Below are 230,686 nucleotides of genomic sequence, written 5' to 3'. Positions count from 1 at the left end.
CACAGGCCGGCGAATCACTAACGGAATCATATTTGGGATACAGAGAGGGGAATAACGCATTGTCCGGTCAAAAAAGATCAAAACATACTCTTAGAGCTTATTCTGCCCAGGCGGCTTCCGCCGTTCTGGCCGGCGCCATCGCGTTTGGCGGAGCAGGTGCGGCGTTTGCGGATACTGCGGCTGCCCCGACCACGACTTCGTCGACAACAACGCAAACCGCAGCAGCGGCTGGCAGCATTTTCAGCGATGTGAAGGCTGGCTTCTGGGCCGAAAAACATATCTACAAGCTGGCTTCACAAGGGATTGTGGTCGGCAACAACGGGCTGTTCCGTCCGGGAGATTCCGTTACCCAGCAGGAAGCTGTCCTGATGGCTCTGCGGTTTATGAAGCTGCAAAATAATGCGGATACAACAACAGATGTTGTCCTGCCGTCGAATTTTCAGGTCAATAACTATTATAGGCCTTACGTTGTGCTTGCCTTCCAGTCAGGTTTGCTGGACAAAACAGTAGAAATGGCTGCGGATAATCTCAAAACCTCCTGGGGGGAGCGCAAGGCTTCCCGGGAATGGGTGGCTGAGCTGCTAATCCGTGCACTGGGTAAAAACTCTGAGGCAGCTGCAGCAGCAAGTGAGCCTACGGGATTTGCCGATGATGCCAAGGTCTCTGCCAACAAGCGCGGTTACATCAATGCCGCAGTAGATTTGGGGCTTGCAAACGGGCTGGACGGTAACCGCTTTGATCCTCAGGGTGCAGTAACCCGCGCACAGCTGGCGACTTTTTTCAGCCGGGCAGAAGCGCATAATTCACTGCAGTATGACAATACCGTTTCCGGTACAATCAGCGCTTTAAAGGACGGCAAACTTACACTGTTTAGCAACGGGACTAATGCTACGTATAACCTGAGTGCGTCAACCGCCTATTTTACAAGTGCCTCCGAAGCAAGGATCAGCCTGAATGATATTCAGCCTTATACTAAAGTTACCGTTATCGGTGCAACCTACAACGCCGTTTATGTAGAGTCAACTAATCCTGTACAGCAGATTGAGAATGTCGAAGGAACATTTGCCAAGGTTACACCAGGCGTAATCTGGGTAGATTCTCCAGCCGGATATGATCAGTACGGCTACGATGAGAATACCGTATTTGTTGATGTAAACGAAGCAGTGATTAATGCAGCATCAGTGACGGCCGGCAGCAAAATCAAGCTGACGCGTGAAACCTACAGCGGCTCCCGCAAAGTGGTCAAACTGCAGGTGACTTCTGGCATTGTAAACAAAACAGCTGCCGGAACGGTTCAAAGCGTTGATATTGCGGGCAAAAAAATCACCTTCAAGAATACAGCCGGAACAGTAGAAACCTTCAACTGGGAGGATGGCAGCACACTGTTCAGCTCACAGAGCGCAGTACTGCAGCCGGCCGATCTTAAGACCAATTCTGCTGTGAAATACACGGTTAAAAATAATATCCTGACTGCAGTTGAAATAACCTCTTCAGCAGAACGGACAGTCTCCGGATACATTATGGAGCTGACAGGCTCAACCATTGTGTACAAAAAGTCTGACGGTACACGTGAGGTTAAGCTGCTGGCGGCATCGCCGGCTATCGTGATACCTAATGTAACCAGTCCGGCCGCAGCAGATCTTATTGCCGATGCTACCGGAGGGGATAACGTCCAGCTGACACTGAACAGCAGCGATCAGGTCACCAAAATTGAAGTGACCAGCCGTCAGATCGAACAATTCAGCGGTGCAACGGTGGTCGCTTATAATGCCAAAACCCAGCTGCTTACCTTTACGGACAGCAGCAGCAAAGCTCATGTAGTACAGCTGAATGCCAGCACCAAGCTTGCTTATGACGGAGTTACGGCTCCCACGCTGGCCGGCATTGCCGCCAGACTGACCGAAGGCCGCAAGGTGGATGTGAATGCAGTGGGTGACCGTGCTTTGTCTATAGAAAGTACAACCAAATATAGCGGTACGCTTGCATCAGTGAACGCCACCACCCGGATGCTTGTACTGAAGCTGGCCAACGGCCAGTCACTGACGCTGCCTTATCCGCAGAGCATTGATTATTTCGGCAGAGCATCGGCCACACTAGCTGATGTAGCAATTAACAGCCAGGTTACAGCAGTGCTTTCCGGAAGTCAGGACGTCATCTCGGTGCTGCGTGTGCAAACTGGCATGCAGCTTGAGATTACCACTCTTAACAGTACTGCAAACAAGCTGGGTGTAAAATGGTCCGGCGGTACCAGCGAGCTGTATACACTGACTGTTCCGATGACCAATGAGGCCGGACAGAACATCACAATCAGTGACCTGAAGGTAGGCGGCTTTATCAACGTGAAGTTTGACGGAAGCTCCCCCATCTCCATTCAGGCGGTTAAGCTAAGCAGCGGTCAGGTAGCTGCGGTTGATGCTGTGGCAGGGACGCTGACTGTCAAGGATTACACAGGGACTTCGCAGACCTTTACGGCCGGCAGTGGTGTAAGAGTTGTTCGTGACGGTGTTACGACAACTTCTCTAAGCAATGTGACAACTGCCGACCGGGTGGAAGTGCGTAAGGATGCGGATGGTGTAGTTCTGATCCGTGTACTGACCCAGCTCAGCAAAGTATTCTCGCGGGTGGATGCAGCGACCAATGAGCTTCAGGTTAAACGTACCAGTCTGAACGATCCATACCGCTATACACTCGCGCCAAATGTATATATTCATCAAGGTGACACGACTTTATCCGTGCAATCTCTCAAAGAAAATGATAATATTATATTGTATTTTAATAATGACGTTGTGGTTGAAATTGTGAAACAATAATGTTATGGTGGATTTCCGTGTGAAACACCGTCTTGACGCAGAGGATAGACTGACTGCGTCAGGACGTTTTTTTTGAAATATAAGAAAAGGTAAGCTTCTCACCGGATGTATCCTTATATTTCTGCAGATTATGAGAGGATACGCTCGCAATCTTCATTTCGAGTGTAAATACTCCGTGGAGGGGACGCTATGAAAGCCGCAGAAGTCCGCCACATTCTGGATACTATCGGGGACTTGTTTCCTGATGCGCATTGTGAGCTGAACCACAAGAATGCCTTCGAGCTAACGATTGCCGTTTTGTTATCAGCCCAATGTACGGACGCAACAGTAAACAAAGTGACAGTGGACCTGTTTCAAAAGTATCAATCTCCGCTGGACTACGTTTCCGTTCCCCTGGAGGAGCTGGAAAATGACATCCGGCGCATTGGATTATTCCGCAACAAAGCCAAGCATATTCAGAATCTGTGCTCGATTCTGATTGAGCGGTACGGTGGGGAAGTACCGCAGGCTCATGATCAGCTGGTTACCTTACCTGGTGTAGGACGTAAGACAGCCAATGTTGTGGTGTCCAATGCATTTGGAGTGCCGGCTATCGCTGTAGATACTCATGTAGAGCGTGTGGCCAAGCGGCTGGCGCTTGCCGGCTGGGATGATTCCGTGCTGGAAGTGGAGAAGAAGCTAATGAAGGCGGTGCCCCGTGAGGAATGGACGCTCACGCATCACCGGCTGATTTTTTTCGGCCGCTATCACTGCAAGGCACAGAATCCGGCATGCCCCGTGTGTCCGCTGCTCGACGTATGCCGGGAAGGTAAGAAACGTATGAAAACCGCAGCAATCAGGAAAACTAAGACTGAGGCGGAAGCAACAAAGAAGTTAGAGATGAAGAAGAGGATGGGATAGAGATGAAGTGCATTTCTGTGTATACCGATAATTTTGAGACTTTTTCCGATATTTTCGACCGTGTAGTAGAAAGTCCGCTTGAAGAAAATGAAGAGCAGGAAGTGGAAGGCATCACGATCAGCCATTCCGGCGATGTGCCTGAACACTATCTGGAGCGGATGTCCCAGAAGCCGGAGGTTGTCGTAATGAAGGACAAGTCCCGCGGTCTGACGATTCTCCAGCACGGTAAGGTATTTGAAATTCTGCTTCCGGTTCTGGAAACAGCTTAATATTCATTGGCAACAAGAGCCGGCCCGAAGGGGCCGGTTTTTTTATATACCCCAACACCGGAAAGTGAGGCCTCGATCTATATGGAAGATAAATCTGCTACTTCGTCAAAATCAGACCAAATGGAATCCTTAAAATCAATGAAATCAACCGTCCGCAAGCTCGAAAACGCCTTAAGCCAGATGACCGAAAGCGGCGCAAATATAACTCTGGTAAAGAAACGGCTCCATGCTGCCAGTGCGGGCTTAGCGGTGCTAGAAAATGCATGGGAACAAAAGCCCCATTCATATACCCCTGAAGATTTGGCAGAGGCCCGCAATGTTCTCCAAGGCCTAATCCCGTCCGTTGAAAGCAGTTACGCCAAGTCAAAAGCCGGCAGTCCGCAAAGAACGCTCCTGGAAAGAAGACTGGTGGCATTGAATCAGGCCGTTCAGGCGATTGAGGATTCCTCCGCAACGCAGGCAGCTGACTCTGAATAAGGCTGTTATGTGGAGTGTGTACACTTCAATGCCAGGGGAAGGGCATATTTTGTATGTATAAGTGTATTTGGTGGAGCTATGGGCTCATTAATGATAAGCTCTCCCTAATTTGGAGTGAGTGATTGTACTTTGTGCAATAGAATTGTTACTGAACGAGTGGAAAATCCATTCTATTGCATTTTGTACAATTGATTATCGGGAAATAAGATGAAAGCGCCAAAAATCTGAGAATCTAATGTACAGAATACAATAGATTCTCATTTTCAGGCTGATTTAACTCGTTTCTGTTGTACAAAGTACAGTAGAAGTACCTCACCTCTCAGCTTACCGATGCTTATAGCTTGTGGGTCTTCTTTTACGGACTATAAACCCGAACCGTGTATAATACTCAAAAAACCAGCCTTTTGCTGACAGCCTGCATAACTTCCCCAAATCCGCTCCTTAGGTCAACTCCCAATCCAATCTATCCAAATTCAATCTATCCAAATTCATATCTCGTTCGCTTACCTCTATTTATCAAATGAAGAGTTCTCCTTGGATGACAGCTGTGCGTTATACCTGTGCCGGGTCATTAACAATCTCCGTTCGATTTCAGCAGCAAGGATTGTTCTCTCGTTTTGTAAGGGATTATAGCTGATTTTGTAAAACGTGATGATTTGATTTGTGACAGACAGGTGATAAAATGTAGGTAATCTGTGACCGGTTAAATTTGAAATAATATGTTTTGAAGTATTGCCGGGATGCAATTCATCACCAATTCAGTCAATCATGCAAGATTCCGGCTAGTTGGAAGCGGTTATTTACAATTAATGGACATATTCTTACTGAAGTACATAGTTATATAGCTGTGGAATTTTAAGGAAACGGCGGAGGTGGGCACTTGTGCGGGCAGAACAGACGAAGCTGGAACAGAATCAGAACCAGAATCAGAACCAGAATCAGTTAAAGGACTCATCATTAGCCTCATTTAAAGAGCTGATGGATCAGTGGGGGGAAGCTGAAACAGCAAGGGTCATTGCGGACTTGCAGAGTAAAGAGCAGAAGGATGAGCTGACGCTTGCTTTTTGCGGACATTTCTCTGCCGGAAAGTCCAGTATGATCAACAAGCTCTGCGGCAGTAACGTACTGCCTTCAGGTCCCGTTCCGACCAGTGCCAATATCGTGTCGATCCGCTCCGGGGAGCCGCGTGTTAAGCTGTATCCCGTGCCGCTCCAGAAGGAGATTCCGGTAATCCCCTGGGAGACTACACCGGACCAGCTCCAGGAATACTGCCGCAGCGGCGGTGAATACTCAGCCATTGAGGTGTGGGAGAAGGTTCCGATCCTGGGGGCGCATGGTGTGCTGATGGACACGCCGGGAGTTGACTCTACCGATGATGGTCATCAGGCGGCGACCCGCTCGGCGCTGCATTTGGCCGATGTAGTCTTCTATGTAATGGATTACAATCATGTGCAGTCCGAAAATAATCTGGCATTCGCCAAAAATCTCAGTGACTGGGGAAAACCGCTGTATCTTATTGTCAATCAGATCGACAAACACCGCCAGCAGGAAATTCCAATCACAGAATACCGGCAGCAATTGGAAAGCGCTTTCGATACCTGGGGCATTCAAGCGGCGGGGCTCTTGTTCACTTCCTTGAAGGTGGAGGAGCATCCGCTGAACCAGTGGGAGGAGCTGCTGAAGCTAATAGCCGCACTTGTGGACCGGCGTGAGGAGCTGCTGCAATACAGCCTGTCCCGGTCAGCCCATCATATTGCTGAAACGCTTGTAACAGCTTATGCGGAAGAACAGAGTGAGCAGCGGGAACAGCTCAAGGAGGAAACGCTAGGAGCGGATGAAGCGGAAGTGCAGGCTGCGCTTGAGGCTTTGGCCGGGGAGCAGGAAGCTCTTACCGGCCTGCAGGAAGAGTCGCGGCAGCATCTGCGGAGCATGCTGGATACCTTGCTGGGCAACCTCAATCTGATGCCCGCGGATGTCCGGGAGGCGGCTGGTGCTTATGTGGAGAGCCTTGCTCCTGGATTCCGGCGAGGGTTCCTGTTTACTGCCGGCAAGCGGGAGAAGGAGCAGGAGAAGCGGCTGGCCTCCTGGCACAGCCTGCAGAGCCGGGAAATCTCCGGCCAGCTGGACTGGCACCTTCTGCAGGCGGTGCGTGAATGGGCCGAAGGCCTGGAGGTCTGGGAGGACGGGGCAGAGACCCGTCTGAAGGAGAGCTTCCCGGCGGTGAGCCGCGAGTGGCTCGCGGCGCAGATGAAGCCGGGAACGGCCGACAGCGGCGAGGCGCTGCTCAACTTCTGCCGCGCCCTGGCGGCAGAGCTCAAAGCGCAGTACCGCCGCGCTGCACTGGCGGCCGGCGATGAGCTGCTGGCGAAGCTGCCGCCGCTCATCGCTGAGCGGCGCTCCGCTCTCGCGCGCCGCGAAGCCGCCCTGCTGCGCCAGGCGGACGCCGCAGCTAGGCTCGCGGCGCTTGACCGCGCGGCGGACGCCCGCGCGGCAGCCCTTGCGGCGCTGCTGCCGCAGCGCCGCGCCCTCACCCCCGGTGCCCTGCCGGGGGTAAGGGCAAGCACGCACGCGGCCGTGCCGGAGGCGCCGCCGCGTGAAGCACAGCCGCGCCGCAGCGCCGCGGCTGGCCCTTCCGCCGCCCCGGCCTCTCCGGCGGCGGGTTCGCCGGCGGCCGGGCGCCGCCGGCTGGGCAAGGCCGCAGCGGTGCTGGACGCTGCGGCGGAGCTGCTGCGCGGCGAGCCGGCGATGGCCTCGGCGGCGCGCAGCCTGGCGGCGCGGGCTCAGACCATTGCCGCCGGCCGCTTTACGCTGGCGCTGTTCGGAGCGTTCAGCGCCGGCAAGTCCTCCTTCGCCAACGCCCTGCTGGGCGAAGACGTGCTGCCGGTGTCTCCGCATCCCGCCACAGCCGCCGTCGGGCGCATTCTTGCGCCGGAGGGTGAATACCGGCACGGGGATGCCCTCATTACAATGAAGTCGCAGCAGGAATTCTGGGACGATATTGTTCATTCGTTCAATGTACTGCAGCTGCCGGTGCCGCAGCGGGAGACCTGGCTCTCCGTCTCAGCGAACCTGCAGGCCGGCGGCCTGCATCCGTCGGCGCTGCCGCATATCGGCTTCCTGCGGGCCGCAGCGGCAGGCTGGCAGAAGGCGGAAGCGCTGCTCGGTACGGTACGGACGGTGGACCTGCAGGAATACCGCAGTCTGGTCGCAGACGAGACACAAGCCTGCTTCATTCAGGAGACGGATCTGTACTATGACTGCCCGCTTACCGCAAGCGGCATTGTGCTGGTCGATACACCGGGGGCGGATTCTCTGCATGCCCGCCATACCGGGGTAACCTTCGGCTATATGAAGAATGCCGATGCCATCTGCTTCGTGACCTATTACAATCACGCCTTCTCCAAAGCGGACCGGGGGCTGCTGGCCCAGCTCGGCAGAATTAAAGACAGCTTCGCGCTGGATAAAATGTTCTTTATTATTAATGCCTCTGACCTTGCCGGCAGCGAGGAAGAGCTGGAGGAGGTAAAGGCGCATGTGGCCGGCAATCTGCGCGCAGGCGGCTTGGCCAAGCCGCGGATTTATGCCTTATCCAGCCTGCTGGCTCTGGAAGGCAAAACAGGACTCGACCGCAACCGGTATGAGGCGTCCCGCTTCCGCAGCTTTGAGGACGCGCTGGCCCGGTTTGCCGGCGGGGAGCTGCCGCAGCTGTCGCTGCACGCCGCCAGGGACAGCATAGCTTCGGTGCGGCAGCAGGCCGAGGAATGGCGGGAGCTGGCAGCTGCCGAGGCGGGTAGACGGGAAGCAGGTCTGCAGGAGCTGCAGGCCCGTAAAGAAGCTGCCGGCAGGCGGCTTGCGCTGCTGGCGGCGGAAGAACGGCCGGCCAGTGATCTGCGGCGCGAAGGTGCAGAGCTGATCTATCATGTCGGCCAGCGGATTAGCTTCGCGCTGGGCCGGTTCTTTCAGGAATCCTTTCATCCTTCCCTGCTGCGAGAGGATGCGCGTAATTTGAAGGAGATCTTTACTGCCTGCGGCCGGGAGCTGGAACGTACACTGCAGCGGGAGCTGGAGCAGGAGCTGTGGGCCATGACCCTGCGGCTGGAGGCAGCCGGGAGGCGGCTTGCTGGCCAGGCTGTCCTGGCAGCGGCGGAAGAACTGGCTTTATCCGGCCGGGAGCTGCTGGAGGACGGGCAGGAGCACTGGGCTGCGCCCGAGAAGCTGGAGGCCGGACTGAGCCCGCTGGACTGGCCGGCCTTCTGGAGCCGCTTCAAATCACCGCGCCATTTCTTTGAAGGCACGGGCCGTTCAGAGCTGCGTGCAGAAACAGAGCCGCTGCTCAAAGAGGCTGTCACTAAGGCGGCTGAAGCGGAACAGAAGCTGCTGCTCGACTTCTATGCTGATGCTCTGAACACGGCATTAGGCCGTGCTGCATCCAGGCTGCAGGAAGCTTTGCAGGAACGGGAGGAAGCGATGTCGGAGCTGCTGAAAGGGGGTGATTCGGCGGAGCACTGGAGTGGAATTGCCGCACAGCTGCACCGGCTGGAACAGTCTTTCGGGGAGCTTTTGAATAACGATCTGTGAAGTTTGTAGGAAAATGTCGAAGAACACTTGCAAATTAACCGCTGATGGAAGAAAATAAAGAAGCCTGGAAATTTACAATGAAACTGCTGTTCGTTTACAGAAACCTTGAAAATCAGCAGTTAAATTTGCGAAAGAGGTTGGAATCGACAATGTGGGGAGCTCCTTTTTCAGCCCAAAGCCGTAAGCTGCTGCTCCTGGGCAGCGGAGAATTGGGTAAAGAAGTCATCATCGAAGCTCAGCGCCTTGGCGTAGAGACCGTAGCAGTAGACCGTTATCCGGATGCCCCTGCGATGGGCGTTGCTCATCGTTCTTATGTCATTGATATGCTCGATGCAGAGGCACTCCAAGCATTGATCCGTAAGGAGAAGCCCGACCTTATTGTGCCGGAGATTGAAGCCATTGCCACACATGCACTGCTGGAGCTGGAGGCGGAAGGCTTTAATGTCGTCCCTACAGCCCGTGCAGCCCGGCTAACGATGGACCGTGAAGGCATCCGCCGGCTGGCAGCCGAGGAGCTTGGCCTGCCGACCGCGCCATACCGGTTCGCAGATAGTCTGGAAGAGCTGCGAGCAGCGCTTGAAGAGCTTGGCACACCCTGTGTGATTAAGCCGATCATGAGCTCGTCCGGCAAAGGGCAGAGCATCTGCAGACAGCCTGAGGATGCCGAGAGTAGCTGGAATATTGCACTTGAAGGCGCCCGTGCCAAAGGGACACGCGTCATCGTCGAAGGGTTCGTTACCTTTGAGAGTGAAATTACCCTGCTGACGGTCCGGACGGTTAGCGGCACTGTATTCTGCCCGCCTATCGGCCATATCCAGAAGGACGGGGATTATGTTGAATCCTGGCAGCCGCATCAGATGAGCCCTGAACAGCTGGCGGAGGCGCAGTCCATTGCCCTTGCAGTTACCGATCAGCTTGGCGGTCTGGGGATTTTTGGAGTTGAGCTGTTCCTTACGGAGCAGGGGGTATTGTTCAGCGAAGTATCACCAAGACCGCATGATACCGGCATGGTTACAATGATTACACAGGATTTATCGGAATTTGCTCTGCATGTCAGAGCCATTCTTGGATTTCCGCTGGACTCGGTGACGTTAATGACACCGGGGGCATCGGCTACCCTGAAGGCGGAGGCTGAAGGACAAGCCTTCACAATCTCCGGCATCGGTGAAGCGCTGGCACTGCCGCGCACACAGGTAAGGGTATTCGGCAAACCTGAAATCCGTCCTGGACGGCGGATGGCAGTAGCCCTAAGTGCGGCGGAAGATGTGAATATCGCGCGGACGGCAGCTAAAAGGGCGGCGTCTATGCTAAAAGTGGAGGTATATGAGGATGAACAGTAGTACTCAGGAGCAGGTACTGCAAATTCGCAAATGGGGTGCAAGTGATCTGGAGAGAGTCACAGCCCTTTTGCGTGAATTCGGCTATCCGACAACGCTTAGCGTGATGAAAGAGAGAATGGAAGGCATGGAGCATGATCCGTTCCATTGCACAATGGTTGCTGAGCTGGACAATGAAGTTGTGGGAATGATTGATCTTCATCAGGTTAAATCCTATTATAAGCAGGCAGACTGCATTACGGAAATTACCGCGCTGATCGTATCAGAGGAGCTCAGAGGACACGGTCTTGGCAAAAGACTGGTCGCTGCAGCTGAAGAATGGGCCCGCCAGAAAGGCTGCTGCCAGCTGTTCCTGAGAAGCGGCAACCGTGTAGAGCGCGCACCGGCGCACGCTTTTTACCGTCATATCGGATTCGAGAAAAGCGCAGGCTACCGCTTCAGCAAAGCCCTGCTGTAAATCTTATACGTGCAATCATCCCCATCCCGGAGCTAACGGGATGGTTTTTTTTATTTCTGGGCCTATTACGTTATGTACATACCTTAACCCGTAGTTCTAGCATTACTCCGGTAGATTCCCGTCCCCCGCGAAAAATTCTTCAGGTTGACCCTTGCCAAACGGGCAGACTAATATTATAGTGAAATGCCCGCTATTTTGCAGACTTATTTGTTTTAAACAGAAACAGAGGTCATTGAAACAGCCGGGCTTTTTTACCTTTTGAGATCAGGACAACCCTGGACTCATTTCCGCTATTCCATAGAAACATATATTAATCCAAAGAGGGATGAAGCATGTATAAACTGATTCTTGCAGAAGACGAAGAAGATGTGCGGGAAGGGATCATTGCCCAAATTGACTGGGAGCAATACGGCTTTGAAGTGGTCGACCAGGCGGAGAACGGGCGGGAAGCGGCAGACGCCATCGACCGGCTGCTGCCGGATGTGGTCGTAACGGATATCCAGATGCCGTTCATGAACGGGCTGCAGCTGGCCGAATGGATCCGCAGCCGCCATCCCAATACAAAGATCATCATCCTGACCGGATATGATGAGTTTGAGTACGCCCAGAAGGCGATCAAGCTGCAGATCGACGAATACATTTTGAAACCGTTCTCATCGCAGGAGCTGATTGATGTTCTTCTTAAGGTAAGAGCGGCTATTGAAGCAGAAATCGCCGAGAAGGAGAACGTATATGTGCTGACCGAGCATTACCGCAAAAGCCTGCCGGTGCTGCGGGAGCAATTCCTCTCCTCGCTGGTGTCCCGCCGGCTGCCGCTGAAGGAGATCAGCGATAAAAGCACGGAATACAACATAGACCTTGCCGGCAGACAATTTCAGGCTTCGGTTATCAGCATTGACTATATTCATACCGGAGAAGATCAGGGGACGGGGGTAAGCAGACATGTGTCGCTCCGCGATACCGGGGATCATAACCTGCAGCTGTTTGCCATTCTGAATATTGCCGAGGAAATATGCCAGAAGCATGGATTCGGCAAAGTATTCATTCACCGTGATGATGTCGTGCTGCTGTCTGTCAGTCAGGCGGCAGAAGAAGCTGAGATTACAGGCAATACGTTAACCGTCCTTGAAGAGATCCGCCAGAATGTACAGCGCTTTCTCAAGCTGACGGTGACTGCCGGAGCCGGAACGGTCTGCCAGTCGGCAGGCATGCTGTTCAATTCCTTTGCTGATGCAATTCAGGCACTGGATTACCGGCTCATTCTGGGAAACAATAGAGTGATCTGGATCGAGGATGTCGAGTCCAGGTCCAATCAGCTGCTGGCGTTTGATGAACTGACCCAGCAGTCCCTGATCCGTACGATCAAGCTGGGAACGGTGCAGGAGCTGAAGGAAGTAGTGGACGAACTGTTCGGCGGGCTGGATACTGCGCATGTGTCTACACAGGATTATCAGATTTTTCTGCTGGAAATTATAACGTCCATCCTTCGTGTAGCCAAAGAGTCGGGCACGGAAGCTGCGGAATTCATCGGTTCCGGCATTTCCACGCTGTCCGAAATCAACAAATTCAATAATATGGGCGAAGCGAAGCAGTGGATTATCAGTATCTGCACCAGGCTGATGGACACAATTGCTTCTGAACGCCAGTCCAGCTATAAACAGCTGATTGATCAGGCCAAGGATTATATCCGCAGCCATTATGAGGAGTCCGACATCTCCATCGGCCGGGTCTGCCAGCATCTGCATATCAGCACAGGTTATTTCAGCAGCATTTTTAAAAAAGAGATGAAGATGACCTTTGTCAGCTATCTGCTGCAGATCCGCCTGGAGGCGGCCAAGGAGCTGCTCCGTTCCACAGAGCTGAAGGCGTTTGAAATAGCGGAAAAGATCGGCTTCTCCGACCCGAATTATTTCAGCTTCTGTTTCCGCAAAAAATACGGGCAGTCGCCCAAAGAGTATAAGAACAGCTCCCGGGGAGGATAAGTGATGAACAAAAGCAAGGGGGATTTCTTCCCGCTGCGTCCGCAGACCGGCCAGCGCGGCCGGATGCGCCTCTCTGCCAAGCTGCGGAGCATTCAGCTGATTATTACCCTCTCCTTTACGGCAGTGGCTGTTCTTGTAGCAGTCATTGTCGCTTTTATGCTGTACAACAAATTTGCCAAAACCGCGGAGGAGAACGCCAACCTGAATATGCAGCAGATTATTGAACAGGTTAATTACAACCTGGAGCTGTATGTGAAGGGAATGAGCAATATTTTTGATACGGCGGAGAAGCAGATTACCTCAAGTGCATCCATAGACTCGCCGCTGCTCTATGAACGGATGGATACGTTGATGAGCAGCCGAGAGGATCTGGTTTCTGTGGCTGTTTTTACCCCTCAGGGTCAGTATGTCGTCGGTACACCGGGACAAAGCATGCGGCTGAATACGCAGCTGCATAGCCAGAGCTGGTTCACCAGCGCCCAGAAAACGCCTGACATCTCCTACTCCGCGCCGCATATCCAGAATTTGTTCAAGGGAAAATACACCTGGGTCGTGTCCATCAGCAAAATGATTCAGTACAAGCAGGACGGGGAACTGAAGTCTGGCATTCTGCTGATTGATTTTAACTTCCGGACGATTGATCAGCTCAGCCGTCAGGTCAAGCTCGGCAAGCGCGGATATGCTTATATTCTCGACCCGCTGGGCAATATCGTCTATCATCCGCAGCAGCAGCTGATTTACGCCGGCCTGAAGTATGAGAATGTGGAGCCGGTGCTTGAGTATGCTTACCGGAGCTATCTCGATGAATCAACCGGGGAGAAGCGGTTTATTACCGTCCGGACGGTGAAAGAGACGGGCTGGAAAATCGTCGGCGTAGCCTATTACGATGAGATTGTAACGACCAAACGCGACCTGAACCAGTTCCTGATCTGGTTTCTGGCCGCAGTTATCCTGTGTGTTATCGCGGTGTCCGTCCTCCTTTCCTGGCTGATTGCCAGCCCCATCCGCAAGCTGGAGCGGACAGTCAAGCAGGTGGGAGACGGGGATCTTAATACTCCGATCAATGTGAGCGGCGCCTATGAGGTAGAGCAGCTGTCCAGGCGCTTCAACCTGATGCTGCAGCGGATCCGGCAGCTGATGGATCAGATTATCTACGAGCAGGAAACGAAGCGCAAGGGTGAGCTGGAGGTGCTGCAGTCGCAGATTAACCCTCATTTTCTGTACAATACGCTCAACTCTGTTGTCCGTCTGGCCGAACGCGGCAAAAATGACGAGGTCATCACGATGATCCAGTCACTCTCGAAGTTTTTCCGGATCAGTCTCAGTAAAGGAAACAACATCATTACTGTTCAGGAGGAGCTCGATCATATCCGCCATTATCTGGTGATTCAGAGCTTCCGCTTTAAGAATAAATTCCGGTTCGAAATCAGGGCACAGGAGGAGGTATTGCCGCTTCAGACGATTAAGCTGATTCTGCAGCCGATTGTAGAGAACGCGCTTTACCACGGCATTGAAATGTCCCCCGATGAGGGGCTGGTGCTGATTACTGCGGAGCTGCAGGATGATTTGATTATTATCAAAATCAGCGATAACGGGATAGGCATGTCCAAAGAGACGCTGAATACAATCCTGAGCGGCGGCGGAAAAAGCGGCAACGGCTCCGGTGTCGGGGTACGCAATGTCAACGAAAGAATCGGACTTTATTACGGGCGCGAATTCGGGCTTGCTTTTGAAAGCGAGCTGGAAGAGGGGACAACGGTAACGATTGTTTTTCCGGCGGTTAGCAGCAGTGCAAACCCGGAGAGTATAGAGGGGGAGGAGCCTTTATGAAGATCATACGTCTAATACTGACGCTGCTGATGTGCGGGCTGGTCTGGTTATCGGTTACCTCCTGCTTTAATACGTCACCTGTCTATATCAATACCAAAAACGCACGCAATATCCATATGATCGTCAAGATGAACAAGGGTGATTACTGGAATACGGTCAAGCTTGGTGCAGAAGCGGCTGCCAAGGAGTTCAATGTCAATCTGACGTTCAAAGCGCCGGATTCCGAGAGCATGATTGATGAGCAGGTTGCCATGGTTGAGGATTCGATCAGCCAGCACGCAGATGCTATTATACTGGCGGCCAGCAGCTATATGGGGCTCGCTCAGGTTGTCGACCAGGCGGCGTATTCCAAGATCCCGGTTATTTCGGTTGATGCCGAGGTCGGCTCTGCAAAGGTAAGGTCCTATGTCGGCTCCAACGGCTATGAGGCCGGCCAGAAATCTGCTGAACGTCTGATTAATTTGCTGAACGGCACCGGAGAAATCGGCATTCTTAATTTTACCAGCGCTCCCCTGAACGGGGAGCATGAGAGCGGCTCGATAGATTACGGGGCCCGGGATGCGGATGAGCGGGAAAAGGGTTTTTTGAACTATGCCGCCCGTTATCCGAACATTCATGTAGTGCAGATTTCATATACCACCTCGAGTACCATCGAAGCTGAAGATTTGACCCGGCAAATGCTGAAGAACCATCCGGGGCTGCGGGGGATCGCCACACTGAACGAGACGGCCTCCCAGGGAGCGGGCAAGGTGATTCAGAGCATGGGACTTGATAACATTATCAGAATGGTCGCTTTTGACAGCTCTCCATCCATGCTGGAGCTGCTGCAGAACGGCACCGTTCAGGCCACTGTCATCCAGAATCCGTTCAGCAACGGCTATCTGGCAGTGAAATATGCGGTGGAAGCGGTGCAGGGAATGGACGTGCCGGAGCGTGTGGATACCGGGACGAAGCTGATTGATCTGGACAATATGCTGTATCCGGAGAATCAGAAGCTGCTGTTTCCGTTCGTAAAATAGGATTTTTATGATATTAGAATTTTTATAAAAGACAGTAGTATTTTATATTCGCAACCGTTTTCATGTGGGGCATAATAAGGATGTGCCTGAGACACGGACACACTAATAAAGAAACATCACCAGGAGGTCATTAAATTATGAAAAAACTCACTTCCGTTTTACTTGCTAGTGCATTACTGGGTGCAGCTCTGGCAGGCTGCGGCGGCAATAACAACAACTCTGCTAATACAGCTGCAACAAATGCTCCGGCCGGCAACTCGGCAGCGGACACAGCGAATTCCGGCAGCGGCGAAACGCCTAAAGTCGGTGTAGCGATTTACAAATTTGATGATACCTTCATGACCGGCGTTCGTAACGCAATCGATGCAGCAGCTAAAGGTATTGCAACTGTAGACATCGTAGACAGCCAAAACTCGCAGCCGACCCAGAACGACAAGGTTGACCTGTTCGTTACCAAAAAATATGACGGCATGCTGATCAACCCTGTTGACCGCACGGCTGCCGGCGTTATCATTGACAAAGCTAAAGCAGCTGACATTCCGGTAGTATTCCTGAACCGCGAACCGCTTCCGGAAGATATGAAGAAATGGGATAAAGTCTACTATGTAGGTGCAAAAGCAGAAGAGTCCGGCACGATGTCCGGCCAGCTGATCGTTGACTACTGGAAGGCACATCCTGAGGCTGACAAAAACGGCGACGGCGTGCTGCAGTACGTAATGCTCAAAGGCGAACCGGGACACCAGGATGCCGAGCTGCGCACGACTTACTCCATCCAGGCTATCGAAGATGCCGGCATCAAGGTTGAAAAGCTGGCTGAAGATACTGCAATGTGGGACCGCGTAAAAGGACAGGAAAAAATGGCTGCCTTCCTTGGTTCCCACGGTGACAAGATCGAAGCGGTTCTGGCTAACAATGATGACATGGCACTGGGCGCAATTGAAGCTCTGAAAGCGCAGGGCTACTTCACTGGCGACAAATACATGCCGGTAGTAGGTGTTGACGCTACAGCACCAGCTGTTCAGGCTCTGCAGGACGGAACGATGCTCGGAACAGTACTGAACGATGCGAACAACCAGGGTAAAGCGGCAATCACGGTTGCAGCGCTGTTGGCTAAGGGCGAAACTCCTACTAAAGACAACGTAGGCTTCGACATCACTGACAACCAATACGTGTGGATCTCCTACAAAAAGATCACTAAAGACAACGTAGCTGACGCGCAATAATAGCCTCTGGTATAAACAGAACTAATAGACAAAATGATAACCGGGGAGCGGGCCCATCCGCTCTCCGGACTTCCTTAAGGGTAGGGAACAGGATAGAACCGCTGTGCCTCTCATGGAAAAAGAAAAAAGCGTAGGGGGCGTAACAACATGGCTAATGCTGAGTTTTTGCTGGAAATGAACAATATTACAAAAGAATTCCCCGGCGTTAAGGCGCTGGATGGAGTTAGCCTCAAGGTTAGACCGGGTTCGGTTCATGCACTCATGGGCGAAAACGGGGCAGGAAAGTCCACACTGATGAAATGTCTCTTTGGCATTTATTCACCGGACGCCGGTGAGATCTTTCTGGATGGCGAAAAAGCCAATATTACCAACTCTAACGATGCCCTTGGGCACGGGATTTCAATGATTCACCAGGAGCTTCATCCGGTACCGTTCCGGAGCGTGATGGAGAACATCTGGCTGGGACGTTTTCCGACTAGGGGAATCGGGCCGATTCAATTCATTGACCACAAAAAAATGTATGCGGATACGGAAAGTCTGTTCAAGGATCTGGACATTGATCTGAATCCCGAAACCTTGGTAGGCAAGCTGTCAGTATCCAAAATCCAATCCATTGAAATCGCGAAGGCCGTTTCTTTTCATTCCCGCGTTATCGTAATGGATGAGCCGACCTCTTCCCTGACAAGCGTGGAAGTAGAGCATTTGTTCCGGATTATCCGGGACCTGCAAAAAAGAGGCGTAGCTATTATCTATATATCCCACAAGATGGAAGAAATTCTTGAAATCTCTGATGAAGTAACCATTATGCGTGACGGTAAAAAGATCGGTACCTGGCCGTCTGCTGAGCTGACAACAGATCTGATTATCTCCCGGATGGTTGGACGCGACCTGACGAGCCGCTTCCCGGAACGCAGCAACGTACCTGGTGAGGTCTATCTGAAGGTGGAAGGACTGACTTCCCCGGAGCCGAGATCGTTCAAGGATGTCTCATTTACACTCCGGCGCGGTGAAATTCTCGGTGTAGGCGGACTTGTAGGTGCACAGCGTACAGAGGTTATTGAAGCCCTGTTCGGGCTCAGAGCCATCCAGTCCGGCAGCATCTCCATCGACGGGAAAAAGGTCAACATCAACTCACCGCAGGATGCCAAAAAGCATGGTCTGGCCCTGCTGACGGAGGAACGCCGCGTAACCGGTATTTTCCCTGTACTGTCTGTCCATGAGAACGGAGCGATTGCCAATCTGGACCGTTACCAGAAGCCATATCTCCTGCTTGACGGCAAGAAGAAAAAGGTAGAAGTCGACCGGATGATCGAGAAGCTCCGTACGAAGACACCAACCACCAAGGTACAGATTATGAACCTTTCGGGCGGTAACCAGCAAAAGGTGCTGCTGGCCAGATGGCTGCTGACCGAGCCGGAAATTCTGCTGCTCGATGAGCCTACCCGGGGGATTGATGTCGGAGCCAAATTTGAAATTTATTCAATTATTGCCGACCTTGCGAAGCAGGGGAAGAGCATCATTATGATCTCCTCCGAAATGCCTGAGCTGCTGGGCATGTCTGACCGTGTAATGGTCATGTCCGAAGGACGGCTTACAGGAATACTAGAAGGCGACCAGGCTACGGAAACCGAAGTTATGCGTCTCGCCGCACAGCACTAGGATAGGAGCAGTACTGACAACAGCGAAGTCGGAGGTGCTTCCTGTACAGCTGGTTCAGCTCACATTAGAATCGCTAAACTTCGCGTAACACTTAAGGAGGAACACTACTCATGGACGTAAAAAAAGCACAATCCTTTATCACCCAGAATGCAATCTATATCGTACTTGTCATTCTCATAATGGGGATTATCGTATACGAACCAAGCTTTATGTCAGTCAACACTCTGCGTGACGTACTGATCCAATCTTCAACCCGCGTTATTATTGCCCTCGGGGTGGCCTTCATCCTGATTACAGCAGGTACCGACTTGTCGGCAGGCCGTGTAGTCGGCTTCACCGCCGTTATCTCGGCATCGATGCTGCAAATTCCGGATTATTCCCGCCGTTTCTTCCCGGATCTGCCGCAGGTGCATGTACTGTTTCCAATCGTCATTGCTATCGTGGCCGGTCTCCTCTGCGGTCTGGTCAACGGTCTCGTCGTTTCCAAGCTCAATGTACCGCCGTTCATTGCCACACTGGGCACCATGCTGATCGTATACGGCGTAAACTCCCTGTATTTCGATATGGACCCGAACCAGTCACAGCCAATCGGCGGACTGCGTGAGGACTTCACCAAGATTGGCTCCGGCTTTATCGGCAGCGGCCAGTATTCCATACCATACATCGTCATCATAGCGATAGTCGTCGCCGCCATTGTCTGGGTGCTGTTCAACAAAACCAAGCTCGGCAAAAACATGTACGCCATCGGCGGCAACATGCAGGCTGCCAAGGTTTCCGGTATCAACGTATCCAAGAACCTGATCTACATCTACGCTATCGCAGGTGCCCTGTACGGTCTGGCTGGTGTTCTCGAAGCAGCAAGAACAGGCGGAGCTACCAATAACTACGGTAACATGTACGAGCTTGACGCCATCGCGGCCTGCGTAGTCGGCGGCGTATCCACTACAGGCGGTATCGGTACCGTTCCGGGTGTACTCGTCGGGGTTATCATCTTCACCCTCATTAACTACGGTCTGACCTTCATCGGCATCAGCCCTTATTATCAATTGATCATCAAAGGTCTGATCATCATCGCTGCGGTATCGTTTGATATGCGGAAGTACTCGTCGAAGAAGTAGGCTTTGCTCGGTGATTGGGCGTAACTCCGGGAAAGCTTTGGGCTTCCGGCCGCTGTTATGTTTGGATTTCCTGATTTGAACCGCTAATCGCGGTAGAAATCCAAACATAGCCTATGCTTCCGAAGTGAGCTTTCCTGCGGAAAGCTTTCAGGCGGACGCTCCGCTCCTCCAGCTCCAAACTTTCCCTCCGTTACTCCCATCACCTCGCCAAGGTGGGGGAAAGCAGCAAAAGCGTTTGCTAGCACTGCATAGCAAACGCTTTTTGGTGTTTCGATTGCTGCGCTCCGAAACAAAACGCCAAGAAAAAAACAAAAAACCAAAAAGCCAAAAAACCAAAAAGCCAAAAAGCCAAAAAGCCAAAAAGCCAAAAAGCCAAAAAGCCAAAAAGCCCAACCAGCTGCTGTGCAAAGCCCGGCTCAGCATTGCTAACTGCAATGTTAGTGTAACCTCCCGCTTAACCCGCCAACAGCAATAGTAGAGTAACCTCCCGCTTAACCCGCCAACAGCAATAGTAGAGTAACCTCCCGCTTAACCCGCCAACAGCAAAAGTAGTGTAACCTCCCTCTTAACCCACAAACTACAGTAGTAGTGTAACCTCCCGCTTAACCCGCCAAGTGCAATGTTAGTGTAACCCCCGGCTCAACCCGCCAACAGCAAAAGTAGTGTAACCTCCCGGCTCAACCCGCCAACTGCAATAGAAGTGTAACTCCAGCTCGGCGCACCAACCTCAGCATCAGTACAAACCCCGGCATATCCCAACCCAAAAGAACTTTGTAAGGACCACCCGTCGGCCGCCTTGGACGCTAACGGACACCACAGCCGTTATTTTCGCCAAACGGTGCTTTTTGAGGAGCTAACGGACCGAGATGACCTTATTTCGCCCAGGACAGGTAATTTTGAGGCTGAGCTGGTTAATTAACGGCGCTGGTGTCCGTTAGAATGTGATACTTGGGATTTTGCGGCAGATAAGGTCATCTGAGTCCGTTAGCCGGGTAGGGATGGAGATGCGAAGAGCATACCAAGTAGACGCCAAGGGGATGCGAAGGAGATGCAGAGGGCATTTGAAAGGCATACGGGGCATACGAAGGGCGTACGGAGACATGCAAAGTGCAGAGGACAGGCCAAAGACATGCGAAAGACACGCGAGAGACAAGCGAAGAGCATGTAAAAGGTCAGAAAAGGTTATACGTGGGCAAGGGGGGCGACTATGTTCTCTGAGCCATTTCCTGCACCCAAGCAGCAACAAAAAAGCAGCCGCTCGACTTAAATCGATGGGCTGCTGCGTATGGCTATTTTTACAAAGACCTTATTCAACATCATAGCAGAACGGGAAGAAACAGTCTATATTTTTTCCAGGGATTATTATACAGTGAGGTAGCCGGCAATACAATGATCAGGAGTGTTGTTCAATGAATGTTAACGTTAGCTGCCACCTAGACCCCCTTGCACTGCAGAAATATATCGGCCAGGTTTTTGGAAGCTCCCACGTAGTTTCAGGTGTGACCAGAATGCATGGCGGTGCCCAAAAGGTAGTCTATAAGGTAGACTGCACGAACGGCTTCTGTTGTGTGCTTTATGTGTGGGATCTGACCATGAACTTTTTTCAGCAGGAAATCGAACAAAATACGATCAATGCAAGTTCATATGGCAGCGGCCTGTTTGCATCCAGCAACAGGTTTTTGAAGGAACATTCCATCCGCACGCCGGCACTTTACGACTTGAATAATGACAGAACGGACTATACGTTTGATTACGCGCTGGTTGAGTATATTGACGGACAAAAAGCTGAAGCCTATTTCAGTCATCCTGATCCGGAGGTTAAGGAGCATGTTTTACAGCAGGTAGGGACTCTGGTTACAGCCATGCATAACATTAAGAGAAATACCTTTGGTGCACCTGAGCAGCATCGTAACGTACGTAAAGCAGGCCAATGTCATCTGGTGCTGCAGGATAATGCAAAGCTGCAGTTAGCTTACGCAGTGCAGTATATCGACCTCATTAACACTAATAAAGAGAAGCTGCTGGATAAACTGAATGAGCTTGCAGACAGAATCGGACCAAGGACAGAATACGGGCTGATCCACGATGAACTCGGCCCCGACCACCTGCTGGTAAATGAGAGGCTTGAGCCTTATCTGATTGATATTGAAGGCGTGCGGTTCTTTGATATCGAGCATGAGCACAGCTTTCTTGAATTCAGATTCGGCGAGTATTACCGCTATTTGCAGAACGATTCCCTTGATCCTGACAGGATGCGGTTTTACCGGTTCCATCATCATATCGCCTTAATCTCGGCCGGGCTGAAGCTGCTGCACCGCGGATATCCGGATCAGCGATTTTCAAAAAATCTGTCCAGATATCACACAGAGCTGGCCATGCGGTATATTGAATAAGCTACCAGATCAGAAAGTCCCGGTCTAACAGCCGCAGAATGGCCTCCAGAAAAAAGTAGTCGCCGTAAATAATCGGCACTTCACGGTCCGACTCCCGGTGATACCTTCCGGAGCCGTGGGAGACGATGGAATCCGTCCCGGGGTTCCAGTCACAGAATATCTCACCGATCTTCCTCAGGAGCCGGACCGCAGCTTTTGTATACAGACCTTTCTCATATTCACCAACAAATTCGGATAGCTCCAGTAGTCCGCAGGCAGCGCACACGGCAGCAGTTGTATCAATATACAAAGGCTCTTCCGGCGAACGGAAATCAATAGGTATCTCGTAGTCGTTGACGGCGGCATTCGCGATAAAATAATGCGCTGACCGTTTGGCGGCATCCAGATACTCCTGCTTCAGGGTATACCGGTAAGAAAGCGCCATGCCATAGACAGCCCAGGATTGGCCGCGGGTCCAGGAAGAGCCGCTCTCGTACCCTTGCCCGCCCGGATTATCCAGGTACCCACCAGTTTCCGTATCAAATTGCACCAGATGGTTACAGGAGCCATCCGGCCGCAATACGTACTGCAGGGCCATGTCAGCGTGCTTGAGTGCAATCTGCTTGAGGCCGGAATCCTTGCGCTGGTCAGCAGCCCAATAGAGCAGGGGAAGATTCATCAGACAGTCTACAATGGCGATGCCGTCCTGCCCTTCGTTCCAGGCCCGGATATATCCGCCGGCCGGCTGAAACCGCCCGGCGAGAATACCTGCTGCATGAAGCCCGCGGATACGGGACTGCTGATTTCCGGTAAGCCGGAAATCAGCCACAGCCGTATGTAACCACAGGAATCCCAGATCATGATCCAGGCCCATGTAGTCAGCTAACCCCTGATCCAGTTTTGCTTCGATTTGTTCAGCTGTGTCTTTGTATAGATCATCCTTGGTAGAGTGGTACATCTGCCACAGAATGCCGGCCCAGAAGCCGTTTGTCCACCAGACAAGGTTCCACTCAGCCATGTCCCCGTAGGTTCCATTGACTGGAATATAGGGCATGATCGGGCCGACGCGGAGGCATTCTGCTTTTACTTTTAATTCAAGCTTGTCCCAGACCCGGGCCGCCCACTGGCGGTCCGTTTCACTGATCGCATATCTCATAACCGTGACCACTTCCTATCTGTATTTTGACATCTGCGAAATCTGCCTCAATTCTGGTTTCGACACTAAGCCTTCCCTTTGGAATCCGGTATTCAATAGCCGGGATTAACGCGGTGGGGAAAATCAGATTGGTATTCGGCGCGCTGGTGATCACCATAGGTCTGCCGGTGCCAGAAGCTGCTGAGCTTCTGCCATTAGCATCTATGACAGCAGCAAAGGTATCGCTAACCTCTCTGCGGGTCTCTCCGGGCAGGTCGGGATAAGCAAACCCGCAGTCATATGCGGTGCATTCCAATTCGCTGGTAATCGTATGGCGCCGGATATGACCTTCATCTGTTGGAATAAGCCAAGTCTCGACCTCAATGCCCTTGGCCGGGCTCCATCTGGAATATACCTCTGTTGCGGTGACGTTATATTCCAGGCAGGCTTTTCGCACATAAATCATATCGTGAACGTAAAAAGCCAGCATGCTGTCTGTTCCCGCCTCATGCAGATGACTGTACGATCTGGGGCAGCTGAACCCGAACCGGGTGGAATACGCGAACTTTGCGTATTTTTCAGCTGCGTGGGTAAGCTGCAGAACCGGGTATTGCCCGGCCGTAAGCGCGGTGACACTATAGCCGCTGCGGTAGATCAGCATGTTACACTCGGCGATAGCCAGCCGCTGTTCAAGCTTGGGAAGAGGCTCGCTTTTCACGGTCCAGAACTCGTGGTCTGCAGGAAGGGCAAGCAGCGCGAAGCTTTTGAAAGCCCAGTACGGGGAACCGGATGCATTATAACCCTCTGACATATTGAGATTCGGATACGCATAACCAATGGATAACACGCCGCCATTATCAAAAATAGGCTGCCGCAGCCACTGCTCCATATGCCGTTCTATGAGTCCTTTTAATACTCCCATTGGCAGAACATCAAGCTCCAGCATCGCGCTCATGCTCCAGAAGGCTGCCTGGGCAAACCGGTAGGACATGGACCTCCCGAAGGGCAGGGCCTTGCCTTCATCATCAAACCAGTAGATAAAGGTTCCGGCAAACTCCTTGGCTCTTGCTTTGAACAGCGCTGATCTTAGCGGGTCTTCATCACACATAAACTTGGCATACAGCAGGCAATAGAAATGAATCGCAAACGAAACATAGTAGTCCTTCTGAGGACGCAACCCGTCGGAATACCAGCCGTTCCCCAAATAAAAGGACTCATATTTAGCCATAGCTTCTTCCATACGCTCGTTGCTGTATGGCATGCCTATATGCTTCAGCGCCAGGTTGGTGATAACATTGAAATACTGCCAGTTGTTTTCGGCTAAGGAATAGAGATTAATCTGCCCCAGCCATGCTGCCAGATGGTTACGGCTATGCTCCGGCATAGGCTCCCATAATTTCTCCGGGATCATCAGCAGCCCGAAAGCGATAGCGGCCATTTCCACCATCCGCTGGTCTTTATGGTGCAGATCCCCCCAATATTCCGGAGAATCCGGATTGGTTCCGTTCGCCAGACCCTCCAGATAAACGGGCAGCAGGCTGACCTCTTTACCGCCGCCGGCCCAATAAGGAACCAGTCCCCATAGCAGGCGTGAAAAGCCCTCCATTCCTGCAACGCTGCTCCCGTATCCGGCTGTTTCAGCGCCAAGCTGAAGCCTGGCTTTTCCCGGGCTGAAACGTCCCTTTAACGGCTCTATCATCGAAAGGAGCAGTCCTTCGTAGAACTCCCGGCCGCCGTGATCCTGTACTGCTTGCATAGCTGTCTTCCACCTTTCCGCACATCATTCCTGACGTCTGCTGATCTGCAGCGCTTCCTGCCTTAACTATAGGATCAGGCCTGTGTGATGTATATGCGCAGAATGTCCAATCGGATAGAAAATGACAGCAGTGATGTCGGCAAAATACACAATGCGGTTGGCAGCGGAGACAGCTCCGGGATTTTCAAACGTTGTAAAGAATAATGGAATAGGGAGTGTGGCTATAATGACCGATATTTTTAACAACATAGAAGTGGTACTGGGTAGGAGTCACTTTTGTAAAGTTGAGCATCACATTATCGTTATAGACGGTATGCCTCTTGATGCATTACTGCATAATCACTATCCCTCACGCAATCTTGAAGGGTTAATTCCGGTGATGCCGGACTGGCTGGATGATCCGGGGGAGAGAGAGTTTATATTATCAAGGTACAATTGCACCAGTAATGAGTTTGTAATGCCGGTATTGATGTGCCCGGACGATTGTGATTTAAGCTGTACGGTGGTGGTTGCGCATGTAGTGCGGACGGGAAACAGGGTGACCTGGACAAAGCTTGGTATCGATGTGAGCAGCAGGGAGGATCTGTTGTCAGGCTATGATCATATAGGAACTACTATGGACTGGCTGGATAAAATTACGGAACTAACTTTTACAGAATCCGATTACATCTCACAATTCAGCAAAATTTATCTGTTAAACGGATGCAGCGCAGATAAGCGTGAGTAAAGTAAATTATGGTAGAATTTTACCAAACTTTCAGGGTATAGTGGAGGAGGAATAGTGCATTCCAGATTGCAGTGGGGGGAGAAATCAGCAGATGAATCAAACGTACCGCAAGCGTAACACGACTGCCTTCACATTGGCTTCTTATTTTGCCTTGGCAGCAGGCCTGTTCTTATTCTGCCTGGGTGTCTACAATGACAATTGGGAGCTGAATGTGAAGGGGTATTATATTCTGTGCATGGTGCTGATTACGATCAGCTGCATCGTCATGCAGAAGGTTGTCCGGGACAATACGGAAGATAGAGAAATCCGCCTGGAGAATCCGAAACACCGGATGAGGAACACAGCTGCTTTTACCGGTATGGCCATTGCAGGTTTAGTTATCGGTTACGCCATGTTCTTTATTGGCCTGTACAATGCTCCGTTTCAGTTAAATGTAAAAGGGTACTACATCGCTGTGATTCTGCTAATTTCGTATAGTGCGATCGGCGTACAGAAGGTGACGAGAGACAACGCTGAAGACAAGGACATTCTGGCCGAGCTGGAATCCAAAAGGGATTATCAGGGATAATAAGAGCATTTAAACAAGAAAGGTCCATCCTGGGATGGGCCTTTGTGAATTTATATATGAAGATGAGGGGAACATCCCAGTGAATATTGTAAAAGAAGTGACAGCCCATGCTCTTTACATACGTTTTGAACTGGGTTTGGGAAGCTTGATGGATGAGGCCTACCGCAGGGAAGGTCTGCATCGCGCGAATTCGATTTGCCGTTCCATTTTTGATCCTGAGGACCATGTAGTTTTTTTACATCATACCAGTTATAGCAGAAATGAAAAATGTGCCAGTACTGTACGTTTAAAGCGCTTTTTCAAAACCCGGTTGAGGCAGCAGTTAAGTTCAAGTGTTCTGCCATATGAGTTCGATGAATCGGAAGAAGATCTTTATACTTTTGAATGGAAGGCTGAAATCAAAGCCAAAGAAATCCGGATACCGTATGTACTGGAGTCCATTGGCAATTTAGATTTCAGGCGTAAACCGGAAGCAGGCGGCCAAATTTACCTGTACAACAAAACAAAAGGAATTTTGTTTCATATGTATGACGATCGCGGCTGTGATGTTTACAGTTCCGATAAAGACGTTCTGCTGCCTATCTACCATCAGCACCGGAAGTGGATTTTGGACTATAACCGGTACCAAATTGACAATCTTTTTGGTGAGGGTCTTACAGGCATCATAGAAACGGATGAAGAACAAAAATCCCGCAGGAAGAGTAATAACAAGAAGATCGTTGAATCCGGCATCCATCTCAGGCGCATCAATACTTGTCGTATAGCACATTATTTCGAGATTTCCTTAGATGATGCAGATACATTTGCAAAGGAACTTGCTTTCACATCGTTTGAAATTGAGCGGGTTTCCGAAACAGATAACCGGGTCACTTTTACAGCTGCCAAGACGGAAGCATTAGCGCAAATTGATTATCAGAGTCATCTCATGAGCATGTACGGTAAAAAATATGGGGCCTATATTGGTTGGAGCTGTGAGAGAGCAGATTGACAGATTGATTCAATACACCTCTTTCGGAGAGAAATCGCCAATCCCCTTCAACGTATAATCAAAAAACTGCAGTACCAGCCGATTCATGTTCTCGATGCAGTAGTATTTATCAATGACCGCTTTTCCAACCGGCATCATTGTAGCCAGTATAGGGGAGAACAGCGGCAGATCGGTCAGGCTCATATGATTGGCTCCCTGAAAATGAACGGAGTATGCTTCGGTGAATGTTTGATCAGCTGTTTTGTTGGCAGCATACACAGTGGCATAGTCAAGCTGCTTCCATACATCGTCGGAGTAAATATTAAGCAGCGGGATATTATAGGCTTCATTAGCCGCGGTAAAATCATCCGCCTCCCGGTCATAACGAAGCTCGCTGAACAGCGGGGCGTCCAGATTGACAACGGCACCGATGTCGCCACGCTCCGCTCCAAGCCAGACACTGGCTGCGCCGCCCATTGAGTGGCCGAATACCCCGATTCTAGCCGGATCAATTAGCCCATAAACAGCAGGGCCGTTGCCTTTTGCAGCATTTTCCATAACCGAATCTATCACCAAATTCATATCGCCGGTGCGCAGCTTCATCCATTTTTGAATGATCCCGTAAAGCTCCTTTGCCGTATAAATCCCGTCTTTGTTAGTATTATTGAATTCCCGGAAATAATCCGGGCTGATCATCGTCAGCGTTCCATCCTCAGCTTCCGTATAAAAAGAATGATAGGGGTGGCCGATGGAAGCAACGACATAGCCATGGCTGGCAAGTTCGGTAAACGTAGAGGTATTGCTTGAGCTGATTCCGTAAGCCCCATGGGAAAAGACCAGCAGCGGATAAGTCCCTTCAGTCTGCTCCGGATACCAGAATTCCACATTTACGTGTCTGTTCTCACCGGTATCCGTAAACTCCTCAATACGGTTCTTGTCCGTGTAGGTATACATAGCTGTTGCAACAGGATATTCCCCTGTAACCTCAGGCAATCTGTATTGCGGAAAAAGCAGTACAGGTGCAAAAGCCAACGTCAGCACAATGAGCATCAGGATTGCTTTTGCCACAATGGCTGAGCGTTTGAACACACGGGGATTTGCTTTGGGCTGCCGGATTAGCGGCAACAGGCCTGCCGCAGCCAAAAGAAGCAGCATACCTGCGCAAATAATCCAGCTAAAGCTCCATTCAATCCCAGGCAACAGGGTGAGCATAACAAACATGATAAACACAGTAACTCTGACCAGGCTCTTTACTTTTCTCTGCCGCTGCTTCGTAACCAGACAATATACAGCCAAAGCAATCTCAACCAAAGGCACAACGGTGAACAATACGATTTCCATCTTCTGTTTGTCCCCTTCCGGTGTTATTCATAAGGATGGCTTCATCTTATGAAACTGCCGGAGGGAAGCGTATAGCAAACGAATAAGCTGTAGCTACAGGCCAATAAGCTGCAAAAATAACCTTGATCTCCTAGCCATCCTGCCGGTCATCCATCTTCAGCTGACGTAGTTTTTCATTAATCTGCTCCGCTTCTTTTTTATCCACCTGCCAGGATAACAGCCGGACGATCCCGTAGACTGCGGCAATCTGCACAGCGAAAAGGGCTGTAGGCAGGAAACCTCTCACCATCCCGGTCACAAACGCCAGGGCGATCAGAATCACCTCAAGAGCGGCAAAATGAAGGATCACCCTTGTCCGCATATTCCGCTCGCTTACCCCGTCAGGCGTGTAGAGAATAATCCCCGTTAGCGTACCGACCAGTGAGAAGCCCATTATGATATAAATGGTAATCAGATCAAAGGCTTCGTCAGGATCAAAGATGGATCGTAACACAGTAATAATGATGATAATGGATGCAAAAATAATCAAAAAATCCCGCAGCAGCTCTTTTACAATTTGCAGTGGCTTCATCCCGTTCCCCCCTTATAAGCCCAGCATGTTTTTGAGCACAGGCACGTACTGTCTGGAAATCACAACACGCTCCCCGTTATCCAGTACAGCTTCAAACCGCCCGCTGAACGCCGGACGAACCATGGAAATTTTGGCTATGTTCAGCACGGTGGATTTGGATGCGCGAAAACAGCTCAGCCTGCTGCTAAGCGCCTCCAGCTCATAGAGCTTTTGCTTGACCTCATACACGCTGCTCCTGCAGTAAATGAACACCTTCCCGTCTACGGCTTCAAAATAATAGATGTCCCTGAGCTTGATCCGGTGAACGCGTTCATTCTGGTATCCAAGCAGTACGAGACTGTCGGTCTGAAGCCTATGTATTATACCCCTTATTTCCTCATCTTCCTCGTGGCACCGGATAATGATCTCTTCTTCCTGTTCTCTGGCAATCTGTTCGACTGAAATTTTCATTTCTGCACCTGCTTTGATAGAATTACACTTTATTGTAAAGGCTAAGGACATAACCTTTTATTAACACATTCTTTAAACAGAAGTCTATAATTTCCAGCAATTACTCTAGGAAATGTCTGTTCTTTTCTTATAATAGAGAAATGAAGAACGCTTGAGCACATCTGAGAGGACGTTAGATCTTTGTTTGAAACCCTACTATTGAATTTTCTGTTTATTCTGTTTCCGGTGTTGATTGTTGTAATATTTTTTGAAAATAGAGCCAACCGTTACAATAACAAAATCCTGGTGTTTATGTCTGCAGTCACGATGATCCTGTGCATAGCCAAGCCGATTAAGCTGGAGATGGGCTTTATTTATGATCTGCGCTATGTGCCGTTTATTCTTGTGGCGTTATTCGGCGGGTACAGGAACGTGCTTCCGTTATATCTGATTCTAAATATATACCGGCTGTATATCGGCGGGGCGGGTATTATTCCGTCCTTCCTGTTTTCCACAGCGGTGCTGCTGATTGTGCCGTTTTTAAGCAAATGGTTTCTCAGGCAGAGCGCCAACCGGCGGATTGTATCGGCAACCTTTATTGCGGCGCTGACGATGGGCATCTATCTGATTATCCTCGGAGTGATGAAGGGGACGCTGGACAGGCAGTTCTGGACCCTGACGTTCTATGCCTTGACAACACATGTCGGAGTAATGAGCATTATTATGATTCTGATTGAGCAGATCATTACCAATATCCGAAACCGTGACCGGATTCTCCAGTCGGAGCGTCTGAATGTCGTCAGTGAGCTGGCGGCCAGTGTGTCACATGAAATCAGAAATCCGCTTACGGTGACGAGCGGTTTCCTGCAGCTGCTCAACAAATCCGGGAATATTACGCCAGAGGAGAAAGGCTATGTGGAGCTGTCCCTGCAGGAGCTGGACCGGGCGGAGAAGATTGTCAGTGATTATCTTTCTTTTGCCAAGCCGCAGTCCGGTAATATGGTGTTCTCCAATATGCTGACAGAAGCAGAGTATACCAAGAATATCATTATGCCCTTTGCCTCTATTCACAAGGTTGACGTTCAGTTCCATTTCACCAATACACTGAATACCAGCTATGACAAAAATCAGATCCAGCAGTGCCTGATCAACCTTTACAAAAACGGCATAGAAGCCATGAAAGAGAAGGAAGGCGGGACGCTGACCATTCAGATCTCGGAAAACAAGCAGAATATTATAATCAGCATCCGGGACACCGGGATTGGCATGACGAAAGAGGAAATTTCACGGCTCGGCAAGCCGTATTACTCCACCAAGGAGGAAGGAACCGGCCTGGGAATGCTTATGGTATACAGCACTGTGGACAAGCTCAAAGGGGATATAGAGGTTGAGAGTGAAAAGGGCAGGGGAACCGCCTTCCTGATTACGATTCCCGCCGGAGGCCCTTCTCCGGACTGATTATCAGGGCTATCCTGGTATAGCTATTAATTATAACGGATGATAGATCATTAGTAGAACAGTACAGCTGAGCAGATATGCTATAGTAGCTGTACTAATTGAACTGATGAGGAGATTAACCGATGAGCACTCAGACCGAACCTTTGAAACGTACCGTAACCCCATTCCGATATGATATTGTAGGCAGCTTCCTGCGTCCCGCCGCTTTGAAGGAGGCCCGGTTAAAATACAAGAACGGTGAGATTACCGCCGCCCGGCTGAAGGAAGTTGAAGACGCCGAAATCGTCAAGCTCGTAACGAAGCAAAAAGAAGTCGGCCTCCAGGCCGTGACTGACGGCGAATTCCGCCGCTCCTGGTGGCATCTGGATTTCTTCTGGGGCTTTGACGGAGTCGAGCAGACCATTATTGACCTGGGCTATCAGTTCAACGGAGCCCAGTCCAGACCGGAAACGGCCCGTCTGAGCGGCAAAATCAGCTACAGCAGCCATCCGTTTGTCGCACACTATACCTTCCTTAAAGGGATTGCCGGCGATGACGTGGTTGCCCGCCAATCCGTTCCGGCTGCTGCCCAGTTCCTGTTCGAGCTGGACCGTGCCGAAAATAAAGAAAGCACAAACGCGCTGTACCCGAACCGCGAAGAGCTGCTGGCTGATACTGTTAAAGCCTACAAAGGTGCAGTGCTTGATCTGTACAATGCGGGCTGCCGCAGCATTCAGTTCGACGATTGCACCTGGGGTGCGCTGTGCGACGAGCAGTTTGTGGCTATTATGGAACAAATCGGCGTGAATGTGGCTGACTATGCTAATGAGCTGGCCCAGGTGAATGCTGCCGTTGTAGCCGGTCTGCCGGAAGACCTCGTTGTAACGACCCATGTGTGCCGCGGCAACTATGTATCGACCTATGCCGGTGTAGGCGGAGGCTACGAGCCGATCGTGCAGACACTCCTCGGCATCGACAATTACTCCGGCTACTATCTGGAGTTCGATACCGACCGTGCGGGGGATTTCAAGCCGCTGCGCTTCCTGAAGGAGAACCAGCAGGTAGTGCTGGGCCTGTTCTCCTCCAAGTTCGGCGAGCTTGAGAATAAGGAAGATATTCTCAAGCGGATCGAGGAAGCCAAGCAGTACGTTGACCTGAACCGGATCTGCCTGAGCCCGCAATGCGGCTTCGCTTCCACCGAAGAAGGCAACCACCTGACAGAAGAGCAGCAGTGGAACAAGCTTGCGTATATCAAGGAAATTGCGGATGAGATCTGGAAGTAAGATAAGCATCTCATCTAAATGGATTAAGCCGTACGGAATATTCCGTACGGCTTAGCTGTGTTTGGGGGGCCGGAAGCGGCGGTATTCCCGCTTGCCGTAACAAGCGTAACAACCGTGAGCCCATTGCGGTGGAAGTCCGGCTGAAGCTTGAAAGGAGAAGGTCCGGGCAGAGAGATTTCAGCAGGGTTAACTTCTTAAAGGTTTGAGCAGGTGGAAAAGGCTGAAACCGAGAAATAGTATTGGAGCAATACAGGCTGTACGCAAGGAGTCTGTCAGGTGGGGATTCCGGTGCAGCGTGTGCTGCCGGGCAAGATCAAACTGGTTGGACAGATGATCAGGTTAGAGGAGAGACTGGAGTTTATGGGGATTTTGAAGACCGCGCAAAGGTTAGTTTTTATTCTTATTGCTGGTGTTGTTGCTGCATCTTGCAGTGAACAGGAGGTATTGCCCGTAAATACAAAGACTGACTTTGCTTCATCTGATCATAACTTGATTGAATCGGTGCAAAAACCAATGGAACAACCAACAGCAGCATCGACAGTAGAACCGACGGCAGTACCGGTAGCAGAACCGACAGCAGAACCGACAGCAGAGCCGGCTGCTGGTGAGATGCCCGGGCAGCACCAGGAGACGTGGGAGGACTATCTGAACTCGGTCGTCGAGCGGAGGGAGGAGTATCTCTTTTTTGCTGAACAGAGGTTTGAGATTAATCTGCAGGATCGCGTAATGCAGGGTGAAATTACTTTAGTGAATGATTCTGAGGGATTTTCCTCCATTGAAGATTCATATGTTTCTGCCTACCTTATAGATATTGATAAGGATGGCTTAGACGAACTCTATGTTACTACTATGGAGGGTTCAATCAGGCAATATTACGGGCATATTTATAGACAGAACGGTGAGGAGTATACCCGGGTTGACACTTTTGAAGGTAATATTATCCCTTATGAATACAACGACGAAATTCATTTTTTGGACGTAGTAGCTGACTTTGAAACGAAATTTACAAGTGCTGTCATTGAATATGAAGCTGACGGGCTAGCATTCAAACCGGTAAAAACGCTGGAGGTTCATTATACCTATGACGTATCAAAGCTACCGGAACCTTGGTCAGAAGTTATCAGCAGCTCTGAGTTGAATAAATTGCACGAATATGAACTACTCCGCTCACCGGATGCTACGGTTACCAAGCTGACCGAACAGCCCGCTTTCGACATCCAAGTAACGGATGATAAGAACAGCAATTCATTCAGGTTTACTGTCCAACTCTGGTTGACCACTGTAGGGTATGCACCAAATTACTGGGAAATCCTGGCGGCTGATGAGGATACGCAGCATTTTATAGGTATGGAGCAGATAGACTCCGGTCAAGTCAGCAGCACAAATGGTGCAGTAAATTATGGTCTGAAATTCTATAAGGATGCTGCTTCCGGCCAGCTGTTTCTGCTCAAAATATCCTATCCGTTCTTCACAAGGGAAACCCGTAAAGACGGCGATCTGATTCTGGAGATCTTCCGGTTTAACGAGAAGGATGCAGAAAAGATTGACGAGGTGCTGCTGGAGCCAAACGTTGAAATTATAGCAGAGTAACAAAACGTCTGTAATTATATCGAAGGGTGGTAAATGAATGAATTTAGGTGCGCTCAACGTCAATGTAATTACACTGTTTGTGGAGGATCTGCACAAGACCAGAAGGTTCTATGAGGATATATTCCGGTTGTCGGTTGTATACGAAGACGAAGTATCAGCAGTATATAATTTCGGTAATATGAGCATTAATCTGCTGAATGTATCCGAGGCAGCAGGACTGATTCAGCCGGCCAAGCCTGCCGGCCCGGAATCCGGCTCACGGTTCCAGTTTACGATACAGGTTGAGGACGTAGATGCAGCAGCCAGGGAATTGGCACAACAGGGAGTCGAGCTCCTGAACGGTCCATTGAACCGGCCATGGGGAGTACGCACCCTGGCTTTTGCAGATCCGGCAGGCCATATCTGGGAGCTTGCGCAGCCACTGTCTTGAAATGACAGAAGCCTCTAACGGACACAAGGGCAGTGCAAAGCTGCCCTTGATCTTCCGGCCAACACCCACCAAAGGGTGTTTTTTGTGCTGCTTTTGATCTTTCCGACGAAGGGGATTGAAGGGACGGAGCGGATTTTGGAACTGGAGGAGCGGGAGCGTCCGCCTGAAAGCTTTCCGAAGGAAAGCTCGCTACGGAAGCAATACTGTCTTCGGATTTCACCCGCTGACAGCGGTATAAATAAAGGAAATCCGAAGACAACAGCGGCCGGAAGTCCAAAAACCGCGGAAGTCCCGCAGTATCCTCGCAGCTCCAATGTCTGGGCACAGAAACACCCTTTCCCCCTCAACTTCATACGATATAGGCAAAAGCCTTTATAAAGGAGCGACGGGAATGCTGAGGATTAAGCTGAATGAGCTGTCAAAAGGAGCGGACAACGGGCTGCTGCAGACGGAAGTGTGGAAATGGGACGGGATCGGCTGGAATGAATATGTGGCCCAGCAGGACGAGGATTTCATCCGGGCGGATGACGAGCTGTTTGTTACGCTGCCCGCAGAGGCCGGGCTCTACCGGGTAGATTACTACATTAAGCCACTGGAGTTGCTGGAACCGTTCGATGTGCTGGACGCAGAGGCTGCAGGCGGTCTGCGGGCAGAAGTGCTGCATCCGGCCCCTTTTAAGACCAAGGAAGGTACGCTGTGGGGCTACATCAACAATGAAGGGCGGACCGCAATTGAACCCAGATACGAGTACGCCGAGGAATTTCAGGAGAACGGCCTGGCAATTGTACAGCGCAAGAACAGCAGCGGGCTGATTGACAGCAGCGGACGCGAAAAGGTCAAACCCTACTACTCCTTTATCGCTCCGTTTGTCGAAGGCAGGGCGGTCGTGTCGGATGCCAAAGGCTATACGTTGATCGATGAGAAGGGCAGGGAAGTCACTGCGGCGCGGTTTGATTATCTGAATTCGCTGCATGAGGGGCGGGCGCTTTTTTCCAGGCAAAGTACTACAGCTGGCGGTTCCCGCTACGGATACATTGATGCGCAGGGCAAGGAAGTGCTGCCAGCCGTTTATCTGGATGCAAGTGATTTCATGAATGGAACCGCTCTGGTAAAAACCGCCGAAGGCGAATATGCGCTGATTGATAAGGACGGCACGGTGCTGCATACGTATAAACACGCTTTTGTAGGGAATCCGGGCGACGGGCTGCTGGCCTATCAGGAGACAGAGAACGGTAAATACGGCTATCTGAACCTGAACGGCAGTGTCGCGATCAAGCTTCAATTTACGTCCGCGCTGCCGTTTTCGGAAGGGCGGGCGGTGATCAACACAGCGGAGAATTACGGTAACGCCTACGGGCTGATTGATAAGCAGGGCAAGCAGATCATCCCGGCCACCTATTACGAGGTACAGCAGCTGGGCGAAAACCGTGTCGCGCTGGGAACCCCGGTCTATGCCGACCAGCCGTACCGCGGGTCCCGCTATGTCATTGCAGATGCTGTTACCGGCAGAATTCTCAGCAATCATCCGCTGCTCGGGGTGAACAATTACCAGCACGGGCTGGCCTCCGTCTACGATGCCAAAGATACTTACTTTATCGATAAAAGCGGAAAAAGAGCATCACAGCCGCCCGTCATCGCCGGTTCCGGCACCTTATCCTTCAGCGGCAGCCTGATCCGCGCGGATATTGATCAGCGCACTGCGTATTATGACCGCAAAGGCAAACAGGTGTGGCGGCAGAACGGCGTCATCCCGCTCCGGCCTCCTTACTCTGTACTGGAGAAGAAATATAAGCCGAACAGAGACTATCTTGTCTATTATCCGGTCATTGAAGGCATTGCGGACATTGAGGTGTCCAAGGCCGTCAACAGCAGGCTGCGCAGCCTATCCAAGGCTGAAGGTGTTTCAAGCGATGCCTCAGGTCAGGATTTCAGCTACACCGGGGATTTTGCCGTGGAATTTTTCCGTAAAAACCTGCTTGTGCTGGAGCTCAGCGGCTACAATTACCCGTTCGGTGCAGCGCATGGTATGCCTACTATGCTGTATGAGCATGTCAATCTGCGCAGCGGCAGATTTTATACGCTCAGTGACCTGTTTAAACCCGGCAGCAGATATGTTGAAAAGCTCAGTGAGATCGTCGGCAAGCAGATTGCGAATGACCCGCAGTATTCTTATGTTTTTCCGGATACGTATAAGGGCATTACGGCAGATCAGCCGTTTTATGTGGATGAGGATGCGCTGTACCTGTATTTTGCGCCTTATGAGATCGCTCCATACTCCGCCGGCTTCCCGACCTTCCGGATTCCGTATGCAGAGATTATGGGCCTAATTTCGACCGAAGGCGATTTCTGGCAGTCCTTTCATTAAACAATATAAACAGCAGGGCCGATAAATAGAATAGCAAGCTTTACAAGCAACGAAGACTGCTTCCTGTGATCCGGGAGGCGGTCTTTTGAAGATATAATTGGACAAGCTTTTCTCTAAAGCTTGCAATGTAAATAATTAGCAGCGCACAGCTGATAGTTTTATGCTACAATGACTGAGGAAGAAATGACAACTTTGTAATAATTGGTGCCCATATACTTGCAGCACTGCAAATACTACAACAAGAACAAGGAGATGGCATAATGAAGAGCAAAACGGTAAAAGCAATGATCGGTGGAAGTATAGCAGCGGTGATGGCGCTGAGCATTTCGCTGCCGTCACAGGCTGATGCAGCAACCGGGACTACTACGGTAGAGAACAATCCAAGCTTTGCCCAATTCGTTCAATACTTCGCTCAATATAGCAACAAGGCATTTTATTTTAACGGAAATACCGTAACGGTATCGAAGTTCAAGCCGCCGGTTGTGCCTGCGGCAACTGCAGCACCGGCAGCTACCGCTACACCTGCTCCAACCGCTAAGCCTGCGGCAACAGCGGCACCGGCAGCAACTGCGAAGCCGTCAGCAACCGCCAAGCCAGCAGCAACACCGGCAGCGACAGCCGCACCGGCTGCAACTGCATCCACACAGTCTTCTTATGTGAAACAAGTTGTAGACCTGGTGAATAAAGAGCGCGCTGCAGCCGGATTGTCTCCGGTGGCAGCCCTGGACAGCCTGAACAAAGTAGCAGCTGCCAAGGCGACGGATATGCGTGTTAACAATTACTTCTCCCACACTTCGCCTACGTACGGATCGCCTTTTGACATGATGAAGTCCTTTGGAATAACCTACCAGGCAGCCGGTGAGAACATCGCCATGGGCCAGAAGACACCGCAGGAAGTAATGACCGCGTGGATGAACAGTGCGGGTCACCGTGCCAACATTCTTAGCGCTAACTTTAACTACATCGGAGTAGGGTTCGATAATAACTACTGGGTGCAGGAATTCATCGGTAAATAAGTCTCGTAACGCCCACACACTATAAATACAGCAAGAATACAAAAGGACTGCCTGGACAAGCCGCCTAAACGGCTCACTCCAGCGCAGTCCTTTTTTGGACGGAATCCTGGGAGTTCAGGAAATGCCTGCCTCCCAGATCGGCTCGGCATGCAGATTCTTCAGCCGGCTGCTGCATTCCTTGCCTGTGTCGTAGGAGCGGTCACCCAGCACCTGCACGAAATACCCCTGAGCCCGGGCCGCCTCCGCTGCTGACGGGCTGTTCAGCCATGAGGCGAGCGCCCGCAGGACAGTCCGTCCTTCTGCCAGCGCCTGCTCCCACAAGTCCCAGACACTTTCGGTGCGCACCTCGGAATAAAGGGCGGAATGCCGCCACTCGCCATGCCTTTCGTTTAAGTAATCAAGCTGCTCTTCAGCAGGGGACAGCGGCCGGGAAAAGAGCCGGAGGGCTTTGCCGCGCAGCAGTGATTTCTTCCAGCCTCTGGGATCGTACAGGAACTTATGGGCCAGCAGCATATCCAGATAGGCTTCGTCCCACATCTCGCGTGGAATTCTGCCGGTATCGGGATACCAGCGGGAAGCCGTGTCGTGAAGAATGCCGTGCACGCTGAAGGGCAGATGTGAGCCTACATTGATTTGCTTCCAGGCTGCGTGCAGCCAGTTATCCATCTGCTTCAGCGACTTCATGAACAAAGTGTCCAGCACAATCTCAAAGCGCTGGTGATTCCGGTGCTCATAGCCTGCCTTCCAGTTGATATAAGGATGAAGATTGCGGTCAAGCAGATGATGGGTGATGAACCCGAGAAAGTACTGCTGGGCTTCCCTGCGCTCTCCGGCAGGCAAGGCTAAAGTCCGCTCCCAGAATTCCACCAGCACCGGGCCGCAGTGCTCTGTATGCATGACATCGCCGAGCCGGAGCGCCCGGGTTTCTTTTTTCCAGGGAAAAAAACGGTGATACAGCAGAAAATCAGGCCCCTGGCAGCCCAGCTGAAACAGCTCGGGATGTATTTTGAAGTCATCGAGAAAAGCAAATTCCCCTTGAAGCTCTGCTGCAAGCTGTTTTCCGTACTCCAGATGCATCCAAATGTTAGGCATTCTCCCACCCCTCAGACTCGTTAGTTTTCTCCAGCATACAGCCTGAATATTAAAAGAAAGTGAAAACGGGTTACCTGCATTGTAATGCCTCCTGCTTATTTGCAAATTGTGTATAGAAGAATTATGTTTATTTACATACGTTAAGAAGTTTGTAAAATGTGGAACAATGGAGAATAGAGGCATACGGAGGGATTGCTTTGAAGGATGCAAAATGGACCTGGCGCAGTGTAAGCCTGATTTCTGTCGCGGCTACACTTCTTTTAATTGTGGGCTTTGTATATGCAATAGGCGATATTATCAATCCCCGTGGGGAGGCACTGACCGGATCACTGCCGCAGGAGACTGCAACCCCGGTACCGGCCGCAGCAGGTGAAGTGAAGATTCTGGCCCTGGGCGACTCGCTGGCCAAAGGCACCGGGGACAACAGCGGCAGCGGTTTTGTCAGACGGACGCTGGACGGGCTGACAAAGGGTGGAGGCCAGGCCCAGCTGCTTGGCAATATGGGAATTAACGGTCTGACTACTGCCGGGCTGCAGACGAAGCTGCAGGAGGAAGGCGTCCAGTACGCGCTTCGTCAGGCGAGCGTTGTATTGGTGTCCATCGGCGGCAACGACCTGTTCCGCGGCTCGGATATTCTGGGTAACGGGACCGGGGGAGATGCAGGCCCTGCGGGAGCAGATCAGGCTCCGGCTGAAGATACTGAGGGCAGCACCGGCACAGTGCAGCCCGGCGGCGTTCTTGACGGGAAGCCTAGTGCGCTTGTTACCTCTACTCCGAAGCCGAATGAAGATGAGCTGACACCGGAAGCGCTGCTGGCTGCCCTGCCGGATGCGGCAAAGCGGCTGGGAGAGATTCTGGAGACCATTGCCGGGATTAATCCGGAAGCGCAGGTCTATTATGTGGGATTGTATAATCCCTTTGGCGATATAGAAGATCTGCTTGTGCCGGGCAATCAGGCGGTGACAGCCTGGAACAGTGCGGCGATGGACATCATCAACACGCACAGCAATATGACGCTTGTTCCGACCTTTGATTTGTTTAACCGCCATTTGGACAAGTACCTCTCAAGTGATCATTTTCACCCGAACGGTGACGGCTACCAGCGGATCAGCGAGCGGATTGTACAGGCTATAAGGTAATAATGGAATCCAATAAGACCAGAATGAACGTCAGCAAGGAGCTGTGGTATATGGCAAAAGAGAGAGGCGCTGAGCCCGCAGATATTGTGTTGTCCGTAAAAGGTGTCCGCAAAAAAATCAGCCGCAAATGGATCATAGACGATGTCACCTTTGACGTGAAGGAAGGGGAGATCTTCGGGTTTCTGGGGCCGAACGGCGCCGGCAAAACGACTACCATCCGGATGCTCGTCGATCTGATCCGTCCGACAGAGGGCACTATTACCGTCTGCGGCTATAACGTTAACCGTAATCCTGAAAAAGCGCTCCAATACGTAGGGTCGATCGTGGAGAATCCGGAGGTCTACACCTATCTGACCGGCTGGGAAAATCTGCAGCATTTTGCCCGGATGCAGCCGGGAGTGGATGAGCAGCGGATTGCTGAGGTAGTGGAGATCGTCCGTCTTGACCAGCGTATTCAAGACAAGGTCAGCACTTATTCTCTGGGGATGCGGCAGCGGCTCGGTATTGCCCAGGCGCTCCTCGGGCGCCCGCGGCTGCTCATTCTGGATGAGCCGACAAACGGGCTTGATCCCAAAGGGATCAAGGAGCTGCGTGAATTTATCCGCAAGCTGGCCGAAGGCGGCCTGGCCGTATTTGTCTCTAGCCATCTGCTGAGCGAAATTCAGCTGCTGTGCGACCGGGTGGCCATTATCAGCAAGGGGCGGGTACTCGCCGTCGGCGGTGTCGATGAACTTGTCGCCCGCAACTCCCCTTATGTGCTCTGGGATCTGGCGCCGGTTCCGGCGGCCAGGGCCATTCTGGAAGAACATCCCGGTATCCGGCTGCTCGGGCTCGATGAAGTTACGCTCGACGACTCGGTTATTGCCGGAATGGGCGGGGGCTCAGTCATCACAGCCATGGACGAAGCCCTCATTCCGGAGACTGTGGCCGCGATGGTGGCGGCAGGGGTGGAGGTAAATGCCGTGCATAAAATCAATCCTACACTGGAACAGCTATTCTTGAAGCTAACGGAAGGTGAATCTATTGACTAATCTGCTTCCGCTCATCCGCAATGAGTGTACCAAAATAATAAAAAAGAAGCGCTTCTATGTTATTCTGCTGATTCTGCTTGTGCTGGTGCCGATGTTTACCTATGCGCAGATGCGGATTGCCGAGCGCAGCCGGGACAAGTTCAACTCGGACTGGCGGCTGGAGATCCAGCAGCGGATCACCGATAACCAGAATTCACTCAGCAGCGACCGGATTCCGGAGGAATGGAAATCATACCGGAGGATTTTTATCCAGCAGCTGCAGTATTATCTGGACCATGATGTCAATCCCAATGAGCCGAGCGGGGTCACCTTTACCCGTGAGTTTCTCGATAATTCGGTTTCCCTGTTCATTCCGCTGCTAATTATGGCGGTTGCTTCGGATCTGGTGTCCGGTGAACGGACGACGGGCACCATCAAAATGCTGCTGACCCGCCCGGTCAGACGCTGGAAGGTGCTCTTCAGCAAAATGGCAGCACTGCTCATGTTCGTGTCCCTGATCGTGCTTTCGGTATTTGTGATCAGCTACCTGATATCCGGGCTTGCTTTTGGCTATAAGGGCTTTAATATTCCGGTGTTCACCGGCTTTCAGCTGAGCGGAGATACCGTTGATATGAGCGGTGTGCATTCAGTGCCACAGTGGAAGTACCTGCTGATGCAGGGCGGGCTGATCTGGTTCGTTAGCGTGGTTGTTGCCCTGCTGGCCTTCATGGTTTCGGTTCTGGTGCGCAGTACGGCTGCGAGCATCGTAGTGATGATGGCGGCACTGATTGCCGGAACAATCCTGACGAACATGGCTGCAGCCTGGTCGACCGCGAAGTATTTGTTCATGGTCAATCTGGGCCTCACCGGTTATTTAGCCGGTACGCCTGCGCCGATTGAGGGAATGACACTGCCCTTTTCACTGGCGGTATTGTCGGTTTGGGGGCTCGCCGCGATAATCATTTCATTCGCCGTCTTTACGAAACGGGATATTTTGAATTAGAATGTACAAAGTGAACGAAAACGTTTGTTTGCATTTCAGAGTAAGTGAGATAAAGAAGGAGGAGCATGAATGCTCGAACAGATCGATATGTTTGCAAAAGTCTCCAAGGACGGCGAAGCAGGCCGGACCGGATACGATGCTGACGACATTCAGGTGCTCGAAGGTCTGGTTGCGGTCCGCAAACGGCCCGGCATGTATATCGGCAGTACGAGTTCTTCGGGACTGCACCATCTTGTATGGGAAATCGTGGATAACGCCGTTGATGAGCATTTAGCCAAATTTTGTTCCAAAATTGATATTACATTGCGTAAGGACGGTTCGGTTACCGTCATTGATAACGGGCGGGGGATCCCGACCGGAATGCACAAAACGGGAGTGCCTACGCCGCAGGTTGTATTTACGATTCTGCATGCAGGCGGTAAATTCGGCGGCTCCGGCTACAAAAAATCGGGCGGGCTGCACGGCGTAGGCGCTTCTGTCACCAACGCCCTGTCCGAGTGGCTGGAGGTTGAGATTTACCGTGACGGTAAAACCCACCGCCAGCGGTTCGAATACTGGGTGGACAAGAGCGGCAAGGAGCATGTAGGCGAGCCTGTAACCGGCCTCGAGGTTCTCGGAAATACGAACAAGACCGGTACGAAGATCACCTTCAAGCCGGATATTCGCGTCTTCGCAAACGGCATTGCCCTGAACTACGACACGCTTGCGGAACGGGTGCAGGAGATCGCCTTTCTGAACTCGGGTCTGCGGATCACCCTGAATGACGAGCGCAGCGGACGCCAGGATGAATACTTCTACGAAGGCGGCGCCAGCCAGTTCGTGCAGTTCCTGAACGAAGGCAAGGATACGCTGCATGACGTCATCCACTTCAGTTCGGAGAAGGATGAGATCGAGGTTGAGGTAGCATTGCAGTATAACGCAGGTTATACCGAAACGCTGGCCTCGTTCGTCAACTCCATTCCTACCCGCAGCGGCGGAACCCACGAGACCGGGTTCAAGACGGCCTATACGCGCGTATTGAATGATTACGCCCGCCGGACACAGCTCCTGAAGGAGAAGGACAAGAACCTCGAGGGTAACGATCTGCGCGAAGGCATGATGGCCGTTATCAGCGTCAAGATGGCTGAGGTCGAATTCGTCGGCCAGACCAAGGATCAGCTAGGCAGCGCCTCTGCCCGCAGCGCCGTCGATTATATCGTGGCCGAGAACATGGCCCGTTTCCTTGAAGAGAACCCGCAGGTCGCCCAGAGTCTGCTGAAGAAGTCGATTCAGGCGTCCAAGGCCCGTGAAGCGGCGCGCAAGGCGAGAGACGAGATCCGCAGCGGCAAGAAACGCAGCGAGAGCTCGAATCTCGGCGGAAAGCTGTCTCCGGCCCAGTCGAAGGATGTTACACGCACCGAGCTGTTCATCGTCGAAGGGGATTCCGCCGGCGGATCAGCCAAACAGGGCCGTGATTCCAAGATTCAGGCGATTCTGCCGCTGAAGGGCAAGCCGATGAATCCGGAGAAGGCCAAGCTGCTTGATATTCTGAAGAATGATGAATACAAGGCGATTATTTCAGCGATCGGTGCCGGGATCGGCCCGGATTTTGCCGTAGAGGACAGCAATTATTCCAAAATCATTATCATGACTGACGCCGACACAGACGGCGCACATATCCAGGTGCTGCTGCTGACTTTCTTCTACCGTTACATGAAGCCGCTGATTGATGCCGGCAAGGTTTTCATCGCCCAGCCGCCGCTGTACAAGCTGACCCGCAAATCGGGCAAGCTGGAAACCGTACGCTATGCCTGGAGTGATGAAGAGCTGCAGAACTACCTGAAGGAGTTCGGCAAGAATTTCGAGCTGCAGCGCTACAAGGGACTCGGCGAGATGAACCCCGATCAGCTCTGGGAGACAACGATGAACCAGGACACCCGGACCCTGCTCCAGGTGCAGATTGAGGATGCCGCCAAGGCGGAGCGCCGCGTCTCCACCCTGATGGGGGACAAGGTCGACCCGCGCAAGCGCTGGATTGTTGAGAATGTTGATTTTACGGAGATCATTGAGTAAGAGCGGCCGTTCGTTGGCTGTTCTGCTCTGCAGTTTACGGCGGGATGTGCGTTTAACCCGCCTTTGCTTTACCCATGCCGCAGCTTCTGTGCGGCATGGATTTTAGCGGAAGTGACGATTGCTTCCGGTTTCTAAAAGCTTGATGATTAGAGGAATGGAGCAGAGTTAAAGCCTGCAAGGCGGCAACGTTCGCCTTTATTCTTGAATTTCAACCTTGCTATAAAGATTCAACTTTTATACTTTTATTAGGAGAAGTGGCGGAAGGGAATTTTGGAACTGTAGGAGCGAATGCGACCGCCTTTGTCTGCGGATTTCAACCGCGAACAGCGGATTAAATCAGGAAATCTGCAGACAACAGCGGCCGGAAGTCCAAACATTCTCTGGAGTCACGGCAAAGCCCAAATAAGAAATCTATAAGTTAATCTGTATAGCGGACAATAATGTAGATTCAAGAATAACAGCGGTTGCAAGTCCAGACTTTCTGCGGAATGACGATAATCATCAGACTTTTTTTAACGGGATAGATTGAGGAACAGAAGGTGAGCCAAGTGAGCAGTTTATCAGAACAATTTTCGCCGGCTTTTCTGGAAGAGGTCGTCGGTGACCGCTTTGGCCGGTATTCCAAATATATTATTCAGGACCGGGCGATTCCCGATGTACGCGACGGGCTGAAGCCCGTGCAGCGCCGGATTCTGTATGCGATGTACGACTCGGGCAATACCCCGGACAAGCCGTACCGTAAATCGGCCAAGACCGTCGGTGACGTTATGGGTAACTACCATCCCCACGGGGACTCCTCCATCTACGATGGTATGGTCCGCATGGCCCAGCCATGGAAAATGGGGCATGTCCTGGTAGACGGACACGGCAACTGGGGCTCGATGGATGATGACCCGGCAGCTGCGATGCGTTATACTGAAGCCCGTCTGTCGCCGATTGCGATGGAGATGATGCGCGATATTGAGAAGCGCACGGTCCTGTTCAAGGACAACTTTGATAATACCGCGAAGGAACCGGTAGTGGTGCCATCGCGTTTTCCGAACCTGCTGGTCAACGGAACAAGCGGGATTTCTGCCGGCTTTGCGACAGAGATCCCGCCGCATAACCTGCGTGAAGTGATCGACGCCTGTATTGCCGTCATGCAGAAGCCGGATATTTCGCTGGAGGACATCATGACCTTTATCAAAGGTCCCGATTTCCCGACCGGCGGTACGATCATGGGCGGCGACGGAATTATGGACGCTTACCGCACCGGCAAAGGGCGGATTTACCTGCGCTCCAAGACCGAGATCGAGAACCTGCGCGGCGGCAAGCAGCAGATTGTCATTACCGAGGTGCCGTTCCAGATCGTAAAATCGCGGCTGGTTACCTCGATGGAGAATATCCGGCTGGAAAAGAAGATCGACGGCATCGCGGAAGTCCGCGATGAGAGCGGCCGGGAAGGCCTGCGCATTGTAGTCGAGCTGAAGAAGGATGCCGATGCCCAAGGTGTTCTGGCTTACTTGCTCAAAAAGACTGATCTGCAGGTTACGTATAACTTCAACATGGTTGCCATTGTGAACAAGGCGCCGCAGCAGCTTGGCCTCAAAGCGATCCTGGAGGCTTATATCGCCCACCAGCGCGAGGTGGTCACCCGCCGCACCCAGTTTGACCTGGAGCGGGCAGAGGACCGTGCGCATGTGCTGGAGGGACTGGTCAAGGCGCTTAATATCCTTGACGAGGTCATTGCAGCAATCAAGGCCTCCAAGAACCGCCAGGATGCCCAGAACAACCTGGTCTGGATGTTCGGCTTCAGTGAGCGCCAGGCAGATTCAATTCTTACTCTGCAGCTGTACCGCCTGACAAATCTGGAGATTCATTCATTGCAGAAAGAACTGGATGAAATGATGGCCCGGATCAACACATTGAACGGTATTCTGAACAGTGACAAGAAGCTGATTGCCGTTATCCGCAAGGAACTGCTGGAAATCCGCGATAAATACGGCATTGACCGCCGCTCGCTGATCCAAGGCGAAGTTGAAGAATTGAAGGTCAGCCTTGAAGTGCTGGTTAACGCAGAAGATGTGCTTGTAGCGCTGTCAGCCGACGGCTATATCAAGCGGACCGGCATGCTGTCCTTTACCCGCTCCGGCGGTGAACGCAATGCTTCCGGAGTCAAGGACGGCGATCATATCGTCAGGCTGCTCGACCTCAATACCCGGGACAGCCTGCTTGTCTTCACCCGCAAAGGACAGTACTTCCTGCTTCCGGTTCACCAGATACCGGAATTTAAGTGGAAGGAGCCGGGGACGGCAATTGTCAACGTCATCAGCCTCGCCAAGGGGGACAGCGTTGTAAGCATGCTGCCGGTGGGCAATCTGGACGATCCGCAGTCCAGCCTTGTATTTGTTACCCGCAAGGGCCAGGTAAAGCGTACGGAGCTCAAGGAGTATTCTACCAGCCGCTCAGGGGCTGTAGCCGCCTGCAAGGTTGCTGAAGGCGATGAGATCATTACAGTAGCGCTCAGCAGCGGGGACAAGGACATTGTGCTGGTGAGCCGTGATGGAATGTGTATCCGTTTCAAGGAAAGCGAAGTGAACCCGATGGGCCGTGTGGCCAGCGGAGTTAGAGGTATCCAGCTGCGTGAAGGTGACGAAGTGGTCTCCTGCTTCTGGGTGAGTGAAGATGAGGGAGAGATCCTTGCTGTTACAGATATCGGTTACGCCAAGCGAAGTCTGCTAGTAGATTACCCTTCCCAGAGCCGCGGCGGCAAGGGGATGCCGACCTTTGAGTTCAAGGAAGGCAAGCGTGTTAAACCGAACGGCAGCCGGATCGCCGGCGCGTTCCACTGCAAGGAGCCGGTGGAGCTGGTGGCCATTACCCGCGACGGGCAGGTACACACCTTCTCATCCGAATCGGCACCGCTTGGCGAACGGCGCTCCATAGGCAAGGCAATGGTTACAGTGGAGAAGAAGGATGAGATTATTACGCTTTTCCCGGCCATTAAATAACGGAATAAAGCCGGTTAAGATGATCTAAATGTTTAACGGCGCATGTGCAGCTTTGTTGGAAGCTGAGACATGCGCCGTTTTATTTTTTAATGCTGCAGGCAGGTCTTCCGGACTGTTTCAGAATTATTTTTTTGTTTAGCAGGAAATGGAATTTATTTCTCGAAAATGTAGATATACCGGATTGAGATCCGCAGGGAAAGGAAGGAATAAGTGTGCACTCCTCTGAATTCAGTAAAATCTGGCACAAAATCTTAAAGGACTACAAATTACATATGGACAGCAACCTTGCCCCTACACTGACTGATGCCCAGCTCACCGTATTGGAACTGCTGCAGGAAAGAGATGCGATGAAGCCTTCTGATCTGGCACCTCATCTGGCGACCAGCCCGGCGGCAGTAACGATGCTGCTTGACCGGATGGAGAAGAACGGACTGATCGTACGCGAACGCGATGCGGCAGACCGGCGGATTGTCTGGGTGAGCATTACCGAGGTGGGCCGGAAGGAAGCAGCGCGCGGATTAAAAGTGCGGAGTGATTTTTTCGCCGAAGCGCTCGACCCGATTTCATCGCATAACCAGCAGCTTCTGCTGTATCTGATGGGGAAGATGGCGGTAGCCCCGGCGCCTGAAAGTATGACACCGTAAACTCTGATTTTATACAGTTCATCTACTTTGGGAATCGAAGATCGTGTGCGTTAACGGATTAGATGACAAAATTCCACTTATACAGAGCTTAAGCAGTATTCTTATTGTAACGGTTGACGCGTACAGCAAAGTGCGTGCGCCGGATTGATAGCGCCAAGCCCTCAAATCAAACAGGCCATCCTCAGCGGATGGCCTGTTTCTGTACCTGCTGCGGCCACAGGTCCCAGGGATGGGCCTGCGGGGGCAGCGAGATGAGTTCTATATCTTCTTTGGTAACCGGGTGCGGGAAGCCGACAACAGCCGACCAGAGGGCGATCTGCTGTCCCGGACGGTTAACGGCAGTACCGTATTTCTGGTCTCCGAACAGCGGGCACCCGATCCCGTTCAGCTGCACACGGATCTGGTGCGAGCGTCCGGTAAGCAGATCGATCTTCAGCAGGCTGTAGCCTTCTGCGGTGCCCAGCACGGTATAATCAAGGATAGCTTCCTTGCCGCCGGGTGTGCCTTTACGGACAATGGAGACGGTGTTGCTCTTCGCGTCCTTCAGCAAAGTGTTGATCAGCCGGCCCTGGGAAGCAGGCGGCTTGCCGTGGACGACGGTCAGGTACACCTTGCGGAAGGCATGGGTGCGGACGCTGTCAGACAGCCGCGAGGCAGCCTTGGACGTCTTGGCGAAGATCATGGCACCGCCGACCGGGCGGTCCAGCCGGTGCACAAGCCCCATGAAGACATTGCCGGGCTTGTTATACCGTTCCTTGATATCCTCCTTGAGCAGGCTCAGGAGATCAGGGTCGCCGGTGGCGTCTTCCTGAACAGGAATATTCACCGGCTTCACAATGCCAAGCAGATGATTGTCCTCGAACAGAATCTCAAAACGCGACTGTGCACCGGACGTTCCTTCTCCTGTACCGTTATGCTGCATATTCATGGCTTACGCCTCCCAGCGGCCCAGAATTCCGCAAGGCAGGTTCATGCCGGAGGCCGTAATCGGCAGACCGATCTCGCCAGAGGTCAGCTTGCCGCCGTAACGCTTGCCCATGGTCATTGAGAGCATATTGCGCAGAACAGTCGGCGAGATGCCGGTGGTGTAGGAATTGATCAGCATGAACAGCGGCCTGTCGCTCATGATCTCCATACAGCTTTCGAGGAACGGGTAGAGGCTGGACTCCAGCTTCCACATTTCGCCCCCGGGTCCGCGCCCGTAGGACGGCGGGTCCATAATAATGGCATCGTATTTGCTGCCGCGGCGCTGTTCCCGCTGCACGAATTTGAATACGTCGTCAGTGATGAAACGGACCGGACGTTCGCCGAGACCGGACAGCTGGATATTTTCTTTTGCCCACTGAACCATACCCTTGGCTGCATCGACATGAACAACCGAAGCTCCTGCACTGGCTGCAGCGACAGTAGCTCCGCCGGTATAAGCGAACAGGTTAAGCACAGAAATCGGACGGTTCGCACCGGCGATCTTGTCCATCATCCAGCTCCAGTTCGCGGCCTGCTCAGGGAAAAGGCCCGTATGCTTAAAATTAGTCGGACGCAGGTGGAACTTCAGCTTGCCGTAGCTGATTTTCCAGTCATCCGGAATACTCTTTTTCATTTCCCATTGTCCGCCGCCGGAGGAGCTGCGGTGATAATGTCCGTGCACATCACGCCATTTGGCTGTTTCCTGGGCCAGCGGCCAGATAATCTGCGGGTCCGGACGGCGCAGGATAATGTCGCCCCAGCGCTCCAGCTTTTCGCCGCCTCCGGTATCAATAACTTCGTAGTCTTTCCAATCGCCTGCAATATACATCATTAATCCATCCTTCAAAAATTCATTTAGATTTTATTGTACAACATTTAACAGGGCGGCTACAAACAAAAAGGTTACGAAGCAGCGGCTATTCTCAGCATACCCATCCTGTCTGCCCGGCATAATGCCTCAAACCAGTAATAGTTAGACTTTATATACTGGGATTGATTGTGTATGATCAGGAAAAGGGGAAGCAGATAATAGCGGAGATCCCAAAAAGAACGGAGGAACAGTCGTGTACAATCTGGCAGAGCTGTATTATCCGATCACCGCCAGACCGGGTGGAGCGGGGGAGTTTATCCCATGCAAGGCGCTGCGGCCATACATCCGCTGCTATTGGGGCACTGTACCAGAACCGGAAGCTGATCCTGCCGAATGCTCAGCGCTGACGGACAAGCCGGACAGCCGCCAGGCGGCACGGGAAATAATCATCCCCGATACCTGCATGGACATTATCTGGGAGTGGGATACGGCCACAGGTGCTGCCGGCGGCGTGTTTTGCGGGATCAATGATACTCCGTTTGAGGTGGACGGAGACGGGCAGACTGCAGGCAGGCAACGTTTTGCCATCCGGTTTCATTTCTGGGCTGTACATCTGTTTGCGGATGAACATCTCCGGGATGTAAAAAATTTTTACGGCGAGGTTGACCGGTATTTCAGCTCCTTCCGCAAAGAGCTTGGGGAAAGACTGGCAGCAGCCCGGACACTAACAGAGCGGATCGCCTGGGCTGAAGAGTACCTGCTGCGCCGCCTGGATAATGCGGGCAATGTCAACAACGGGCTAATGAACGCGGTACATACCCTTTTACAGGCAAAAGGAGTGAAGACGGTATCCGGGCTCTCTGCCGAATCGGTCCTCAGCAGCCGGCAGCTTGAGCGGCTTTTCCGCGATTATATCGGTATATCACCGAAACAGACAGCCGATCTGGTCAGATTTCAGAATGTGTGGCGGAATCTGTATTCTCCTGCACCGCAGTTCCGCAATATTCAGGATTTGGTCCATAGCTTCGGTTACAGCGATCAGTCCCATTTTAACAACAGCTTTAAACGGTTTGCCGGCCAGACTCCGCGGGAAGCACTGGTGTATGCGGGGAAATGAATGTCGCTTTTTTACAATACGGGGACTGCACGGGCGGTTAGAATGGATACAGTAGCCGGACAAGGCTGACAACATATATGAAAAGAGGGAGCTTTGCATGATCTCAGCATTTGAAGGTATTAATCTGTATACGAAGGACACCGCTGCTCTCGCAGCTTTCTATTCAGAGATTCTCGGAATTCCAGTTCCCTTCGAGGGATTCGGCAACAGCGACGGGGCCAAAATCGGCTTTGAGGGCGGACTGCCGGGAATTATTATCTGGGACGAGCATAAGTGGGGCAAGCATACAACAGGCGTTGTCAATCTGGTGTTCTCCTGCAGCAGCCTGGATGAGACCTACGCTGAGCTTAAAGCCCGCGGGCTTGATTGCGAGCCGCCTGTTACGATGGAATACGGGGGCAGGGAGATGAATTTCCGGGACCCGGACGGCAACGGAATTACTTTGCTTGAAGGCGCATATTAAGCAGATGATGTATCTCCGTATATAGGATAGAAAAGAGGTAACCGGACAATGGCCAGACTGAAGGGCTGCTGTCCGGTTTTTTTATATGTTGACAATGAGAATCATTATCAAATAGAATAAGGGTAATTAATCCTGGCTTCGGGGCACATTAAGGGGCCGTTATATACTTCATGCATAACTAGGGAGGACAGAATCATGGCTAAGGTGCTTGTGGCATATGCCAGCTTAACCGGTAACACGGAAGAGATCGCAGAACTGATCGCAGAGGGGATACGCCAGGCAGGCGGAGAGGCCGTTTTGAAATCGGTAACCGACTGTAATGCGGATGAGATAAATAACTATGAGGCTGTAGTGCTGGGAGCTTATACATGGGGGGACGGCGAGCTGCCTGACGAGTTCCTTGATTTCTATGAGGAGATGGATGAGCTTGATCTGGCCGGCTTCAAGGCAGCCGCATTTGGCAGCGGAGATACCGGATATTCTATTTACTGCGGTGCTGTTGACCTGATTGAAGAAAAGCTGAAGGAGCGCGGGGCAGAAATCGTGCAGGAGAGCCTGAAGATTGAATACGGCCCGAATGCAGCGGAAAAGGATAGCTGCCGGAACTTCGGACGTCAGTTTCTTGAGACCTGCGCGGCGGTTTCTTAACCATGGGCGGCGCGGCAGGAACCATAGAGACGGTAAAAGCGGAAACGCAGGTTGAACGTTACGTCAGGCTGAATGATTTCCGCATGGAGCATATCATGCTGGGCGGTGCGGAATCGCTTGCCGGCGGAGCTGCTTCGACCGGACTTCCCCGCTGGAGACAGCAGGTACAATACGCAATCGGCCACACGCTGAACGATTTCTACAGCCTGCAGCCTGCGGTGCGCCGGGAGACGCCGATTCAGTTCCTGCTGGAGCGGCGCTGGCCGCTGAGGAGCAGCGCTTTTCCGTCGCTGATGCATTATTGGGATGTAAAAACGGCGGTAGGCGATGAGTTGATGCGGCTAGCACCGGTCAATCATACACATGAGATTCCTGTCATGCTCTATGAGCAGTGGCACACGCCCGTTCCGGAGCTTGAGGTCGAGCTGGCAATGATCTTTCAGCTGGCGTGGAATTCGCAGCGCAGCGGCCGCTGCCTGAATATTCAGAAATTTATGGTATCAGGCAATGAGGATGTAATTACGGGTTTCCTGCACATGGCCAATGTGTTCTGTCATAAGGCTTACGGGCAGCCGGCGGATACGATTGAAATCTACTCGCTGCTGGACAGCCGGAGGCATATTTTTGACGGGGCAGGCGTGCCGCTTGCGGAATCACTGGATTATGTCCGGCTCCTCTCCGTCTTCCTGGAACAGGACAGAACAGCGGACAGGAATGTCAATGTGGGAGAAGGCAGAAATGAGAAGAACGAGGCCGCCCTGGGCGGGTTCGGACTGATGTAATCTGTACAGGCAGAGCCTGATCTGAAAAAGAAAGCCCCCTTTCTCCGGCAAATCTGCCGGAGAAAGGGGGCTTTGACCTGTTTTAAATAGAGCCGGTGTACCGGTAATAATCCTGCCTGTTCAGAATGACAAAGCCGCAGCTTTCGTACAGCTTCAGCGCATTCGGATTGTCCAGGGACACTTCGAGGTTCACCCCGTTGTAATTACGGCTCTCCCGTTCTATCGTCTGCTGCAGCGCACTCCGTCCGATCCCGAGGCCGCGCAGCTTCTGGTCAACAGTGAAGCCGTAAATCCAGGTCTCGTTGTTCTCGGTCCAGAGCCGCATTTTACCGGCCGGGCGGCCGTTCAGCTCGATGATGATATGCTCCTGAAGCGCTTCATGCCGCTGCTCCTCGAACATTTCCGCGGCTTCTTCCTCAGTCACATCAAACCCTGCACTGTCGAACTGGATGAGGACTGAGGATTCGTCCTCACGGGCCGGCCGCAGCGTAACCGTTCCGGCCGCAGAGCTGGCTTCCCCAGGACCCTGCAGCGTTGCCGCCGAATCCCATTTCATCTGGTATTCAGCATGATTGAACTCAAGCGGCAGTGTCTTCAGGAAGCCGGCGGCAGATGCCGAGGCCGCCGGGGCATTTAGCAGCAAGGTAGTGATGTTGCGCTTACGGATGTTATCCTGCGCAAGCTGCCATAGAGAGGTGAAGACGCCCCTGCGCCGGAAACCCGGCCGGACCATGCCGCACACCTCCATATCTCCGCCGAAGCCGTACAGGCCGATGAAGCCGACCAGCTGCCCCTCCTCGTAGGTTACGAGGTATTCTGTTCCTCCCGTGTCCGGAGTAGGGCGAAGCATATCCCAGTTCAGCTTCAGGGAGATTCCCTCATATTGCTCGCAGCGCTGCTGGAGCTCTTCAATGTCCTTTAATGTGTCAGTAGAATTCAAATCCGTTTCCTCCTCAAGTTGAGCCTTAATACGCTTAGCGATCTGCGTGCTCCTCAAGGAAACGGCCCGCTTTATGATGCGCTTCCGTCCCCGCTGAGCACGTCCGAATATTCCTTGTGCCGTTCGAACTGCTTGACGGCATAAGGGCATACCGGAATAATTTTTACACCCGCTTCACGGGCCTTTTCCACTACTTCCCGTACCAGCTTCTCGGCAGTACCTTGACCGCGCAGCTCTTTCGAGACAAAGGTATGATCAACAATCCAGTTACCTGTAGCCTCTTCCAGTCTGTATGTAATCTCGGCAAGATCTTTTCCTTCACCGGCAATATACAAACGGCCTTCACCTTGTTCAATTTGTCCCATATTCTTCACTCCTGCCTTGTAATATGGCTTTATTTTACTATTCCAAGTGACAAAAAGCGAGGTCTGGCAGCAAAAGGATGTTTACCCGGCGGCCAAACGGGGTTAATAAGAGACTAATCGGGCCTGAGCTCTGTAGGCCTTGTTTCTATCCGCAAGCTTAATTAACAAAAGCACTATTCGACGCAGCTAAGCCGGCAGCATGGACATTCATGCTTTCCGGCGGCCCACTAAACTTGGCGTACGCTTTCGAAGCGAGTTTCGTCCGAAGAGACTCACGGAAGCTGAAGCTAACCAAACTACTAGGAGGAAATATCATGAATACTACAATTCGTCTGACTGAAAGATCCGGCTCGGCTTCCGCAACGCGGAACAAAGGCTTTGTACCGGTTGTCGTCTACGGTGCAGGTTCAGATACACAATCCTTTTCGGCAGATGCCAAGGCCATTACTGAAATTGTCGGCAAAAACCCCCGGGCGATCCTCAAGGTCGAGCTCCCGGACTCCGGTACCAAAAATGCGGTAATTGCAGAAATTCAGCGCCAGCCGCTCTCCCGCAAGCTGCTGCATGTTGATCTGCATCAGATTGATATGAAATCGGAGCTGGATACCAAGGTAGCCTTTCAGTTCACAGGCGATCCTGCCGGTGTAAAAGCTGGCGGCATCCAGCAGATTGAGCTGTACGAGCTGGACATCAGAACATTGCCGGATAAGCTGACACCGACCTTTGAAGTGGACATCAGCAATCTTGAAATCGGTGACCAGCTGCTGGTATCTGACCTGCCGAAGCATGAAGGCTGGGAGATACTGACACCGGAAGACACACTGATTGTGCGGATTTCGCCGCCGGTTGTGCATGAAGATCCGGCAGAAGGCGAAGCTGCGGAGGAACCGGCAGCTGCTGCAGATGCGGACGAAGGTAAGACAGAGGCGTAATTCCCGCTTAACGGCAGGGAGTCTATAGACTGATTTTTAGAAGGAGCAGACAAACTCTTACCGGAGCTGTCTGCTCCTTTTTTGAGCGGAACGGTTCTTACGCTTGAGCAGATTTACAGCGTAACATTGTTATGTTGCGATAACGGCAAGGGGGGATCGCATGGAAGAAGAATTGATTTCCAAGAAGGAACTGCTTGAGCTGATAACCTGAAAGACGGATTTTCCCTGGATGAGCTGGCAGATAAGCTATTTAACACGCTTGCCGGGCATTTGACGAGATTTGAAGGTAAGGGCTGGGAGCTGTTTTTTATCCTGAAAATGGGCGTGGGCTTCTTTCTGCTCAGTGCAGCACCGGCACGGGAGGAAGAATGCGATCGTGAAGCAGCAGGTAAAGGTAATGAAATAGAATGCGGTTGAAGGAGCGGGAGAATGGAAATATACAGATTTGGTGAAGAGTGCGGGCGGGAAATATCGCAATTTGGTTCTGCCTTTGTAATGTCCCGGATCATTCAGACCGATAAGGCAGCGCATATCGGATGCATGTACCTGAAAGCAAACGGAATCATTGGATACCATCAGGCTGTAAGCCCGCAGCTTCTTCTCATCACGGCGGGTGAAGGTGAAGTTAAAGGGGAGAAAGACGAATACGTCAAAGTTCAGGCAGGCGATGCCGTGTTCTGGCAGAAGGAGGAGTGGCATGAAACCATTACAGCCAAAGGGTTAACCGCTCTTATAATTGAAAGTGAAGAACTGACTCCGGCATTATTTATGGCTCCAAGATAAACATATGGCATCTGGCCGCATATTGGATTCTCCCGGCGAACACAGGTAGAATAGACGGGAGAGAGCAACTAACATCAAGGAAGCTTAGGAGGATGGGCATTATGACTGATCAGGCAGAGCTGGTACTAGATGCACGGGCAGTGCTGGGCGAGGGCCCGCACTGGAATGATGCAGACAGCAAGCTGTACTGGGTCGATATCGAAGGCAAACAGCTGCGCAGCTATGATCCGGCGACAGGCAAGGAGCAGGCGGTTACATTCGCCCAGAGAATCGGTGCCGCAGTCCCTGACGCTGCGGGCGGCTGGATTCTGGCGCTTCAGGAAGGCATCTACCGGTATGACGGCAGCAATCCGGACCGGCTTGAGCAGCTGGCCGAGGTGGAACCTGAGCTGCCCGGAAACCGGCTGAATGATGCCAAGTGTGACAGCGCCGGGAGACTGTGGTTCGGCTCGATGAGCATGGGCCCGGACCGCTCCGCGGGCAGCCTGTATGTGATGGAGCGGGACTGCACGGTCCGGCAGGTACTGAGCGGTGTCGGCATCTCCAACGGCCTGGCCTGGGATGACAGTCTCAACCGCATGTACTATATTGACTCTGTGACCAGAGCGGTGGATGCGCTGGATTATGATCCGGAGTCCGGCAAGGCGAATAACCGCCGGGCAATTATTCATCTGCCAGAAGGCAAGGATGTCCCTGACGGGATGACAATTGACCGTGAAGGCATGCTCTGGGTCGCCCAGTGGGGCGGCAGCTGTGTATCGCGCTGGAATCCCCATACCGGTGAGCAGATCGGCAGAGTGGAAGTACCGGCGCTGAATGTAACTTCATGTACCTTCGGCGGTGAAGCGCTGGATGAGCTGTACATCACGACAGCGCGCAACGGGATGAGCGAAGAAGAGCTGGAGCGCTGGCCGCTGACAGGCGGGCTGTTCCGGTTCAAGCCGGGCGTGCAGGGGACTGCGGCTAATATTTTCCGGAGTGAAGGATAGGTTTGCTGATGTATGCTGCAGTGGAGGTAACGTGTAACTTGCGGCAGATACGTGTGTATGCAGTGCGGTGTAGCGGTAGCAGAACAGTTACTGGCCGGGAAATAAGCGGGGCGAACAGCATGATGCGAAAATCCTGGCTGCCAGCGCTTAGCGGAGACAGAAATATTTGTTCATATGAATCGCTTCCCGGCTAATGCAGCACAGGAAGGTAATGTTGCTCGGGAGCGTTATCTTCCAGCCTAACGATTTACATCTGGTTGACGGAATAAGTGTATTTGGTACAGCTAAAAATAGTCAACTGGCGTACATGCGTCAGATAACTGCAGATTATACAACTAAATCGGGCCGAAGCGGGCAAAAAGGACTTTTTACGGCGATATAGTTGTACGGAGTACACTTAAACGGGCGTTGGCTAGAAAATCAGGCGTTTTAGTTGTACAAAATGCAGCTATGTTGTTCGTTGAGTGGCGGGAGCGATTCTACAGCTGTCTGCTGAGCGGACTAGGTGGAAAATGGTAAACTAATTTCGGGAAACTTGCCGCAGGAGAGAAGTTAGTTGGAAAAACGATATTTAATCCTGCTCTTTTCATGCCATATGGGGCTTTATAGGTGAATCTAAGTGATGATTTTCCAGCTAATGTTTAGAAAAGCTGATAATCGGTAGAATGAAGCAGCAAATATCCAATTAGCTGCCGGAGTGCTGCTGTCTGGTGGAACTATCCAAGTTTAACGGGTGCGCAGGGTATTTGCTCAGCGGCGGCGAATCGGCAGAGATAGAGATGTGGGACCGGATACATTCAGTCTGCCTAAATTTAGTATTGAAAGCAGGCGTATTTCATTAATAAAGTCTTCAGTCAGGCTTCCCGTACAAACGGGGAGCCTTTTTGCGTGCTAAAGGATACGCGAAGCCCCCGCTGCGAAAACGGTCCACTTCCCTGCGAAATGTTCACTCACCTGCGAAAACGGTTCACTTCCCTGCGAAAATGGTCCGCAATTTCCGGACGGCTCTCCCGTAACCGGCGGCTGGTCTCTATCCCGGTTAAGCCGGGGCTTCTGCTACGATGGAAGCGTAAACAAAAATCTGGATCATAGGAGATAGAGGCATGGGAGTACCTTCTGGCAAGCTGCTGCACAGCGCCGAACCGGTCCGCCGGACCCGCGGGAAGCTACAGAACAAATATAAGCTGTTCCTGATGGCGCTGCCGTTTCTGGTGATCACTTTTATTTTTTATTATCTGCCGGTCAGCGGGTGGATCTACGCCTTCTATGATTTCATACCGGGCATTCCGCTGTCGGATACGCCGTATGTCGGGCTGAAATGGTTCCGGACAATGGTCGAGAATCCGACCCAGACCGCAGAAGTGCTGCGTGTGCTGAAAAATACGGTGGCAATGAGCTCACTCGGGCTGGTCACCTCGGTGTTTCCGGTAATCTTCGCTATTCTGCTGACAGAGATCAAGGCAGGCTGGTACCGCAAAATGGTGCAGACGCTGACGACAATCCCGAATTTTATCAGCTGGATTCTCGTCTATGCGCTGGCGTTCTCGCTGTTCTCCGTGGACAACGGCGTCGTGACCCATGCGCTGGTCCAGCTCGGGCTCGTGGATGAAGGCTTCAACTTTCTCGCTTCCAGCTCGCATGTGTGGCTGACGATGATTGCCTGGTACTGGTGGAAGTCGCTTGGCTGGGGGGCGATCCTGTATCTGGCGGCGATTGCCGGCATTGACCAGGAATTGTATGAGGCGGCAGAGGTGGACGGGGCCAGCCGGTTCCGCAAAATCTGGCATATTACCGTTCCGGGCCTAATCCCCACCTTCTTCGTGCTGCTGCTGCTCTCGATCGGGAATTTTGTGAACAACGGGATGGAGCAGTACTTCGCTTTTCAGAATGCGATGAACAAGGACACGATTGAGGTGCTGGATTTGTACGTGTACAATATCGCGTTTGCCAACAATTTTCCGTTCGCGACAGCCGTCAGCATGCTGAAATCGGTCGTCAGCGTGGCGCTGCTGTTCGCAGCCAATACTTTGTCCAAGGTTGTGCGGGACGAATCGATTATTTAAGGGGTGATTCCATTTGCGCAAAAAGCTCAAGCCAGGCGATGCCCTGTTCCAGGGAATCATCTACGTGCTGTTCGGCGTGTTCACGCTCAGCTGTATGTATCCGTTCTACTACCTGTTCATCAATACCATCAGCTCCAATGATCTCAGCGCGGCGGGTTACATCAAGTTTTATCCGCGGGATATTCATTTTGACAACTATTCCAAAGTACTGCGGATCAGCGGGCTGAGCCACGCGGCGCTGGTATCCGTCTACCGGACAGTGGCAGGTACGCTGCTGACCGTCGGCGCATCGGCTTTTCTCGGCTACCTGTTCACCAAAAAGGAGATGTGGGGCCGCCAGATCTGGTACCGCAGCATTGTCGTCACCATGTATTTCAGCGCGGGACTGATTCCGTGGTACATCACCATGCACAATCTGCATCTGACCAACAACTATCTGGCGTATATTTTGCCGACGATTATTACCCCGTTTAACATCATTCTGGTCAAAACCTTTGTCGAGGCGATTCCACCCTCACTTGAGGAGTCAGCCAGCATTGACGGGGCAGGTTATCTGCGGGTGTTCTGGAGCATTATCGTTCCGTTGACGACGCCGATTCTGGCGACGATTACGATTTTTTCGGCGGTCAGCCAGTGGAACTCCTTCATCGATACGGCGTTCCTGATGACGGAAACCAAATATTTCACGCTGCAGTTTCTGCTCTGGCGCTATCTGAACGAATCGAGCTCACTGGCGGCACTGATCCGCAATTCCCCGGATATGGCGGCCAGTGTGCAGAATATGCAGACGCCGACCTCTGTGCGGATGACGGTGACGATGATTGTCGTGCTGCCGATTCTGATTGTGTATCCGTTTTTCCAGCGCTTTTTTGTAAAAGGCATTATGATCGGCGCGGTCAAAGGCTGAGGAGGCCGCAGCCGGTTTTATGCACGTATAGGTCTATTAAACTTTATTAGGGGGTACAGGTATGAAGTTAAAAAGATGGCCGCTCCTCCTGCTGAGCGCGGTTATGGTATTCGTGCTGGCAGCCTGCGGCGGGGGCAACAATAACGGGGGCAACGCAGGACCGGCAGAAAGCACGGAAAAGCCTGTCGCAGAGGCCACTGCCGGTGCGGAGGCTACGGCTGCGCCGGATGACGGTGCGCTGGATCATTCCAAGCCGCTGAAGCTGACCGTGTTCTCTACAACCGCCAACTATGCCGGGCCGCAGACCGGCTGGTTCGCCAAGGTGATCAAGGATAAATTCAATATCGAGCTGGATATCGTCGCCTCCAACCTGACCGGCGGGGACACCAAAATCTCGGCGATGATGGCTTCCGGTGATCTGGGTGACATCATTGTTTTCGGGGATGATAAAAACCATTATCCCAATGCGATCAAAGGCAAGCTGCTGCTGGACTGGACCCAGGACGGGCTGCTGGATAAATACGGCGCCGATATTTCCAAGCAGTTTCCGAAGGCAGTAGAAAAGGCTAAGGTCGCTTTTGGCGGCGGCAGCTCGGTTTATGGCATCGGCAACAGTGTAGCTACTAACCCGTCCGGACCTTCCGAGGGCAAGGACATGACCTGGGGGCCGGATCTGCGCTGGGATCTGTATCAGCAAATCGGCGCACCTGAGATCAACTCGATCGAGGACTACCTGCCTGTACTGAAGAAGATGCAGGAGCTGGAGCCAAAAAATGAGCAGGGCAAGAAAACCTATGCCTTCTCGCTCTGGGCGGACTGGGACGGCAACTACAAAATGACGCTGGCGAAGCAGTTCGCCAACATGATGGGCTATGATGAAATTCCGGAGACGGCAATTTTCGTCAAAGCCGATGAAGAGAAATATTACGATTTCCTGTCCGAGGACAGCTGGTATATGAAGTCGCTGAAGCTGTACTACGAGGCCAACCAGATGGGGCTGCTTGATCCGGACTCCCTGACCCAGAAGTTTGATGATGTAGTGGCAAAATATAAAGACGGCCGCCTGCTGTTCTCCTGGTTCCCGTGGCTTGGTGCCGCCAACTATAACACCGCAGAAAGAACGGCTGAAGGCAAAGGCTTCGCCATGGTGCCGTTCAAGGATGAACTGATGTATTCAACGGGCTTCAACGTATACGGCGGTAATGGTATTATCGCAATTGGTGCCAAGGCCAAGGAACCGGCGCGGATTATGGAATTTCTGAACTGGATGTACACACCGGAAGGCGCGATGCTCTCGGCAGGCAGCGGAACGGCTGTACCTAACGGGCCGAAAGGGCTGACCTGGGATATCGACGCAAACGGCAAGCCGGTCGTAACGGATTTTGGCTGGCAGGCCTACACGGACCAGCAGAACACCCAGGTTCCGGCGGAATATGGCGGCGGGGACTACTACTACGGCTCGAACCAGATGAACTTCTCGTTTGTGGTACCGGCGATGGTCAATCCCGAAACGAACGAGCCGTATGACCACAATCTGTGGCAGACTACGCTGGAGCGCAACCCGTCCAAGCTGGACAGTGACTGGAGAGCGAAGATGGGCGTGCTGACGCCGAAGGAATATTTTGAGAAAAATAATCTGCTCGCCGTTGCCCCTCAGGGCTTCACCGGTAAAGAGCCGCTGACGATGGATAAAACGCTGGAGCAGAAAAACAAACAGATCGGCACCGTGATCCAGCAGATGTCCTGGAAGATGGTATTTGCCAAAAATGAGGCTGAATTCGATAAGCTGAACAAGGAAATGCACGATAAGGTCAACGGACTCGGCTATGCCGAAGTAATGGAGTTTTCCATTAAAAAAGCGGAGGAGCTGTTCGAAGCCCGCAAAAGTGTGAAGTAAATAAAGAAGGAGGCAGGGCGGCGCAGCAGCTGCTCTGCCTTATTCTATTCAACCCAGGGTAAATCTGGTATTCTGATCCTATCAGATAAAACGCTTACAGAAAGCGAAGTGGGCTAGCAGAATGCGCCGAATGAAGAAGGGGAGCTTTGCGCCGGCCGTGAAATCCTTAAGGAGAACACTGGTTATTTACCTGCTGGTCGGTACGCTGCTGCCGCTGCTGATCGTCGGAATTGTATCCTACACCTCTATCTATTCCATTTTGTCCGGCAAAATAGGCAGCGGCATCAGCGCAAGCCTGCGCCAGGAAGCGCTCAGCCTGGAGAATGCCATCGACAATCTGGATTTCGCCTCCAAGCAGTTTGCGCTGGACGGGCAGATTGTGGAGGAAATGTCCTCTTTTCTGCAGGAAAAGCAGATTTACCGCAAATCGCAGATTATGAATTCGATCAACCAAAAGATAAATCTTGTCAATTTCACCAACCCTTATATCGGATTGACTGCCTATGTTATGCCCGGCGGAAAGGACCCGGTGCTGTTCACCAATATGAGCATGAGGCGGGGCTTCGATACGGGGAAGCTGCCTGCTTTCATGCGCTACAACGGCGCGGATTACTTTGGTCCGCACGGGACGATGTATGCTGTCGGCGACAATGTGGTCTTTTCGGAGCAGAGGATTGTCCGGGTGAGCGGCCAGCATGAGCTGTATATTTACCTGGAGACGAACTATAGTCTGCTGCGCAAAATTTTTAATGAACAGGCCTACGGCATGGCGGTGAACCATCTGCTGGTCAATCAGGCGGGGACCTCGACCTATGCGGTTGACGGGGAGGTGCCTGACAAGATACTCGCTGCTGCGGGGTTGAGCGGACGTCCGGCCCATGAGGAGCTGGAGGGCTATCACCTGTTCCGCTATGAGAGTCCGCAGGGCTGGAAGCTGGTGGCTGCTGTCCAAAAATCGGTGTTCAACAGCGAAATCTACGCCTGGTTCTACAAAATGATTCTGCTTGCCCTCTCGACCCTGCTGTTCGCCGGCCTGCTGGCCTGGCTGATCTGGAGGCGGATCTACGGTCCGCTGCGCAAGGTGAATGTGGAAATTATCCGCATGGCCGAGAATGTTACTGCGCCGGTTGCTTTTACGAATGTGGAGGAGTTTGATTTTGTACTGAGCAATTTCCAGCAGATGAAGGATCAGGTCAACGAGCTGATCCAGGCGGTAGCGCGCAATGAGAAGCAGAAAAGCCAGTTTGAGATAGAAAAGCTGCTCAGCCAGATTAACCCGCATTTTTTGCATAACACGCTGAATACGGTGCAGTGGCTGGCACGGCTGAACGGGCAGAAGGAGATCGACCGGCTGGTTACGCTGCTGGTGAAGGTGCTGCATTATAATCTGGGCAAGCAGAGCCTTATTGTGACGATTAGGGAAGAGATTGAGGCGATCCGCAATTATATGGAGCTGCAGCGCATCCGTTATGATTATGAATTCGAATTCAATGTGCAGGCGGAGGACGGGGTTCTTGATGCGGCGGTGCCGCGTTTTCTGCTCCAGCCGTTGGTCGAGAACTCAATCTACCACGGGCTCAGCGACCATGGACGGGTGGATGTCATTATCGTGGCGCAGAGCGAAGCTGAAATCCGGCTGTGCGTGCGGGATAACGGTGCCGGGATGAATGAGGCCCAGATTGCAGAGCTGCTGTCGGACGACAGCGCCAAAAAGCGCGGGCTCGGCATTGGCTTCGCTTATGTTATGCGGATGCTGCATATCTATTACGGCGGACAGATGGAGCTGCAGATCAAAAGCGGAGAGGGTGAGGGGACAGCCATCACCATTACGATTCCCCGTAAAAGCAAGGAGGACTTCGATGATTAAAGCAATTGTGGTCGATGATGAGCGGCTGGTGCGCAAGGGCTTTATTTCGCTGATCGACTGGGCGTCCTTTGGAGTGGTGATCACCGGTGAAGCCAGTGACGGCAATGCGGCGCTGGCACTGCTCCGTGAACAGGAGACTGATTTGCTGTTCGTGGATATTACGATGCCCGGCATGTCCGGCTTTGAGCTGATCCGGCAGGTGAGGCAGCAGTTTCCGGCTATCCGCTGCGTGGTGCTGACCTGCCATCATGAATTTGACTATGTGCAGGAAGCCTTGCGGCTGGGAGCCGTCGATTATATTGTCAAAACACTGCTTGAGGTGGAGAATGCTGACGAGACGATCAGCCGGCTGGTCGAGCGGATTCGCTGGGAGGACAGCGCTAGGGAATCGCTCAGCCGCAGGGAAGGCAGCGGCCTGGCTTCCGACCGGGCGCTGCTTCTGCTGCCGCTGAAGGGGCAGGAGAGCGAAGAGGAGCTGTTCCAGCTTCCCAAGGCGAAGAATCAGCCGCTGATTACCCTGAAGGGGCAGTGGATTCTGCCGCTCCAGGGACGGCTGTCCGGCGATGAAATCCAGCGGGAGCTGGATACCCTGCCGGACGGTCGCTGGCAGGCGGCGCTGGTCAGCGGGCTGCAGGGCAGGCCGTGCCGGGAGCTGGAGCAGGTGCTGGGCAAGGCAGCGCGCCAAGCGCTGTTCTATTACGGCGGCGCGGAGAAGCCCCCGCGGCTTGAGTACGCGGAGCTTGCGCTGGCAGCGGAGCCGTCTGCCGGGATGACAGCTGACCCGGTGCTGCCGTCAGCGGCTCATCAGCTCAGATGGACGCTTGAGCGGGAGGACTGGGAGAGCTTCACAGCCGAGGTGCTGCGGTTGCAGCCTGATCCTGAAGCGGTAGCCGCCTTCGGCAGCGCGCTGCTGAAAAGCTGGAGTCCGCTGCTGCTCAGCATTGGCGAGGCGGCTGAGCTGGAAGCCGCAAGCGGCAGCAACATGAGCTGGAGCAGCTGGAAGCAGTGGCTCCGGCAGTTCGCCGGGCATGTGCAGCGGCGGACGATCGAGCTCGGACTGAGCAAAGAGGTGATGTTCTGCCTGATCCGCGCCGTTCTGTACATGAAGCAGAACGCCGGCCTCAAAATCAACCAGGGCGATGTAGCCGCCCATATTAATATGAGCCGGGGGTACTTCAGCCAGTGCTTTGCCCGCTTTGCAGGTGAAAGCTTCGGTGAGGTGCTGCGCGGCATGCGGCTGGAGCTGGCCAAAGCGCTGCTGCTTGAGACTGCTCATCCGGTGCATGAGATCGCCTGCCGGTCAGGCTTTGAGGATGACCGTTACTTCAGCAGGCTGTTCCGGGAGCGGGTCGGCCGGCTGCCAAGCGAATACCGTTCCCAAGGGGCGAAGCTGTGAGGCAGGGCTATGCACCTGCTTCAGTCCGCCCCCGTTAGGGATGACCGGCTGCCAGGTGCTGCCGCGCAGAAAGGATGGGGCTATGAAACAGAGCTTAGGGTTCATGCTTATTGTACTGGCGGTGCTCATGCTGCAGGGCTGCAGCGGCAACTCTCCGGCTCCAGCCGCCGAGTCGCCGGTGACGGAGACTGCCGAAGCCGCCGCTTACAGCAGATATGAGCAGCCGGTTGCGATGCGGATCGGCTTCAAGGTGCCTGATGCCCGGCTGAACAACGGGGACAGCAACGATAACAATCCGATCTCCCGCTATCTGGAGAGCCAGACGAATATCAGGGTCACACACGCCTGGGAGGCAAAGGGCGAAGACCCGTATACACAAAAAGCACAGCTCGCGATTGACAGCAACGACCTGCCGGATGCGATGGTCGTTGACCGGGACCAGCTGAAAAAGCTGATCGACAGCGGAATGATTGCCGATCTGACAGATGTCTTTGGACAGTACGGCTCCGAGCTGATCAAAGAGATGTATGCTTCAACCGGAGGTCGTGCCCTGGCGGATGCCTCACGCGGCGGCAGGCTGTACGGCCTGCCGAATGTGGCTATCCATGCCGATTCCCCGATGCTGCTGTGGGTCCGCCAGGACTGGCTGGACCGGCTGGAGCTGCCGGCACCTGCCACCTTCGAGGATATTGAGCGGATAGCCAAAGCGTTCACCCAACAGGACCCTGACGGCAACGGCAAGCGTGATACCACCGGACTCAGCGCCTACAAAAATATCGTCTACGGGGCGAAGCCGCATATTAACGGGCTGGATGCCGTATTCAGTGCATTCCATTCCTTTCCGACCAACTGGATTAAAGACAGCAGAGGCTCCATTGTATACGGATCGATTACACCCGAAACGAAGGCTGCCCTCGGCAAGCTCGCCGACTGGTATAAGCGCGGGCTGATTGATCCGGGCTTTGCTCTCTACAAAGAGACCCAGGAGCCGATCATCGCGGGGCAGTCAGGCATGTTCTTCGGCCCGTGGTGGATGCCGTACTACCCGCTGTCGGAGGCGGTGGCCGCCGATACCCGGGCGGAGTGGCGGGCTTTTGCGGCTCCGCTGGACTCAAGCGGCAAGTTCGTTGCCCACATGGCGGCGCCGACGGACCGCTATCTGGTGGTCCGCAAGGGCTACGGGCACCCCGAGGCGGTGGTGAAGCTGCTGAACGTATTTACCCGGCTGGAAAGACGGCGCGACCCGAACAGCGCTGAGGTCAAAGCGCTCGACGACTTCTCGTCGGAGACCGGCATCCAGCCGCGCGCCTATTATCCGTTCGACCTGCTGATCGATTACAGCGGGGCGATTGAGCAGCACTATACTGATGTGCAGCAGGCGCTGCACGGCAAGATCGATCCGCAGCAGCTCGACCCGGACAGCAGGCTGCTCTATGACCGCTGGATCGCCGAAGAAGAGCAGCCCAAGAAGAACCTCGAAGGCTGGAAGGCCACCAACGCATATAAATACGGGGCGGCCGTCCTGACTTCGACGGCCATTGAAGAGGTGCACAGTGTCTACTACGGCAGCACCCCCGGTATGCAGGGGCTATGGCCGAAGCTGCAGACTCTGGAGAGCGAGACCTTTCTGAACATCATCGTCGGCGAGAAGCCGCTGAGCGCTTTCGATGAGTTCGTGCAGGAATGGAAGAGCATGGGCGGGGAACGGATTACACAAGAAGTGGCAGCGGCTGCGGGCGGCGGTGCGGGCAAATGAAAAGTAGTGAGCAGGGCAAAAACGGCCACTACTGCACCGCTACTGTCCGACGCCGGTCTGGCACTGTCTTGGCACTGTCCTGGCACTGTCCTGGCACTGTCCTGGCATTGACCCGACTTTGCCCTGATGCTGCCCGGCACAGTCCCTCCGTTGCCTCGACGTTGATCCGACACTGACCCAGCACCACCACACACCGTGCTAACGGACCCAGATGAACATCTTCCTGTTCGCTGAGCTGCCAGTGAAGAGCTGTCATTCTCCAATGCAGCTCCCAATCCAAAAGGCCGGAACCTCTACTAAGGAGATTCCGGCCTTTTTTATAATAGAGCTTTGCAACTGAGGCTGTTAAGCAACCGATACAACTATGCAGCTGGGACTTCGCTCTTGGGTGAAGCAGAAGTCTTGCCTCTGGTTGAGACAAAGCTGAACCAGGCACCGGCCAGAGCCATCACGGCCAGGACTGCGGACAGCCAGGGGATTGACGTTAAGCCGAAAGAGCTGATCGCAGCTCCGCCTAGATAGGCCCCCGCCGCATTGCCCAGATTGAGCGCAGAGTGGCTGGAGGTTGTGGCTAACAGCGGGGCTTTGTGTGCCAGATTCATAATCCGCAGCTGGATACCGGGCATAATGCCGAACGCGGCAATGCCCCAGAGGAAGATGTTAACAACCGCCAGTACAGGATGCTGGAGGGTTAAGGTCAGCAGAGAAATGACAACTGCCAGCACAGCAAAGTTAACCATCAGTGAAGGCATCAGCTTCCAGTCTGCCAGCTTGCCTCCTACAATATTGCCCAGCGTGACACCCACCCCGAACAAAACCAGAATCCAGGTCACACTCTGCTCGGCAAAGCCCGTAATCCCCTGCAGCATTGGCGTAATGTACGTGAACAGCGAGAACAGGCTTCCGCACCCGAGGGCGCCGGTGAGCAGAATCAGCAGCACCTGCGGATTAAAGAGGCCCCGCACCTGTTCACGCAGGTTCGCGGTTTCCTGCTGGACAATGACCGGAATAAACCGGATGATGCCGAATAATGAAATGATTCCAAGCACAGTAATGGCCCCGAAGGAAGCACGCCAGCCGAGCTGCTGGCCGATAAAGGTTCCGAACGGTACACCGATAATATTCGCTACAGTCAGACCGGCCAGCACTACTGATACAGCACCGGCGCGCTTGTCAGGCTGAACCAGTCTCGCAGCGATAATGGTCCCCACACCCAGAAATGTGCCGTGTGCAAAAGCAGTAAATACACGTGCAGTAATCAGCAGCAAATAGGTAGGCGCAATTACGGACACCGCATTGCCTGCGATGAAGATGCACATCAGGATGACCAGCAGCTTTTTCTGCGGCAGCTTGTGGGTGAACACGGTGAGGATAGGCGCACCGATGGCAACTCCAAGCGCATAGCTGGTGATCAGCTGGCCGGCTTGTGGAATGCTCACCCCAAGATCACTGGCGACATTGGGGAGCAGTCCCATAATGATGAACTCGGTCATGCCGATTGCAAAAGCGCCAAGGGTAAGGCAGAGAAGGGACAGCGGGAAACGGCTCTTCGCCTGCTTGGACCCGGAACGGTCTTTGACTCTGTTTATATTCATGAAGCCTGCCCATCCCCGGATCCGGCAGTGTTATCGGACCAGTCTTTGCATACATCCACCCATTCTTTTGCGCCCGAATACTGGGCAAGCTCCCCGCAGGTCAGTTCAATGGCTGAGTTCGTGCTGCCGCAGGCAGGGAATAGAGTGGTGAACCGCTTCATCGACACATCCAGGTAAACCTCCAGCTCCCGGGCCAGACCAAACGGGCAGACACCGCCGATTTCGTGACCGGTTTGCTCCAGAACCTCCTCCGGAGTGAGCATCCGCGGTTTAAATGCAAAGGTCTCCCTGAACTTTTTGTTATCTACCCTGGCGTCTCCTGCGGCTACAATCAAAATGGCGTTTTCGCCGGAACCCCGGAAGGACAAGGTTTTGGCGATCCGGGCCGGGATGACACCGATGGTGGCGGCAGCCATATCCACGGTAGCGCTGGAGGTGGTGAACTCCAGTACATCCTGCTCCCGTTCAAAGGCGCGGAAATGTTCTTTTACTCTGGCAATAGACATAGCTGACACTCCTTTTTATGAATATTCATGAATTACAACGATGTTTCATGCATTTTCACGCTGCATTTCATTTTAACGGTTTTCAGCGGTTTGGGCAAAAGAAACCTGATGGATCATCCAATCCGTCCAGCCTGAGAAAGCATTTAATAGGGGTAAAAACGGCTTGCGGGGTGGGACAGATGGATATAAGTGAAATCAAAGGGGCATACGACTGCATCGTCAGCCTTGGCAGATCCTGTGAGCCGGCGGCTCATTTGCGCAGAAAGGGGCTCAGAACCTTTTCCTCACCGCTTGATTGGGTAGTTTCATTATCGCTTACGGATGTGAACCGGCTGCTCAGTAGCCGTTTTGCAGGTTATATGGAGCTAGAGAATATGTCGCCAATCGGGGGAAATGATGTATATGGGGAGAACGAAGTGGGCATGCCGGTTCAATCGTATTTTATAAAGGATTTTCATTACAATGTAATACCGGATCATGATTTCCCGGTGCTTGACGGGCAGGCGTGGAGCATGGCCTATCCCGGTTTCAAGGACAAAATCGAGATGCGCAGCCAGTATCTGCTGGACCAGCTGGCCGTCAGCCGCAGAACCTTGTTCATCCGCTGGGGCAGCACCTATGAGGAAGCAGGCGCGCTTCAGCAGGTGCTTAGGCCTTTGACGGGCGGAGCTTTTGTGATCCTGGTTGTGAACGGGGTAGACGGGCTGGAAAGCGTGGTCAATAACGGGTGGGGCTACCCTGGCATCTGCTCGCTCAGCATCCCGAACCGGGCAGGGGATAACGAGACCTGGGATTTTTTACTGGACGGCATCAGCCTGATGTGAGCAGAGTTAGATTTTAGAGGGAAAAATGCCTCTGATTCCGTCCCGGCGGGCCGAATGAGTGAAATGAGAGGCACATATGTCCTCGATTCCGGCCGGCCGGTCGAATAGAGGCATAATCCGCTACAGCAGCTTTTCGGTGCTCCGTATGACCTTTTGGAGCAAAAGTACAAGTGTATCAGCCTCTTCTCCGGTCAGATCGGCGGTCATTTTGGTATTATGCCCGTCCAATATCGACTGGAATTCAGGGGCAAACGCCAGTGCCTTGGCGGTCGGGTACAGGTGGGACGAACGCCGGTCCCTGGGATCGGGCTGCCGTTCAATGTATCCCAGCTGCTCCAGGTGCTTGACCGAACGGGCTGTGGTCGCTTTATCGAATTTCATTTCATTTGTCATCTGGTCCTGGGTAATGCCGGGATTGCCGAGAATCAGCTTGAGGAAGCTGTGCTGCCCGCCGCTGCCAAGCCCGTAGGGCTGCAGCTCCCTGCTTAATATTTTGGTATTCTGGCGCTGAAGATAGGCGATCAGCTTGCCGACGGGTTCTTTTTTCACTACGGACACCTCTTTGGATTAATGCGGCAGAACATTCCTGGCAGAATTCCGCCCTTGCCAAAAGTTTACCGTAAACTTGTTGCGTACGCAACTAAACTGCTGTAGACTGGGTAATGCGGATCAGATTGTTGCGGGCGCAACTAAAACTGAAAATTAAGGCAAGAGGGTGTTCGTTCATGAGTTCAATTCCTGCAACCTATCAGGAGGATGAGGCGATTCAGAAGAAACGCTGGGTCATTCTGATCGTTCTTAATCTGTTTACATTTATGTCTACACTGGACGGGAGCATTGTTAATATTGCTCTGCCAGTGCTGGTAAAGCAGCTCAATCTGCCTGTAGCCCAGGTCGAATGGGTCACAACCGGTTATTTAATGGCCATCTGCGCTGTCATTCTGTTCTTCGGCAAGCTGGGCGATATAGCCGGCAAAATCAGGATTTTCAGAATCGGAACGGTCGTATTCATCGTCGGCTCTTTACTCTGCGGCCTCGGTACCAATCTCCCGTTTCTTATTGTCTCCCGGGTCATCCAGGCGGTTGGCGCTTCAATGACGATGGCGAACAGCCAGGGGATTGTTACCGATATTTTCCCGGCTAATGAACGCGGCAAGGCGTTGGGTCTGATCGGCACCTTTGTGTCACTGGGCAGCATCGCCGGTCCGAGTCTGGGCGGCATTATTGTATCTACGCTGGGCTGGGAATATATTTTCTGGGTCAACGTACCGATTGGCCTGATTGCGATTGTGCTGGGAACCAAGGTGCTGCCGAAGGATCTGATCCGGGTAAAATCCAAAATCGATCTCCCGGGCAGCCTGCTGTTCGCCTTTTTTATCATTACGCTGTTCGCCGGCCTGCTGCTGGGCCAGCAGTTCGGGTACAGCGACGGCCGGATTATTGCGGCGCTTGCTGCCGCTGCCGTCTCCTTTGCTGTTTTTCTGATGGTCGAGCTGCGCAGCTCTGCTCCTCTGCTGCAGCTGTCGCTTTTTAAAAACACTTTATTTTCACTAAGTATCCTGTGTGCCTTTCTGGTCTTTGTCGCTAACTTCTGCTTTAATATCATCTCACCGTTCTATGCGCAAAATATGCTGGGCCTGTCGCCGTTCTATGCCGGGTTCCTGCTGATGCTCTTCCCGATTTCGATGGTAATTATCGCACCGCTCAGCGGGGCGCTCTCCGACAGGATCGGCTCCGAATTCCTGACCTTTGCCGGCCTGATTGTAATGGTGATCGCCCAGTTTGGACTGGCCCGGCTGCATGAAGGAAGCTCCGTCATCCTGGTCGGACTGTGGATTGCCATGCTCGGGGTCGGCAGCGGACTGTTCCAGTCGCCGAACAACTCGCTGATCATGAGCAAGGTGCCTCGCACCCAGCTCGGCTCGGCCGGCAGTGTCAATTCGCTGGTCCGCAACGTCGGGATGGTGGTCGGGATTACAATTGCCACCTCGATCCTGTTCAACGTGATGAGCAGCAAGGCCGGATACCGGGTAACCGGACTGGTTGCCGGCCGGCCGGATATTTTCCTCTCGGGAATGCATGTTGTGTTCATGACCTCCTCCGCGATTTGTCTGGTATCGGCGCTGCTGACAGGCTGGCGGATGATTACGATCCGCAAGAGCAAGCGGGATCGCGCTTAAGGCAGAAGCTTTTTACAGCAGGGATCTTCTGCAGCATAACGGTGCGGTAAATCTTTTTTAGCCGGATTTGTCACACATCTGCTGTCTGCTTTGTCTCCATTATTGAACAACACTTTTGGAGGCGATCGAAAATGAGCTTGAGATTTAATTACAGACAGGTTAACGCGCCCGCATTCCGGGCCATGATGACTATGGAGCAGCATACGGGCGGACGCGGACTGGACAAGGTGCTTACCGAGCTGGTTAAAATTAGAGTGTCACAGATTAACGGCTGTGCCTTCTGTCTGGATATGCATGCCAAGGATCTGCTGAAGCTGGGAGATTATCAGGATAAGCTGGTTCTGGTCAGCGTGAGGCGTGAGGCGCCCATTTTTACGGAGAAGGAAAAAGCAGTGCTGGAGCTTGCCGAGACTGTTACCCACATCAGCCACGGCGGCGTTCCGCAGGCCGTTTATGACAGGGTGCGTGAATTCGTCAGCGAAGAGGAGTACGTCGACTGGATCATGAGCATCAACATGATTAACAGCTGGAACCGGATTGCGATTTCAACAGGCATGTATCCGGGCTTGTTCTAAATAGAAGGAGCGGGGGGACAGCATGTGTTAAATGCACGCGACAGCAGGACGGCAGGGCCAGAGCAGAGAATATTGGCGCAAACGGAGGAACGGAAGGCGTTGGAGAAGCAGGCTGATTTCGGAGAGCTGTATGTTACCTATAAAAAATATGCCTTCTCGATCGCCTACCGTATGCTGGGGACAGTGGCGGATGCGGAGGACGCGGTCCAGGACTGCTTCGCCGACCTTCAGCATCGTGAGCGGAACGATATTGATAACATCAAGGCCTATATCGCCAAAAGCATCACCAACCGCTGCCTCAACCTGCTGAATTCCGCTCATGCCCGCAGGGAGACTTACATCGGAGAATGGCTGCCCGAGCCGGTAAGCGAGCTCTGCGACGGTCCCGAAGCGGCGGCTGAGCGGAAGGATACGCTCTCCATTGCCTTCCTTGTTCTGCTGGAGAAGCTGTCGCCGGTTGAAAGAGCGGTGTTTGTCCTCCGCGAAGCGTATCAATATGATTATGAGGCGATTGCCGGGATGACCGGCAAAACCGAGAGCAACTGCCGGCAGATCTTCAGCCGTGTGAAGCGTACGCTGCAGGCGGCACCGGCGGCAGAGGCGCTCACGCCACCACCGGAGCAGGCCCGCAGAGGGCTGCTTCAACGGTTCACGGCCGCCTTCACCGCGCATGATGTAAGCGGGATGCTGGCGCTGCTGGCCGAGCAGCCTGTACTTGTGGCTGACGGCGGCGGGCGGGAGGTTCATACCATCCTCCGGCCGATGATTGGCCGCAAGGGCGTGCTCGCGCTGCTCACCTCGCGCAGAGTGCTTAACCGGATGAGAAGCTGGGAGGCTGCCATCGAAAGCATTAACGGTGAGCCCAATCTGGTCTATAGACAGCAAGGGGAGGTCAAAGCTGTGCTCTGCCTGGCCCTGAACCGCAGCGGCGAACAGATCCAGAGCCTGTATCTGATTATGGGACCGGAAAAGCTGGGCCATATTCTGCCCTTACCCGTCGGGTAACGCAAACGCTGACAACTTTGACAGGATTGCCGGCAGCCTCTGCAACCCGCTTAACGCACACATCATAAAAGCGCCGCCCGCCTATTTCTAGGGGGGCGGCGCTTTTTGGCCTGAGCTTTAGTTCTTGAAGCTGTGGATCGGGGCAGGAATCCGGCCGCCGCGGTTAACGAACCCGGCACAGTTGAACGGATTGACGGCCATGACCGGAGCGTAGCCGAGCAGGCCGCCGAATTCGACCATCTCGCCGACTTCCTTGCCGATGACCGGAATCACACGGACAGCGGTTGTCTTATTGTTGACCATGCCGATCGCCGCTTCATCAGCGATAATGCCGGAGATGGTTTCCTTGCTGGTACTGCCCGGAATGGCGATCATATCAAGGCCGACCGAGCAGACACAGGTCATCGCTTCCAGCTTCTCCAGCGTCAGTGCTCCGCGCTGTACGGCCTGGATCATCCCGTGGTCCTCACTGACAGGGATGAAGGCGCCGCTTAGTCCGCCGACATAGGAGGAGGCCATGACGCCGCCTTTTTTGACATTGTCGTTAAGGATGGCAAGCGCCGCTGTAGTGCCCGGAGCCCCGGCCTCCTCCAGGCCCATGACCTGGAAAATCTCGGCGATGGAATCCCCGATCAGCGGCGTAGGCGCCAGCGACAGGTCAATGATGCCAAATGGCACGCCGAGGCGCTTGGAAGCCTCCTGGGCGACGAGCTGCCCGACCCGGGTTACCTTGAAGGCCGTCCGCTTGATGGTCTCGCAGAGCGTTTCAAAATCCTGTCCCTTTACTTCCTCCAGTGCCCGCTTGATTACACCGGGTCCGCTGACACCGACGTTAATGACACATTCACGCTCGCCGACCCCGTGAAAGGCTCCGGCCATGAACGGGTTATCCTCGACCGCGTTGCAGAACACTACCAGCTTGGCGCAGCCGATCGAGTCGCGGTCCTTGGTGCGCTCAGCAGTCTGCAGAATAATGTCGCCCATCAGCTTGACGGCATCCATGTTGATCCCGCTCCGCGACGAGCCCACGTTGACGGAGGAGCAGACCCGTTCGGTTACAGCCAGTGCTTCAGGGATGCTGTCAATCAGGATGCGGTCGCCTTTGGTGCAGCCCTTCTGCACGAGTGCGGAGAATCCGCCGATAAAGTTAACACCAACCTCTTTGGCGGCCTTGTCCAGAATTTCTGCAACCGGCACATAGGAATCTGTATGTACAGCGCCTGCTGCAATGGAGATCGGAGTTACGGAAATACGTTTGTTGACGATCGGCACGCCGAACTGGCGCTCCAGATCCTCACCGGTCTTGACGAGCTTCTCGGCGGAGCGGGTGATTTTATCATATACATTCTGGTTGAACACGCGCATATCGGTATGCGAGCAGTCCATCAGGCTGATTCCCATTGTAATGGTGCGGACATCCAGATTCATTTCCCGGATCATCTGATTCGTTTCCTGAACTTCAACACGTGATATCATTGTCTTCGTCTCCTTTGGCTGCTAGATGCGGTGCATAATGTTGAAGATATCCTCATGCTGGAGCTTGATCTCTACCCCGATATCCTCACCAACCTGCTGCAGGTCCAGGACGATCTCCTCAAAAGACTTGCTCGGCGCAGAAATGTCGACAATCATCATCATGTTAAAATAGTCCTGAACAATCGTCTGGGAAATATCCAGAATGTTCAGATTGTGCTCAGCAAGGTATGTACAGACTCTGGCGATAATTCCTACTTTGTCTTTTCCCAGTACAGTAATAATTCCCTTCAATGAAAAAGCCTCCTATTTTATACTAGTCTATTCATCGCCGCATTAACGGGATGAACCGTTTTAATTATTATCACAAATGCCGGCACACCTATCAACCAAAGGTTTTTTGTCGGTTTGATTACATTTTTGATCTTGACGCAGTTATTCTTTAGAATAGTGTTGACAGTATATGAAAAAAATGATGAACTGATAGTTTGACAGTTCGACAGTATGTTCAAAGGAGTAATCATGACAACGAGAAAATATAAAGAGCTGGTGGAGCAGCGGACGAGGCAGACTCTGGAAACGTGGTCAGGGCAGCAGTCAGTCGGAGAGCGGGAGATTTACCGTTTTTTGCATAATCTGAAGGGAACCGCAGGCACGGTCGGTTTGGACCGGGTAGAACGCTTTGCGGGCAGCACGCTGCTGTATTTCTCGGATCACAGTGATAAAGTCTGGCTGGAGGCGGAATGGCGCGAGGTTTTATATCCTTTGCTCGGACTGTTCGGCGGCGACGAGTCAACCGGTGCGGTGCCGGATCCCGTTCATGATATCAGCCTTTCTATCGGCGTAAGCCAGCAGAAGTATGAAATTCTGCTGATAGATGACGATGTGGAGCTTGTTGCCTTTTTAAGAGAATCCCTGGAAGGCCATTCCTATTATGTGAATATAGCTATGTCTGCCGAGCGCGGGCTTAAGCTGTTCTATGAGAGCCGGCCGGATATGATTCTGCTGGACATTCTGCTGCCGGACCAGAGCGGAATAGATGTGCTGCACCAGATAATCGGGAAGGCTACACAAGAACGGATTCCGATCATTATCATCAGCGGCGAGCATTCCAAGGACATCCAGTTGTACGCGTATTCATTGGGTGTGATGGATTATGTATCTAAGCCGGTGGATATCGACCTGTTCCTGGTGCTGATCAAGAACCGCTTTGAGCTGAAAAAAGAATGGCAGAAGTCGATTATTATAGATGAGCTGACCGGCGCCTATAACCGCAAGTTCTTTAATCAGACGATGAAGCAGCTGATTTCTGACTTCCGGCGGACGGAGCGGACTTTTTCCCTGGCCCTGCTTGATCTGGATCATTTCAAGCAGATTAATGATACGTACGGTCATCTGATAGGGGACGAGGTGCTTCAGACTTTTTCCGAGCTGGTGCGGGGCTCTATTCGTGTAGAGGACACCTTCTGCCGCTATGGCGGTGAGGAGTTTGCGCTGTTTATGCCTAATACACCGGCCGCTTCCGCGCTTACAGTAATTGAACGGATCCAGAGACAGTTCGCTGATATGGAGTTTCAGGCCAAGCAAGAGCTGTTCCATGTCACCTTCTCGGGCGGAATTACAGAGATCCGGGCTTCCAGGGATAATCCTGAGGAGCTGATCGAGGATGCGGACCAGGCATTGTATGCCAGCAAGCATGCGGGAAGAAACCAGACAACCCTGTATGATGATTACCTGCCGGTAGGCAAGGCGGAGAAAGTGCTGAAGGTCATTATGGTTGATGATGATGCGCTGATCCGCAAAATTGTTGTCAAGCAGTTCATGGACTGGGAACCCGTAAATATCTCTAGGGTTGAGGTAAGCTGCTACGAAAGCGGAGTGAAATTTCTACAATCCGGCTGGTATTCTGCCGATGATAAATATATCGTCCTGCTGGACGGCATCATGCCGGAGCTGGACGGGCTGGAGGTGCTGGAGCAGCTCCGCAGCAGCTATCCGGAGGAAAACCTCCTAGTGGTCATGCTTACAGGCCGCAATGATCAGCAGGATATTATTCATGCGCTGCAGATGGGGGCGGATGATTATATCATCAAGCCGTTTCACCTGCCCGAGCTGCTGATGCGGGTCGAGCGGCTGGTACACAGATTTTTATTTTAGGCAAAGCAGCGGCTGTGCAAATTGAAAGGTGAGAGAAAGATGCAAAAGGTACTAATTGTCGATGATGAAGATGTTTTGCGCATGCTGATTGAGGACACGCTTGAGGATCTTGAGGAGGTTGAGCTTCACACAGCCGAGAACGGGCGTGAGGCGATGAACAAGCTGACAATGAACGAATTCGATCTGGTCATCCTGGATTACATGATGCCGGAGCTGACCGGAATCGAAGTGCTGGGCCTGCTTAGTGAAGAGGTGAAGGCGGCTACCCCGATCCTGATGCTTACTGCCAAAGCACAGGAGGGTGACCGGAATATTGCCAGAGAAGCGGGTGCCCGCTATTTCATGCCTAAGCCGTTCAGCCCGATGGAACTTCTACAGATTGTGGAGGGGATTCTGGGTGATCAGAAGAAGCATCAGTAACATGAGTATCAAAAAGAAATATTTCCACATCATTGCCGGTCTGATTACAGTGGTTCTACTGACGGGAATTGGCCTTTATATATATATACATGCCGAACAGACTCGCCTGAATCATAACCAGGAAGTGCTGCAGAACAAGGCGGATACCATTAATGAGCTGGCGGTTACGCTGAACGATGTATTTTTCCGGGTCAGAGGTTACAGTGTGCTCAAGAGCAGCAATGAGCTTCAACTGGCTTACGATTCGCTGGAGAAGCTCAGAGGCGTGCTTGAGGATTATTCCGCGCTGAAGCTTTCCCCTGAGGAAGCCAGCTTCAAGGAGCATCTGGCCACATTTGTTGACCAGTACCAGAATGTGACCCTGCCTAAGGCAATTGGCTTCGTCGAGCAGGATAATTATACAAGCCTGCGTGCACTGGCGGCTGAAGGCAATACCCAGGCGGTGAATGAATTTCTGACGTATACCAAGCAGTACAACTTGCGTTCTGACAAGCTGCTGAGTGATATGGTCGACCATTCCCTGAAGCGGGCCAACGAATTCACGCTGCTCGCTTTCGGCCTCAGCTCGCTGCTGCTGCTGCTTTTCACACTGATGATCTGGAGGATTCTCAAAATCCTCATTGATCCGATTGTCAGGCTGGAGGAGGCTACCAATTCGCTTGCTGCCGGAGAAGCGGTAATGATCGGCAAGCTTCATAAGCAGGATGAGATCGGCCGGCTCTATGAGGCCTTCCTTAATATGGCTCACAGCATTCAGGATAAAGAGGAAGAGCTGATGATGCAGAATGAGGAGCTCCATGCCCAGCAGGATGAGCTTCAGGACCAGCAGTTCAGGCTGGAACGCTCGCTCGGCGAAATCGAGAGCATGATGAAGGCGCTGGACCAGTCGTCCGCTGTGGCCATCCTTTCACCTAAAGGGATTTTTACGTATGCCAATGGGAATATGAGTGAATATACAGGCTACAAAAATCCTGAGCTGATCGGTTTCACCTTCCGGCTGCTTGATCTGAAGAATATGGAAGCTGCCCGGATGCAGCAGATTGTCAGCAAGCTGAGCACAGGCGGCGTATGGAGCGATGAGGTTCAAATGGGCATGAAGAACGGTACACCGGTCTGGCTGCACATGACCATTATGCCTTATCTGAATGATGAGGGGCAGGTCTACCAGTACATTCTGATAGCCAATAATATTACCTCCATGAAAAATGTCCAGCAGAAGCTGGCGGAGACGCTCGAAAATACGGAGCAGACCAAAACCATGCTGGAGCGCAGCAATCAGCTGAATCATGACATTACCTATACACTCGATAAACAGGAATTTGCTGAGAAATTCATCGAGTTCATGAACCGCCAGTATGCCTTTGATTCCAGTGTGTTCTTCCTGGTAAAGGACCAGATTACGGTGGTCCGGGGAGTTCCCCAGGAGAATGTTGACCGCTATCTGGGCAGTGAGAGCGGCAATATGCTCTACCGTATGCAGACGGAGAAATCTTATATAACCAGACGGCCTGCTACGTTGCGGGAGCAGGGGATCGCGCCGGAGCCGGTGCTCTCCTACGATTATTACTCCACTGTTGTAAATGCCGAGGACGAGGTGATTGCCGTATTCTGCGGTACCCGGATCGGACATTCCTTCAACGAGGAAGAAATTAACGAAATCCAGGGCATGATGAACCGGGTGGGCCTGGCCATCGAGCGGCTGTTCATGTATGAGGAAATCGAGCACGGCCGCAAGCTGAACCGCGATATTGTAAATAATGTAAACGAGGGAATTCAGTTTGTCCAGATGGACGGCGGCATGCTGCAGATGAACCAGGCACTTGCGCTGTTGTTTGACTATCATGAATGGTTCGAAGGCGACCTAATCCCGCTGGAACGCTGGAGCGGGCATTTCACACGGATGGCCAATGAATCGGAAGAGCTGGAGCAGTTCTACCAAAAGGCAATGTCCGAGCATTTTATTGAATCCAGCTCCATGAAGTATTCCATCGGTAAAGATCCGCTGAAGCATGTGGATATGTATGCCATACCGGTATTCCGCCGGGAGATGCGCTTCGGGACACTGTTCGTCCACCGTGACATCACCCGCGAATACGAGCTTGATCTGATGAAGTCTGAGCTGGTCAGCACAGTCAGCCATGAGCTGCGGACCCCGCTGTCGAGCGTGTTGGGCTTCACCGAGCTGCTGCTGTCCAAGACAATGAAGCCTGAGAAGCAGCTGAAATATCTGGAGACCATTCACCGGGAAGCCCAGCGGCTGACCGATCTGATCAATGATTTTCTTGACCTGCAGCGGATGGAGTCAGGCACCCAGCAGTATAACCAGCAGCCGCTTAATCTCAGCGAGCTTGTCATGGGCGTTATTGACCAATATAAGGTTGGCGGCACTCATACTTTACTGTTTGAGGACGAGGCCCACAACGCCGAGGTTGAGGTGGACCGGGATAAAATTGTTCAGGTGATGACCAATCTGCTCAGCAATGCGATCAAGTTTTCCCCGGGAGCCAGTGAGATTAAGGTTTCCCTGCACAATGAGGCGGAGCGGATTATCGTGCAGATTCAGGATCACGGTCTGGGCATTCCGAAGAACCAGATCGGACAGCTGTTCCAGAAATTCAGACGCGTTGACAACAGCGCCTCCAAACGGATCGGCGGAACTGGTCTGGGCCTTGCGATCTGCAAAGAAATTATCGAGAAGCAGAAAGGCTCCATCGGCATCGAGTCGGAGGAAGGCGAAGGCTCGACTGTATGGTTCAGCCTGCCGGTCCTTCATTCATCAGGCAGCCGTCATGAAGACGAGCCGGTGAAGCCGAGTCCCGACAAGGATCAGAAGCCGAACGTAATGATTGTAGAGGATGATTACAGCCTGTCCCTGCTGCTCTCTGAGGAGCTGAAGGGCAAGGGCTTCCGCGTAACCCACCATTATCATCCGCTGCAGGCTTTTGAACAGGCGCTCAAGACACCGTTTGTAGCCATCGTTGTGGATCTGATGCTGGGAGAGGAGCTGGACGGCTGGGATTTGATCCGGATGCTGAAGAACGACGAACGCACGGAGCATGTTCCGATTGTCATTTCTTCCGCGCTGGATAAGACGGACAAGAACATGATGGACAACGTGGAGAAATATCTGACTAAGCCATACCCGCCGAATGAGCTGACCGGCACTCTGCAGGAGATTGTGAACATCAGGCAGGGAACCGGGGAAGTGCTGTTTCCGGACTGCGAGCATACAGGCGAACAGGAGTAACCAATGAATGCCGGCAAGCTCCGGTTTCCTTGCAGAACGGACGTTATCCTATACTTGGATAACGTCCGTTTTTTATGTTTTCGGGGTCACCGCAAAGTACCTGAGTCAGCCTCCATGAAAGGTCTCAGTTTGTGGGGTTAATAAAAAGCTTGCCTTATAGTGGACTCTAAGGGGTATAGTGGGAAATGTATTGCGGACAACCATTAAGGGATTAAAGGGAGGAAATACGAGTGAAGTACAGTTATTTGGGTAAATCAGGCCTTAAGGTCAGCCAGCTCTGTCTCGGCACGATGAATTTTGGCCCGGAAACCGAAGAGAAGGATGCTTTCCGGATTATGGATGCCGCGCTGGATGCGGGAATTAACTTTTTTGATACGGCCAACGTTTACGGGGGCCAGGAACGCCGCGGCTGGACGGAAGAAATTATCGGCCGATGGTTCAAGCAGGGAGGCGGACGGCGGGAGAAGGTCGTGCTGGCGACCAAAGTGTACGGCGACATGTTCGATGAGCATGACGGGCCTAATTCCGGCGCAGGCTTGTCAGCCTATAAAATCAAACGTCATCTGGACGGCTCGCTGAAGCGTCTGCAGACCGATCATATTGAGCTGTACCAAATGCATCACGTGGACCGGAATGTATCCTGGGATGAGCTGTGGGGCGCATTCGAGAATGCCATTAGCCAGGGGAAAATAGATTATATCGGCTCCAGCAACTTCGCCGGCTGGCATATTGCAGCTGCCCAGGCCCAGGCCAAAGCGCGCAATTTCCTCGGCCTTGTCTCGGAACAGCACCTGTACAATCTGCTGGAACGGACGCCGGAGCTTGAGGTTCTGCCTGCTTCGCAGGAGCTGGGCCTTGGCGTTATTCCGTGGAGTCCGCTGGCCGGAGGGCTGCTGGGCCGCAACGCGCTCGCTAAGAGCGGCGTACGCAGCGCCCGTTCAGCCAAGCTGGAGCAGAACCGCAGCAAGCTGGAGCAGTTCTCCGCACTCTGCAAAGAGCTGGGCGAGCATGAGGATCAGGTTGCCCTGGCCTGGGTGCTGGCTAACCCGGCGGTTACGGCCCCGATTATCGGGCCGAGAACGATCCAGCAGTTTGAGGACTCATTGCGTGTTACCGAAATCGAGCTGGATGAGGATACCCTGAAGAAGCTGGATGAGATTTTCCCGGGTCCGGGCCGTCCGGCGCCTGAGGCTTACGCGTGGTAACCAGCAGGTTATCATTGGCTATTGGAATAATCTAGACTGGCTACTGAACAATCCTGCGGCCAATTGATTTGTCCGGGTGCAGTGCAACAATAGTTGTGAACAGCAAAGCAGCGGTTTCCTGTAAATAGGAGGCCGCTGCTTTGTGTTGATGTCGTGCAGTGCCAAGCAGACAGGAAGGGCAGTTTCTTTGGCGCTCCGGGATGCACAAATGCCTCTGAATTCGCCGAAAGCGGGCGCGAGGCGAAAATGAGAGGCACAAATGCCTCTGAATTCGCCGAAAGCGGGCGGGAGGCGAAAATGAGAGGCACAAATGCCTCTGAATTCGCCGAATGCGGGCGCGAGGCGAAAATGAGAGGCAAAAATGCCTCTGAATTCGCCGAATGCGGGCGGGAGGCGGAAATGAGAGGCAAAAGTGCCTCTGAATCGGTGCGACCCCCTAAATCCGGAGTCTCCTATTTAAAATCGACTCTTGTCGTAGACTTACTCTTTATTTCGCCTTTTTCCTCGGCCAGAAGAAGGCGGATCGGTCTTCTAGGCTCATGACCCACTCTGAAAATTTGGCCGGTGGCATTCTGCGAAGACTGGTATGCATTCTGCGGTTGTTGTAGAAGTCCATGTACCCGTCTACGGCTTCATAGGCGTCTTCAAACGTTGCGAATTCTTCCTTGCCAAATAGATCTCTCTCCATGTTGCTGTGGAACGATTCAATAAAAGCATTGAGATCCGGCGTTCGAGGCGGAATCCGTTCGTGTGTAATCTCCCAACCTTCGCACATATCTCCAAAAAGGTGGCTCACGAACTGTGGTCCATTGTCGGTTCGTATCACTGGGCGTTCGCTGTGATTCGTACAGTGAGAGTCCATCGCTCTCCAAAGCGTCTGGCAGACATGCTTCGCCTCACACGACGATCCTCTGTAGTAGCCGACGATGACACGGGTGAATACATCGATAATGCTAAGGACGAAGACATGCCTGTCGCGACCCGCGACGTAACCATATTTAATGTCCATCTGCCAGAGCTGGTTACATCCGGTGATGACTCGGTTCTCTGGCAGCTTCCGGGGATGCTTGAAGCGCTTCTGACGTTGTGGCTGCAGGATATCTAGTGCCTTACACAGCCGGTAGCTCTTCTTATGGTTCAGCTTTAACCTGTACTGATTCCACAAGCATTCCGCAAGCAGCTTGTACCCGTACACGTGCTCTTCTCCAGAAATCAATTCCAGAAGCCACTCTTGAATTTGCTCGTCGCTAATCTTCTCCCCTGACTCCGTAAGGGAATAACCCGGTACAGGTCTCCCGCGCCCACCTTGAGCTGCTTGCGGGGACTGCAACTTGCGCTTGATGTGGTCATAGTATGTGGACTCCGCCAGCCCAATGATACGCAGCACCAGGACTGCTGAATTCCCCTGCTTAATGAACCGCTCGGCTACCTTGATTTTCTCGGATAAGCAGGGGTTGGCTTTTTTAGCAGTTCACGTAGAATCTCGATCTCCAGATCTTTTTCTCCAAGCATTTTGACGGCCTTCTCGTATTTCTGCTCGACCTCAAGAAGGCGCTTCAGCTCTTCTGCCTGCTCCTGGGGATAGGGATGCTCTTGTTCGCCATGCTGTTCCCGATAATCCCTTACCCACTGATTCACCGTACCCGGGGTAACACCATATTTTCTAGCAACAACCGCTGCCTTAATGCCAGACAAGACCTCCTGTGCAGCCTTCTCTCTCTGTTCGGACATTTTTCCCATTGTGCTCATCCTCCTCATGTATAAAGTCTACATTTTTGTGGGGGAGGACTCCAACTATATTAGGGGGCTGTGGAGGAATTCGCTGAAAGCGGGCAAAATGCGAAAATGAGAGGCACAAATGCCTCTGAATTCGCCGAAATCGGGCGGGAGGCGGAAATGAGAGGCACAAATGCCTCTGAATTCGCCAAAATCGTGCGCGAGGCGGAAATGAGAGGCACAAATGCCTCTGAATTCGCCGAAAGCGGGCGAGAGGCGAAAATGAGAGGCAAAAATGCCTCGGAAATCGCTGAAAGCAGGCGCGAAGCGAAAATGAGAGGCACAAATGCCTCTGAATTCGCCGAATGCGGGCGGGAGGCGAAAATGAGAGGCACAAATGCCTCTGAATTCGCCAAAATCGGGCGGGAGGCGGAAATGAGAGGCACAAATGCCTCTGAATTCGCCGAAAGCGGGCAGGAGGCGGAAATGAGAGGCACAAATGCCTCTGAATTCGCCGAAAGCGGGCAGGAGGCGGAAATGAGAGGCACAAATGCCTCTGAATTCGCCGAAAGCGGGCAGGAGGCGGAAATGAGAGGAAAAAATCCCTCTGAATTCGCCGAAAGCGGGCCGGAGGCGGAAATGAGAGGCACAAATGCCTCTGAATTCGCCGAAAGCGGGCAGGAGGCGGAAATGAGAGGCACAAATGCCTCTGAATTCGCCGAAAGCGGGCGGGAGGCGTAAATGAGAGGCACAAATGCCTCTGAATTCGCCGAAAGCGGGCCGGAGGCGGAAATGAGAGGCACAAATGCCTCTGAATTCGCCGAAAGTGGGCGGGAGGCGGAAATGAGAGGCACAAATGCCTCTGAAACCGCCCAAACCCTACCCTTTCGCCCATTAGCTTAGTGTGAGACCGAGGAGATGACAGCCAGCTCGCCCTCTTCTGTAATTTCGGCATAAACTACCGACTGTGGTCCAGTGTATCCCAGCTTGCGGAGCTCCTTGGCCAGCCATTCTTCGTCATGTCCGAGACTGCCGAGGGTGTCCCGCTGTATGATTCCGTCCTCGATGATGCTCACCGGCAGGACGGATTCCGGAACGGGAACGAGCAGGTCCTCGCGGGTCGCCGGTTCATATTGCGCTTTCTTGAGGATGCTCAAAGAGCCGTTTGTCTCATAGATGGCATACGCGACCTCGCTGACAGAGAAGGTATCCTTAGACCGCAGCATCATTCGCAGCTGCTCGAAATCCAGATTGTTTTTTCGCAGCTTGCCCATATCAATTTTTCCGTCGCGGATCAAAATCTCCGGTTCTCCTTCCAGCGGCTTGCGCAGCTTCGGGAGGTGGAGTGTAATTTTTTCAAAAGTAATTGACAGCAAGGTCCAGATTGCCAGTGTAAACAGCAGCATCGGGATGGTATGTTCTTTTTCATAAATGGTGTCCCCGACAAGATCGCCCAGAATAACCGCCGAAATGAAGTCGAACGGGGTCAGGGCGGAGATTTCCTTTTTTCCGAGCAGCCGGGTCATTGCCCATAGTCCCATAAAGCCTGCAATCAGTTTAATGAGGATCAGTCCGTATTCTTCCATGTGGTGCCCGCCTCCAGTCGGTCAATCTGTCTAAGAGTGTTTAACCAATACAGATTTCCTCGTAACAGCTGCTTGCTCTGCGTGTCCGGGAACCTCTTGCTAAACATGGCAAAGATGAAAACAGCAGCCGGCATGTGTTAAGCTGAAGGTATAAACGGTGCAGATGAACCATAAGGCAGAGAAAAAGGAGGCGCTGGTTTTTGCTCTTTTATGTGATTGCAATACTGGTATTTGCGGCAGACCAGGCTGCCAAGTGGATCGTACGGACGAACATGCAGCTTGGGGAAACTGTACCGTTCTGGGAAGGGCATCTGACGTTTTCTTACTACGAGAACAGCGGCGCTGCCTTTAGCTCATTTCAGGGATACGGCAAATATTTTGCCATTGTGGCCGTGATTTTTGTGGCGGCAGTATTCTATTACCGGCGTAAGGGAGAATTGCGGGGGCCGCTACTCGAAGCTGCCAGCGGTTTTCTGGTCGGCGGGGCTGCAGGCAACGGGATTGACCGGGTTCTGTACCATCAGGTCACTGATTTTCTCATTTTCGGTGATGGAGGGGGCATTCTGAATCTGGCTGATCTTGCGATCAATGCCGGAACGCTGCTGTTCATCCTTCACCTGATTGTGGAACAAGTGAAAAGCAGCCTGCATAAGCGGAAACAGATGAACGAGAGCTAAGGGTGTTCAAAATAAAAAGTCTGTCCGTCAAGTCATTGAGATGACTTGACGGACAGACTTTTTTGAGATTACATCCTGACTGTTCCATGACCTATCCGGCCGGCGGCGGACTGTTCCGCTCCAGCTCACCTATGGCCCACTCGCAGAACTCTATGGAGGATTTCATGGCCATCACCCGCTTCTGCAGCAGCAGGTAACGCCCGAAGGTGGTTGCCTTCAGCTCACGGGTCTCCCCGCGCTCATCGCGGAGCGCCTCATTGGCCTTGATCAGCAGATTGTACCGCTGGAGCTCACTGCGGTTAAACTCCATACGCTGCAGCAGCAGTGCCTTGGCTTCGTCCGGCTCGGTGAGCCAGAGGCTGTACAGCTTGAAATGCAGCTCATCCCGCAGGACGGCCGGTTCTGCAGGCAGCCTGACCCATTCCTGCAGAACGGAGATGCCTTCTTCCGTAATCGTATATATTTTTTTATCCGGCTTGTCGGACTGCTCAATCCGTTCATGGCGGATGAAGCCCTTTTCCTCCATGCTTTGCAGCAGGGGATAGATCTGGCTGTGACCCGCCCTCCACAGGGGTTTGATGCCTTGCGTAAGTTCATAGCCCGTCAGCGGATTTGCGGTAAGCAGCGCAAGCAGCCCGTAAGACAGTGTATTCATGGCTGTAGTGTCCTCCAGTCTTTGATAATCCGAGATTACTGCAAATAGCACCTATATGTCAGTATTGACATAACTATTCTCTGATTATAACATTAATAAAGTCAAGTTACATATGTAAAAGTAGACATATAGATGGGGAGGGGAACATTCTTGGAAGCTGCAGTTAAAGGTAAAATTCATTTCTGGCCGGTTATGACCGCCATTTTTTTCGGGAATTTTCTCTCTGTGCTAAGCACTACAACGATAAATATCGCCGTGCCGATCCTCATGGATCATTTCCAGACCGGGCTGCACACGATGCAGTGGATGGTTACCGGCTTCATGCTCGCTACTGGTGTTACGGCCCCGCTCGCCGGATACTTGGGCGGCCGTTTCAGTTATAAACGCCTGTATACGTTCGCGTTATCGGGCTTTACCGTATTTTCACTGTTGTGTGCACTTTCCTGGAATCCTGCAATTCTGATCGTGTTCCGCATGCTGCAGGGCTCCTGCAGCGGACTGATTATGGCCTGTACGATGACCATTATCTTTCAGGTCATTCCGCAGGAGCGCCGGCCTTTTGCCGTCAGCCTCTGGTCGCTGTCGGCCATGGTGGCTCCGGCCATCGGTCCTACCTTCAGCGGCTGGCTGCTCCAGTTCGCCAGCTGGCACTGGCTGTTCTTGATCAACCTGCCTGTCGGAGTGGCGGCGGTCATTCTGACCCAGCTGCTGATTCCTTATTACCGGATGAATGTTCCCAAGTCGTTTGATGTACCGGGACTGTTTACGGTGGTATTGGGCAGCTTGTCCCTGCTGGGAGCATTCAGCCAGGGCGGCAGCTGGGGATGGACTTCCTGGAAGACACTTTCGATGATCGCGCTTGGAATTGTACTGCTCATCCTGTTTGTTCTGCGGGAGCTGAAGACGGAAGTGCCCCTGCTTAACCTGCGTGTGCTGAAAAACCGGAGGTTCACGGTGATGCTCAGCATTTACAGCATTGTTACTGTAGCCATGTATGCGGGCACCTATCTGACACCGCTGTTTTTGCAGACGGCCGAAGGGGCCAGCACGCTCAAAACAGGTCTGATCCTGCTCCCGTCATCAGTACTGCTGGCCCTGCTGAGCCCGGTGGTCGGCAAGCTCTACCCGCGTTTCGGGCCGGTAAAGCTGATTTCTGCCGGCATCGCCTGCATCTTTGCCGGACTGTTTCTGATGAGCAGGCTCCATGTGGGTATCGCCCATACCTTCATTTTGTGGGCGATGGTCGTGCGGAACCTGGGAATCGGGCTGGCGAATGTTCCGAGCAGCACGGCATCGATGGAGGAAATACCGGCAGAATGGTCGGGACATGCAACCTCGATTAACAACTGGATACGTAATGTGCTCAGCTCACTCGCAATTGCAGTGTTTACCTCGCTGCTGTCGAACAGGCAGGCTGTACATGCAGCGGAGCTGGCCGGATCGGGTGTGACGGCAGGCAGCGGAGATATCGGGCTTCAATCGTTTACCATGGGCGTCAATGACGTGTTTGTGATTGCTGCGCTTCTGGTGCTGCTAGGATTTCCGCTGATGCTGCTTGTCCGCCGCAAAAGGGAGAATATCCCGGCTGAAGGGCTTCTTGAAGGTCCCGGAACGCTCAAAAGGGAATCTGCTGCAAAATTGTAATATCAGATTATCTAATGCAAGTTATCATTAATAATAATGAAGCGGCCCAAATCGGAGTGTTTTACTCTGATTTAAGCCGCTTTTCGTCATTATATTGGATAAAATGACAATAATGCCAATTTTAAGTCATGATCAGACGCGTTGATCGTTTCTGATAATTATGATAGCCTGAGTTCAAGATGTTAGAAGAGAAGAAGATTTTACGTTAAGGAGAGGTCCATATTGGTGCAACTACAAGTTACGAACAGCCCGTTTAACGAGAGTCAGGCCGAGCTTCTGAACCGGCTGCTGCCGACATTGACAGAGTCGCAGCAAATCTGGCTCGGCGGATATTTGTCCGCCATGTCCCTGCGGGGAGCCGGGGCTGCGCCGGCAGCCGGTGAGCAGCCGGCGCCTGCTGCAGCCGCCCAGGGCGCATTGCCTGCCGCAGCTGCACCTCCATTATCCCGTGAGGTGACTGTACTGTTCGGCTCGCAGACCGGCAACTGCCAGCGGCTGGCGGCAAGCCTGTCCCGCAAGCTTGAGGAGCAGGGCTTCAAGGTGACTGTATCTGCTATGAACGCCTTCAAGCCAAATACGCTCAAGAAGGTCGAGAACCTGCTGATCCTGGTCAGTACACACGGGGAAGGCGAGCCGCCGGACAATGCCCGGGCTTTCCATGAATTTCTGCACAGCAAAAGAGCACCGCAGCTGGAGTCGCTGCGCTTCTCCGTTCTGGGACTGGGAGATACCTCGTACGAGTTCTTCTGCCAGACCGGCAAAGACTTTGACCAGCGGCTGGAACAGCTCGGCGGCCAGCGCCTGAGCCCGCGGATTGATTGCGATCTCGATTATGATGAACCGGTCGCAGACTGGTTCGAGCAGGTGCTTGGCGCTTTGAACGGCCCGCAGAATGCACCGCAGCTCGCTGACCAGGCGGTAGCGGCAGCCGAGAAGGCTGATGAGCCGCAATCACCATATTCCCGCAATCATCCTTTTTATGCTGAAGTGCTGGAGAATCTGAATTTGAACGGACGCGGATCAGACCGCGAGACCCGGCATCTGGAGCTGTCGCTTGCCGGCTCAGGGCTGAACTTTGAGCCTGGGGATTCCCTCGGGGTCTATCCGGAGAATCATCCCCTGCTGGTAGCAGATATTATTACTGCAGCAGGCTGGAATCCGGACGAAACCGTTCCTTTTAATAAGAAGGGTGAAGAAGGCACACTGCGCGAAGCGCTGCTGCGCCATTACGAAATTACGGTACTGACCAAACCGCTGCTGGAACAGGCGGCTAAGCTGTCTGCCGCACCGGGTCTGCAGGCACTGCTGGCACCGGAAGCGCAGCAGGAGCTGAAGTCCTATATCCAGGGCCGCGATCTGCTGGATCTGATTACGGATTTCGGACCATGGAATGTTCCGGCCAGCAGCTTTGTATCCATATTGCGCAAGCTGCCGGCAAGATTGTATTCCATCTCCAGCAGCTATAACGCGAATCCGGAAGAGGTTCACTTTACTGTCCGTGCGGTGCGCTATGAATCGCATGGTCGCGAGCGCTACGGCGTCTGCTCGGTGCATTGCGCCGAACGGGTCCAGCCGGGAGACACGCTGCCGGTGTATATCCAGAGTAATCCGAACTTCAAGCTCCCGGCGAATCCGGATGTGCCGGTAATCATGATCGGGCCGGGCACAGGCGTTGCACCTTTCCGTTCCTTCCTTGAAGAACGCGGTGAGCAAGGTGCAGGCGGCAAGACCTGGCTGTTCTACGGTGACCGCCATTTCGTGACCGATTTCCTCTACCAGACAGACTGGCAGCGGATGCTGAAGGAAGGCGTACTGAACAAGCTGGATGTAGCGTTCTCGCGTGATACGGAGGAGAAGGTATATGTGCAGCACCGCGTTCTTGAGCACAGCAAAGAACTGTATAGCTGGCTTCAGGAAGGCGCGCATGTGTATGTATGCGGCGACGAGAAGCATATGGCGCATGATGTTCATGCGGCACTCCTGACCGTTATTCAGGAAGAAGCCGGCCTCAGCCCTGAAGGTGCGGCAGCGTATCTGGAGAACCTGCAGCAGGAACAGCGCTATCAGCGCGATGTATATTAAGGACAGCGGATGGCCCCGGAAGGAGAAGATTAATAGTGGCAAACAATGAATCAGCGGTGAAGCCGATCGGCGGACCGCCTAGCGATGTTGAGCATATTAAGCTGGAGAGTAACTATCTGCGCGGCGCCCTCGAATCGACGCTGCAGAACCCGATTACCGGAGGACTGCCGGAGGATGATAACCGGCTGCTGAAATTCCACGGCAGCTACATGCAGGATGACCGGGATTTGCGTGCAGAACGCGAGCGTTCCAAGCTGGAGCCGGCCTTTCAGTTCATGCTGCGGGTAGTAGCACCGGGTGGCGTGGCCTCGGCAGCGCAGTGGCTGGTAATGGATAAGCTGGCCCACCAGTACGGCAACGGTACACTGCGTCTCACGACCCGGCAGGCTTTTCAGATGCACGGCGTGCTTAAATGGAACCTCAAAAAGACAATCAGAACCATTAACGATACACTCATGACTACACTGGCGGCCTGCGGAGATGTCAACCGCAACGTAATGAGCAGCCCGAACCCGTACCAGTCCGAGGTGCATTCCGAGGTCTATGAATGGGCCCGCAAGCTCAGCGACCACCTCGCACCGCGGACTCCGGCCTACCACGAAATCTGGCTGGCCGGGGAAAAGGTAGTGGACAGCAAGGCGGATGTAGAAGTTGAGCCTATTTACGGGCCGGTCTATCTGCCGCGCAAATTCAAGATCGGCCTGGCGGTTCCGCCTTCCAATGATGTCGATGTATTTTCCCAGGACCTGGGCCTCATCGCAATTCTAGAAGACGGCAAGCTGGCCGGATTTAACGTTACTGTCGGCGGCGGGATGGGGATGACGCACGGTGATACCAATACCTATCCGCAGCTTGGCCGGGTAATCGGTTTCGTCCGTCCGGAGCAGATCATTGAGGTTGCCGAGAAGACCGTTACGATTCAGCGGGATTACGGGAACCGTTCTGTCCGTAAAAATGCCCGGTTCAAATATACAATTGACCGCCACGGGCTGGAATGGTTCAGAGGAGAGCTTCACCACAGGCTGGGCTGGGAGCTGGAAGCGGCCCGGACCTACCATTTCGACCATAACGGCGACCGTTACGGCTGGGTGAAAGGCTACGACGGCAAATGGAACCTGACCCTCTATATCCAGAGCGGACGGATTCAGGATCAGGAAGGCTATCTGCTGATGACCGGACTGCGCGAGATTGCCAAGATTCACACCGGCGATTTCCGGCTTACCCCGAACCAGAATCTGATTATTGGCGGCGTCAGCAGCGCGAAGAAACGCCGGATCGCCGAGCTGGCCAAACAATACGGCCTGACCGACGGTGCACATCACTCCGCCCTGCGGCGCAGCGCAATGTCCTGTGTGGCGCTGCCGACCTGCGGTCTCGCAATGGCGGAAGCAGAGCGCTATCTTCCGCATCTGCTCGATAAGCTGGAGCCGATTATCGACAAGGCCGGCCTGCGAGACGAGGAAATTGTCATCCGGATGACAGGCTGTCCTAACGGCTGTGCCCGTCCGGCACTCGGAGAGATCTCCTTTATCGGCAAATCACCGGGCAAATACAACATGTATTTGGGCGCCGGCTTCAGCGGCGACCGTCTGAACAAGCTCTATAAGGAAAATATCGGTGAGCAGGAAATTCTGGAGACACTGGAGCCGATGATTCACCGCTATGCGAATGAACGGATCAGCGGCGAGCATTTCGGTGATTTCGTCATCCGCAGCGGATACGTAGCTGCTGTAACCTCCGGACTTAACTTTCATGACTGATTGCCTGCATTCGAACGGACCTGTTCTCCAAAGGGAACAGGTCCGTTTTTGTCCGGCGTTTTATGAAAAAACAGGAAGATCGTCAGCAATCACAGATTAAATTTGGATTTTCGGCGGTTTTCTTACATAATATATAGAGTGAAGTGTCAAAAACATATTCAAGAGCCATTATAGTGAGTAATGCGTTCTGTACAGAAGAGGCGATTCAGATGATTATCATGAAGACAATGGAAGAGATCGAAAAAATGCGGGCTGCCGGCCAAATTCTGGCCGAATGCCACCGGCAGATTGCCGGAATGATACAGCCGGGTATTACTACCTGGGAAATTGACGAGTTTGCCGAGAAGTTCATCCTGTCACAGGGAGCCACTCCGGAGCAAAAAGGCTACCACGGCTATCCTTATGCAACCTGTGCTTCTGTGAACGATGTGATCTGCCACGGCTTCCCCAAGAAGGAGCCGCTGAAGGACGGAGATATTGTTACGATTGATATGGTCGTTAACCTGAACGGCTGGCTGGCGGATTCGGCCTGGTCCTACGGCGTAGGCAACATTAGTGTGGAGGCGCAGAAGCTTCTCGATACGACTAAGGAATCGCTGTTCAAAGGAATTGAGCAGGCGGTGGCCGGCAACCGTGTTGGTGATGTGGCTCACGCCATCCAGACCTATGCCGAGTCGAACGGCTTCTCGGTAGTCCGTGATTTCATCGGTCACGGTATCGGCTCAGAGATGCATGAAAAGCCCGATGTGCCTTCCTACGGTCCGGCCGGCAAAGGCCCGCGCTTGAAAGAAGGCATGGTATTTACCATCGAGCCGATGCTGAATACCGGAAGCTACCGGACCAAGGTTGATGCTGACGGGTGGACTGCCCGGACCATTGACGGCGGACTTTCTGCTCAATATGAGCATACCCTGGCCATTACGCCGCAAGGAACAATCATTCTTACCCAGCTGCCCTATCAATAATCCATATATTCCCGCAGAAACGGTTGCCCCTTTAAAGGACGGTGCAACCGTTTTTGCTTGTTTCCATGACTAAATGTGTCGAAATTCACGGCAGCCAGGCGTGAAAATGAATATAATAGGATGAATTTAAGGCAAATGGGAATAGAGGATCACTTTTATGGCAGCAGACAAGCAGTGCAAAAATCAGCTGGCAGCGCCCAGCGCAGCCCAGTGTATGGATCATTACGGGTGTATTTATGAGAACAACCATCTGATTACGCTGATGGTGGATCCGGCTGACGGCAGGATCGTGGATGCGAACCGGGCAGCCTGTGCTTTTTACGGCTACCGGCTGCGTGATTTCAGGAAGCTGCTGATCACAGATCTGAGTGCGGAGCAGGATGCGGGCATTGGTACCGGCAGATTTCTGGCCAGTGCACTGCCCGGAGGGGAGTATCGCGGAAATCAGGTCTTTCATGACCAACACCGCCTGGCCTCCGGTCAGCATATTGATGTGGAGATTCACACCGGAACTATGCGGATGCTCGGGAGGGACTGTATTTATACAGTTATCCATGATATCAGCGAAAGGGTGCGCTCGGAGAAGCGCCTGCGTGAGAGTGAAGAACGCTACCGGGATCTGGTTGAGCTGTGCCCGGAGGCGATTCTGGTATACAGCGGCGGCACTATTCTGTTCGCCAACCAGCGGACAGAGAAGATGTTCGGTATACAGAAGGACGAGCTGCTTGGCAGGAGTATTGATGATTTTTTTATCGAGGAGCCGCTGAGCAGTTCGGAATACAACAAGCTGAAGGCGATGACAGGCATCAAGGACAGCTTCCGGATCGAGCAGCGCTTTATTAGGCGGCATGACCAACGGGTATACGACCTGGATATTTCCGGGGTGCCTGTTATTTACAACGAGAACGCAGCGCTGCAGCTGGTATGCCGTGATATTACGCAGAAGAAAAAGGAGATTGAGCGGGCTGTCCGGCTTCAGGAGCAGCGGCATGCGGTAGGCTTTCCCCTCGAAGGGAGGGCTGTTCTGGAAAAGCTGTATGTGCCGGCAAATACGCTCAGTGGAGACTTTTTTATTTTTCACAAAATCAATGAGTCTGAGGTGCTCGGCATTATCGGTGATGTAGCCGGCAAAGGGATATCTGCAGCGCTCAGTATTTCCGCCCTGCGTGTAATGTTTATGGACAGCCTTCACAGCGGGCTTGCGCCAGTGGACATTCTGCAGGATTTGAACCGCAAAGCAATGGAGCACATGGGTGAGGATTACATTGCCGGCTGCTGCTTCCATCTTGATTTTGGCAGAAGGATTCTGAAGGCGGCTGCAGCAGGGATCAATGAGTTCATGTATGTGCCTTGCGGCGCAGACGGAATGAAAATTACTGTAAGAGGCACCCCTCTGGGAATGTTCGGGAGCAGTGAATTTGAACAGACGGCCATAGCTTTTCAGGCAGGCGACCGCTTTTGCTTCTATAGTGACGGTATGGAGCTGCTGTTTGACGGCGATGAGCTCTGCCGGGAATACGACTATTTAAAGGGTAAGATTACAGGATCGGTGCTGCAGGATGACTGCACATGGCTGAATCTGCATATTACGTAAGCCAAGGAAGTGGACTATGGAAACTGTACAAAAGGAAGTCATGTTCTGCGGTTTGGGAAATCATCAGGTCATCATCGAGGACATTATCCAGGATCTTGAGCTGGAGCCGTATGCGTTTGATATCCGTCTGATTCTGATGGAAGCAGTGACCAACGCCTACTATCACGGCAATCTCAGCGATTGTACGAAACCGATCACCATCCGTTATCTCCTGTGCGGCGGGCTGCTCAACCTGCAGGTTGAGGACTCCGGGGACGGGGAGCGCGATCTGCTGATTCCGCAGGAAATCGGCGACGGGGAGCTGCTGGAGGATGGAGGGAGAGGGCTGTATCTGATCCGCTGCTTCTCGGACAGTGTGGAGATGATCCGTAATACGATGTTTATCAGCAAAAATGTATGTGCTCACTAAAAAGGAGAGAATGTAGTGAAATTAAGTATCAAGGTTAAAATGAGCATCCTTTTATTCCTCATCATCAGTATCCCTTTGGGTATATCCGGCGCGGTATCATACAATTTGGCATCAACCGCGCTGCAGAAGACGATCGAAGAGGAGTTGAAAGGGACAACAAGTTCAGCCGCCAAGGCGGTTGAAACGGAGCTGACGGCTGCGGGGAACCTACTGGATGTTGCCAGCCGTAACGAAGCTCTGGCGGAATTCGCCGGTGATCCTTCAGGACAGAAAACCAAGCAGACGGCTTATTCCTATATATCGGGTATTCAGCAGGATAATGCCATGCTGATGGAATCTCTCATTATTGCTGATGTGAACGGCAAGGTGCTGATCACCAGCAGTTCGCAGTCTCCGGAGCTGAATGTGAAGGACCGTGAGTATTTCGGGCAGGCACTGGCGGGTGAAAAAGCAATAAGCGATGTTCTTGTATCTAAAGACAGCAATAAAAATATAGTAGCGGTAGCCCGGCCGCTGCGCCAGAACGGCAGTGTTACCGGTGTTCTGATCGGAACGATCCTGTTCGACACGATTGCAGCTCCGGTCGCTGAGACCCGCGTCGGCGAGAGCGGATACGGGTATATGCTGGACCGGACCGGCCTGATCGTCTATCACCCTGACGGAAGCAAGGTGCTGAAGGAGAATCTGGACGGCAACAGTAATGCGGAACTGAACGCACTTGTGCAGCAGATGAAAAACGGGGATACCGCGCATGGTTTCTATACATATGAAGGCGTGTATAAGTATGTCTCCTTCGAGCCGGCAGGGAGCTGGATCGTAGCGACGACCGCCAATTACAGTGAATACATGAAGCCGGCAGCTGAAATCCGCACTACGACGCTGCTTGTGGTTGTCTCATTCATCCTGGTGGCCTTGCTGCTTGGATACTTCTTCACCACCCGCAATATCATTAATCCGGTCAAGAAGCTTCAGGCCGCCATGTCGCTCGCCGGAAACGGGGATCTGACTGTACATACCGCAATACATACACGGGACGAGCTGCAGTCCCTCAGTGATTCATTTAATGCGATGATCGACAAGCAGGAAGCCATTATTGAAAAGGTAAGGCACGGCTCGGCAGTCCTCACCTCCATGTCTGAAGAAATGGCAGCCTCCTCCGAGGAAATCAGCGCCTCGATTCAAGAGATCAGCTCAAGCACCCAGGAGATTGCTGCAGGAGCGGAGAACAACAATCATTCTGTAGTGAATGCCTCCCAGGTGCTGGTTCAGCTCTCCAGTCTGGTGCAGCTTGCCCAGAGCAAGGCTTCAGCCACTTCACAGAATGCTAATAACACGAACGAGGCAGCCCAGGCCGGCAGATCAGGGGTAATGAATACTGTCGTTGCCATGGATTCTATCAGCAGCAGTACCCGGGAAACCGAGGAGCAGCTGCTTACTGTAAGCGGGCTGTCGGATAAGGTTGCTGCTATTATCGGCACCATTAACGCTATTGCCAGGCAGACAAATCTGCTGGCCCTGAATGCGGCGATTGAGGCGGCAAGGGCAGGGGAGCATGGCCGCGGCTTCAGTGTTGTGGCCGGAGAAGTCAGAAAGCTGTCAGATGAAACGCACCTGCAGGCGGAAGAAATCAGCAGCCTGGTGTCTGATATGGTATCCAGAATAGGCCAGGCTGTGGATTCGATGCGGGGAGCCTCCATTGCTGTGGAGAGCGGTGTACGGATCGTCAAGGAGACGGACCACGCTTTTATTCATATTATTGAGTCGGTTGAGCTGATAACGGCAAGTGTACAGGAAATATTGGAAATTACGAGGGATGAAGTAGCTACTTCTGACCAGATCATCAAGCTGATTGACTCTATGGGGACGATATCGGAAATGTCTGTACAGAATACGGAGAGTGTCTCCAGCGCCACTGAGGAGCAGGCGGCAACAGTTAATAATTTTGTATCTACAGCTGAAGAGATCAGTGCAATGGCCGGTGAGCTTGAGCTTCTGGTCGAAAAATTCATAATAAGGGGTGAGTAGCATGAACGAGATTACGATTGACATGCCGGTGATGTTTTCGGTGGAGGAGGCCAGCGCTTTCCGCGATACTGTCAAAACCTGCATAAGCAGCGGCCAGACAAGCTTTCTGCTGGATTTCAAGGAATGTACCTTTATTGACAGTACCGGTCTTGGCGTAATAGTCAGCCTGTACAAAAAATGTGCGGAGAACGGCGGGACGATTCGTCTGCGGTCCCTCCATCCGAATGTATTCAAAATTTTTGAGCTGACCCGGCTGACGAATGTGTTCGAGATTATTTAGCAGCGGGTTCTGTTCCTGATACAACAGGGGCGCTCCAGCAGACGATATACCATCTGCTGGAGCGCCCCTGTTTCTTTTTAGTGCAGTTAGTCCGTTATATTCCTAGTGTAGTACTCAATAATATCCTTACGGCGGATAATGCCGAGAAAAACGCCTTCACGGTCAACGACCGGTACAAAGTTCTGGTCTGCGGCAAGCGTCAGCATATCCTCCATTTGTGCTTTGATGTAGACACTCTCATTATGCACATGCCGCTGGATGTCGCTGACCTTAACCTCACGCATGTTGTCGAAGCTGAGTCCTGCCGTATTTTTCAGCTTCCAGAGCAGGTCTCCTTCAGCCAGTGTTCCAACGTATTTCCCCTCGTGGTCAATGATCGGTATGGCGGAATAATAGTGCTGCTCCAATTGCTCCATTGCTTCAAGCATAGAGATTGAGGAGGTAATGTAAGCGACCTGATCCTTGGGCAGCAGAAAGGCAGAGATTTCCATGGCTAGTCTCCTTTACATTAGAATGAGTGCTAGGCAGTATAATCATTAAACCACACATTCTATTGTAAGCGCATTAATAAATTCTCAGGTCAGGGCCGGAAAATATGCAGAGGCTGTCATGCAACAAAAAAGGATACGCCACACTAAGGCGACGGTCTTGCCGCTGTCAAGTATGACATATCCCTGTTATTCTTAATCATGAAGCGGGACCGGTATAGCCTATTGGGCTGCTGCTTCCGTGCTTTCAAGGCTAACCTGCCATTCAATGCCGAATTTATCCTTCAGGCTGCCATAGAGTTTGCTCCAAAAGGTCTGCTGCAATTCCATTGTTACGGTTCCGCCTTCCTTCAGCTGATTGAACCAGGATTTCACATCCTCCTCGTTCCGTGTAACCAGCGCAAGACTGATGTTATTGCCTTGTGTAAAGGGCATACCCGGGAACACATCGGAGAACATGACGTTGCTGCCGTCCACGTTCAGCCGTGCATGCATAACCAGGGCCTTTGCTTCTTCCGGAAGCGGGTAGTCGGGGTTCGGCGGTGCTTCGCCAAAGGTCATAATCTGCGGATTACTGTTACCAAATACCTTAGCGTAAAATTCAACAGCCTCACGGCAGTTTCCATTGAAATTCAAATACACATCAACTGACACTGGCTTCACTCCCTGGTTGATAAATTAAGGCAAGTACTTTATTTCCACATTGTAGCATGGCCTTGTCCAAAGAAAAATATACTTTTGCGGCTTGCAGCTGCTCTTTCGGCTTAGGCCGCAGAGGCAGGTCAGCTGCAGGCGGAGCCGCAGCCGGACGTGACCACGATAAACATGTGCGATGCTGCAGTGACGGCATGAATTTTTTCATATAAATAAGAGAATTGACTGAAAGTAATGGAGGAGTTGCAATTGAATGAACAGGAGCAGGCTGTCCTGCAGGAGCTTAATGCCATATATGCGCTGAGGTTGCAGGCTGCCGAAGCTGTAACCGGGGAAATGTACCGTTGCTGGGCGGAAGAAAAGGTTTATTTTGCAAGAGTCAGTCATTATATGCCCTATGAAGTACAAGAAGAGGAAGTTAAGCTGCTGGTATTTCTGCGGAGCGCAGGGGTCTCTGTGGCTGAGATAATTCCTTCTCTCACAGGTAAGCTGGTAGAAAGCCGGAATCTTGCAGAGCCTGTCCATATTGTCATGTTTGCGGCTGCGCCGGGGGTTCATTTGCCGCTGAGGGAATGGGACTGCGAAGTATTCAGAAGGCTGGGTCGGGTAATCGGCAGGCTGCACAAGGCCGGAGCGAGGTATGAGCAGGAGCACGGCCGTGCTGAGCAGATTAAAGACTGGATAGAGAACCGCGAGTATCAGTTTCTACAGTCCATTCCTCTGGAGCAAACATTGATCCAGACTGCTGCGCAGCAGGTGCTTCAGGCGCTGCAGGCCATTCCCCGGGACGGGGTGAATTACGGTATTGTGCATGGGGATATCTGGCTGGAAAATGTGCTGGTTGAGGGAGAAACGCTGACGCTCATTGATTTTCAGGATTGTGAGCGCCATTATTATTTATATGACCTGGCGGTGCCGCTTTACTCTGCACTGGAGTTTTCTTTTGCCGGGCAGGGGAATATCAGAGATTACGGCCAGAGACTCGCAGAGAGTCTGCTCACCGGATATCTGGAGGAGCATTCGCTGACCTCAGAGATGCTGAGCCATTGGCCGCTGCTGCTGCGGCTGAAGGAGCTGTTTGAGTATAATCTGATGCATCTTTATTTCAATAAAAAAGAGCTCAGCGAGGAGCAGATTCGGATTCTTAATCTCTACCGGATGCGGATTGAGCATGGTATCCCGGCGGTACGGCTGGACTATGAGCCGCTGCATCGGTTAGTGGAGGAGTACAGCAGGACTGGAAACACAGAAGGAGGATAACATGATCATTTACGGCTGTGATTTCAGCGGAGCCAAGAACCCGGAAGGCAAGATTTTCGTAGCCTCGGGCCGGCTGGACGGTGACAGCTTCACCGTGGAAGAGGTGTCCAGCTGTGAAGACAGACTCGACTTATACTATCGTATCAGGAACAGCAGAGCCCCGTGGGGCGTGGATTTCCCTTTTTCCATCCCGGAGTATTATCTCGGGCAGCAATATGAATCCTCATGGGACAAGTTCATCCAGGGAGCTTATGAGGATAGCAGAGAGCAGTTCAAGCAGCGGTTCGGCCAGATTCACAGCGGCAAAAACAGCCGGGATCTCCGGGTGACAGACATCGCTGTGGATGCCAAAAGCCCGGTATCCTCTACACCGATTGCAATGCACGCCATGCTCTATGGGGCGCGGCGGCTGCTGCACAATCTGCATGGGGAAGCAGCGGTCTACCCGTTTCAGCCGTACCGGGCCGAGGTTCCGCGGTTGTATGAAATTTATCCCGGCCACGGCTGGAAGGTATTGAAGCTCAAGAGCAGCGCGCCTGATGCGCTCCGCGGTATTTCCGCCAGCTTCAAAGCGCAGGTGGACAGCGGATTTGAGGTTACCATCAGCCCGGCAGCTGCTGCAGCGGCAGAGGATGCCCGCGGACAAGCCAATCTTCATGCCAGAGACGCTGTGATGGCCTGTATTCAGATGGCTTATTGTCTGCGTAAATACAGGCTGGAGAGCAGCGAAGAAGGGTGCAGGCCGGCATTCGCCTCCCGGGAAGAATGGGAGAAGTGCATGCTTGAAGGACTGGTTGTGCGGATGTCTCCCTGAAAGATCAGGCTTGGAAGTAATGGTAAAGACACTAGAAATAACTGGTGTCTTTTTATTTTATATTGGGTAAAATTAACTCTGAAACAACATATTCAGCATAAGCACAGGAGTTACTGAATTTGTAACTACAGAAAAGGAGATGCATGAATTGCTGGACATTGCTCAGCTCGTTCCCGGTGAGGAATCCGAGATGGTTAGCCTTATCCGGGAGACCTTTGATACTCATATCTCACAGCACTACTCGGCAGAAGGTATTAACATGTTTAATAGAATCATCACACCCCAGGCCATCCGGGAACGCTTGAACAGCGGCAGTGTCATTTCTATTGCCAGAACCGGCTGTACGCCTGCGGGCGTAATCGAAGTGTACAATAACAGTCATATTTTCCTGCTGTTCATAAGTAATGAAGCGAAAGGTACAGGCGTCGGGAAAATACTGCTTGGTTATGTAAAAGACAGGCTTGTGCAGCTGGGAGTAGAGAGGCTTACCGTGAATTCATCACCCAACTCTGTAGGCTTCTATAAGTCTCAAGGCTTCCTGCCGCTTGCCGGGGAAGAAGAAGTGCATGGAATAAGGTCTACAAAAATGCAACTTTTGCTCTAGGACACGCGGAAAATAGGCAGGAATAATCTGGAGGCGTAGCGAATAGATAGCGGGTCAACAAAATTCGACTTTTAGACTACATAATAGAGGGGCATGGTCGTGAAAAAAGGGCAGAAAACATTATTCTTGATTACAACGTTTATTTTGATTTTTTTGCTGCCGCTGCTTGGCAGTCTGGCCAAGTGGAAGGGCTTGCCTCCCGGTTACGGGGAATTTCCTGCGCAAAAAGTAGAAGCTGACCCCGGGTTCAGCCTGCTGTATTTCACCCTCGCCTGTATCGTTGCCGTTGTTATAACGCTGGTGCTTGCGTTTCCCCGCATGTTCGGATTCAAAAAAGTCCCGCCGGCACCGCAGCCCCGGGCAGGCAGCACCGCTTATCCCGTGTGGTTCTGGTGGAGTTTACCTGTGCTTGCGCTCAGCTGGTTCTTTATGTGGGCACGTCTGGACGTGCTTGAGCCGGTCGGAAATTACACCTTTGTCCCGTTGTGGTGGTCCTTCATTCTGATCCTGGACGGGATCGTATTTAAACGGACGGGCGGTCATTCAATTCTATCCCGCAAGCCTCGTCTGATGCAGCTTCTGGCCGTAGTCTCCTGCTTCAGCTGGTTTGCGTTTGAATATCTGAACTTTTTTGTATTAGAGAACTGGTATTACCCTAATGAGGACGTATTCTCCAACTTCGGCAATGTCTTCTGGTTTTCATTATCTTATACAACCGTACTTCCGGCGATAGTGGAATGGTATCTGCTGCTGGGCACCTTTAAAGGACTCAAGGAGCGCTACAGCAGCGGGCCTAAATTTAACGTATCCCGAACTCTTTTGATCCTTTATTTTGTGATCGGGTTATTTCTGGCGTTCGGTATGGGTTATTATCCTTATCTGCTCTTTTGGGTGCTGTGGGTCGCCCTTGTGCCGATGCTTTCGGCGGCAATGGCGCTCTGCGGCTACTGGACACCGTTCAGCCCGGTCAAGAACGGTGACTGGTCACAAATTATCCTGATTGCACTTGCCACCTTGTGCAACGGGTTCTTCTGGGAGTTCTGGAATTTCGGCAGTGAATGGTTCCATGATTCCTTGCCAACCAATCCGAATTATTGGAAGTATTCCGTGCCGTATCTGGACAAAATTCATATTTTCTCTGAGATGCCGATTCTGGGCTATTACGGATATCTCTTCTTTGGCGTAAACTGCTGGATTGTGTGGCTGATTGCTGCCTACGTATTCAAATTTGATGCTGATTTCGAATTAAAGGGAAAGAATCGCTAAAGGTGGAGTGGGCATGATTGCGTTGGACAACTATCAGGTTTTGGAAACCATTTCGGATCAGTATGCGAAAGCGGTGTACAGATGCAAGGATGCTTTTACCGGAAATACAGTCATTTTAAAAGTATTAAAAGCCGAATTTACCGGCCCAGAGGCCGTAATGCGTTTCAAACAGGAGTACAGGCTGCTCAAGGAGCTCAGCGCACAGCTTGAAGGTGTAATAAAGCCCCATAAGCTTGAAGAGAAGAACGGCTATTATACAATGGTGCTGGAGGATATCCGCGGGCGTTCCCTGAAAGAGATCATGGAGTCCGATAATCTGGACACGGCAACTATTTTGAAGCTGGCTATCAAGATTGTGGATATTCTCGGTGCGGTGCATGAGCATAACGTTATTCACAAGGACATTAAGCCCTCCAATGTAATCTGGAACAGGGAGCAGGACGTGGTGCAGCTGATCGACTTCGATCTGGCCGTCAAGCTGCCAAAGGAGAAGCAGGAGTTCCAGAACAGCGGGGTGCTCGAAGGCAGCATCCAGTATATTTCGCCCGAACAGACCGGACGGATGAACCGCAATATCGATTACCGGAGCGATTTTTACTCACTGGGTGTTGTGCTCTATGAGCTTATGACCGGAAGCAGGCCCTATGCTGCGCAGGAAATGCTCGAACAGATTTACTCCATTATCGCCAAGGAAGCCATCCCGCCCCGCCAGCTGACCGGAGGCAGGGTATCCTCCGAGCTGTCGGATATTATTATGAAGCTGATGGAGAAGTCTTCTGAGCAAAGATACCGGAGTGCTTACGGGATAAAGTCCGATTTGAAAAAAGTGCTGGCGGGCGAGACCGGCTTTACTATTGGAGCGGATGACCGCCATAACGTGTTCCGGATTCCGCAAAAAATATACGGCCGCGATGCAGAGCTGGCCCGGTTGACAGCGGCCTTCCGCCAGAGCGTCAGCGGGCAGCCGCAGCTGATGCTGGTCACCGGAGAAGCCGGTGTGGGGAAGACGGCGTTGGTACATGAGCTGCACCAGCCGATCAGTCAGGAAAAAGGGCTATTCGCCGAGGGAAAGTTTGACCAGTACAACCGGAATATCCCGTACAGCGCGATTATCCAGGCTTTCCGCCGGCTGATCAGCCAGCTGCTGGATACGCCTGACGGGGAATACAAGCGCCGGTTAGCCCAGTCCCTGAGCGATAAGCTTGCCGGCAACGGCAGCCTGATCGCCGGAATGGTTCCGGAGCTTGGCGACTGGATCGGAGAACAGACTGAAATGGAGCCGCTAAATCCCGCTGAGGAGACGAACCGGTTCTTTTTAACCTTTGCCAAGTTTATAGAAGGCATTACCTTCAATGAACAGCCGCTGGTGCTGTTTCTGGACGATCTGCAATGGGCGGATTTCTCCAGCCTGCAGCTTGTCGAGCGGCTGCTGCAGGATCATCAGCTGCGCAGGCTGTTCATTGTCTGCTCCTACCGGTCAAATGAGATCCATGAGGGTCACCCCCTGTTTGCTTCTCTAGCCAAGATTGAGAAAAGCCGGGAAGTCGGGATAATCAGGCTGGAGCCGTTAACGGTCCTTGATGTAAATCAGCTTATTTCGGATACCCTGCACAGCCCCCGCGAGCGCGTGGACATGCTGGCGGAAGTGATTTTTAAACGGACCAAGGGCAATTCATTTTTTGTGAGTGAGCTGCTCAAGGATTTGTACCGCAGCGGTTATTTATATTTCGATGAGCTGCAGGGGAGCTGGAGCTGGCGGCTGGAGCAGATCCTGAGCCTGCCGGTGAATGAGAATATTGTTGAGTTCCTGATGATCAAGCTGAACAATCTGCCGGAGGAGACCCGCACAACGCTGATGCTGTGTGCGGCAGCAGGCAGCAGGTTCGACCTTAGCGTGCTGATGCTGATCAGCGGGGAGCCGCGGAGCCGGATTGTCAGAGCCATTGCCGCAGCTGTTGATGATGAACTGATCGTACCGTCCGATGCCGGCTATGCCATGTTTTCCGGTTATCTGGACGAGACCGAAACCGATACGGAACCGCTGCAGGATATCAAAATTTCGTTCCGGTTTGCCCACGACCGGATACAGCAGGCCTTATACCAGATGATTGATGAGCGGGAGAGTAAAGAGCTGCACCTAAGAATCGGGCAGGTGCTGCTTGCGAATCTGTCTCCGGAGGAAGCGGAGGAGCTGATCGTCGATATTGCCGCCCATATGAACAAAGGGATGGAGTTCATCCGCAGCCAGGCGGAAATGAACCAGGTGATCCGGCTTAATCTGCGGGCTGCCCGCAAGGCAAAGGCAGCCTTTGGTTATGACTCTGCATATGCACTGCTGGAAGCGGCTTTGCCGCAGCTGCCGGACAACGCATGGGAGGATAACGAGCTTCCGGCAGCGGAGATTTACCGGCTGCTGGCCCAGTGCGGGTATCTTACCCATCATATTAACGAAGCGGATGCTGCATGCGCTGTACTGCTGGAGTATACAGCCGGAAAAATGGACCGAGCCGGGATTTACGAGCTGCAGGCTGACCACTATATGTATCTCGGGATGATGAAGGAAGCGATCGCTGCCGGGAGACAGGGCCTGCAGGAGATGGGCATCCAGATCCCTCAGCGTGTGGGGATGGCTTCCGTGCTCAAAGAGCTGGTAAAGGTTAAGGCCGCACTCCGGGGCAGAACGGCTGATGATATCTTTGCCTCCGGTGAAATGAAGGACCCGGAAATGCTGCTGGTCATGAGACTGCTGATTAATTTCATCCCGCCGGCCTTCATCTCCGGCGAGACTTCGCTGTTTGGCCTGGCTGTACTCAAGAAGGTCGGCTTGACGCTGAAATACGGCAATTCCCCTGAATCGGCATTAGCCTTTATAGGTTATTCCATGCTGCTGTCCGGTTTCGGTGATGTGAAGGGTGCGTTTGAATTCGGCCGGCTTGGCATCAGAATCAATGACAAGTTCAATGACCTGCAGTGGCGGGGCGCGGCGCATGTCCTGTATACCCTGTTCAGCCACGCCTGGACGGAGCCCTGGGACACTCTGCAGGACTGGTTCACCACCTCGATTGAAGCCAGTCTGCGGACTGGAGACCTGCTCTACCTGGCCCATTCCTCCTTCTATGTAAATCTGTGGAATCCGGAGATGGATCTGCTTACGAACCTGCAGGAAAGCAGCCGGATGATTGCCATGATTGAGAGCACCAAATATAAGGAGTCGCTGGCGACCGCACTGCTGGTCCGGCAGTATTACCGCAATCTGCTGGGGGAAATGGGCGATAACCGCTCGTTCAGTGACGGCTCTTTTGATGAAGAGAGCATGCTGGGGGAGCTGGAACAGGCTAAATATAATTCCGGTATTGCGATTTATTATATCTACAAAATGAAGCTTCTGTTCACCTATGAAAGCTACCAGGAAGCGTTAGTGTTCATCGACAAAGCCTACGATATCATCGGGGCGCTATCCGGCTCTGCTTTTATGGAGGAATTCTCCCTCTATACCTTTCTGAATCTGTCTCACAGCTATCCTAACCTGCGCGGAGGGGAGCGGAGCAAAGCAAGAAGAAGAATGAAGAAGGAGCTGGGCAGGGTCCGTAAATGGGCCAGGCATGCACCAGGTACCTTCAGGCAGCACGAAATGCTGATGAAGGCGGAATGGGCCCGGATTTCGGGCCGGGATGATGAAGCAGGGAAGTATTACGATCTGGCGATTGAGGCCAGTGAGCAAGGGACGTTCGTCAGGTATAAGGCGCTTGCCTACGAGCTTGCGGCTAAATTTTACTACACCAAGCAATTTAACGAGTTTGCCGCTTATCTGCTCAGACAATCTGTGTATTATTATTCAGTGTGGGGTGCAAAGGCCAAAATCCAGTTCCTCAAGGAACGGTACCCCGATATCATCCGCAAAATCAATACCAAGGAATTTCTGCATGGACGGACGTTGTCCGATTATACCGAAAGCATCGATCTTGATTCAATGATCATGGCTTCCCAGGCGATATCCAAGGAAATTGAGCTGGACAACCTGCTGGAGGCGCTTATGCAGATCGTCATCAAGAATGCCGGGGCACAACGCGGCTGCATCCGAATGACCGGCGGCTCAGGTCTGCTGGTAGAGGGCGAATATCTGGCGGATGAGGATAGAATTTCTGTTGGCATCCAAAACCGGAAGAGCTTTAACAATCTGCCTGATTCCATCCTGCGTCAGGTTGAGGAGAGCGGCGAGACGCTGATTTACAATGACGCTTTTTCAGAAACACAGTTCGTTAATGATCCGTATGTCGTGAGGCACCGCCCCAAATCTATGGTTTGTATGCCGCTTATCAACCAGAACAAGACAGTTGCGGTCATCTATCTGGAGAATAATCTGCTAACCGGCGCATTCACTAAGGAGCGGATGAAGATCATCAACCTGCTGTCCCGGGAAATGGTGTTCTCTCTGGAAAATGCCAGCCTGTACTCAGAGCTGGAGCGTTCAGAGGAAAAATACCGCGAGCTGGTTAACAATATGCAGGACGGAATCTTCATTACACAGAACTTCATTTGCAAATACGTTAATGATGCGCTGGCCGGGATGCTCGGCTATGAGGTGGAGGAGATGCTGGAGCAGCCGTTTGAGAGCTTCCTCAGTCCGCCGGAGCGGGAAAAGGTCATGCATTATTATAACCGGAGGGTAGAGGGCAAACCCGCACCTTTCGAGTATGAGACCCGACTGCTGCATAAAGACCAGGTCCGTGAAGTTATCGTCATTCACAAGGTTACGCTTATCAATTATATGAACAACATGGCGATTCAGGGAACGGTAAAAGATATCACCCAGCGCAAACAGGCGGAGGAAGAGCTGCTGCGGCACAAGGAGCATCTGGAGGAGCTGGTTGCCGAACGGACAAAAGAGCTGGAGCTGAACAATGAGGAGCTCAACCGGTATATCGGGATGATTGAGCAAATTTCCAATACGGACGAGCTGACCGGCCTGTATAACCGCAGATATTTCAACAAGGTTTTTGCAGAGGAAGTTGAGAAGGCAACGGTTACGCAAAAATATCTGACCTACCTGATGCTCGACATCGACTTTTTCAAAAAATATAACGATACCTACGGCCATTATGAAGGCGATAAAGTGCTGCGCAGAGTGGGCAGTGTGCTCCTGCAGCTTGCGCAGCGGGCTGGCGGCTTTGCCATCCGGCTTGGGGGGGAGGAGTTCGGTATTATACTCACCGGCTTCACTCCCGTGCAGTCCCGGGAATATGCGGAGACCATCCGCCGCAGCATCACCGATTTAAAGATACCGCACGCCATGAGCACGCAGTTCGGTATTGTGACCGTTTCGATCGGTATCGCGTGTGTCCGGGTGGGCGATGTCGGGGAAGAGGATGTTTACAAGCTGGCTGACGATGCCCTGTACCAGTCCAAGGCCGAAGGCCGAAACCGTGTTACGCTGTTCCAGTAATGTACCCGAACCCTCCGGATCTGATATGCCGGAGGGTTTGCTGCGCTAGCGGCCCTGTGTGTAAAATTCCCGTTCTTTGCAAATACTTTCCCTAAAAGACCGGGAGGCTTGCATTATGAAACAAGGGGAAAAGGGGTTATCGGTATGGCATCTGACGATGCTTGCACTCGGGACGGTGGTTGGGGGTTCCTTTTTCCTCGGCACATCGGTGGCCATTCGTGCAGCAGGGCCGTCTGTCATACTGGCCTATGTCATTGGCGGGATTCTGGTTTACTTCATTCTCTCGGCTTTGTCGGAAATGACGGTAGCGAGTCCAGCAGCCGGCTCGTTCCGAACCTACACTGAACAGGCATTTGGCAAGGGGGCCGGGTTTACCGTAGGCTGGGTATACTGGACAGGCCTCGTGCTGGCGATGTCCAGTGAAGCAACAGCGGCGTCTATTCTGCTGCGCGGCTGGTTCCCGCTGCTTCCTCTGGGGCTGCTTGGTGCTGCAATTATTATTGCTGTTACCCTGTTGAATCTGCTGGGGGCAGCGCGGCTAAGCAAGCTGGAGAGCGGGCTTGCAGCCTTTAAGCTGCTGGCCATTGCCGGTTTTATCCTGATTGCTGTCAGCATTGCAGCAGGGCTATGGTCAGGGGGACAGCAGAACGCTGGTGTGCAGGTTCTGCAGGGTCAGGTCTGGATGCCGGGAGGCCTTGCCGGGATCGCCGGGAGCATGCTGATGGTTATGTTCACCTATGCCGGATTTGAAGTACTCGGGCTTGCAGCTTCGGAAGCAGGCAATCCGGGCGTGACGATTCCCAAGGCGATCCGCTATACCCTTGTGTTGCTGGTCGGCTTGTACATCTCAGCCATAGTAGCCCTGTTCCTGCTGCTGCCTGCAGCCGTTGTCTCCGAGCAGGTCAGCCCGTTCGTGACAGCGCTGAGCCGCTTCGGTCTTGGCTGGGCAGGCAATGTTATGAATGTTGTCCTGGTATCCGCTATCCTGTCTACCATGCTGGCTTCGGTCTTTGGCCTGGGCCGGATGCTGAGGTCACTGGCAGAGGAGGGACATACTCCCGCCTGGATGCGGGACCGGACGGATATCCCTTACCGCGGTATCCTGATCTCCGGCGGTGCGATGCTCGCCGGTCTTGGGCTGGGGATGCTGCTGCCGCAGGGCGTCTACCTGTTTCTGGTCAGCTCCGGGGGCTTTTCGCTGCTGTTCTCTTATCTGATCATTATGGCCAGCCATTACCGGCTGCGCAAGCGCCATGGCAGTCCGCTTACCGCGCGGCACGGCTTGCGCGGCTATCCGTATACGTCATGGCTTGCAATCGCAGGTTTGCTTGCCATTCTGGCAAGCATGCCTCTCATCCCCGGTCAAGGCGGCGGCCTGGCAGCCGGGTTCACGCTGGTCGTGTTCTTCGCTGCGGTATATGCGGCAGGCAGGCTGCGCCGCAGAGCCGGCGGACACGGCAGAGTGCAAAAGCCGCAGCTGCTTGTGCCAGCTGCCCGGGCACAGATGGAGGCCGGGGAGGAGCCCGGGCGGAACAGCGGTGACGGGGGGTGAGCGGTGGCTGGGCGGGAGCCAGGCGGCCGAATTGGCCCAACGGGCGAAATGAAGGGCAAAAATGCCCTTGATTTCAGCCCAAGCGGCACAACGGGCGAAATGAAGGGCAAAAATGCCCTTGATTTCAGCCCAAGCGGCCCAACGAGCGAAATGAAGGGCAAAAATGCTATTGATTTCAGCCCAAGCGGCCCAACGGGTGAAATGAAGGGCAGAAATGCCCTTGATTTCAGCCCAGGCGGCCCAACGGGCGAAATGAAGGGCAAAAATGCCCTTGATTTCAGCCCAAGCGGCCTAACGAGCGAAATGAAGGGCAAAAATGCCCTTGATTTCAGCCCAAGCGGCCCAACGAGCGAAATGAAGGGCAAAAATGCCCTTGATTTCGGGCCAAGCGGCCCAATGAGCGAAATGAAGGGCAAAAATGCCCTTGATTTCAGCCAGCGTTTAGCGCAGCGAGCACCACAAAGAATAAAGCCGCCCGTTCAATTTCCACGGGCGGCTTTATTTTTAATACACATTAAACATCGCGGCGATTTCATCGTACTGTGTCGTCTGGGTCAGAGCGAGCGAGAGCAGGATGCGCGCTTTTTGCGGAACCAGGCTGTTGCAGGGAATGGAGTTCGCGGAAAGATCGATATAGGTGTCTTTCAGGGTGATGCCGCTGGAAATTCGTGAGCAACGGACTACCGGAATGTTGTTATCCTTCAGCTCACCCACTTTATCTATCCAGGGCTTGCTGTAGATGCCGCCGCCTGCTCCGGCGATGACAATTCCTTTGGAGATGGTAGACAGGTAGTCAAGTATGCCGGGATCGGCATCGACATGGAAATAGGCGACGGACACCTCAGGCAGCCCGCTCAGCGGGGACACATCGAACTGGGCGGCGGTCGTATGCTTTTTCAGGGAACGGGTATAGAAAAAAGCTTCACTGTCACGCATATAGCCCAGACAGCCGAAGTCCCGCTCATCAAAAGCGTTGGCCTTGAACGTATTGACCTTCTGCACATCTCTGCCGCTATAGATGCCTTCTGCGAACACGACCATGACACCCTGACCGGTGGCCTCCGGATTGGCAGCGAGAGCAACCGACTGGAACAGATTCAGCGGACCATCCGGACTAATAGCCGTAGCAGGACGCATGGAACCGGTAATAATGACCGGCTTATCGGTTTTGATGACGAGATTCAGAAAGTAGGAGGTTTCGTCGAGCGTATCCGTTCCATGGGTGATGACAAAGCCGTGAATATCCTCCCGCTGCGCCAGCGTGTTAATAATGGAGGCAAGCGTCAGCCAATGCTGGCTGGTGATGTCGGCGCTGCCCAGGTTACTTACCTGAATACCGACACAGTTGGCTACACGCTCCAGATGGGGTACGCTATCCAGCAGATCCTGGATCGGCAGGGCACCGGGCTCGTAATTTAAGGTTTTATGGGCTTCGCCGCTGCCGGCAATCGTTCCTCCGGTGGCGAGAATAACGACATTTTTCAGATTAGGATTATAGAAGGGGGAGGCTGTAAAATTGACTTCCGGCGTTGGAATGATCATGAGTACGTTCCTTTCAGTCTAAACTATTATGTGAGAAAGCTAACTTATAATAAGAAAGAAGTCAACTGATTTTTGTTAAAGGAAAATATTACCTTGCAGCCGAATATATAGAAGGGTAAAAATACACGGGATAGGCTAAGGGGAGCTGAGCATGAATCCATTTTTTAATTTACATACAGTGGCAGACGGAGTCTGGGCGGCAATTGTTGTTCCGGGCAGCGGAGCATTGGGAAATGCGGCGATTATTGATTTGGGAGACAGTACGGTTGTTGTGGATACGTTCAGTCTTCCGCAGGCTGCCGAGCTTTTGAAAGAAACGGCCGAGAAACTGACAGGGAAGCAGGTTAAATACGTGGTGAACACCCACTATCACGGAGATCATCATTACGGGAATCAGGCTTTTGCGGACAGTCAGATTATATCTACGGCTGTAACACGAGAATTGTTAACCAAAGAGGGTACGCCGCCTACGGAAGCTTGGCAAGACGGATTACAGCAGGTAATTACTACCTTGGAAAAAGGCAGACAGGCCGCGCAGGACAACCGGCTTCAAACGGCCTTTGACAATGAAATCGCGGATAAAAAAGCTTTACTGAGAGCTGTTCCGGATATCCGCAGAGTGACGGCTTCAGTAACCTTCTCCGATAAAATGATGATTCATGGCAGTGCGCGCACCGCTACCGTGCTGACTTTTGGCGGAGGACATACAGAAAGTGATGCGATGGTGTACGTAGAGGATGCTGGCGTATTAATTGCCGGTGACCTTGTCCTTAGCCGGACACATCCGGCTATGCTGAGCGGCAGTCTGGAGCATTGGCCGGGGATTGTTGAGCGGATCGGGCGTGAGCTTGAATTCAGCAAGCTGATTCCCGGACACGGGGAAGTGACGGACCGCAGCAGTCTTGAGGAGATGATCCGTTACCTGACAGCCATTCCTGAGTATGCCCGGCAGGCGGCAGCAAGTGGTGAAACGGAAGTTTATTGGCTCGACGGCGGTGTACCTGAGCCTTTTGCGGAATGGGAAATGTCCCATGTATTCGGCTGGAATTTCCGCTGGCTGTACCAGCAATATAAACAAGGAGAAGGGGTGAAGTAATGATTGAACTGGAAACCGGCAAGTACGCACAGGTCCTCCCGTTGCTGGATTTGGTAGAAATCAATACCTTGTTCGCAAGAGCGGTTCTGGAGCACACGATCACCGGCAAAGTCTATACGGATGAGCCGGACGATCCGCGAGCTTATTATATAGCACATCCCTACGGGATGTCGCTTGTGTTTGGAGATACCGGTAATGATGCTTTTGTTAGCGCGGTAAGTGAATACATAACGAACCCCAAAGGAATCAGGCGTACGCCAGAATGGCTGCAGGCAGATCCGGCAGGTGAGTGGACGGGAATTATCGATGCTGCTGCTGCCTTACATAATAGTACACTCGGACTGGGTGAAGGCTTCACTGCAGAGAACTGCTCCAGAGCTGTCCAGTGCAATACAAGAGTCAATTTTATCCTGGACCACACCGCATTCGCCGCTGCAAAAAACGCTGCCGGCAGGCAGGCAGCTCACATCGCAAGCCTGAACTCAGAGCACTTTATGGAGCTTGGGCAGGGAGTGGTTCCCCGCTTTTTTTGGCGGGATGCTGAACACTTTATGATGGAAGGGGCAGGCTTCGTAAGTCTTACAGCGGAAGGAGATGTAGCAGCTGCCGCATTCTCCTCCTGCTGTGCCGGGGGCCAGCTGGAGATTGGAATTGAGACGCTGCAGGCCCACCGGGGCAAAGGATACGCTTATGCGGTCAGCCTGGCGCTGATTGAATATTGTCTGGATCACGGTCTGGAGCCGGTCTGGGCCTGCCGGCTGGAGAATAACGGATCATTCCGGCTTGCGCACAAGCTGGGCTTCCGCCCGGTGCTGACCCTCCCTTATTACGGTTTGGCTTATGAGGCGTAGTTTATATGTGCTGCTGCTGTTTCTCCTGACAGCCTGGACAGATGCCGGAAACGTCGGACCGATCCAGTAATATATTGCGGATATTCATATCATGATTGGAGAAAGGGCGCCTAGGAGCGCTCTTTTTTATTGAAATCTATCAAGATAATGATTATCATTATCACTAATATGAAGCTGTGTTTTGAATGGAGGGATTCCGATGGAGCGGGTGCAACCGCTTGATATAAGCGATACAGATACTAGTGAACGGATCGGCATGGCCGGTATCCGGGCCTTTATGGCGAGTCACTTTCATGAGCCCTTGTCCATTGATCAGCTGGCCGGGAAGGCCGGCTTCAGACCGAAATATTTCAGTGAGCTGTTCAAAAAAACATACGGGCAAAGTGCGATGGACTACCTGACCGATCTGCGGATCAGCAGGGCAAAGCAATATTTGCAGGAGTCCGGCTATCTGCTGCGGGAAATTGCCCAAAAGGTCGGGTACAGTGATGAATTCTATTTCAGCCGGAAGTTTAAAAAAGAGATCGGCGTACCGCCGTCCGCCTTCGTCCGCCGTCAGAAGCAGCGGATTGCCGCCTGCTCTGCTGCGGCCACCGGACAGCTGCTGGCGCTGGATATCATTCCGGCGGCAGCGCCGCTCGATGCGAAATGGACCCATTATTATTACAACAAATATTATTCCCTTATCGAGACCCATCTGAGGGTCGACCTTCTTGACCAGGAGATGGAGGTGGACAAGCTGATCCGGTCGAGGCCTGATGTTATCATCGGACATGCCGGGATGGCTGAGGACTGGCGGGAATCGCTGCTCTGTAATGCCCAGACCCTATTCATTCCCGGAGAGCAGGGCCGCTGGGATGAACAGCTGCTGGAGCTTGCGGTTTTTCTGGACAGGGAGCAGCAGTACAGGCAGTGGATAGAACTGTATGAGCAGAAGTCAGAGCAGATTACACAGCAGGTCTCAAAAGCGGTAGGCCGGGACAAAGTGATTGTTCTGCGGCTAAGCGGCGACCAGTTGTATGCCTATTGTAATCGGGGGATAAGGGCCGTGCTGTATGAGCAGCTTGGATTCTGCCCGGCTTATAACCACTCAAGCGAGCTTTATAATGAACCTGTCTCTATTGATGAGCTTCAGGATCTGAACCCGCAGCGGCTGCTGCTGCTGATCTGCCCGGATTCCCGGACAAGGATGAGCTGGCTGGCCCTGCAGCACAATGAGCGCTGGTGCAGCCTTCAGGCGGTACTGAACAGGAGGGTATATGTACTGCCCTCTGATCCCTGGTTTGAATACTCGGCGGTGGCAATCGACCGGATGCTGGAGGAGATACAGCTGATGTTTACCGGAAATTGTCCAAATCCGCAGGAGGACAGAGTCCATGGTTACCCGCAGGCCTATCCTTTATAATCTCCATTAATGAGAACGATTATCATTAGGGGGAGATCAGATATGCAAGACATAACCGCATCTGCAGGTAAAATAAGAAAGGGATTGCTGCCCGCTTCACTCAGCCTGCTGCTGGCAGCTGCGCTGCTGAGCGGCTGCAGTTCAGATTCAGCAAATCACGGGGCAGACAATGCAGCCTCGGCAGCCGCTGCCGCAAGCGCACAGCCTGCTGCTGAGCCCTCCGCTGAGCCGTCTGCAGCTGCAGCACAGACAGCTGAAACGGTCTATCCGCTTACTGTTACAGATGAGCTGGGCCATGAGCTGACGCTGGAAGCGGCGCCGCAGCGCATTTTTGCCCCGTATCTGGAAGATTCCCTTGTTGTACTGGGCGTCAAGCCTGTGGCCCAGTGGGCGAACAACGGACAGGGGCAGGCCTATCTGCAGGACAAGCTAGCCGGCGTGCCGCTGCTTGATTTCAACAGCGGGCTGCCTTCACCGGAGGTCATTATGGATCTGCAGCCGGATCTGATTGTACTGCACAACGCCAATTATGCCGAGAACGGGGTATACGAGCAATACTCCAAGATCGCCCCGACCTATGTATTCAAACAGGCGGCAGGTGATCTGGACAGCTCTGTAACGCTGCTGGGTGAACTTATCGGGAAGCAGGAGGCCGCAGCTGAAGGGCTGGCCGCCTATCACCGGAAGGTTGAAGATGCCAAAGTAGCACTTGCTCCGCATACGGACGGCAAAAAAGCGCTGATCATCCGCTTCAATTCGCGAGGAATGTTCCTGATGGGCGGAGTATACGGCGGGTTCGTGCTGGCGGATCAGCTGGGCATTGCCAAAAGCAATCTGGTCGCAGCCGAGAACAGCCTGGAGCTGTCGCTGGAGCTGCTGCCGCAGATAGATGCCGACTACTTCTTCCTGGCCAATGATACGGCTAACAGCGGGGAGACCTTCTACAAGGAGCTGACGGAAAGTGCCCTCTGGAAAAGCATCCCTGCCGTTCAGGAGGGGCATGTATACAATGTGGATGACCGGTACTGGCTGGGCGGGGGAGTTGTCGCCTACAGTAATGTTATAGATGATGTGCTGGAGATTATCGTGCCATGAGCAGCATCAAGGAACTAGCCTATCCGCATAAGGGCTGTGAGGAGATTGTCATTACCGCCGGTCCGCGTAAGGCCGAGTACCGACTGCTGCTTTCACATCCGTCCGGTGAAGCTCCGCAGGACGGTTACCCGGTGGTTTACGCGCTGGACGGGCACGCTGTATTTCACACCCTGGCGGAGGCCGCGCGGCTGCAGACCCGCAAGCCGCACGGCTTCGACCCGGTGCTGATCGTCGCCATCGGCTATCCGTCCGGCGAGCCGTTTGATATGACCCGCCGCTGCTACGATTTCACGATGCCTGTAGAGGAAGAGACATTGCTCAAGCGGCCGGACGGCAGCGCCTGGCCTGAGCATGGCGGTGCAGGCAGCTTCCTGGATATCCTGCAGGAGGAAATCATGCCGATGATTGCCGGGCTGTTCCCGGTAGACCAGCAGCGGCAGGCTGTATTTGGCCATTCCTTCGGCGGCTTGTTCGTCCTGCATGCCCTGTTCACCAGGCCGGAATTGTTCACCCATTATGCGGCCGGTAGCCCATCCGCCTGGTGGGGGGATTATGAAGTGTTTCGGGAGCTTGAGGCCTTTACGGCTGAGTATCCTCTGCTTGCCCTGCAGCGGAAGCTGCTGATTACAATCGGGACCGATGAGCTTGACCATATGGTTGAGGATGCCGGGAAGCTTCCCGTGCTGCTGGAGCCGCTCGCCGGGCAGGGACTCGAGGTCAGTCTGGCCAGGTTCTCCGGGGAGAATCATGTCAGCGTCCTGCCTGCAGCGCTCAGCAGGCTGCTGAAGTTTGCGCTGGAGAAGCAGTAGGACTGGCTCTTGCCGGCAGATCAGGTCTCTGGAACCTCAATGGAAAGCACCCAAAAACCTCTCTTTATCAAATGGTAATTGTATTACTGCCATTTGTATAAATGAGAGGTTTTCTGTGTTCCTCTTAATCTTTTAATTAACCGTTCAAACGTTTATGATTCTCATGGGCGATGCTGATAAGGGCAGTATAGAGCGGCTGCACGTTAAACTTTTTGGCAAATTCAAATTTATAGGCTGCAGTCTGCAGATTGTTGGATTTATGGTAGGGAGAGGTAATATAGTGCAGGTTAATTTCACAATCATCAAAGCCTGTCCCGCCGGTCTCCATGGTAACTTCATAAATAGAGCTGAGGTGAATGGAAGCAACCCGCGTTTTCTTGCCGGTAACCCCTTGATGATCAATCATAATCAGCCGCTCATCTGTAATGATGAACGCATCACGGACCAGCTTGAAGCCTGTGCGGATCTGTTCCTGGGGCATCAGATAAGCCCCGTACTGGTTCATGAGCTCCGGAATCGTCACCTCTGAATAATTCCCCATTAAACCGCCAAACAAGTTAGCCATTATATTCCCTCCTGAGTCCACCGGGGTGGAGATGCTGTTGCATAGTTCCCTGTTAATATTCTCCAAACTCATGACTAATCCTGCCTGGAAATATGGTAAACTAATTTCAATAATGATAGGGGTGAGAGGCATATGGCGGATGAACATGATGAGCTGGCAGAGAAAAGACGCAAAAATCTGAAGCTCATACAGTTCAGTAAAGAGGATGATGCGCTGATAGAATCGGACAAGCCCAAAGAGACCTTTGCCGATGTTGGCGGGCTGGAGGATGTGAAGAAGAAGATCCGGATGAATTTCATCCTGCCGCTGCAGCAGCCGGAGCTGTTTGCCGCTTACGGCAAAGAGGCGGGCGGCAGCCTGCTGCTCTATGGTCCTCCGGGCTGCGGGAAGACCTTTTTGGCCCGGGCTGTAGCCGGAGAGATTGAAGCCAATTTCATGCACATCGAGCTGCAGGCGATTCTTGCTATGTATGTAGGGCAGAGTGAGAACAATCTGCACAACATTTTTGCAAAGGCACGGGAAAACAAGCCCTGCGTCATCTTCATTGACGAGCTGGACGCCATGGGCGGCAGCCGTCATCAGATGCGCCAGCACCATGACCGGATGCTGGTGAACCAGCTGCTGCTGGAGCTGGACGGGCTGCAGGCGGAGAATGACCAGGTGTTTGTGATCGGTGCAACCAATACACCGTGGTATCTGGATTCGGCGCTGCGCCGTCCGGGGCGGTTCAACCACCTCGTATTTGTTCCGCCGCCGGCGGAAGCGGAGCGTGAAACTATTCTCGGCCTGAAGCTGGCCGGCAAGCCGGTTGAACCGCTCAATCTGTCCAGGCTTGCGGGAGAGACAAAGTTTTTCTCAGGCGCTGATCTGGAGCAGGTAGTGAGCGATGCGGTTGAGACAGCGATGGAGCGCACCTTTGAAACCGGGGAGATTCAGCCGATTACGGCGGGTGATCTGCGGCAGGCGGCCAAATCCCGCAAGGCAACAACGCTGGAGTGGTTCGCCACAGCAAAGAACTATGCCACGTTCAGCGATGTGAACCGGGATTATCAGGTTGTTCTCGACTATGCCAAGAAGCATGGCATCAAATAGTACAGGCGAGGCAGGAGGTCCTGATGATGGGGTATGAATCCAGCGGCTACGGTTTGGCTGCGGTGCATGAGCTTATGGGAATGAAACGGTACAAGGAGGCGCTGGCTGAAGCGGAGCAGGTGCTTCGTGAGGATCCTGAGGACCCGGATATTTTTGCTGTTATCGCACAGATTCAGCTATATCTGGGGGACTACAACAAGGCGATGCACTGGGCGGGCGAAGCGCTGCAGCGGGATCCCGAGCAGCAGCTGGCCTGGTTCGTAAGAGTTAATGTCTACTACGATACACAGGACTATAAAGCGCTGATAGAGGCAGTAGCGGAAGCGATGCGGATCGACCCCTATGAGCCGCATTATTACTTCCTTAAGGCTAATGTGCTGAACAAACGGGCCAAATACAAGGAAGCGAAGGAAGAGCTGCTGCAGGCGCTGGAGCTGAGCCCCGAGAATGCAGTCTATCTGGCTACATTGAGCTATACTGAAGCCCTCCTTGGCAACATGGCGGAATCGGTCAGTCTTGACAGGCAGGCGGTCCAGACCGGGGTAGAGAATGAGTATGTGCTGCTATACCTGGGCTGGGCTGCCGGACACCGCGGGGATTACAAGCTCAAAGAAACTTATATGAGAAATGCCGTCCGGCTGGATCCGGATGACAAGCAGCTGCGGGATGAGTTTCTGGAGTCGCTGCAGCAGACCAATAAGCTGCTGGGCCTCTTCCTGTGGCCGACCAAGTATATCCGCAGGCTGAAGCGCTGGCAGCTTCTTACGGTCTGGATTGTGGCCTGGGTGGTGTTCAGGCCGCTGGTGCTTTTGCTGCTTCTGCTGTATATCATAGCCAATGTGGTGACCAAAGCGGTCGTTCATGTGCAGGTTTACGGCTGGCAGAGAAGACGAAAGTAAGGACTTATTTATGCGAGTGCTCCGGCAGCCGTTAAGGCTCAGGGACACTCTTTTCTTTTATTCATACAGGTTTAAAAAGAGCACAGTTGGTGATAATAGGGGGTAATCATAAGGAAGGGAGTGGCAAAGCTGGATATTACAATGGGATCAGATGAGGTCATCAGCCGGATTAAGCAGCTCCAATCGGGCGGAGGAAGCATCAACAAGAAGCAGGTTAAGCAGCATGACCCGGAATTAATGCGGAGTGCCCTGTACTATTTTCCAAGCTGGGAGCATGCTGTGAAGAACGCGGAACTGCTGTAAAGAACAGACCAAACACAAAAGAGCCGGGACTGCAGCGCTATTATTATAGTCTGTAATCTGCGGCTCTTTGTGCTTCAATTCACGTTGTGGCTACTCCGGCTGATTGTTATCCTCAGGGCAAATCGTCTGCCGCTGGATCGCCTTCATGTTCAGATGAAGCTCATTCATGTATTGATTGACTTTGAGCTGCAGCTTGCGGAGCATTTCGATCTGCATCTCATTAATCCGGTCTTCTGCGCAAAAGGCTGAGCAGGACAGCTGGCCGGCGCTATAGGACTTCGTTTCATCGACAACAGTGTTAAGCTTTTCTTTGTAAATTCGCTTGACCGGACCCTCTTCGCCTCTAATCTCATAGTAACGGCTTGTCTCCAACAATAGTTTCCAATGGCTTACCTTAACAGCATATTCATCCTTTTCGATCGCTGCCGAGACTTTCACAATTTTAATATGACTGTTCATGGTAACAAATCCTCCTGCACCCTACACCAAAACGGGATTCATTTCGCGGCAAAACTATTAGCGATTATACCATGCAGTGCAGGCTTTTCCCACTGGAAGTTATGGTAAGCTAGTTCAATTGGACTAAGTCTAATGAATCTGGGAATACACATGATTTGTCTGCAACTTTTTCCTGTTTCTGGAGTCCAAAGAGTAGATGGAATCATAACAGGATGAAGGGATGGATTTACATGAAAAAGAGCTGGCTGTTATTGCCTGTTCTAGTGTTATTATTTATTTTTCCTCCAGTAACCTCTGCTGCATCAACCGCTTATATCACAATGACCTGGGAAAACGGAGGCCAGATGACAAGCCCGGGACTGCTGAAAGAAGGGACTGTTTATACCCGTGCCAGCATCCTGGAGTCGGCTGGTCTGCTGGCTTCCAGGAGCAGCACGCGCAGCGGGACAGTATACACGTATAGCGGATGGAAGAAGACGGTGACTGTAACCACAGCAAGTACAAAGGGCAAGCTGGATGGTCAGACTGTCAGCCTGGGCGGCCGGCCTTTTGTATATAAGGACGAGCTGTATCTGCCGGCCCGGTTCGTAGTACAGGCATTGGGCGGAGAGACGGTAAGCTGGAATGCCAAAAGCAGGGTATACACCGCCAAAAATCTTCAGTTCTTTTCAAGTGCCAGTGCTGTTTACGGAGGAGTTTCCTACACTGTTGATAAGCAGACGGGAAAGCTGTATGCCCAAAGTCCGTCAGGCCAGCCCCGGCTGATTGCTAATCTTGGCTCCGAGCTGTACGACATGGTTAATTTTGATTTCCGCAAAACGGACGGAGGATTACTCTACCTGACAATCACCGATGTTTACGGAGAACCGCACATTAATAACAAGTGGTATACCCTGATCATTAAGGACGGGATGGTGATCCGCCAGGCGAGCGTGGGCTATTGGATCCGTTACGGGGATAATGTGAAAATGTACGGCGATAACCTGATTTTGACGGATGGCAGGACGCTTAGAGTAATAGAGGACGGGACCGGAAAGGTAAAAGAGACGCTGGATCTGGTCAAGCTTGGCGGGATAGATGATAAGTATCTGGTCGAGGCTATGGATGACGACTTCCTGCTGATCCGTCCCAACCAGAAAGGGCTGCTTATGCTGATTGACCTCAAAACCGGGAGCAATACGCTGCTCTACAAGGAACTGCTAGACGCTGACCAGCAGCTGTATGCTGAAATAAACGACGTTCCGTTTCACGGGGATCAGTTGGAATTTGTCCGGCGTACAGGCAATCTGCTGCAGTTCAGGAATCAGACGGTTCAGGACGGCCGGATTTATGAATATGAACTGTCAAAGACTCAGCCTTAGGCTGAGTCTTTGACAGTTAACAACGCTGCTGGGAGGTAATGGAAACGTTATGGAAATGCTGTACCATTATTACGAAAAAGCGCTGGGCCCTTTCCGGAATCTCTCGGATTTACCGGATGCCGAGGCGGAAGAAGTGCTGGGAGCGATCCGGCGGGATAAAGGAGTCATGGCTTCGCGCAGACCTGAAGGATACCTTCAGCGAAGAAGAGAGCTGGAGCGGCTCGCCAGGGAGCTGTTTACTGCAAAAGGCGGGAGACCGGTCCGAACAGCCCCTCACTATATGGTTGTCGGTGAATGTGACTGGCTGAAATCATGGTACGCTGAGGGAGAAGCGGTTCAGCTGCCCCTTTCCAGCTTTGACACCGATACACTGTCATTCTCTTACGGCGATTTATTTCCAACTTTTAGTCCCAGGGTGCAGGACGGACGGGAATATCGGGGTCAAGTGTATACATATTATGAAATATTGCAGCTTATTGAAAAGTATGGACTGCCGCAGATCTGGAATAAAGACGGCACTGGCGGTCCGGAGCGGTATATTGAGGTGCAGGTGTGGGAGGAGGGTCCTTTGAAATCCCTGTTAGAGGAAATCAAAGACTGATCAGAATGCATTGTAAAAAAAATACGTATTTGTAACGGAGGTGTAGTACAATTCATTAAGTTGCCCGGTTCGGGCATCTATTACATGGATTAAAGGAGACATACGATGACAAGGACTTCTAAAAAGGCTCACCCGATTCTATTTTCGCTCATGCTAGGCATTCTGCTGACCTTTCTGATTTCAGCCGCCTCCGCTGCTGCAACCATTATGGAATTAAACGACAACGGGGTAATAGCGGCCCAGGGAGCAGCTTTTCTGGTAATGGCAGTTATTGTTGCCGGTTATATGACGAGGGGCGGCCGCAGGTGGGGGCAATTTGGATTCAGACCCTTTCGTGCAGAAGAGCTGCGGGACTCTCTGTATTACATACCGCTGGTGGTCATTGCTCTGGTTCAACCGGTTATGGGCGGGCTTAATGTTCAGCTTACGCTAGCTGAAGTCCTGCTGTTTCTGGTGTTCACCCTGATTGTCGGTTTTACTGAGGAGACTATCTTCAGGGGGATCATCAGAGATAAGCTGAAGCTTAAGGGGCCTGTATTTTATATCGTTTTTTCTTCAGTATTCTTTGGCATCCTGCACATGGCTAATGCGCTAAACGGAACTGATCCCATACATATTGTGCTGCAGGTTATCAATGCCTTTCTGATCGGGTTAATCCTCGCTCTGCTGATAGAGACTACGGGGAATATTATCCCGCTGATTCTGTTTCATTTTGTATACGATGCCCTTGCCTTCATGACTATCGAGAATCCCGATAAAGAGCTGACAGTGGTTATTGTTCTGAATGTTTTGTATTTGTTGTACGGCATTTACCTCGTCTACAATCTGCGCCGACGCAAAAAGCTGGGGACAGCATCCGGAAACCGGCTTAGTGCTTAATCTCGCAAAAGGTGTCCGTAACCTGTAACCTTTTGCAGGATTGCTCCATCCTGCTAATTCATTAGGACCTGCCCCGGGATTACAGTGATTTTACAATTGTGAAAGTGTAAAATCCACGTAAAACTGCAAAATAAGCAGCAATTGTCAGGCTCGGGGGGGGCCAATATCCCGGATTGGGAATTTTCCGGGAATACGACAAAATACGAAAAATTTTGGAAGTTTAAAATTAATCGGATATGCGCTACTATAGTGACATCACCAACAAGTAACTGCACAGGTAACCGCTAAGCGGGTATCATTATGGCTTACTAATGGTGAGTACTGAAGGAAGGAGAGATTCCCAAAGAAACCATGAACCAGGGACAAGCTTTTCAGGCAAGACACATCTTGCAGTCGAAGGAGCGTGATTCCGTTGAAGCAGGTTAGCGAAGCGTACAATTACGGTTGACACAGTAGGGAAAACGTCCGTGAAAACGTTTTTCGTGTAATCGTGTACGTGGGGAACTCATCCCATATGCAGGACATGGGGCAATACTCCTTATCTGGAGCGAACGGGAAATACCGAAATTGAATGAACAATAACCATGTCAGGGATATGGATTGTGGCTGGAGGAAATGATTGAATTGAATAATGGATTGAACACATAAATCCCCGTTACCTAGGTTGATAAGGTAGTCGGGGATTTATGCGTTTATGTTAATAAAAGCGGCTAAGTTGCAGTTAGTATTGGCAAGACGGATTCACGGAATACATCTGCGGAGCGTTTCTGCTTGCCGCGATTATCCTGAGTCAGGACAACGACGGTTTCCAGCTTCGGCAGAACATAAATAAACTGCCCGCCGTAACCCCGGGCGTAATAATAATGAAGCTCTGTTTCCGCAGCAGATTCACCGGAATGAGGATAGCTGTCCGTCCACCAGTGCCAGGCGTAACCGCCGCGGCGGGGAGCTTCTGCCAGGAGGGCAGTTTGCACAGAACGGTCAACCAGCTCTGCAGCAATCAGCTGACGTTGGTCCCAATGCCCGCGCTGCAGATAGAGCTGGCCGAACCTCAGCAGGTGAACCGGGCGCAGGCGCAGCCCGAAGCCGCCGGTATGAATACCCTGCGGGTCCTGCTCCCATTCATATTGTTCTATGCCCAGCGGACTGAACAGCACGGACTCGGCAAACCGGGCAACCGGCATCCCCGTGCCTTCCGCCAACAAAGCCGCCAGGAGCTGGGAAACACCGGAATTGTATTCCATATGCTCACCGGGATTATGGGACAGCGGCTGCTCCAGCACAAAATCTATCCAGTTCTCTGAGCGCGTCATGCGGGGAAAGGAATTCTGGCCGCCAAACTCCGTCCAGTTAAACCCCGCTGACATGGTTAGCAGATGCTCCAGTGTTATTGCCGCCTTGCGCGGATCACGGTCCTGCCGGAGCCGGGGATAAAATTCCGCCAGGAGGGTTTCCGGCCGCGGCAGCAGTCCCTTTTGCATTGCGATGCAGACGAGAGCGGACAGGACGCTTTTGGTACAGGAGTTGATTTTGGCGAGTTCACCGGCTGTGCCGGTTTCTCTATAATGTTCAAAGACCAGACGGCCTTCGGAGCTAATTAGACAGCTGCGCAACTGATAAGGTGCGAGCACTGCGGAAAGTTTGGATGTATCCATTTCTTGAGTTCCTTTCTTATGCTGCCGGATGGCGTAATCCATTATTATGTTTGGACATATCTGTTAACAGTGTACCAGCCTTATTGCAAAAAATGAAATGAGAGGAGTATTTCTGATGAATAAAGGCAATCGGGAAACCATAATGACCGTAGAAAGGCCTATTAACGTCTGGTATCTCTTTTTATGAAAAATAAAGAGTAATAGACACAAATTTGTGAAAAAGTTCACGTAATAATTATCAAATTTTAATATATAATATGGTTATCAAAAAGAAATTAAACAAAAATGATTTGGGGGATTTGAGATGAAATTTGTAAAAAGCTTATTGGTTGCCGGGGTTGCTGCTGCGTTGTTGTCGGGTTGCGGATCGAATAGTGATAATGCGGGAAATGAAGCGGCTGCCACTGCAACTGCTGCTGCACAGACCGATGCTGTATCAACTGCTTCCATAGTGAAAGAACAGGATCCGTTCCTGAAGGCAGTAAGTGCAGAAGGTAACTGGATCGTTGCGATCCTGAATGATCTGACTGTAGATCAGGATGTTGTTGTAGCCGGAGAATTCCATGATAAAGGCGCTGCCGAAAATGCAATTTACCGCAAGCTCGCCCTGTATGCACAGGATGCTGATCATAAGGTAACTGCTACTTATACACTGACTGCACCTAAAGTAACGGTACAAAGCGAAAACTTCAGAGTACAAGGCGGTACAATCAAAGGGGACGTATACGTAGAAGCGAACGGCTTTAACCTGTATAAAGATGCTACCATCGACGGTAACCTGTACTTCGCAAGTGCTGATGTACAAGCAACTGCAGTGATGGAAGGCAAAGTGACTGGAACTACTGAAGTTAAATAATCAGTTTACTCTGCGTATGATCGAATAGATAGAGCCTGTAGACTTAATCTCTGACACGGGGATTGGGTTTGCAGGCTTTCTTTATGTTTACATAGAAATATATGGAAAGTGTTGATTGTTTTGAGCTGAGAGAAGGAGGGGCTGATATGAAAAAGTGGATTCCGCTGCTGGTAATCTGTCTGCTAGCCATTGGAATTATGAGCTACAGTAAGCTGAAAGTAAGCGAGGTTGCCAGCATCCGTCTGGAGTGTGCGGATTTATGTCATGACGGGCAGGTACCCGCCGGACTTTTTGCAGAAAAGACCTTTAATGAGCCGCAAGAAATCAAGCTGTTCGTAACGGCTATCAATAAGGCTAAAAGGATAAAAGGAGAACTGGATTATGGTGTGACGTTCAGAATGTATGCAGCTTATAAAAACGGCGGAGAAAAAGTCTACAGCCTCAACATCTCTGATTCCAAAAAGGAGGGGACACGGGGTCTGCTGGTGGACTCTAACGATAGCGGACAAGGCTACTCGATTCCTTCTAAAAATCATGAGGAGCTGCGGAAGCTTATTTATGGGGAGTAATTTTGAACGGAAGGGCAGGTGGACTAGGTGTCAACAAAAGTGCGATTGGCTACAGTAAACGATGCCTCTGCATTAGCCAGGCTGAACTATGAATTTAACGGAGGTGAGCTGCGGCAGGCTGTGGAAATATCGGAGAGCTTACTGAGAGACGGTGAACTTGTAGCTGTGGCCCTGATGGAGGACCGGGTGATCGGATTCGGCTGCGCCCGGAGCTATCACTCCTTTTGCTACAGCGAGGCTTGCGGTGAGATTACAGAAATGTACATTGAGCAAGCTTACAGAAGAAAAGGGGCTGCGACGGCATTGCTAAATCTGCTTGAACAAGAGTTAAGCCGCCGCAGCGTGGGTAGCGTGAAGATTCTGACAGGCACTAATAATCATTCGGCTCTGCAAACCTATGAAAATTACGGTTATTTGAGAGACAATGAAGCAGTGCTAACCAAGAGGCTTCTCTGATAAGAGCTTCATAGGACAGCTTCAGCCTCAGGTTCCTTAAATTGCAGCCGGTACAGCTGCGCATATACTCCGTTGCTGGACAGCAGGCTGTCATGAGTGCCTTCCTCGGCGACAGCTCCCTTATCCAGCACGATGATTCTGGTGGCATTGCGTACAGTGGACAGCCGGTGGGCAATCACCAGCGTGGTCCGGTGCTTCATAAGCCGGTCAAGTGACTGCTGAACAAGCTGCTCCGATTCATTATCCAGGGCGGAGGTCGCTTCATCCAGCAGCAGAAGCGGTGCATTCCGCAGAAAGGCCCGGGCAATGGCGATCCGCTGGCGCTGTCCTCCCGATAAGCCTGTTCCGTGCTCACCGATCAGGGTGTCATAGCCTGCGGGCAGCTTTTGAATAAAGTCATCTGCTCCTGCAAGTCTGGCCGCTTCCCGGATCTCTTCATCACTGGCCAAATTGCTGCTGAACGCAATATTGTCCTTAATTGATCCGGAGAACAGGTAAGGGGACTGCGGCACATAAGTAATCTTGCTGCGCAGTTCTGCAAGCTCTCCGGATGCAGATTGGCCGTAAACGGAAATATGTCCGGCATCGGGTCTGAGTAATCCGCAGCACATCCGCATCAGGGTTGTTTTGCCAGAGCCGCTTGGTCCGACCAGCGCAACCGTTTCACCATGCCGGATATGCAGATTCAAATCTCTGAACAGCGGCGTCTGGTCATCCGGTGCTGCGGAGTGGCTGAAGTATGCACCATGAATCGTTAATGCCGCAGATTCATCCGGACAAGGCACTGAAGAGAGGCTCTGGTGCCCAGGCGGAATGTCATCCTCGGACGGTGCGTCAAGAATAGAGAATACGCGGTCAGCCGCGCCAAGCGACTGCTGGACACCGCCCCAGGTCTGTGACATATGGACAAACGGCCACTGGACCCGCCCCATCAGAATGATGAAAGCAAGTACTTCCCCGGCGGATGTTCCGCCCTTGATTGCCGAGTAAGCAATGAAGCCTGCACAGATGACCATCACCAGATTGTTGATAAAAGCGGCGCTGTTCCATAACAGTGTCGTTAAAAGGGCCCTCTGCAGCAGCAGACGGTTTAGCCTTGTGCGCTCAGCCGCATATTTGTCCTTCAGCATCGTTTCCAATGAAAACGCCCGGACGATCTTCACGCCCTGCAGGGTCTCCTGCAGAATGCCGCGCAGCTGAGCTTCAGCCTCATAAATCCGGGTTGACAGCTGCCTCAATTTACGATCAAAGAAGCGGCTGGAGAAAAAGACGACCGGCCCGGAGCCAAGCGCGAGTAAAGCGAGCCACACATCCATGGAAGCCAGATAGAGAAAGGAGACAAAGCAGAGCAGAAGATTGTAGCTCAAATCGTAGATAATGCTGCTGACTGTGCCCATCGCGGCTTCCGCATCCTTGGTGTTGCGTGAGGTAAGATCACCGGAATGCATGGACTGAATCTGCCGGAACGGCAGGCGGTGCGTCTTGTTAAACAGCGCTGCCCTCAGATCCCAGGACATTCTGCTCTGAACGACAAATCTATAATAATGCTGGACCATCAGACAAAGTATGATTAGGACACAGGCAGCGGCGACAATAACGCTCAGCCGGAGAAGTGAATCCATATCTGCGCTGTTAATGGTGTCAATAAACAGCTGCTGGATGGCAGCTAAACCAATGTCCATCACCAGTCTGGCAGCAAGCAGCAGGGTAGCCAGCAGCAGGCCAAGCCTGTAGGGCGAGGCAAAAGGCAGCAGCCGGCTCAGAACGGTGCGGAGCGGTAACTTTCCGGCTTCTCTGGTCGTCATATCTGATTCTCCTCCGGCACAAGGGAATGATCCGTCCGTTGGACGGAATGCACCATATTATAATATTTGCCCTCCATTGCCATCAGCTCCGGATGGGTTCCTTCCTCAACAACCGAGCCCGCCTCCATAAAATAGATCGTGTCGGCATTACGGATCGTCGACAGCCTGTGGGCAATCACTACGGTTGTCCGGCCCTGCATCAGCTTTTGCAGCGCCTGCTGGACAACCTCTTCACTGTGGCTGTCGAGCGCGGCCGTCGGCTCATCCAGCAGCAGCAGCTCCGGCCCGCGGACAAAGGCCCTGGCAATGGATAGCCGCTGCCGCTCCCCGCCGGACAGGGTGATCCCCCGTTCACCGATGGCAGTATCATACTGCAGCGGAGTACTCATGATGAAATCATGAATACCCGCGTCCCGCGCTGCTTGTATAATCTCCTCTTTGGCAGCTCCGGCTCTGCCCCAGGCAATATTCTCATACAGTGTGCCTGAGAAAAGATAAGGCTCCTGTGATACGTAAGCAAGACTGCTGCGCCAGTCCTGCGGTGAAAGGGTTCCTAACGGCTCTGACCCGCAGCAGATGGTGCCGTTGTCGGGCTCGTATTCTGCCAGCAGCAGGCGGAGCAGCGTGCTTTTTCCGCTTCCGCTTGGTCCGGCTAAAGCGGTCACTTTGCCCGGCTCAATAGCAAGCTGTACCTGCTGCAGGACCGGATTGCCGCTATAGCTGAAGCTTACGTTGTTAAAGAAAATGGGCAGTCCTTTGAGACCTGCTGTTACATTGTCTTGCTGTTGTCCGGGCGTCTGCTTCTGAATGCCTTGCTCCTGCCCGGGCTGTTCATTTTGCAGCTCTAACAGTTCAAAGATACGGCCGCCCTGAGCCAGGGAGGTTTGCAGCTGTGCCCAGAGATTGGAGAGCCTGGAGACCGGATTCGTAATCTGCTCGAAGCTGATCAGAAATGCCGCCACCGCCCCCACATCAAGCCGTCCGCCAATTACGAGGTATCCTCCATAAGTAAGCAGATACAGCAGACCGCCTAAGATGACGGTAAAGTTCATATTATAGCCAACCGCTTCTGCACGGGAGAGCGGAACATGGAACTTGAAGTAGTGCTGCACCCGCTCCATGAATTGCTGCTGCAGCCGTGAAGCCAGTGAGAAGGCGCGGACGACTTCAGCACCCTGTACGGAGTCCTGTATCAGCACTTGCTGGGCGGCTTCCACTTCCTGTCTTTTCCGGTACAGGCTGCGGATCCGCGAGGTAAAGGGCAGCATCACCAGCGGCAGCAGGGCGCAGATCAGCAGTATGCCCATGGTGAGCGTGAAATGAAGGGACATCAGGTAGGTAAGCAGAAAGAGGATCTGCAGCAGGCTGCTGAACAGCTCGACCGTCTTCAGGTTAATGCCCTGCTGCGCCGCAGGTGCAGAATCGTGAATACGGCTGATGAGATCGGCGGAATGGTAGCGGTCCAGATCTTTCATCTTCACCTTCAGCAGTTTGTCCAGCAGGGTCAGCTGCAGCCGGGAAGTGGATTTATACTCAAGCACTGCGGATAAATAGCTTTTGAGAAAATTAAAGACAACATCAACAAGTACAATAGCTAAAGCGAATATAGCGCTGGAAGCCAGGCTGGATATGTCATGCTCCGTGGCTGCATTAATGATCCGCCGCAATGCTTCAGCAATACCGACAGCGGTCAGTGATATAACGGCAGCAGCCAGACAAAGTGCAATGTACCAGCCGATATACGGCCTGCCAAGCTTCACTAAACGGATGAATGTGCCGGAAGCTTCTGATCTCTTCAATGGAGACCCTCCCTGTTATCAGATGTAACCCTTATTGCAGAATACTGCCTGATTTAGCTCTAATCCAACATGACTTTTGCAGTCAGGGCCAGCAGCTCCCGTAACCGCTCACCATTCAGATGATAATACATGCGGTGATCCTCCCGTTTCACACTGATCAGATCCAGGAAGAACAGGAAGTTGGAATGATAATTCACAGCTGCCGGTGTAATGCCGAGAGCTGCGGCGATCTCCTGTCCGTAATGGGGGCGCTGCTTCAGTAATAGCACAAAATCAAGCCTGCGTTTATCTGAGAAGGCTTTCAGGAATAGCTCAGTCTGTTCACGGTCGGCAGCCGGGCCGAATACCCGCTCATTATGGATACCGAAGATAACCCAGCCAACATTGCCGGCTGCAGTAGTAAAATTCAAGAAATGATTTCCGACCTGTGATGCCTGGCTTACGTGAAAAGCAGTGGGGAAAGAAATGAAAATTTCGGGCTCGTTTTTGTGAATTTCACGGATAAACTGCTCAGGCTTGGCAGCGAATAACGTCTCATAATGAGCTGAAGCCTGCTCAGAACGTTCCTTAAACTGCTCTTTCCAGTGGATAAAGACATCCTTGTAGAACTGGCGGAGAAGCTGCATATACCTCAGCTTGCATTCCTCCGGATGGGCAAGGCATTCCAGCAGCGGCTCCTGTGTAAGAATGACCTCCTGATGCGGAGGAGTATCCCTGACTAATGCGGCCAGCAGGCTGAGATTGCCTTTTAATGCTTCCCAATCTCTTCCCTGCAGCAGCTCATCCAGCTTATCGTGGTAAACCCCGAACACCATCTCTGACAGCATCCATTCCGCCGGTACGGCCTCCAGTGACGCAATCCAGTCTTCTGCTGATTGCGGCTCGGGATTGCTGCAGATAGACACATAGAAACCAAAGTCCAGCGTCTTATGGAGAAAATTGTGGCCGAAGAAAAACTGCAGTTCGCGTAACGTGTGCGGTGACAGCCGGGCATTGGTATCCTCGTAGAACGAATCAGCGATAGAATCAATTTCAATCTTGTAATCCTGAGCCATGGCATACATCTGCTCTCCGCATGCGGCCATGCCCATCGCGACGATCAATTCCAAGGACTCATTATAGGTGAAGCGGATATTATGCCGAAGTTGTTCGTTAAGAGTAGGTTTCATCTGGACCTCCATTATTAAAGTAAAAATTAAATATTTAATTATATTCCACAATATTAAGTTATCACTTAATGTTAAAATAACCCATGCCTGAAAAAGCGCATAGGATAAAAATCACTCCATATTATTTTTGGACAGCGGTTTCTTTGACGGGGGAGCGTTTGGGTTTATGTTCTGAGAGAGCAGAGCCCGTTAAGGTTAGCGCAGTACCCAGTACTATAGCCCAGGAAAGCTGCTCCTGCAAAAACATCACAGCTGCCGCCACGGTGATGATCGGGACTAGATAGATGTACACACTTGTTCTGACCGCTCCGAGCATACCGACTGCCCGGTTCCACGTTACAAAGCACAGGGCGGAGGCTCCCAGACCGAGGAACAGCAGATTCGCCAGATTGGCGGGATCACGGAACCGGTCCAGGCCGAAGCGGAAATCGAACAGCAGCAAAGCTGGCAGCATACCCAGCAGGCCATAAAAGAACACTCTGCGGGTCACGCCGATGGTATTGTGCTGCAGTGCGCTGATTTTGCGCATTAATACAGAGTACAAAGCCCAGACGACAGGTGCTAGAAGAGCCAGCAGGTCACCAAGCGGATTCAGCTGTAGCCGGAGGCTTCCGTTCAGCAGAATGCAGCCAATGCCGCTCAGGGCGATCAGAAATCCTGTGATGAAGGCGGGCGTAAGACGTTCGTCCGGTAAAGCGAAATGGGCAATCACTGCGGTGAGGAACGGGGCGATGGAGACAATTACACCAACGTTAGAGGCGGAGGTATAGAGAAGCGCAATATTTTCGATCAGAAAATACAGGGTAACACCGCAGAGCCCGGCAGCAATGAATAACCCTTCCTCTCTAAAAGAGCCCGTCCGGATCCGCCGCGGATAAAGCAGGCACAAAACGGCATAGCCCAGAATAAAGCGGAAGAACAATATTTCCAGCGGTGTGAACCCTGTCAGCAGCTGCTTGGTTGAAATAAAGGTGGTCCCCCAAATGAGAATCGTGATAAAAGCCAGCAGATGCCCGGTGACGGCGCTTCGATTACCATTCATATTGAGGTCACCGCAACTCCCGGCTTTTCCGCCGGGCGGGTGAAGATCCGCAGATATTGCTTGGGGGTTAAGCCAATCAGTTTTTTGAAAAAGTTGCTGAAATGGCTCTGGTCGCTGAATCCGGTCCGCAGGGCAACCTCCATCGGTCCAATTCCTTGCTCCAGCAGCCGTTTAGCCTGATTGATGCGAATCGTCTCCAGGTAACGGTACGGGGAGATGCCCTTTTGCTTAGTGAACATACGCAGCAGCTGATATTTGCTAAGTCCCGTCAATTCCGTCAGCTGGCCCAGCGTAATAGTGTCTGTATAATGATCCTCTATGTACCGGCAGACCTTTTTGATTTCTGCAGTAACCTCTCCGGCGGGATCGGCCGTACCAGCTTCTTCCATATACTCCTGCAGCAGCTGCTCCAGCAGAAACAGCAGCAGTTCCTCCTTTTGAAAATCAGCCTGCTCCTCTAACAGCATCTGGTGCAGATCATGCAGCGGTGCAGCCAGTTCGCTCTGGAACAATACGGCTTGTGTGAAGCGCGGTAATTCGTTTTTCCCCGTAATCTCCTGCACATACTGGCGCATGATCTCGGGCTGAACGTTGATACAACGGTAATCCAGTGTCCGCCCGTCCACCTGTTCACAGGAGTGCGGGTCCCGGGGGTTGAAAATAATGACATCTCCGCTGTTCAGAACATAGTCCTCGTTGCCGCACTGCAGCAGTCTTTTGCCCTGTTCAATAAAACCAATGACATAATAGTCATGAAAATGATTAGGGAACTTCTGCATAATCCCCTCAAACCGGTAGGCTTCCAGTTTCAAATCCTGATCAAAAACGACGGTCCGTACCTCACGGGACAACAGCTTCACCCTCTTTTCTTGTAGCGTACAGCAATTATAATACAGGATGCGGCTCCGTTCTTGGATGATATTGCGGGGACGGGGAAAGGTTAGCGACCGTTTTTTGCCAGTTTATAGTATAATGTTCGGAGCAAGTGTGTATCAGTACATAAGAATGGGCCATAGGTAGCCGAATTTACGGTTGACTGTCAGGAGGAGAAGCTTATGAACAATCCAATAGTACGCACAGCCAGAGCTCCCGCAGAAAAAAGGCTGCTGGCAGCGATAAGTGTAAACGTAGTGTTGTGGATTTACATTATTGTTCAAGGGAACTTTCAGAATATTTATATAACATCGGCGATTCTTGCCTTGTTTGCTGCTGTTGAAATTATTTTGATATACCGCGCTTTAGCAGCCAGAAGATCTTTTGACATCATGCTTAATGAGGATAACCTTGTTATTGATAACCGGCAGATCCCGGCAGACCTTATCAGGACTATTTTTGTAAAAGGCTACTTTACGCCTGTTATCGGCATCAGACCTAAGGGAAATGTGCTGGTTCCGTATAAAAATTGCTTCCGTTTTGAAGATGATCGGTACATAAAGGAACTGACTCAGTGGGCGGATCAGCGCCAAATTAAGGTGGCCCATAAGAATTTTAGCCGCTGGCTGTAAGAAGATACTAATAAGACGAAGACCTGAAACGGAGTGCCCGATATGTTCAAAATCATGCTGATTGAAGACGATGTTACGCTATTCTCCGAAATTAAGGAACGTTTATCCCAGTGGTCGTATGAAGTGTACGGTGTCACCGATTTTGCCAAGGTGCTGCAGGAGTTCACAGCGGTTCAGCCGGAGCTGGTCATCATTGATATTCAGCTGCCGCTGTTCGACGGGTTCCACTGGTGCCGGATGATCCGGGCGCATTCCAATGTGCCGATTATTTTTCTGTCCTCACGTGACCACCCGAGTGATATGGTGATGTCGATGCAGCTGGGGGCCGATGATTTTATGCAAAAGCCGTTCCATTTCGATGTGCTGATCGCCAAAATCCAGGCTACGCTCCGGCGGGTGTATAACTACAGCACAGGACGGACAGAGCTGAGAACATGGCGCGGCGCCACGATTGAATATGTGAAGAATACCGTAACCAACAGCCAGGGCGCAGCCCTGCTGACCAAAAATGAAATGTTCATCCTCAAAATTCTGGTTGAGCACAAGGACCGTATTGTGGACCGTGAGGAGCTGATCAAGAATCTGTGGGACAATGAGCATTTTGTTAGCGACAATACCTTAACCGTGAATGTGAACCGGCTGCGTAAAAAGCTGGAGCCGCTGGGACTGGATGCTTACATCGAAACCAGGGTCGGACAGGGATACATGGCTACCGAAGAGGCTGCATTATGATTGCCAAATACATAGCTGAAAAAAGAAGCTGGCTCTGCCTGCTGGCCGGAATGCAGCTGCTGATTCTGTTCGTGGCTTTTGTCGATGCGTCGATCCCTTTCCTGCCGGTGCTGTATATTGTGCTGTTGAATGTAATCGTCTGCACGCTGTTTGTGTTCTTCCGGTATCAGAAGGAGACCCGTTTCTACAGGACGATGGAGGCCTGGGATCAGGTGTATGATCTGGAGGCATTCCGGGAGGCGGACAGTCCGTTTGAGCACATCGTACAGGATGCGGTAACCCTTCAGACTGATCGCTACCGGCGGGAATCTGCAGCGAACTTCCGGCTGCTGGAGGAGGAAAAGGACGATCTGCTGGCCTGGATTCATGAGGTGAAAACGCCGCTTACGGCAATGCAGCTGATGATCGAGCGCTTGCCGGATGACACATTGCAGAACCAGATGATGTACGAATGGCTGCGGCTTCATCATCTGCTTGACCAGCAGCTGCACCAGAAGCGGATACCTTTTATGCAGAACGATCTTTTCATTGAGCATACAGCGCTTGAGCCCATTCTGAATAAAGAGATCCGGGGGCTGAGAAGCTGGTGTATCCCGAAAGGCATCGGGTTCGATGTAGAGCTGGAGGCGGAAACGGTGCTGACGGACGGGAAGTGGCTCGGATTTATGCTGAGGCAGCTGCTGACCAATGCCGTGAAATACAGTGAAGCTTCAGATATTGTAGTACAGAGCCGGGAGCAGGACGGGCATGTGGTGCTGAGGATCAAAGACGAGGGTAAGGGAATTAGCCCCAAGGATCTGCCGCGTATTTTTGATAAAGGCTTTACCTCAGTACTCGGCCGTCAGGAGGGCGCAGCCACCGGCATGGGCCTGTACCTGACGAAGCAGGTGGCGGAGCCGCTGCTGATCAGCCTGGGCGTGGAGTCAGAGCCCGGGAAAGGTACAGCCTTGACGCTGACCTTTCCGCGGGAGAATGATTTTGTGAAGACGGGAGGGTCAGCCTGAACGGAGTCCGCATTCACGGATTTCGTTCAGCTCCACCGCCGACATTAAGCCGCACAGATACAAGTTAAGATATTCCTCAGACACACTCTGGTTAAAAATCAGCAGATCGTCAGTGTTGATAGTTACCGGAATACCAGTATCATAGAGCGTTCTGACCGGATGGCTGGCATAATTCCTGGTGCGGCCAAGCATTACATTGCTGGTTGGGCAAACGTTCAGCCGGATGTGATGATCTGCCAGCCACTGCATGATCTGCGGGGAGGCTGCTGCGGCGATACCGTGATGCACCTCCTGGAGCTCAAGCTCCACGGCTGCTTCCAGCACATCGTCGGCCGTGCCGAATTCGCCGGTATGTGCTTTGAGCACCAGTCCCGCCGATTTGGCTTTACGGTAGATGGCGCGGAAATTCCGGATTGGCTGCGCCAGTTCGGGGCCGCAAATATCAATGGAGCGGAACCAGTGATAAGAGAAGATTTCATCTAGACGACCGCAGAGGGCATCCGTATTGCAGGCCCAGTCCAAGGCAAGCTCCGGCAGGAACGCAGTCTCTGGAGCATAACGCTTACGCAGGCTGTCCATAATGCGGATAAAGGGCTCCATGCCGCCAAGCGATTCAATCTCATCAAGCCCGAAGCTGAGTGCAAGCAGCTCAATTCCGTCGTCCGCAGCCTGGACAAAAGCGGCTTCGATTCGTTTAAGATAGCCTTCCATTCCGGGGCAATGGCTTTTCACGCTGCGCACGAACCATTCCTGCATTTCACCGAGTGAGGCAAACGTTCCGGAATGGGGCTGAATGGTGATGTTAGCCCAGGCTTCTATGTACTTTAAGTTCCCGCCTCTTCCGGCGTGATTGTGCAGATCGCTTTTTGGGATTTTGCGCAGATCATCCAGCGAGCGGTTCTCCAGGGCAGCTATAAATGATGGTTTCATTGTACCCTCCCGGCAGATAGATATTGTTATCCCGAATATAACATATCAGGCGCGAATTGTATGTTAATTCCATTTCATTGATAACGGGCGTGTGACAATAATGTCACATGCCCGTTCATATTGTTAGGTGAAACGCAGGAACATAAGCCCCGGTCCCGGTATGATTGAGGTACAGAAAAGGAGTGGTTGCGAAGTGGTCATTTTACAAGCCAATAAAATTTACAAAACCTACGGAAATAAATTTAACAAGCAGGAAGTGCTGAAGGGGATCGACCTGCAGGTGGACAAAGGCGAGTTCGTCGGCATTATGGGCGCGTCCGGATCAGGCAAAACCACCCTGCTGAATGTGCTGTCCTCCATCGACCGGGTCAGCCAGGGGACAATTGAAATTGAGGGCAAGGAATTTACCGGAATGAAGGAGAAGCAGCTGGCGGAGTTCCGCAAGCATCATCTGGGGTTTATCTTTCAGGAGTATAACCTGCTTGATACTTTGACCGTCAAGGAAAATGTGCTGCTGCCGCTCTCGATTACCGGAATCTCCAAGAAGGAGGCGCATCAGCGGTTTGCGCAGGTAGCGGGGGAGCTTGGGATTGCCGAGCTGCAAAATAAATATCCGGCGGAAATTTCCGGCGGGCAGAAGCAGCGGACCTCGGCAGCGCGGGCGTTCGTGCATGAGCCGAGTATTATTTTTGCCGATGAGCCGACCGGGGCACTGGATTCCAAGTCCGCCTCTGACCTGCTGAACAAGCTGTCGGACATGAACCGGGGACGCCAGGCGACCATTGTGATGGTTACGCATGATCCGGTGGCAGCGAGCTATTGCAGCCGGGTAGTATTTATCCGTGACGGGCAGATTTACACCCAGCTGAACAAGGGGGATGAACCGCGGCAGTCCTTCTTCAATGATATTATCAAAACCCAGGGCGTATTGGGCGGTGTCCAGTCATGAACCTGAATTATATTGTGTACCGCAATCTCAAAAAGAACATCAAAAACTATTACCTGTACGTCTTCGCGTTAATTTTCAGTGTGGCGCTGTATTTCTCCTTCGTTACCCTGCAGTTCGATCCTTCCATGGACGAGGTTGCCGGTTCGGTAAAAGGCGGGGCAGCCATCGGAACCTCTTCGATCCTGCTGGTTGCCATCGTCGCGATCTTCCTGTTGTATGCGAATACGATCTTTATCAAACGGCGCAGCAAAGAGATCGGATTATTTCAGCTGATCGGGCTCACTAAAGGTAAAATCTTCAGATTGCTGAGCGCCGAGAACCTGATGCTCTATTTCGGGTCAATGGTTGCCGGGATTGCCGCCGGATTTGCGATGTCGCGCCTGATTCTAATGATCCTGTTCAAAATCCTGGAGATCGACGCGATGGCCGAGCTGCGGTTCTCATCTGAGGCGCTGGTGCGGACGATCATCGTTTTTGCAGCAATTTATGTGCTGATCATGCTGATGAACTATACGTTTATCAAAGGGCAAAGCATTCTGTCCCTGTTCAAAGTTAATGCAACCACGCAGACTCGTATCCGCAAAATGCCGCTGTGGGAGATTGTTCTAGGGCTGCTTGGTTTAGCTTTTGTCGGAGCAGGCTATTACATTTCAACCCAGCTGTTCAGTGGCAAATATACAGACATTTCTGAGCTGATGACGGCGATGATCACGATCCTTGCCCTGGTCATTATCGGGACGTATCTGTTCTATAAAGGGTCAGTCAGCTTCCTGTTCAATGCTATCCGCAAGAGCAGGCAAGGCTACCTGTCGATCAATGAGGTGCTCTCGCTATCCTCGATTATGTTCCGGATGAAATCGAATGCGCTGCTGCTGACGATTATTACTACCGTTTCGGCGCTGGCTATCGGACTGCTGTCCCTCAGCTATATCTCTTATTATTCGGCGGAGGCAACGGCCAAGGAGAGCTCGCCGGATGATTTCGGGTTTGCCCGCGTGGAGGCGAAGGAGAAGTTTGTCCAGGCGCTGGATGCGCAGAACATTAAATACAAAGAAATTCACATGAAACCTATAATGATGGAAGTGGATGCCAGCGGAATCATGGATAAGTCTGCGTTTAAATCACCTGATGACCGTCTTCTTTCAACCGCTGTTCTCAGCGAAAAGGATTTGGAAGGCATCGATCTGCAGCCGGAAGAAACGACGATTGTCGGTTATCGCGGCGCACTTCAGCAGTTCATGTCGCTCAGCGAAACAGGCGAAGTGAAATTCGATACGATAAACGGACCAGTCAGCCTGCAGGTTAACGGCAGCTCTCCAGATGCTGTTCTACCCTATTACTATGGCGGGGGCGGCGCTATTTTTGTGGTGGATGAGAGCATATACGAGGAATTTGTTAAAGCACAGAATCCAAAGGTGCAGAGAGGAGAAGGGAAAAGAGAATATTACGGGATCGAGCTGGCTGACCGTTCGCAGCGGGCTGAAGCCTACGAGATTTTCATGGAGCAAAAACCGGAATACCCGAGCTTTTCCCAATATGATTACGAGCTGAACCAGCGGAGCAATATGGGCCTGATCATGTTCATTGTCGGCTTTCTCGGCCTGACCTTCCTGATTACCTCGGGCTGTATTCTATACTTCAAGCAGATGGATGAAGGTGAGGAGGAAAAGGGCGGGTATACCATTCTGCGCAAGCTGGGCTTTACCCAGGGCGATCTGCTGCGCGGCATCCAGTTCAAGCAGCTGTTCAACTTCGGCATCCCGCTCGTAATCGGCCTCAGCCACAGCTATTTTGCAGTCAAATCCGGCTGGTTCTTCTTCGGTACAGAAATGCTGACGCCGATGATTCTGGTGATGGTGCTGTATACGGTGCTGTATTCAATCTTTGGCTTCCTGTCCGTGCTGTATTACAAGCGTGTGATCAAAGATTCACTGTAACCGGTTCTGATGAAAAGAGGCAGTTCAGCCCGCTTCCTGCGGATGCTGAGCTGTCTTTTTGTGCTGCGTATAGCAGAAATATCGTTGACAGTTTCCTGGATATTACATATCTTTACTGGGGCGGAGTTGAAATGATCTAATAAATTGGAGGTAGGCCCATGACCATATTTCTGGTTAGACACGGCAAAGATGATGAAGGCTACCGGGGAGGCTGGAGTCAAAGGGGGTTGAATACTGAAGGTTACAGACAATCAGAACAGCTGGGGTTATTCCTGAGAGAACATGATCATCTCTATCCAATCCACCGGATTGTCAGCAGTGACCTGAGCAGGGCATTAGATACAGCCGGCGAAATTGCAGCAAAGCTCAGTCTTACCGTGAAGTCAAGCAGTGACTGGAGAGAAGTCAACAATGGTGTTATTGCCGGGATGCCGAACGAGATCGTAAATGAACGGTTTCCCGGGCTTACCTTCGGCAGTCTCAGGATGGATGAGCCTTATCCGGGTGGAGAGAGTCCAATTGCCTTTTTTACGAGGATCAGTGAGACCTTCGGGAAGTTATGCCGGGAGCAGAATGAGCGGCAGCATTCAGAAAATGTACTTATTGTAACGCATGGCGGAGTGATCAATGTGATCTATCATCTGATACGGGGACTAAAATGGTCTAATCAGCCAAAGGATTTTCCGTCAGCCTACACCAGCGTACACAATATCAGCCACAGCGGCGGTAAATGGGAGATACAGCCAGTGTATCAGGGCAGTCATACATAACAAAGAAGGCATACAGGGGGAATTAAAATGGTTGAGGAAATTATTCAGCTGGGCCAAATCCGGTTAAACGTGATGCATTCTATAAAAGAGGGCAGGGAGACCGTGTTATTCCTCCATTTCAGCGGAGGCAATCTGCATATGTGGAACGGCATTCTCCCGCAGTTTGCAGAGCGGTACAGCATCATCGCGCCGGACTTCCGCGGGCATGGCAAATCGGATAAGCCGCAGACCGGCTATCATATTGATGATATGGCACAGGATCTTTATCTGCTGCTCCGGGAGCTGCAGGTGGAGCGTTGCCATGTTGTCGGCAGCTCGATGGGGGCAGAGATCGCCCTGAGTCTGGCTGCCGCGCATCCGGAGCTGGTCCAGTCGCTGATTCTCGAAGGGGGGCTCTGCAATGAGTTCGGTGAATACGGCTTGTTTAACGGAACAGCAGAGGAGATTGAGCAGAAGAAGAAGATTATGGAGGCTGAGCTGGCAGAACGGCAGGAACGTGTGTTTACGAGCAAGGCGGAATATGTCGCCGAGGAACGCGCTGAACTGGAACAAGAGGGCCTGTGGAATGAGCATTTCCAGCCGTTCTATGAGAACAGTCTGCAGCAGCTGGAAGACGGTAGATTTACCTACTGCTACCTGAACCATGTGCGTACAGAGTATATTCAAAAATTCTGGGATTCAAAGTTTGAGGAGTATTACCGCCAGGTTCATTGCCCGGTGCTGTTTCTGCCGAGTGAAGCGGAGTGGGCGAATGAGCAGGTCCGCAGCAGCCTGAATCACTTTGCCGGTCTGCTGAAGCAGGCTGAGATAGAGAGAATTTCTGATTCGATTCATGCCTATGTCTGGCTGCTGCAGCCGGCAGAAGCGGGACAAATGGTACTGCAGTTCATCAGCAGGCATTCTGTATCAGGTTAAAGGGACAGGTACCGCTGCTGGAATAGTGGTGGCCGGACAGAAACCGGGATTCGATTGGCACAGCTGCCCGGCATACGCCGGGTCTAGCTTGGCAAGCTCGGCGAAGTAGCTGCTGATGATATGATTCAGGCCGACCGCTCCAAGCTGGAAGGTGAGCGTGACAAGCTCGGGAACATGGCTGTAATAGAATCTTTTATCGCGTTTTGGCAGCTTGTAGACTGTGGGCGGGACAAAGGTTACAGCGTCAAAAGTATTAGCGATGCGGTAGCTGGTACGGATATAGGAGTTGAACGCTTTTTTGAAGGCAGGGTCCCCGACTCTCGGTGAACCATAGGTGTACAGTGCAGGTGATGTGAAGGCGGTATTGGCAGCTGCATCAACCGCACACAAGGTGGCAAGTGCTGCACCGAGACTGTGGCCGGTGACGGTTAAGGGTTTGCCGGATGGCAGGGTGGAGAGAGCGGATATCAGCTCGTTTCTGGCGGTGGCGTAGATATCAGTAAATCCCCGGTGGGTCATGCAGTCCTGCTTAATATATTTGAAGCTGCGCTGCGAGGCGATCAGATCGGATATCCAGTCGGCTTGCTGGCTGGTGCCGCGGAAGGCAATAATAATCTCATCCGGAGATTCGAGAATAAAGCCGAACCGTTCGCGCCCGCTGCCGAAGGATTTGGCGTAGATGGTATGTCTCAGCGTATAATTCTGCGGTATCACAAATAAGCCGTCCGGATTATTAAATTGCACATACGTCTGACTGCATATAGCTGCCAGGAAAATCGCCCGCTGCTCAAACCCGCTATTGTTCTTCACCCGCATCCCGCCCTTCTTATTACCACTATGTATGACGGGATGGGCGGATTGGTGCTTGGAGGTACCTTGTAATTGAAAGAAGGGGGCAGACCATGAAAGCCGTTGGTTTCGATCTTGGTGACACATTGATTTATTATGAAAATGTACCGCTCAGCTGGAAGAACCTGTACCGGTCAGCGCTGATTGAAATCATGCAGGCCATGCAGGTCCGGTTTATTGAAACACATATCCGGCAGGCTGAGCAGGTGCTGTCCTTATATAATACCCGGATACACCCCAGGGATTTCGAGGTGACCGACCTGGAAGTTTTTGATAAAGTACTTGCAGCATGGGGAATAAGCGGCGGGAAGGCGGAAGAGGCTGCCAGCATATTTTTCAGCTTTTTTCAGCAGCGCTCCAAAGTGTACCCTGATGCGGCAACTGTGCTTAAAGAATTGAAGCAGAGGGGCTTGCCCGTGGGGATTTTAACAGATGTTCCCTATGGGATGAGCATGAAATATGTGGAGCAAGATGTCGAACCCGTCCGGGAATATATCGATGTCATCCTGAGCTCTGCAGAGATCGGGTTCAGAAAGCCACGGACTGAAGGGTTTATACAATTAGCGACAGAGCTGGGAATGGATAAACCGCAAATGCTTTATGTTGGTAACGAGGAGAAAGATATTGTCGGGGCTAATCAGGCTGGCATGGTCTCTGTATTAATGAATAGAGATCAGCAGTTAAAAAACTGGGGACAGCAAATCACAATCCGTTCCCTTACCGAAATATTGAATTATATTTGACGCATGAGCAGATCTGCAGCATATTAAGAACGTTCAGTAAAAATAATGCTTTGCCGTTCGTTCCCGTTATGCTAAACTGTGATCTGATGAGGGAAATCGGGCGGTAAGCCTTTATTTTTTGTATAATCAAGAACGATCATTCCCGTATAAGATATCAATCTCTAATCTGTGGGTCGTATCAGCAATATCTTACAGAAAAAAGGAGTGTTAGAGGTGGGAAAACTGGACGGAAAGGTAGCTTTGATTACAGAAGGAAACAGCGGTATCGGTCTGGCGGCAGCCCGGTTTTATGCAGGAAAATCCGTCCTTACGGAAAAGGGAGCAACAAGAAGCAAATCGCCGGCTGCTTAAGATCGGAGCCAAAGAATGCGCCTTCATTCAATGAGGGATGGCATTCTTTGGCTTCTTTTGCCATTCGTGACATTTTACAATATACAGCCGCAGGCGTAAGATTCAATCAGCAACTGAATCTAATATAACTGTTCTCAAATGGCTGAATTCCGGTTAAGGGAACGGGGGAACCAACGGTGAAAGCAGTATGTTTTGATGCTGCTCACCTGGGGTGAATCCTTGCTGCAGGTTGTTCATCAACCAGGCAGGGTAGGGCTATCTCACTGCCCGAATCCGTCAGCTAACCCCGTAAGCCTCGAAGAGAGAGGATGAGCGCCATGATCATTTAACCGACCACGGAAGCCCTGCCCTTCTGTGGTCTTTTTGCTGCGCATAGAGGCAGAAAAGACGTCCAGATAAGAAATTGTATTCTTATAACAACGATTAAAAGTCATTTTTATTTACTCGCCTGCAAGAAAGGGGGGATTAAAATCATTAGTGTATTTATTGTGTGCTTCTGGGCGGGGCTGGTGCTTATTGTCAGTGGCGGATTTCACGGTCACGGGCTGACGGGCCACTTTCATGCGGGAGCAGGAGGTCACGGCTTTATGCCTCTGCTGCTGCCGCTGACCGTGTCTGTCACAGTCTGGGGCGGCACGGGTTATGTGCTCGTCCGGTTCAGCGGGATGAACCTGCCGTCGGCAGTACTGATCTGTACCGTGATCGCCTTGCTGCCGGGCTGTCTGCTGTATATTGTGCTGATCCGGATGATGACCCGGTATGACAGCAGCATGAATGAATCGGATTATGATTTAGCGGGACAGCTCGGGTACATCAGTATTGCCGCAGAGGATGGAACGGCCGGGGAGATGAAATATGTGCTGCACGGGACTATGCGTTCTATTGGTGTACGGGCCGAGACAGGCCAGCAGCTTGCAAAGGGCGACAGGGTGATTATTTTGAAGGTGGATAAAGGTATGGCGGAGGTAACTCTTTTTGAAAGGGAAGCCGCCCAATTATAAAATCGGGGAGTGTCGGAGCAGATGGTTATTCTCTATTTAACCGCGGGAATTGTGGCAGTGATCCTGCTGGCTGTGTTCAGTATCGTAAACGCATATAAGAAGGTCCCGCCCAACCAGGCGATGATTGTGTACGGTCTCGGCGGCAAAAGAGTGGTGCAAGGCGGAGGGACGTTCGTCATTCCCGGCTTTCAGAATAATAAGACCATCTCCATGATGCTGATGAGCTTTGATGTCATTCCGGCACAGGCGATGTTCTCCCGGCAGGGCATCAAGCTTAATCTGGAGGCCGTGGCCCAGATCAAGATCAAAAGCGACCCCACCGCCATTCTGACTGCCAGCGAGCAGTTTATAGACCGGCCGGAAGAAGACCGTGAGACGATAATTCTGCATTCGGTGGAAGGCCATCTGCGCGGACTGATCGGTCAGCTGAGTGTAGAGTCCATTCTCAAGACACCGGACGAAATCAACAGCAAGATGCGGGAAACCTGCTCGGAGGATCTTGATAAAATGGGGCTTGAGGTGGTCAGCTTCACCATTAAGAAAATTACCGATGATAAAGGATATATCGACAATATGGGTGTGCCGGAAATCGAACGCATCCGCCGCGATGCCAGCATTGCCAAAGCGGAAGCAGAGCGCGACATCCAGATCAAGCAGGCCGAAGCCGAGAAGGAATCCTCCATCGCCAAAGCCAATGCGCACCAGGCTACCATTGAAGCTGAAACAGCTGCACGTGCCAAAGAATCCCTGTTTGAAAAGGAGCTGAACATCAAGCAGGCGGATTTCAAGCTGGAAACCGAAGTGAAAAAAGCACAGGCGGATCTCGCCTACGAATTGCAGCAGAACAAAATCAGGCAGTCACTCGTTACAGAACAGGTCAAGATTACGCAAATGGAAGCAGAAGCCAACCGAACCGTCCGTGAAATTGAGGTTGGACTGAGACAGAAGGAGCTGGAGGCAACCGTGATCAAGCCTGCCGAGGCTGAGAACCAGGCTGTCATTATGAGAGCGGAAGCAGCCAAGCAGCGGCAGATTCTTGAAGCGGAGGCTGAGGCCGCCATGACGACCAAACGCGGGCTGGCAACGGCAGAAGCGGAGCTGGCAAAGGGGAAGGCGAATGCGGAAATCGTACAGCTCTCCGGAGCAGCGGAGGCAGGGGCGCTCGAGAAAAAAGCCGAGGCGTATAAGCAGTTCACACAAGCTGCGCTTACGGTGGAATTCTTGAAGGTTCTGCCTGAGCTGGCTGAACGAATCGCTTCTCCGCTGGCCAAGGTGGATAAGATTACAGTCATTTCCCAGGACGGTGCTTCAGCCGGCGTGAACAAAATTACCGGCGATATTGCCAAAATGATGGCCCAGGTTCCTGAATTGACCCGCACCCTAACCGGCATGGACGTGACCGAGGCGCTCAGCGGACTGCTCGGCCGCAATCGCGAATCAGAACAGTGATCTATGAACCAGCCCCATGCAGCACCGTAAAGGATGCGCTGTGCGGGGCTGGTTTGTCTTGCCGGAAAGCGGAGCAGAGTGACAAGCCCAAGCCTAATCCGTCCGGGCCTGGTCTGCCGGCAGCGGGATCTTCCAGTACCTGCTCCCGTCGCCGGTTCTCCCCAGCAGCCGGTTTTCCACCAGCTCTCTTCTCAGGAAGCAGTGATCGTTGAAGGTGTGATTGTTCTTTATGATCTCGTTGACCTCAGCTTCTGTATACTCCACATTCTCCAAAAAATTCGTGCTCAGATACTCCACGACGATTGTCTGATTGGCGCGTTTGGCCGGCCAGCTGCGCAGCTTCCGGTCACTGTCCAGGAAATTATCCAGTTTACTTCTCATTATTGGTTTCCTCCATATCTCAATATTCGAACATAATCTAATTATATGTATATCTAATTAGAATGCAACTGAAAGTTGTCCCTAAGGGTACGGCGAGCAATTGTTTATTAATCTTCGCTATTTACCGCTGCGCTGCAGTAATTCCTATGGGATAATATTTCTAAATGATCAGTTATAATGCTTGGGAACATAACGGGATCAGGATCAGTTGAACAAGCCGTGGAGGATGAGAGCGTAATGCCAAGTAAAAGTAAGACAATACTTATAACCGTTTCTTTGCTGCTTACACTTACCGGATGTTTTATCAGCGGAACAGATGAAGATGTCCAGGCCAACAGCCAGGAAGCCGCTGCTGCAGTCGCGGACCTTCCTGCCTATGATTTGTCTTCTCTTGTTATTGAGCTGCCCTCCGGGTGGGAGCTTGATAAAGGGGACAAGCTAAATTACCTGATGATAAATGAGCGGGGAGAGGCTGCTGGAAGAATCTCTTCAAGTCCCTATGAGGCTAACTATGAATTTAAGCATGCGCTGCCTAATCACAGCTCTGTAATTAACGATGAAACGATTCAGCTTTCAGCCGGAGACTGCCGGTTAATTACTCTTGATGCCGATAACGGCACAGCTGCGTCCGGCATAACCGGAACGCATAATACATATTACGGAGTTGTTTCGATACAGGATAAAGTGATCTATATTCTCGATTTTACGAATCTGGATAAGGATCCGCAGAGCAAGCAGCAGTTCATAGATATTCTGAACACCATTTCCCTGGGAGAACCTGCTGCGGTTCAATGACGGGAGCAGTGAACCCGTCAATCCTGTGCACGAACTGTCGGAGCGCACCGGAAGCTTTTTGTTACTCTTGAGTCAGGGAAAGGAGGCTGGCGCATGAATCTGCTGGAGGATATGAACAAAGCGTTAAGCTATATTGAGGAGCAGCTGGCGGGCGAAATCAATTACAGGGAAGCTGCGAGGCTGGCCATGTGCTCGGAGTATCATTTTAAACGGATGTTCTCCTTTTTGGCAGGGCTTCCGCTCTCTGAATATGTGCGCCGCAGACGGCTTACATTAGCCGCATTTGAACTGCAGCACAGCCCGCTCCGCATCATTGATATTGCCGTAACCTACGGGTACAGCTCGCCGGATGCATTCACCAAGGCGTTTCAGCTGTTTCACGGTGTTACCCCTTCAGAAGCCAGATTAAATGGACAGCCGCTGAAGGCCTTTCCCCGGATGACGTTCCAATTAACGGTCAGAGGAGGAAACGAAATGAATTACCGGATTGAAGAAAAGGAAGCGTTCCGTATAGCAGGTCTGCACAAAAGGGTGCCGATTGTGTTCGAAGGGGTGAACCCGGAGATTGCTGCCATGTGGCAGAGCCTGAATATGGAGCTGATCAGCGGGCTCAAGGCACTCTCCAACATGAAGCCTCAGGGAATGATCAGTGCCTCGGTTAACTTTTCAGAAGGTCGGATGGAGGAGAAAGGGGAGCTGGACCACTATATCGGAGTAGCTACAACGCTGGAATGCCCGGATACCTTCGCACAGCTGGAGGTAGCTGCAGGAACGTGGGCAGTCTTTGAAGCGGTGGGCCCGTTTCCCGAGACGCTGCAGAATGTTTGGGGCAGAATCTACTCGGAATGGTTCCCGTCCTCTCATTATGAGCTGGTGGAAGGGCCGGAAATCCTGTGGAATGAAAGTAAGGATACGGCTTCTCCAGCGTACCGGAGCGAAATATGGATTCCGGTTAAAAAGAAAAACCAAGTGTAACAGACAGAAGCTCCTGCGGGTAACCAGTGTTCCCGGGAGCTTCTGTCTGTTTTAGCTAAGCTGAGACATATATTCATAGGCTGTGATGCCGAACATGCTTTTGAAATGGCGGTTCAGGTGGGTCAGATCGTAGAAGCCGTAGTCTGCTACTGCCGCGTAAATATCTTTGGTGCGTTCGATGGAGCGCCTGGCATGTTCGACTTTGCAATTCAGAAAAAACTGATAGGGGGAGATACCGGCATGCTGCTTGAATCCGCGGATGAACTGGAACTTCGACATGCCGTACGCAAGGCACAGCTCATCCAGCTTGAGCACATCGCCAAGGCTGCCCAGCATCATTTCTTTTGCCCGGCCGATAAACCGGTTATCTGTTCCAGATCTGCTTGAGGCTGTATCGGCAGCTGTCCGGGCAAGGCGCTCAATGAGGGAGAGCAGCAGCTCAGCGGATAAAGCATCCCCCCGGTCGGACTGGACCGCACCGGAAAGAGCGCAAATCTGCCGGGACAGCCCGCGGTCATACACAATCGGTGTATCAAAGCGCAGCTCCCTGCCGCCCAGCACCTCAGATACGAGCTCCGGCCGGAGATAGAGCATGATATAGTCAATCCCGTCCCGGTCATAGGAGCTGCCGTCATGATACTGCTCACGGTTAAACAGCATGACACCACCCTGGTGTGAGGACTGGAAGCTGCCGCCGAGCTGATACTGCTGGATGCCGCGCAGGGTAACACCGATTGCATATTCCTCGTGGCAGTGTTTTTTGTACGTAAAGTCACTCATGCTTGCGGATAAGGCCAGAACATCCTGTGATTTTTTGTAAATAAACTGCTCCACAGCTTCCGCCTCCCTTCGTTAAAATATCCCCGAAACCATTACAGCAGAGTATATCATAAACAGCGCCATTACCGTGTTCGCCGTCCGCCGGTGAGCCTGCAGAAAGGCTCTGAACACCGTTCCGAATACGAGCCAGGCCATAAAAGCCAAAAATCCGATTCCGGTTATAACAATGACAAAGACGGTCAAAGGAAGAGCTGAACTATAATAGGGCAGCACATAGCCTGGGATTACAGTAAGCGTGAACAGGATCACCTTAGGGTTGATAAACTGCATCAGCAGGCCGGAGGCAAAGCTGGATGTATAGTGCTTCCGTGCTTCCGCTGTGTTCATCCGGTAAATCTGAACGGCCAGATATAGCATATACAGGCTCCCAATGACCTGCATTACGCTGAGAACACCGGGCAGCACGCCGGCAAGCATCCGGTTCAGCAGGGCGGAAGCGGCAAGCAGCAGGCCGAAGGCCAGTGTTGCGCCCCATACATACTTCATGGCCTGCTTCAGGCTGTTGTGCTGGACAGTGGAGAGGATGACAATATTGGTCGGTCCCGGAGTAAAGGTGACAACGACACAGTATACAAGAAAAGCGGTAAGATTCATGAGGACCTCCTGATGTGTAGTCAACAGTCAACATGAATCGTACAACGGAACACGGGGCGGTCTATAGTACATTATTGCAGCTTGCGGGCTTCATCCTCAGACAAGCTGTTTGCCGGGCAGCATCTGATTCTGCTCCAGCATCGCCCACAGCTGCCCGGTAATGTCTTCGGCAGAATAGGACACGGGGTTCGTGAACCACCATTCGATCACTCCAACAGTCGCGGAAGCCATAAATTGAATCCGTACCTCCTGATCCACTCCGGCGGGGAATTGCTCCTCCGCAAATTGCTGCCTGATACCCAGACAGATCATCTCAAGCAGGCGGCTGCGCAGGGCGGGCACCCCCTTGCTTGTCAGCAGGGTGGTGTAGAACGCGGTATGCTTCTCCAGCATAGTGAATACACGCAGCAGGGAGTCTTTTGTCGGATATGCAGGTTCATTAAGCCCTTCCAGAGGCATACAGCTTGCAATAAGCTGATCCAGATGAGTCTCAATGCATAACTCCAGCAGGTGGTATTTGTCTGTGTAATGGGCATAGACCGTTCCGCGGTTGACGTCTGCACGTTCCGCAATTTCATTGATCGTTATCTTCTCGAATTCTTTTTCCGCCATCAGGCTGATCAGGGCCTCCATGATGGATTCCTGGCTTTTCCGGACTCGTCTGTCCATGCGCGAATGCTCCTTTGATTCTGCTTATTTAAAAAGTTATCGGACATTTACGTTCGTTCTGTCGGGTAACCGACAATTACGCCGAATTTAACAATTGTATAGAAGGATAAGCTGAATTATATTGGACAAATGATTGAAAAACAACATTTGTTCGAAAAAGAGGAGATTACGATGAAAACATTGGTTTATGGTGCAGGGGTGCTCGGCAGCTATCTGGCGCATGTGCTGATCCAAGGCGGAAATGATGTAACCATATTGGCGAGAGGCAGCCGGGCGGAGGAGCTGAAGCGGGACGGACTGGTTATCCGCCACTATTTTCAGCTTAAGACGACCACTGACCCGGTGAAGGTAATCAGCACGCTTCTGCCTGAGGAGCATTATGATCTGATTTTTGTCGTGATGAAATGCAATGACTTTCCGGCTGTTCTGCCGGTGCTTGCAGCGAATGCCAGCAGCAATATTGTCCTGGTGGGCAATAATCCGGAGGCGCATGATACGCAGAGAATCCTGGATGAGCTTAGCGGAAATAAGAAAAATATAGCGTTCGGATTTCAGCTGAGCGGCGGACGGCGGGAGAAGGACCGCATGATCTCCGTCCGCGCAGGCGGGCAGATGGTGCTTGGGGCGCTGAACGGACAGGTTCCGTTTCAGGACGTGCTGACCAAGACCTTTGAACATACCAAATATAAACTGAGCTTCCTTGAGGATATTGATACGTGGCTAAAAAGTCATATCATCACGATTCTGCCGATGAATTTCGCTACATTTGCGGTTAAGGGTGACTTCAAAAAGCTAGCGCGGAACAAAAAGCTGCTGCAGCAGATCATCACGGCGATGGATGAAGGCTTCAGTGTGCTTGAGACACTGGGATATACGGTAGTCCCTGCAGGCCAGGTAAAGGCTGTCCGTTCCTACCGCAGGCTTATGTATCTGTTCCTCAAGCTGTATCACAGCCTTCCGGTCGCCCGGATGATCGATGGCTCGGTGCATGAGCTTACGGCGCTTAACAGTGCTTTTGAGCGGCTTAAGCAGCAGGCGGGGATGGCAACTCCGGTCTGGGATGAGCTTGTAGCTCAGAACGGCCAAAGTTAAGGCTGGCTGAACCTAGAATCCGGCGACAATCCGGGAGAATTTGTGTACACTAGGCTTAAGCACATGCTTAATCTGCATCTGAGGTGTCGAAAAGAATGGATAATGAGCTGACCATAAGCAAGCTAACCGCCGGGGACAGGGGAGCGGCTGCACGGATTTTTGAGATTTCGATTACGGATGCCTTTGAACAGGAAGGGCTAGGGGATCTGCGGGAGGATATGGCCCAGGAGATCGACGGTAAAAATCATCTGGTCCAGGCTGCGCTTACCCGTGCCAATCCGGACACTTTTCTGCTGCTGGCCAGGCTGAACGGTGAAGCAGCAGGTACGATATCCTTCGGGCCCTGCGGTGAAGAAGTCCGGATTTGCACCGGCGGCCGGCTGAACGATGTAGGTGAGCTGGGCAGCTTATATGTACTTCCGCAGTTGCAGAACCGGGGAATCGGCTCAGCGCTGATCCGCAGCATGGCAGAATGGCTGGACGGACAGGGTGTAGAGCAGTTCTGTCTGGACAGTGGCTATAAGCGCGCTCAGCAGAGATGGCTGAAGAAGTTCGGCGAGCCTTATGTAACCGCCCAGGACTACTGGGGGCCCGGCAATCCGCATATGGTGTGGCTGTGCAAGGTGAAGGATTACGTGTAGACTGCCGGGGGTATGCCTAGCGGTACTCTAAGTGCAAATTATCGCTGTCAAAATAGACAAGATCACCCTCATCATAATGCCATACGGCTCTAAGCCGGTTGGGCTGGCGGATGCCGCCAATAACGCTGTAGTCTTCCATATACGCGCTCCAGCGCACCTGTTGCCTGGAGCCGTCCATTCCGACAGCGGTACGGTCATTTGTAGTAAAGGACTGGCATTCGCCATTCTCCCGGAAGCTGAAGATACCACTGGCCGTGCTGCCGTAACGGGAAATCGTCGCTTCGGCGTGCAGATCATCAATCGGCCTCCAGGTGACATAGCGTTGGAGCGCAGCGCTAGGCAGCAGCAAAGCTTCTGAGAGAAAGGTGACCAGACAGGCCTGATCCATTTCAGCCCCCTGCTGATCGAACAGGGGAATCAGCTTGCCCAGGACCCCCTTCATGGCTCCCTTACCATCCACATAAGAATCCAGTCCCTGAAAGGGAATGCCGTACAGTGCAGTGTCGATAAAAGCAATTCTGTCCGTCTGCCGGACAAAGTTGTACTGGGTGTAATCGATAGTAATTGGAGATTTGCCGGGACCCAGGCTAAACTTAACATTGCGGAATTCAGCTTGCATTAGGGACATCTTCGGGTAGCCGGTAAAGCCTGCCGTTTCAAAATACCTCCGTACCGGAGGCGGGAGCGGCGTCCAATCCTCTTCGGTGAAAGCAGTATTTGAAGCCGATTCAACTGATAGCAGGCTGGTGGACAGCTTCTGAAATCGGGCTTTGGCTCCTGAGTAGGGAATCCGCCAGAAGATAAGGACAGCAGCCGCAAAACAGATTATAGTAACAGTCAGCACAATCATGAACGATCTACTCCTTTTCATCAGCCGGAGAACCGGCTTCCATCCGGATGACATTCCGGCTCAGCCCGGCTAATCCGCTGAACAGCCCGCCCGTCAATTCCCCGTCGAAACCATTGAATAATTCTGACATGAACTTCTCCTCTTTCGTGCTTCTTCCCGCAAAATAAACCATACATTTCTCAGTCAGCCGCACACGGATAATCCTTGCATCCTGTACATCCTTGGCAAGCTCCACCAAGCCTTGCTTCTCCAGTATTAGCGCCATCTTCTTGACATTCTGCCTGGAGCTTCCGGTCATCGCCGCGAGATCGGTCAAGGCAGGGGCAGCAGTGCCGCTTTTCAAAATAACAGCGATCAGCAGCCACTGCTTCGTCGTCATTTGCGCATCGAGCTTATCGCCCAGTGCCTGAATCCGGTTGGCAAGCATGAGTAAAGCCCCCAGAATGTATGCTTGTTGTTCATTCTCATTCAATCAGATCATCCCCCTTCTCCAATAGGTAACTGGTTACCTATTTAGTATATTCAACAATCCCCGTGGTGTCACTACATCCGGAGGCGGAGATATAAATGGTTTTGGAGACCGTTAAGCAGGGCCGGAGGGCCGGAGTATAATGAGACAGCAGTGAACGTTCTGAAAGGATACGTACACGTTTACATTCAGTTTAAATAAGGGATTTAAGATCCTTATATATTAGCAGTGCAGGAGGAGAGGCAAATGAATCAGCAAGGAAATAAGGGCCGGCAGCAGGGTGAGTTAGCGATTGAAGCGCAGGGGTTAGTCAAAATATTTGGAGACAACCGCGCGGTGGATGGCGTGGATCTGAAAGTGCCTACCGGCAGCATCTACGGGGTGCTTGGGCCAAACGGCGCGGGTAAGACAACCGCGATCCGTATGCTGGCTACGCTGCTCAGACCGGACGGCGGCTCAGCCAGGATCTTCGGACATGATGTTGTGAAGGAGCCGCAGATCGTGCGGCAGCTGATCGGAGTTACCGGACAGTATGCCTCAGTGGACGAATCGCTCAGCGCCACCGAGAATCTGGTGATTTTCTCGCGTCTGCTTGGACTCGGGCGTGCCGAAGCCAAACGCAAGGCAGCAGACCTGCTGGATGAATTCGGGCTGAGTGAAGCAGCCAGGCGGCCGCTGAAGAATTTCTCCGGCGGGATGCGCCGGCGCCTGGATCTGGCGGCAAGCCTGATCGCGCAGCCGCCGCTGATTTTTCTGGATGAGCCGACCACCGGGCTTGATCCGCGGACTCGCAACCAGATGTGGGATACGATCCGCCGTCTGGTAGGTTCAGGGTCCACCGTCCTGCTGACCACACAGTATCTGGAGGAAGCGGATCAGCTGGCTGACCGGATTGCCGTAATCGATCATGGTAGGGTCGTTGCCGAAGGCACCGTCGATAATCTGAAATCCTCGATCGGCAGCTCGTCGCTGCATCTCAGAGTCCAGAATCCGCAGCAGATCCAGCTGGCCCGGCAGACGGTGGAGCGTGTACTCCGCGTACAGACTGCCATTTCAGCGGAAGCGGCAACCATTACAGCTCCGATGGGCAATGCGGATGCCGTGACCGATCTGCTCATTGCTCTTCGTGAAGCAGGGGTTCCTTTGTCGGAGATGAGCGTGCAGAAGCCAACCCTTGACGAAGTGTTCTTGTCACTGACCGGCCGCGGGGCAGCGGATCATGCAGCACAGGCGGCAAATAAAACAGCTAAAACGGAGGGGCAGCAATATGAGTACATTCATTAAACCGGGCGCAGAACGCCAATTAAAAAATCGTTCCAGCCTCGGCCAGTCGGTCCGCAACTCCCTGACTATGGCTTACCGGGGGCTGCTCAAAATCAAGCGCACACCTGAGCAGCTGTTCGATGTTACGCTGCAGCCGATTATTTTCACTCTGATGTTCACCTATATCTTCGGCGGGGCGATCTCGGGGGATGTGGTCAGCTATCTGCCGGTCATTATCCCGGGGATCCTGGTGCAGACGGTGATTACCACCTCGATCGTAACCGGCGTGCAGCTGCGTGAGGATATGGAAAAAGGGGTGTTCGACCGTTTCAAGTCACTGCCGATCTCCCGTATCGCTCCGCTTGCCGGTGCGCTCCTGGCTGATACTGTCCGCTATACGATTGCTACTGTACTGACCTTTACAATGGGGTACCTGATGGGCTACCGCCCGGAAGGCGGCCTGGGCTCTGTAGTTCTTGCGGCATTACTGGTCATCGGCTGCTCCTGGGCGATCAGCTGGATTTTTGCCTTCTTCGGTGTTATTGCACGCACGGCTTCCAGTGTACAGGGTATTTCGATGATTGTACTGTTCCCGCTGACCTTCATGTCTAACGCTTTTGTACCTGCAGACACCATGCCTGACTGGCTGCAGTGGTTTGTCAAAATCAATCCGATCTCCCATCTCGTCACCGCTGTCCGTAATTTGACCAATGCAGGCACTGCAGGGTCCGACCTCGTATATTCGCTGGTTGGCGCCGCAGTTATTGTGGCGGTCTTTGCACCGATCACCGTCCGCGCTTATATGCGCCGTACGTAAATAGATGATCTTGCAGGCAATCCTCCCTGAGTGGAGGGTTGCCTTTTTTGCTATACTAAGTGCAATTGATGTACAAAACCTGTTTACGGAAAAGGAGCTGTCTATGCTATGGATATGAATCAGCCTGAATCTCTTCCGGTGTACACGGATTTTCCATACACTCCCCGTTATCTTGCGGTGAACGGGCTGCGCCTGCACTATGTGGATGAGGGCGGGGGGCCGCCTGTGCTTTTGCTGCATGGCAATCCCACCTGGAGTTATATGTACCGCAATATCATTCCGTATCTGACGCCATATGTGCGCTGTATTGCGGTTGATCTGCCGGGGATGGGCAAATCGGACAAGCTGGAGCACGGCTGTACGCTGGCGGAGCATGCAGAATATATCAGCTCGTTCATTGAACAGCTGGGTCTGATCAATCCGGTGCTGGTCGGCCATGACTGGGGGATGGCGGTGGGGCTGGAATATGCGGCAGCTAATCCCGGTAATGTGCGGGCAGTGGCGATGCTGGAGCCGCAGGCTTTATATCCGACGCCATCCTGGGAGGAATTTACGCCGGCTGAGTCGGCGGAGCTGTTCCAGCTGCTGCGTGATCCCGGGCAGGGCTGGCCGTTTATGCGTGACAACAGCGTATTTGTCGAGGGTATGCCAAACATCATCTTTAACCGGAAGCTGAGTGCTGAGGAACATGAATATTACCGGGAGCCATTCCGCAACCCGGAGGCGCGGCGGCCGATGTGGGTATTTCCGGGCCAGATTCCGGTTGCCGGGCAACCGCAGGAGGTTGTGCAGGCGGTTGAGAGCCGTAACCGCTGGTTCACCGGCTCTGATGTGCCTAAGCTGCTCTTTTTTGCCGAGCCGGGCTGCACAATCCGCGAACCTCAGTTGAACTGGTGCAGGGAGCATCTGAGTAATCTAACCCTGTGCTCAATAGGGAACGGTTTCCACCATCTGACGGAAGAAAATCCGCAGCTGATCGGTCTGCAATTGCAGCGCTGGATCAACGCTCTGCCGCTATAGCCCGCCCGAAATGAAGGGCAAAAATGCCTTTGATTTCGGCGGATGAGGCGAAATGAGCAAAATGAAGGGCAAAAATGCCTTTGATTTCGGCGGATGAGGCGAAATGAGCAAAATGAAGGGCAAAAATGCCTCTGATTTCGGCGGATGAGGCAAATGAAGCGAAATGAAGGGCAAAAATGCCTCTGATTTCGGCGGATGAGGCAAATGAAGCGAAATGAAGGGTAAAAATGCCTTTGATTTCGGCGGATGAGGATAAATGAGCGAAATGAAGGGCAAAAATGCCTTTGATTTCGGCGGATGAGGCGAAATGAGCAAAATGAAGGGCAAAAATGCCTCTGATTTCGGCGGATGAGACAAAATGAGCAAAATGAAGAGCAAAAATGCCTTTGATTTCGGCGAATGAGGCGAAATGAGCGAAATGAAGGGCAAAAATGCCTCTGATTTCGGCGGATGAGGCGAAATGAGCGAAATGAAGAGCAAAAATGCCTTTGATTTCGGCGAATGAGGCGAAATGAGCGAAATGAAGGGCAAAAATGCCTTTGATTTCGGCGGATGAGGCGAAATGAGCGAAATGAAGGGCAAAAATGCCTCTGATTTCGGCGGATGAGACAAAATGAGCGAAATGAAGGGCAAAAATGCCTTTGATTTCGGCGAATGAGGCGAAATGAGCGAAATGAAGAGCAAAAATGCCTTTGATTTCGGCGAATGAGGCGAAATGAGCAAAATGAAGGGCAGCTTCAACTAAGGAATGTTCTACAGACTTTTGCCTGTGGACGTTCCTTTTTTTGCATATTGATTGACAGATGCTGGATTGGAGGGTATCATGAAACTGAATTTAGTGATTTAGTAAATTAGTAATTTAGTAAATTACTAAATAATCATTAAGTCTCTTCCAATAAATTACTATACTCTAAGTTCCAAAGTTCCAAAGTTCCAAAGTTCCAAAGTTCCAAAGTTCCTAAGCACCAGGCTACCAAGCTACTAAATCATTTAGGACTAAGTCACTAAGCTAATAAGTACCAAGCCACTAATTACTAAATCACTAATTACTATGCAACAAACGACAAAATCACTAAGTCACTGAATCAATAAACCATCGAATCAGAGATCATTGAATTCAATTTGAATGGAGCGTGCCAATATGAAAATACCTACAACCCTCAAGCATAAACCCGTAATCGTGTCCGAAAATTATGAGCAGGTAGACGGCCGGTATGCCGGTAATACTGACGCCCAGGGCTTGTCCCTGGGTCTGGCCCAGTGGAATGACCGGGGCAAGGTCGATATTTCAGCGAAGGTGTGGAGACATACGGGAGAGAAGTGGTCCAGACAGTCAGAGGAGCTGCCGATGCACCGGGTGCTGGATCTGGCGATCCTGATCTGCAGAAGCAGCCTGTATTTTCAGGATGCTTACCGGCTGCCCGATATGTATGATCCCGAGAACCCGCAGATTGACCGCATCGGACTGCAGGGGGATGCCATGAATGTAGCGGTCTGCACCGACAACCCGATGATCGGCAATGATATCAAGCTGTTTGCCCAGGCACTTGGCGAAGACGGCGAAATGATCGGCGAGCGGCTTAGCGTGCTTTCACGGGTGCTGAAGGAAATGGGCTATTAAGCATAGGCTCAAGGCTAAGCAATGAAAGGGGAAATAGAAGTGGACAAAAGCAAGCGCAAGGAGCTGCAGGAAGAATTCAAACAGATCAAGACCTACATGGGGGCCGTTCAGATCACCAATAAGGTTAACGGCAAAATCTATGTAGACACCTTCTCCAATCTCAAGAACAAATGGTTCACCCTGCAGATGCAGCTGGATATGGGGAGGTTCGCCAATGCAGGCCTGCAGAAGGACTGGAAGGAGCTTGGTGCGGACAGCTTCACCTATGAAGTGCTGGAACAGAAAGAGGCGGAAGAAATTACCGATATCAAATGGGAATGCAAGCAGATGCTGAAGCAATGGCTCGACAAGCTGCAGCCTTATGAGGATAAGGGCTATAACAAACCTTTGCTTAGATAAAAGAAAAACAGCCGCAAGAACTCCTGTACAGGAATCCTTGCGGCTGTTCTTTTAGTCTATGAGCCATTCGCCCCGGGCAACCGGATGCACCTGTCCTCCGACGTTGATGTCATACGAGCTGTCTTTTAATGAGGCCTTGACTTGAATCAGAGAGGGTCTGCCGATCTTGTACCCCTGTTCAACACGGTACTGGAGCTCACTGCTGCCCAGGTAATTATATTTCAGTAAATAGCCCGCCAGGTTCCCGTTTGCACTTCCTGTGGCTGCATCTTCGGGAAATCCGGAATCCTCACAGAACACACGAACATGAAGATCATGATCCGCCTGAACCGTCTCTTTGCAGAAGACAAGGATGTTCGCGCGGAACGCTTTTGCCAAAAAAGCCTCAAAGGCTGCATGGTTAATCCGGCAAGCATTCACAGCCTCCATGGAGCGAAGCGGCACAATAATCGAAGCAAGACCGGTGGATACCTCCTGTACAGGCAAATCCGGCTCAAGCTCTCCGGCGTCAAGGCCCAGTATTCCTGCAATCACAGCCGGGTCAACCGTACGCCCGAATTGCGGCGGCTTCTGCTTCATCCACAGCTCATGCCGGCCTGCAGCAGTAACGGGAATTTGCCCGACGCCAAGATTAAGAGTAATAGTGCTGCCGGTATCCTGTTCAAGTCCCCGTTCAATCTCCTGCTGAATAATACACGCTGTCCCGAGCGTCGGATGCCCTGCAAACGGAACCTCAGTATCCGGTGTAAAAATCCGCACATTATAGCCGCCGTTAACCCGCTCGTCCGACTCGATAAACGTGGTTTCAGCAAAATTAATCTCCCTGGCGATCGTCTGCAGCAGCTCCTGCGGCAGATCAGCGGTATGGCGGAACACAGCCAGCTGATTGCCGGCATACCTCTTTTCACCAAAAACATCTACAATATAATATGGAATCGTATTCACAGAAAAGCCTCCCCGCATGATAAACAATAAGCTTTAGAATAAAGGGTTACTAGTTGTATTGCAAGACACTAGTAAGCAACTATACAGCCGCTGAACTGGCTCTTTTGGCGAAACTTCCAAATTAAGGGGACGTATAAACACAAAAGCGTACTGACAGGAGGACTGTATAGTGGCAAACGGCGCTAAGAGATTTTTTAAACTATTTTCCAAAAATATTAAGGAGCTGCGGGGTCCGGCACCCTATGAGGTGAACGGCCTGCGTGTCATCTGCGTTCATTGCCGGCATGACCGGTTTGACCATGGCTATGCCCAGCTGAACACGGCTTTATTAAGCTTTTTGAATCTGGATTTCGCCAACCGTTCGGCTAATATTCTGATCTGTGACCGCTGCGGGTATGTTCACTGGTTCAATAAAGACATCAGGAAGGTGAGAGTATGATGATTGTAAAATCCTTTGCAGGATTAGGTGCGTGTCTGGCGGCAGGCGGCTTATTGCTCACTGCATGTACAACAGATGCCAAGCCCGCTAAGCTGTCCGCACAGGAAGCGGAGACGATTATCCAAGAGTCAGTGGAACAGAAGGGGAACTCATCTGCAAAAACAGGCCAACTGGCTGAAATTACTCCGGATGATGTATGGGAGGAGACGGGTCATCAGCTGTTCAAGAATAGCGGCAGTCTGGAGACCTATGTGGTCGCGGACGAAAAAGCTGCGGTGCTCGGTATCTGCTTTGGCGGCAGCGGGGTAACGAGTGTTGTACCGTATGATGTGAATGGTGACGGAGCCGGGGATCTTGTGTATGCTTACTCTTACGGATCAGGTATTCACCGTTCCGAGATGTCCTGGATGGATCTGCAGACGATGACGGAGCATCCGGTGCTTAATAAAGCTGAAAAGGCCGGTTTCCGGATGTACGATCTTATTTTGCAGAGTGAAGATGATTCAATCCTGGTGTATCAGGTCAGCACGAACCAGAACCGGGAAGCAGTGACCAAGGCGCTGATGAGCTATCCGGCCAGTAAGGATATTGCGTCCATGAGTCTTATAAAGGATGGCGTGCTCGTTAAGGAGCAGGATGGGCTGTATTATGAAGCAACCGGCGGGGACTGAACGGACAGATTATTTTACTACCAAAAGAGGCTGGAGATGATAACATGTTCCTGCGAAGACTGGAGCTGCTGCTCCAAAATGTCCATGATCCGGGGAGATACCCTTTTTCTATACCGGCACTGAAGCAGCTGCATACCGTTGAATTCAAGACCAATGTTACGTTTCTGGTGGGAGAAAACGGGTCGGGCAAATCCACCCTGCTGGAGGCGATTGCTTATCAGTGCGGCTTCAATACGGCAGGCGGCGGACGGAACAATACCTATGAGGTAGATGCTGCCCATTCCGCGCTTGGCGATCACATCCGGCTGTCCTGGCTGCCGAAGATCACGAACGGATTTTTTCTGCGGGCCGAGACCTTTTACCATTTTGCCTCCCATCTGGATACAATGCCTGAGAGCCTGCGGTATTACGGAGGGCAGTCGCTGCATAAGCAGTCGCATGGTGAGGCATTTTTGTCCCTGTTCAACAACCGTTTTGGCAAAAAAGCCCTCTATCTGCTGGACGAGCCCGAAGCAGCACTCTCACCCGCCCGCCAGCTCTCACTGATGCGTATCATCAAGGATCTGGAGAAGGAAGCGCAGTTTATCATTGCCACCCACTCACCGATTCTGCTTGGCTACCCGGATGCGCAGATTCTCAATTTTGACAGCCAGCCAGCCTCGGAGATCCGGTACGAAGACACATTGCACTACATTATTACAAGACAATTTCTGGAGAACCGCAAAGCGGTGTTGCGGGAGCTGTTCAGTGACGGGGATGATTGAACGGAGAGCTCATTTCCTTTATGGACAGGTTGTATGGAATATCTCCGGACTGGTATAACTATTTATAAAAGAATTAATTGAATGAACATCCCGGGAGGAAGAAGCATGTCCAAAGAATATTCAAGGGTATATATCGAAAGTGTAAAGCAGGAGCTGTTAAGCCGGCTTGGCTTGAAGCAAGTGTATTTTAAAGGGCAGGCTGGCGATGATCTGCTCTATGAGGCAACCGGCTTTGACCGCGGGACATCGCATAAATTCTGTGTCCGGACCAAAAACGGATCGGTCGATGAGGCAGTTGGCGGTAAGTGGATGAAGGTGCGCGGCTTTACGGTCAAGAGCAAGGATTTGAACTGAGCCTTTATTAAAGTCTGCTTTTGACACGGGACGGTTGCTTTGACTAACCCTTCTGTATCCGATATAGTTATATCCAATTAAACTGATTGCTAAAGAGACTGGAGGGCTGATATGGAGGTTTTTGCAGAGTATCTGGAGGGAATTAATAACCCTGAGCACCGCACCCGGACGGAGGAAGTATTGAGCTGGGTCGCGGAGAAGTTCCCTGGTCTGGAGCCCAGGATGGCCTGGAATCAGCCTATGTACACCGATCACGGTACCTTTATAATTGGCTTCAGCGTATCCAAACAGCATTTGGCGGTGGCCCCGGAAATTGCCGGAATCAATCGTTTTTCGGACAAAATCGTACAAGCAGGCTATGATCATACGAAGCAGCTGCTGCGGATCAAATGGGGGAGCCCGGTGGATTATGACTTGCTTGAGGAAATAATTGACTTTAATATTCTGGATAAAGCAGACTGCTCCACCTTCTGGCGGAAATAATGACGATGCCTCAATAATATTGTATCCCGCCGCAATGCTTGTCATTGTGGCCTTTTTATATTTCTGAGAGAATATTACAAAGCCTGTTAATCAGATATTCAAAAGGATGTGAACCGGCCATGCAGATGGAAACGGAACGTTTAGTGATAAGAGAATTCGTGCCTGAAGATCTCCCGGAGGTACATGCGTATGCATCAGATCCGCTGGTAGCCAGATATATGATCTGGGGACCGAACACGGAAGCGGAGACAAGAGATTATATCAGCACGGTGATAGAGCTTCAGAATGAGTCTCCGCGCCGCGGCTATGAATTTGCAGTAGTGCTGCGGGACACCGGTCAGCTGCTGGGCGGCTGCGGCCTTTATCTCACTGAGCACCGGCAGGGGGAAATCGGCTACTGCTTCAACCCGCTATTCTGGAAGCAAGGGTATACGAGCGAGGCTGCAGCAGCGCTGCTTGAGCTTGGCTTCAGTACACTCGGCCTCCACCGGATCTACGCCACCTGCCGGCCGGACAATATCGGTTCAGCCAAAGTGATGCAAAAAATCGGCATGCACTATGAAGGCCATTTGCGGGAGCACAAGTGGCACAAAGGCACATGGCATGACTCCTATCTGTATTCCATACTAGAGCATGAATATAGAAAGATTACAAGCATACAATTTTGATATAAAGGTCAAGTGATAAGCTGATAGAATCGGTAAATGGGGTAATAACCGCTTGAGGAGGAATGCCTAATGGAATGGATCTTAGAAAACGTAGAAGAGACCAGCCTACTGCACCCGGAAACGTTCTTCATCCCCTCCGAGCAGGAAAGAAACACACAGCAGGCCGGAAAAATGGTCCGGCTACATTTCATATTGACGAATCCCGGGGCTGCCGGGCCGCGTGCTGAACGGATGTGGGTGGAAATTACCGGCCAGGATCAGGTGAGCCGCCAGTACACGGGAATCCTGACGAATGCCCCTGAGGTTCTAAAGACGCTGAAGCTAGGAGATACGGTGCAATTTGAACCCAAACATATCGCCCGGACCCTTCTCCGCGAAGGAGATCCACTGTGGCTGGCAGTCGGCGAGAAGCTGGCACTGGTTTCGAAGAAATGCCTGGAGCCGGGCAGCGCGGTGCACTGGATGTACCGGCAGACGCCTGAGCGGGAGCAGGACAGCGGCTGGCGGCTGTTCGCCGGAGATGAGGATGAGGCCTATCTTAACAATTCCGATCATGTGAGGCTTATGCATGTCTATTCGATCATGGATCAGGATCCAAGTCTGCTGGAGCCGTTCAAGGGAGAGGTCGGCAGCGCTTATGAGCGGGAGAGCAGGGACGGGGAATGGAAAGAGGTCATGGATTGGACGCCGGAGGAGAACGATTAGTGCCTGAGTATTCGCATATCCAAACCTGTGTAAGGTGTGACGCCGGCAATTTCACAAATGTACTTAATGAATTTGCCGCGTTTCTCGCCGGAGTTGGCCTGGACAATAGCTATTTCTGCAGCGGGCTTGAATGGGAGCTGGCGGATAACGGCTTTATGTATCAGGGAGGCAATGCAGATGCAGAGGAGGTCCCATTAGAGGGGCTTTCCCTGCATGTAAGGCCTTATGTGGTTGGTCTTACTCCTGAAGTATTTTCTGAGCTGGCAGAGTCATGGCTTGAGATTAATTTGTTATTCTGGACTGATGAGATTACAGCAAATTACAGATCAGGTGAGCTGGCCGGCAAAGTTAAGCCATATCTGTGGGATTTGATGACGCAGCTTTCCGGCAGCTATAAGCAGAGCGGTGTATATTTTACCAGTGAAGTTACGGACGGAAAACCGTGGGAAGCAATCATTACCGGGAGCAACGCGGAACTGTGGTCTTTTGATGCTGCGGTAATATCTCAGGAACTCTTTGAGCGGTATGAACAGCCGGATGATCGTTTATTTTACTATACATATAATGATGAGCGGCTTTTTTTGGCGCGTAGAGAGGTTTGGGGGGAGGTGCCCTGGTAGTGATGAATGAACATTATTAGTGCTGAGAGTAGTGAAAGTTAATGAATGGATATGAGCATATGATAAAAACAAATCACTACTTTATAAAAGGCGGAAGCTTGCTTTGGTATTTGTGATGATGGAGCGACCCTGTCCTTATCTGTATGCTTCGCAGCCTAATGAGCAGATATCCAGAATACACTCACATAAAAGAACGTCAGCCTTGCATAAGTGAACGAGACGGAAGGTTACATTTTGATATGGTCTAAAATACCAGAATGAATAAATAGTAAATTTGTACGCAATTGGAGGTGCATTACGATTGGATACGACTGAATTAAGAAAATTCGTAGATGAGAATAAACCATTCGAGGTAGCAAAAGAGGGGTTCTGGGACTGGATTTATACCTGGAAAGATGAAGACCCTGAAGATTATTTTGAATTGTTTCGAAATGAAGATATCTCTACTATCGAGCTAACAAATGAGCGTATTGCACTCGTTATTAACTATCAGTTTGATAATCCGGTTGAATTTTTACAAACGACAATAAACGTTTATTTTAAAGAAAGCCTGATTGCCAAATATCATTACTTGCAGGACTTTGATGGAAAGGCAATCGATGATGTGCTAAGTTTCGAGAAATATTCTATATTAACGGTAAACTTATAGTGGAGGGCACTCATGGAAGTTATTATTCGCGACTCAATCGTTCAGTTAATTCAAGGCGATATCACCAAAATGGATGTTGATACAATCGTTAATGCGGCTAACACGAGTTTATTGGGTGGCGGGGGCGTAGACGGAGCTATCCATAGAGCTGGAGGCAGAGCAATAGTAGAAGAGTGCATGAAGATTCGCAGCAGGCAAGGTGGCTGTGCAGTGGGCGAAGCGGTAGTAACCACGGGAGGAAATATGAAATGCCGTTTGGTTATACATACGGTTGGTCCGGTCTGGAATGGTGGAGCGAAGGATGAAGAAGAGAAGCTGAGGAACTGTTACAGGAGTTCATTAAGGCTAGCTGAACTAAACGAGGTTACAAGTATTGCTTTTCCAAATATAAGTACTGGTATATACAATTATCCGAAGGATTTGGCTTGTCGAATCGCTTTTGATGAGGTATCCAAGTATCTATTAAATAACGAGTCAAATATTAAGAAGATAGTATTTGTATGTTTTGATGATGAGAATTTTGAGCTGTATAAAAGTGAGCTGGAGAAGGTTTGAGTCATTTATAGCGCTCGTTATCTGAATAACTGCAGTTTGTACAACTATATTCCCTGTTTGCAGGGGCGGAGCAACTTTAAGTGTATTCTGTGCAACTATATCTGCGCTTTTGGAGCAAATGAGCGTTTTCTGCCCGGTTTAGCTGTATGGAATACACTTATTTCTAAAAAAGAGGCTTTTTAGCGCATTTTAGTTGCACAGAATACACTTATATCTTAGATGCCATCGTTTCATGTATATCTCTATCATACTTCAAGGGAGTGTTTAAATGGGAGTGGATTTTACGGCTTACCTGGGCCATACGCTGAACAGGAATGATATTCAAATATTGTGTAACAAGCTAAATTCCCGAGCATTGAAGCATATTGATGATTTTCATAGTTATCTGCTTCCGCATAACCCTAAGTATGAAGGGGAGATATGGAAGGTGGTTGAGGGGACCGGAGGCACGGTGGAAATCGAAGGCCCTTGCGGATTGGATTTTACTTTCTCGGAAAAGGTTTGTTATTTTCATCATTTTATCAGATGGAGCAGCTTTCTTCTGGATGAGGAGAGTCAGCTTTATCTAAGAAAGGTATGCTATGATTTGGCCGGTTATTTTTCATCAGACTATGCCATTTATGTGCCGGACAGTGGTTCCCGGGAATCAGGGGTTCTGGATTTTATTTGGGATGATGAAAATGGTGAAAATAAGGATATTGAACATATTAATAATTGGCTTCTTGCACGCTGCGGAGCACCTAAAGAAAAGATTAGTGATATTTATAAAGAACATGAAGATTATTGGGATTCTGAGGGGTACTACGTAGATTACTTCAAGGACATGTAAATCTGGAATCCCGCTGCTGTGCAAAATACACCGCCACCTCTCTCCGCCTCCCATCCACCAGGCAAACATACTTTTTTTTCTTGTCCACCATTCTTACCAATTCTATTTCAGTGCAGATCTTTAATTCTACCTCGTTTAATGCATATGGCAGGGTTGAATATGCATCCATTTTTTGCAGTGACGACAATTATAGTGTACAGCGTGATGAGACTTGGAGAGCTTCGGCGTGTGTCTGCTGACCAAAATCAGTGCAACAGTCAGAACGCCAAGCGGTAGCATTGAAGCGGACCCATATACTTCTTCCGGCACTTCTTACAGCCAGTTTGCCATTATACAGGTAGGAGTGAACAAGTTCCAGGTGACGCGCGTTACCAGTGCCAAGAGACGGAAATAGCAGGAATAGATTTCCTGTCACCTTCCAGGCGGATGCAGGGGCTTTTTTTCGCTGAACCATAATCCGGATGTCAAACGGCCTATGCCCGATTGAAGCAAGCTGCAGACGCCGCTGTACGATATATCCCCGCCTGTTCTGCTCTTTGCGGAGCCATTGCAGTAACTTATCTGTGTCTTGCATAGTAACGGAATTCTTCTCGTTTTGAATGCGGTAGGCATTCTCACCGCAAATGAACAGCGAGAGAAGTATTATTGCGGAGGATGCCATACTGCACCCGCTTGTCTCTTTGAACGGACATTGCAATCACAGCCCCTTCAGTCTTCTACGCTTATTCTAAGCTACATCAGAAATCGGCATAAGCGGATAACCGTCCATCTTTATGTGCCAGCCCGCGGAGTTTTATCGGCATCCGCCCAGTCGCCTTCTCCGCTAATGCATATGATGATAATGCCTACTCAATGAAAAGGAGCGATCACATATGGGATTTTTTCCAGGGCCGGGTGGCGGCCAAGGATTTCCGGGGTTCCCGGGAGGACCAGGTGGACCAGGAGGACCGGGAGGGCCGGGATTTCCAGGCGGATTTCCGGGGACACCAGGGGGAGGACCAGGAGGACCAGGCGGTGCTCAAGCGCCAACGGCTCCACCACCGCAATTCGTACCGCAAATGACGGCTACCGCATATGCCGTTGATCCCGGCGGGATCAGACGCTGCCTGTTCCGCAACACCTATGTCTGGCTGAACAACGGCGAGCAATTCTGGTTCTTCCCGGTATTCGTCGGACGTAATTCTGTTGCCGGATTCAGATGGTTCGGCTTCTCCTGGGCCTATTTCGGCATTGATTTGAACCGGATCAGTTCATTCACCTGTTTCTAAAAACATTATGCTCAAACAAAAAACAGCCACCCCCGCCGGTCTGACAGGAGTGGCTGTTTCTATTTACAAAGTGTTATTCTTCAGCAACTTCGCGGTCCGGCAGCTGGGACACATAGCTGTCTGACAGCTGAAGCAGCTTCAGTGCAGAGTTGAACTCGTCTTCCGTGGACTGCAGCGGCTTGTCGCCGTCGCCGGACAGCGTGTAATGCTGGCCGTCCTCGAATCCGCTGCCGGACAGGAACAGCTCCTCGTTATTGACAAAGGACCCGGTCGGCAGATAATAACGCTGCGGCAGCAGGTTGTACTCTCTCTGGTTCAGGATATCCTGGCCAAAGTGAATATGATTGTCCAGTGGAACACCAAGCAGATTGGCTACTGTAGGCAGGATGTCCACCTGACCGCCGAGCTGGTTCTGTACACTCGGAACAGGCACGCCGGCAGAAGAAATGATCAGCGGAATGTTGATCAGATCGCGTTCGGTGTACTCTTTTCCCAGAATCTCCTCCAGCAGGACCTTATCCTCATCCTTCAGCGAGAAAATCGGCAGGCCGCGGTGATCCCCGTAGAGTACAACAAGGCTGTCGTCCCATACGCCGTTCTCTTTGAGCTCAGCGATGAATTGTCCCAGTGCGTAGTCTGCATAGTTCTGGGCACGGATATAATTACCGACGAACGTTCCTTCATACCGCTCCGGTAGCTTCATCTTGTACTTGTCCTCCGGAATGGTGAACGGATTGTGCGAGGACATCGAGATGACATGGGAATAGAACGGCTGGCTGCTCTCATTCATCCGGGCCAGCTCTGCAGAAGTTTTGGAATAGAGCACTTCATCAGAGGCGCCGTAGAAAACCGTATCGTCCTCGCCAAAGAAAGCTTTGTCATAATAACGGTTAAACCCGAGTGCCCGGTAAAGCTCACCGCGGTTCCAGAAATCCACTTCATTCGTATGGAAGGTGGCGGTATCGTATCCTTGCTCCTGCAGTAGCTTAGGTAAGCTTGGCAGCTCTTTTGGCGCATAAATCTCGGTCGCCGGACCATCCGGCGGTACATAGAACGAAGTGTTGACGATAAACTCCGCATCCGAGGTGTTGCCCTGGCCGACCTGCTGGAAGAAGCGCGGGAAATAGATGCTGCTGTCCGCCAGCTTGTTCATGTTCGGTGTGATTTCCTGCCCGTCAATCGACAGATGAACCAGGAAATTCTGGAAGGATTCCATTTGAATGATGACCAGGTTCTTGCCCTTGGCTGCCCCGTTCAGAATCGGAGTAGACGTAGCTGTGATGCCCTTGGTCTGATCAATCACAGATTGCGTAATTGCAGAGCTGTCGATCAGCTCTTCTTCCTGGTCTGCCAGCAGGGCATAGGCTTCATAATTCAGAATGCCCATCTGCTCGGCCTGAACCGTCTCGTTCATACTGGCTTTGTTCGGAAAAATATTCATCATACAGATGACCAGTGAGATGCAGAAGAGAGCGGCTACAACCTTACGGTTGCTGCGGCGCGACATTGCTTTTTTCCAGGCCAGTGCCTTCTTGCGGCTGAGCATAATCAGGGTGATGATAATGATGTCCAGGAAGATCAGCATGTACTGCGGATGGATAACGGCGAAAATACTCTTTTTGACCGCACCCACCTGCTTAGCCTGGCCGATTACCTGTGAAGTAGCTATAATGCCGAAATGATTGTGATAGACGATCAGCGAGAAAAATAAAACGGTAATTAATAGATTGACGAGCATGTAAATAGCAATCTTCCGCTTGGTGGCGAACCACTCAATCAGACAGAAGATAATCAGGATAAAGGGGATTTCTTTGAACCAGGTACTCCAGGTCGGCCCGTCCTCGAACAGGTAGTACCAGGCAAAGTAGCTTTTCGCCAGCATAATGATAGAGAAGAAGAGTATGGATCTTTTACTGAGTGTGCGTGGTTCTTTCAACCGCATTGCTTATGCGCATCCTTTTCGCTTTAATTAGTTCATTCTATTACATTGCAGGTCCGGAATTCAACTCTATTAGATTACCTGAAAATACTGAAAATTCCTATGTAAAAATCAATTAAAATACATCTTCTTTCTGAATTTGAAAACCGTTCTGGAGTTGCGGCACCAAAACCTTTATAATATGACGAGTATACTTTGTAAAGGAAAAGGTGTTAACTTCATGAGCATATTAAATGTAGAGAAGCTGAGTCACGGGTTTGGTGACCGGGCTATTTTCACGGATGTATCCTTCCGCCTGCTGAAGGGTGAGCATATCGGTCTGATCGGGGCCAACGGTGAAGGTAAGTCTACCTTCATGAACATCATCACAGGCAAGCTTCAGCCGGACGAAGGCAAGGTTGAATGGGCCAAGCGTATGCGGGCAGGTTATCTGGATCAGCACGCCGTGCTGACCAAAGGGCAGTCGATCCGTGATGTGCTGCGCAGTGCCTTCCAGTATCTGTTTGATATGGAACAGGAAATGAACGATATGTACGGCAAGATGGGCGATGTGACTCCTGAGGAGCTGGAGCAGCTGCTTGAGGATGTCGGCACCATCCAGGATACGCTGACTAACCAGGATTTCTATATGATCGACGCCAAAATCGACGAAACGGCCCGCGGTCTGGGACTGACCGATATCGGTCTGGACAAGGATGTAAATGATCTGAGCGGCGGACAGCGGACAAAGGTACTGCTGGCGAAGCTGCTGCTGGAGAAGCCGGACATCCTGCTCCTCGATGAGCCGACGAACTATCTGGATGAGCAGCACATCGTATGGCTGAAGCGCTACCTGCAGGAATACGAGAATGCTTTCATTCTGATCTCCCATGATATTCCGTTCCTGAACAGCGTAATCAACCTGATCTACCATATGGAAAATCAGTCGCTGTCCCGTTATGTCGGAGATTACGAGTATTTCCAGCAGGTGTACGAGGCCAAGAAGCAGCAGCTTGAGTCTGCTTTTAAGCGCCAGCAGCAGGAAATTTCCGACCTGAAGGACTTCGTTGCCCGCAACAAGGCGAGCGTAGCTACCCGGAATATGGCGATGTCCCGCCAGAAGAAGCTGGATAAGATGGAAGTCATCGAGCTGGCCAAGGAGAAGCCGAAGCCGCAGTTCAACTTCAAGCAGGGCCGTACTTCCGGCAAGGTAGTATTTGAGACGAAGGATCTGGTGATCGGCTATGATTCCCCGCTCTCCAGACCCCTTGACCTGAGCATGGAGCGCGGACAAAAGATCGCTCTCGTCGGCGCCAACGGTATCGGTAAAACGACACTGCTGCGCAGCATCCTCGGCCAGATCCCGACTATTTCCGGCTCCGCTAGACTTGGCGATCTGCTGGAAATCGGCTACTTCGAGCAGGAGATGAAGGAAGCCAATTACAACACCTGTATCGAAGAGATCTGGAACGAGTTCCCGTCCTTCACACAGTTCGAAATCCGTGCGGCCCTTGCCAAGTGCGGCCTGACCACCAAGCACATCGAGAGCAAGATTGCAGTTCTGAGCGGCGGCGAAAAAGCCAAAGTCCGGCTCTGCAAGCTGATTAACCGCGAATCCAATCTGCTCGTACTCGATGAGCCGACGAACCACCTTGACGTAGACGCCAAGGACGAGCTGCAGCGTGCGCTCAAAGCCTACAAGGGCAGCATTCTGCTGATCTCCCATGAACCGGAATTCTACCGCGATATCGTAACCGATACGTGGAACTGCGAATCGTGGACGACAAAAGTATTTTAATCTATGACGTTGCGACAGGCTGCCTCGGTGAGGCAGCCTGTTTTTTGTGCGCAGGGGGAGCAAGGACTATACAATCCTTTATATGTAAATGGTGCGGCAGCTGATATTATGTTTGTATAACACAAATGCAGGGGGAGAGAGAATGCGGGATCCGGAGAGAATAGAGCGGATAATGGGTATGGTGCAGGAGTTATGGAAGCAGGAGCCTGATATGCGATTTTTTCAGTTGATGGCTGTGCTCGAGAGCAGATACTCTAAGGCCAATAATGCATTCGGCAGACGAGAGCTTTTTGAAAAAGAGGAAAGCAGGGGAATATTGTTCCCGTATAATATTGTTGATTTATTCCATCTGGAGGATGATAAGCTGGAGGCATTTCTTGCCTCGTTGCTGGCTGAACATCAGGTAAGGAAGAAGGGTTCAAATGATTAAAGATGGCAAGAGTGGAACCATCTGTTCGAGGATTTGATGAAGCACTATCAGTTTGAAGAGGACAAAAACCTGCTGAAGGAATACAAGGAAAGGTATGCGGCTTTCGTTGAAAAGGGGTCGATGCTGGAGTGGACAGACTGGTCGGATACCTCTGTTGCGCCGGGCAAAGATCGTCCATACGGAACCGGAACAATTGGTGCTTCTTTAATGGAGGAGGCAGCCTTGTACCGCAAACAAGTACTGTAATGATGCGCGAATGGAGTGAAGAATCTGCGTGAATGGCCGGGGAGGATTTATACTACGAGGAAACCAAGGTTATTTGAAGCTGGAGCTGGAAGAGTTGTTTGGGTTTCCTGATAGCACAAGTATTTTTGGAGGTTACGATGCCAATGGTATTGTTGAAATTAAGAGCAGCGGCTTTGGAGCAAGCGGCGAACTATGGTTCTCTACGGGGGAAGTATATTTATTTTATCAGCAGCTAAAAAAATCATTTGAAGATCTCAGTGGAGAAGCGTCATTCAGTAGCACTGAGCATAATCTGGAATTTAAATGCACGTTTACCTGGCAGGGGCACATCATGTGCACAGGTTTCTATAAAGAATATCCAGCTCAGGAAAATGAGCTTAGGTTTGAATTCCTGTCGGATCAGAGCTTTATCCCTTCTACACTCAAAGACCTTAAAGAGTTCGTACAAATGTATGGAGGTCCAACAGGCATCAATAGCACAAATGATAACTTATAGCAGGAGGCAAACATGGATAGCATTATTTTCGATCTGGACGGGACGATGTGGGATTCTTCGGATGTGGTGACGGTGGCGTGGAATGATGTGCTGCGCAGGTATGGAGATATTCCGCATGTGATTACCAAGGAAAGTTTAAAGGGGATCATGGGCCTGCAGGTTGCTGAGGTTGGTAAAATTCTGCTGCCCGGGATGGAAGAAGTTGTGCAGCAGAGACTTCTTGATGAGTGCTGTGAAGCTGAGTGCCATTACCTCGTCAAGCAGGGCGGATCATTGTATGAGGAGCTTGAAGCAGTACTCACGGCTTTATCGGCAAAATACAAGCTGTTCATCGTAAGCAACTGCCAGAAGGGATATATCGAGGCTTTTTATGAGTACCATCAGCTGGGTAGGTTTTTCGCGGACTATGAGAACCCGGGCCGGACGGGGCTGTCCAAGGGCGAGAACATCAGGCTGATCATGCAAAGAAACAATCTGGAGAGTCCGGTCTACGTGGGAGATACAGCGGGAGACCAGAAAGCGGCGGCATTCGCCGGAATCCCGTTTGTATTTGCAAGCTACGGGTTTGGAGAGGTTAGTGATCCGGATTATACGATTAACCGTTTGAGTGATCTTTTGGAACTGTTCAACTAAGCCTTATATCCAAATTAACCGGGGATGGAGCTGAAGCCTATGCAATCCAATCCAAGTGTCGCAAAGTTTGGCGGGGTCGCGCTGATTCTGGCGGGGATCCTCTTTTTTATACAGTATCTGTTTATGCTGCCGGTGCCTGCTCCTCGAGCGACTACGGATGCTGGGCTGATGGAATGGCTGGCCGGGTGGAAGTTTAATATGTCCATGGCAGACGAACTGCTGTTCTTTGCCCCGCTGTGTCTGATACCGGCTATTGCTGCGCTATATCAGGTTCTGGTGAAGACAGATTTGCCAAAAACCCTGCTGGGCTGCGCACTTCTGGCGCTTAGCATTCCCGTCTACATATTGCTAGTCATCATCCTGGGGCGGCTGGTTTACCCTGTCTTCCATATTGAAATATCCGCCGAGAGCCTAAAGCTGATGTTCAGCTTGTATTACGGGGGGCTGCATACGGCGGCGCTCATCATGGGGATCGCAACAATTGTCCTAAGTCTTGTCATTCTAAAAAGCCCGCTCGGTAAGGCTGCTGCCTATCTGGGCTTTGCCGCGGGGATACTGGATCTGATCGGATCTTTTCCCTGGCTGATCGGGCCGGCCGTAACGTTCATATGTCAGCTGGCTTTTGCAGCGTGGTTTGTTGTGCTTGGTGCCAGACTGATCAGGATTTCCGGAACGGCAATGCCAGTGAGTACGCCAAAGGGCTGAGCAGCGGCTTGACTTTTTAGGTTTACTGCAATAGACTCAAGTCATGAGGTTTACTGTAGTAAACTTAAAAAGGGGAGGAGCTGCATGGAAACCTACAAATTGTTCGATGCCGAGTACAAATTCGCCTGCCTGATCTGGGATAACGAGCCGATTAATTCAACAGAGCTGGTTAAGCTGAGCCAGAGTAAGCTGGGCTGGAAGAAGTCAACGACCTATACGGTGCTCCGTAAGCTGTGCGAGCGCGGGATTCTGAAGAACGAAGACGCAACTGTTACCGCCATTATCAAAAAAGAAGAGGCCCAGCAATACGAAAGCCAGACGGTAGTGGAAAAAGCCTTCGGCGGATCGCTTCCGCAATTTTTAACCGCTTTTCTCGGCAAAAAGAAGCTGTCTGAAAAGGAGGCCGAGGAGCTGAAGCGGATTATTGAGGAGGCGACCCGATGATTACGGGCCTGTTCGTCACCGTCCTTAATATGAGCATTACGGCCAGCTATGTGGCTGCAGCGGTGATCTTAACGAGGTTATTTCTGCGCCGTGTCCCCAAAATTTTCTCCTATCTGCTATGGTCGGCTGTATTGGTCAGACTAGTGTTCCCTGTCACCTTCACTTCAGGCTTCAGCCTGCTGCAGCTGTTCCAGCCCCGTAGCCAGAGCCAGACGGGAACTGGAGTAATGGAATTTGTCCCTCCCGATATCGGGCTGCAGCTGAAGCCGGCTGTGGATGCGGGGATTGGCGGAATCAGCCGGCTGATCAACAGCACTTTCCCGGAAGCAGCACCGATGGCAAGCGTAAATCCGCTGCAGCTTATCCTGTGGTCGGGAAGTATGATCTGGCTGGCAGGTGCAGTCGTTCTTTTACTCTACAGTGTGGTATCGTATGTACGCATTACTGTTAAGCTGCGGACGGCAACACTTGTTAGGGAGAATATTTTTGAGTCGGATCAGATTGCAGCACCCTTTGTATGCGGGTTTATTAAGCCGAAGATTTATATTCCAACAGGAATGAGCAGGCAGGAGCTGCCTTATATCGTACTGCACGAACAGACGCATATCCGCAGGCTGGATTATTGGATCAAGCCCTTTGCCTTCCTGCTGCTGATCATTCACTGGTTCAATCCCCTGATGTGGCTGTCGTATGCGCTCATGAGCAAAGATATGGAGATGTCCTGCGATGAAGCTGTCGTAAGGAAGCTGGGCAACGGGATTAAAGGGAGCTATTCTACCTCATTACTAACCCTTGCAGCGGGGAGAAGGGGGATGCCTTCCGGCAGTCCGCTTGCTTTTGGAGAAGGCAATGTAAAATCCAGAATTAAAAATGTACTCGCCTTCCGCGAGCCTTCAGCCTGGATCACCGCGATAGCCTTTGTCTTTATCACCGTTGTTCTGGCAGTCTGTATAGTGAATCCTAAGCCTGTAGCGTCACCTGAACAGCTTCCTTATAATGGATACAGTGTGGAGCAGCTGTTAAAGAACCGCACCCCCTATGTGGGAGCTGCCAGCAAGGTTGGCGGGCTGATCGGCGCATTGCCGGTACCGGAGGGCTTGGAGCCTGCGGGGATGGCGCTGCAGACGGTGGCTCCGCCGTACGGTCTGACGATTAAACTTGACATGCATGATTCTGTCGGTGTGAGCTCAAACGGTGCGATCAGCGGGGATGCTTTTTACCATAATTCGATTGTGCTGTTCAGCCTGATTGATAATGTCGATAGTATAACGTACAGCCTGGCTGATCACACAGGACAATATGATGGTGCAGCTTACAGCCTTACTTTTGTCAGAGGACGGGTTAATGAGCTGCTTGGAAGTGATGTCCGCCAGTATGCAGGTGATGAAGCGGGGCTGCACCAGCTGATTGATCGTATAGAGGGAATGCTGTCAGCCGACTATTAATACAAATGCAGCCATAGCTTTGTTGCGCTTATTCTGCAGTTCAATACGATTACAGGAGGCTCTGACCATGCAAAAGCTGTTCGAATATAACTGGCAGGTCCGCAAGGAATGGTTCGACTGGTGTGAAACGGTGAGTATGGAGGAGCTGATGAAGAAGCGTACCGGCGGCATCGGCTATTTTCTGCCTACGCTTTATCATATTGTGGCGGTGGAGTACGGCTGGATCTGCGGCGGAATAGAGCAGCGTGAGATTTATATTCCTGACTTCGGGGAGGTAGCCAGCGTGCAGCTGGTAAAAGGGTTCTCGGAGCGCTGCCATGCTGAGCTTGCCCCGTTTGTCCATAATTGGAATGACAGTCTGGAGAACCGGATGATGATCGACATTCTGGATGACGGCAGAGAGGTACCCCATCCATGCGGCGAAGTCATGCGGCACCTGATCTCCCACGAAATCCACCACACTGGCCAGCTCTCCGTCTGGGCGCGGGAGATCGGCAAAGAGCCGGTCAGTGCCAATTTTGTCGGCAGAGGTCTGTACAATAGATAGCCTGTTCAAAGGCGTGATATGTTTGAGATTTGCACCGAAAAAAGCGGATAAAGCCGCGGGTTTCCGGTGCTTTTTGTATTATCAGCGGCCTATAAAAGAGTGTAGCTGATCAATAAAAACAGTGAGAAAACACCCCTGATAAGTACATGCTGTATGCGGATACGGCCCTGCAGCACATGTCCGTTACATAGTGCACAGCCTATCAGCCACATAAGCCCTAGCCACAAGAAAATAGGCTGAATCGGTGTGCACACCAGTATGGCTGAACCCAGCAGATTAGCAGCTGTAAGCGTGGGGCCGAGGTTCCGGCGTTTAACGAATGCCGCAGCTCCCATTAGCACTGCATATAGGACTATTAAGAAATAGATCATCTTACTCCCCCTTCATATGGAATATAATTGAAGTTAATCATATGGGGTTAACCCCGTGGCAAGGAGGAAAGGAATGCAGATCGGTGTTTTTGTAGGCCGGATGAGAACTACTGTGGATACGGTTCGCCACTATATGGAGCTGGCTTTGCTGAAGCCGGAGCTTAAGGGGGGACGTTATTTTTTTGGGGAGAAGGAGATTCGGGATTTCCAGGCTATCGCACAGCTGAAGCAGTGGGGGTTTACCTTGAAGGAGGTTCAAGGACTGTTTGATTATAAGCAGCGAGCCGGCTGCGGGACGGCAGGTGTGCTTATATATGCCGCGGGAATGCTGCAGGAACGGATAAAGTCAATCGACAGCGCAATAGCAGAGCTGGGCAGACAGCGTAAGGAGGTAGTGGATAATCTGGCCGAGGTTGAGCAAGTCGTAATGCAGCTGGAGGGTTAAATTCCCTCTGACGAGCAGCAAGCTTCTTATACAACTGCACCACAGCCATAACTAAACGGTTATAGGTATTATAGCAAACACGTATTTTGCAAGCCCCCCGCTTTCAGGCAAAATAAATAACAGATCCGAAACAATGTGAAAGATTTCTCAAAGTATAATTCGGATCTGATTTTACAACTGAAACTGGGGAGGAAGATTAGAAAAATGGGGTATCAGTGTAACTGGGGAAAAGGGTTGAAGGCAGCGCTTAGCATGGTGCTGGCATCAGCGATGCTGCTTACAGCATGTGACAGCGGTGCTAACAAGGAGGCAGGAGCTGAGAATGCTGCAGCAACAGCACAGCCAAGTTCATCTGTTGCACCTGCAGCAGGTGAGGCGCCTGTACAAACTTACAGAGAAGGCACTTATACCGGAATTGGTAAAGGTAAGAACGGTGAGGTCAAGGTCGAGGTAACCTTTTCAACGAACAAAATCGAGTCTGTTGTTATTGTAGGGGAGAATACGGAAACCAAGGGTGTCAGTGACGCAGCCGTCGAGCGAATTCCTGCACAAATTGTAGAGCAGCAGAGTCTGGCTATTGACGCAGTTGCGGGTGCGAGTATGACAAGTGACGGTATTCTGGAGGGCGTTGCATCAGCTGTACAGCAAGCGGGCGGCGACGTAGCCGCACTTAAAGCGGTAGCCAAAGCGGAGAAGTCCACTGCGGTAGAAGAGCTGACTACAGATGTAGTCATTGTTGGTGCCGGCGCAGGCGGAATGACCGGGGCGATGGAAGCAGCACGCAGCGGCCTTAAGGTCATCGTCATTGAAAAAGGGTCCAGCGTTGCCGTCAGTAACGGTGCCATGGCAGGCGGACCGGTTGCCGTCGGCTCACGGATACAGAAGGAAGCCGGTGAGACGTTCACGGTGGACGATGTATTCAACCGGATGATGGAGTACTCCTCTTCCACGGTCAATGCCTCGCTGGTGCGCCAGGCGCTGGAGCTTTCAGGGGAGACAATTGATATCTTTGAAGACCTGGGAATGGAGATTACGCTGCGTGAGGATAATTTTGGTGTCGGTTACCGCCCGCGGATGAAATTCGCCAAGAAAGGTCTGGAGCGTATGGGATTGCTGCAGGACGATATTGAAGCTAATGGCGGGCAATTCCTGTTCGAAACAACCGGTAAAAAGGTGCTAATCGAGAACGATAAGGCAGTCGGAGTGGAAGCAGTGAAAGCAGATGGAACCACAGTCATCGTCCACGCTAAATCCGTCGTTATGGCAACAGGCGGCTATCTCGGCAACGATGAGCTGATGAAGGAGCATTTTGGCGGCGTCAAGGTTAACCCGCTTGGCTCGACACTGAGCGTTGGGGAAGGGATGGACATGATCGTTGCGGCAGGCGGAACACTGGATAACAACTTCGGTATCGTCGCCAATGAATTTTCCGGATCGAATGAAAAGAGCGGCTCTTGGAAAAAAGGGGCCAACGAAGCGCTGAACCTCGGGGTATATGGGACGCTGCTGGTTAACCGGGAAGGCAACCGGTTCAACAACGAGGACTTGATCGCCAAAGAACCGCTGTCAACCGGCGGAGAAATTACTCTGCGTGAAGGGCTGTACTATGCAGTAGTGGATCAGGCTTACATTGACGGGCTCAAGTCTAAAGGTGTCTATCAGTACATCGGCAGTCCGGATAGCTGGATTTACGGCAAAAAGACGCTGGATGGCGTAAAGCTGGAGAATCTGGACGCAGGGATGGAGCTGGCGTTTGAACAGGGCTGGGGTGTCAAAGCGGATACCCTGGAGGAAGCGGGTGCAGCCTTTGGCCTCACCAACCTGAAGCAAACGGTACAAACGTATAATGAAATGGCCGCTAAAGGTGTAGATACCCAGTTTGGCAAAGACAAAGCCTTTATGCAGCCTGTTAACAAAGGACCCTATTATGTGTTTGAGTATCAGCCGAGCGCCTGGTGTACCATCGGCGGCGTTCGCGTGGACGATCATCTGCGTGCATTGGACACAGATCATACGCCAATCGAAGGCTTATATGTAGCGGGTGTAGATGCAGGCAGTCTGTATTCCAATCCATATTATGATATCGAAGGTGCGGCATTCTCCCTGGCGCTGAACTCAGGACGGCTGGCTGCAAAAAATATCGTTAAAGACCTGCAGGCAAACTAGCATTCACCTGCTCAGCAGCCCGGAGCCTGCAGCTCCTGGCAAACCAGCTCCACGAAGGTACTGGCGGCCAGAATGGTGTAGCTTTGCGGATTGGTAAGGATGGAGATGGTGAATTGCGGTGTCTTTTCCCGGAGTGAGAAGTAGACCAGATTATGCGGATTATTCTCCTTGTCAATCATCGACTCGTGCAGGAACATTACCCCGAAGCCTTGAGCTACCAGCGCTTTGGCGGTCTCACTGTTCTTGCAGTTCAGCAGTACATTATAATTCAAATCAGCTTCGCTGAAAAATTGCTCTAGCAGCTCACGGAACAGTGTGCCGGGGATATTTGAAACGAACTTTTCATCTGCCAGGTCCGTGACGGACAGCAGCCGCTGCGGAAACCGATCCACGAAGGGGTGGTTCCCGCTGGTGGCCAGGCTGTAAACCTGAGTGAGCACAGGGATATGGTGCAGACCGACATCCTGCGGTTTGCAGGAGGTGAAGCCGACGTCCAAATGGCCTCTGGCCAGCAGCTGTTCAATCTCGGCAGGCAAAAGCTCCATCAGCTCAAGCTCTATATTAGGGTACAGACGGTGAAATTCAGGTAAAATTAAAGGCAGGATATAGGGGCCGAGGCTGAAAGGACAGCCGATGCTTACCTTTCCTGCCTTTAAATCTTTCATGTCCTGCAGCCTTCGCTCCAGCTGGTTGTGCAAATCAATTACCTTGCGTGCATTATCTATATATAGCTTACCTTCATAGGTTAACTGAAGCGGAGTGACAGAGCGGTCGAACAGTTTCGCTCCGAGTTTTTTCTCCACTCCGGTGATGAGAGAGCTAAGTTAAGGCTGGGCAACAAACAGTTTTTGCGCTGCCTTGGTAATGTTCTGTTCCTCGGCAATCGTGCAGATGTATTGCAGCTTACGGATGTTCATGCGGATGTGCCTTCTTTCGCCGGTAAGTTCATCTAATAGAACAAGTATATTACATTCACTGTGATACGGATGTGATGTTGAGCAGTTGAGCATTGATTATAATTGTTGGGACGATTTTAGGGGAGGAATGTGGAGGGTCAGAAGCGAATGGAGTATTGCCTGTATCAGATAAACAAGAAGGGAGTATACATTATGGCGCATTTCAGGTGTAACTGTGGTGAAGTTCTTGGAAATGGTTCAGTGCCCAATGATGTTCAAATCCGTGTATTTAAGAATCAGACTTGGATTAATGCTGTGAACAATCATACGGAAGCGTATTTGATAGATGAGGACTATGATATCTGGAATTGTCCTGTATGCAAAAGAGTATATTCTTTCAAAAATAATAAAGTAGATAAGATGTTTGCTCTGGAAGATGTTCAGATTGATCATTTTACCAGCTGTTTATGTGGAGAACGGACAAATTTCGCACACTATGTTGCTTATACTGATATAGAAATGGATAGATATACCTCGGATGCCGAAACTGCAAATGAATTACCCGATGCGCCCAGAGAGTTATGGAGCTGCAACAAATGTAACAGGTTTTTCCTCAAAGAAAACCAGTCTACGTCCATTCAGGTTTATAATGAAAGTAAGTAATCACATTATAACAGAACATGGTAATGGGACCGTCCAGGAAAAGTTTACAGTGAAGAGGAGGTAGCCGGGTGGTTTTCTACTTACCACATATTGCTGCTAAAATAACCTTGTTAAAAAGTGACGGGAAAGGCGATGGCCGCGATAGGCCAGCACGCTCAGGTTACCGTCCGGCACATTTGGTGAAAGTGGATTGAACTATTCGTATACAGTAACAAACCCATCCAGAAAGTGAGGCAACAACAATGACCCTGTCAATAGCAGCTACTGCCTTTACAGTCCTGATCTTCATAGTCATTCTGTTTCAGGCAGCTCTAGCTGCAGGTATGCCCTGGGGAGAGTATGCGATGGGCGGTAAATTCCCCGGCAGGCTTCCGGCTCCTATGCGTGTGGCATGCCTGGTGCAGATAGTCATTCTGGCTCTGCTCGCGCTAATTGTTCTGAGTAAAGCGGAGATGCTTTTGCCCGGCTGGCGGGACTTTGCTGATGTGGCGGTCTGGTTCGTGGTTGCTTTTTCCGTGATAGCCTCTGTTCTAAATCTTATTACCAAAAGCGTCCGGGAACGTAGAATCTGGGCACCTGTTTCGATACTAATGCTGCTCAGCTGTCTTATAGTTGCGCTTGGATGACAGGGGGATAATAAATGAATGTTACAGGCGAAGCAGGACATGAGAAGAGGGGATTGACCTGCGAGATTCCAAATGAGTGCGGGCGGTTTCTGGGGGAGCTTCTGCATCCGTTCGATACTGCTGCTTATGAATGGTATAACGGGGGCGAGGAGGCTTATTTCTGGAATCAAGGGACACTTGCAGATCCGCTTTTCCCTAAGCAGGTATTTGACATGGACGGGGCTGTGCTCAAAGATATTGTGGAGAATAATGAGTATTATGTTATTTTTGCAGATCTTAAGGCTTTTCCGAAGGGGAAAAAGTTAGTCAATGTTCAGACGTACGAAGAATACGTAAATAGTGACTGTCAATTCGTACTGATTATAGTGGATTGTGTGTATGTTGCGATTTACTGCAAGGATCAGGACAAACTGGAGGAGCTGTATTTAGGTGCACAATCGCATGGCTATAGCAAGGTACAATACACGACCGGTGATAATGACTTTAGAACAAGGCTATCGGCCTGGTAGAAGTGCTGTCTGAAAAATATTAGGTACATAGAATCATAAATCACAGAAAAGGAAACCGTTTGCAATTATAATGTAAGCGTTATCTAAATGCTGCTGTACATTAATGCGCAAATGGAGGAATAGGACTTGAGCTTAAACAAAGCTTCCTTTAACCTGCTTGTGTTTATGGGATTGAGCATTCAGTACGCTTTAATGCATCTTTTTTCGGCCGGAGAGATTATCGTCATTTCAACTGCTGAGCTTGTCATTTATATGCTGTTTACTTTTGCGGGGCTGGGATCCTTCTTCAAGCGCAGAAGACGTGCCTTAGCAGAGCAGGGATGCGGATCGGCTGGGCTTTTTTTTACCGTTCTGTGGACTGTTTCCTTGTGCTCCCAATTCCGTAAAGAAAGCTATCCGGAGGCGCTGACGCTGATCAACTCGTTCGGTGTATCCGCGGCCGGTCTGGTGCTGCTGACTGAAATCATTGTGCTGTTCAAGGTTTAATGTGTGTACCTAAGCTCCTGCCTAATGGCGGGGGCTTTTTTTGATCTGCTCCTGATTATTTCTATCACCTATAAATCATACTTGACTAGTGTGAATAATAGGTTTATAGTATGAAAAAAAGCTTGAAAAAAGAGAAAAGTTTCCAAACTAGCAGGCAGTTACTCCGTTAAAGCACTAAAATAATAATTGTATACAATTATACAATTATATTTAATGATATCAAGTAAATTCTCATATAGGGGAGCATCAGAGGTATGGAGCTACGATCACGAAGGCTGTCAAAGGATAATACCTACTATGCCTTAAAGCAAAAAATTATAAACAACGACCTGGAGCCGGGTCAGGCGGTCAATGAAGAAAGCCTGGCGGCAATGCTGGGAGTCAGCCGGACTCCGCTGAGAGAAGCGATACAGAGACTGGAGAATGAGGATTTTCTCGTCCGTCAGCCCAACGGCAGGTTGAAGGTGGCTCCGTTATCGCTAAAAGAGGTTGAGGAGATTTTTCAGATCCGCAGCATGCTCGAGGGGCATATTGCCAGAAGTGCAGCGAGGAATGCTTCCGATAAAGATATACAGAAGCTGACTGTGATGATGACACATATCAAGCAATCCTTTCAGCTCGGCGAGAAACAGGACTTTGTCTCCTACGGCTTTGAATTCCATGATTATCTGTCGGAAATAAGCGGGCTTATGACCTTTGAGAAGGTGCTTAACCAGCTTAGAGACCGCTCGCTCCGTTATTGCCGGTATGTTTCCTTGCACGGAGACTGGAATACGCAGGCGGATGAAGAGCATAACGATATTCTCCAGATGATCGCGGACAGAAATGAAGACGGCGCAGAGCAAGCCATGCGGGAGCATATTTTGAACAGTCTGGCTACGGCACTTGAGCGGATGAGCGGGATTGAAGCTGAGGTCAATGCATAAGCTTTTGCCAACGGAAAGGGGAGTTATGAACCAATGAGTCTGACCTATAAGAATGATCAGGAGCTGGAGAGTGAATTAATCGGGGTGCGGAGAAATCTGCACCGGGAGCCTGAGCTGTCCTACGAAGAATTCAGAACCACTGAGAAGCTGCGGGCCTGGCTGACAGATGCTCACATACATATTCTAGATTTGCCCCTAGCAACCGGACTGATTGCCGAAGTCGGACAAGGCGATGGGCCGATTGTTGCTATACGCTGTGATATTGATGCACTGCCGATCGAGGAGCAGACGGGCTTGCCGTATGCCTCAGAAATACCGGGAAAAATGCATGCCTGCGGCCACGACTTCCATACCGCTGTTATTCTGGGAGCCGCATTGCTGCTGAAGGCCCGCGAGAATGAATTACCGGGCCGGGTCAGAATCCTGTTCCAGCCGGCGGAAGAGACCGGCCATGGCGCAGAAAGCGTGCTGGAATCCGGAGGACTGAAGGACGTAGCCGCCATATTCGGATTACATAATTCACCTGAGCTGCCTACAGGAACGTTTGGAACAAGGTCAGGTCCACTGACAGCTGGCGTAGACCGGTTCGAGATTAAGGTAAAAGGTGTCGGTGCCCATGCGGCTACTCCGGAAAAAGGGGTGGATACCATTGTGACTGCGGCGCAAATGATTACGATGCTGCAGACGGTGGTAAGCCGCCAAAGCAGTGCAATTGAGCCGGTTGTGTTGAGCGTGACGAGAATTAACGGCGGCTTCACCTGGAACGTGATTCCGGAGCTGGTTGAGCTGGAAGGTACAGTCCGGACTTACAATGAAGAAATCCGCCGTGAAATTCCGCTACAGATGACGCGTATCATCGAAGGCATTGCGGCAGCAGCCGGCGCTGAGGCGAAATTGCTCTGGTATCCGGGACCGCCGGCAACAGTGAATCATGGGGAATGGGCTGATTTTACGAAGCAGGTCGCGTCGGATGCAGGATACAAGGTCGAGGATATTCCGCTGCAGATGGGCGGAGAGGATTTCGCACTGTATCTGCAGCAAATTCCCGGGGCGTTCGTAAATATCGGAGCCGGACCGGGCTATGCATTGCATCACCCGCAGTTTGATGTAGATGAGGCGGCGATCCTGCCTGCAGCTAAATATTTTGCAGCATTGGCAGAACAGGCACTGGAGAAGCTGCAAGCATAAGGGGGAATGAACATGATTGAAATAAGAAATGTGCACAAAACATTCACCCGGAAAGGGATCGCGATTGATGCCCTGAAGGGGGTAAGCCTGAAGGTTGAAAAGGGCGACATCTTCGGCGTTATCGGATATAGCGGCGCGGGCAAAAGTACATTGATCCGCTTGGTCAATTACCTGGAGCGGCCAACCGAAGGCCAGGTGCTCGTTGATGGGCATGATCTTGGAGCCTACAGCGTTAAAGAGCTGCGTGCAGCCAAAAAAAACATCGGCATGATCTTTCAGCATTTTAACCTGCTGGAATCTAAGAAGGTGTTCGATAACGTAGCGATCCCGCTTGTTCTGCTGAAAAAGAGCAAAGAGGAGATCCGCAAGCGGGTAACGGAGCTGCTGGAGTTCGTTGGACTAAGCGACAAGGCCGGAAGCTATCCGAATGAACTGTCCGGCGGGCAGAAGCAGCGTGTCGGGATTGCCAGAGCGCTTGCTTCCAATCCATCCATTCTCCTCTGTGATGAAGCAACCTCTGCCCTGGACCCGCAGACCACCCGTTCGATTCTGCAGCTGCTGAAGCGGGTGAATGCGGAATACAAGATCACCGTGATGATCATTACACATGAAATGTCGGTCATCCAGGAGATTTGCAACAAGGTGGCAGTGATGGAGGAGGGGCGGATCATCGAGCAAGGCAGCGTACTGGATGTGTTCGGGCATCCGCAGCATCCCACCACCCAAAATTTTGTAAAAACCGTCATTCAAAACTCCATAACCCCTAGTGTGCAAAAATCAATAACAACCGGGCTTGGCAGCCGGATCTGCAAGCTGAATTTTGTCGGAGCATCAACCACTGAGCCGCTGCTCTATGAGATGATTCGTACGAACGAGGTAAAGGTCAATATTTTGTTCGCGAATACAACGGAGATCCAGGAAACGACACTAGGAACCGTGATTGTTCAACTTGACGGCGACGGTGCTGAGATTAATAAAGCTGTAGATTTTCTGAAAAACAATGGAGTCAGCGTAGAGGAGGTGGAAGCTTATGTTCTCGACCACAGTAACCGGTGAGCAGTTTTTAACGGCTTTTATTGAAACTGTACAGATGGTGGGTGTGTCCCTGTTTTTTGGTTCCCTGCTGGGGGTTCCTATCGGGATATTGCTGGTAATCACCCGTCCGGGAGGTATATTGGAGAACAAGGCAGCCTATACCATCCTTAATCCGATCATCAATATCGTACGTTCGCTGCCCTTTATCATCTTGCTGGTGGCTATCATTCCGCTAACAAGAGCAATTGTTCATACTTCTATCGGGACAGCTGCTGCGATTGTACCGCTGATCATCTACATCGCTCCTTACATCGGACGGCTGGTTGAGAACTCCCTGCTTGAAGTGAACCCGGGAATTCTCGAAGCAGCCGAGTCCATGGGCTCTACCCCGTTTCAGGTGATCTGGCATTTCCTGCTGCCCGAAGCGTTCGCATCTCTGATTCTGTCGTTAACGACGGCAACGATCGGTCTGATCGGGGCAACGGCCATGGCCGGAACGGTCGGCGGCGGCGGGGTCGGCGATTTGGCCATCGTGTACGGGTACCAGCGGTTTGACACCGTAGTCGTGGTAGCCACAGTTATTATCCTTATCATTCTGGTACAGGGCATTCAATCTTTGGGCAATACACTGGCGCGTAAAATCCGCCGTCACTAAACACTACATATACTTGGAGGTAGCCGGCAGATGAGTAATTGGAGTAAGCAGGACCGTTTCAGAGCCTTATTATCCGGAGAGCGGGCAGATCGTCCGATTGTCAGCGGATGGCGCCATTTTATCGACAAGGAACAGACAGCAGAGGATTTGGCGGCAACGACCATTTCCTTCACCAAGCAATATGATTGGGACTGGGTCAAAATCAATCCGAGAGCGACCTATCTGGCCGAGGCCTGGGGCAATCAGTATGATTTTGCAGATTATCAGACCGTATTTCCGCGGCAAAAGACAACGGTAATTCCGGCAGCGGACAACCTGTGGGACCTTGAAGTAAAAAAGGCGACTCAGACGGCCGCATTTCAGGAGCATTTGGAGGCCGTTAAGCAGATTCGCCTGGGATTACCCGATACCCCGCTGATTCAGACAGTATTCTCCCCGTTGACGGTGCTGCTGTTTATCGTAGGGCGCTCCGCTTATGTCACCAAAACGGTATTTGGCATTGAGCAGCCTGTGACACTGGAATCGCTGTTCAAGGAGCACCGGGCCGCAGCACATCATGCGCTGCATGTGATTTCGCTAACCCTGGCCGATTATGTAAAAGAGCTGCAGCAGGCGGGTTCCGACGGCTTGTTCTACGCAGTGACGGGTACAGCGCATCCCGGTTTGTTCGATGAAGCGATGTTCGATGAGCTGTCCAGACCTTATGATTCCATCGTACTGGAAGCGGCCAGCTACGGCAAAAACATCCTGCATACCTGCGGAGCCTATTCGCAGCCGGAGAAATTCAATGATTACCGGATTGACGGAATCAGCTGGGATACCGTTGCCGAAGGCAACCCGGGTCTTGGAGCCAACCTGAAAGCAACCAAAGTAGGCGGAGTCGATCATGGCCTGTTCGCCGTGAACGATATTGCGCAGATCAGGCAGCAGGCGAAAGCTGCTTTGACTTTGATGAAGGACCAGCCGTTTATTCTCTCGCCAAACTGTGCGATCCCCCTGAACGTAACAGATGAGGCGTTAGTACAATTTAAAAACATAGTATTGGAATAGGAGATGAAGGTAATGAAGAAATTATTATTGGTTATGCTGATCGGGGTTATGGCGGTGCTGACAGCCTGCGGCAATAAGGAAGCGGACGGCGCAGGAGAAGACAAGAAGGAAATTACCGTCGGATTCGGTGTAGGAACCTATGAAGAGCAGTTCCGCCAGTCGATTCTGCCGATTCTGGAGGAGAAGGGCTACAAGGTAGATATCAAAACCTTCTCCCAGAACATGCAGGTTAACCCGGCAATGAAGGAAGGCTCGATTGACGCAAGTATTTTCCAGAGTACAGCTTACATGGAAGCTATTAATGAAGAAATCGGAGCAGATATGACTGGAATTGCTTATGTTCCGGGAGCTCCGCAGGGCCTGTATTCCGTTAATCATACGACGCTGGATGATGTCAAAGACGGTACAACTGTAGCTGTTCCGAATGACCCGGTTAACCAGGAGCGCGCGCTGCGTATTCTGGAGGAGCTGGGCTGGATCAAAATCAAGGAAGGCGCCGGTGTAGCCGATTTCAACATCAACAGCATGGAGCCGGACAAATTCAATATCGATATCAAAATCCTCGACCCGGCACAGATCCTGGTTTCCCTGCAGGACGTGGACTACGGTGTGGTTAACGGTAACTACATTGCTAACTCGCCAGACAGAAAAATTACAGATGCGCTGAAAATCGAGAACACACCTATGCAGCACAGAATTATTGTGTCGGTTAACAAAAAGGATGAAAACACCCAGTGGGCCAAGGATCTGAAGGCTGCCTATGAATCAAAAGAGTTCGAAGAATACATCAAGGGACTGGACAAATATGATGGCTTCATCCTGCCGGAAGCATGGGATAACAACTAAGAAAGGGAAGTGGATGTAAGTGGCACAGAAGCAGATTCATTTTATCGGCGGCGGACAGATGGCGGAAGCCATGATCCGCGCCTGTATCGCCAACAACACCCTGTCGGCAGAAGAGGTCAGTGTAACAGATGTTAACGAAGCGCGTCTGCAGCTGCTGAGTGACAAATACAAAGTGAATACAGGCAGCTCACAGGAGCATGGCCTGTCTGCAGCTTCCATTATTGTAATTGCCGTTCGTCCGCAGGATAATCTGGCTGTACTGGGCCAGCTTGTACAGCAGCATGCTGCACCCGCTGCTACAATCATTTCGATTGTGGCAGGGGTGACGATTGCACAGCTTGGCGGTTATTTTGGGGCAGAACGCCCGATTGTCCGGGTCATTCCGAACACCCTGACTGATACAGGCTACGGCTATAGCGGTGTTGCCTTGAATAGTCATGCTTCACGTGATCAGGTGGAGGATTTCCTGCTCGGCTTCGGCAAGGTTCAATATCTGGATGAGGGCTATATCGATATCTTCACAGGCTACGGCGTTGCAGGACCGAACTATATCTATTATTTCATCGAGTCCCTTGTGGATGCCGGTGTGCTCGCAGGACTGCCGCGTGAGCAGGCGTGGAATGTAGCACTGGAGAACATGCTGGGTGCGGTTAAGATGCTGCGGCAGACCGGCCTGCATCCGCGGCAGCTGCTGGATATTAATAACTCACCGGGCGGAGTCGGCATGCACGGCTTGTACGAGCTTAACAACAGTGACTTCGCGGCCGGACTGCAGCGCAGCGTGCTCGCTGCGGTTAAGCGGACTACGGAGCTGGGAGTGAAGAAATAATGGCTACCATCACTTGGGATCATCTGGTGCATTATGTGAACGATCTGGATCAGCCGGTCGAAAGCTTCCGGGAGCACGGGCTGGTTGCTTTTAGAGGGGGCGCTCATAAAGCCTGGGGAACCTATAATTCCTTAAGCTACTTCGGGCTCACCTACATTGAGTTCCTCGGTATTGAGAATCTTGAGCTGGCGAAGGCCACAGAGCACAATGTCGTAGTGCGGGATGCGGTACGGCTGCTGCCTGAGCATGAAGCCTTGAGCAGAGTGGTGCTCCGGACGGATGATATTGATGCTGTAGCAGCTTCCCTGCACGCGGCAGGTTTGTCTTTGTCGCCGATCATTGACGGCAAACGTCTGGATAACGCCGGCAGACTGATCGAGTGGCGGATGATGACGATTGACGGTGATTTTGCCGGACTCGTCTATCCATTCATCATCCAGTGGACGGGAACGGATGAGGAGCGGCTGGACAATATGACGGCCTCCGGCATCATCCAGCCTCACCCTGCAGGAGCCGTCGAGATGGTGAGCGCAGTATTCCGAGTCTCCGATCCGGCCGCGGCCGCCAGCCATTGGAGTGCGTTATTCGGACTTCCGGTTACGGAGTCAGAGGCCGGCAAATGCAGCCTGAAGGTTGGAGCGCAGTCGTTTGATTTTGTACAAGGGGACGAGAACGAGTTCAAGCAGGTTATTTTTGCAGCAGAATCAGCAGCATTAAAAGGTAAGACCATTCAGGTGGGCGAAGGTGAATATGTATTCACCTGATCACTGCTGATGGCAATAACGGAGGGCCCCTGGACTATGTTCCGGGGGCTTTTTTTTTGCGCAGACAGAGAGTGATAAAGGAAAATGTAATAGAAATGAAACGAAATACCATAATTTGTTTTATATAATGGCATAGATGGATGGTTGTCATAGGTATGATGCAGATTGTGATTATGATGCTGTTGGGGGAGGCTACTTCTAGTTTATGTTAACACCTCAGAAGTGTTGGAAGTAGTTTAAGTGCAGTTTGTACATCTATATCCGGTGTAAATCGGGCGTGGGCAGCTTTAAGTGTATTTGGTGCAACTAAAATAGGGGATTTGGCGTAAATGTACCCTTTTCCGGAAGAATAAGTGTATGAAGTACATCTAAGTGCTAGATAAGCAGAAATATGGGCGTTTTAGATGTATAGAGTGCAGTTAAGTCGATTGGCCGGATATGAGAATGTGCTGTAGGAGCAGGGATTACGGATCAAGCTTTTTATAGGAGGGAAGCAGAAATTATGAAATTTAAAACAAGTAAATGGTTAACGGCGGGCTTGTCTGCGGCTGTAATTTTGGCTTTAAGCACGGTAACTGCAAATGCTGCGGGAGGCAAAGGTTTCTCAGGAGCACCCGAATTCAATCGGGAAATTGTGAAGCAGCAGATCCCTGTTACTTTTGAGCCTGGAACATACTTGACCTATGATGCTGAGCTAAATCCCGCTGTAACCTATGATACGAGCGCTGCTGACCACGCCGGTGATAAAAGCCAATTCAATTCAGCGCAACCGGAAGTACCGGACATTGACGGAAGGGCCGCTGAAGATGCGTTCTTTAAAGCTGTAGCGGAGTCCGTGAAGCATCTGCCGGTCATTGATCTCGGATACGGGATCCCGGCTCCATCGCCGGGTACTGTAGTGATATATGGCTCAGACGGTCATATCAACCGGATCTATGTAGATGAAAAAATCGCTTCCCGGCCAACGTCCGCAGCAGCGCTGATTGATTATTTTCTGGGCTGGGAAAAGGTGCGGTTTGAAGGTACTTATAGTTATATGTACTATGCTGGATAGATGAAGGTGAACGGAGTGCATTTAATGACGGGCCGAGTCTGTATCGAATATAAGCGTTTAAGTTATTATGCAGTTGAGTGCGGGGACGAGGAGTTCTCGGTAATAGTGGTTCATCATGGACTGTTATCATTAGAGGAGAAGCTGACGGGTGAGCTTGATTTGCTTGGGGAGAAGCAGGTTTACAATGAGACGACAAAGGAAGAATTGGTTGTGTCCGTCCTAGCAATCCATTTAACCCGTGCGGAGGCAAAGAGATATATTGTGGATAAGGTGAAAGGGCGATAGTTTAATCATATAAAAGAAAGGGTCACCAAACATGAATATCCAGGGAATCAACCATTTTTGCTTCTCCGTCTCGGACTTGGACCGGTCGATCCGGTTCTACTCCGAGGTGTTTGGGGCCAGAATTCTGGTTAAAGGCAGGAAGCTGGCTTATTTTGAGCTGAACGGGCTGTGGATCGCGCTTAATCAGGAGGATGTGGTGCGGGACAGGGACAATCGGACATACACGCATATCGCTTTTACTATTGATAAAAGGGACTATGAGAGCCTGTTGAATAAGCTAAAGGAACTGCATGTCGAGATGCTGGCCGGGCGGGTAAGGGATGCCAAAGATAAAGAATCTGTCTACTTTTACGACCCGGATGGACATCTGTTTGAGTTTCACACGGGTACCTTGCAGGACCGGCTGGACTATTACCGTGCAGAGAAAGAGCATATGATTTTTTATGATGAGGAAGTCACCAGGAAAGAGGTTTGATGTGGATAGTTTGATCCGCTCCTGAAGTGACAAATGTCGCAATAATCCGGCTGCAATGTCGCAAAAGTACATGGAACCGGTGTGTGAAGGTAGAGTATACTCAACCTTATAAATCTGATAATGAAAATCATTATCACATAAACAGGGGGAGTCAGCATGAACAGAGCAACAAAGAGGCGGTCATCATCACTACTAATGGTATGGATGCTGGCGCTGGTACTTGTACTTTCGGCTTGCGGTTCTAATTCTAATGGAGGGAACGCAAATACGGGCAATGCTGCACAAGCAGCTGCTGGCGCGTCGGCCGAGCCGTCACCGGCTTCTGAAACACAGGCTTCGCCAACACCGGAGACACAGACTGCTGCAGCTTACCCGGTTACCATCAAGCATATGAAGGGCGAATATACGCTGAATGAGAAGCCGAAGGTGATTGCCGCGCTGGATGTGAAATTCATCGATCAATTGATTGCGCTTGGCGAGAAGCCTGCAGGAAGTGTGGTAGCTGGAGCAAAAGGCGCGACGTTTCCGGAATATCTGGGCGAGCTTGGGGATGTACAGGTCCTTGGTACACGGGATGAGCCCAACCTGGAGGCTATCGTAGCGCTGAAGCCGGATCTGATTCTGATGACCGACTTTCAGGAAGAGGCTTATGAGAGTGTCAGCAAAATAGCACCAACCCTCGTGCTCGACTTCTACGAAGACTGGCGGGATACACTGTCTACTATCGGCAAGATCACAGGCAAGCAGGCTGAGGCTGTAACTGTGCAGCAGGCTTACGAGGACAAAATTGTCGGTCTGCGGGAGCAGCTGGCAGCGAAGCTAGGTGATGATACGGTTGCGCTGATTCGGCCGAGACCGGAAGGGATTCGGGTGCACGGGCCAGAGCACCGGACAGGCAGCATTCTGTATGAGGATTTGGGCTTGAACGCCCCTGAATTTGTAAAAGCCATTACAGAGGATACCTCTGTTGAGATTTCTATGGAGACTGTCGCTGATATCGGAGCGGACCGCTATTTCCTGCTGTCGGATGATCTGTTTGCCAAAGATGCAGCGGAGCTGGCGAACAGCCCGGTCTGGAAGTCCATGGATGCGGTCAAAAATAACCGTGCTTATGACGTGAATGCAACACTCTGGATTGCCTACTATGGCCCGATTGCCATTAACATCATTGTCGATCAGGCTGCAGAAGCGCTGCTGGGAGCGCAGTAATATGGACGGCTATCTGTCGTCTGTCTCATGGAAGCAGCTGACGGCGGATTACCGCGTAAGGCTTGGTGAACCTCCTGTAAGCAGCATCCGTACGATTGCCCTGAGCCAGCTGCATGATGAGGCAACATGCCGTGATTATATTAGCTGGCTTAAGGATTATATCGGCGCGCCGGATACGCAGGTTGCCGCATCCATGCTGGCTAAGCGGATCGGATATTTGTGGATTGCGCCGCTGCTGACGGCAATGACGTTTCATAACCGGGAAGTTTCTATTGCCCTGGACAAATGCTATCTTTATCATCCGGATTTATCCGCCGGACAAGGGGATACGCGTTTTCCATTCCTCGCTGTAGATGGACTGCTGACGGCGGCTGCACCGCTGGATAATAGAAGAGTATGGCGGGAAGAGGTGGTTAAGCAGATTTTTGCAGAACACCTTGCGCCGCTGCTGCAGACCCTTGCCGCAGTTGGCCCCGTCTCTATGGCGATACTCTGGGAAAATATTATGGTTCGCATTGCCCCGCTATATGCTCCCGGAACCGAAGAATCCGGACAAGAACGGCAGCGGATGAGCGAGGATTTTACTTACCTGACCAAGACTGCGCCCGGCTCTTTGTTTGGCATGAGTCGTAATCCTTTTACACGTTTTACAGTGAACGATGAAGAGGTTCTGGTTGCTAAGAAGAAGCGGATCACTTGTTGCTTCTATTACCGGATGTCGGGAGAATATTGCCGGAAGTGTCCGAAAATTGACAATGAGAATGAATCTCAATTAAAATGACAACAGCAACATATGCTATTGTCAGGAGATGAGAGGATGCCGCTGCAGGAGCAGGCAAGTTTATGGAGTGATTTGGCAATCAAAACGCTTGACGTGAGCAGCGGGACTGTGCTGCCTGGCGGCGTGCTAAGCGAAACAGAATTGACTGCCAATCTGCTGCTGCTGGCAGGAGGCGGGCAGGGAAGGCTTGTGATGAACGGCGAGGATTGCCGTATCCAGGCCTTTTTTGCCTGCCATGCGGTTAAAGGCTCAGCCTTTACCCTGACTGCCGGAGCAGAAAGCATTCATTATACCGTGATTACCTATAAGGCTGTCCAAATGGCAGACGCCGCCCACGGAAAGTTTCCTCAGCGGAATCACCCGCTGTACAATTCATTTGTTCACCGCCTTGAGCTGCCGGCGGGACTGCACCAGACAGCAGAAGAAATCGAAGCGAAATGGAACAGGGGAGAAGGGCTGGAGCGGTTTCATGTAAATGCACTGCTGCAAGGTATGCTGTACGAGCTAATGATGGATGTTGAGCGCGGCCGGGGCGGTGCCGGGCCAGATATGGTGGATATTGTCACAGCCTATATAGCGGGACATTACCGTCAGGAGCTGGAGCTTAAAGAGCTGGCTGCGCTTGCCGGCTGCAGTGCAAGACAGCTGCAGCGGCGGTTCAAGCAGGAGAAGCTGCTAGGACCGATGGAATATGTGATCCAGCTGCGAATGGAGAGCGCACAGCGGATGCTGCGTCATACCGATGCCCCGATCAGCGAAATCGCCGAAAGAACGGGCTACCGTGATATGTATTACTTTAGCAGGGCTTTTAAGAAGTACTACGGGGTTCCTCCGCAGCTTTACCGGCGCAGCGCCGCTTTTGGAACAGGGGCGCTCCCGGCATACAACGGGCTGAGTGGTCGTTTTGCTGCCTCTTACGAATCACTGCAGGGCCCTGTAATCCGCCATATGCGGGGCGAATATGGAGTCACTGCTACTCCAAGGCATATTGCCGTACTCGACGTGCAGTATGCCGACCATCTTCTGGCCCTGGATGTAGTCCCGGCAGGAAGTGTTGGCACGGGAGGCAGTACTTCGTTACATTTTCCCCAATATATCAGGGACAGGCTTAAGGCTACGGAAATGACCGGAAGCTATGAGTACCCGGACCTGGAAGCGGTCGAACGGCTGCAGCCGGACCTTATAGTCTGCACCGAGGTGCACGCCCCGCATTATGAACGGTTAAGCCGGATTGCTCCAACCCTGATGTTCAAACGGAATGAGAGCTGGCAGACGATATTACGCCTCTTTGGGATTATAACGGGCAAGCAGGCGAGGGCGGAGGCCATTATTGCAGATTACCACCGCCGGACAGCCTTGCTGTCAGGAGAGCTGGCTGAGGTGCTGGCTGGTCAAAGTGTGGCTCTGATCCGTCCGCGTGAATCGCTGGTACGGGTTCATACCGCTTCGCACCGCACAGGCGCTGTGCTGTACCGGGATCTCGGGCTGCCTGCTCCGCTTTTTGTGGCAGATACCTCCGATACGGCGTACCACATCCCGGTTGACAGACTGCCTGCGGTGCATGCAGATCACTATTTTCTGCTTAGCAGTGAGCGGGTGCAGGATGAGATATCTGCGACAGAGCAGAGTACCCGGGTTATGCTGCATTCAGAGGAGCAGCCGCAGATTTATGCGGTGGATGCTGCTACCTGGATTGGCTGCTACGGACCGACAGGAATCAATTTTATTGTGGATCAGGTGGAAGGTATGCTGCTGGCTTGAACGTGACAACAAGCGGAGAGATAAAGACGATTTTCATAGACGAATAGCAAAGGCTCTTGTGGTTATCACAGGAGCTTTTTACTGTAGATTATCCTATTCTGTTAGCCTATTCTATTTATTTGCTAAAAATATACTATAATTTCCAAATATATGTTATTCTGATAGTGACATCCGGTTCTTGGCATTGTAGCTACCAGATTGGGAAGGAGGGCACTCGGATTTTTTGCGGTCCAATCGTTTTATTTATTGATAGCGTTTGCATGATGCATAACCACAAATTAAACGGAGGTTTTGACATGCTGGCCAAAATGAAAAAATGCGGGTTTTACGGTTTGGCTCTACTCTTGCTGGCTTCGGCTGCTGTGACCGGATGGAGTGCACGGGCAGCTGCAGCTACCCCTATTACCTCGGATTTTAGATCCCTGTCGTCTTCACAAATCGTCAGCGAAATGGGTGCCGGATGGAACTTGGGCAATCAGCTTGAGGCCTCTAACAACGGAACGCCAAGCGAAACGGCTTGGGGGAATCCTGTTGTTACCCAGGACCTGATCAAGAAGGTGAAGGCTGCAGGCTTCAAAACGATTCGCATCCCCGTCTCTTACCTAAATCACATTGGAAGCGCTCCCAGCTATACGATAAATACAACTTGGCTGAACCGGGTGAAGACGGTTATAGATTATGCTTATAACGAAGGCCTGTATGTGGTCATTAACATCCACGGGGACGGATACAATTCCGTTCAGGGCAGCTGGCTGCTGGTGAATAGCGGGAACCAGACGGCTATCAAAGAGAAGTACAAGCTCGTGTGGCAGCAGATTGCCAATAAGTTTGTGGGCTATGACGAGCGGCTTATTTTTGAATCCATGAACGAGGTGTTTGACGGCAACTACAGCAATCCGAACGCCGCGTATTACGCCAACCTGAATGCTTACAATCAAATTTTTGTAGATACAGTCAGACAAACGAGCGGCAACAATAGCGCAAGATGGCTGCTGATTCCAGGCTGGAATACGAATATCGACTACACTGCCGGTAATTACGGCTTTGTACTGCCGACGGATACGTTCCGTTCCTCAACGGTTCCAAGCTCGGAGAAAAGAATCATGATTTCTGCACATTATTATTCCCCGTGGGATTTTGCAGGGGAGGAATCAGGGAACATAACGCAGTGGGGGGCATCCGCCACAAATCCGTCCAAGAAATCGTCCTGGGGTCAGGAGGATTACCTTACTTCCCAGCTCCAGGCGATGTACAATAAATTTGTGACTCAAGGGTATCCGGTCGTGATCGGCGAGTTCGGCTCCATTGACAAAACGGCCTACGATTCCAGCAATAACGTGTACCGTGCAGCGTTTGCCAAAGCGGTCACAGCAGCAGCGAAGAAATACAGCGCAGTGCCGGTTTACTGGGACAACGGCTATAACGGCCAGCATGGCTTTGGTCTGTTCAACCGTACGAATAACACGGTAACGCAGCAAGGGATTATTAATGCCATTATGCAAGGGATGCAATAAGTCTTAGAAGGGGAATTTTATAAAAACGGCGTAGTCCTGTAATGGGGGTGCGCCGTTTTTAATGTTATGCCAGGGTAAGCCGGGACACCGATTACCGCAAAGAACAAAGAGAATGAGACGACCCTGGCCTACTACCAGGCCAAGGTATATGATCCGAACGCCCAGCTTGCGCCAATGTATACAGATTATTATGGTGGCTGGAAGACACCTACGGGATGACAGTATGGCGGAAGAAAGTCGTGCAGGCAGATGCGGTTACGATGGCTTTTACCGAAGCGGTTATAAAAGAGACTGTCATTGGAGTGGCAGACGCCGCAAAATTTGTCTTTCAGTTCGCGGTAGACCCGAAACATACTACCCTTGAAGTGGCAGAGCAGGCAAATTACCTGAGAATCATCCGGAAGCACTGGTCGAAGCGGCGAGGACAGTGTACCATAACTTTGAGGCAGGGACGCCTGAAGAACGGGCAGCCATGCTGGGATCGGTGGCTTAAATTCTCGTTCCGGACCTTTCGGTCATCAAAAGCGGAAAAGTTGGCCAGATGGTAAACGGAGTACAAGGCCTGGCTGACAAAGTAATAGTTAGAGTAAAGGACCTAAGCAAGCTGCTGCCGGATCAGGATAAATTCCCGAACCAGAATTCATTGGTAACGACACCCGAAGGCTTTGCTTTTAATGCCGGAAAATTCACCCCAGATGCAAAACCCCTGCCGAAGACCTCCGTACAGGAGCACTATCTGAGCGAGATGGACGGGCTGGGGAAGTGAAGGGAATCTTAATAGAAAGTTTGATTTGCATAAAAAGTGGATTGAGACAATTGGTAAAGAAGGCGAAGTGTTAAAGTTAGATGAAGTGGACTTTAGAAGTTTTAATTTATCCGATATATTGCTTGAACAAGCATATTGCTCATACTAAAAGGATTAACATTGGTACATTGGAGAACCCAATTTTGTTCAAATCAGAAGAAGCAAAGAAATGGATATTAGAAAAATGTGATGTAAGTGGCTAAGAGGGGGCTACCAGTGCCGAGTTAAACGGGTAGCAATACTCATTCAGACTTTACCCATATCAGACCCATATGATGTTTTACTAAATATGTTTGTACGCACATCATATGCTTTAGTTTTATTAGCTACATAAAGCTAATTCGTTACATTGACAGGTTGATTATGGTCAGATATCACCATGGTTGACCTGTTTTTTGGTATCTTCGTGGCTATAGAATACTTGTTTGAGATCGTAAAGTTAAGTGAAGAATTATCAGGACATCCTATCTGTCAGCGATACGGTGTATCATTGAAGGTATGTTCGGATAATTCATTGTGAATAGCGAAGATGCAATTCAACAGGAGGGAATCATACAGGATAATTTGGTACCCCTAAAGGAGGAGCTCATTATGAATGATCATAGAGATGAGAAATTAATTCAGTCTTTAAAATTACATAAAATCTGGATTGAAACAGTTGGTCGAGAAGGGAAAAAGTTGGCGGTCGATGAATTAGATTTTCGAAAGATAGATTTAGCGGATTACCCTCTAGATCAAGCCTATATAACTGAGTGTGTATTTAATGGAATGAACTTGGTAAAAAAAGATATGTATGCCTCAGTAATTTGTTCCTCAACTTTTGAAGATGCAAATCTAGAAAGTGCTGATTTTTATAAGGCAGACGTCTCTTATGCAAATTTTACGAATGCGAATTTGCAAAATGCACGATTTGCTAGAAGTGATTGTATTGAAACTATATTTAACAAGGCTGATTTAAGAAATGCAAAATTAGTAGGGGCACTTTTTTATCAAGCAGATTTCCGCAATGCGAACCTCCGAAATACTGATGTAAGCAACTCAACATTTGAAGAAGTATTGCTTCAAGCAGCACAACTAGGAGGTATGCGTGGATTAGAAGAGGCTTTCATTAAGAGTATCAATATCGGTACTCCAGAACAACCTATCATTCTTAAAGGCGAAGATGCTGGACAGTGGCTCATAATCAATTCCACAGATAAACATTCAGGAAAAGATTCCGGTTATCTAAATTAAGTGGAGGCATCAAAATGTACAAGGAACTAGATAACCTTTTATCTGCTGATACAGGAGTAGATTCTTGGTACGATGATGGCTGTGTCATTGCAAGCGAGATGCTTTCAGAGTTTAGTCCAAGTGATTGGGACGAATTATCTAATCATGTGCTTAATAAACCAATAGATTGGCAGAGGAAATTAGCATATTGTTTGGATAATGAGCGTAATGTACTTGAACTTAACATTCTACTATCATTGCTCGGTACTAATGATGTGGAATTATTCGAGATATGCATTGACACACTAAGAAGTTTTACAGATCGAGAAAGTAAAAAGATGATATTAGATAACCCAAAAATACTCCAACGTGTAAATGACTTATTACACACCACTACTAGCATACCAGTAAAGAAAATGCTCCAAGATTTCCTTTCGAAAATCCATTTGTGATTTTGTGTATAACGCTGTTAATTACGCGTTGTAGACCTTATTAACTTAGGCTTTCGTTGCCGAGTGAACAATTATCCGGACATCCCATTAGTCAGCGATGAGGGGTATCATTTAAGGGATGTTCGGATAACTCAATTATTAGTTCAAAGAGTCAGTACTAAGTCTCTAAATACACAAATTTCTAATCAGCCAAGGCTTCAGCAAGGGCAGGACGGTTGCGGGCTGCATCGCTTTGGTGTGGTCCATTCCGCTGCCCTTAATTATTTCTACATCCCACCCGAGCTGCTCTAATGCAGCTTTATTTTGCTTTAGCCTGCCGACAATATCGACGGTTACACTACCGAAGCTTTCACCATACACAATCGTATCCTTTTCCCCGGCAAAGGCCAGTCTCGGAAGCTTCAACAGCTGCTGCTGAATCGCCCGATCATCAAAATCCCGCAAATGCTCATACATCGTAACAAACTGCTTCGTCTGGTTCGGGTCGATCTGAACCTGAATGTTATCCCAATCCACCTGTTCCGGGTCTGTTGGGACTTGCTCATCAGCTACATAGAGATTTTGGTTACTGGAAGCTTGCTGGTATGTTTTGTTGGTTACGGTCAGCATTTCTTTATATGGCCCGTCTAACGGTGGGAATCCGCCCATGACCAGGCTTTCGAGTCGATCGGTACGGATAGCCAACTGCAATCCAGCCAAGGCCAACCAGGAATAACCGTAATAGCTAAACTTCCCGACGTTCATTTCATCAGCGACCGTTAAGAGGTCATGCACAATGCTCTCAGGTGTAAGCATATCCGGATTCGGATGCTGCAGCCGGTGCCCTTCATAGTCAAAAAATAATACCCGGAACGTATCCGCAAGCCCCTCCACAAAATGCTCCCCGAGCTCAGGATCTACTCCCCACAGCCGCAGATGATCAGCTGCTTGTCCGTATACAGATTCTTTGGCAACGGGCAGCATGATTGCCGGAGAACCGGGGTTCCCCGTAAGGGCTGCTTTTAGCTGTGTTCCATCTGCGAGTTTAATCGTCTTTTCCACGTAATCACTCCCAAGTAAGTTATATAATGATCATATAACATTCATGCAATATTCCGGCTTTGAAGATCAGAACCTATTTATATTGCGGGTTGTTTTCACGATATGTTATCGTAACACTTGAAGGTTTTACTTTAAGGATGGGAGAGCAGATGGAGACATACACCCCGAACCAGATTGCCGGCACCTTGCAGGTCAGCACCACAACGCTGAGAAGGTATGAAGAGCAGGAGCTGATTCCTGCTGTGCCGAGAACTCCGGGCAATCACCGTTTCTACAGGCAGGTACACGTTCAGGCGTTTAGGACCATAAGAGCCTTATTACTCGGATATGATATCCCTGTCGTTTATGAAGCAATGAGAATGATTAAGCAAAGGCGAACGGAACAGGCCCTGTGGCTGGTGAATGAGCAGCAGTATCAGATTCAGGCAGAGAAGCAGCGGGTAGAAGAGATCCTCACGATGATCAGGGTTGCCGATTTTACCAGATACCAAAACGTAAACCTGAAGGAACAGATGAACATTGGAGAGGCGGCCACTATAGCAGGTGTAAACACCTCAGCGATCCGTCACTGGGAATCCGAAGGACTCATTCAGTCCCAGCGGAATAAGGACAACGGGTTCAGAATGTTCTCCATAGCGGAGCTGCGCAAAATACTGGTTATCAGCAGCCTGAGAAAGACCGTCTATTATATAGACAACATGAAAAGCTTACTGAATAATTTAGATACTCAGGATAATGAGCGGATTGAGCGTTCTTTTCAGGTGGCGCTGGAGAATCTGAATAAGCGGCTTAGGCTGCAGTTTAAGGGGATCATGGAGATGATGAGGTACTTGGAGGTTTATGCCGGGGAGGGGCAGGACCTATAATCAGAATATAAGAGGTGTATTAATGTCAAGAAATATAAGGTATATAACGTTTTTTGTGTTGGGTGCATTACCTTTGTTTATCTATCCATTTGTTTTGTTAGCTAACATAATGTCTTTAGCCGGAAGCTGGTCAGGGCAAGAAGAATCTATTTTAAAAGCAATCGTGCTCTTATTCATAACACTAACGAGCTCATATCCAATAACCTATATTATTTGTTTGGTGCTGTATTTGATAAAAAAGATCAAAAACAAAACCAAGAATGGTGCTGTTCTGGTATCGAAGCTGCCCCATCTGCCCTTGATTCATTTAGTTCTTGCTATTCTTGCGGGATGTTTATGGGCGCTCTTGGATTGAGGTATGAAGGAGGAGCCGTTACCTATGATGATTCTGAGGCTGTTCAATACAGTGTATTCATGGATTTTGAAACCAAAAACGGCTTCCTGATTAAAGACAGCAATAGTGAGCGGATGCTGGATTTAAGAAAAAAGAATTCGGAAGAGCTGGCGGATCTGTTGGCGAAGTGAAGATGTAAAGGAAAAGCTCCTGTGGTTGTCACCGGAGCTTTTTTGTTGTGGGTTATTTGGTTGGCGGGTAACGCTTGGGGGTGTCGGTCTGCCCTAATAAGTGGGAGAAAAATAAAAAGAGGCGAACGGAACTTTTTGTTAATTCAGCATAAGGACGGAAAGAGGACCCAATAATTTTGCTTTGTACCGTCTGTATTTGGAAGAAAAATACTTTTATTGACTATTTGGGAGTAAGATATATAGAGCAGGAAATTTAAGTTGAAATGGAGGGTTCGGGTTTGGTTGACAAAAAAATTGGAGCAAGCGATTATCTGGCGTCAGGGTTGTATGCTTTTGCAGGGTTCGGTCTTGAAGTTGTACTGTCCATGCTTTTGCCTTTAGTGTTTGGTGTTCAAGGCTCTGAGTATACCCTATTTCATCAGTGTGTACACTGGGTACTTACATGCATTTTGTGGGGGAGTATGGCGCTATTTTTGATAAGGCTTTCAAGGAAAAAATATTCCTTTGATGTTATGAAGTTAAAAGTAACGCCGGACTCCAAGGGGTGGCTATTAGCGATTGTAGTTTCTGTAATAGCTATTACAGCTACGACTATTGTATGGGACGGCCTGAAGCCGGTTCAAGAATACGATGGTATAATTACATTCTTATTTCAGAATATCTATTACTTGTTTGAAGCGGCTTTGATTCTGCTAACAATAGCTTTTGGACAAAAGTTTGGTGAAACGCTCATAAAAAGAGGCGGTCTGCCGTATGGTGGGATTTTTCTTGCGCTCACATGGGGGCTCATACACATTTTGCTTCAGGGAGGTCAAACAGGGGTTTATGCTTTTTTCATGTCGATTCTATACGGCCTTGTATACATACTGCTGAAAAAGAATATCAGATTTTCCTATTTGATGATTGCAATTGTATTTATTTTATAAGTGAATATTTCATGTAGCTCCATTTGCATCAATAAAACAAGCTCCTGTGGTTATCACAAGGGCTTGCTTTGCCGTGAATTATTATCTGGAGGCCAGAACAAGCATCGATCAGTCAACAGATATAACTGAAAATGAAGATACCATAGAAGAACAATATACAACGGCTCAAATTTAACAAACGAAACAGTTAGCGAAAATGTGCAAGCAGAACAATCTGGTTTCGGATGCTATAGATTTTCGGGAACCGGCTATATATCCAATGTATTCAGAAAGGAGCCATTCCTGTAAGACTAATTTGCAATAAATAATCTTATTGATTTAGAAAAAGATATAATTTATAGTTCTAAAGGCACAAATGCATAACTAGGAAAAAATACTTAAAATGTAGTGCTAATGACGGTTCGAATTATTATCCTTACAGGTTATAAAAAACTTTAGCTGACTATCTATTTGTATTACGAGGAGAGATTTTAGTGACAATCCGCATCAAAAATTTAATTGCTTTCAGCCTGATCTTCATTCTAGTTTCTGCTGTTTTTATCTATCAGTTTGCTGTGGCAAACAATGTAACTAAAAGTATTAAGACGATAGAAAAAAGAACAATGGTTTCAGCATTATTAGCCGATGAAATGAAGCTGTCGGTAGTTCAGGTGCAGCAGTTTTTAACAGATATTAGTGCAACAAGAGGGCTGAATGGTTTAAATGATGGCATCCAGGTAGCCCAAGAATATGCAGACCAATTCTACAAAAATATAGATGAATTTGTGAAATTAAATCCAGAATCGCATGTGGAAATGAACGAAATTAAAGCAACCTTTGAAAGGTATCACACAATGGGCCAAAAGATGGCCAATGATTATATTGATGGTGGCCCTGCTAAGGGTAATCTAACGATGTCCAGTTTTGATGAAACATCAATAGCAATCAATGAAAAAGTGGATTTATTTCAAAAGGAACAAATGGTCTTAATGAAAAATAGTATTGCTGAAATAGAACACTCCAACAAAACGATGACCAACAACTTGATCATTTGTGCGATTACAGTAATTTTGCTCGGAATGCTAATCGCATATCTTCTCAGCCGTTCCATTACTAATCCGACCCATAAGCTAATCCGTATTGCTGAATCGATTTCCATGGGTGACCTGAGTATCCCAATCCAATCACATTCAAAAGATGAAATTGGTCAACTATCACGGTCATTTGAAAGAATGCGGGATAATCTTTCTGCACTAATACATAAAGTTCAAGGTATTTCTGAACACGTTTCAGGCGCTGCACAGGAATTAAAGTCTAATTCTGATGAAGGTTCCAAAACATCGAATGTGATTGCTATTGTGATGCAAGAAATGTCAGTTGGCGCCGAAACACAAATGAAAAGCTCTGAAGAAGCAGCTATTACTATAGAGGAGATGGCAAGAGGGCTACAACAAGTTGCTGAAACGATAACCATAACCAGTGATGTATCTATTCGTACTGAAAATGAAGCAAAGCAAGGCAATGAACTGGTTATGGCTGCTATGAATCAAATGGTTGCCATTCATCAGCTTGTGCATAACTCAGCACTAACGGTTACTCAGCTGGCGGAACATTCACTCACAATTGGAAATATTGTTGAGGTGATTCAAGGGATTACTACACAAACCCATTTACTTGCCTTAAATGCCGCTATTGAAGCAGCTAGGGCGGGAGAACACGGGCGTGGTTTTGCGGTTGTCGCACAAGAGATTCGTAAACTTGCCGAAAAAGCAGGTTCATCCTCAGATGAAATCGTTCAAATTATTCAAGTTGTACAAGGGGATACATATAGAGCAGCAGAAGCCATGAAAATGGGTAAAGAAGAAGTTGATTTAGGTATGAGTAGTATGAATGAAGTAAATAGTGTATTTGAAAGAATTTTAAAATCTAACGAAGAAGTATCAATACAAATTCAAGAAGTATCTGCTGCTATAGAGGAAATGTCAGCTGGCTCACAAGAAATCAGTGCGTCAGTAATGGAATTATCACAGATTGCAAAAAAAACTTCAGAGCAAAGCGACTCCGTCGCTGCTTCATCACAGGAGCAATTAGCCTCCATGGATCTAATCACCAATTCAGCGCAATTCTTAAATGGATTAACGGAAGAATTGCTTGAAATGGTAAACCAGTTCAAAGTCTCTACATAAGAAACCGAGAGTTCATAATCCCTCATAAAAGATGCTGACTTTTGTTAGCGTCTTTTGTATTTAAATAAAATGCATTTAATTGAAAATATTGTTTTGGATGATATAGAATTAAAAAGAAATATTTAAAGGAAGGTGAGTAGTATAGTGAACGCAAGAAATGAGATAGCAGAAGCAATTGGAATTATATCTTCCAGTACCACTCCTCATATGGATTATCGGCTGCTAAACTCCACAAAAGAAGAAGGATATACAAGACAATTAATTGAATATGATTCTCACGGAGATAAAGTTATTGCCTTTCTTTTGCTTCCGGAAATACTTGATAAAAACCCGGCGGTTCTCATTAATCACCAGCACAACAGGGAGCATCATTTAGGAAAGAGTGAGGTTTGCGGCTTAGCAGGAAATCCTCTGCAAGCTTTCGGACCTGCATTGGTCAAAAAGGGATTTGTTGTGTTAGCTCCTGACTCCATATGCTTTGAGGAGAGACGTAAGAATGCACAAGGAATTGAACCTGTCTCAGAAGATGGTGACTTTTGGCAACATTATAATGAAATGTGTTACCGTATCATAAAAGGCGATTATTTGATGAAAAAAGTGATCGATGATGCCATGAATGGGATCACTTTGCTTTCTAATCTTCCTTTTGTTGATAATAAAAGGATTGGCACACTTGGACATTCATATGGTGGTAATACTGTTTTATTTCTTTCTGCGTTAGATGAACGAATAGCCTTTAGCTGTGCCAGCGGCAGTGCTTGTACTTATGCAAATCGCATGATTAACAATGTCGGGATTGAAATGGCGAGCGTAATTCCGGGCTTCCACAGTAAATACGATATATATGATTTGGTATCTTGTATTGCACCAAGACGACTCCTTATTGTTTCCGCAGATGATGATAAATATTCAAAAGATGCTCCGTATATCGTTGAAAAAGCCAGCCCGGCTTATTTAGAACTCAAAGCTTTACATAACCTGTACCACAAGAGATATCAGGGTGGTCATGGACTGACGAAGGAAAGATTTGATTATATTATTGAGTGGGTTAATTTGAACGGGAAACATTCATTGATTAACCTCGATAATCACACCTCATGAGAAAGCGGAGTTGTTGTATTTAGGGCACTATAAACAACCACTTAAAAGCCCATTTTTTGAAAAACTCAAAAATAAGTTTGTATACTTAGCGCATGATGATGGCTGGTTTAATAAAATTTACTATAAAGATAAAAATCAATTTATTGATGTATTAGGACGTCTACTTTCAAATAGATTGAAATCTTATCGAAAGAATGTGTCGGCATTAGGTCAAGATATTGGAGAACAATTAACGTTGTTCGCTAAAGATGGAATACTGGTCGATTTTTATAGAGTTATTAAATCTAGCAACAGCATAGAAATCCCTTTCAACATTATTGGAACAAACATGGACTTTGATGATGTATATAACAACATGGAAAGACATAAGGCGAAAGCTAACTTAGAATATTGGCTTGTATATAATAAAGATGAATGGGCGATACGCTCGTATAGATAAAATATATGAACGTGCAATCTGTACAATGGGGGGATTGTGATGAATAGATTTGTTAAAGCACTTATTGAATGGAATAAAGACCCGAGCATGTTACCAGCGAACGAGTGGATTCGTGACCTTGTTGTAATCTATGGTGAAATCAAGGATAAGACACTTTATGGTGAAACGTGGACTGTGCTGGTTAGGATAACAGGACATGTTGGAGATACGTGGAATACATATGCTGATGTCGCTTTTATAGTAGACGAAGCACCTTGGCAATTGCTCGAATCAGGATATAGCTTTAATCTTTGGGCTAGAAAGGATATTGCAAAAGTCAGCATCCTTTGACTCTTTAAAAGGGCTAAGAAAGTAAAAGAGTTAGTAGATTTAAGACTAAATGAGCAATTATCATTTTTGGATTACCCTATACATATGGAGTTACCTTTTTAATTTCGTGCGCCTTCCCCCGCCAAATTGGGTAAACAAACACAAGACGGACTTTACCCAAATCAGCCGAAATGATGGGATACCCCCTGACAAATCAAAATGCACCCAATAGATTAATTAACGAAAAATCACCCTACCTGCTTCAGCACGCCCATAACCCGGTGGATTGGTATCCATGGGGTGAGGAGGCTTTTGCCAAGGCGCAGGCGGAGAACAAGCCGATATTTCTATCCGTCGGCTATTCGACTTGCCATTCGTGCCACGTCTGAGAATTCCACTCCTGTTAAATTTAGTTTTTCCGCCCATACTAAATTACTTTCCTTTATTAACAAACGATCCCGATTTAATTTTGTTTGAGCATACGATGTATAAGAAGCTTGAACTCTGTGCAAGATATTTTTGACGGTGTGAAGAGAGGTGTGGTTCCGTTGGACCATTCGGTGCTAGGGCTACAAGAGGAATTTAACTAATCACTAAGTCAACTGAAAGCGAGGGGTTGTGTCGCAGAGCATCTCTGAACACACACGCCTAGTAGCATTCCTTAAAACGGAAAGTGAACAAGCGGTGCCCAAGTATTTCTAATGATGTGAAGTGTGACTTTTAAAGATACTCGAACGATCAAACACCGTCGAAGGGGAGCCTGTAAAAGGGCTCCTTTTTCTATTCCTACCTCTTTATGCTGGAATTACAGCTAACGAATTAACCTCACAGAAAGATTATGTATTTGTATTAACACCATTTCATTCTGATGAGCAGAAAACGTATGAAATAATAAAATTGGGAGAACGGATACCTGTTCTTTACCTACATAAAAATTCAAACAGATGTACTTGCCATAATTTAGTTGTTAGATGAGTAGCTCTGCGTAACAAAAGGTCTGAGTAAATGTTAATTTCTCCCATGTAATAACTGAAATCGATTTGGCTGTTAGGTATGATTTATTTCAATCGTAAGGATTCAAACCTAATCGTCGAGAAGAGGTTCGGAGTCGGCTGGGGATTAAATTTCGGTCACCCGGTAAGCTGGCTGATTTTACTCGGAATAATTGTACTTTTAGTTGTGGTAACAAGGCTTAGAGTTTAATACTCACCGTTATTTGACTCGAACATAAGCGTACTGATACGATGAATAAAAGCGGTTTATATGAATGAAGGTGAAAAACAATATTTTCAACCTGAAAAGATAAAGAGAAAAGGCGAACCGAGGCACTAACCCTTGTTGGTGTCTTTTTGCAATTCAATGGGTAATACTAACAAAGGCACATTCCGCATAAGGAGGCTACATAAATGGAGATAAAAGAAGGCCAAAAGCCTAATCGACTAATAAATGAAAAGTCCCCGTATTTGTTACAACACGCCCACAATCCCGTGGATTGGTATCCATGGGGTGAGGAGGCTTTTGCCAAGGCGCAGGCGGAGAACAAGCCTATTTTCCTTTCGGTCGGATATAGCACCTGTCATTGGTGCCACGTAATGGAACGAGAATCCTTCGAGGACCAGGATGTCGCCAAGCTCCTCAATGACAACTTCGTAGCCATCAAAGTCGACCGCGAGGAGCGGCCGGATATTGACGGGCTGTATATGTCGGTGTGTCAGGCGCTGACCGGGAGCGGGGGGTGGCCGCTGACGGTGCTGCTGACGCCGGACAAGAAGCCGTTTTATGCGGGAACGTATTTCCCGAAACGGCGGATGCTGGGTCGGATCGGACTGATGGATATTCTGGAGCAGATTCATACCAAGTGGGAGCAGGACGGCGATGCGCTGGACAAGCTCGGCGATGATCTGCTCGCAAGCTTGCAGGAGCTGGACCGCAAGAATGCTCAACAGGCAGGAGAGGGGAGCGGAGCCCTGCCCGGCGAAGAGCTGCTGCATGAAGCTTTCTCGCTATATCAGCGCCAGTTCGATGAGGAGTACGGCGGGTTCGGTAATGCGCCGAAGTTCCCGACGCCGCATAATCTGTCGTTCCTGCTGGCGTACGGCCAGACTTACCAGCAGCCGGAAGCGCTGCGGATGGTGGAGAAGACGCTGGACAGTATGTACCGCGGCGGGATTTACGATCACATCGGCTTTGGCTTCTCCCGCTACTCTACGGACCGGGAATGGCTGGTGCCGCATTTTGAGAAAATGCTCTACGATAACGCCCTGCTGGCCATCGCTTATCTGGAAGCTTTCCAGATTACCGGGAAGCCGCTGTATGCGGAGATTGCTGAGCAGATCTTTACGTATGTGCGGCGTGATATGACTTCGCCTGAAGGAGCATTTTATTCTGCTGAGGATGCTGATTCCGAAGGAGTGGAAGGCAAGTTCTATGTCTTCACCCGCGATGAGCTGGCGGAAGCGCTGGATCTTGAGGATATGCACTCCTATTGCCATATGTACGGCATTACGCCAGAAGGTAACTTTGAAGGTGCCAATATTCCGAATCTGCTGCAGGGTCTGCCGGAGGATATGGCTGAACGGCTGGGTATGAATCCGCTTGGCATGAAGACGCGGACCGGGGAGTGGCGCGAGAAGCTGTTCGCATACCGTGAGGAGCGAATTCATCCGCTGAAGGATGACAAGGTGCTTACCGCCTGGAACGGCCTGATGATCGCGGCGCTGGCCAAAGGCGCAAAAGCGCTGCAAAAGCCGGAGTATGCCAAGGCTGCGGCAGCAGCGGCAGATTTCATCTGGGAGCAGCTGCGCCGCCGTGAGGATGGCCGCCTGCTGGCCCGTTACCGTGACGGTGAAGCGGCGATTCCGGCCTATGTGGATGACTATGCCTTCCTGATCTGGGGCCTGACTGAGCTGTATGAAGCAACAGGTCAAGTGGTCCATCTGGACCGGGCGCTGCAGCTGAAGGATGGATTGCTTGCGTTGTTCAGCGACGAGGAAGGCGGGGGCTTTTTCTTCACCGGCATAGACGGGGAAGAGCTGCCGATCCGCTCCAAGGAGCTGTACGACGGGGCATTGCCGTCCGGCAACTCAGTTGCAGCCAAGCAGCTGTACAAGCTGTCTGTAATTACACAGGATGTGGAGCTGAAGGCGATAGCCGAGCGGACGGCAGCGGTACTGGCTTCTGCGGCGGGAGAATATCCGCCGGGCTATTCAATGTACCTGCAAGCGCATCTGGCGCTGCTGTCCGGCGGACGCGAATGGGTGCTGTCCGGCAAGCTGGAGGACCCTGTGCTGCACAGCATGCTGGCTCAGGTCCAGCAGACGTACCTGCCGGATGCCTCGCTGATCGTCAACTATGCAGGCGGTGACGGCGAAGACCTGCACAAGCTGCTGCCGCATCTACAGGATAAGCCGGCAGTGGACGGGCAGGCTACGGCCTACGAATGCCGTAATTTTGCCTGCCATGCCCCGCTTACCAGTCTTGACGCAGTCAAAGAGCTGCTGGCCACCGGACGGCAGGTGTAATAGAAACACAAAAGGGACAGCCCGCGAGGGGCTGCCCCTTTTTCCCTTGGTTTCGAACCCAGCCTGCTGACTCAGGTAAACTGAGCGTAAAAGGAATCCCGCGGAATCGCCGCAGCCAGCCTCCGCCACTGATCCTGGAGCTCGGCGATGACGGCTTTGCCGGGCCAGCCGTCCGGCAGCAGCTCATCCGGCAGGGAAGGGTCGGCCATGATCAGGCCGCTCATTTCTTCGCCGATCTGCAGGAACAGCAGGAACAGCGGCAGTGCCTCGCCGCTGCTTATCGCCTTATCTGCAAGCGGGATAAACTCCCGGGTGATCCAGGCGCTTTTGTCTAAGTAAAGGGCTTCGAGCTTGTCCAGCTGCCAGATGTCCCAGGCCTTGGCCGGGGTAATGGTTCCTTCCGCAAACTCGCCGCGCAGAATGGAGACATTGCCGGTGAGCTGCAGGCTCGTAACATACTCCGTCACTTCCTGGCGGTAATTCCAGGGGGAGATGTAGACACTGTTATATAGAAGCCCATAGCCAAGCTGCAGAATAGCCGTACGAAAAGCATCCCGTTTCTTGCGCTCCTGCTCCGGCACTTCAAGCATGACCACATCCCAGGTATGATCCCACTGCTGCTCATAACGGGCGGGCTTGCTGTTAATGGACTTGATGTAGGCGCGTCCGGCAGAGGTTATGCAGTACAGGGAACGGGCGGGTGAGGCGATGTAGCCCTCTTTTTTCAGGCGGGACAGGCTGTTGCGGATATAGGTGGAGGTGTAGCCTCTCAGTTCATAGATTTCGACAAATTGCTGGGCACTCATCCGGTCCACGCGGGACAGCAGGAATAACATGGTTTTTTCGACAGACAGCAACGTTATCACGCCTCTCTTGACAGGTAGTGATTTCAAATATATTATAAATGTAGACGTTCGTTATAAAAATAGATATATTGAGCGATGGAAGCAGGGCAACCCCAAAAGCTGCGAAGTCCGTCCGTATTCATTTGTCATTGTAACGTAAACGGTATGCTTTTGCACGGTAAGTCCATAATCTTAATAGATGAAGAGGAGAGATAAGAGATGAAGATTATTTTTCACGGCCATTCCTGTGTACAGCTTGAGGTAGGCGGCAAGTCGCTGATTATCGATCCTTTTATTAGCGGTAACCCGGCTGCGGTAACGAAGCCTGAGGATATTAAGACAGATGCAGTGCTGCTGACCCATGCACATGCGGATCATATTCTGGATGCTGCGCCGATTGCCATCGCCAACAATGCGCCAGTGGTTGCAACTGTGGAGCTGGCTACGTATATCGGGTGGAAGGGTGTAGAGCAGACCATTGGAATGAACATCGGCGGAACGGTGGACCTCGGGTTTGCCAAAGCAACGATGATTCACGCTTTCCACACCAGCGGTATTACACTTGACGATGAGCAGCGGATTGTTTACGGCGGGATGCCTGCGGGCTTCATTATTGAAGCGGAAGGCAAAACCATTCTGCACGCCGGAGACACCGGGCTGTTCAGTGACATGAAAATGTTCGGTGAGCTGTATAACATCGACCTGGCGATTCTCCCGATGGGCGGACATTTCACAATGGGGCCGGAGCATGCGCTGATTGCCGCCAAATGGCTGAACGCCAAGCAGGTGCTGCCGGTGCATTACAACACTTTCCCGCCGATCCGCCAGGATGTGGCAAGCTTTGTAGATTCCCTGAACAAGGCAGGGATTGCCGGTACAGCGCTTGAATATGGGGAGAGTCTGGAGCTGTAACCGCATATCTTTCGTAGAGAGGCATCACTCCGGTGGTGTCTTTTTTTTGCGCGTTGATGCAGGCAGGTTCTCAATCATTTGGTTAAAAGAAAGCAAAATACCTGCGTCCGCGTTAACACTAACTTTTACATAGCCCGAATACGGGGCCAACAAAAGAGCTGTAACATGGGTTTCAGGGCCGGAAGCAATACAAGCCGGTGACCAGGCGATAAGCGAAAGGGAGTGTGCCTCACGATGAAGCATAACCCCATCATTGCTTCCATTACAGAAGAATCGCAGATCAGGCAGGCTATAAGCTGCACGGTGAAAAGGGTAAACCTGATGACCGGCAATATTAACAATTTGGGACAGCTTGTACGGCCTTTGCAGGAAGCGGGCAAGCAGGTTTTTGTACATGTCGAGATAGTCGGCGGAATCGGGCGTGATGCAGCGGCGATCCAGTATCTGGCCGAGGTTTTTAAGGTAGACGGGATTATTACCACCAAAAGCAACTCCATCGCCACTGCCAGACAGCACGGCCTGTCCAGTATCCAGCGGGTATTCGCCATCGACTCGGCGGCCATAGAAACGGCGCTGCGTATGATTAAGTCGAGCAATCCCGATGAGGTTGAGCTGATGCCCGGCCTGATGCCGAGGATTATCAGGGAGATGAAGCAGCGTATCAAGCAGCCCTTAATTGTTGGTGGATTAATACGGCACGAGGAAGAGATCAGCAGTGCACTGGAGAGCGGTGCAGATTACGTATCGATTGGCGATTCGTCATTATGGAAAGAACCGAAACTACATACAGCACCCCGGGGTGGAGACGATGAGAAAACCCAGCGGTCAGAAATTGGTGTTCCGATCTAACGTATGCCTATACGCGTAGAGGAGGGATTCCTTTCTGGAGCTGGTTTTTTTGTACGCAAAATTCCGGTTGTACCGGCAACATGAGAGAAATGAGGTGGCCGCAGATGGACATCGCTTCGTATGAGGCATATTGCTTTGATCTGGATGGAACTGTGTTCATAGGCGACCGGCTGCTTCCGGGAGTGGAGCAGGCAGTAACAGAGCTGCGCAGGCGCGGCAAAAAAATTCTTTTTCTCACCAACAGTGCGGTGCACACCCCGCTGGACTGCCTGAACCGGCTGGCTGCAATGGGCCTGAGCTGCCGGGAAGAGGAGATCTTGACCGCGCTGTATGTCAGCGGGATGTATTTTGCCCGGCAGGAGCCGGAGGCGAGGCTGTACCTGGTCGGTGAAGAGGTGATGCGCAGGCAGATGGAGCTCTGCGGCGTGGCTGTTACGGACGAACCGGCGGGGGCAACGCATGTGCTGATCGGTATGGACCGGAGTTTCACTTATGAGAAGCTGCGGCTCGGAATGACGGCGGCAAGATCGGGAGCAAAGCTGGTCGCTGTAAATCCCGATCCGGTCTGTCCGGTGCCGGGCGGGTATATCCCTGATACCTGGGCCATCGTCAAGGCGCTGGAGATCGCTGCGGGAAAGCCATCCGAGCTGGTGATGGGCAAGCCGTCACTGTACTATGCCCGGGAAGCACTGCACAAGCTGGGGCTCGCCCCTGAGCAGTGTCTGATGGTCGGCGACCGGCTGGAGACGGATATTCTGATGGGCACCGGCAGCGGCATGCACACCGCACTGGTGCTAACAGGAGTAAGCTCCCGTACCGACATTGAGCGGATGCAGATTGAGCCGCATTATGTGCTGGACACGCTGGCCGATATTGTTCTGCCGGGGATCATACATGAAAGAACAAGCTAGATCCATTTCGAGGAGGATGAACAGATTATGAACAACTGCAAGGTTTTGGCCCACCGCGGAGCGAGCGCTTATGCCCCTGAGAATACAATGGAAGCCTTCCGGCTGGCGGTTGAGCAGGGGGCGGACGGTTTTGAAATTGATATTAACCTCAGCAAAGACGGGGAAATCGTCGTCATTCATGACGACAGCATCGACCGGACCTCGGATGGACAGGGTGATATTACCGCCTACACTTTGGAGGAGCTGAAAGCCTTCAATTTCAATAAGGGCTTCGCAGAAAAATATACAACCGCACGCATCCCTACGCTTCGAGAGGTGCTGGAGCTGGTGAAGGAACACGGTCTGTACCTGAACATTGAGGTCAAGGATATTCTGTCCAAAATGGAGCTGTACGCCGGACTTCCCGGCGCAGCAGCTGAGCTGGTGCGGGAATACGGGCTGACGGAGCAGGTGATTTTCTCCTCGTTCAACCATTACTCCATGGTGAGGTTGAAGAATGAGTACCCGGAGATGAAAACAGGACTGCTGTACATTGCCGGATTGTACCAGGGGGCTGAATACGCCAAGCTGACCAAGGCTGACGCGCTGCATCCGGTGTTTTTCGGAGTGAACCGTGAGGCTGTGGACGAAGCCCGCGCTGCCGGAGTGCAGGTCAATGCCTGGACAGTGAACGAGCCGGAGCATATAGGCTGGATGCTGGCGGCCGGCGTGGATGCAATTATTACGGACCGGCCGGATGTCTGCATCGGGTTAAGAGGGTAGCAGGATGAACAAGACAACCATTTTGGCCCACAGAGGGGCAAGCGCCTACGCGCCGGAGAACACGATGGCTTCCTTTGCACTGGCCCGCGAAATGGGGGCACAAGGGATTGAACTGGATGTGCAGCTGACCCGGGATGGGAAGCTGGCTGTCATCCATGATCATACGATCTACCGTACATCGGACGGTAAAGGCCGGGTCAGCGACATGACGCTGGCGGAGCTGCGGCAATACGACTTCTCTTACACCTTCAAAGGAGAGTACAGCACCGAGGGCAGCCGCATTCCCGAGCTGAAGGAAGTCATGCAATTTGCCAAGGAGAATCAGCTGTACATCAACATTGAGACTAAAGATTATGCCAACCCTTACGGGGAAGTGAATATCCGCACAGCGGAGCTGGTAAAAGCCAGCGGCTATCAGGAGCAGACGCTAATCTCTTCCATTAACCATAACGCAATGGCCCGGCTGAAGCGTGAGTATCCAGAGCTGCGGACAGCGATTGCTTTCATGGAAAGCTACTACCGGATGGAGGTATATGCGGCCAGCTGCCGGGCCGATGTGCTGCATCCGTATTACCTTGGCGTAGACGCTGCGTTCATGGAAATAGCCAAGAGCTACGGGTACGAGGTGAATCCGTGGACCGTGGATGATGTAACGGAGATCCTGCGGCTGCAGCAGCTTGGAGTGACGCGGATTATAACCAACCGGCCGGATGTCGGCGTGGCGGCGCTGAGCAAGGTGAGCGTATAGATTGGATGACTGATTTATTAACACTATGGGGAAGTGGCGAAGCCCCATAGTTTTCATAGGAGGAAACCATGAGCAGCATTGTACTGGAGAACGTAAGCAAAGCCTACGGGGACAAAAGCATCATAGAAGGACTGAATCTGACGATTGAGAGCGGAAGCTTCACCGTGCTGGTCGGGCCGTCCGGCTGCGGAAAGTCGACGACGCTACGGATGATTGCCGGGCTGGAGGAGCAGACCGGAGGCCTGATCTCCATCGGCGGCAAGAGCATGAACCAGGTGGAGCCGGGCAAACGGAATCTGGCGATGGTCTTTCAGAATTATGCGCTGTACCCCACAATGACGGTGGAGAAGAACATCGAATACGGATTGAAAAATAACAAGGTGCCCAAAGCCGAGCGGAAGCGCCTGATTACCGAAATCGCGGAGACAGTGGGCTTAACAAAGCATCTGCACAAAAAGCCGGAGTTTCTCTCCGGCGGCGAGCGTCAGCGGGTCGCGCTGGCCCGGGCGATGGTTAAGAAGCCGGCGGTCTTCCTCATGGATGAGCCGCTGTCCAACCTCGATGCCAAGCTCCGCCAGCAGATGCGCATCGAGCTGATTGAGCTGCATAAGAAGCTGGGCGCGACCTTCATCTATGTTACGCATGATCAGGTGGAAGCGATGAGCATGGGCACACAGATTGTGCTGATGGACGGCGGGCAGATTATGCAGGAGGATACGCCGCACGGGATCTACAATGAGCCGCGCAATATGTTCACCAGCCATTTTATCGGCACGCCGCCAATGAACCTGCTGGAGCTTGCCCGGTCAGGGGGCATCCTTAGCGAAGCACCGCAGGGGGCGAAATTCTTCGGGTTCCGGCCGGAAAAAGCAAAATTTGTCCCGGAGCCGGAGCTTGCGGGTGAGAAGATGCTTGAGCTGGAAGCCGTCCTTAGCAGCCGCGAGCTGCTTGGCTCAGAGGTGATTTACAAGGCGGTGCTGGCAAGCGGGCAGAGCGTAGCGGTCAAATGCTTCGACAGTCCCGAGCGCAGCCTGGAGCCGGTTAAGCTGTATGTGAACAAGGAGCATTTATTCTATTTCGACGCACAGGAGCAGCGGATTCCGGCAGACGACAGCAGAGCAGGCGTGACCGCTCCTTCCATCGGGAGCACAGCATGAAGAACCGTAGCAAGAGCATGAAGCTGTTGCCTTATCTGCTGGTTGCGCCGGCGGTGCTGATTCTGACGATTTTTTATATCTATCCGATTCTCTATAACGTATATCTGAGCTTCTTCACCTGGAATATGCGCGGGCCAATGAAGTTCGCCGGACTGAATAATTACATCGAGCTGTTCAAGGGCCGCGATTTTCTCAGTACCCTGAGTAACACGCTGCTCTACATGGTGATGGATGTGACGCTGGTGATGGTGCTGGCGATGCTGTTAGCCCTCTTTTTGCAGAAAAACACCTTCATCAACCGCTTCATTCAGACGCTGAGCTTCACGCCGAACATTATCTCCCTGATCTCGGTCTCGCTGATCTGGATGTGGCTGATGAATACCGATACCGGGCTGTTCAATTATCTGCTTTCCCTGATTGGGGCCGGGCCGGTGGGCTGGCTGACGGATAAGCAGGTGGCGTTATTTTCACTGGTGCTCGTGTCGGTCTGGAAGTCGGTCGGCTTCAATGCGCTGATTATTACCTCGGCCCTTGGCTCGATTCCCGCTCATCTGTATGAGGCTGCGGCGCTGGATAATGCATCGAAGCAGTCGGTCTTTTTCCAGATCACGCTCAAAATGATCTCCCCGACCCTGTTCTTTCTGATCCTGATGAACATCATCGGCTCCTTCCAGGTGTTCGAGACGATCAACATCATGACCCAGGGCGGACCGGCGAATGCCACGAACACGCTGATCTTCAGCATCTACAAGCAGAGCTTTGAGTACTACCGGGTCGGCTATGCGGCGGCGATGGCGGTGGTGCTAATGGCAATAGTGGGGCTGATTACGATTTTCTACTTCAAGGCCCTGAACAGACGGGTCCATTACCGCTAAAGGAGCAGACTTGTGAAAACATTGATAAGAGCGCCCGGGCTGGTGCTGCGTATCCTCATCTCGGTGCTGCTGATCGTCATCTTCCTGACGCCGTTCTACTGGATGATCCTGACCGCCTTCAAAACATTGGGCGAAGTCCTGGCGATGCCGCCGAAATTCTGGGTCCAGTCGCTGCAGTGGCAGAATTTTAAGGATGCTTTTACCCGGATTGATTTCCTGCATTATACGCGGAACTCCCTGATTATTACGCTGGGAACGCTGATCGGTCAGGTGCTGGTGGTTGTGCCGGCGGCTTATGCGTTTGCGAGATATGATTTTAAGGGCAAAAACTGGCTGTTCGGGACTGTGCTGGCGACGATGATGATCCCCGGACAGCTGATCTTTCTGCCGATCTTCGTTATGTTTGCGAAGTCCGGGCTGCTGAACACTTATGTGTCGCTGATTGTGCCTTTTATCGCCAGCGGTACGGCCATCTTCATGCTGCGGCAGACGTTCATGCAGGTTCCCGACTCCCAGCTCGAAGCGGCGCGGCTCGATAATGCCGGAGAATTCAAAATCATCTACACGATCATGATGCCCGCCGCGATTCCGACCCTGTCTACGCTTGCGCTGCTGACGTTTATCGGGACGTGGAACAGTTACTTTTTTCCGCTGGTGTGGACGACGACAGATGCTGTCCGGACGTTGCCGCTCGGCATTCAGAGGCTGCAGGATATTGAGGGCTTAAGCCCGCAGATTGTGATGGCCGGTAATATGATGCTGATTGTGCCGATTCTGATCGTATTTGTGGTGGCGCGCAAGCAGATTATCAAGGCGTTTACTTACATGGGAGTGAAGTAGCGGCAGCGTCCGCAGGCTCCCGTGCTGATCCATAGCTTCAGCAGTACACATTAGAGAAGGTTCTAGGAGGAGAAGTGGACAATGAGTATGTGGAAAAAGAAAGTTCTGCCGCTGATGATGACAGTTCCTGTAACAATGGGGTTGGCTGGTTGTGCACAGACAGATGCTGAAGTATCGGCTGCACCGTATGAGAAGGGGGATCAGACTATCGACCTGCAATTCTGGACCTCCGCTGTTGAAGAGGTGAACCAGTCGCTGGTGGACCAGTTCAATGAAACCAAGGGTGCCGAGCTGAACATTCATGTTAATGCCGAGTATCAGGGCGACTATTGGGAGATGCAGCAAAAAGTAAATGCCGCGGCCATTGCCGGTACGCTGCCGAATGTGTTTGTGGACGAAGTGGCGATGACCAAGGGTTTTGCCGACAATGATATTATTGTGAACCTGGAGCCTTATATTAAGGCTACGGATTTTGACCGGTCTGATTTCCAGATCGGAGATCTGGGCAATCTGTACGTCGGTGAGGATCTGTTCGCTTTTCCGCATATGAGAAGTGTGCCGGTGATGTATGTGAATAAGACGCTGGCGGCAAAAGCGGGACTTAATGCGAACGGCCCTGCTACCTTTGCCGAGCTTGAAGCGTACCTGCAGGCAGCACATGATGCTACCGGCGAACCGCCAATGTACCTGTTCAACTACGATTTCTGGGTGATGGAGGCGCTGCTGCATTCCTATTCCGGGACTACGGTTGTTAATGCGGAAGAAACAGAATCAAATATCAACAGCGAAGGCGCGGTTAAGCTGATTACCTTCATTGAAGAGCTGGAGTCCAAAGGACTGGTTAAAGTGCTGGGCGTTACCGACTCGGATGCCTTCTATGCCGCGATTGCGAAGCCAAGCACAGCCCTGATCTTTGCCAGTATCGGCGGTTACAAGACATTCGCGGGTATGGCACAGCAGAGCGGGATTGAGCTGGGCGTGTCGATGATCCCGACAGGTGATGACGGTAAACGGGGCGTGCCGGTGGGCGGCTCCAATACGTATCTGGCTAATACCGGATCGGATCAGGAAAAAGCGGCTGCCTTCGAATTCATGAAATGGCTGTCCGATACGGAGCAGGCTGCTTACGCTTCTGCCAACACCGGCTACCTGCCGACCCGCTTGTCTTCACTCGACACGGACCTGATGAAAGAGACCATCGCGGCATTCCCCGGCTACCAGGTAGCTTCCGACCAGCTCGAATTCAGCAAAATGCGTCCAATGACCGGCGCATACCACGAGATCGAGGACCTGATGGGCGGCCGGATCAACGAAATCTGGCTGGAGAACCTGAACATTCAGGAGAGCCTGGATAAGCTGGCTGAGGAAGTGAATGTGATTTTGAACCGGTAGGCTGTGCGGGGATTTTAAGGTGAATAATGAGGATGCAAAGCTTCTGCTTATTTTTTGGCGGGGGCTTTTTTATGCGAGGATGCTTGCAGGACGCAGTGAAGTGAATGAATAGATCGTCAAACTCTATATAATGAAATATCTGAATATGGAGCTTGCGGGGATCGGATGATTAGAAGGAGAGAGAAGCAATGAGGAGATTTTTTAGGGGAAAAGGGATGGTCTTAGGCTGTCTGGTCCTCATAATTGCGATATTTACGGCGTTCTGCTGGCAGGGGCTGGGGAACCTGTTCATGGCAGGAGAGTATGGGACAGTAGATGAAATGGCAGAAAGCGTCATGCTCAAAACAGCTACTCCGGGTGCAGCGGCTTTAATAACCAAGCAGGGGAAATCTGAGTTTAAGGTCTACGGATACGCAGATGCTGAGCAGCAAAAGCAGGTCACTGAAGCTACCCTTTTTGAGCTGGGTTCGACTACGAAGGCCTTTACGGCGCTGGCTGTTATTTTGCTGGAGCAGGAGGGCCGTTTGGCGTATTCGGATCATGTTACAGAGTATCTGCCATGGTTCGGGCCTGCTTTTAGAGGGAACAAGGCAGAGATTACGATCAATCAGCTGCTGGCTCATACCAGCGGAATTCCGGCCTGGAGCATCCGGTTCATTCCTGAAGGTACTGCGCCGGAGCTGCTCGAGGACACCATACATAAGATTTCTGATATTGCACTGGATACATACCCCGGCACCGGATATCAGTATGCGACGGTTAATTATGATATTTTGGCAATGATTATTGAGCAAATTACAGGTATGAGCTATCAGGATTACGTAGGGCAGAATATTCTAATGCCTTTAGGTATGACAGACAGTTATTTTGCCACAGGGCAGGAAAAGGAACCTGAGCAGCTCAGCACGGGCTATCGCGTGTTTTTTGGTAAAAGCATAGCGTACAACGCGCCCAGATATTACGGTAATATAGCTGCCGGGTACCTGGTAACGAATGTTAAGGATTTGGAGCGCTGGGTTCATGCCCAACTGGATATCGGGAATATACCGGATGCTCTAAGAAAGGCAATCAGACAATCACATGAAGCAAGACCGGAGACAGCAGGGGTGGAAGCGGAAGGCCGATATTATTCCTATGGCTGGAGCAATGAGCCGGACCATCAGATGATCCGCCATACCGGAAGTAATCCTAACTATTCCTCGCAGGTCATCATCGATCTGGAACAGCAGACAGCTGTGTTTGTACTGGCCAACCTGAATTCGGCGGCTCCGTTGCTGATTGCAAGTAACATATATGAAAATGTAAACGGCAATGCCATGAAAGCCTATAAATACGATGATACATATACTTTAATTGATGTGGTGTTCTCGTTCTTAGCTCTGCTGGCGGCTATTAGCGTAACCCTTAAGGGGATTAGACTGGCCGGAGGAAGAATGGGGGATATTCAAAACGAACGGTTAAGACGCCGAAAACGAATAATAGCTAGGCTCGTTCTCAGTTTTAGACTCCTGCTACTGGTGCTGATAGTACTCTGGCCTTATCTGATTCAATACAATTACTACATGATCAGCGTGTGGATGTCTTCTGCAGTGTTTATATGGATGGGGCTTGCTGCGGTCAGCTGCGTGTTATCGGTAATATGCCAATGTATAACAATAGCAGGGCTGAAGAACGCTGGTGTTGGAGGTATAACGGGTAGGTGAAATAAAGCTTTAGTCGGGTTCACTAAAAGAATCATTTTCTTGTATCATCGTTACGAATGCTATTGTCCCTTTAACAAATTCGCTCTCACGGTGGAAGCTGAATTGTTCATATAGACGGATCGCCCTGAGATTAAACTTTGCAACGGTTAGTCGTCTGGGAGTGTTTCCGTACGTTTTACTAATATAGCTAAGAACAAACGCCAGGAACGAGAAGCCATTTCCCTGACCTGTATACTCGGGTCTCATTCCTATTCCGATATCGATATATTGTTTCGAATAAACGTATTCATCATTGGGAACCTGTGCTGCTAATCCTAAACAAAAGAATCCTACTAATCGCTTTTCGGTATCAAATACTCCCAAATAGGAATCCTCAAGCATTTCGCTTACCGCTTCCTCGCTGAATTCATTGTTGTAAAAGTCATAGGGTTCATCATACTTCCAGCTTAGAATATCACTCGCCATGAGTGTGTTTATTCTGTCAATGTACAATTTCTTAACGCCTCCTTAGGTGAGCTTCTATATAAATTTACTAAAAAGATTACCAGTATCCTGCACGTTAACGCAATAACGCCGCTGATCACGGCATCTTATTGAGATAGTGTTTCGAATTAGTGTAATAACAAGTAAACCCGGTCAGATGCGCTCATTATATCTCAGTATTCTTCTAAAATAGACAGGGACCTCATGCCAAGATAAGTCTGGACACGAAGCTGCGACAAGAACGGCATCTCCTTCAATTCCGCTCTCAAGGAGTGCAATTGCCCATCTATTCAACAAGTCAGCATCCAAATAATTACGGTTATATGCCTCAATTACATCGCCTGTTAGAATGATATTCCCTCCTAAGGTAAATAGAGAATCAACACGGTTCCGCAACAAGATTGCACCATTAATGGCATTGGAAACGGTTCTGAATTAACCACCCATATTTAAAGGTATCTAAGAACACTTTCCCTATGGGGATTTTATCCAACAAGAGTATCAATTTCAAGTATCAGAAGAATCAGGTGGTTTCGAAAGCGGGTTTATGTAACCATTCATATAACCGCAAGAGGATCGATGTGAATAAGGACATACTCACCGAAACGTTAAAACACAAAATCAAAGAACTTGAGACCAGTCAAGCACAAATGGTTGCTCCTTTACTGATAGGGTAGTATAATTCTTCCAAATCAGAATAGCGAGGTGATTGAACATGACTGAACAAACAGTAGCCAGTAGAATAGCAACATTAGGAATTGTTCTTCAGAGTGCAAGCGAACCAGCAGCCAAGTACGCAAACTTCATAAAAGTAAACGGGTTATTGTTTGTTTCTGGCAAGGGACCTGCTGGAACACCTAAAGGGAAGCTAGGTCAGGATTATACAACTGCAGAAGGTTATGAATTTGCACGACAATCAGGGATTGAAATTTTGGCTGTACTACAAACAGCTTTAGAAACACTGGATAAAGTGAAACGAGTGGTTAAAATTCAGGGTTTTGTTAATGCAGATGCTAATTTTGAAGAACATCATAAAGTGTTGAATGGTTGCTCAGATCTTATGCTGGATGTTTTCGGAGAAAAAGGGGTCCATGCACGTTCAGTCTTTGGAGCTGTTTCGGTTAGAGACAATCTTCTCATTATAATTGATTCAATATTTGAGGTTGAGGAGTAGAGAGTTTTACGCTAGGAGACTGGATATGAACTTTTCGAATCGTTATATATGGATAGAAGCTGAAATGTGGCCCGTAGGCTCATGGAATCATAAGGATGGAAACTCTGATGTTATTGTTGTTTTTCCGAATCGTTCCAAATGGATTTCCAGTTTTTTCACTTACCAAAATATCGAGACGTTAAGGCAAAAGAACATACAAACCGGTGAATGCATGAACGGCTTATTGCGGATGGAATCTGAATAAATTAGAGTTTACAGAAGGGCTAAAGACATGGATATTAAAGCGGTGCTCTTTGATTTAGATGGTACGTTATTGAACCTTGATGCTTCGCTTGTCTTTTTTGCTCGTGACCAGTACGATCGGTTTTCACAACTTCAATTAGTAGAGAAAGACATTTTTGTACGGCGGTTTATCGAGCTTGATAATCACGGATATGTTTGGAAAGATAAGGTTTACCAGCAGCTTATTGGTGAGTTCTCAATTCAAGATATGGAGTGGACTGAGCTTCTAAGTGATTACTTAATTAGTTTTCAAAGGCATTGCATAGGTTTTCCTAATATGATAACTATGCTTACTGAATTAAAGAACAACGGAGTAAAGTTAGCGCTGATTTCTAATGGTTATGGACAGTTCCAGTATGATAATTTTAAAGCACTGGGTATTAGTCATCTATTCGACGAGGTTCTGATATCAGAATGGGAAGGACTTCGAAAGCCAAACCCAGAGATTTTCATTCGAGCTCTGTCCAAACTGGGAGTGAGAGCAGAAGACGCACTGTTTGTAGGTGACCACCCGGAAAACGATATAAAAGCGAGTCGCGATGTAGGTATCAAAGCAGTATGGAAGCGAAATCAACAATTTTGTCAAGAGGTTAATGCCGACGCAATTATAAATGACTTGGAGGAATTAACTCAATACGTATTACGCTATTGATAACGCTGCTGGGTATGTTGATGTACTTTTGGCGGCAATCCATACACTATCATTAATCAGCATCGAATCGTTCTTTCCGGTGAAAAAAGAGTGGACCAGGGGAAATCCCCTGATCCACTTTTTTGCCTGCCTAAGGCTCAATTCCCCACACCAGCTGCCCGCTCACATAACCGGTGACTTTATCATGGTTGGCGAACTGGGTGCCGGAGGCCTTGAAGGAGTAGTCGTCAGCCTGATTATAGTTGGACCAGTCAGTTTTGGAGAACCGGGTCTGGATTTCTGCGCTCTGGCCGGGATTTAGCGATCCCGCTGCACTCGTAAAGCCGATCTCCAGCGCATAATCCGCTCCGGCAACCGGAGTTGCCAGCTTCACGAAATTAGCGGTGACATTTGCGCTTCCGACACTGGCCCAGTCACTCCAGAAGCTCTGTGCTTTGTCCCCGTCGATGGTGTAGTAATACCGGAGCTTGACGTCACTAAGCTGGATCGCGGAAGTTCCGTTGTTGATCACTTTGAATTTTGGTGAAATGCCGTTGCTGGAGGCACTGGTGTTGCCATTGAAGGCTTGAATCGTCAGGTTTCCTGACGGTACGGTAACGCTGCTGTCCGTCACATTTACGGTAAGAATGGCATTATTTCCCGAGTTAAAATGAAAGGTTAGCACATGCTGGCCGGTTGGCAGTGTGGCAAGATACGATTTTTTCAGAACAACAGCAGTGCCTGTTGCCGTATAATCCTGGCCGGAGACAAGAGCAGCGGTTCCTTTGGTCACACTGGTCAGCTGGAGCCCGTTCAGGGTAAGGGCTACTGAAATGTTCTGCTGAAGCGAGGCTGCTTTGTCAAAGGCTGCGGTTACCGGCGAGATTGTAGCGTCTGCTGCGCCCGGTGTTGAATCAATGATTTTCACCTTCAGGACAGGGTCTTGTCCCTGGTTAAAATCCAGCACGATCGAATGCTCGCCAACCGGCAGCTGAGCCAGGTACGCTTTTTTCAGAGTCAGCGTATTTCCGTTCAGGGTGTAGTCCTGCATTGCAGTCAAGGCGGCAGTGCCTGCCCGGAGAGCGGTTAGTGTATTGCCGTTAGGATTCATGGTTATGGCCTTGTCACTCTGATTAGGCGTGTATTTGTCGAACTCAATGCTTGACGGTGTGATGGATGCATTTGGTATGGGGTTATTCACACTCAGGTCAGGCAGCTCGTCCAGTGTAATAACATAATTGCTCTGGTAGAGCGTCGTCAGAGTCGCCGGATGATTAAAAGCAGTGCTCATAAGATGTTCACCGTACCAAGGCAGGAAGTAGAGCCAGCCGGATTTTTCCTCGGTCAGGTTCTTTACACTCGGAATGGTGTCGTTTTCCGTCATCGCTACCATTTTGGTACCGCCGGTTAATCCAACCAGCTGATAAAAAATGGAAGTAATCGCATCCTCATTCGGCACACCGGACAAGCCGTCATAGCGGTTGTAAATCGTATTGTATTTATCGTAGCCGACCAGATCGACCTGGTCATTGCCCGGGTACCACGCCGGAGAGGTGCTGTATACATAGCTGTTGTAGGTCCAGATTAGGTTGTGCAGGCCATACGTTTCTGTGAGCTTGGTATAGATCTGATCCCACAGCTGCTTGTACACCTCAGCCCCGGCCGATGCCCACCAGAACCAGGCGCCTTCCCCGTTCAACCCGCCGTTGCCCTCTGCCTCATGGTAAGGACGGAATAGGACAGGAACGTTGTTATCCTGCAAAATCAGCAGCTGTTCCGCCAGATCATCGATAGCAGCCATCACATACTGATATTCTTTGGTGCCGGGAACGACTGCATTGGCTGTATTAAAATTGGTTTCTGTCGGCTTGTAGGTGGCTTTCTTCCAGTCTACAAAATCGCCGGCCTGATAGGCAGTGAAATCACGGGGCACATTGATATGCCAGGAGGCTGTTGCGATTCCCCCGCGGTTGTTGACCCAGTCGATCATCCGGCTCGTTGTTCCATCCTCCCAGCCATACAGCGGATTATAGTTCATGAAGTCAAAGCCGCGGATCGCCGGATATTTGCCGGTCAGATTGTGAATCCAGTCGAACTCAAGCTCGGCATTGCCGTCATTCCCGCCGCCGTAAATCTCCTGCTGGCCGGAAATAATATGATTACCGTAGACTTCTGTCAAATAGTTCATCAGCAGCTGGGCTTCCGGGGTGGCTTGCGGATCGGAGAGGACAGGCTGCACATTCAGAGGATCGAGATCAGCATAATCGACCGTAAAGGTATCGAAGTACGCGAAGCCCCAGCCTGCCTTGATCTGGATGGTGTTGACGCCCTGATTCAGCTTTTGGAAGCCGAAATCGAAATCCTTCCAGGTGGTTGTGTAGGGCAGCATATACGAGCCCTTGGTAACGCCGTTAACCGTCAGAGACTGCTGTCTGCCGTCAGCGCTGAGCTCTTGCATATACCGGGTACTGATGGAGTACATGCCGGTTTCCGGGACAGTGACTGAGAAGGTTAACGTGCCTGAGTTCTGCATCCAGACAAAGCCGCTTCCGGAGTAACCGGGCTTAGGTGTTCCGTAAATCTGCGTAACTACCTGGAGGTCGGAGCTGAGCTGGGCATTTTCGCTTTCGATTGTGTACAGCGGGGCTTCTGCGTGAGCGGGTGCAATCCTCACCATTCCAAGCAGCAGAGTAACTACGAGCATCATTGCGCCTGCTTTTTTGACTAAATCTTTCATCGTCATCTTCCTTTCCATAATGAAATAGGATGAATAACTTCTAGTCTACTGACTCATGATGGCGCTTTCATAGTGAATATAGCATATGTAACAAAATATGTAAATATATGGAGTTGTGAAATATAAAGACAGATTAGGGGAGCTTGAGTTGCTGTTTTGCCATGGTATAATACGGCATAGCGTCTGCTTCATTATTTCAGCTGATAAGGAGAAGCGATGAGAACAATAAGTCTCTTAGCTGTCAGACCCGGAACCCGGTTCGATGAATCCGATCCTGCGCGGGAAGGAAATAAAAATAGCAGGTTTGCTGATCTGATTATTGACGGGCATTCCCTGTACCAGAAGCTTAAAAAGCATGATCTGGTCCCGGCGCTTGGCTGGGGGAGTGAGGCGTATCAACGGCGCATGATTGATTATTTTTTATTAAAGCAACCTCATGAGTATATGTTCTATAGATACCCGGTATTAGTCTGCCCCTGGTGCGCGGATGAGGAATGCGGCTATATCTCTGTTAAAATCGACAGGGAGGACGATGTGGTCATCTGGAAGGATTTCCGGCTGGGGAGTAATAATGAGCCTGTAAAGGCCGGGCCTTTTTATTTTGAATGGACAAACTATAAAAGCGCTATTGAGGCTACGTTCGGTACAGCAGGGATTCAGTAATGATATAGAGAGGAATGAACAAGTGAGATGAAACATCCTTTTCATTTAAAAGCGGTATGGAACGGCGGGCGTAACAGTGAGGGGCAGATTGACGCAGGCGGGCTCAAAACTGTCATTTCGATACCGCAGGAAATGGGCGGCCCGGGGACTGGTACGAATCCTGACGAGATGCTGCTGGGGGCGGCGGCTACCTGCTATCTGATCACGCTGGCGGCGATGATGGAGCGTTCTGAGATTACACCTGAGAGTCTGACCCTGGAGTCTGAGGCCACTGTTGATGTCACGAATAATGTGTTCACTTACGAACGAATCACGCATAAGCCGAGGATTGTGCTAAGAGCAGATGTGACCGAGGCTGAACGGACGAAGGCAGAGCGGCTGGCACATAAGGCTGAGGAGTCGTGCATGATCTCGCGGGCTGTTGCGGGAAATGTAGCGATTGAAACGGTGCCTAGTATTGTTACGGCGGAGCCGGATGCTGTGTAAATGGGGCGTATTGTGATTGCAGTTGAAGTGTTTTGTTGAGCTGAATTCATACTAAATGGAAATTCGCCATCTAATTTTCTGATAAAACCCGATATCAGGAAACTAATTGGAAAAACGTCACTTCATTTTGCCGGAATGGCCTTTAGAGCGGTAAATAGCTTTATATAGATGTCGTATTTCCAACTAAATGTCGGAAATATAAAAAAGTAGTGAAATCAAGTGACGAAAATCCAATTAGATTAACGCGATCCATAAAAAGACGCCTGTACCAGGACAGACAAGTCCTGCGCAGGCGTCTTTTTGCTGTCCATCTGTGTCAGCTCCGCGGCAGCCTGCTGCCATACCTTGCACGCAGCTGCTGCAGCTTGTCGAGCTTCTTCAGGCTGCGGTCCTTGCTCAGCAGGCCGACGCCGAGGATCAGATTCTCGATAATGTAGGTGGGTCCAACCATTGAATGAAACTCCCATACCTCGCCCCGCCCGGCGTACAGCACAATATCGGCGTCCTGTGAACGGGGATAGACTAGCCTGTCGGTAATCAGGATGACGAAATAACCTGCCTCCCGCGCATAGTCGAGGATAACATCCGTTTCGGGCAGCAGCTGGACGAAGCCGAAGACGAGCACCACATCCTTTTTGCCGGCATGCATCAGGGACTCCATCAGCTCATGGCCGCTGGGGGCCATCCGTTTCAGATTCAGCCCGTAGCGGGCCATCCGGTAAGACATCAGCTCAGCCAGACCGGCACAGGGGCCGGGGCTGTAAATGTAAATATGCCGGGCAGCGGACAGGGCGGCTACTGCACGCTCAAGGTGGGCTTCGTTCAAATAACGGTTTGTCTCCTGCAGGTGATGTGAGGCCACATCCAGCAGCATTTGCGGGAGGGAGCTGCCGCCGGTCCGCTGCATGGCATCGCGCATTTTTTCAGACGGGGTAGACTCGAAGCGGAAGCGCAGGCTGTTCTTGAAGTCCTTGGCGTGGCGGTAGCCGGCCGCTTTCCAGAAGCGGGATACCGAGGCAATGCTGATGCCCAGCTCGTCGGCCATTTCCTGCTCGGTCATGTAGAGGACGCGCAGCTCATTCTTTTGAATAAAATCGGCAATCACCCGCTGGTTCGGGGAAAAGGGACGGCGGTTCCAGTCCTTGTACATAGGCAATTGTCCTCCTGGGATGATGATGCTTCTCCACTATAGCCTGCCAGTGTGATGTAAATATTTTTACAGCGTTAAAAAACATGGAAAAAAGATTACACCCTCTTAACAAACGGGAAAAGCTGTGCTGACACGCTCTTTCTATACTTAAGTTAAATTCTTGAAGGGGGCCATTACGAAATGAGTACGTTAAAAACGCGCTACACGCTGACCCAATCGCAGAAAATGATGATCTTCGTGCTGTCCATGTCACTCTACGGGTTGTCCAACATGTTCACGGAGCTGATTCCGAGTGTCCAGCTGGGGCCGATTGAGCTGTCGGTCGAGTATTTCGCTTTCATTCCGCTGACGCTATGCATGCTGTTTCATCCGCTGTATGCGGCTGTGGGGGCGGCGGTTGGCGAGGTAATCTTCGGGGAGCTGATGCTGGGGCAGTTCGGCGGGCTGGGTGAGCTGGAAAAATTCATTACGTTCTCGCTCGCGATGTATATCGCCGGCCGGATGGTGTCCGATCCCAAAAACCGCAGGCAGGTCGGCATCGCGGCGATCAGCGGGGTGGCGATTCACCAGTTCTGCAGCTCGGTCATCGACATTGCTAAGGTGTGGGTCGGTGTGGAGGAGCTTGAGGCAGTGCAGGGGTTGGCGGAAAGTATCGTCATCATCGAAGGTGTCGGATTTCTGAATGATGTGCTGTTCTCGGGCATTCTGTTCGCGCTGCTGCCGACAATGTATCTGGTACCCCGCTTGTACGGTAAAATCGAACCGCTGCTCGGCATGAAGCCGCGCGAACGGAATATGCAATATGCCTCCGGCGGCAAATCGTGGCTGTCTCCGAAGCTGCTGGGCGGCGCCATTCTGCTGGCCCTGATTGCGATGGGGGCAGAGCTGCTGTCCGAGTCGGGCTGGAGCATCGGCGAATTCGAGCTGCCGGGGGCAGAGTCGAATGAGGGGATGCTGATCTGGATCAGCATGCTGGCAGCCGCAGTGGTTGCGGCGGTAGTGCTAACAGTGATCCTGCGGAAGGCTTCACGCAGGCGGCAGGAAGCGGGGCAGCTGGATGGGTAAGCCGCTGCTAGAACTGAGCAATGTGTCATTCACCTATCCCGGTGCGGAACAGCCGGTGCTGCAGGAGGTTTCGTTCACCCTGCAGCAGGGGGACTTCGTGGCGGTCATCGGCAGCAACGGCTCGGGCAAATCGACGCTGTGCAAATGTTTTAACGGCCTGATTCCGCATTATTACACTGGAGACTTCGAGGGTGAGCTTAAGCTGCTGGGCGAATCTGCGGAAGGGAAGCGGGTCAGCGAGCTGTCCCGGCATATCGGCTATGTGTATCAGGATTTCGAGAACCAACTGGTCCGGCCGACGGTGCTGGATGATGTGTGCTTCACACCGCTCAATTACGGGCTGGTTGATTACCGGGAGCGGGGATGGCGTGCGCTGGAGCTTACCGGACTCAGCGGCCTGAGCCGTGAATTCATCTGGCAGCTCAGCGGCGGGCAAAAGCATCTGCTCGCCCTGGCCGGAGCACTGGCGATGGACCCGGACATTCTGGTCATCGACGAGCCGGTGGCCCAGCTCGATCCGCAGCATGCCCGGCAGATCTATGATATTCTGCGCCGGCTGAATGAGCAGCACGGCAAGACGATTGTGGTGATCGAGCATCACGCGGAGTTCATCGCGGAGTACTGCCGCTCGGTGGTGCTGATGGACGGCGGACGGCTGCGCTGGCAGAAGCCGGTCCGTGAAGCGCTCACCTCGGTGGAGGAGCTGCTGGCCTTAGGAATCTATCCGCCCGATGTCACCCGGGCGGCCTGGCTGCTCCGGCCGGACCGGCAGGCCGCGGGAGAGTATCCGCTCAGCTGTGAGGAGGGGCGGGCATGGTTTGGGCGGCGGGCTGACGCTGTGAGTGCCGCCGACTCTGCCAGTGCTGCCAATGGCCGGACTCTGGCAGCGGCTTCGGCCGCAGCTGATCCCGCAGCACCGCCAGACTCCGCAATGCATGCGGCAACGGAAGCGGCGGTCAGCCAAACCCAGGCAGAGCCAATTGTCCGGATGGAGCAGATCCGGCTCTCATACCGGACGATCCACAAGACGCTGCAGCCGGTGCTCAGCGGTGTTAATCTGGAGCTGTACGCCGGGGAGCGTGTAGCGCTAATCGGGAACAATGGAGCGGGCAAGTCCTCGCTGATGAAGCTGATTGCCGGAATCACTGCACCGACCGGTGGTACTGTTCAGGTCAAAGACATTACCGTGAACGGACTGCCGCCGGAGCGGCTGTCGGGCATCGTGTCTTATGTGTTCCAGAACCCCGAGGATATGTTCATTGACGATTCGGTGCGCGGGGAGATCGCTTATTACCTGAAAGCGAGAAAGCTCGCAGATCTGGACGCAAGAGTGGAAGAGATGCTGCAGGCCTTCCGCCTGCAGGAGCTGGCTGAACGGGATGCCCGGCTGCTCAGCGGCGGACAGCAGCGCAGGGTGTCGCTGGCGATTGGCGCAGCCGTCCGTCCGGCAGTCATGCTGCTGGATGAACCGACCGCCAATCTGGATATTTCGACGAAGCAGGAGATGACCCGGGTGCTTGAAGCACTGCGCGGCCATGTCGAGACGGTTGTCATCGCTACGCATGACATGGCTCTGGTGGCCGAGTGGGCCAGCCGGATCATCGTGATGAGCGAAGGCCGGATTATAGCCGACGGTGATAAGGAGGCTATATTTTCAGATGGGCAGCTGCTGCGGCGCGCCGGGCTGGCCGAAACCCAGCTCATGGAAATGAGCCGGCTGCTGAACCTGCCGCAAATCTGCAGCAGCCTGGAGGAATTCACTGCTATGACAGAATGGAGAAAGGGGGAGCTTGTACATGGTGGAAGCCGTTAAACGGGCGCTGGGCAAAATTTCCGTTGAGCACATCAAGCTGGAGCTGCTCGGCACCGCGTATAACAGCAGCAGCACGTTTCTGGGCAGGCTTGACCCGCGGATGCTGCTGATCTGGTACTTATTCTTTGCCATTACGCCGTGGTTCATCTATAACCGCACGATCCTGCTCGGAATGTTTGTCTTTATGGTGGTTACGACTGTACTGTCCAAAGTCAGTCCGTACATTGTGTTCATTCTCTGCCTCGGTCTGGTCAGCCAGATCGGCTGGATGTTCCTGTTGTCGCTCTTCTTTGGCGGAGGCGCTGAATCGCTGCTGCCGATGCTGACCTTGACACTGAAGCTGTCTGTTATTTCACTGGCAAGCATCACGGTCTTCTCCAGCCTAGACCCGGAGCGTTTGAGTGACGGGTTGTCCGCTCTTGGCGTCCCCGATGCTTTTGCCTTTAGCCTGTCGTATGGCTACCGTATTCTGCCGACGCTGCTGGAGGAATTCCACCAGATTCTGCTCTCCTTCAGGCTCAGGGGGCAGCGGCCAACGAAGCACGGGTTTCTCTACCTGCGGACCGCCGCGTATTACCTGCGGATTCTCGTACTGGTCTTCTATCCGCTGATGCTGAACACAGCCAAGCGTTCACGCACCACGGTTGAAGCGCTGGAGACCAGAGGCTACACTTATGCCGTCAATAACCCGAAGGTTAAAAAGCTGCGTCTGTCCTATCTGGCCATGCAGCGCCGGGATTGGATGTTTGTTGCCTTCTCCGCAGTATATATCAGCCTGCTGTTCCCGCTGGGAGCCGCCTTTCCTAATCTGCTATATTAATCTGCTCTATTAACCCAAAAAACTAAGGAGTGTCATCCCTATATGAAAATAGATCTGCATACCCACGGCAAGCTATCGAAGAAATCCGCTTT

Annotated in this window: 226 protein-coding genes, 2 pseudogenes and 1 riboswitch (1 of these 229 running past the window's edge); of the genes and pseudogenes, 179 read left to right on the top strand and 49 right to left on the bottom strand. The window is 51.3% G+C overall.

From position 1 onward, the window contains the following. Positions 1 to 59 precede the first annotated feature (59 nt). From AC4G46_RS20970 to AC4G46_RS20900, 15 genes are all read left to right on the top strand, one after another. Positions 60 to 2,810 carry an S-layer homology domain-containing protein gene (locus AC4G46_RS20970; RefSeq protein ID WP_491124415.1) on the top strand — a complete coding sequence of 917 codons (2,751 nt, stop codon included), beginning with the start codon at positions 60 to 62 and terminating at the stop codon, positions 2,808 to 2,810. Positions 2,811 to 2,999: 189 nt separating this feature from the next. Continuing rightward, complete coding sequence (nth, locus tag AC4G46_RS20965; RefSeq protein ID WP_491124414.1) at positions 3,000 to 3,710, top strand: endonuclease III; 711 nt, start codon at positions 3,000 to 3,002, stop codon at positions 3,708 to 3,710. A 2-nt stretch (positions 3,711 to 3,712) separates the two neighbouring features. Beyond that, positions 3,713 to 3,979 carry a hypothetical protein gene (locus AC4G46_RS20960; protein ID WP_042178089.1) on the top strand — a complete coding sequence of 89 codons (267 nt, stop codon included), beginning with the start codon at positions 3,713 to 3,715 and terminating at the stop codon, positions 3,977 to 3,979. Positions 3,980 to 4,060: 81 nt separating this feature from the next. Next, a complete protein-coding gene (locus AC4G46_RS20955; protein WP_491128945.1) occupies positions 4,061 to 4,456 on the top strand; it encodes a hypothetical protein in 396 nt (131 codons plus the stop codon). A gap of 882 nt (positions 4,457 to 5,338) precedes the next feature. Next, positions 5,339 to 9,034 (top strand): dynamin family protein, encoded by a 3,696-nt coding sequence (locus tag AC4G46_RS20950; protein ID WP_491124413.1) that lies wholly within the window; start codon positions 5,339 to 5,341, stop codon positions 9,032 to 9,034. A 149-nt stretch (positions 9,035 to 9,183) separates the two neighbouring features. After that, positions 9,184 to 10,374, top strand: coding sequence for a formate-dependent phosphoribosylglycinamide formyltransferase (purT, locus tag AC4G46_RS20945; protein WP_491128944.1), 1,191 nt, complete (start codon positions 9,184 to 9,186; stop codon positions 10,372 to 10,374). Next, entirely contained in the window at positions 10,364 to 10,828 is a 465-nt protein-coding gene (locus AC4G46_RS20940) for a GNAT family N-acetyltransferase (protein WP_090714193.1), read from the top strand. Before purT ends, AC4G46_RS20940 begins: the two co-directional genes overlap by 11 nt. 332 nt (positions 10,829 to 11,160) lie before the next feature. Continuing rightward, complete coding sequence (locus tag AC4G46_RS20935) at positions 11,161 to 12,810, top strand: response regulator (protein WP_491124412.1); 1,650 nt, start codon at positions 11,161 to 11,163, stop codon at positions 12,808 to 12,810. Positions 12,811 to 12,813: 3 nt separating this feature from the next. Continuing rightward, on the top strand, positions 12,814 to 14,640 hold the full coding sequence (locus AC4G46_RS20930; RefSeq protein WP_491124411.1) for a sensor histidine kinase: 1,827 nt from the start codon (positions 12,814 to 12,816) through the stop codon (positions 14,638 to 14,640). Beyond that, positions 14,637 to 15,659, top strand: a complete 1,023-nt coding sequence (locus tag AC4G46_RS20925; protein ID WP_491124410.1) for a substrate-binding domain-containing protein — start codon at positions 14,637 to 14,639, stop codon at positions 15,657 to 15,659. The genes AC4G46_RS20930 and AC4G46_RS20925 overlap by 4 nt, the downstream gene beginning before the upstream one ends. Positions 15,660 to 15,796: 137 nt before the next feature. After that, positions 15,797 to 16,882, top strand: coding sequence for a galactose ABC transporter substrate-binding protein (locus tag AC4G46_RS20920; protein ID WP_491124409.1), 1,086 nt, complete (start codon positions 15,797 to 15,799; stop codon positions 16,880 to 16,882). Between the two features lie 147 nt (positions 16,883 to 17,029). Then, positions 17,030 to 18,541, top strand: a complete 1,512-nt coding sequence (locus AC4G46_RS20915) for a sugar ABC transporter ATP-binding protein (protein WP_491124408.1) — start codon at positions 17,030 to 17,032, stop codon at positions 18,539 to 18,541. A 110-nt stretch (positions 18,542 to 18,651) separates the two neighbouring features. After that, positions 18,652 to 19,659 carry a galactose/methyl galactoside ABC transporter permease MglC gene (gene mglC / locus AC4G46_RS20910; RefSeq protein WP_491124407.1) on the top strand — a complete coding sequence of 336 codons (1,008 nt, stop codon included), beginning with the start codon at positions 18,652 to 18,654 and terminating at the stop codon, positions 19,657 to 19,659. 235 nt (positions 19,660 to 19,894) lie between these two features. Continuing rightward, positions 19,895 to 20,134, top strand: a complete 240-nt coding sequence (locus tag AC4G46_RS20905) for a hypothetical protein (RefSeq protein ID WP_491124406.1) — start codon at positions 19,895 to 19,897, stop codon at positions 20,132 to 20,134. Between the two features lie 934 nt (positions 20,135 to 21,068). Further along, positions 21,069 to 22,052 carry a phosphotransferase family protein gene (locus tag AC4G46_RS20900; protein WP_491124405.1) on the top strand — a complete coding sequence of 328 codons (984 nt, stop codon included), beginning with the start codon at positions 21,069 to 21,071 and terminating at the stop codon, positions 22,050 to 22,052. Position 22,053: 1 nt separating this feature from the next. Here the strand turns inward: AC4G46_RS20900 and AC4G46_RS20895 are convergent, their stop codons facing one another. Beyond that, positions 22,054 to 23,187: a glycoside hydrolase family 88 protein gene (locus AC4G46_RS20895; protein WP_491124404.1), complete on the bottom strand. Its 1,134-nt coding sequence runs from the start codon at positions 23,185 to 23,187 to the stop codon at positions 22,054 to 22,056. Beyond that, entirely contained in the window at positions 23,168 to 24,922 is a 1,755-nt protein-coding gene (locus AC4G46_RS20890) for a DUF2264 domain-containing protein (protein WP_491124403.1), read from the bottom strand. Before AC4G46_RS20890 ends, AC4G46_RS20895 begins: the two co-directional genes overlap by 20 nt. A 121-nt stretch (positions 24,923 to 25,043) precedes the next feature. Between AC4G46_RS20890 and AC4G46_RS20885 the strand changes: the two genes are divergently transcribed. The 4 genes and pseudogenes from AC4G46_RS20885 (at position 25,044) to AC4G46_RS20870 (ending at position 27,205) form a co-directional block, all read left to right on the top strand. Beyond that, a complete protein-coding gene (locus AC4G46_RS20885; RefSeq protein ID WP_491124402.1) occupies positions 25,044 to 25,649 on the top strand; it encodes a hypothetical protein in 606 nt (201 codons plus the stop codon). 91 nt (positions 25,650 to 25,740) lie between these two features. Next, positions 25,741 to 25,923: pseudogene (locus AC4G46_RS20880) on the top strand (YiaA/YiaB family inner membrane protein); the annotation flags it as partial. Continuing rightward, positions 25,915 to 26,217 carry a YiaA/YiaB family inner membrane protein gene (locus AC4G46_RS20875; protein ID WP_491128943.1) on the top strand — a complete coding sequence of 101 codons (303 nt, stop codon included), beginning with the start codon at positions 25,915 to 25,917 and terminating at the stop codon, positions 26,215 to 26,217. The pseudogene AC4G46_RS20880 and the gene AC4G46_RS20875, both read left to right, overlap by 9 nt. 79 nt (positions 26,218 to 26,296) lie before the next feature. Beyond that, positions 26,297 to 27,205: a DUF3885 domain-containing protein gene (locus AC4G46_RS20870; protein ID WP_491124401.1), complete on the top strand. Its 909-nt coding sequence runs from the start codon at positions 26,297 to 26,299 to the stop codon at positions 27,203 to 27,205. A 9-nt stretch (positions 27,206 to 27,214) separates the two neighbouring features. Here AC4G46_RS20870 and AC4G46_RS20865 read toward each other — a convergent pair whose 3' ends face one another. From AC4G46_RS20865 to AC4G46_RS20855, 3 genes are all read right to left on the bottom strand, one after another. After that, positions 27,215 to 28,525: an alpha/beta hydrolase family protein gene (locus AC4G46_RS20865; RefSeq protein ID WP_491124400.1), complete on the bottom strand. Its 1,311-nt coding sequence runs from the start codon at positions 28,523 to 28,525 to the stop codon at positions 27,215 to 27,217. Between the two features lie 130 nt (positions 28,526 to 28,655). Continuing rightward, a complete protein-coding gene (locus AC4G46_RS20860) occupies positions 28,656 to 29,096 on the bottom strand; it encodes a DUF3021 family protein (RefSeq protein WP_491124399.1) in 441 nt (146 codons plus the stop codon). 12 nt (positions 29,097 to 29,108) lie between these two features. Beyond that, positions 29,109 to 29,546, bottom strand: coding sequence for a LytTR family DNA-binding domain-containing protein (locus AC4G46_RS20855; protein WP_491124398.1), 438 nt, complete (start codon positions 29,544 to 29,546; stop codon positions 29,109 to 29,111). 225 nt (positions 29,547 to 29,771) lie between these two features. On the opposite strand from AC4G46_RS20855, the gene AC4G46_RS20850 reads away from it, so the two are divergent. From AC4G46_RS20850 to AC4G46_RS20825, 6 genes are all read left to right on the top strand, one after another. Then, the gene (locus tag AC4G46_RS20850) at positions 29,772 to 30,983 is read left to right on the top strand and encodes an ATP-binding protein (protein ID WP_491124397.1); all 1,212 of its coding nucleotides are present in this window, start codon (positions 29,772 to 29,774) and stop codon (positions 30,981 to 30,983) included. A gap of 122 nt (positions 30,984 to 31,105) precedes the next feature. After that, positions 31,106 to 32,245 (top strand): 5-methyltetrahydropteroyltriglutamate--homocysteine S-methyltransferase, encoded by a 1,140-nt coding sequence (locus AC4G46_RS20845; RefSeq protein ID WP_491124396.1) that lies wholly within the window; start codon positions 31,106 to 31,108, stop codon positions 32,243 to 32,245. Between the two features lie 276 nt (positions 32,246 to 32,521). Next, a complete protein-coding gene (locus AC4G46_RS20840) occupies positions 32,522 to 33,835 on the top strand; it encodes a PT domain-containing protein (protein WP_491124395.1) in 1,314 nt (437 codons plus the stop codon). Between the two features lie 37 nt (positions 33,836 to 33,872). Further along, complete coding sequence (locus AC4G46_RS20835) at positions 33,873 to 34,265, top strand: VOC family protein (protein ID WP_491124394.1); 393 nt, start codon at positions 33,873 to 33,875, stop codon at positions 34,263 to 34,265. 391 nt (positions 34,266 to 34,656) lie between these two features. Continuing rightward, positions 34,657 to 36,630: a WG repeat-containing protein gene (locus AC4G46_RS20830; protein WP_491124393.1), complete on the top strand. Its 1,974-nt coding sequence runs from the start codon at positions 34,657 to 34,659 to the stop codon at positions 36,628 to 36,630. Positions 36,631 to 36,890: 260 nt separating this feature from the next. Next, positions 36,891 to 37,646: a CAP domain-containing protein gene (locus AC4G46_RS20825; protein WP_491124392.1), complete on the top strand. Its 756-nt coding sequence runs from the start codon at positions 36,891 to 36,893 to the stop codon at positions 37,644 to 37,646. Positions 37,647 to 37,760: 114 nt separating this feature from the next. Here AC4G46_RS20825 and AC4G46_RS20820 read toward each other — a convergent pair whose 3' ends face one another. Beyond that, positions 37,761 to 38,738 (bottom strand): zinc dependent phospholipase C family protein, encoded by a 978-nt coding sequence (locus AC4G46_RS20820; RefSeq protein WP_491124391.1) that lies wholly within the window; start codon positions 38,736 to 38,738, stop codon positions 37,761 to 37,763. A gap of 197 nt (positions 38,739 to 38,935) precedes the next feature. On the opposite strand from AC4G46_RS20820, the gene AC4G46_RS20815 reads away from it, so the two are divergent. The 6 genes from AC4G46_RS20815 (at position 38,936) to AC4G46_RS20790 (ending at position 47,576) form a co-directional block, all read left to right on the top strand. Continuing rightward, positions 38,936 to 39,877, top strand: a complete 942-nt coding sequence (locus AC4G46_RS20815) for a GDSL-type esterase/lipase family protein (RefSeq protein WP_491124390.1) — start codon at positions 38,936 to 38,938, stop codon at positions 39,875 to 39,877. Between the two features lie 50 nt (positions 39,878 to 39,927). Next, entirely contained in the window at positions 39,928 to 40,908 is a 981-nt protein-coding gene (locus AC4G46_RS20810; RefSeq protein ID WP_491124389.1) for an ABC transporter ATP-binding protein, read from the top strand. Further along, a complete protein-coding gene (locus tag AC4G46_RS20805) occupies positions 40,901 to 41,890 on the top strand; it encodes an ABC transporter permease (RefSeq protein ID WP_068726255.1) in 990 nt (329 codons plus the stop codon). The genes AC4G46_RS20810 and AC4G46_RS20805 overlap by 8 nt, the downstream gene beginning before the upstream one ends. Positions 41,891 to 41,959: 69 nt before the next feature. After that, positions 41,960 to 43,942 carry a DNA topoisomerase IV subunit B gene (gene parE, locus AC4G46_RS20800; protein WP_491124388.1) on the top strand — a complete coding sequence of 661 codons (1,983 nt, stop codon included), beginning with the start codon at positions 41,960 to 41,962 and terminating at the stop codon, positions 43,940 to 43,942. Positions 43,943 to 44,490: 548 nt separating this feature from the next. Then, complete coding sequence (gene gyrA, locus AC4G46_RS20795; protein ID WP_491124387.1) at positions 44,491 to 46,932, top strand: DNA gyrase subunit A; 2,442 nt, start codon at positions 44,491 to 44,493, stop codon at positions 46,930 to 46,932. Positions 46,933 to 47,144: 212 nt separating this feature from the next. Then, positions 47,145 to 47,576, top strand: a complete 432-nt coding sequence (locus AC4G46_RS20790; protein WP_068726261.1) for a MarR family winged helix-turn-helix transcriptional regulator — start codon at positions 47,145 to 47,147, stop codon at positions 47,574 to 47,576. 181 nt (positions 47,577 to 47,757) lie between these two features. Here the strand turns inward: AC4G46_RS20790 and AC4G46_RS20785 are convergent, their stop codons facing one another. Together AC4G46_RS20785 and AC4G46_RS20780 are read right to left on the bottom strand one after the other, a co-directional pair. After that, positions 47,758 to 48,498, bottom strand: coding sequence for an RluA family pseudouridine synthase (locus AC4G46_RS20785; protein ID WP_491128942.1), 741 nt, complete (start codon positions 48,496 to 48,498; stop codon positions 47,758 to 47,760). Positions 48,499 to 48,507: 9 nt separating this feature from the next. After that, on the bottom strand, positions 48,508 to 49,371 hold the full coding sequence (locus AC4G46_RS20780; RefSeq protein ID WP_068726265.1) for a class I SAM-dependent methyltransferase: 864 nt from the start codon (positions 49,369 to 49,371) through the stop codon (positions 48,508 to 48,510). 235 nt (positions 49,372 to 49,606) lie between these two features. Here AC4G46_RS20780 and AC4G46_RS20775 point away from each other — a divergent pair, with 235 nt between their 5' ends. From AC4G46_RS20775 to AC4G46_RS20760, 4 genes are all read left to right on the top strand, one after another. Continuing rightward, complete coding sequence (locus AC4G46_RS20775; protein ID WP_491124386.1) at positions 49,607 to 50,470, top strand: helix-turn-helix domain-containing protein; 864 nt, start codon at positions 49,607 to 49,609, stop codon at positions 50,468 to 50,470. A 97-nt stretch (positions 50,471 to 50,567) separates the two neighbouring features. Further along, the gene (locus tag AC4G46_RS20770) at positions 50,568 to 50,933 is read left to right on the top strand and encodes a VOC family protein (RefSeq protein WP_068726269.1); all 366 of its coding nucleotides are present in this window, start codon (positions 50,568 to 50,570) and stop codon (positions 50,931 to 50,933) included. Between the two features lie 195 nt (positions 50,934 to 51,128). After that, the gene (locus AC4G46_RS20765) at positions 51,129 to 51,581 is read left to right on the top strand and encodes a flavodoxin (protein WP_491124385.1); all 453 of its coding nucleotides are present in this window, start codon (positions 51,129 to 51,131) and stop codon (positions 51,579 to 51,581) included. A gap of 2 nt (positions 51,582 to 51,583) precedes the next feature. Beyond that, positions 51,584 to 52,363: a hypothetical protein gene (locus tag AC4G46_RS20760; protein ID WP_491124384.1), complete on the top strand. Its 780-nt coding sequence runs from the start codon at positions 51,584 to 51,586 to the stop codon at positions 52,361 to 52,363. Positions 52,364 to 52,445: 82 nt separating this feature from the next. On the opposite strand, the gene AC4G46_RS20755 is transcribed toward AC4G46_RS20760, so the two are convergent. Further along, positions 52,446 to 53,303: a GNAT family N-acetyltransferase gene (locus AC4G46_RS20755; RefSeq protein ID WP_491124383.1), complete on the bottom strand. Its 858-nt coding sequence runs from the start codon at positions 53,301 to 53,303 to the stop codon at positions 52,446 to 52,448. A 71-nt stretch (positions 53,304 to 53,374) separates the two neighbouring features. Then, a complete protein-coding gene (locus AC4G46_RS20750) occupies positions 53,375 to 53,668 on the bottom strand; it encodes a GNAT family N-acetyltransferase (RefSeq protein WP_491124382.1) in 294 nt (97 codons plus the stop codon). 314 nt (positions 53,669 to 53,982) lie between these two features. Here AC4G46_RS20750 and AC4G46_RS20745 point away from each other — a divergent pair, with 314 nt between their 5' ends. The 10 genes from AC4G46_RS20745 to AC4G46_RS20700 all read left to right on the top strand — a co-directional run bounded on the left by AC4G46_RS20745 (position 53,983) and on the right by AC4G46_RS20700 (position 66,258). Beyond that, the gene (locus AC4G46_RS20745; RefSeq protein WP_491124381.1) at positions 53,983 to 54,600 is read left to right on the top strand and encodes a 50S ribosomal protein L25; all 618 of its coding nucleotides are present in this window, start codon (positions 53,983 to 53,985) and stop codon (positions 54,598 to 54,600) included. A 270-nt stretch (positions 54,601 to 54,870) separates the two neighbouring features. Next, positions 54,871 to 55,017, top strand: a complete 147-nt coding sequence (locus tag AC4G46_RS20740) for a hypothetical protein (RefSeq protein ID WP_491124380.1) — start codon at positions 54,871 to 54,873, stop codon at positions 55,015 to 55,017. 12 nt (positions 55,018 to 55,029) lie between these two features. Beyond that, entirely contained in the window at positions 55,030 to 55,383 is a 354-nt protein-coding gene (locus tag AC4G46_RS20735; protein ID WP_491124379.1) for a cupin, read from the top strand. A gap of 101 nt (positions 55,384 to 55,484) precedes the next feature. Next, positions 55,485 to 56,372, top strand: a complete 888-nt coding sequence (locus AC4G46_RS20730; protein ID WP_491124378.1) for an SMP-30/gluconolactonase/LRE family protein — start codon at positions 55,485 to 55,487, stop codon at positions 56,370 to 56,372. A gap of 1,103 nt (positions 56,373 to 57,475) precedes the next feature. Further along, a complete protein-coding gene (locus tag AC4G46_RS20725; protein ID WP_491124377.1) occupies positions 57,476 to 58,435 on the top strand; it encodes an ABC transporter permease in 960 nt (319 codons plus the stop codon). 13 nt (positions 58,436 to 58,448) lie between these two features. After that, positions 58,449 to 59,342, top strand: coding sequence for a carbohydrate ABC transporter permease (locus AC4G46_RS20720; protein WP_491124376.1), 894 nt, complete (start codon positions 58,449 to 58,451; stop codon positions 59,340 to 59,342). 61 nt (positions 59,343 to 59,403) lie between these two features. Continuing rightward, complete coding sequence (locus AC4G46_RS20715; RefSeq protein WP_491124375.1) at positions 59,404 to 61,239, top strand: type 2 periplasmic-binding domain-containing protein; 1,836 nt, start codon at positions 59,404 to 59,406, stop codon at positions 61,237 to 61,239. A gap of 130 nt (positions 61,240 to 61,369) precedes the next feature. Next, on the top strand, positions 61,370 to 63,106 hold the full coding sequence (locus tag AC4G46_RS20710) for a sensor histidine kinase (RefSeq protein ID WP_491124374.1): 1,737 nt from the start codon (positions 61,370 to 61,372) through the stop codon (positions 63,104 to 63,106). Next, on the top strand, positions 63,099 to 64,502 hold the full coding sequence (locus tag AC4G46_RS20705) for a response regulator transcription factor (protein ID WP_491124373.1): 1,404 nt from the start codon (positions 63,099 to 63,101) through the stop codon (positions 64,500 to 64,502). The genes AC4G46_RS20710 and AC4G46_RS20705 overlap by 8 nt, the downstream gene beginning before the upstream one ends. 82 nt (positions 64,503 to 64,584) lie before the next feature. Next, entirely contained in the window at positions 64,585 to 66,258 is a 1,674-nt protein-coding gene (locus tag AC4G46_RS20700) for an extracellular solute-binding protein (RefSeq protein WP_491124372.1), read from the top strand. A 362-nt stretch (positions 66,259 to 66,620) separates the two neighbouring features. Here AC4G46_RS20700 and AC4G46_RS20695 read toward each other — a convergent pair whose 3' ends face one another. Continuing rightward, positions 66,621 to 67,853 (bottom strand): MFS transporter, encoded by a 1,233-nt coding sequence (locus AC4G46_RS20695; RefSeq protein ID WP_491124371.1) that lies wholly within the window; start codon positions 67,851 to 67,853, stop codon positions 66,621 to 66,623. Then, positions 67,850 to 68,359, bottom strand: a complete 510-nt coding sequence (locus tag AC4G46_RS20690; RefSeq protein ID WP_491124370.1) for a YbaK/EbsC family protein — start codon at positions 68,357 to 68,359, stop codon at positions 67,850 to 67,852. The genes AC4G46_RS20695 and AC4G46_RS20690 overlap by 4 nt, the downstream gene beginning before the upstream one ends. A gap of 179 nt (positions 68,360 to 68,538) precedes the next feature. Between AC4G46_RS20690 and AC4G46_RS20685 the strand changes: the two genes are divergently transcribed. Next, complete coding sequence (locus AC4G46_RS20685; protein ID WP_491124369.1) at positions 68,539 to 69,183, top strand: DUF1796 family putative cysteine peptidase; 645 nt, start codon at positions 68,539 to 68,541, stop codon at positions 69,181 to 69,183. A 120-nt stretch (positions 69,184 to 69,303) separates the two neighbouring features. Here AC4G46_RS20685 and AC4G46_RS20680 read toward each other — a convergent pair whose 3' ends face one another. After that, positions 69,304 to 69,732, bottom strand: coding sequence for a MarR family winged helix-turn-helix transcriptional regulator (locus AC4G46_RS20680; RefSeq protein ID WP_491124368.1), 429 nt, complete (start codon positions 69,730 to 69,732; stop codon positions 69,304 to 69,306). Positions 69,733 to 69,908: 176 nt separating this feature from the next. Here AC4G46_RS20680 and AC4G46_RS20675 point away from each other — a divergent pair, with 176 nt between their 5' ends. From AC4G46_RS20675 to AC4G46_RS20665, 3 genes are all read left to right on the top strand, one after another. After that, complete coding sequence (locus tag AC4G46_RS20675; RefSeq protein ID WP_491124367.1) at positions 69,909 to 71,363, top strand: MFS transporter; 1,455 nt, start codon at positions 69,909 to 69,911, stop codon at positions 71,361 to 71,363. Positions 71,364 to 71,494: 131 nt separating this feature from the next. Further along, positions 71,495 to 71,938, top strand: coding sequence for a carboxymuconolactone decarboxylase family protein (locus AC4G46_RS20670; RefSeq protein ID WP_491124366.1), 444 nt, complete (start codon positions 71,495 to 71,497; stop codon positions 71,936 to 71,938). Positions 71,939 to 72,007: 69 nt separating this feature from the next. Beyond that, the gene (locus AC4G46_RS20665) at positions 72,008 to 72,943 is read left to right on the top strand and encodes a sigma-70 family RNA polymerase sigma factor (protein ID WP_491128941.1); all 936 of its coding nucleotides are present in this window, start codon (positions 72,008 to 72,010) and stop codon (positions 72,941 to 72,943) included. A gap of 117 nt (positions 72,944 to 73,060) precedes the next feature. On the opposite strand, the gene AC4G46_RS20660 is transcribed toward AC4G46_RS20665, so the two are convergent. Beyond that, a complete protein-coding gene (locus AC4G46_RS20660) occupies positions 73,061 to 74,416 on the bottom strand; it encodes a PFL family protein (protein ID WP_256704680.1) in 1,356 nt (451 codons plus the stop codon). Positions 74,417 to 74,440: 24 nt separating this feature from the next. Further along, the gene (locus AC4G46_RS20655; RefSeq protein ID WP_068726290.1) at positions 74,441 to 74,710 is read right to left on the bottom strand and encodes an ACT domain-containing protein; all 270 of its coding nucleotides are present in this window, start codon (positions 74,708 to 74,710) and stop codon (positions 74,441 to 74,443) included. 228 nt (positions 74,711 to 74,938) lie between these two features. On the opposite strand from AC4G46_RS20655, the gene AC4G46_RS20650 reads away from it, so the two are divergent. The 5 genes from AC4G46_RS20650 to AC4G46_RS20630 all read left to right on the top strand — a co-directional run bounded on the left by AC4G46_RS20650 (position 74,939) and on the right by AC4G46_RS20630 (position 81,988). Further along, positions 74,939 to 76,573 (top strand): GGDEF domain-containing response regulator, encoded by a 1,635-nt coding sequence (locus tag AC4G46_RS20650; RefSeq protein WP_491124365.1) that lies wholly within the window; start codon positions 74,939 to 74,941, stop codon positions 76,571 to 76,573. Positions 76,574 to 76,612: 39 nt separating this feature from the next. Beyond that, positions 76,613 to 76,993 (top strand): response regulator, encoded by a 381-nt coding sequence (locus AC4G46_RS20645; RefSeq protein ID WP_491124364.1) that lies wholly within the window; start codon positions 76,613 to 76,615, stop codon positions 76,991 to 76,993. After that, a complete protein-coding gene (locus AC4G46_RS20640) occupies positions 76,971 to 80,240 on the top strand; it encodes an ATP-binding protein (protein ID WP_491124363.1) in 3,270 nt (1,089 codons plus the stop codon). Before AC4G46_RS20645 ends, AC4G46_RS20640 begins: the two co-directional genes overlap by 23 nt. Before the next feature lie 230 nt (positions 80,241 to 80,470). Beyond that, positions 80,471 to 81,445 carry an aldo/keto reductase gene (locus AC4G46_RS20635; protein WP_491124362.1) on the top strand — a complete coding sequence of 325 codons (975 nt, stop codon included), beginning with the start codon at positions 80,471 to 80,473 and terminating at the stop codon, positions 81,443 to 81,445. Between the two features lie 153 nt (positions 81,446 to 81,598). Then, positions 81,599 to 81,988: a hypothetical protein gene (locus AC4G46_RS20630; protein WP_491124361.1), complete on the top strand. Its 390-nt coding sequence runs from the start codon at positions 81,599 to 81,601 to the stop codon at positions 81,986 to 81,988. On the opposite strand, the gene AC4G46_RS20625 is transcribed toward AC4G46_RS20630, so the two are convergent. Next, positions 81,933 to 82,832, bottom strand: coding sequence for an IS3 family transposase (locus AC4G46_RS20625; protein ID WP_491124360.1), 900 nt, complete (start codon positions 82,830 to 82,832; stop codon positions 81,933 to 81,935). The genes AC4G46_RS20630 and AC4G46_RS20625 overlap by 56 nt on opposite strands. 38 nt (positions 82,833 to 82,870) lie before the next feature. Next, complete coding sequence (locus tag AC4G46_RS20620; RefSeq protein ID WP_491124359.1) at positions 82,871 to 83,185, bottom strand: helix-turn-helix domain-containing protein; 315 nt, start codon at positions 83,183 to 83,185, stop codon at positions 82,871 to 82,873. A 69-nt stretch (positions 83,186 to 83,254) separates the two neighbouring features. On the opposite strand from AC4G46_RS20620, the gene AC4G46_RS20615 reads away from it, so the two are divergent. Together AC4G46_RS20615 and AC4G46_RS20610 are read left to right on the top strand one after the other, a co-directional pair. Next, positions 83,255 to 83,902, top strand: coding sequence for a hypothetical protein (locus AC4G46_RS20615; protein WP_491124358.1), 648 nt, complete (start codon positions 83,255 to 83,257; stop codon positions 83,900 to 83,902). Further along, complete coding sequence (locus tag AC4G46_RS20610) at positions 83,903 to 84,064, top strand: hypothetical protein (RefSeq protein WP_491124357.1); 162 nt, start codon at positions 83,903 to 83,905, stop codon at positions 84,062 to 84,064. It begins immediately after the preceding gene. On the opposite strand, the gene AC4G46_RS20605 is transcribed toward AC4G46_RS20610, so the two are convergent. Continuing rightward, on the bottom strand, positions 84,061 to 84,747 hold the full coding sequence (locus AC4G46_RS20605) for a DUF421 domain-containing protein (protein ID WP_491124356.1): 687 nt from the start codon (positions 84,745 to 84,747) through the stop codon (positions 84,061 to 84,063). The genes AC4G46_RS20610 and AC4G46_RS20605 overlap by 4 nt on opposite strands. A 200-nt stretch (positions 84,748 to 84,947) precedes the next feature. On the opposite strand from AC4G46_RS20605, the gene lspA reads away from it, so the two are divergent. Then, on the top strand, positions 84,948 to 85,424 hold the full coding sequence (gene lspA / locus AC4G46_RS20600) for a signal peptidase II (protein WP_491124355.1): 477 nt from the start codon (positions 84,948 to 84,950) through the stop codon (positions 85,422 to 85,424). 91 nt (positions 85,425 to 85,515) lie between these two features. Here lspA and AC4G46_RS20595 read toward each other — a convergent pair whose 3' ends face one another. After that, positions 85,516 to 86,130, bottom strand: a complete 615-nt coding sequence (locus AC4G46_RS20595) for a PadR family transcriptional regulator (RefSeq protein WP_491124354.1) — start codon at positions 86,128 to 86,130, stop codon at positions 85,516 to 85,518. 99 nt (positions 86,131 to 86,229) lie between these two features. Between AC4G46_RS20595 and AC4G46_RS20590 the strand changes: the two genes are divergently transcribed. The 8 genes from AC4G46_RS20590 to AC4G46_RS20555 all read left to right on the top strand — a co-directional run bounded on the left by AC4G46_RS20590 (position 86,230) and on the right by AC4G46_RS20555 (position 96,838). After that, positions 86,230 to 87,723 (top strand): MDR family MFS transporter, encoded by a 1,494-nt coding sequence (locus AC4G46_RS20590; RefSeq protein WP_491124353.1) that lies wholly within the window; start codon positions 86,230 to 86,232, stop codon positions 87,721 to 87,723. Positions 87,724 to 87,948: 225 nt separating this feature from the next. Continuing rightward, positions 87,949 to 89,805 (top strand): assimilatory sulfite reductase (NADPH) flavoprotein subunit, encoded by a 1,857-nt coding sequence (locus AC4G46_RS20585; RefSeq protein WP_491128940.1) that lies wholly within the window; start codon positions 87,949 to 87,951, stop codon positions 89,803 to 89,805. Between the two features lie 35 nt (positions 89,806 to 89,840). Continuing rightward, positions 89,841 to 91,565: an assimilatory sulfite reductase (NADPH) hemoprotein subunit gene (gene cysI, locus AC4G46_RS20580; protein WP_491124352.1), complete on the top strand. Its 1,725-nt coding sequence runs from the start codon at positions 89,841 to 89,843 to the stop codon at positions 91,563 to 91,565. Positions 91,566 to 91,774: 209 nt separating this feature from the next. Further along, complete coding sequence (map, locus tag AC4G46_RS20575) at positions 91,775 to 92,530, top strand: type I methionyl aminopeptidase (protein ID WP_491124351.1); 756 nt, start codon at positions 91,775 to 91,777, stop codon at positions 92,528 to 92,530. A 157-nt stretch (positions 92,531 to 92,687) separates the two neighbouring features. Continuing rightward, on the top strand, positions 92,688 to 94,124 hold the full coding sequence (locus tag AC4G46_RS20570; protein ID WP_491124350.1) for a SpoIIE family protein phosphatase: 1,437 nt from the start codon (positions 92,688 to 92,690) through the stop codon (positions 94,122 to 94,124). 16 nt (positions 94,125 to 94,140) lie between these two features. Then, the gene (locus AC4G46_RS20565) at positions 94,141 to 94,533 is read left to right on the top strand and encodes an ATP-binding protein (protein WP_491124349.1); all 393 of its coding nucleotides are present in this window, start codon (positions 94,141 to 94,143) and stop codon (positions 94,531 to 94,533) included. Positions 94,534 to 94,548: 15 nt separating this feature from the next. Continuing rightward, the gene (locus tag AC4G46_RS20560; protein WP_491124348.1) at positions 94,549 to 96,558 is read left to right on the top strand and encodes a methyl-accepting chemotaxis protein; all 2,010 of its coding nucleotides are present in this window, start codon (positions 94,549 to 94,551) and stop codon (positions 96,556 to 96,558) included. A 1-nt stretch (position 96,559) separates the two neighbouring features. Next, entirely contained in the window at positions 96,560 to 96,838 is a 279-nt protein-coding gene (locus AC4G46_RS20555) for an STAS domain-containing protein (RefSeq protein WP_491124347.1), read from the top strand. 86 nt (positions 96,839 to 96,924) lie between these two features. On the opposite strand, the gene AC4G46_RS20550 is transcribed toward AC4G46_RS20555, so the two are convergent. Next, positions 96,925 to 97,329 carry a CBS domain-containing protein gene (locus AC4G46_RS20550; RefSeq protein ID WP_277472676.1) on the bottom strand — a complete coding sequence of 135 codons (405 nt, stop codon included), beginning with the start codon at positions 97,327 to 97,329 and terminating at the stop codon, positions 96,925 to 96,927. Positions 97,330 to 97,548: 219 nt separating this feature from the next. Continuing rightward, positions 97,549 to 97,980, bottom strand: coding sequence for a VOC family protein (locus AC4G46_RS20545; protein ID WP_491124346.1), 432 nt, complete (start codon positions 97,978 to 97,980; stop codon positions 97,549 to 97,551). 234 nt (positions 97,981 to 98,214) lie between these two features. On the opposite strand from AC4G46_RS20545, the gene AC4G46_RS20540 reads away from it, so the two are divergent. From AC4G46_RS20540 to AC4G46_RS20515, 6 genes are all read left to right on the top strand, one after another. Beyond that, positions 98,215 to 99,240, top strand: coding sequence for a phosphotransferase enzyme family protein (locus AC4G46_RS20540; RefSeq protein ID WP_491124345.1), 1,026 nt, complete (start codon positions 98,215 to 98,217; stop codon positions 99,238 to 99,240). A gap of 1 nt (position 99,241) precedes the next feature. Next, positions 99,242 to 100,054 carry a hypothetical protein gene (locus tag AC4G46_RS20535; protein ID WP_491124344.1) on the top strand — a complete coding sequence of 271 codons (813 nt, stop codon included), beginning with the start codon at positions 99,242 to 99,244 and terminating at the stop codon, positions 100,052 to 100,054. A gap of 148 nt (positions 100,055 to 100,202) precedes the next feature. Continuing rightward, complete coding sequence (locus tag AC4G46_RS20530; protein ID WP_491124343.1) at positions 100,203 to 100,658, top strand: GNAT family N-acetyltransferase; 456 nt, start codon at positions 100,203 to 100,205, stop codon at positions 100,656 to 100,658. A 99-nt stretch (positions 100,659 to 100,757) separates the two neighbouring features. Then, positions 100,758 to 101,924: a small-conductance mechanosensitive channel gene (locus AC4G46_RS20525; protein ID WP_491124342.1), complete on the top strand. Its 1,167-nt coding sequence runs from the start codon at positions 100,758 to 100,760 to the stop codon at positions 101,922 to 101,924. A gap of 13 nt (positions 101,925 to 101,937) precedes the next feature. Continuing rightward, a complete protein-coding gene (locus AC4G46_RS20520) occupies positions 101,938 to 107,367 on the top strand; it encodes a diguanylate cyclase (RefSeq protein ID WP_491124341.1) in 5,430 nt (1,809 codons plus the stop codon). 115 nt (positions 107,368 to 107,482) lie between these two features. Further along, on the top strand, positions 107,483 to 108,919 hold the full coding sequence (locus tag AC4G46_RS20515) for an amino acid permease (protein ID WP_491124340.1): 1,437 nt from the start codon (positions 107,483 to 107,485) through the stop codon (positions 108,917 to 108,919). 504 nt (positions 108,920 to 109,423) lie between these two features. Here AC4G46_RS20515 and AC4G46_RS20510 read toward each other — a convergent pair. After that, complete coding sequence (locus AC4G46_RS20510) at positions 109,424 to 110,461, bottom strand: asparaginase (protein WP_491124339.1); 1,038 nt, start codon at positions 110,459 to 110,461, stop codon at positions 109,424 to 109,426. 151 nt (positions 110,462 to 110,612) lie between these two features. Between AC4G46_RS20510 and AC4G46_RS20505 the strand changes: the two genes are divergently transcribed. The 5 genes from AC4G46_RS20505 to AC4G46_RS20485 all read left to right on the top strand — a co-directional run bounded on the left by AC4G46_RS20505 (position 110,613) and on the right by AC4G46_RS20485 (position 115,717). Beyond that, a complete protein-coding gene (locus AC4G46_RS20505) occupies positions 110,613 to 111,557 on the top strand; it encodes an MBL fold metallo-hydrolase (protein ID WP_491124338.1) in 945 nt (314 codons plus the stop codon). Continuing rightward, a complete protein-coding gene (locus AC4G46_RS20500; protein ID WP_491124337.1) occupies positions 111,557 to 112,408 on the top strand; it encodes a GNAT family N-acetyltransferase in 852 nt (283 codons plus the stop codon). The genes AC4G46_RS20505 and AC4G46_RS20500 overlap by 1 nt, the downstream gene beginning before the upstream one ends. A gap of 199 nt (positions 112,409 to 112,607) precedes the next feature. Beyond that, positions 112,608 to 113,813, top strand: coding sequence for a helix-turn-helix domain-containing protein (locus AC4G46_RS20495; protein WP_491124336.1), 1,206 nt, complete (start codon positions 112,608 to 112,610; stop codon positions 113,811 to 113,813). A gap of 42 nt (positions 113,814 to 113,855) precedes the next feature. Beyond that, complete coding sequence (locus tag AC4G46_RS20490) at positions 113,856 to 114,908, top strand: ABC transporter substrate-binding protein (RefSeq protein ID WP_491124335.1); 1,053 nt, start codon at positions 113,856 to 113,858, stop codon at positions 114,906 to 114,908. After that, positions 114,905 to 115,717, top strand: coding sequence for an alpha/beta hydrolase (locus AC4G46_RS20485; RefSeq protein ID WP_491124334.1), 813 nt, complete (start codon positions 114,905 to 114,907; stop codon positions 115,715 to 115,717). Before AC4G46_RS20490 ends, AC4G46_RS20485 begins: the two co-directional genes overlap by 4 nt. A 136-nt stretch (positions 115,718 to 115,853) precedes the next feature. Here AC4G46_RS20485 and AC4G46_RS20480 read toward each other — a convergent pair whose 3' ends face one another. After that, complete coding sequence (locus tag AC4G46_RS20480) at positions 115,854 to 116,282, bottom strand: PH domain-containing protein (RefSeq protein ID WP_491124333.1); 429 nt, start codon at positions 116,280 to 116,282, stop codon at positions 115,854 to 115,856. A 132-nt stretch (positions 116,283 to 116,414) separates the two neighbouring features. Here AC4G46_RS20480 and AC4G46_RS20475 point away from each other — a divergent pair, with 132 nt between their 5' ends. From AC4G46_RS20475 to AC4G46_RS20465, 3 genes are all read left to right on the top strand, one after another. After that, positions 116,415 to 117,374 carry an ATP-binding protein gene (locus AC4G46_RS20475; protein ID WP_068729865.1) on the top strand — a complete coding sequence of 320 codons (960 nt, stop codon included), beginning with the start codon at positions 116,415 to 116,417 and terminating at the stop codon, positions 117,372 to 117,374. 23 nt (positions 117,375 to 117,397) lie between these two features. After that, on the top strand, positions 117,398 to 118,273 hold the full coding sequence (locus AC4G46_RS20470) for a tetratricopeptide repeat protein (protein ID WP_491124332.1): 876 nt from the start codon (positions 117,398 to 117,400) through the stop codon (positions 118,271 to 118,273). Between the two features lie 141 nt (positions 118,274 to 118,414). After that, positions 118,415 to 118,576 carry a hypothetical protein gene (locus tag AC4G46_RS20465; protein WP_277506433.1) on the top strand — a complete coding sequence of 54 codons (162 nt, stop codon included), beginning with the start codon at positions 118,415 to 118,417 and terminating at the stop codon, positions 118,574 to 118,576. Between the two features lie 90 nt (positions 118,577 to 118,666). Here the strand turns inward: AC4G46_RS20465 and AC4G46_RS20460 are convergent, their stop codons facing one another. After that, positions 118,667 to 119,035 carry a hypothetical protein gene (locus AC4G46_RS20460; protein ID WP_491124331.1) on the bottom strand — a complete coding sequence of 123 codons (369 nt, stop codon included), beginning with the start codon at positions 119,033 to 119,035 and terminating at the stop codon, positions 118,667 to 118,669. A 230-nt stretch (positions 119,036 to 119,265) separates the two neighbouring features. Between AC4G46_RS20460 and AC4G46_RS20455 the strand changes: the two genes are divergently transcribed. The 3 genes from AC4G46_RS20455 to AC4G46_RS20445 all read left to right on the top strand — a co-directional run bounded on the left by AC4G46_RS20455 (position 119,266) and on the right by AC4G46_RS20445 (position 121,876). After that, complete coding sequence (locus tag AC4G46_RS20455) at positions 119,266 to 120,396, top strand: stalk domain-containing protein (RefSeq protein WP_491124330.1); 1,131 nt, start codon at positions 119,266 to 119,268, stop codon at positions 120,394 to 120,396. 49 nt (positions 120,397 to 120,445) lie between these two features. Then, complete coding sequence (locus tag AC4G46_RS20450; protein WP_491124329.1) at positions 120,446 to 120,997, top strand: hypothetical protein; 552 nt, start codon at positions 120,446 to 120,448, stop codon at positions 120,995 to 120,997. Between the two features lie 105 nt (positions 120,998 to 121,102). Then, on the top strand, positions 121,103 to 121,876 hold the full coding sequence (locus tag AC4G46_RS20445; RefSeq protein ID WP_491124328.1) for a CPBP family intramembrane glutamic endopeptidase: 774 nt from the start codon (positions 121,103 to 121,105) through the stop codon (positions 121,874 to 121,876). A gap of 710 nt (positions 121,877 to 122,586) precedes the next feature. On the opposite strand, the gene AC4G46_RS20440 is transcribed toward AC4G46_RS20445, so the two are convergent. Next, complete coding sequence (locus tag AC4G46_RS20440) at positions 122,587 to 123,531, bottom strand: serine hydrolase domain-containing protein (RefSeq protein WP_491124327.1); 945 nt, start codon at positions 123,529 to 123,531, stop codon at positions 122,587 to 122,589. A gap of 304 nt (positions 123,532 to 123,835) precedes the next feature. On the opposite strand from AC4G46_RS20440, the gene AC4G46_RS20435 reads away from it, so the two are divergent. The 3 genes from AC4G46_RS20435 (at position 123,836) to AC4G46_RS20425 (ending at position 125,412) form a co-directional block, all read left to right on the top strand. Then, positions 123,836 to 124,387 (top strand): polymer-forming cytoskeletal protein, encoded by a 552-nt coding sequence (locus AC4G46_RS20435; RefSeq protein WP_068729850.1) that lies wholly within the window; start codon positions 123,836 to 123,838, stop codon positions 124,385 to 124,387. 146 nt (positions 124,388 to 124,533) lie between these two features. Continuing rightward, a complete protein-coding gene (locus AC4G46_RS20430; RefSeq protein ID WP_491124326.1) occupies positions 124,534 to 124,956 on the top strand; it encodes a YhfM domain-containing protein in 423 nt (140 codons plus the stop codon). Between the two features lie 27 nt (positions 124,957 to 124,983). Beyond that, positions 124,984 to 125,412, top strand: coding sequence for a GNAT family N-acetyltransferase (locus tag AC4G46_RS20425; protein WP_491124325.1), 429 nt, complete (start codon positions 124,984 to 124,986; stop codon positions 125,410 to 125,412). 8 nt (positions 125,413 to 125,420) lie between these two features. On the opposite strand, the gene AC4G46_RS20420 is transcribed toward AC4G46_RS20425, so the two are convergent. The 5 genes from AC4G46_RS20420 to AC4G46_RS20400 form a co-directional block, all read right to left on the bottom strand. Then, positions 125,421 to 127,217: an ABC transporter ATP-binding protein gene (locus tag AC4G46_RS20420; protein WP_491124324.1), complete on the bottom strand. Its 1,797-nt coding sequence runs from the start codon at positions 127,215 to 127,217 to the stop codon at positions 125,421 to 125,423. Then, complete coding sequence (locus tag AC4G46_RS20415; RefSeq protein ID WP_491124323.1) at positions 127,214 to 129,016, bottom strand: ABC transporter ATP-binding protein; 1,803 nt, start codon at positions 129,014 to 129,016, stop codon at positions 127,214 to 127,216. Before AC4G46_RS20415 ends, AC4G46_RS20420 begins: the two co-directional genes overlap by 4 nt. A 59-nt stretch (positions 129,017 to 129,075) precedes the next feature. Continuing rightward, positions 129,076 to 130,185, bottom strand: a complete 1,110-nt coding sequence (locus AC4G46_RS20410) for an ArsR/SmtB family transcription factor (protein ID WP_491124322.1) — start codon at positions 130,183 to 130,185, stop codon at positions 129,076 to 129,078. 121 nt (positions 130,186 to 130,306) lie between these two features. Then, positions 130,307 to 131,227 (bottom strand): DMT family transporter, encoded by a 921-nt coding sequence (locus AC4G46_RS20405; protein WP_491124321.1) that lies wholly within the window; start codon positions 131,225 to 131,227, stop codon positions 130,307 to 130,309. Further along, the gene (locus AC4G46_RS20400; RefSeq protein WP_491128939.1) at positions 131,224 to 132,078 is read right to left on the bottom strand and encodes an AraC family ligand binding domain-containing protein; all 855 of its coding nucleotides are present in this window, start codon (positions 132,076 to 132,078) and stop codon (positions 131,224 to 131,226) included. Before AC4G46_RS20400 ends, AC4G46_RS20405 begins: the two co-directional genes overlap by 4 nt. A 204-nt stretch (positions 132,079 to 132,282) precedes the next feature. Here AC4G46_RS20400 and AC4G46_RS20395 point away from each other — a divergent pair, with 204 nt between their 5' ends. Genes AC4G46_RS20395 through AC4G46_RS20385 form a run of 3 tightly spaced genes read left to right on the top strand, consistent with a single transcriptional unit; the run spans position 132,283 to position 134,468 of the window. Beyond that, positions 132,283 to 132,732, top strand: coding sequence for a hypothetical protein (locus AC4G46_RS20395; protein ID WP_491124320.1), 450 nt, complete (start codon positions 132,283 to 132,285; stop codon positions 132,730 to 132,732). Positions 132,733 to 132,774: 42 nt separating this feature from the next. Then, a complete protein-coding gene (locus tag AC4G46_RS20390; RefSeq protein WP_491124319.1) occupies positions 132,775 to 133,464 on the top strand; it encodes a response regulator transcription factor in 690 nt (229 codons plus the stop codon). Next, positions 133,461 to 134,468 carry a sensor histidine kinase gene (locus tag AC4G46_RS20385; protein ID WP_491124318.1) on the top strand — a complete coding sequence of 336 codons (1,008 nt, stop codon included), beginning with the start codon at positions 133,461 to 133,463 and terminating at the stop codon, positions 134,466 to 134,468. Before AC4G46_RS20390 ends, AC4G46_RS20385 begins: the two co-directional genes overlap by 4 nt. Here the strand turns inward: AC4G46_RS20385 and AC4G46_RS20380 are convergent. Beyond that, complete coding sequence (locus AC4G46_RS20380) at positions 134,460 to 135,398, bottom strand: amidohydrolase family protein (protein WP_491124317.1); 939 nt, start codon at positions 135,396 to 135,398, stop codon at positions 134,460 to 134,462. The two genes, AC4G46_RS20385 and AC4G46_RS20380, sit on opposite strands and share 9 nt — an antisense overlap. 193 nt (positions 135,399 to 135,591) lie before the next feature. On the opposite strand from AC4G46_RS20380, the gene AC4G46_RS20375 reads away from it, so the two are divergent. From AC4G46_RS20375 to AC4G46_RS20360, 4 genes are all read left to right on the top strand, one after another. Then, the gene (locus AC4G46_RS20375; protein WP_042177875.1) at positions 135,592 to 136,347 is read left to right on the top strand and encodes an ABC transporter ATP-binding protein; all 756 of its coding nucleotides are present in this window, start codon (positions 135,592 to 135,594) and stop codon (positions 136,345 to 136,347) included. Continuing rightward, a complete protein-coding gene (locus tag AC4G46_RS20370; protein ID WP_491124316.1) occupies positions 136,344 to 138,284 on the top strand; it encodes an FtsX-like permease family protein in 1,941 nt (646 codons plus the stop codon). The genes AC4G46_RS20375 and AC4G46_RS20370 overlap by 4 nt, the downstream gene beginning before the upstream one ends. Positions 138,285 to 138,442: 158 nt before the next feature. Next, the gene (locus tag AC4G46_RS20365; RefSeq protein WP_491124315.1) at positions 138,443 to 139,054 is read left to right on the top strand and encodes a histidine phosphatase family protein; all 612 of its coding nucleotides are present in this window, start codon (positions 138,443 to 138,445) and stop codon (positions 139,052 to 139,054) included. A 27-nt stretch (positions 139,055 to 139,081) separates the two neighbouring features. Further along, positions 139,082 to 139,969, top strand: coding sequence for an alpha/beta fold hydrolase (locus AC4G46_RS20360; RefSeq protein ID WP_491124314.1), 888 nt, complete (start codon positions 139,082 to 139,084; stop codon positions 139,967 to 139,969). On the opposite strand, the gene AC4G46_RS20355 is transcribed toward AC4G46_RS20360, so the two are convergent. Beyond that, positions 139,961 to 140,779 carry an alpha/beta fold hydrolase gene (locus tag AC4G46_RS20355; protein WP_491124313.1) on the bottom strand — a complete coding sequence of 273 codons (819 nt, stop codon included), beginning with the start codon at positions 140,777 to 140,779 and terminating at the stop codon, positions 139,961 to 139,963. The genes AC4G46_RS20360 and AC4G46_RS20355 overlap by 9 nt on opposite strands. A 92-nt stretch (positions 140,780 to 140,871) precedes the next feature. Between AC4G46_RS20355 and AC4G46_RS20350 the strand changes: the two genes are divergently transcribed. The 4 genes from AC4G46_RS20350 (at position 140,872) to AC4G46_RS20335 (ending at position 144,362) form a co-directional block, all read left to right on the top strand. After that, the gene (locus AC4G46_RS20350) at positions 140,872 to 141,561 is read left to right on the top strand and encodes an HAD family hydrolase (RefSeq protein WP_491124312.1); all 690 of its coding nucleotides are present in this window, start codon (positions 140,872 to 140,874) and stop codon (positions 141,559 to 141,561) included. Between the two features lie 213 nt (positions 141,562 to 141,774). Next, positions 141,775 to 141,912, top strand: a complete 138-nt coding sequence (locus tag AC4G46_RS20345) for a hypothetical protein (RefSeq protein ID WP_491124311.1) — start codon at positions 141,775 to 141,777, stop codon at positions 141,910 to 141,912. A 130-nt stretch (positions 141,913 to 142,042) separates the two neighbouring features. After that, positions 142,043 to 142,222, top strand: a riboswitch (cyclic di-AMP (ydaO/yuaA leader). A 34-nt stretch (positions 142,223 to 142,256) separates the two neighbouring features. Next, positions 142,257 to 142,913, top strand: coding sequence for an NfeD family membrane protein (locus tag AC4G46_RS20340; RefSeq protein WP_491128938.1), 657 nt, complete (start codon positions 142,257 to 142,259; stop codon positions 142,911 to 142,913). Positions 142,914 to 142,922: 9 nt separating this feature from the next. Further along, on the top strand, positions 142,923 to 144,362 hold the full coding sequence (locus AC4G46_RS20335) for a flotillin family protein (protein ID WP_491124310.1): 1,440 nt from the start codon (positions 142,923 to 142,925) through the stop codon (positions 144,360 to 144,362). 93 nt (positions 144,363 to 144,455) lie between these two features. On the opposite strand, the gene AC4G46_RS20330 is transcribed toward AC4G46_RS20335, so the two are convergent. Next, positions 144,456 to 144,743, bottom strand: coding sequence for a DUF2087 domain-containing protein (locus tag AC4G46_RS20330; protein WP_491124309.1), 288 nt, complete (start codon positions 144,741 to 144,743; stop codon positions 144,456 to 144,458). Positions 144,744 to 144,980: 237 nt separating this feature from the next. Here AC4G46_RS20330 and AC4G46_RS20325 point away from each other — a divergent pair, with 237 nt between their 5' ends. Both AC4G46_RS20325 and AC4G46_RS20320 read left to right on the top strand, forming a co-directional pair. Next, positions 144,981 to 145,538, top strand: a complete 558-nt coding sequence (locus AC4G46_RS20325; protein WP_491124308.1) for a hypothetical protein — start codon at positions 144,981 to 144,983, stop codon at positions 145,536 to 145,538. Positions 145,539 to 145,631: 93 nt separating this feature from the next. Continuing rightward, a complete protein-coding gene (locus AC4G46_RS20320) occupies positions 145,632 to 146,513 on the top strand; it encodes an AraC family transcriptional regulator (RefSeq protein ID WP_491124307.1) in 882 nt (293 codons plus the stop codon). 51 nt (positions 146,514 to 146,564) lie between these two features. On the opposite strand, the gene AC4G46_RS20315 is transcribed toward AC4G46_RS20320, so the two are convergent. The 3 genes from AC4G46_RS20315 to AC4G46_RS20305 all read right to left on the bottom strand — a co-directional run bounded on the left by AC4G46_RS20315 (position 146,565) and on the right by AC4G46_RS20305 (position 148,616). Then, the gene (locus AC4G46_RS20315; RefSeq protein WP_491124306.1) at positions 146,565 to 147,347 is read right to left on the bottom strand and encodes a helix-turn-helix transcriptional regulator; all 783 of its coding nucleotides are present in this window, start codon (positions 147,345 to 147,347) and stop codon (positions 146,565 to 146,567) included. Between the two features lie 18 nt (positions 147,348 to 147,365). Then, the gene (locus AC4G46_RS20310) at positions 147,366 to 147,947 is read right to left on the bottom strand and encodes a LysE family translocator (RefSeq protein ID WP_491124305.1); all 582 of its coding nucleotides are present in this window, start codon (positions 147,945 to 147,947) and stop codon (positions 147,366 to 147,368) included. Positions 147,948 to 148,043: 96 nt separating this feature from the next. Beyond that, positions 148,044 to 148,616, bottom strand: a complete 573-nt coding sequence (locus tag AC4G46_RS20305) for a TetR/AcrR family transcriptional regulator (protein ID WP_491124304.1) — start codon at positions 148,614 to 148,616, stop codon at positions 148,044 to 148,046. A gap of 171 nt (positions 148,617 to 148,787) precedes the next feature. On the opposite strand from AC4G46_RS20305, the gene AC4G46_RS20300 reads away from it, so the two are divergent. After that, positions 148,788 to 149,708 (top strand): ketopantoate reductase family protein, encoded by a 921-nt coding sequence (locus tag AC4G46_RS20300; protein ID WP_491124303.1) that lies wholly within the window; start codon positions 148,788 to 148,790, stop codon positions 149,706 to 149,708. 95 nt (positions 149,709 to 149,803) lie between these two features. After that, positions 149,804 to 150,349, top strand: coding sequence for a GNAT family N-acetyltransferase (locus AC4G46_RS20295; protein WP_491124302.1), 546 nt, complete (start codon positions 149,804 to 149,806; stop codon positions 150,347 to 150,349). A 16-nt stretch (positions 150,350 to 150,365) separates the two neighbouring features. Here AC4G46_RS20295 and AC4G46_RS20290 read toward each other — a convergent pair whose 3' ends face one another. Further along, positions 150,366 to 151,199, bottom strand: coding sequence for a DUF6544 family protein (locus AC4G46_RS20290; protein ID WP_491124301.1), 834 nt, complete (start codon positions 151,197 to 151,199; stop codon positions 150,366 to 150,368). Between the two features lie 7 nt (positions 151,200 to 151,206). Further along, on the bottom strand, positions 151,207 to 151,671 hold the full coding sequence (locus AC4G46_RS20285; RefSeq protein ID WP_491124300.1) for a MarR family winged helix-turn-helix transcriptional regulator: 465 nt from the start codon (positions 151,669 to 151,671) through the stop codon (positions 151,207 to 151,209). 243 nt (positions 151,672 to 151,914) lie between these two features. Between AC4G46_RS20285 and AC4G46_RS20280 the strand changes: the two genes are divergently transcribed. The 3 genes from AC4G46_RS20280 (at position 151,915) to AC4G46_RS20270 (ending at position 154,768) form a co-directional block, all read left to right on the top strand. Beyond that, positions 151,915 to 152,952, top strand: coding sequence for an ATP-binding cassette domain-containing protein (locus tag AC4G46_RS20280; RefSeq protein ID WP_491124299.1), 1,038 nt, complete (start codon positions 151,915 to 151,917; stop codon positions 152,950 to 152,952). Then, positions 152,936 to 153,748 carry an ABC transporter permease gene (locus tag AC4G46_RS20275; protein WP_491124298.1) on the top strand — a complete coding sequence of 271 codons (813 nt, stop codon included), beginning with the start codon at positions 152,936 to 152,938 and terminating at the stop codon, positions 153,746 to 153,748. Before AC4G46_RS20280 ends, AC4G46_RS20275 begins: the two co-directional genes overlap by 17 nt. Before the next feature lie 108 nt (positions 153,749 to 153,856). Continuing rightward, positions 153,857 to 154,768 (top strand): haloalkane dehalogenase, encoded by a 912-nt coding sequence (locus AC4G46_RS20270; RefSeq protein ID WP_491124297.1) that lies wholly within the window; start codon positions 153,857 to 153,859, stop codon positions 154,766 to 154,768. Here AC4G46_RS20270 and AC4G46_RS20265 read toward each other — a convergent pair. Further along, positions 154,763 to 155,509, bottom strand: coding sequence for a hypothetical protein (locus AC4G46_RS20265; protein ID WP_491124296.1), 747 nt, complete (start codon positions 155,507 to 155,509; stop codon positions 154,763 to 154,765). The two genes, AC4G46_RS20270 and AC4G46_RS20265, sit on opposite strands and share 6 nt — an antisense overlap. A gap of 400 nt (positions 155,510 to 155,909) precedes the next feature. On the opposite strand from AC4G46_RS20265, the gene AC4G46_RS20260 reads away from it, so the two are divergent. Together AC4G46_RS20260 and AC4G46_RS20255 are read left to right on the top strand one after the other, a co-directional pair. Next, a complete protein-coding gene (locus tag AC4G46_RS20260) occupies positions 155,910 to 156,389 on the top strand; it encodes a DUF6530 family protein (protein WP_491124295.1) in 480 nt (159 codons plus the stop codon). 39 nt (positions 156,390 to 156,428) lie between these two features. Beyond that, positions 156,429 to 156,788 carry a GIY-YIG nuclease family protein gene (locus tag AC4G46_RS20255; RefSeq protein WP_491124294.1) on the top strand — a complete coding sequence of 120 codons (360 nt, stop codon included), beginning with the start codon at positions 156,429 to 156,431 and terminating at the stop codon, positions 156,786 to 156,788. A gap of 51 nt (positions 156,789 to 156,839) precedes the next feature. On the opposite strand, the gene AC4G46_RS20250 is transcribed toward AC4G46_RS20255, so the two are convergent. Further along, the gene (locus AC4G46_RS20250) at positions 156,840 to 157,733 is read right to left on the bottom strand and encodes a PhzF family phenazine biosynthesis protein (protein ID WP_491124293.1); all 894 of its coding nucleotides are present in this window, start codon (positions 157,731 to 157,733) and stop codon (positions 156,840 to 156,842) included. Between the two features lie 169 nt (positions 157,734 to 157,902). On the opposite strand from AC4G46_RS20250, the gene AC4G46_RS20245 reads away from it, so the two are divergent. From AC4G46_RS20245 to AC4G46_RS20195, 11 genes are all read left to right on the top strand, one after another. Then, positions 157,903 to 158,172: a hypothetical protein gene (locus AC4G46_RS20245; protein WP_491124292.1), complete on the top strand. Its 270-nt coding sequence runs from the start codon at positions 157,903 to 157,905 to the stop codon at positions 158,170 to 158,172. Further along, positions 158,169 to 158,843 carry a hypothetical protein gene (locus AC4G46_RS20240; RefSeq protein WP_491124291.1) on the top strand — a complete coding sequence of 225 codons (675 nt, stop codon included), beginning with the start codon at positions 158,169 to 158,171 and terminating at the stop codon, positions 158,841 to 158,843. The genes AC4G46_RS20245 and AC4G46_RS20240 overlap by 4 nt, the downstream gene beginning before the upstream one ends. A 44-nt stretch (positions 158,844 to 158,887) precedes the next feature. Continuing rightward, positions 158,888 to 159,607 (top strand): AAA family ATPase, encoded by a 720-nt coding sequence (locus AC4G46_RS20235; protein ID WP_491124290.1) that lies wholly within the window; start codon positions 158,888 to 158,890, stop codon positions 159,605 to 159,607. A gap of 105 nt (positions 159,608 to 159,712) precedes the next feature. Continuing rightward, positions 159,713 to 159,961, top strand: coding sequence for a hypothetical protein (locus tag AC4G46_RS20230; RefSeq protein ID WP_277469481.1), 249 nt, complete (start codon positions 159,713 to 159,715; stop codon positions 159,959 to 159,961). Positions 159,962 to 160,072: 111 nt separating this feature from the next. Next, on the top strand, positions 160,073 to 160,444 hold the full coding sequence (locus tag AC4G46_RS20225; protein WP_491124289.1) for an iron chaperone: 372 nt from the start codon (positions 160,073 to 160,075) through the stop codon (positions 160,442 to 160,444). Positions 160,445 to 160,563: 119 nt separating this feature from the next. Then, positions 160,564 to 161,112, top strand: a complete 549-nt coding sequence (locus AC4G46_RS20220; RefSeq protein ID WP_491124288.1) for a GNAT family N-acetyltransferase — start codon at positions 160,564 to 160,566, stop codon at positions 161,110 to 161,112. Positions 161,113 to 161,181: 69 nt separating this feature from the next. Then, positions 161,182 to 161,817: an immunity protein Imm33 domain-containing protein gene (locus AC4G46_RS20215; protein ID WP_491124287.1), complete on the top strand. Its 636-nt coding sequence runs from the start codon at positions 161,182 to 161,184 to the stop codon at positions 161,815 to 161,817. Beyond that, positions 161,817 to 162,437, top strand: a complete 621-nt coding sequence (locus AC4G46_RS20210; protein ID WP_491124286.1) for a hypothetical protein — start codon at positions 161,817 to 161,819, stop codon at positions 162,435 to 162,437. Before AC4G46_RS20215 ends, AC4G46_RS20210 begins: the two co-directional genes overlap by 1 nt. A 301-nt stretch (positions 162,438 to 162,738) precedes the next feature. Then, the gene (locus AC4G46_RS20205) at positions 162,739 to 163,086 is read left to right on the top strand and encodes a hypothetical protein (protein ID WP_491124285.1); all 348 of its coding nucleotides are present in this window, start codon (positions 162,739 to 162,741) and stop codon (positions 163,084 to 163,086) included. Positions 163,087 to 163,098: 12 nt separating this feature from the next. Next, on the top strand, positions 163,099 to 163,641 hold the full coding sequence (locus AC4G46_RS20200; protein ID WP_491124284.1) for an O-acetyl-ADP-ribose deacetylase: 543 nt from the start codon (positions 163,099 to 163,101) through the stop codon (positions 163,639 to 163,641). A gap of 268 nt (positions 163,642 to 163,909) precedes the next feature. Beyond that, positions 163,910 to 164,470, top strand: coding sequence for a hypothetical protein (locus tag AC4G46_RS20195; RefSeq protein ID WP_491124283.1), 561 nt, complete (start codon positions 163,910 to 163,912; stop codon positions 164,468 to 164,470). 187 nt (positions 164,471 to 164,657) lie between these two features. On the opposite strand, the gene AC4G46_RS20190 is transcribed toward AC4G46_RS20195, so the two are convergent. Then, positions 164,658 to 165,131 carry a YheC/YheD family protein gene (locus AC4G46_RS20190; protein ID WP_491124282.1) on the bottom strand — a complete coding sequence of 158 codons (474 nt, stop codon included), beginning with the start codon at positions 165,129 to 165,131 and terminating at the stop codon, positions 164,658 to 164,660. 211 nt (positions 165,132 to 165,342) lie between these two features. Here AC4G46_RS20190 and AC4G46_RS20185 point away from each other — a divergent pair, with 211 nt between their 5' ends. Continuing rightward, positions 165,343 to 165,738 (top strand): collagen-like protein, encoded by a 396-nt coding sequence (locus AC4G46_RS20185; RefSeq protein WP_491124281.1) that lies wholly within the window; start codon positions 165,343 to 165,345, stop codon positions 165,736 to 165,738. Positions 165,739 to 165,811: 73 nt separating this feature from the next. Here the strand turns inward: AC4G46_RS20185 and AC4G46_RS20180 are convergent, their stop codons facing one another. Further along, positions 165,812 to 167,680 (bottom strand): LTA synthase family protein, encoded by a 1,869-nt coding sequence (locus tag AC4G46_RS20180; protein WP_491124280.1) that lies wholly within the window; start codon positions 167,678 to 167,680, stop codon positions 165,812 to 165,814. A 217-nt stretch (positions 167,681 to 167,897) separates the two neighbouring features. Here AC4G46_RS20180 and AC4G46_RS20175 point away from each other — a divergent pair, with 217 nt between their 5' ends. The 11 genes from AC4G46_RS20175 to AC4G46_RS20125 all read left to right on the top strand — a co-directional run bounded on the left by AC4G46_RS20175 (position 167,898) and on the right by AC4G46_RS20125 (position 177,382). Further along, positions 167,898 to 169,454: an ABC-F family ATP-binding cassette domain-containing protein gene (locus AC4G46_RS20175; protein WP_277469470.1), complete on the top strand. Its 1,557-nt coding sequence runs from the start codon at positions 167,898 to 167,900 to the stop codon at positions 169,452 to 169,454. 142 nt (positions 169,455 to 169,596) lie between these two features. Further along, a complete protein-coding gene (locus AC4G46_RS20170) occupies positions 169,597 to 169,884 on the top strand; it encodes a hypothetical protein (protein WP_491124279.1) in 288 nt (95 codons plus the stop codon). A 36-nt stretch (positions 169,885 to 169,920) separates the two neighbouring features. Continuing rightward, positions 169,921 to 170,130, top strand: coding sequence for a hypothetical protein (locus AC4G46_RS20165; RefSeq protein WP_491124278.1), 210 nt, complete (start codon positions 169,921 to 169,923; stop codon positions 170,128 to 170,130). Positions 170,131 to 170,158: 28 nt separating this feature from the next. Continuing rightward, a complete protein-coding gene (locus tag AC4G46_RS20160; protein WP_491124277.1) occupies positions 170,159 to 170,626 on the top strand; it encodes a WapI family immunity protein in 468 nt (155 codons plus the stop codon). A 12-nt stretch (positions 170,627 to 170,638) separates the two neighbouring features. Continuing rightward, positions 170,639 to 171,259 carry an HAD family hydrolase gene (locus tag AC4G46_RS20155; RefSeq protein ID WP_491124276.1) on the top strand — a complete coding sequence of 207 codons (621 nt, stop codon included), beginning with the start codon at positions 170,639 to 170,641 and terminating at the stop codon, positions 171,257 to 171,259. Positions 171,260 to 171,298: 39 nt separating this feature from the next. Then, the gene (locus AC4G46_RS20150; protein ID WP_491124275.1) at positions 171,299 to 171,964 is read left to right on the top strand and encodes a hypothetical protein; all 666 of its coding nucleotides are present in this window, start codon (positions 171,299 to 171,301) and stop codon (positions 171,962 to 171,964) included. Positions 171,965 to 172,048: 84 nt separating this feature from the next. Next, positions 172,049 to 172,408 (top strand): BlaI/MecI/CopY family transcriptional regulator, encoded by a 360-nt coding sequence (locus tag AC4G46_RS20145; protein ID WP_068725472.1) that lies wholly within the window; start codon positions 172,049 to 172,051, stop codon positions 172,406 to 172,408. Beyond that, positions 172,405 to 173,853, top strand: coding sequence for a M56 family metallopeptidase (locus AC4G46_RS20140; RefSeq protein ID WP_491124274.1), 1,449 nt, complete (start codon positions 172,405 to 172,407; stop codon positions 173,851 to 173,853). Before AC4G46_RS20145 ends, AC4G46_RS20140 begins: the two co-directional genes overlap by 4 nt. Positions 173,854 to 173,920: 67 nt before the next feature. Then, entirely contained in the window at positions 173,921 to 174,400 is a 480-nt protein-coding gene (locus AC4G46_RS20135; protein WP_491124273.1) for a DinB family protein, read from the top strand. A 444-nt stretch (positions 174,401 to 174,844) separates the two neighbouring features. Further along, positions 174,845 to 175,216 (top strand): MerR family transcriptional regulator, encoded by a 372-nt coding sequence (locus AC4G46_RS20130; protein ID WP_491124272.1) that lies wholly within the window; start codon positions 174,845 to 174,847, stop codon positions 175,214 to 175,216. A 204-nt stretch (positions 175,217 to 175,420) separates the two neighbouring features. After that, positions 175,421 to 177,382: an FAD-dependent oxidoreductase gene (locus AC4G46_RS20125; protein ID WP_491124271.1), complete on the top strand. Its 1,962-nt coding sequence runs from the start codon at positions 175,421 to 175,423 to the stop codon at positions 177,380 to 177,382. Positions 177,383 to 177,393: 11 nt separating this feature from the next. Here AC4G46_RS20125 and AC4G46_RS20120 read toward each other — a convergent pair whose 3' ends face one another. Together AC4G46_RS20120 and AC4G46_RS20115 are read right to left on the bottom strand one after the other, a co-directional pair. Beyond that, positions 177,394 to 178,185 carry a LysR family transcriptional regulator gene (locus AC4G46_RS20120; RefSeq protein WP_491124270.1) on the bottom strand — a complete coding sequence of 264 codons (792 nt, stop codon included), beginning with the start codon at positions 178,183 to 178,185 and terminating at the stop codon, positions 177,394 to 177,396. 21 nt (positions 178,186 to 178,206) lie between these two features. Beyond that, positions 178,207 to 178,299: a LysR family transcriptional regulator gene (locus AC4G46_RS20115; RefSeq protein ID WP_491124269.1), complete on the bottom strand. Its 93-nt coding sequence runs from the start codon at positions 178,297 to 178,299 to the stop codon at positions 178,207 to 178,209. Positions 178,300 to 178,491: 192 nt separating this feature from the next. Here AC4G46_RS20115 and AC4G46_RS20110 point away from each other — a divergent pair, with 192 nt between their 5' ends. The 23 genes from AC4G46_RS20110 to AC4G46_RS20000 all read left to right on the top strand — a co-directional run bounded on the left by AC4G46_RS20110 (position 178,492) and on the right by AC4G46_RS20000 (position 197,403). Continuing rightward, positions 178,492 to 178,941, top strand: a complete 450-nt coding sequence (locus tag AC4G46_RS20110; RefSeq protein ID WP_491124268.1) for a DUF8617 domain-containing protein — start codon at positions 178,492 to 178,494, stop codon at positions 178,939 to 178,941. Between the two features lie 242 nt (positions 178,942 to 179,183). Beyond that, positions 179,184 to 179,567: a hypothetical protein gene (locus tag AC4G46_RS20105; RefSeq protein WP_491124267.1), complete on the top strand. Its 384-nt coding sequence runs from the start codon at positions 179,184 to 179,186 to the stop codon at positions 179,565 to 179,567. A gap of 14 nt (positions 179,568 to 179,581) precedes the next feature. Then, positions 179,582 to 180,076 (top strand): DUF2691 family protein, encoded by a 495-nt coding sequence (locus AC4G46_RS20100; protein ID WP_491124266.1) that lies wholly within the window; start codon positions 179,582 to 179,584, stop codon positions 180,074 to 180,076. Positions 180,077 to 180,268: 192 nt separating this feature from the next. Next, on the top strand, positions 180,269 to 180,562 hold the full coding sequence (locus AC4G46_RS20095; RefSeq protein ID WP_491124265.1) for a hypothetical protein: 294 nt from the start codon (positions 180,269 to 180,271) through the stop codon (positions 180,560 to 180,562). A gap of 254 nt (positions 180,563 to 180,816) precedes the next feature. Next, on the top strand, positions 180,817 to 181,488 hold the full coding sequence (locus tag AC4G46_RS20090; protein WP_491124264.1) for a GntR family transcriptional regulator: 672 nt from the start codon (positions 180,817 to 180,819) through the stop codon (positions 181,486 to 181,488). Between the two features lie 33 nt (positions 181,489 to 181,521). Continuing rightward, the gene (locus AC4G46_RS20085) at positions 181,522 to 182,676 is read left to right on the top strand and encodes an amidohydrolase (RefSeq protein ID WP_491124263.1); all 1,155 of its coding nucleotides are present in this window, start codon (positions 181,522 to 181,524) and stop codon (positions 182,674 to 182,676) included. Positions 182,677 to 182,688: 12 nt separating this feature from the next. Further along, positions 182,689 to 183,732 carry a methionine ABC transporter ATP-binding protein gene (locus tag AC4G46_RS20080; RefSeq protein WP_491124262.1) on the top strand — a complete coding sequence of 348 codons (1,044 nt, stop codon included), beginning with the start codon at positions 182,689 to 182,691 and terminating at the stop codon, positions 183,730 to 183,732. Beyond that, positions 183,707 to 184,366, top strand: a complete 660-nt coding sequence (locus AC4G46_RS20075) for a methionine ABC transporter permease (protein ID WP_090720085.1) — start codon at positions 183,707 to 183,709, stop codon at positions 184,364 to 184,366. The genes AC4G46_RS20080 and AC4G46_RS20075 overlap by 26 nt, the downstream gene beginning before the upstream one ends. A 30-nt stretch (positions 184,367 to 184,396) precedes the next feature. After that, positions 184,397 to 185,416 (top strand): uroporphyrinogen decarboxylase family protein, encoded by a 1,020-nt coding sequence (locus tag AC4G46_RS20070; RefSeq protein WP_491124261.1) that lies wholly within the window; start codon positions 184,397 to 184,399, stop codon positions 185,414 to 185,416. A gap of 12 nt (positions 185,417 to 185,428) precedes the next feature. Next, a complete protein-coding gene (locus AC4G46_RS20065; protein ID WP_090720081.1) occupies positions 185,429 to 186,262 on the top strand; it encodes a MetQ/NlpA family ABC transporter substrate-binding protein in 834 nt (277 codons plus the stop codon). A 19-nt stretch (positions 186,263 to 186,281) separates the two neighbouring features. Next, a complete protein-coding gene (gene proC, locus AC4G46_RS20060; protein WP_491124260.1) occupies positions 186,282 to 187,091 on the top strand; it encodes a pyrroline-5-carboxylate reductase in 810 nt (269 codons plus the stop codon). After that, the gene (locus AC4G46_RS20055; RefSeq protein ID WP_491124259.1) at positions 187,091 to 187,855 is read left to right on the top strand and encodes a VOC family protein; all 765 of its coding nucleotides are present in this window, start codon (positions 187,091 to 187,093) and stop codon (positions 187,853 to 187,855) included. The genes proC and AC4G46_RS20055 overlap by 1 nt, the downstream gene beginning before the upstream one ends. 502 nt (positions 187,856 to 188,357) lie before the next feature. Then, positions 188,358 to 188,909, top strand: a complete 552-nt coding sequence (locus tag AC4G46_RS20050) for a hypothetical protein (RefSeq protein WP_491124258.1) — start codon at positions 188,358 to 188,360, stop codon at positions 188,907 to 188,909. Positions 188,910 to 188,933: 24 nt separating this feature from the next. Further along, positions 188,934 to 189,194: a hypothetical protein gene (locus tag AC4G46_RS20045; protein WP_491124257.1), complete on the top strand. Its 261-nt coding sequence runs from the start codon at positions 188,934 to 188,936 to the stop codon at positions 189,192 to 189,194. A 31-nt stretch (positions 189,195 to 189,225) separates the two neighbouring features. Then, complete coding sequence (gene fosB, locus AC4G46_RS20040; RefSeq protein ID WP_491124256.1) at positions 189,226 to 189,669, top strand: metallothiol transferase FosB; 444 nt, start codon at positions 189,226 to 189,228, stop codon at positions 189,667 to 189,669. 156 nt (positions 189,670 to 189,825) lie between these two features. After that, positions 189,826 to 190,878 carry an ABC transporter substrate-binding protein gene (locus AC4G46_RS20035; protein ID WP_491124255.1) on the top strand — a complete coding sequence of 351 codons (1,053 nt, stop codon included), beginning with the start codon at positions 189,826 to 189,828 and terminating at the stop codon, positions 190,876 to 190,878. Beyond that, positions 190,814 to 191,659, top strand: a complete 846-nt coding sequence (locus AC4G46_RS20030) for an IucA/IucC family C-terminal-domain containing protein (protein ID WP_491124254.1) — start codon at positions 190,814 to 190,816, stop codon at positions 191,657 to 191,659. Before AC4G46_RS20035 ends, AC4G46_RS20030 begins: the two co-directional genes overlap by 65 nt. A 36-nt stretch (positions 191,660 to 191,695) precedes the next feature. Next, complete coding sequence (locus AC4G46_RS20025) at positions 191,696 to 193,420, top strand: helix-turn-helix domain-containing protein (RefSeq protein WP_491124253.1); 1,725 nt, start codon at positions 191,696 to 191,698, stop codon at positions 193,418 to 193,420. Positions 193,421 to 193,716: 296 nt separating this feature from the next. Continuing rightward, positions 193,717 to 194,934 carry a glycoside hydrolase family 5 protein gene (locus AC4G46_RS20020; protein ID WP_491124252.1) on the top strand — a complete coding sequence of 406 codons (1,218 nt, stop codon included), beginning with the start codon at positions 193,717 to 193,719 and terminating at the stop codon, positions 194,932 to 194,934. 215 nt (positions 194,935 to 195,149) lie between these two features. Continuing rightward, on the top strand, positions 195,150 to 195,482 hold the full coding sequence (locus tag AC4G46_RS20015) for a hypothetical protein (RefSeq protein ID WP_491124251.1): 333 nt from the start codon (positions 195,150 to 195,152) through the stop codon (positions 195,480 to 195,482). Beyond that, entirely contained in the window at positions 195,476 to 195,700 is a 225-nt protein-coding gene (locus AC4G46_RS20010; protein WP_491124250.1) for a hypothetical protein, read from the top strand. Before AC4G46_RS20015 ends, AC4G46_RS20010 begins: the two co-directional genes overlap by 7 nt. 630 nt (positions 195,701 to 196,330) lie before the next feature. Then, positions 196,331 to 196,972, top strand: a complete 642-nt coding sequence (locus AC4G46_RS20005) for a pentapeptide repeat-containing protein (protein WP_491124249.1) — start codon at positions 196,331 to 196,333, stop codon at positions 196,970 to 196,972. 14 nt (positions 196,973 to 196,986) lie between these two features. After that, the gene (locus AC4G46_RS20000; protein ID WP_491124248.1) at positions 196,987 to 197,403 is read left to right on the top strand and encodes a hypothetical protein; all 417 of its coding nucleotides are present in this window, start codon (positions 196,987 to 196,989) and stop codon (positions 197,401 to 197,403) included. Between the two features lie 165 nt (positions 197,404 to 197,568). Here AC4G46_RS20000 and AC4G46_RS19995 read toward each other — a convergent pair whose 3' ends face one another. Next, the gene (locus AC4G46_RS19995; protein ID WP_491124247.1) at positions 197,569 to 198,444 is read right to left on the bottom strand and encodes an alpha/beta fold hydrolase; all 876 of its coding nucleotides are present in this window, start codon (positions 198,442 to 198,444) and stop codon (positions 197,569 to 197,571) included. A gap of 149 nt (positions 198,445 to 198,593) precedes the next feature. Here AC4G46_RS19995 and AC4G46_RS19990 point away from each other — a divergent pair, with 149 nt between their 5' ends. The 10 genes and pseudogenes from AC4G46_RS19990 (at position 198,594) to AC4G46_RS19945 (ending at position 208,296) form a co-directional block, all read left to right on the top strand. After that, the gene (locus AC4G46_RS19990) at positions 198,594 to 199,310 is read left to right on the top strand and encodes a MerR family DNA-binding transcriptional regulator (RefSeq protein WP_491124246.1); all 717 of its coding nucleotides are present in this window, start codon (positions 198,594 to 198,596) and stop codon (positions 199,308 to 199,310) included. 213 nt (positions 199,311 to 199,523) lie between these two features. Beyond that, entirely contained in the window at positions 199,524 to 199,835 is a 312-nt protein-coding gene (locus AC4G46_RS19985; RefSeq protein WP_491124245.1) for a hypothetical protein, read from the top strand. 278 nt (positions 199,836 to 200,113) lie between these two features. After that, positions 200,114 to 200,761, top strand: a complete 648-nt coding sequence (locus AC4G46_RS19980; RefSeq protein WP_491124244.1) for a hypothetical protein — start codon at positions 200,114 to 200,116, stop codon at positions 200,759 to 200,761. 473 nt (positions 200,762 to 201,234) lie between these two features. Continuing rightward, positions 201,235 to 202,926, top strand: a complete 1,692-nt coding sequence (locus tag AC4G46_RS19975) for a methyl-accepting chemotaxis protein (RefSeq protein WP_491124243.1) — start codon at positions 201,235 to 201,237, stop codon at positions 202,924 to 202,926. A 144-nt stretch (positions 202,927 to 203,070) separates the two neighbouring features. Continuing rightward, positions 203,071 to 204,027, top strand: coding sequence for an alpha/beta hydrolase family protein (locus AC4G46_RS19970; RefSeq protein WP_491124242.1), 957 nt, complete (start codon positions 203,071 to 203,073; stop codon positions 204,025 to 204,027). A 10-nt stretch (positions 204,028 to 204,037) separates the two neighbouring features. Further along, positions 204,038 to 204,466 (top strand): hypothetical protein, encoded by a 429-nt coding sequence (locus tag AC4G46_RS19965; protein WP_491124241.1) that lies wholly within the window; start codon positions 204,038 to 204,040, stop codon positions 204,464 to 204,466. A 39-nt stretch (positions 204,467 to 204,505) separates the two neighbouring features. Next, entirely contained in the window at positions 204,506 to 204,796 is a 291-nt protein-coding gene (locus AC4G46_RS19960) for a hypothetical protein (protein ID WP_491124240.1), read from the top strand. Between the two features lie 173 nt (positions 204,797 to 204,969). Beyond that, a pseudogene (locus tag AC4G46_RS19955) lies at positions 204,970 to 205,161 on the top strand (DUF255 domain-containing protein); the annotation flags it as partial. 667 nt (positions 205,162 to 205,828) lie between these two features. Continuing rightward, positions 205,829 to 205,978 carry a DUF5808 domain-containing protein gene (locus AC4G46_RS19950; RefSeq protein WP_491124239.1) on the top strand — a complete coding sequence of 50 codons (150 nt, stop codon included), beginning with the start codon at positions 205,829 to 205,831 and terminating at the stop codon, positions 205,976 to 205,978. A gap of 209 nt (positions 205,979 to 206,187) precedes the next feature. After that, entirely contained in the window at positions 206,188 to 208,296 is a 2,109-nt protein-coding gene (locus tag AC4G46_RS19945; RefSeq protein ID WP_491128937.1) for a thioredoxin domain-containing protein, read from the top strand. Between the two features lie 71 nt (positions 208,297 to 208,367). Here the strand turns inward: AC4G46_RS19945 and AC4G46_RS19940 are convergent, their stop codons facing one another. Then, a complete protein-coding gene (locus tag AC4G46_RS19940; protein WP_491124238.1) occupies positions 208,368 to 209,132 on the bottom strand; it encodes a PaaX family transcriptional regulator C-terminal domain-containing protein in 765 nt (254 codons plus the stop codon). Positions 209,133 to 209,360: 228 nt separating this feature from the next. On the opposite strand from AC4G46_RS19940, the gene AC4G46_RS19935 reads away from it, so the two are divergent. The 10 genes from AC4G46_RS19935 (at position 209,361) to AC4G46_RS19890 (ending at position 219,290) form a co-directional block, all read left to right on the top strand. Further along, the gene (locus AC4G46_RS19935; protein WP_491124237.1) at positions 209,361 to 210,053 is read left to right on the top strand and encodes a metal-dependent hydrolase; all 693 of its coding nucleotides are present in this window, start codon (positions 209,361 to 209,363) and stop codon (positions 210,051 to 210,053) included. 234 nt (positions 210,054 to 210,287) lie between these two features. Further along, positions 210,288 to 210,902: a glycerol-3-phosphate responsive antiterminator gene (locus AC4G46_RS19930; protein ID WP_491124236.1), complete on the top strand. Its 615-nt coding sequence runs from the start codon at positions 210,288 to 210,290 to the stop codon at positions 210,900 to 210,902. 104 nt (positions 210,903 to 211,006) lie between these two features. Continuing rightward, positions 211,007 to 211,813 carry an HAD-IIA family hydrolase gene (locus AC4G46_RS19925; RefSeq protein ID WP_491124235.1) on the top strand — a complete coding sequence of 269 codons (807 nt, stop codon included), beginning with the start codon at positions 211,007 to 211,009 and terminating at the stop codon, positions 211,811 to 211,813. Positions 211,814 to 211,840: 27 nt separating this feature from the next. After that, positions 211,841 to 212,575 carry a glycerophosphodiester phosphodiesterase gene (locus AC4G46_RS19920; RefSeq protein ID WP_491124234.1) on the top strand — a complete coding sequence of 245 codons (735 nt, stop codon included), beginning with the start codon at positions 211,841 to 211,843 and terminating at the stop codon, positions 212,573 to 212,575. A gap of 4 nt (positions 212,576 to 212,579) precedes the next feature. Beyond that, positions 212,580 to 213,323 carry a glycerophosphodiester phosphodiesterase gene (locus tag AC4G46_RS19915; protein ID WP_491124233.1) on the top strand — a complete coding sequence of 248 codons (744 nt, stop codon included), beginning with the start codon at positions 212,580 to 212,582 and terminating at the stop codon, positions 213,321 to 213,323. A 68-nt stretch (positions 213,324 to 213,391) separates the two neighbouring features. Beyond that, the gene (locus AC4G46_RS19910; protein WP_491124232.1) at positions 213,392 to 214,480 is read left to right on the top strand and encodes an ABC transporter ATP-binding protein; all 1,089 of its coding nucleotides are present in this window, start codon (positions 213,392 to 213,394) and stop codon (positions 214,478 to 214,480) included. Beyond that, positions 214,477 to 215,355: a carbohydrate ABC transporter permease gene (locus AC4G46_RS19905; RefSeq protein ID WP_491124231.1), complete on the top strand. Its 879-nt coding sequence runs from the start codon at positions 214,477 to 214,479 to the stop codon at positions 215,353 to 215,355. The genes AC4G46_RS19910 and AC4G46_RS19905 overlap by 4 nt, the downstream gene beginning before the upstream one ends. A gap of 12 nt (positions 215,356 to 215,367) precedes the next feature. Continuing rightward, entirely contained in the window at positions 215,368 to 216,195 is an 828-nt protein-coding gene (locus AC4G46_RS19900) for a carbohydrate ABC transporter permease (RefSeq protein WP_491124230.1), read from the top strand. An 81-nt stretch (positions 216,196 to 216,276) separates the two neighbouring features. Then, on the top strand, positions 216,277 to 217,587 hold the full coding sequence (locus tag AC4G46_RS19895) for an ABC transporter substrate-binding protein (RefSeq protein ID WP_491124229.1): 1,311 nt from the start codon (positions 216,277 to 216,279) through the stop codon (positions 217,585 to 217,587). Between the two features lie 188 nt (positions 217,588 to 217,775). Continuing rightward, on the top strand, positions 217,776 to 219,290 hold the full coding sequence (locus tag AC4G46_RS19890) for a serine hydrolase domain-containing protein (RefSeq protein ID WP_491124228.1): 1,515 nt from the start codon (positions 217,776 to 217,778) through the stop codon (positions 219,288 to 219,290). Positions 219,291 to 219,299: 9 nt separating this feature from the next. Here AC4G46_RS19890 and AC4G46_RS19885 read toward each other — a convergent pair whose 3' ends face one another. Then, the gene (locus AC4G46_RS19885) at positions 219,300 to 219,782 is read right to left on the bottom strand and encodes a GNAT family N-acetyltransferase (RefSeq protein WP_491124227.1); all 483 of its coding nucleotides are present in this window, start codon (positions 219,780 to 219,782) and stop codon (positions 219,300 to 219,302) included. A gap of 706 nt (positions 219,783 to 220,488) precedes the next feature. Here AC4G46_RS19885 and AC4G46_RS19880 point away from each other — a divergent pair. Continuing rightward, a complete protein-coding gene (locus AC4G46_RS19880) occupies positions 220,489 to 220,947 on the top strand; it encodes a RidA family protein (protein ID WP_491124226.1) in 459 nt (152 codons plus the stop codon). 271 nt (positions 220,948 to 221,218) lie between these two features. Beyond that, the gene (locus AC4G46_RS19875) at positions 221,219 to 221,881 is read left to right on the top strand and encodes an HAD family hydrolase (RefSeq protein ID WP_491124225.1); all 663 of its coding nucleotides are present in this window, start codon (positions 221,219 to 221,221) and stop codon (positions 221,879 to 221,881) included. 130 nt (positions 221,882 to 222,011) lie between these two features. Here AC4G46_RS19875 and AC4G46_RS19870 read toward each other — a convergent pair whose 3' ends face one another. Next, entirely contained in the window at positions 222,012 to 224,597 is a 2,586-nt protein-coding gene (locus tag AC4G46_RS19870) for a glycosyl hydrolase (protein WP_491124224.1), read from the bottom strand. 216 nt (positions 224,598 to 224,813) lie between these two features. On the opposite strand from AC4G46_RS19870, the gene AC4G46_RS19865 reads away from it, so the two are divergent. Together AC4G46_RS19865 and AC4G46_RS19860 are read left to right on the top strand one after the other, a co-directional pair. Further along, entirely contained in the window at positions 224,814 to 225,260 is a 447-nt protein-coding gene (locus tag AC4G46_RS19865; RefSeq protein WP_491124223.1) for an oxidoreductase, read from the top strand. Between the two features lie 27 nt (positions 225,261 to 225,287). Further along, positions 225,288 to 225,746 (top strand): OsmC family protein, encoded by a 459-nt coding sequence (locus AC4G46_RS19860; protein ID WP_491124222.1) that lies wholly within the window; start codon positions 225,288 to 225,290, stop codon positions 225,744 to 225,746. Positions 225,747 to 226,062: 316 nt separating this feature from the next. Here the strand turns inward: AC4G46_RS19860 and AC4G46_RS19855 are convergent, their stop codons facing one another. Further along, positions 226,063 to 226,896, bottom strand: a complete 834-nt coding sequence (locus AC4G46_RS19855; RefSeq protein ID WP_491124221.1) for a MurR/RpiR family transcriptional regulator — start codon at positions 226,894 to 226,896, stop codon at positions 226,063 to 226,065. A 180-nt stretch (positions 226,897 to 227,076) separates the two neighbouring features. Here AC4G46_RS19855 and AC4G46_RS19850 point away from each other — a divergent pair, with 180 nt between their 5' ends. The 4 genes in view from AC4G46_RS19850 to AC4G46_RS19835 are tightly spaced (at most 42 nt apart) and all read left to right on the top strand, a layout consistent with a single transcriptional unit that may run on beyond the window. After that, complete coding sequence (locus AC4G46_RS19850) at positions 227,077 to 227,961, top strand: DUF8171 family membrane protein (protein ID WP_491124220.1); 885 nt, start codon at positions 227,077 to 227,079, stop codon at positions 227,959 to 227,961. Continuing rightward, complete coding sequence (locus AC4G46_RS19845; RefSeq protein ID WP_491124219.1) at positions 227,954 to 229,774, top strand: ABC transporter ATP-binding protein; 1,821 nt, start codon at positions 227,954 to 227,956, stop codon at positions 229,772 to 229,774. The genes AC4G46_RS19850 and AC4G46_RS19845 overlap by 8 nt, the downstream gene beginning before the upstream one ends. After that, the gene (locus AC4G46_RS19840) at positions 229,758 to 230,594 is read left to right on the top strand and encodes an energy-coupling factor transporter transmembrane component T family protein (RefSeq protein ID WP_491124218.1); all 837 of its coding nucleotides are present in this window, start codon (positions 229,758 to 229,760) and stop codon (positions 230,592 to 230,594) included. Before AC4G46_RS19845 ends, AC4G46_RS19840 begins: the two co-directional genes overlap by 17 nt. Before the next feature lie 42 nt (positions 230,595 to 230,636). Beyond that, positions 230,637 to 230,686: the beginning of a PHP domain-containing protein gene (locus AC4G46_RS19835; RefSeq protein ID WP_491124217.1), read on the top strand. It continues 745 nt past the right edge of the window; only the first 50 of its 795 coding nucleotides appear in the window; it begins with the start codon at positions 230,637 to 230,639; its stop codon lies off the right edge, out of view.

This window comes from Paenibacillus sp. fava2 (assembly GCF_058313675.1).
This window is presented reverse-complemented; position numbering and strand designations above follow the sequence as displayed.

What these genes read in the sequence shown, in the direction of transcription:
- nth (WP_491124414.1), top strand. Translation starts at nt 3,000, where the DNA reads ATGAAAGCCGCAGAAGTCCGCCACATTCTGGATACTATCGGGGACTTG.
- AC4G46_RS20960 (WP_042178089.1), top strand. Translation starts at nt 3,713, where the DNA reads ATGAAGTGCATTTCTGTGTATACCGATAATTTTGAGACTTTTTCCGAT.
- AC4G46_RS20955 (WP_491128945.1), top strand. Translation starts at nt 4,061, where the DNA reads ATGGAAGATAAATCTGCTACTTCGTCAAAATCAGACCAAATGGAATCC.
- purT (WP_491128944.1), top strand. Translation starts at nt 9,184, where the DNA reads ATGTGGGGAGCTCCTTTTTCAGCCCAAAGCCGTAAGCTGCTGCTCCTG.
- AC4G46_RS20940 (WP_090714193.1), top strand. Translation starts at nt 10,364, where the DNA reads ATGAACAGTAGTACTCAGGAGCAGGTACTGCAAATTCGCAAATGGGGT.
- AC4G46_RS20935 (WP_491124412.1), top strand. Translation starts at nt 11,161, where the DNA reads ATGTATAAACTGATTCTTGCAGAAGACGAAGAAGATGTGCGGGAAGGG.
- AC4G46_RS20930 (WP_491124411.1), top strand. Translation starts at nt 12,814, where the DNA reads ATGAACAAAAGCAAGGGGGATTTCTTCCCGCTGCGTCCGCAGACCGGC.
- AC4G46_RS20925 (WP_491124410.1), top strand. Translation starts at nt 14,637, where the DNA reads ATGAAGATCATACGTCTAATACTGACGCTGCTGATGTGCGGGCTGGTC.
- AC4G46_RS20920 (WP_491124409.1), top strand. Translation starts at nt 15,797, where the DNA reads ATGAAAAAACTCACTTCCGTTTTACTTGCTAGTGCATTACTGGGTGCA.
- AC4G46_RS20915 (WP_491124408.1), top strand. Translation starts at nt 17,030, where the DNA reads ATGGCTAATGCTGAGTTTTTGCTGGAAATGAACAATATTACAAAAGAA.
- mglC (WP_491124407.1), top strand. Translation starts at nt 18,652, where the DNA reads ATGGACGTAAAAAAAGCACAATCCTTTATCACCCAGAATGCAATCTAT.
- AC4G46_RS20900 (WP_491124405.1), top strand. Translation starts at nt 21,069, where the DNA reads ATGAATGTTAACGTTAGCTGCCACCTAGACCCCCTTGCACTGCAGAAA.
- AC4G46_RS20895 (WP_491124404.1), bottom strand. Translation starts at nt 23,187, where the DNA reads ATGAGATATGCGATCAGTGAAACGGACCGCCAGTGGGCGGCCCGGGTC.
- AC4G46_RS20890 (WP_491124403.1), bottom strand. Translation starts at nt 24,922, where the DNA reads ATGCAAGCAGTACAGGATCACGGCGGCCGGGAGTTCTACGAAGGACTG.
- AC4G46_RS20885 (WP_491124402.1), top strand. Translation starts at nt 25,044, where the DNA reads ATGACAGCAGTGATGTCGGCAAAATACACAATGCGGTTGGCAGCGGAG.
- AC4G46_RS20875 (WP_491128943.1), top strand. Translation starts at nt 25,915, where the DNA reads ATGCAGAAGGTTGTCCGGGACAATACGGAAGATAGAGAAATCCGCCTG.
- AC4G46_RS20865 (WP_491124400.1), bottom strand. Translation starts at nt 28,525, where the DNA reads ATGGAAATCGTATTGTTCACCGTTGTGCCTTTGGTTGAGATTGCTTTG.
- AC4G46_RS20860 (WP_491124399.1), bottom strand. Translation starts at nt 29,096, where the DNA reads ATGAAGCCACTGCAAATTGTAAAAGAGCTGCTGCGGGATTTTTTGATT.
- AC4G46_RS20855 (WP_491124398.1), bottom strand. Translation starts at nt 29,546, where the DNA reads ATGAAAATTTCAGTCGAACAGATTGCCAGAGAACAGGAAGAAGAGATC.
- AC4G46_RS20845 (WP_491124396.1), top strand. Translation starts at nt 31,106, where the DNA reads ATGAGCACTCAGACCGAACCTTTGAAACGTACCGTAACCCCATTCCGA.
- AC4G46_RS20835 (WP_491124394.1), top strand. Translation starts at nt 33,873, where the DNA reads ATGAATTTAGGTGCGCTCAACGTCAATGTAATTACACTGTTTGTGGAG.
- AC4G46_RS20830 (WP_491124393.1), top strand. Translation starts at nt 34,657, where the DNA reads ATGCTGAGGATTAAGCTGAATGAGCTGTCAAAAGGAGCGGACAACGGG.
- AC4G46_RS20825 (WP_491124392.1), top strand. Translation starts at nt 36,891, where the DNA reads ATGAAGAGCAAAACGGTAAAAGCAATGATCGGTGGAAGTATAGCAGCG.
- AC4G46_RS20820 (WP_491124391.1), bottom strand. Translation starts at nt 38,738, where the DNA reads ATGCCTAACATTTGGATGCATCTGGAGTACGGAAAACAGCTTGCAGCA.
- AC4G46_RS20810 (WP_491124389.1), top strand. Translation starts at nt 39,928, where the DNA reads ATGGCAAAAGAGAGAGGCGCTGAGCCCGCAGATATTGTGTTGTCCGTA.
- parE (WP_491124388.1), top strand. Translation starts at nt 41,960, where the DNA reads ATGCTCGAACAGATCGATATGTTTGCAAAAGTCTCCAAGGACGGCGAA.
- AC4G46_RS20785 (WP_491128942.1), bottom strand. Translation starts at nt 48,498, where the DNA reads ATGCAGCATAACGGTACAGGAGAAGGAACGTCCGGTGCACAGTCGCGT.
- AC4G46_RS20780 (WP_068726265.1), bottom strand. Translation starts at nt 49,371, where the DNA reads ATGTATATTGCAGGCGATTGGAAAGACTACGAAGTTATTGATACCGGA.
- AC4G46_RS20770 (WP_068726269.1), top strand. Translation starts at nt 50,568, where the DNA reads ATGATCTCAGCATTTGAAGGTATTAATCTGTATACGAAGGACACCGCT.
- AC4G46_RS20765 (WP_491124385.1), top strand. Translation starts at nt 51,129, where the DNA reads ATGGCTAAGGTGCTTGTGGCATATGCCAGCTTAACCGGTAACACGGAA.
- AC4G46_RS20760 (WP_491124384.1), top strand. Translation starts at nt 51,584, where the DNA reads ATGGGCGGCGCGGCAGGAACCATAGAGACGGTAAAAGCGGAAACGCAG.
- AC4G46_RS20750 (WP_491124382.1), bottom strand. Translation starts at nt 53,668, where the DNA reads ATGGGACAAATTGAACAAGGTGAAGGCCGTTTGTATATTGCCGGTGAA.
- AC4G46_RS20745 (WP_491124381.1), top strand. Translation starts at nt 53,983, where the DNA reads ATGAATACTACAATTCGTCTGACTGAAAGATCCGGCTCGGCTTCCGCA.
- AC4G46_RS20735 (WP_491124379.1), top strand. Translation starts at nt 55,030, where the DNA reads ATGGAAATATACAGATTTGGTGAAGAGTGCGGGCGGGAAATATCGCAA.
- AC4G46_RS20730 (WP_491124378.1), top strand. Translation starts at nt 55,485, where the DNA reads ATGACTGATCAGGCAGAGCTGGTACTAGATGCACGGGCAGTGCTGGGC.
- AC4G46_RS20725 (WP_491124377.1), top strand. Translation starts at nt 57,476, where the DNA reads ATGGGAGTACCTTCTGGCAAGCTGCTGCACAGCGCCGAACCGGTCCGC.
- AC4G46_RS20715 (WP_491124375.1), top strand. Translation starts at nt 59,404, where the DNA reads ATGAAGTTAAAAAGATGGCCGCTCCTCCTGCTGAGCGCGGTTATGGTA.
- AC4G46_RS20710 (WP_491124374.1), top strand. Translation starts at nt 61,370, where the DNA reads ATGAAGAAGGGGAGCTTTGCGCCGGCCGTGAAATCCTTAAGGAGAACA.
- AC4G46_RS20705 (WP_491124373.1), top strand. Translation starts at nt 63,099, where the DNA reads ATGATTAAAGCAATTGTGGTCGATGATGAGCGGCTGGTGCGCAAGGGC.
- AC4G46_RS20700 (WP_491124372.1), top strand. Translation starts at nt 64,585, where the DNA reads ATGAAACAGAGCTTAGGGTTCATGCTTATTGTACTGGCGGTGCTCATG.
- AC4G46_RS20695 (WP_491124371.1), bottom strand. Translation starts at nt 67,853, where the DNA reads ATGAATATAAACAGAGTCAAAGACCGTTCCGGGTCCAAGCAGGCGAAG.
- AC4G46_RS20690 (WP_491124370.1), bottom strand. Translation starts at nt 68,359, where the DNA reads ATGTCTATTGCCAGAGTAAAAGAACATTTCCGCGCCTTTGAACGGGAG.
- AC4G46_RS20685 (WP_491124369.1), top strand. Translation starts at nt 68,539, where the DNA reads ATGGATATAAGTGAAATCAAAGGGGCATACGACTGCATCGTCAGCCTT.
- AC4G46_RS20675 (WP_491124367.1), top strand. Translation starts at nt 69,909, where the DNA reads ATGAGTTCAATTCCTGCAACCTATCAGGAGGATGAGGCGATTCAGAAG.
- AC4G46_RS20670 (WP_491124366.1), top strand. Translation starts at nt 71,495, where the DNA reads ATGAGCTTGAGATTTAATTACAGACAGGTTAACGCGCCCGCATTCCGG.
- AC4G46_RS20650 (WP_491124365.1), top strand. Translation starts at nt 74,939, where the DNA reads ATGACAACGAGAAAATATAAAGAGCTGGTGGAGCAGCGGACGAGGCAG.
- AC4G46_RS20645 (WP_491124364.1), top strand. Translation starts at nt 76,613, where the DNA reads ATGCAAAAGGTACTAATTGTCGATGATGAAGATGTTTTGCGCATGCTG.
- AC4G46_RS20620 (WP_491124359.1), bottom strand. Translation starts at nt 83,185, where the DNA reads ATGGGAAAAATGTCCGAACAGAGAGAGAAGGCTGCACAGGAGGTCTTG.
- AC4G46_RS20610 (WP_491124357.1), top strand. Translation starts at nt 83,903, where the DNA reads ATGAGAGGCACAAATGCCTCTGAATTCGCCGAAAGCGGGCCGGAGGCG.
- AC4G46_RS20605 (WP_491124356.1), bottom strand. Translation starts at nt 84,747, where the DNA reads ATGGAAGAATACGGACTGATCCTCATTAAACTGATTGCAGGCTTTATG.
- map (WP_491124351.1), top strand. Translation starts at nt 91,775, where the DNA reads ATGATTATCATGAAGACAATGGAAGAGATCGAAAAAATGCGGGCTGCC.
- AC4G46_RS20570 (WP_491124350.1), top strand. Translation starts at nt 92,688, where the DNA reads ATGGCAGCAGACAAGCAGTGCAAAAATCAGCTGGCAGCGCCCAGCGCA.
- AC4G46_RS20565 (WP_491124349.1), top strand. Translation starts at nt 94,141, where the DNA reads ATGGAAACTGTACAAAAGGAAGTCATGTTCTGCGGTTTGGGAAATCAT.
- AC4G46_RS20555 (WP_491124347.1), top strand. Translation starts at nt 96,560, where the DNA reads ATGAACGAGATTACGATTGACATGCCGGTGATGTTTTCGGTGGAGGAG.
- AC4G46_RS20550 (WP_277472676.1), bottom strand. Translation starts at nt 97,329, where the DNA reads ATGGAAATCTCTGCCTTTCTGCTGCCCAAGGATCAGGTCGCTTACATT.
- AC4G46_RS20540 (WP_491124345.1), top strand. Translation starts at nt 98,215, where the DNA reads ATGGAGGAGTTGCAATTGAATGAACAGGAGCAGGCTGTCCTGCAGGAG.
- AC4G46_RS20535 (WP_491124344.1), top strand. Translation starts at nt 99,242, where the DNA reads ATGATCATTTACGGCTGTGATTTCAGCGGAGCCAAGAACCCGGAAGGC.
- AC4G46_RS20520 (WP_491124341.1), top strand. Translation starts at nt 101,938, where the DNA reads ATGATTGCGTTGGACAACTATCAGGTTTTGGAAACCATTTCGGATCAG.
- AC4G46_RS20515 (WP_491124340.1), top strand. Translation starts at nt 107,483, where the DNA reads ATGAAACAAGGGGAAAAGGGGTTATCGGTATGGCATCTGACGATGCTT.
- AC4G46_RS20510 (WP_491124339.1), bottom strand. Translation starts at nt 110,461, where the DNA reads ATGATCATTCCAACGCCGGAAGTCAATTTTACAGCCTCCCCCTTCTAT.
- AC4G46_RS20505 (WP_491124338.1), top strand. Translation starts at nt 110,613, where the DNA reads ATGAATCCATTTTTTAATTTACATACAGTGGCAGACGGAGTCTGGGCG.
- AC4G46_RS20500 (WP_491124337.1), top strand. Translation starts at nt 111,557, where the DNA reads ATGATTGAACTGGAAACCGGCAAGTACGCACAGGTCCTCCCGTTGCTG.
- AC4G46_RS20495 (WP_491124336.1), top strand. Translation starts at nt 112,608, where the DNA reads ATGGAGCGGGTGCAACCGCTTGATATAAGCGATACAGATACTAGTGAA.
- AC4G46_RS20490 (WP_491124335.1), top strand. Translation starts at nt 113,856, where the DNA reads ATGCAAGACATAACCGCATCTGCAGGTAAAATAAGAAAGGGATTGCTG.
- AC4G46_RS20485 (WP_491124334.1), top strand. Translation starts at nt 114,905, where the DNA reads ATGAGCAGCATCAAGGAACTAGCCTATCCGCATAAGGGCTGTGAGGAG.
- AC4G46_RS20480 (WP_491124333.1), bottom strand. Translation starts at nt 116,282, where the DNA reads ATGGCTAACTTGTTTGGCGGTTTAATGGGGAATTATTCAGAGGTGACG.
- AC4G46_RS20475 (WP_068729865.1), top strand. Translation starts at nt 116,415, where the DNA reads ATGGCGGATGAACATGATGAGCTGGCAGAGAAAAGACGCAAAAATCTG.
- AC4G46_RS20470 (WP_491124332.1), top strand. Translation starts at nt 117,398, where the DNA reads ATGATGGGGTATGAATCCAGCGGCTACGGTTTGGCTGCGGTGCATGAG.
- AC4G46_RS20465 (WP_277506433.1), top strand. Translation starts at nt 118,415, where the DNA reads ATGGGATCAGATGAGGTCATCAGCCGGATTAAGCAGCTCCAATCGGGC.
- AC4G46_RS20460 (WP_491124331.1), bottom strand. Translation starts at nt 119,035, where the DNA reads ATGAACAGTCATATTAAAATTGTGAAAGTCTCGGCAGCGATCGAAAAG.
- AC4G46_RS20455 (WP_491124330.1), top strand. Translation starts at nt 119,266, where the DNA reads ATGAAAAAGAGCTGGCTGTTATTGCCTGTTCTAGTGTTATTATTTATT.
- AC4G46_RS20450 (WP_491124329.1), top strand. Translation starts at nt 120,446, where the DNA reads ATGGAAATGCTGTACCATTATTACGAAAAAGCGCTGGGCCCTTTCCGG.
- AC4G46_RS20445 (WP_491124328.1), top strand. Translation starts at nt 121,103, where the DNA reads ATGACAAGGACTTCTAAAAAGGCTCACCCGATTCTATTTTCGCTCATG.
- AC4G46_RS20440 (WP_491124327.1), bottom strand. Translation starts at nt 123,531, where the DNA reads ATGGATACATCCAAACTTTCCGCAGTGCTCGCACCTTATCAGTTGCGC.
- AC4G46_RS20435 (WP_068729850.1), top strand. Translation starts at nt 123,836, where the DNA reads ATGAAATTTGTAAAAAGCTTATTGGTTGCCGGGGTTGCTGCTGCGTTG.
- AC4G46_RS20430 (WP_491124326.1), top strand. Translation starts at nt 124,534, where the DNA reads ATGAAAAAGTGGATTCCGCTGCTGGTAATCTGTCTGCTAGCCATTGGA.
- AC4G46_RS20420 (WP_491124324.1), bottom strand. Translation starts at nt 127,217, where the DNA reads ATGACGACCAGAGAAGCCGGAAAGTTACCGCTCCGCACCGTTCTGAGC.
- AC4G46_RS20410 (WP_491124322.1), bottom strand. Translation starts at nt 130,185, where the DNA reads ATGAAACCTACTCTTAACGAACAACTTCGGCATAATATCCGCTTCACC.
- AC4G46_RS20405 (WP_491124321.1), bottom strand. Translation starts at nt 131,227, where the DNA reads ATGAATGGTAATCGAAGCGCCGTCACCGGGCATCTGCTGGCTTTTATC.
- AC4G46_RS20395 (WP_491124320.1), top strand. Translation starts at nt 132,283, where the DNA reads ATGAACAATCCAATAGTACGCACAGCCAGAGCTCCCGCAGAAAAAAGG.
- AC4G46_RS20390 (WP_491124319.1), top strand. Translation starts at nt 132,775, where the DNA reads ATGTTCAAAATCATGCTGATTGAAGACGATGTTACGCTATTCTCCGAA.
- AC4G46_RS20385 (WP_491124318.1), top strand. Translation starts at nt 133,461, where the DNA reads ATGATTGCCAAATACATAGCTGAAAAAAGAAGCTGGCTCTGCCTGCTG.
- AC4G46_RS20380 (WP_491124317.1), bottom strand. Translation starts at nt 135,398, where the DNA reads ATGAAACCATCATTTATAGCTGCCCTGGAGAACCGCTCGCTGGATGAT.
- AC4G46_RS20370 (WP_491124316.1), top strand. Translation starts at nt 136,344, where the DNA reads ATGAACCTGAATTATATTGTGTACCGCAATCTCAAAAAGAACATCAAA.
- AC4G46_RS20365 (WP_491124315.1), top strand. Translation starts at nt 138,443, where the DNA reads ATGACCATATTTCTGGTTAGACACGGCAAAGATGATGAAGGCTACCGG.
- AC4G46_RS20360 (WP_491124314.1), top strand. Translation starts at nt 139,082, where the DNA reads ATGGTTGAGGAAATTATTCAGCTGGGCCAAATCCGGTTAAACGTGATG.
- AC4G46_RS20350 (WP_491124312.1), top strand. Translation starts at nt 140,872, where the DNA reads ATGAAAGCCGTTGGTTTCGATCTTGGTGACACATTGATTTATTATGAA.
- AC4G46_RS20330 (WP_491124309.1), bottom strand. Translation starts at nt 144,743, where the DNA reads ATGAGAAGTAAACTGGATAATTTCCTGGACAGTGACCGGAAGCTGCGC.
- AC4G46_RS20325 (WP_491124308.1), top strand. Translation starts at nt 144,981, where the DNA reads ATGCCAAGTAAAAGTAAGACAATACTTATAACCGTTTCTTTGCTGCTT.
- AC4G46_RS20320 (WP_491124307.1), top strand. Translation starts at nt 145,632, where the DNA reads ATGAATCTGCTGGAGGATATGAACAAAGCGTTAAGCTATATTGAGGAG.
- AC4G46_RS20310 (WP_491124305.1), bottom strand. Translation starts at nt 147,947, where the DNA reads ATGAATCTTACCGCTTTTCTTGTATACTGTGTCGTTGTCACCTTTACT.
- AC4G46_RS20305 (WP_491124304.1), bottom strand. Translation starts at nt 148,616, where the DNA reads ATGGACAGACGAGTCCGGAAAAGCCAGGAATCCATCATGGAGGCCCTG.
- AC4G46_RS20300 (WP_491124303.1), top strand. Translation starts at nt 148,788, where the DNA reads ATGAAAACATTGGTTTATGGTGCAGGGGTGCTCGGCAGCTATCTGGCG.
- AC4G46_RS20295 (WP_491124302.1), top strand. Translation starts at nt 149,804, where the DNA reads ATGGATAATGAGCTGACCATAAGCAAGCTAACCGCCGGGGACAGGGGA.
- AC4G46_RS20290 (WP_491124301.1), bottom strand. Translation starts at nt 151,199, where the DNA reads ATGATTGTGCTGACTGTTACTATAATCTGTTTTGCGGCTGCTGTCCTT.
- AC4G46_RS20280 (WP_491124299.1), top strand. Translation starts at nt 151,915, where the DNA reads ATGAATCAGCAAGGAAATAAGGGCCGGCAGCAGGGTGAGTTAGCGATT.
- AC4G46_RS20275 (WP_491124298.1), top strand. Translation starts at nt 152,936, where the DNA reads ATGAGTACATTCATTAAACCGGGCGCAGAACGCCAATTAAAAAATCGT.
- AC4G46_RS20270 (WP_491124297.1), top strand. Translation starts at nt 153,857, where the DNA reads ATGGATATGAATCAGCCTGAATCTCTTCCGGTGTACACGGATTTTCCA.
- AC4G46_RS20260 (WP_491124295.1), top strand. Translation starts at nt 155,910, where the DNA reads ATGAAAATACCTACAACCCTCAAGCATAAACCCGTAATCGTGTCCGAA.
- AC4G46_RS20240 (WP_491124291.1), top strand. Translation starts at nt 158,169, where the DNA reads ATGATGATTGTAAAATCCTTTGCAGGATTAGGTGCGTGTCTGGCGGCA.
- AC4G46_RS20235 (WP_491124290.1), top strand. Translation starts at nt 158,888, where the DNA reads ATGTTCCTGCGAAGACTGGAGCTGCTGCTCCAAAATGTCCATGATCCG.
- AC4G46_RS20230 (WP_277469481.1), top strand. Translation starts at nt 159,713, where the DNA reads ATGTCCAAAGAATATTCAAGGGTATATATCGAAAGTGTAAAGCAGGAG.
- AC4G46_RS20225 (WP_491124289.1), top strand. Translation starts at nt 160,073, where the DNA reads ATGGAGGTTTTTGCAGAGTATCTGGAGGGAATTAATAACCCTGAGCAC.
- AC4G46_RS20220 (WP_491124288.1), top strand. Translation starts at nt 160,564, where the DNA reads ATGCAGATGGAAACGGAACGTTTAGTGATAAGAGAATTCGTGCCTGAA.
- AC4G46_RS20215 (WP_491124287.1), top strand. Translation starts at nt 161,182, where the DNA reads ATGGAATGGATCTTAGAAAACGTAGAAGAGACCAGCCTACTGCACCCG.
- AC4G46_RS20200 (WP_491124284.1), top strand. Translation starts at nt 163,099, where the DNA reads ATGGAAGTTATTATTCGCGACTCAATCGTTCAGTTAATTCAAGGCGAT.
- AC4G46_RS20195 (WP_491124283.1), top strand. Translation starts at nt 163,910, where the DNA reads ATGGGAGTGGATTTTACGGCTTACCTGGGCCATACGCTGAACAGGAAT.
- AC4G46_RS20190 (WP_491124282.1), bottom strand. Translation starts at nt 165,131, where the DNA reads ATGGCATCCTCCGCAATAATACTTCTCTCGCTGTTCATTTGCGGTGAG.
- AC4G46_RS20185 (WP_491124281.1), top strand. Translation starts at nt 165,343, where the DNA reads ATGGGATTTTTTCCAGGGCCGGGTGGCGGCCAAGGATTTCCGGGGTTC.
- AC4G46_RS20180 (WP_491124280.1), bottom strand. Translation starts at nt 167,680, where the DNA reads ATGCGGTTGAAAGAACCACGCACACTCAGTAAAAGATCCATACTCTTC.
- AC4G46_RS20175 (WP_277469470.1), top strand. Translation starts at nt 167,898, where the DNA reads ATGAGCATATTAAATGTAGAGAAGCTGAGTCACGGGTTTGGTGACCGG.
- AC4G46_RS20170 (WP_491124279.1), top strand. Translation starts at nt 169,597, where the DNA reads ATGCGGGATCCGGAGAGAATAGAGCGGATAATGGGTATGGTGCAGGAG.
- AC4G46_RS20165 (WP_491124278.1), top strand. Translation starts at nt 169,921, where the DNA reads ATGAAGCACTATCAGTTTGAAGAGGACAAAAACCTGCTGAAGGAATAC.
- AC4G46_RS20155 (WP_491124276.1), top strand. Translation starts at nt 170,639, where the DNA reads ATGGATAGCATTATTTTCGATCTGGACGGGACGATGTGGGATTCTTCG.
- AC4G46_RS20150 (WP_491124275.1), top strand. Translation starts at nt 171,299, where the DNA reads ATGCAATCCAATCCAAGTGTCGCAAAGTTTGGCGGGGTCGCGCTGATT.
- AC4G46_RS20145 (WP_068725472.1), top strand. Translation starts at nt 172,049, where the DNA reads ATGGAAACCTACAAATTGTTCGATGCCGAGTACAAATTCGCCTGCCTG.
- AC4G46_RS20140 (WP_491124274.1), top strand. Translation starts at nt 172,405, where the DNA reads ATGATTACGGGCCTGTTCGTCACCGTCCTTAATATGAGCATTACGGCC.
- AC4G46_RS20135 (WP_491124273.1), top strand. Translation starts at nt 173,921, where the DNA reads ATGCAAAAGCTGTTCGAATATAACTGGCAGGTCCGCAAGGAATGGTTC.
- AC4G46_RS20130 (WP_491124272.1), top strand. Translation starts at nt 174,845, where the DNA reads ATGCAGATCGGTGTTTTTGTAGGCCGGATGAGAACTACTGTGGATACG.
- AC4G46_RS20125 (WP_491124271.1), top strand. Translation starts at nt 175,421, where the DNA reads ATGGGGTATCAGTGTAACTGGGGAAAAGGGTTGAAGGCAGCGCTTAGC.
- AC4G46_RS20115 (WP_491124269.1), bottom strand. Translation starts at nt 178,299, where the DNA reads ATGAACATCCGTAAGCTGCAATACATCTGCACGATTGCCGAGGAACAG.
- AC4G46_RS20110 (WP_491124268.1), top strand. Translation starts at nt 178,492, where the DNA reads ATGGCGCATTTCAGGTGTAACTGTGGTGAAGTTCTTGGAAATGGTTCA.
- AC4G46_RS20105 (WP_491124267.1), top strand. Translation starts at nt 179,184, where the DNA reads ATGACCCTGTCAATAGCAGCTACTGCCTTTACAGTCCTGATCTTCATA.
- AC4G46_RS20100 (WP_491124266.1), top strand. Translation starts at nt 179,582, where the DNA reads ATGAATGTTACAGGCGAAGCAGGACATGAGAAGAGGGGATTGACCTGC.
- AC4G46_RS20095 (WP_491124265.1), top strand. Translation starts at nt 180,269, where the DNA reads ATGCATCTTTTTTCGGCCGGAGAGATTATCGTCATTTCAACTGCTGAG.
- AC4G46_RS20090 (WP_491124264.1), top strand. Translation starts at nt 180,817, where the DNA reads ATGGAGCTACGATCACGAAGGCTGTCAAAGGATAATACCTACTATGCC.
- AC4G46_RS20085 (WP_491124263.1), top strand. Translation starts at nt 181,522, where the DNA reads ATGAGTCTGACCTATAAGAATGATCAGGAGCTGGAGAGTGAATTAATC.
- AC4G46_RS20080 (WP_491124262.1), top strand. Translation starts at nt 182,689, where the DNA reads ATGATTGAAATAAGAAATGTGCACAAAACATTCACCCGGAAAGGGATC.
- AC4G46_RS20075 (WP_090720085.1), top strand. Translation starts at nt 183,707, where the DNA reads ATGTTCTCGACCACAGTAACCGGTGAGCAGTTTTTAACGGCTTTTATT.
- AC4G46_RS20070 (WP_491124261.1), top strand. Translation starts at nt 184,397, where the DNA reads ATGAGTAATTGGAGTAAGCAGGACCGTTTCAGAGCCTTATTATCCGGA.
- AC4G46_RS20065 (WP_090720081.1), top strand. Translation starts at nt 185,429, where the DNA reads ATGAAGAAATTATTATTGGTTATGCTGATCGGGGTTATGGCGGTGCTG.
- AC4G46_RS20055 (WP_491124259.1), top strand. Translation starts at nt 187,091, where the DNA reads ATGGCTACCATCACTTGGGATCATCTGGTGCATTATGTGAACGATCTG.
- AC4G46_RS20050 (WP_491124258.1), top strand. Translation starts at nt 188,358, where the DNA reads ATGAAATTTAAAACAAGTAAATGGTTAACGGCGGGCTTGTCTGCGGCT.
- AC4G46_RS20045 (WP_491124257.1), top strand. Translation starts at nt 188,934, where the DNA reads ATGACGGGCCGAGTCTGTATCGAATATAAGCGTTTAAGTTATTATGCA.
- fosB (WP_491124256.1), top strand. Translation starts at nt 189,226, where the DNA reads ATGAATATCCAGGGAATCAACCATTTTTGCTTCTCCGTCTCGGACTTG.
- AC4G46_RS20035 (WP_491124255.1), top strand. Translation starts at nt 189,826, where the DNA reads ATGAACAGAGCAACAAAGAGGCGGTCATCATCACTACTAATGGTATGG.
- AC4G46_RS20030 (WP_491124254.1), top strand. Translation starts at nt 190,814, where the DNA reads ATGGCCCGATTGCCATTAACATCATTGTCGATCAGGCTGCAGAAGCGC.
- AC4G46_RS20025 (WP_491124253.1), top strand. Translation starts at nt 191,696, where the DNA reads ATGCCGCTGCAGGAGCAGGCAAGTTTATGGAGTGATTTGGCAATCAAA.
- AC4G46_RS20020 (WP_491124252.1), top strand. Translation starts at nt 193,717, where the DNA reads ATGCTGGCCAAAATGAAAAAATGCGGGTTTTACGGTTTGGCTCTACTC.
- AC4G46_RS20015 (WP_491124251.1), top strand. Translation starts at nt 195,150, where the DNA reads ATGACAGTATGGCGGAAGAAAGTCGTGCAGGCAGATGCGGTTACGATG.
- AC4G46_RS20010 (WP_491124250.1), top strand. Translation starts at nt 195,476, where the DNA reads ATGGTAAACGGAGTACAAGGCCTGGCTGACAAAGTAATAGTTAGAGTA.
- AC4G46_RS20005 (WP_491124249.1), top strand. Translation starts at nt 196,331, where the DNA reads ATGAATGATCATAGAGATGAGAAATTAATTCAGTCTTTAAAATTACAT.
- AC4G46_RS20000 (WP_491124248.1), top strand. Translation starts at nt 196,987, where the DNA reads ATGTACAAGGAACTAGATAACCTTTTATCTGCTGATACAGGAGTAGAT.
- AC4G46_RS19990 (WP_491124246.1), top strand. Translation starts at nt 198,594, where the DNA reads ATGGAGACATACACCCCGAACCAGATTGCCGGCACCTTGCAGGTCAGC.
- AC4G46_RS19960 (WP_491124240.1), top strand. Translation starts at nt 204,506, where the DNA reads ATGAATAGATTTGTTAAAGCACTTATTGAATGGAATAAAGACCCGAGC.
- AC4G46_RS19950 (WP_491124239.1), top strand. Translation starts at nt 205,829, where the DNA reads ATGATTTATTTCAATCGTAAGGATTCAAACCTAATCGTCGAGAAGAGG.
- AC4G46_RS19940 (WP_491124238.1), bottom strand. Translation starts at nt 209,132, where the DNA reads ATGTTATTCCTGCTGTCCCGCGTGGACCGGATGAGTGCCCAGCAATTT.
- AC4G46_RS19935 (WP_491124237.1), top strand. Translation starts at nt 209,361, where the DNA reads ATGAAGATTATTTTTCACGGCCATTCCTGTGTACAGCTTGAGGTAGGC.
- AC4G46_RS19930 (WP_491124236.1), top strand. Translation starts at nt 210,288, where the DNA reads ATGAAGCATAACCCCATCATTGCTTCCATTACAGAAGAATCGCAGATC.
- AC4G46_RS19925 (WP_491124235.1), top strand. Translation starts at nt 211,007, where the DNA reads ATGGACATCGCTTCGTATGAGGCATATTGCTTTGATCTGGATGGAACT.
- AC4G46_RS19920 (WP_491124234.1), top strand. Translation starts at nt 211,841, where the DNA reads ATGAACAACTGCAAGGTTTTGGCCCACCGCGGAGCGAGCGCTTATGCC.
- AC4G46_RS19915 (WP_491124233.1), top strand. Translation starts at nt 212,580, where the DNA reads ATGAACAAGACAACCATTTTGGCCCACAGAGGGGCAAGCGCCTACGCG.
- AC4G46_RS19910 (WP_491124232.1), top strand. Translation starts at nt 213,392, where the DNA reads ATGAGCAGCATTGTACTGGAGAACGTAAGCAAAGCCTACGGGGACAAA.
- AC4G46_RS19905 (WP_491124231.1), top strand. Translation starts at nt 214,477, where the DNA reads ATGAAGAACCGTAGCAAGAGCATGAAGCTGTTGCCTTATCTGCTGGTT.
- AC4G46_RS19895 (WP_491124229.1), top strand. Translation starts at nt 216,277, where the DNA reads ATGAGTATGTGGAAAAAGAAAGTTCTGCCGCTGATGATGACAGTTCCT.
- AC4G46_RS19890 (WP_491124228.1), top strand. Translation starts at nt 217,776, where the DNA reads ATGAGGAGATTTTTTAGGGGAAAAGGGATGGTCTTAGGCTGTCTGGTC.
- AC4G46_RS19880 (WP_491124226.1), top strand. Translation starts at nt 220,489, where the DNA reads ATGACTGAACAAACAGTAGCCAGTAGAATAGCAACATTAGGAATTGTT.
- AC4G46_RS19875 (WP_491124225.1), top strand. Translation starts at nt 221,219, where the DNA reads ATGGATATTAAAGCGGTGCTCTTTGATTTAGATGGTACGTTATTGAAC.
- AC4G46_RS19870 (WP_491124224.1), bottom strand. Translation starts at nt 224,597, where the DNA reads ATGAAAGATTTAGTCAAAAAAGCAGGCGCAATGATGCTCGTAGTTACT.
- AC4G46_RS19865 (WP_491124223.1), top strand. Translation starts at nt 224,814, where the DNA reads ATGAGAACAATAAGTCTCTTAGCTGTCAGACCCGGAACCCGGTTCGAT.
- AC4G46_RS19860 (WP_491124222.1), top strand. Translation starts at nt 225,288, where the DNA reads ATGAAACATCCTTTTCATTTAAAAGCGGTATGGAACGGCGGGCGTAAC.
- AC4G46_RS19855 (WP_491124221.1), bottom strand. Translation starts at nt 226,896, where the DNA reads ATGTACAAGGACTGGAACCGCCGTCCCTTTTCCCCGAACCAGCGGGTG.
- AC4G46_RS19850 (WP_491124220.1), top strand. Translation starts at nt 227,077, where the DNA reads ATGAGTACGTTAAAAACGCGCTACACGCTGACCCAATCGCAGAAAATG.
- AC4G46_RS19845 (WP_491124219.1), top strand. Translation starts at nt 227,954, where the DNA reads ATGGGTAAGCCGCTGCTAGAACTGAGCAATGTGTCATTCACCTATCCC.
- AC4G46_RS19840 (WP_491124218.1), top strand. Translation starts at nt 229,758, where the DNA reads ATGGTGGAAGCCGTTAAACGGGCGCTGGGCAAAATTTCCGTTGAGCAC.